This is a genomic window from Montanilutibacter psychrotolerans (assembly GCF_003719825.1).
Classification (GTDB): Bacteria; Pseudomonadota; Gammaproteobacteria; order Xanthomonadales; family Xanthomonadaceae; genus Montanilutibacter; species Montanilutibacter psychrotolerans.
Window position 1 is genome coordinate 57672 of the sequence record NZ_RIBS01000001.1, and the last position, 230686, is coordinate 288357.

The window sequence follows — 230686 nt, forward strand, 5'->3', positions numbered from 1 at the left end:
GCACCTGGCCGGCTACGACCTGTCGATCGACGACCTGCGCATGTTCCGCCAGCTCGAATCCAGGACCCCCGGCCACCCGGAAAACTTCATGACGCCGGGCGTGGAAACCACCACCGGTCCGCTCGGCCAGGGCATCGCCAACGCCGTCGGCATGGCGCTGGCCGAGAAGCTGCTCGCACAGCGCTTCAACCGGCCGGAGCTGGAAGTCGTCGACCACCGCACCTGGGTGTTCCTGGGCGACGGCTGCCTGATGGAGGGCATCTCGCACGAAGCCGCGTCGCTGGCCGGCACCTGGGGCCTCAACAAGCTGATCGCGTTCTGGGACGACAACCACATCAGCATCGACGGCAACACCGACGGCTGGTTCACCGACAACACCCCCGCGCGTTTCGAGGCCTACGGCTGGAACGTGGTACGCGGTGTCGACGGCCATGACCCGGACGAGATCAAGACCGCGATCGAGACCGCGCTGAAGTCCACCGACAAGCCCACCCTGATCTGCTGCCGCACCACGATCGGTTTTGGCTCGCCCGCCAAGGCCGGCAAGGAATCCAGCCACGGCGCACCGCTTGGCAAGGACGAGGTGGTGGCCACGCGCGCGGCGCTGAACTGGCCGCACGCCGAGTTCGAGATTCCGCAGGCGATTCGCGATGGCTGGCGCGCCGGCAACGCCGGCCTGGTGCGCGAGGACCAGTGGAACACGCTGTTCGACCGCTATGCCGCGCAGTACCCGCAGCTGGCCGACGAGTTGATCCGCCGCTCGCGCGCCCAGTTGCCGGAAGGCTTCGTGGCCGACGCCGATGCCTACATCGCCAAGTTGCAGGCCGACGGCCCGGTGGTCGCCTCGCGCAAGGCATCGCAGATGGCGATCGAAGCCTTCGCGCCGCTGCTGCCCGAGCTCGTCGGCGGTTCGGCCGACCTGGCGCACTCCAACCTGACCCTGTGGAAGGGCAGCAAGTCGGTGGCCAGCGACGATCCGGACGCCAACTACATCTATTTCGGCGTGCGCGAGTTCGCGATGACCGCGATCAGCAACGGCCTGAACCTGCACGGCGGTTTCATCCCGTACGACGCTACCTTCCTGGTGTTCAGCGACTACGCGCGCAACGCCGTGCGCATGAGCGCACTGATGGGCGCGCAGGCGATCCACGTCTACACGCACGATTCGATCGGCCTGGGCGAAGACGGCCCGACCCATCAGCCGGTCGAGCACCTGGCGTCGCTGCGCTACATCCCCGACAACGACGTGTGGCGTCCGTGCGACGCGGTCGAATCGGCGGTCAGCTGGCGCGCCGCGATCCAGCGCCATGACGGCCCGAGCTGCCTGGTCTTCTCCCGCCAGAACCTGGCGCACCAGCCGCGCAGCGCGCAGCAGGTGCACGACATCGCGCGGGGCGGCTACGTGCTCAAGGACAGCGTCGGCACGCCGGAGATCATCCTGATCGCCACCGGCTCGGAAGTGTCGCTGGCCATGCAGGCCGCCGAGCAGCTGGGCGACAGGGTGCGTGTCGTGTCGATGCCGTCGACCGACGTGTTCGACCGCCAGGATCGTGCGTACCGCGAGGCGGTGCTGCCCAACGCCGTGCGCAAGCGCGTCGCCATCGAGGCGGGCGTGTCGGATTACTGGCGCAAGTACGTCGGTCTCGACGGCGCCGTGATCGGCATCGACAGCTTCGGCGCCAGCGCCCCGATCGAGCAGGTGATGCCGTTCTTCGGCTTCACCGTCGAGAAGGTGGTCGAGGCAGCAGCCGCGCTCTGATGCGCGTCGCCGGCTGGCAAGCCAGCCGGCGGCAAGCGGGCGGGGTTGGACCCAACCGCATTTGATCCAACCGATGTCGAAAGCAACGGGGCCCTCGCGGCCCCGTTGTGCATTCTGGCGTCGCGCGGAAGCGACTCGCCGCCCACGACTGCCGAGGCCAAGTCACTTGCCCCAGCGTGTGATGCCCGCGGCCGTCGGAGCGCCGCGGGTCCGTGCCTCACACCCGGAGGCGATGCCGGCGCGCGTCACGCGACGGCACCGCCCAAACCTTCATCGCGCGGCCGCTCTCACCGGCTCGGCGAACGGGCGGATGCCCATGGCCTGGTGGATCTCGCTCGGGTAGTAGGCGGTCTCGCCCTTCACCACCAGTGCCACCTTGCGGATATCGGCGATGTCGCGGGTCGGGTCGCCATCGATCAGGATCAGGTCGGCACGCTTGCCCGGTGTCACCGTGCCGCGGTCGTCGAGCGCGCGTGAGTAGGTCGCGGCATTCCATGTGGCGGTCTGCAGCGCCTCGCCGGGCGTCATGCCGGCCTGCACGTACAGCTCCAGTTCGCGCTGGAGGGTGAAGCCGGCCAGCTCGTCGGTGCCGGCGACGATCGGCACACCGGCCCGGTGCAGGCGCCCGACGAACTCGACCATCTTTTCGTAGGAACGCTCATAGCGCACCGCCGTGGCCTCGTCATTGATCTTCATTTGCGCACTACGGAAGCCCCGCTGGACGTCCGGCGGCATGTGCGCCGAGATCGATGCGTAGGCCGGCGACAGCTGGCCGGCACGCTGACGGATGAAATCGAACGTGGTCAGGGTGGGATCGATGACCGTCTTGCGACTGGCCAGCAGGGCGATGAAGTCCTGGACGGGCTTGCTGTCGAAATCCAGGTCCGCGATCTTTTCCGCGGGCAGGTAGAAGCGCTGCAACGTGCGCGTATCGGTCTTGTCGTCCACCAGGAAATTGAGCAGCACCTGGTTGATGTGCTGGATCTCGTCGTAGCCCTGTTCCACCACGTCCTGCGCGCGCATGGTGGCCGGCACGTGGCCGCTGACGCGCAGGCCCTTGGCGTGCGCGTACGCGGCCGTCTCGCGCAGGATGCCGCTGGGGAAGGAGTTGTAGATCTTGACCTGCACGTAGCCGTTGGCGGCGTACCAGTCGACGGCGCGCTTGGCTTCGTCGAGGGTCTTGATCACGAAGCCGTTGCGCGCCGACATCGGGCTTTCGCCTTCGATGAAGCCGGCCGGGACAATGCGCGTCGACAGCAGGCTGCCCGCCTTCTCCTCGGCGATGATCTTCTGCAGCGTGGCGTTGTCGTTGCCCATGTCGCGCACGGTCGTGACGCCGGCGGCGATGTTGAGCCCGCCGCTCCAACGGTCCACGTGCCCGTGCATGTCGAACAAGCCCGGCATCAGCACGCGACCGGCTGCGTCGATCTGGTTGTCGGGCGTGTTGCCCGCGTTGCTCACAGCGGCGCCCGCGGCAGACACCGAGACAATGCGGCCGCCCTGCAGCAGCACATCGGACGGCGCGCCCAAGGTCGCCTTCTCGCTGTCGAACACGCGCGCATTGCGGATGAGCGTCGTGCCGGCCAGCGGATGCGCGAGCTGCTTCTGCAGGTCCTCCAGCAAATCCACCTCGGCCTGCGTCTGGCGTGCTTCCAGTTGGGCGGCGCTGGCCTTCCACGGCTCTTCGATCAGCTGCATCCAGCCCGGGTAGATCAGGGCGAACAGGCGTGGCTGCGCGTCCGTGGTGGCCCACACGAACCGCGGCGTCAGGCCCACGCCGGTCACCGCCAGCAGCTGCACCTTGCGCGCCTGCTGGCCTTGGCCGAGGTCCATCTCCGCCAGCTTGCGCATGCTCAGCGTGCCGCTGGGGATCAGCGGCAGCTTGCCGTCGGCGTGCCGCGCCAGCGCGGCCAGCGCGACACCATCGCTGGCGGGCGAGCCGTTGAGCGGCGTGTACAGCGCGGTGCCGGTGACGGACTGCTCGCCGTGGTCGGACGTCGACTTCCACCAGACCCTGTCGCCATCGCGTCCGAAGGATTCGTCCACGGATGAGCCCAGCGTGGTGTTGCCCTGGACGTGGTAGCTGGTGAACGTGCCGTCGCTCGCCAATCGGAACGTTTCCTTCAGTTCCGGGCCGCGTCCGTTGTCCTTGAAGATGTAGTCGACGTGGGTGAGGCCGTCGTCATCCGTGGTCACGATCTGGTGGCCGGCCGACTTGCCGCCGTCGACCAGCGCCACGTAGCGGACGGTCTCTGCCGCAAGGGCGGGGCTGGCCAGCAGCATCGCCAGCGAGAGCGAAAGAATGCGTTTCATGTCGGACTCCGTGTCGTGATGCGTTGCCGCGCAATGCCGCGAATCCGGCGCGTGCGGGAGGAATTTGCTGCAGGGTGACACGGGAGCGGGGTGGCAAGGTGCCGCCGCCCCGAGTTGTCGCGCGCGGGGCTCAGTCCACCACCGAAAGCCCCGGCGGGGTATGAGTGATTTCAAACCGGATGCCGTCGGGGTCTTTCATGAACAGTGCCGTGGCGCCGCCCAGGTTCTGGATGTCGGGGACATCGAAACCCGCGCTTCGCATCGCCTCGCCCACGGCATGGACGTCTTCGACGCAGGGCACGCCAAACCCGAGATGGTTCATGCCGGCGCCGTAGCGCTCGTACGGCGAAGTGTCCGGCCGCGCCTGCAGAAACTGGAAGTGGAATCCGTCGTCGTCGGTCCACACGTGGTCGCGGAGCTTCCGGAACCCCACCAGGGGCAGCAGCTGCGCGTAGTACGGCATGCTGCGGTCGAGCGAACTCACCAGCAGGGTGATGTGGTCGGGCTTCATGGGCGGCGGGATTCCGGTGCCGGGTGGGGGCCTTGGGACCGAGGCAGGATCGCATAGTTCCCCTTCTGCCGATTCGCGGTGCCGGGCCGCAAACGCATGGGGCCAGGGCAGGCGGCGTGCTCCGGTGTGCGAACTCCGTGCGGACGAACGAACGGGCATCGCGACCCGGTCCGGTGCTGTCCTGAAGCCGGCTCGCCTCGACGATCGGCGTCGACAATCGGCCCCGACAATCGGCCCCGACGATCGGCGTCGCGGGCGGCGGCTTCCAGCGCGCGCCAGCGCCCGCGCGCATCTCCCGGTACGTCTCGGTGGCGTTGACCTGCGGGTGCACGTCTGGAGCTCGTCGCCGCTACAGGTCGAGCAGCGCGCCGACCGACTGCGTCAGTTCCTCCATCAGTTCCGGATCCATGTACTTGTATTCGTCCGGAATGCCGAGGACGTGGATCGCCTTGTGCTCGACCAGCCATGCGAACTGGGCGACGACGCGATCACGATGCTTGTTTTCCATTACGACAATCACGTCAGCCCACTGGACATCCGCCGCGCTGATCGGACGCCGCGCGTTCGGGCTGGTTCCGGCAGATCGTGCGCGCACCGCCGGGTGACGCTTCCACACCTGTTCCGCCGTCGGGCTGCGCCACTGGTTGCGGCTGCAGACAAACAGGACGTTGCGCACTTTCGTCGGTGCCTTCTTGTGTTCCTTCATGCGTTCCCTTTCGCGATCCACCCCACGGCAAGCTCGGGACACCCCGCGCTGCCAGAAGCCCGGGATTGTCTTACGTCGGGTCGGGCAAGGCGATGTCGCGATCGCCACGCGCGCGGCGGGCGACGGCTGCCTCGACGCGCGCCCGACGCGCGGCCGGGGCAACGCCGTCGTGTGGGTGCGGCCTGCGGACGGGTCTGGCACGCTGGAGGCCGCGCTGAGGGCGTCACGGGCAACCGTCGGCACCGCAAACGAGGGCAGGCAGCCGGCAGTCGCAGCCCATGCGAAGCCGATCTGTTCTCATGATCACCCACCCGCTTCCCCGATTCACGCCGGCGTCGCCCCGCGCGATGGCAAAGGGCCGGTGGGCGATTGACACATTCCGGGCGTCTGCTGGATGCAGGCGCCGCGCAAGGCGTTCGTGCTGTACCCGCAGTCCAACCACCAAGTAAAGGAGTACTTCGTGAAGTCAGGAAGATTGGCAGGCGCACTGTGCGTCTCGTTGTTGGCCATGGCCGCGCACGCGGCGCCCCCGGTGCCGTCCGCACAGAAGGCGTCCACGCTGCAATTCGTGCCGTTCGAGGCCGTGGTGAAGTTCAAGGGTGGCACCGTCCACCGGATGGCGGCGGGCGAGAGCCTGCAGTCCGTTTCCACGCCGCTGCGCCTGGGCCTGGTCAAGGCCGATGCCAGCACCCGCACGGCCAGCAGCGACCCCACCGCTGCCACGCTGGCCCTGGTCAGGCAGCTGCGTGCACGCAGTGATGTCGAATACGCCCACCCGAATTACCTGTTCCAGCTGTCGGCCACGGCCAACGATCCGCTGTACCCGCAGCAGTGGCACTACCCGCCCATCCAGTTGCCGCAGGCCTGGGACATCACCATGGGCAGTGCCAACGTCCGCATCGGCGTGCTCGACACCGGCCGCACCACGCATCCGGACCTGGCCTCCAAGTGGCATGCCGAGGAGTACAACGCCGCCGCGCCGGGCACCAGCGCGATGGACACCGCCAACTGGCGGCACGGCACGCACGTGGCCAGCATCGCCGGCGGCGCGACCAACAACGGCGTGGGCACCGCGGGCGTCTGCCGCAACTGCAAGCTGGTGAACATCAAGGTGGCCAGCGCCAACGGCCAGCTGTCGATGACCTCGGTGATCCGTGGCATCGACTGGGCGATTTCGAAGAACGTGCAAGTGCTCAACATGAGCTTCGAGTCGCAGCAGCCGTGCAGCAGCACCAACGCGACCGCCGTCCGCGAGGCCGTGGCGCGCGCGATCGCCAACGGCGTGAACGTGGTGGCGGCGGCCGGCAACCAGGCCAGCCCGGTCACCAACACCACGCCGGCCACCTGCGCCGGCGTGGTGTCCGTGGCGGCAACCGCGCCGGGTAACGTGCTGGCGCCGTACAGCAACTACGGCAGCGTGACGCTGGCCGCGCCCGGTGGCGGTGGCGTGCACCAGCCGCCGTACAGCGGCTACGGCATGGGCGTTGGCTGCCCGGACGATCCGGGCAGCAGCTTCTATCCGTACAGCGAAGGCGTGCTGGCGGCATGGACGACCACGCCGGCCAGCGGCAATGCGCACTGCTACCGCTACCTGTCGGGCACCTCGATGTCCGCACCGCACGTGGCCGGTGCGATCGGCCTGATGCTGTCGGTGAATCCGACGCTCCGGCCGGCGCAGGTCAAGCAGCTGCTGACCGGCTCGGCGTCGCCGCTGCCCGCCTGCAACGGGCAGTGCGGCGCCGGCCTGTTGAACGTGGCCGCGGCCGTCAGCAACGCGCGCAACGTCTCCACCGGACCTTGCGGTGCGGGCATGACGCGCTCGTGCGTGATCGATGCGATCGGGCAGTACCGCAGGAGCGATGGCAGCCTGGTCGAATCGGTGCTGGCCTATGGCCAGTTGTGGACGTTCGACCAGTACGGCCAGGCAACCGGCCCCGCGCGTGACCTGCGCAGCCGGCCGCACTACGCCAGCGGCCCGTGTGCCTACGCTCCCACTGGCGCGGACTGTGTGATCGACAGCGCGACCACGCTCGACTACCCGGGCTTTGGCGCCATGGACTCGGTGACCGCGTACGGCCGCTACTGGAACTTCGACGGCGTCGGCAACGGCCTTGCGGGCAACGGGTCGTCGCTGCGTTCGGTGCCGCGCTACGCGAACGGCCCGTGCGCCTACGCGGCGGCGAACGTGGACTGCCGCCTCGACACGCGCGTGCTGATCGACGCCCCGCAATGGGGCGGGCTGGTCGAATCGATCTCTGCCTACGGTCGCTTCTGGAACTTCGACGCGGCCGGCAATCCGCTCGCAGGTTCGGGCAGCGACGTGCGCACCGTCGCGCGTTACGCCAACGGCCCCTGCGCCTACGCCGCGGCCGGTTCGCCGTGCCGTTTCGACAGCCGTGAGCTGCAGCTGGTGCCGGGTCAGGGGATCATCGAGACGATCACCGCGTACGGCCGCTACTTCGTCTGGGACGAATTCGGCAATCCGATGCCGGGCAACGGCCAGGCGCTGGCCAGCGTCGCGCGTTTCCGTTGATGTCGCCAACCCGGGAGGCGCATGCCTCCCGGGTTGGGTTTCGGGCACCTGGCCCGTTGGCTCGTTTCGCAGGTCCGGTGTCCCGACGCCGGGTCCGGTCGGGTAGGTCAGCGGCCTGCAGGCGCCTTCCGGTCCGTCGCACCAGCTGCTGGCTTGGCTTCCGGTGCGACGGTGGCCTTCGCATCACCGGCAATTGCATCACCGGAACTGCCGGTCGCCACCACGTTGTCGAAGTCAATCGGCGGCAACGCCGGCAAGCGGGCGGGACTGCGGCGCTGGTCGGACATCGGGCTCACGTTCGGGCAGGTTCTGTCCGGGAAGCCGAATCGGCTCTGCAGTGCCAGCCCGCACTTGTTCATGTCCTCGAAGGCTTCGCCGGGTTCCATGCACTCCCGGTCAAACGCGCGGCGGAACGAATCGCGGCGGCGCACGAAATCCTCGCCGCACTGGCGGTTGAGTCGGATGCGGTCCAGGTCGTCCTGGGCGGCATTGGTGCCGTACAGGCCATACTGCTTGAGATCGTCTTCGCTGAGCAGGCGCAGCTGGCGATTGGGAATCGTCATCATCTGGTCGGCGATCGCGATCGCGACGCCGTTGCGTTCCAGGTAATCGCGCATGTGCTGGCTGATCTGCTTGAGCTCGGCATTGAGCTCTGCGCGCGAGGTGGCGTTGGAGCGGTCGCGCATCAGGCGATGGATGCCGACCTTGCCCGAGATCGATCGCGTGTCGCCGGCGGCCAGTACCAGCACGCAGGCGCTGTGGCACAGCGCATCCTCGCGCACCCAGATGGCCCAATGCGATTCGGCGATGGCGTCACCGGCAAGGATCGCTTCCTCGACATGGCCGCCGGCCGAGTCGATGTCCAGGATGCGTGTGCCGATCTCCATGCGCTCGGCCATCGCGCCGACACGCTCGACCAGCGCGGTGAAGCCGGTGCCGATCTTGCCCTTGTAGCGCAGTCGCACCACGCCGATATCACGGCAGGCGTTCATCGCATCGACCACCGCGAAGAACTCCAGCGAATTCAGCGTACGGCCGTCGCCATCTCGCTCGTAGTCGTAGCTGCAGCTGATGCGCGCGGTGCCGCTGGCAGGTTCGAGCCGCGCGGAGGGCCAATAGACGCTGCTCAGGTAGTTGGTGGGGGCGGGGCTGGCGATCGGGCCGGCGATGAAGGCGTCCTCACCGCGTGTGGCCGAGCCGGGGGCCCGGTCGCCGGATTCCTCGCCCAGCGTTACCGACGCCGGCGCCGCAGCGTTGTCGGCGGCCTCCTGCCCGCAGCCAGGAAGGACCAGACACAACGCCAGCACGTACCGCCAAATCGCCATTGATCACCATTGGTTGCGAGGACCGGAACGGCGCGTCAGCCGACCGGGACAGGACATAGTCTGCGCCACCACGGTGCCCGCCAGGCCATGGGCGGCTTAACGGGCGATGCGTTGGCGGATTCGCCCTGCATCGTGATAAGACAACGATGGCCTGACGATGAACCGGCCCTCCGGCGCGCGCAGGCACGGGCGCCGCCGGATCATCCCGCCGTGTTCACCTCGCCCGGTTCAGCCCGGCGTGCGGGGCGTCTGGTAACGCTTGAAATAGCGGTGGTTCTGCAGGTGGTCGTGCGCCTGGCCGACCGCGAAGTAAGCCTTGCCGCCGCGGCGTCCGCCCTGCAGGCAGGGCAGCTCGTACTGCGCCTCGGGGTTGTTGGTGTAGTAGTGCGGGATCTTCTCGATGAACCGGCCCAGCATGCCGGGTCCGCATTCGACCTCGTCGTACTTGTCGAAGCCGAAGCGCGGGTTGCCGATGTTGAAGTCGTCCACGCAGACCACGCCCGTGTCGATCAGCGACAGCTCGCGTTCCAGCGGCCACGATTCGTACCAGTGCGCGTCGAGGTAGTAGAGCGGGCAGCGGAAGCGGTCGCGGTACTTGGCGATCAGGTCCGGCGAATCGGCCTTCTCGACGTAGGTGTGCGGCATGAAGCCGACACGCCGCTGCACCAGGTCGACGTAGCGGTCGACGACGTCGCAGGTGACGATGGCCAGGTTGGGATAGGCGCGTGCGAGGTAGTCGGTGGTGTCGCCTGCATTGCAGCCGGTCTCGATGATCGCGTCGCACTGGTAGCGTTCGATCAGGTAGTCGAATTCCAGCGCGGTGGTGATGTCGAAGCCGAACGGCCCGCCGCCGTCGCTGAGCTCGGCCGCGCCCAGGCGCAACGTTCGATAGAAGTGGCGGTAGACGTTTTCGGCGGACATCCGGTGCGCCCTCCCGGGGCGTCGCAGGGAGCCGGAAGTATAGGGGCGCGGAGAAGGCGCGCGCGGGGCATGGATGCAACGCAGGCGAACGCCGCATGCGTATGCCGGAACGGGGCCTGCAGGTGCGGACGCATCCCGCATGAACCGGGCCCCGGCGCCCGGGCGCGAGCGCCGCGGCTCGTGCAGTTCCGATCAGGGCGCGTACGGTCAGGGCGCGGCCGTTTCCCGCAGGCCCAGCGCCAGCAATCGCGCCTCGAGGCGTTCGGTCAGCCCATGCGGCGCCGCTAACGCCATCCGTTCGAACGCGGCCTCGTCGCGGCCGGCCGTGCCTCCGCCGAGCAGGGCGCGCGCGACCGTGCGCAGCTTGCCGGTTCGGTTGGTGGTGTGCGCCTTCAGCCAGCCCAGCGCCTTGACCAGGCGTTGTTCGACCTCGTCGAAGTCGCTGCCCAGCGGGTAGTCCGGCAGGCTGCCGTCGCGTCGCAACGGTGCCAGGGCCTCGCGCAGTTGTTGCGGCGTGTTGCGCGACCAGGTCGTAGGCGGCGCGTGGTCGCGCCGCAGCTTGCCGTTGGCCCGGGCCCGGTCCAGCAGGGGCGCCTGGAAGCGCGCATCGGCGATGGCCGCCATGGCCACCACGCAGTCCTCGTCGGCGCGACCGCGCAGGTCGGCGATGCCGTATTCGGTGATGTAGATGTCGCGCAGGTGGCGTGGAATGGTGGTGTGCCCGTAATTCCACACCACGTTGGTGGAGGCCCTGCCGGCGGCGTCGCGACTGGCGCGGAACATCAGCACCGAGCGCGCGTCGGGCAGCGCGTGCGCCATCGCGACGAAGTTGTATTGGCCGCCGACGCCCGACACCACCCGGCCGTCGTCCAGCGCATCGGAGGTGGCCGCGCCGAGCGCGGTGGCCATCATGCAGCTGTTGAAGAAGCGTGCGTCGCGACGCTGAAGGCGTTCGAGCGCCTCATTGCCGCCATACAGCTGGTTGACCTGGCCAACGCGGCGCATGCCGATCGCGCGCCGCTGGTCGTCGGGCAGGTGGCGCAACCAGTCGTAGAACGCGGTCGAGCCGAGGTAGAACGCGCCGTGCAGGTACTGGCCGTCGCGTTCGAGCGCCGCGCGGTCGTCGTCGCTGCCTGTGCCGTCGGCGAGGCGGCGCATCAGCGCGACATCGTCGACCACCTTGCGCCGGATCACGCCAACCTCGACCAGCCGCTTGAAACCCTCGTTGAGCATCTCGCTGCAGCCGTACAGGCCATGCTCGAACGTCCCGAGCCCGCCGCTGGCGACCACGGCCGGATGCGTGGCGACATGCGGATCCAGCGCATCCAGCACGCGTCGGTACGCGGCATTGTCGCCGTGGCGCAGTGCCAGCGCGTGGCTCAGCGCGTCGGCCAGCGTGCCGATGCCGATCTGCAGCGTGCCGCCGTCGCGCACCAGGGTGCTGGCGAAGAAACCGATCGCGTAGTCGGCATCGCTGACCGGCTGGCGGGGCAGCGCGAACAGCGCGGGGTGCGGCGCGGCAGGCGAGATGACGACATCGAAGTAGCCCGCTTCCACGGCCGCATCGCCGCCGTCCAGCCACGGCAGGTGCGGATCGATCTCGGCGATCAGCATCGGACGGGGCAAACCGCGCGCGACGATCGCGTCGACGGCATCGAAGGTGAGGTCGGTGTTGCACGACAACGACAGCCGCGCTTGCGCGGGATCGACGCCGGGCTCGATCGCGACCTTCTGCACCAGCACGTTGAGCCCACGATCGGCGAGCGCGCGTGCGACGTGCGTGTAGTTGAGGCTGGCGTAGCGGCGCTGGATCTGCGTCGAGCCGAGCATCGCGCCGGACTGCAGGTAGAACTCCTCGACTTCCATGTGGTCGGGCAAGGCGTCGTGGCGCACGGCCTGCACGTAGGACAGTCGCGGAAAGTCGTCGCCGAAATGGCGCTTCACGAACGGAGCGAGGAATCGCTGCTCCAGGCCTTTCCCGCCGCCGGGCGGATCCAGCGAGAGTGCCGTGTAGAGGTGCATCGGCCGCGACGGATCGGCCTGGATGCGCGCGTGCAATGCGTTGAGCAGCCGGTGCGGCTTGCCCAGCGCGAGGGGCGCGCCAACGTGCAGCGCGCCCTCGACGCGGGACAGCAGCAGATCGACGGCAGCTTCGACGTTGTCGACGCGCACGGGGGCAGGACGGCTGGGGGCGGCGGATGTCATCGGCAAAGACTAGCGCGCCACTTGACAGTAACGATTACGGGCGTAATCTCAGCGCCAATTACACTCGTAAACGATTGAGGGCCCGGTGCAGATCAGTGAAGCCGAATCGGCGGTGATGGACGTTCTCTGGCAGCGCAGCCCGTTGTCGGCCGAGGAGGTGGTCGCGGCGCTGGCCGATGCGCGGCAGTGGCAGGAGGCCACCATCAAGACATTGCTCAATCGCCTGCTCAACAAGGGCGCCATCAGCGCAGAGAAGTCGGGCCGTCGCTACCTGTACGCGCCGTTGCTCAAACGCGAGGACTGGGTGAACGAGGAGAGCCAGGGCCTGCTCGAGCGCCTGTTCGGCGGACGCGTGGCGCCGCTGGTCGCGCATTTCAGCCAGCACCGCAAGCTCAGTGCAGCCGATGTCGCGGAACTGCGCAAGCTGCTCGGGGAGATAGACGATGGCCCATGACCCATGGCTGGACGGCTGGCTGGGCGCGCTGATGCAGGGCGTCTGGGAAACCACGTTGGCCAGCAGCGCGGCGATCGTGCTGGTGCTGGCGCTGCGGCGGCCGTTGCGGCGCCGCTTCGGTGCGGTGAGCGCGTACCTGCTGTGGACGGCGGTGCCGGCGGCGATGCTGGCGGTGCTGTTGCCGGCGACCAGCGTCGTGGTGCCCGCGCCGCAGCCGATGCCGGCGATTGCCACGGTGGTATCGGCGGTGCCGGCTCTCACGACGGCCGCTGCGATCGATCCCGTCGTACCGATGGCACTGTTGTGGCTGTGCGGTGGACTGGCCCTGGCGATGCTGCTGGGCCACCAGCAGCGGCGCTTCGTGCGCGCGCTGGGCGAGCTGCAACCGCTGCGGCCCGAGGGCTGGCGCGCGCAGGCCAACGCCGGCCTGCCCGCCGCGATCGGCGTGCTGCGGCCGCGCATCGTGCTGCCGTCCGACTTCGACACGCGATATGCCGCCGACGAGCAGGTGCTCATCCGTGCGCACGAACGCACGCATATCCGCAGTGGCGATCTGGCGTTCAACGCCGTGCTTGCCGCGCTTCGCTGCCTGTACTGGTTCAACCCGTTGCTGCACTACGCCGCGCGCTGCTTCCGCCACGACCAGGAACTGGCCTGCGACCAGCGGGTGATGGCGCGCCACCCGCAATCGCGGCGTGCCTACGGCGAGGCGATGTTGAAGACCCACTTGGCCGCGCAATCGCTGCCGCTGGGCTGCCATTGGGGTTACGGCCATCCACTCAAGGAGAGAATCGAAATGATCAGGCAACCTGTTCCAGGGGCGCTGCGCTGGTTCGGTGGCGCCACCATCGCCATGACGCTGGTATTGGGCGGTGGCGTCGCGGCATGGTCCGCGCAGCCGCAGCGCGTGGTGCCCGGTGCACGGGTGGCGCCGGAAGGCACGGTGCAGGCGCGCATCTCGATGCAGGTCGATGGAAGTCCGGCGCAGACGTCCACCGTGCTGGCACGGATCGGCGAGCCGTTTTCCGTGCGCACCGACAGCCACGGCAGCCGCTGGGAAATGCAGGCAAAGGCCACCCCGCGCGGCGACGGCTCGATCCGCTTCGAGTCCAGCCTGATGCGTGACGGCAAGGTCGTGGCTACACCGCAGCTGGTGGTGCGCGATGGCCAGAACGCCGCCATCCGCATCGGCCAGCGTGGCGACGGCGAGGGTGCATCAGCCGATCTCGCGCTGGAGGTGCTTCTGAGCACCGACGCGATCCTGCCGCCCGTGGCATCGGCACCCTTGCCGCCGCAACCACCGATCGCACCGACGCCGCTTCCGAACACGCCGGCGCTGGTGGCGTTGCCGGTTCCTCCGCCGGCACCGCTTGTGTCGACCGTGCCGCCGATGCCGGCTGCACCCATCGCGCCGCCCGTACCGCCTGCGTCGCCTGCACCCACCGCGCCGCCGGTGCCGGCCGCGCCGTCGGCTCCTCCGTCGCCGGACGGCGCACTGGTACGCGGGGTGTCACGGCACGGCGTGACGAAGCCGGTCGAGGTCGCGGTCGATACCGTGGTCGACGCGCGCGTGGAACCGGCGGTTGATGCCAGGGCGCTGGTCGCACCGGTGGTTGTTGTCACGCCGCGCCCTGCTGTGGCACCAGCCCGTCCGCTGACGTCAACGCACGCAACGCCCGCCACCGCACCGCAGCCCGCTGTGGGCGAGGTGCGTCGCCAGGTGGTACAGCGCGAGGTGGTCAGGACCGTGGATGCGCAGCCCGCGGAGCGCGTGGTGGTGCAGCGGCCGGTCGGTCGATAGCGCGGATGGCGTCGCCTGGGGCTGACCATGCCCCGGGTACAGGTTGTTTCGACGGCGGCGAGTCTGGCGCCGTCGATGCCAGTGCACTTGGCCGCCGCGCAGTTCGCGGCCGAATCTTTGCCGCGCGGGCCCCTGACGTCGTGTCACCGCCCCGTGCACACGCCCGCACGGTGAACGCTCAGCCGGCTCCGCCGTCCCCGCGTGGCGCCTCGCCGATCACGAACACTTCTTCGGCGATGCGACGGACCTCGTCGGGCACGTGGCTGACGTAGGCCATGGGCAGCGCGGCCTCGTCGCGCACGCGTTGCAGGTAGGGCAGCAGCTCGTCGCGGCGGTCCATGTCGAGCATCGACAGGGGTTCGTCGAGCAGCAGTATGCGCGGTTGCGACAGCAGCGCGCGACCCAGCGCAACACGTTGCATCTCGCCGCCCGAGAGGCCGGGGCTGCGCCTCGCCAGCAGTGCACCGATGCCGAGCAGTTCGACCACGCGGTCGAAGCCGAAACGCGGGTCCTGCACGGCCGGTCGGTGCGCGCGGCCGGCGCGGAAGCCATAGAGCAGGTTGGCGCGGACGTCCAGATGCGGGAACAACCGCGCGTCCTGGAAGACGTAGCCGATGCGGCGACGGTGCGGGGGCAGGTCGATGCCGCGCGCGCTGTCAAACAGGCAGTCGTCGCCGATCTCGATGCGCCCATGCAACGGCCGAACCAGGCCGGCGATCGCATGCAGCACCGAACTCTTGCCGACACCCGACGCGCCAACCAGCGCGATCACGCGCCGCTGGCTGCGGATGCTGACGTCGCGGCGGAACGTCGCGCCGCGCCGCAGGGCGAACTCCAGGCGCCAGGTCGGCGCAGCGTCGGACGCGGCACTCACGACTGCAGCCCGCGCCGCTGGCGCTGCACCAGCCATTCGGACACCAGCACGGCCGCGAACGAGATCGTCACCGCCACCGCGGTCAACCGCCAGATGCCGGCTTCGCCGCCGGGCACCTGCATCAATCCGTAGATGGCCGACGAGAGGGTCTGCGTCTGGCCGGGAATGTTGGAGACGAACGTGATCGTCGCGCCGAACTCGCCCAGCGCCTTCGCGAATGCGAGTACCGCGCCGGCCACGATGCCCGGCCAGGCCAGCGGCACGGTGATGCCGAAGAACACGCGCCACGGGTTGGCGCCCAGCGTCGACGCCGCCTGCTCGAGCCGCCGGTCGACGGCCTCGATCGACAGCCGGATGGCGCGCACCATCAACGGGAAACCCATGATGGCGCTGGCCAGCGCCGCACCGGTCCAGCGGAAGGCAAAGCTGATGCCCAGCCATTCGGCCAGCCAGCGCCCCACCGCGCCCTGGTTGCCGAACGTCACCAGCAAGGCGTAGCCGGTGACCACCGGCGGCAACACCAACGGCAGGTGCAGCAGGGTGTCCAGCACCAGCTTGCCGGGAAACGTGCGGCGCGCGAGCAGCCAACCGGTGGCGACGCCGAGCGGCAGGCTGGCCAGTACGGCGACCAGCGCGACCTTGAGGCTCAGCGCGATCGCGGTCAGTTCGGAAGGGCTGAAGTGGGGCATCGCGTGGCAGTGTCGCGCATCGCCGGCCACTTGCGGGTGGCCGGCGGTTGCGCAGCGCTCAGCGCGCGGTTGCCGGTCGTGCCGGCGAAGGCGCCAGCACCATGAAACCGTGGCGTCGGAAGATCGCCGCGGCGGTGGGCCCGGACAGCCAGCGCACGAACGTGCCCGCACGCGGATGGCGACTGGCGGCGATACGTGCCGCCGGATAGACGATGGGTGCGTGGCTGCCGGGCGGGAAGCCGGCCAGCACGCGCACCTTCGGTTCGGCGCGCGCGTCGCTCGCGTACACCACGCCCAGTGGCACCTCGCCGCGCGCGACCAGCATCAGCGCGGCGCGCACGTTCTCGGCCTCGGCCACGCGCGGTTGCAGTTGCTGCCAAACCCCGAACGACACGAACGCGGCGCGCGCGTACTTGCCGGCGGGAACGCTGCCGGTTAGCGCCAGCGCGAGGCGGTCGTCGGCGCCGAGTGCAGGACGCAGGTCGACGCCGGCGCGCAGCGTGATGGGGCCCAACGCACTCGTGTGCGGTGCGACCAGCACCAGCGAGTTGCCGAGCAGGTTGCGGCGGCTGGCCACGTCGATCAGCCGGCGCTGCTGCAGGTAGTCCATCCAATCCAGGTCCGCCGACAGGAACACGTCCGCCGGCGCGCCCTGTTCGATTTGCCGCGCCAGCGCCGAGCTGGCCGCGTACGACACCCGCACCGGTTGCGCGGTCTCGCGCTGGTAAGCCAGCGCGGCCTCGTCGAGCGATTCCTTGAGGCTGGCGGCGGCGAACACCGTCAGCGGCTCGGCGGCGATCGCGTTGGGCACCACCAACGACAGCGCGACCAGCGAAAGCGCAACCAGGCAACGTCGGAGCAGGGCGGGCATCGGCAAGTCCTGGTGCGATCAGCGCGGGGAAAGTACGTCGACGGCAACGAGCTGGCGAATCCAGCGCGCAGGCCGCTTCTCGGCGGGGACGATCAGGCGAAGCGGGCCGTCGTCGGCCGGTAGCGGTCGGCCGTCGCAACGATCCACCACCACGGCGCGAACCGCGCCGAGCTCCGGATCGAAATCGGCGAGCGCGAAGGTGACCCGATAACCGTCGCGGGCGCGCAGTTCCACTCGGCGCGCCAGGTGCGAACCGCGCAGTGTCTCGCGCGGCATCGCGCCGCTGGCCTGCAGCAGTGCCGTCAGCGTCACGCCTTCGCAATGCAATGCCTTGCCGTGCGCGACCGCCTCGACCGGTTCGCGCGGCAGGGCGGCGAGAGCGGCGGCATCCAGCGGCACCGACACGGCGTCCGGGATGGGGGCGGTCGGGAGGATGTCGGCGGCACGCGCGCCGGGTTCGTGGGCCAGGACGGGCAGCGACAGCGCCAGCGCGAGCCATGGCACGACGCGAAGGAAGATCGATCGATTCATCGTGCGGACCGGGACCCGTGTGCGGGAGAGGAGCTTGCCAGAATGCCCGCGCCGGAAACACCGACACGAGAAGCTCCGCGGCGAGAACGTCAGCGCGCAGCCGGGCACCTGCGTCGCTCCCGCACACGTCAGTGCGGTGCGTGGTGGCGTGGCTCAGAGCTGGTCGAGCGGGATCTTGAGGTAGCGCACGCCGTTGTCCTCGGCCGGTGGCAAGCGGCCAGCACGCAGGTTGACCTGCACGGCGGGCAACATCAGCGCTGGCGTGGCCAGCGTGGCGTCGCGTGCTTGGCGGAGCGCGACGAACGCCGCTTCGTCGGCGCCTTCGCGGACGTGGATGTTGTCGCGCTTCTGGTCGCCGATCGTGGTCTGGCAGGCGAGCGTTCGACCACCGGGCGCGTAGTCGTGGCAGACGAACACGCGTGTGTCGTCGGGCAGTTCGTACAGGCGCTGGATCGAGCGGAACAGCGTGTGCGCGTCGCCACCGGGGAAGTCGCAGCGCGCGGTGCCGCTGTCGGGCATGAACAGCGAGTCGCCGGTGAACAGCGCATCGCCGATCAGGTAGGCGCAGCTGTCGCTGGTATGCCCCGGCACGGCGATCACGCGCGCGGCGAGCGCGCCGATGGCGAAGCGTTCGCCATCCTCGAACAGGTGATCGAACTGCGAGCCGTCGACGGGGAACTGCGCGCCCAGGTTGAACAGCGACCGCATCGCCACCTGCACGACGCGGATGCCATCGCCGATCGCGAGCGTCGCACCGGGCAGGCGCGCCCGGAGCCAGTCGCCGGCACTGAGGTGGTCGGCATGGGCGTGGGTTTCGAGGATCCAGCGAACGTCCAGGCCGAGCGTCGCGACGTGTGCCAGCAAGGTCTCGGCCGACGTCGTGGCAGTGCGGCCTGACTTCGCATCGAAGTCGAGCACCGGATCGATGATCGCGGCCTGCGCGGTCGCCGGGTCGGCCACCACGTAGCTCCAGGTGTTGCTGTCAGCGTGGAAGAACGGCTGAACACGCGGGCCGTGGACCGGATCGTGCATGGATCTCCCGGACGCTGGTCGGAGGAAGGGGCGAACGCAGTTTACGTTCAACGCCGGATGCGTTTCGTTACGGGCGGGCGCGTAGCAACCTCCACGTCGGGTGCCCACTCGGGCAGGCGCCCGACGTGGCGGACCAGCTCACCGACGCCGGGAGGCCGGACCGGTCAGCGCAGCGTTCAACAATTCGGCCAGCCGGCTGCCGGCGCGGCGCATCTGCTCCTCCGCGACCGGCCGCCAGGTGCCCATGTAGTCGGCCGACAGTTTCGCGCGCGGCGGGTACAGGCCCGGCTGCGCGGCGATGCGGCAGGAGGCTTCGGCCCAACCCGCGGTGTCGGGCGTCAACGGCGTGCGGGTGACGGCCACGGCCAGTGGCAGCGCGTCCAGGCGACGCAGGTAGGCAGGCTCGTCGAGGCCGCTGGCCTTGAGCATGCCGCTGTCCCACAGCGAGTGCAGGTTGCTGCCGGTGCCATCGGGCAGGCTGACCTGGACCTCGTTGCCGCCCTTGTCGCTGGCGTTGCCGGCGTGCAACGGCTGGTGGATGTCGCCGACGAAATGCACCACGAACTTCAGCGCCTGGCGGCGGTCGTCCCGTGAACGTGCGTGGTCGGCCAGGATCGCCAGCTGCCGGCGGATCGCCTCGACCACGCAATCGCCGTTGCGGCAGGCTTGCGCGGCGTCGTAACGGCAGGCGTGCTCGCCCAGGTTGATGTAGTGCCAGCGACTGCTGGTCCGGCCCAGCTGGGGGTTGTTGTCGCGCAGCTCGTCGGCCCAGCTGGCGACGCCGGCCAGGGTCGGCTCGGGCTCGCCGGCCAGCAGGGCGGCGACTTCGGCGCGGGCGGCCGGGCGCAGGTCCTGCGCGGCCAGATCGGCGACCAGTCGGTGCCCGAGCTTGCCCCAGGCCAGGGCGGGGACGGCCGCGGTCAGCAGCAATGCGGCGGCGGCGAGGTGGAGCGTGGCGCTGATCGGGGTCCGGGGCACGGTTCTGGGCGAGGTTGGGGGCGACCCAAGGTAGCCGATGGCGGCGTCTGCGGGCCTGTCGTGGTCTGGCCGTCGGCGTCCGGGGTAGCGCTTGAAGCGGGCCCGGACCGGGCGTGGGGCAGCCGGCCGCAGTTGCGGCTAAAATAGCCGGCTTCCCCACACCCTCCGGTCAGGAGCTCCCGTAATGGCGATCAAGGTTGGTATCAACGGTTTCGGCCGCATCGGACGCAACGTGCTGCGTTCGGCCGTGCAGAACTTCGGCAACGACATCGAGATCGTCGCCATCAACGACCTGCTTGAGCCGGAATACCTGGCCTACATGCTGCAGTACGATTCGGTGCATGGCCGCTTCAAGGGCGACGTGCAGGTCGACGGCAGCAACATCATCGTCAACGGCAAGAAGATCCGCCTGACCCAGGAACGCGATCCGGCCAACCTGAAGTGGGACGAAGTCGGCGCTGAAGTCGTCATCGAGTCCACCGGCCTGTTCCTGGACAAGGCCACCGCGCAGAAGCACCTCGACGCGGGCGCCAAGAAGGTCATCCTGTCGGCCCCGTCGAAGGACGACACGCCGATGTTCGTCTACGGCGTCAACGACAAGACGTACAAGGGCGAGGCGATCATCTCCAACGCCTCGTGCACCACCAACTGCCTGGCCCCGCTGGCCAAGGTGCTGAACGACAAGTGGGGCATCAAGCGCGGCCTGATGACCACCGTGCACGCCGCCACCGCCACCCAGAAGACCGTCGACGGCCCGTCCAACAAGGATTGGCGCGGCGGCCGCGGCATCCTCGAGAACATCATCCCGTCGTCCACCGGTGCCGCCAAGGCCGTGGGCGTGGTGATCCCCGAGCTCAACAAGAAGCTCACCGGCATGAGCTTCCGCGTGCCGACCTCGGACGTGTCGGTGGTCGACCTGACCGTCGAGCTCAACAATGACGCCACCTACGCCGAGATCTGCGCGGAAATGAAGGCGCAGTCGGAAGGCGCGCTGAAGGGCATCCTGGGCTACACCGAGGACAAGGTGGTTGCCACCGATTTCCGCGGCGACACCCGCACCTCGATCTTCGACGCCGATGCCGGCATCGCGCTCGACGGCACCTTCGTCAAGCTCGTCAGCTGGTACGACAACGAGTGGGGCTACTCGAACAAGTGCCTGGAAATGGTCAAGGTCGTGTCGGCGAAGTAATCGCCGCCTTCCCTGCAACGAAGAGCCCCGGCATGCCGGGGCTTTTTCGTTTGTGGGGCCCGGTGAGTTGAGTGAACCGATGAGTGAGTCGGTGTGTGAGTGCTGCCACCGGCTTTGCGAGGCATTCCTTGGTTCGCACCTCCCGCTACGCGCGTCTGGCATCTTGATCGCGCGGCGTGCCGTCCCCATTGGGGAGGGGCCATGACGACAGACTTCCTCTCCCTCGACGAATCCGGCCTTGCGCAGCTGGTCGATGCCTTCTACGAGAAGGTGCGGGCCGACGCGATGCTCGGTCCGGTGTTCAACCAGGCGGTCGATGACTGGCCCGAGCACAAGCGACTGCTGACCTCCTTCTGGGCGTCCATCACGCTGGAGGCGCGCAGCTACCGCGGCAACCCGATGGCCAAGCACCGCGGCTTGCCGATCCGCGCCGAGCATTTCGACCAGTGGCTGGCGCTGTGGCGCGAAACCACCGACGCGCTGTTCGCGCCCGAACACGCGCAACTCCTGCAAGGCCACGCCGAGCGCATTGGCCGCAGCCTGCGCTACGGCGTCGGCATCGAGCCCGAAACGCGCGGCCTCGGCCTGCCGGTCATCGGCGGCGCGAGCTGAAACGCACGCCGTAGCCAGCCGCGGCGTGGCCGTCGGTTTCAGCGCACTCACGATGCGCATGTCCGGGTGGCTGCCAGTTGATGCTGCGGCATGTCACTGCCTCATTGCGAAAGCCGCCGCCGCAAGAGAATCGAAGGGCCAAGAGGCGTCGGCTGCCGCCTTGTAGAACTCACCTGTAGTGTCGGGTCGCAGCTTGCGAGAGGCGTTTCCCTAGGCTTGATCGCGGAATTTCCTGATTGCGCTTGACTGCGCCGGCCCCGTATAAGGTCCACCAGAATTCAAATGGCTGTGGTCTGGCAGGGGCTGAAACGGGCGGAGAGCGCCGGTTTCATGGGGTTTCGCCGGAACCAGCGACGACAAAATGCTGGTGATCGTGCCGCGGAAATCCCGTGCGCTGCATCGGCGCAGGGGACAATGCAGTGACCTACGACCGATTCACGTCGACGCCGCAAAACGGCGCCGCCGCCGATGCTGTGACTTCAATCGACACCCATGCGGCCAAGCCTCCGGGCGCGGGCAAGGCGCGTCGCCGTCTTGGGCTGGTCCTGGGGCTGCTGGTCGCGGCGGGCGCGGTGTTGGCAACGCAGGCGCTGCCCGGGGGCGATGAGTGGGTTGAAGACTTGAGTGCGGTGTTCGAATCGGGTGAATCCGCGTCGATCGCGGCGGTCGTCAACGTTCCGGACGAAACGCCGGTGAGCCTGGCCTCCGAGCAGCTGACGCACGACCCGACGGTCGGCAAGCTGGCGGGCGAGGCGGCGGTCAACGGTGGTGCGGCCAGCTACTCCGTGCCGATCGCATTGCCGCCCGGGCGTCGCGGCATGCAGCCGGAGCTTTCGTTGAACTACAGCAGTCGTTCTGGCAATGGCATTGCTGGCATGGGCTGGTCGTTGTCGGCGACATCGGCGGTATCGCGTTGTCCGTCCACGCTCGAACAGGACGGCATTGTGCGCCCGGTCGAACTGGATGCGCTCGACAAGCTCTGCCTGGACGGCGCGCGCCTGGTCGCGACCTCGGGCACCTATGGGCAGATTGGCGCCACCTATGCCACCGAGATCGAGTCGTTCTCGCGCGTCACCCAGCTTGGCGGCGCCCTGAGTTCCGCGGCGGCCTACTTCAAGGTCGAAACCAAGTCCGGCGATATCGTGTTTTACGGCGGCAACTCGTCCGCGACCAACCCCGCGCGTGTCATCCCTGGCAACGTGGCCCTGCCGATGACTTGGCTGATCGAGCGTCGCCAGGACCGCGTCGGCAATTTCGTCCGCTACGCCTACACAAGCTTCGGCAATGGCGAAAACCTGCTGAGCCAGGTGTTCTACACGGGCTTTGGCAGTACCGATGGCGACCGCAGCGTCGAGATGGTCTACGAGACCCGCCCGACCACCGGCGGCGCTCGTGACCAGTCCTCCAACTACCTGGCCGATGGACTCACCCGCAGTTCGCAGCGCCTCAAGCAGATCATCACCTGGGTCGGCATCGAGCCGATCCGCAGCTATGTCCTGGCGTACCAGATCAGCGGCGCGACGGGCCGCAGCCTGCTCAAGTCGGTCACCGACTGCGCATACAGCGAAGGCGTTGCGACCTGTCGCAAGCCCACGATGTTCACTTGGCAGTCGCAGCCCATCCAGTACCGGTTCGGCAAGCTCGCCATTTCCTCCGGAGTAGCGGTTCCCGATCAGAACTGGAAGTTCGTGGAATCCGGCGGCGGCGACTTCAACGGCGACGGTGCCACGGAGGTGTGGGGCAGCGGCGACGATCCGGCCAATCCCGGCGTGCAGGCGGCGTACCTGCTCAGCCTCTCGCCAGAACGCAAGGTGACCGCCGCGGTCAAGTACGACGGTGGCGTCGGTGTGCTGGGTTTGATGTACGACAAGGGTGTCAATGCGGACTTTGACCTGGATGGTCGCACCGACGTTGTCGAAGGCGTCTCAAACCGCCTTGTCATCCGGTTCTGGCACGGCCCTGCGAATGCCACCACCACGTCCCAGGCCTTCACCAACTCGTGGGATACCGGCATTGAGGGCCTCTGGGAGCACTCGGGAGACATGAACGGCGACGGCCGCCCCGACCTGGTCGTGCAACGCGTGCCACCCAATGCGAACGACGGCTGCCGCTATCAGCTGGAGACCTATCTCAATCGCGCCAATCCGGCCGGTCCGGCCGCCCCGGCCACCTTCGAGAAGGTGTCGTCGTCGTGCCTGCGCTCGCGCACCGATGGCTTCGGGCGACAGGTCATGTGGGAGACGGTGAGCAAGGTCTCCGATCTGAATGGCGACGGCCTGCCGGAGATATTCATCGAGCCGACTGGCCATTCGGATGACATGGACAAGAAGCGCATCTACTGGGGCTGCAATGGCACTGGACTGTGCACGGGCGGCTATGCGTTGCTGGAGACCTACTTCAACGCCAACCTGTCTGGCAACGACCCGCGCGCAAACTACATCTCCGCGCTCGCTGCCGGTGCGACACCGAATTCCGACGTCAATGGCGACGGTCTGGACGACTGGGGCATTCGCTTGAACACGGGGCGCGGCTTTGCGCCTGCCGGGACGCTCACGGCAGGCGCGCAGGCCTCGTTCGCGATACCGGTCGGCATGGGATTGACGCGTGAACGGCATGCCGACATTGACGGCGATGGACAGATCGAGCGGCTGACGGCGAACCGCTATGTCACGCGCGTCTGCTTCCGGCACGTTCCGCAATGCCCTCCGAAGGTGGAGAACCCGCTGCACTGCGATATCCGCTACCTATGCCCGGAAGAGGCCGGCAGCGAATCACTGCCGTTCACTCGCGCGTACTTCAACGGTGACGACTACCGTGTCGGCGGCCTGCGTGACTACGAAGGGGGCGCCTACCTGGAGTACGACTTCTCCGCTTACGGAATGCAGGCCTCTCGCTACGTCGAAGTCGGGCCCGGCAACTTCCGAGGTGAGAGCTTCGAAACGCCGATCATTCACGGGTACAACGCCACCATGGGCGTGGATCTGTTCGGCGACGGGCTCGTCGACGGCATTACCAAGGCCCCGTGTGCCTGGACGCAAACAGGAGCCTGCGCCATCCCGACTGCGACAGCGACGCCGATCGGCGCGCCGCTGGGGTATTTCCCGACAACGCTTCCGGATGGCTCGCCTGCGTTTGGCAACAACATCTTCATCAATGAAAACCGCGGCCCGGGCGGTGTGATGAATCCCGATGGCCTGACCCCGCAAACACCCGACCTGATGTCGGGTGTCACCGACGGCATGGGCGTCCAGACCGTCTGGACGTACTACCCCCTGTCCAGCAAGGCCGGCCGTACTGCCGGCGAGCTGCCGCTGTACACCCTTCCCACGGCGGCGGCCGACCGCTACATCGACGACCGGCACTTCTACTTCACCTCGTCGATGCCGGTCGTGTCGGACATGATCCAAAGCGACGGCGTGGGCGATTTCCGCTCCTGGCGCTACGGCTATTCGGAAGCGATGTATCACGCGCGCGGTCGCGGCTTCCAGGGCTTTCGCACGGTGGTGGTCGAGGACGAGGCGGCCGGTACGCGCACGTCAACCACGTTCCACCAGAAGTTCCCGCTGACCAGCCAGCCCGAGAAGATCGTCGTCAATTCGCTCAAGCGCAGCGGTGTCGACGCACCGATCAGCGTCCAGGACTTCACCTGGCGCTGCAATCGTGCCAACCGGCACGACACCACGGCGTGCACGGCACCGTCGGGTCAGGCGGTGGTCAAGTTCCCGTATCTCGATGTCCAGCAGACCCTGGCCTACGACGCCGCCACGGCCGACAACTCCGCCGGCGGCACGCCAGGCCTGCTCTCGCGCACCCGGGTGGTTGCGGCCGACAGCCCCACCTGTGATGGCTCGTTCAACACCACCTCGGGCTACAATCTCTGGGGCAACCTGGTAGTACAGACCACGCTGATCGACGATGGCAGTGGTACGGCCGGCTATCGCGAGTTCATCGGCTTGCAGTGCAAGCGCACCCTCAACACATTCGAGGCCGTGGACACCGCCAACTGGTGGATCGATCGCCTGAAGTCGCGCACGGAAAGCAGCAGCATCGTCTTTGGTGCCTCGCACACGTTGCCCGCCGGCACGGAGAACCCGGTACGCACGGTCACCACTGCCTTCGCCTGGAACGCCGACCGCACCCTGGCATCGCAGGTCGTGCAGCCCGGTGTCGCCGACCAGGAACGCACCACCGTCTTCGGCTACCCGGCCAGCAACAATTACGGCCTGCCGACCAGCGTGTCGGTCACCGCTTCCGGTGATCCCAACGGTGCCCGCACCGTCACCACAGGCTACAGCGCCGACGGTTACTTCGCGGCCTGGATAAGGAACCCGTTGAACCACCAGGTCAGCACTTCCACCCGCAAGGCCGATGGCCAGCCGGATTCGGTCACCGACGCCAACGGCATGCGACAGCTGATCGAGTACGACGTCTTCGGCCTGCCCGTGCGCGTGAAATACCGTGGCGCCACCGATGCGGTGGTGCTGGCACCGGACAAGACGACGAGCGTGATCAGGTGCTCGGTATCCGTCTGCACCGGCATCCTGGCCGCCGGCAAGGTGGTGCAGATGACCGTGCAGGACGGCGCCCCGACGCAGACCGTGTATTCGGATGTGTTCGGCAGGGCACTGCTCACCCGGCAACGCCTTGCCGACAACACGGTCAGTCACGTGGCTATCCGTTACAACGCCCTGGGGCAGGTCGTGTCCCAGACAGAGCCCTACCGCAACACGGGGCAGGAGTACTACACCACCTTCCCCGCGTACGACGTGCTCGGCCGTCCCACCAGCAAGGTGGTCGCCACGGCCAATCATGACGGCCGCGGCGACATGGTCACCACGTACGCCTACCTCGGCCGTACGACCGCCATCCAGGTCTGCGGCAGCAACGACACCGACACCACCGGCTGCCTCAAGCTGACCCGCACCACCGACAGCCTTGGTCGCCATGTCGAGACCGTCGATGCCAAGGGGGGCATCACCCGCTTCTGGTACGACAGCACGGGCAACGCCATCGCCATCCGCGATGCCAACAGCAACGTGATCAAGGCCACCTACAACGCGTTGGGCCAGCGCACCTCGGCGGTGGACCCCAACCAGGGCAGCTGGAGCTTCGACTACAACGCCCTGGGCGAGGTGCTTGGCCAGAGGGACGCGCGCGGCATCACCACCACCACCGGATACGACAAGCTGGGCCGGCCACTGCAGGCCTCGGCCACGTACGACCATGACGGCACGGGTGCGCTGGACACCGTGGTCGACACCTTCACCTACGACCCGGCCTATGCCAAGGGTTCGCCCGCCGGCAGCGAACGCAAGCTCAACGCGATGAGCCTGCGCAAGGAGACGCTGGGTTACGACACCCAGTCGCGCCCGGTCTCCCGCACGCTGGTGCAGCGTCGCGCGATCGGTGGCGCCTACGACACCCTAAAGCAGGAAACCAGCTACGACGCGTACTACGGTCGCGCCAAGGCACAGACCTACGGCAACGCCGAGACACTGTGGTTGCGCTACTCCAAGTACGGCCACCTAATTCGCGAGAGCAATGCGGTCACCGGCGAGGATTACCGCGTTGTCGATGCCGTGGATGCGCGTGGCAACGCGACGCAGGAAACCCTGGCGGGAGGCAACATCACCGCCATCCGCACGTACCAGGGGCAGACCGGGCAGATGCTGTCGGTGCAGTACGGCAGCGTGCTCGTGCCGACGTTGCGCAAGCTCGAGTACCGCTACGACGTGTTCGGCAACGTGCTGTGGCAACAGCTGAACAGCGGCAGCGTCAAGGAGGACTACCAGTACGACGCCCTGCATCGCCTCGAACAGGCCACGCGCAGCGGCGCCACCGTCGCCACCGTGAACTACGGCTACGACGCGGCCGGCAACTTCACGTTCAAGTCGGACTTCAGCACCAACATCGGCACCAACGCCTACGTCTACTCGGGCGGTACCTGCGGTGGTGGCCCGAACGCGGTCAAGAGCGTGGCCCTGGCCGCCGGCGGTACGCGCACGTACTGCTACGACGCCACCGGCAACATGACCTCCGACAACGCCGGCCTGGCGATGCGTTACGACCACACCCAGCGTCCGGTGCGGATCGCGCGTGGCGCCGTGATCCAGAACTTCGACTACGGTCCGGACGGCTCACGCATCCGCCAGTGGGGCACCGACGGCGAACTGATGTACTTCGGTACGGTCGAACGCCAGTACGCCCCGACGATGCAGGACAAGACCTACGTCGGCAGCAGCGTGGTGGTCACCCAGGCCGGCTCGACGCGTCGCGTGGACTACCTGCTCACCGATCGCCTGGGCAGCGTGGACGCGCTGGCCGACAGCAGCGGTGCCATGCTCGAAACCCGCGGCTTCGATGCCTTCGGCAAACCGCGTTCGGGCACCTGGGCCGACGCTACCAAGCTGGCCAGCACCGGCAACTCCCGCCACGGCTTCACCGGCCACGAGCACCTCAACAGCCTGTCCCTGATCCACATGAACGGCCGGGTGTACGACTACAACCTGGGCCGCTTCACCGGCGTGGACCCGGTGATCCAGTTCCCGCTGAACTCGCAAAGCCTGAATCCGTACAGCTACATCCTCAACAACCCGCTGAGCGGCACGGACCCAACGGGGTACTCAATCAGAGGCAGCATTTGCGACGTGGGGAACACGGAAAACGCCAACGGTTGCACTACTTACGAACCGGGGAATGGTCATACGGGACGTGCCGCGAGAAAATCAAGCGGCGGGAATGGCTCTACGTCAGGTCAGTCGGCGACTGGCGCGGGAGATCGCCAAGAGCAAGCGGCGACGGCCTCAAGTAAAGGTTCACGGAGCGGGCCGAGCCTGTGGGGCGGATCTGGTTGTGGGACGTGGGGCCCCAACGAATGCCGTCCGGCAAGTACGTACGGGCTGGGGCCGGATATTGATCCAGTTACTGTTCAGTTGATTCCGGACGAAGTCCTAATTGCCAAATACCGGGCTATTCGCGCGAACATTGTTGCGCACGAAGCTCTTGAGCCCGTCACGATCGTAGAGGAAACGCTGGTTGGTGGCGGGGTTGGTGGCGTGGTCATCAAGGGGCTCGTTCGACGCACAGCAGGGGCCGCAACTGAAGCGGGAATTGCTAGTCTGCGAGGAGCAAGTGCAGAAGCAGGGTCGATTCGAGGTGTGAACGCGGTCGGCGGCAAAATGAATTGCGTCAACTGCGTAATAGCCACCGATGCAACTTTGGCCGGCCGTGCCGCGTCGGCCATGCCAGGCGGCCCCTATCGACTTGGCGTACTAGAGACGATGTATGGCAATCGCTTTGGCCCCGCCACAACAATTGGCGATATTGCGAATTCGATGGCTGGCGCGGGTAACGGTGCGCGAGGGATTGTGTTTGGATCCCGGGGAAGCGACGTCGGCCACGTTTTCAACGTGGTTAACCAGCGGGGAGCTATTCGATTCATTGACGGTCAGACCGGCAAAGCTGCGAGAGTTGATGGGTACCAAAATTTTCAGCTGTTGAGGACAAAATGATGTCTAGAATAAGTGAGGCAACTGCATTCGAGCTGGCGCAGCAGCGCATCGATGCTCTGGCATCTGCTTTAGTCGACGCCTTTTCGATCATTCCAGAGAAGACTGTTCGTGGATCGCAGGGATGGCTGTATTTTTACAATACGACAGATTTTATTCGCTCAAGCAATCCATCGGATTCGCTCGTTGGGAATGGACCGATCCTCGTCTTTGCTGATGGTGGCGTCGAAGAATTCCCTTCGTCGCTATCTTTGGAATTGGCTTACGCAAAGATTGGTTACGACGAACATGCGGCGGGCTAATTGACCCAAGTTATTAGGCCTGGTACTGCTCTGAGGAATGGAACGCCCCGAATCAAAGATGTACGTTTGTTGACAGCTACCAGCCCCCTGACGAGGAAGACGTTCCATAGTCATTCTAGGTGTGGGGGCGGTTCCGGCTTGGATGCGAGTTCCTGGCTGTGCCGTAGCAGCAACGCCAAAACACTTCCGCTCCGCCAGAGCGCCAGCTCAAAGCTGGCATTTCGCGCGTGGCGCGGTGATCCAGAACTTCGACTACGGTCCGGACGGCTCACGCATCCGCCAGTGGGGCACCGACGGCGAACTGATGTACTTCGGTACGGTCGAACGCCAGTACGCCCCGACGATGCAGGACAAGACCTACGTCGGCAGCAGCGTGGTGGTCACCCAGGCCGGCTCGACGCGTCGCGTGGACTACCTGCTCACCGATCGCCTGGGCAGCGTGGACGCGCTGGCCGACAGCAGCGGTGCCATGCTCGAAACCCGCGGCTTCGATGCCTTCGGCAAACCGCGTTCGGGCACCTGGGCCGACGCTACCAAGCTGGCCAGCACCGGCAACTCCCGCCACGGCTTCACCGGCCACGAGCACCTCAACAGCCTGTCCCTGATCCACATGAACGGCCGGGTGTACGACTACAACCTGGGCCGCTTCACCGGCGTGGACCCGGTGATCCAGTTCCCACTGAACTCGCAAAGCCTGAATCCGTACAGCTACATCCTCAACAACCCGCTGAGCGGCACGGACCCGACGGGGTACCAGAGCAGGGGCAGCATCTGCGATGTTGGCAACACGGAGAACGCCAACGATTGCATTGAATACGAGTCGGGGAATAGTCGTTCGGGACGTGCCGCGAAAAAATCAAGTGGCGGAAATGGCGCGACTGGTTCGGGGAGTAGACGAGAACAGGCTGCTCCAGCAGGTCAAAAGGGGAGCGCGCTTTTTGCCTCTGGTGTAGAGGCGCTGCGGAACACACTCTTCCCGACCGCGGTGGAGTTGGCGGAGCGCGGAGAGCAAGGGACGACAGTCAGTAACTCGATTGGCGCGCTGAAGGAGTTTGCCAATCTCGAGATGACAGCCCTCACTCCGCAAGCTTTTAGGCTGCTGGGTGGTCCGACGCCAAGGTTTTCCATTGCAAATGACGAACTAGGAGGTGCCGCCTCTATGGAGGCGACTATCGCCTTCGTCGGTGTGGTGGGCGGCGGAGAGGGGGCAATGGCGGGCAGGGCCGGCACGGCCAGTGCTATAGGGATGCGTGGTGGCGGAGCAGGGAGAGATGGGGCGATAGACTTGGTTCGTGCACTGGATCAAGTGATCCGTCAGAAGGCCGGGTTTGGTGATGGGCAAGCCGTTATTCTTGATGAGAATCTAGCCGCGCGCGGTATGGCCGAAGCGCTGCGTAGTCAGGGTTTCAATCTGCGCAGTGTTCAAGAGATATTCGGTCGAGGCAATGTTCTGGACCCCAGGATTCTTGAGCTTGCTCGAAGGATAGATGCTCGAGTTCTGACCCGTGATGTTGGTAGGCAGCTGGATGGTGGCTTTCATGAACGTGCGATCATTGTTGATTATCGTGTTCGTTCGCCGGAGCAGGTTGGTCGGGTTCTTCGAGAGGGTGCAAAATGAATGAACTTAGCGAGTCTTTAGAGCATTTGTATGCCTGTCATGATCGTTGGATTGGCCGAGTTAATCGTGACAAATCGGTAGAGGATCCGCCCGATGAGTGGGTGTGGAATCAGTGTGAGAGCTGTCGATATTGGATCCCCCTCACAGGAAAATTTCGTACCGACTGGGGGGGGTGTTCGAATAGAGAGTCGGCATTCGATGGGGTTCTTCGTTTTGCTCACGACGGTTGTGACAAGTTTGAGGAAAAGGCCACTGATTCCGAGTAATCTGTCGCGACGAACGAAGCGGTCAGCACCACTGAAGCTGGTAGTTCAGGCAGGCAGTCCAGACTGATCTCATTGCGCCAAAGATCACGGCGTACGACTACTACGGTGTGGAGTGGCACCTTGGTTTCTCGATCGGCACGCATAGCGGATATCGGGCGCATGCGAAAAGCCCGCCATTTGGCGGGCTTGTTCGTTGTGGGTATGGTGCGCCGTGCTGGCTGCGGCTTGATCCGAGCAAGAATCTGGAAGGCGGGCCATGAACAACTCACTCCGGCTTTTCCGTCGTATGGCTTTGGTTGGTGTGATGTCGTTCGCGGCGTCTTGTGCGTCGGCCAGGAACCACGACCGCCAAATCGATCATGCCTTGCACTTATGCAAAGAGTTTCTCGGGCCGGATGCGGGCAAAGCAGAGGGCGAAGCATGGCTCTGGTTTCAATCTGAAAGGGTAAAAGCCTCGCGGAGGCTCGGCAGCCCAAGCGGCGTCAGGGCCATTGATGCTCGCATTGCCGCCGCAACCAATGAGGTTGACCTGAGCTGTTTGAATCAGATGCGACAGAAGGCTGACACTCGACAGGTAATGCCGGAGTGGCCTGGACGCTGAGGAAAACGAGCCCTCCGATAAGCGGACTTGTTGTTTAGTGCAGTGACGCTGTCAGCCGCCGTGCTGATACGGCACGAGCTGCAGCGCGCAACCGGCCAGTCGGCGACATCCCTGTCGCCTTTGTCGATGGCTTCCTCGCCGTCCCGGTGCGCGTCCTGCGCTATCCGCCGGCGACCTCCTGTGCCGTGCGCGGCGATGGTCCTCTCGCCTTCTACGGCGGCGTCCCGCCGTTGCGTTTCGCTTCCGTGTGCTGTCCGCCGGTGACGTTCCTGTCACCGCACGCGGCGACGCTCCGGTCGCCGGGGCGACGGCTTCCCTGCCGTCGTGTTGCCGGAGGTCGCGATCCCGCGGACGGGACGCGCGGCCTCAGAACGCCGCGTCGAACGCGACTTCGCCCTGTACACCGACCTGGTAGGCCGACACCCGGCGCTCGAAGAAGTTGGTCACTTCCTGCACGTCCTGCAGGTCCATGAAGCCGAACGGGTTGGTCGAGCCGAAATGGCGCGGCATGCCCAGCTGCGCCAGGCGCTGGTCGGCGCAGTACTGCAGGTACTGGCGCATGTCGCGCGTCGACAGTCCGGCGACGCCGCCGGACAGCACGTCGTCGGCGAACTGCATTTCGCATTCGACCGCTTCCTCGAGCATGCGCACGACCTCTCGGCCGAGCTCTTCGTCGAACAGTTCGGGTTCTTCCTTGCGTGCGGTGGAGATGACCTCGAACGCGAACGCCATGTGGCAGCTTTCGTCGCGGAATACCCAGTTGGTGCCCGCAGCCAGTCCGTGCAGCAGTCCGCGCGAACGCAGGTAGTAGACGTAGGCGAACGCGGCGAAGAAGAACAAGCCTTCAATGCACGCAGCGAAGCAGATCAGGTTGAGCAGGAACTGACGGCGCTGCTCGCGCGTCTCGATGCGCTTGAGGCCCTGCAGCGAATCGATCCACTTGAAGCAGAACGCGGCCTTGGCGCGGATCGAGGGAATGTTTTCGATCGCGTCGAAGGCCTTCGCGCGCGCGTTCTGGTCGGGCAGGTAGGTGTCGAGCAGGGTGAGGTAGAACTGCACGTGCAGTGCTTCCTCGTACAGCTGCCGCGACAGGTACATGCGCGCCTCGGGCGCGTTGATGTGCTGGTAGAGGTTCAGCACCAGGTTGTTGGACACGATGCTGTCGCCGGTGGCGAAGAACGCGACCAGGCGCTCGATCAGGTGCCGCTCGGCCGGGCCGAGCTTGTGCTTGAGGTCGTTGACGTCGAGCGAGAAGTCGACTTCCTCGACCGTCCACGTGTTGCGGATCGCATCGCGGTACATCTCGTAGAACTGCGGATAACGCATCGGCCGCAGGGTGAGATCGAAACCGGGGTCGAGCAGGTGCGAGGTCGGGGTGTTCATGGATTCGGCTTCCGAAATGTCGTCGGTTGCCGCGCTACCTCCTCCGGCCTCCCTGCGTTGGCGGGAAGGGGAACTGCGGTGTCGCGGTACGTTGGTTCCCTACCATGCCGGTTGGCAGGAGAGGGTGGGGTGATCGCGTCCCTGCGATGCGCCAATGCTTGTTCGGCCGCTCGCCCCTTCCCGTGCGGGGAGAGGGCGAGCGGCACGTGGCCTGCTGTTGCGCTGCGTGCGCTGGTTACTGGCAGGCCTCGCAGCTCTCCGGGTTTTCCAGCGAACACGCCACCGCGTCGGTGGGGCTGTACTCGGGCTTGGGTTCGGCGACCAGCGGCGCGGACACCGTGGCCTTGGCGATCTTGGTCGCCGGACGCGAGCGCAAGTAGTAGGTGGTCTTCAGGCCCTGCTTCCACGCGTACATGTACATCGACGACAGCTGGCCGATGTTCGGGCTCTCGATGAACAGGTTCAGCGACTGGCTCTGGTCGATGAAGGCACCGCGGTCGGCGGCCATGTCGATCAGCGAGCGCATCGGAAGTTCCCACGCGGTGCGGTACACGGCGCGCAGCGACTCGGGGATCTCGGCGATCGCCTGGATCGAGCCTTCGGCGAGCTTGATGCGGTCGCGCAGTTCGGGCGTCCACAGGCCGAGCGTCTTCAGCTCTTCGGCGAGGTAGCGGTTCACCACCAGGAAGTCGCCCGACAGGGTCTCGCGCTTGAACAGGTTGGACACCTGCGGCTCGATGCACTCGTAGCAGCCGGCGATCGAGGCGATGGTGGCCGTCGGCGCGATCGCGATCAGCAGCGAGTTGCGCAGGCCGTGCGCCTTGATGCGCTCGCGCAGGTCGTCCCAACCCCAGCGTGCCGACGGCGCGACATCCCAGGCCTCGAACTGCAGTTCGCCCTGCGAGGCACGCGTGTCCTCGAACGCCGGATGGCGGCCCTGCTCGATGGCCAGTTCGTTGGAGGCGACCAGCGCATGGAAGTAGATCGCCTCGGCGATGTCGCGCGACAGCTTGCGCGCGGGTTCGGAATCGAACGGCAGGCGCAGTTTGAAGAACACGTCCTGCAGGCCCATCGCTCCCAGGCCCACCGGGCGCCACTTGAGGTTGGCGCGGCGCGCGGTCTCGATCGGGTAGAAGTTCAGGTCGATCACGCGGTCGAGCTGGCGTACGGCCAGGCGCACGGTCTCGGCGAGCTTCTCGAAATCGAAGCGGCCGGCCTCGCCGTGCACCGGGCCTTCGGCAAACAGCTCGACATGGTGCGAGAGGTTGATCGAGCCGAGGTTGCACACCGCGGTTTCTTCCTGCGAGGTGACCTCGAGGATCTCGGTGCACAGGTTGGACAGATGCACGACGTTGCCCGCGCGCAGGGTCTGGTTGCAGGCCCGGTTGGACTTGTCCTTGAAGTTCATCCAGCCGTTGCCGGTCTGCGCCAGGCTGCGCATCATCCGCGCGTACAGCTCGCGAGCCTTGACCTGTCGAGCGGCCAGGCCGGCGGCCTCGGCGGCGAGGTAGGCGCTGTCGAACGCGTCACCGAACAGGTCGGTCAGCTGCGGCACCTTGTACGGGTCGAACAGCGACCACTGCGCATCGGCCTCGACGCGACGCATGAACTCGTCGGGGATCCAGTTGGCCAGGTTGAGGTTGTGCGTGCGGCGCGCCTCGTCACCGGTGTTGTCGCGCAGCTCGAGGAACTCCTCGATGTCGGCGTGCCACGGCTCCAGGTAGACGCAGGCAGCGCCCTTGCGCTTGCCGCCCTGGTTGACCGCGGCGACCGAGGCATCGAGCGTCTTCAGCCACGGCACGATGCCGTTGCTCAGGCCGTTGGTCGAACGGATCAGCGAGCCGCGCGAACGGATGCGCGTGTAGCTCAGGCCGATGCCGCCGCTGAACTTGCTGAGCTTGGCCACGTCCATGTAGCGCTTGTAGATGCTTTCCAGCGAGTCTTCCGGCGAGTCCAGCAGGAAGCAGCTCGACAGCTGTTCGTGCGTGGTGCCCGAGTTGAACAGGGTGGGCGAGCTGGGGATGTAGTCGAGCATCGCCATGCGCCGGTACAGCGCCAGCGCATCGGACACATCCTCGCTCAGTGCGCAGGCGATGCGCAGGAAGAACTGCTGCGGGGTCTCGATGACGGTGCGCGCGGTGGGGTGGCGCAGCAGGTAGCGGTCGTACAGCGTGCGCAGGCCGAAGTAATCGAAACGGTTGTTGAGCGAGTTGTCGATCGCGTCGTTGAGCTTGCGTGCGTTGGCCTGCACGAAACCGACCAGGCGCTCGTTGATCAGGCCCAGCTCGAAGCCGCGTACGATCGATTGCGAGAACGCATGGATCTCGATGCCGGCAACTTCCTTTTCGATGACGTTGCCCAGCAGGCGCGCCGCCAGACGCCCGTACTCGGGCTCTTCGGCGGTCAGCAGGGCGGCGGTGCGGATCGACAGTTCGTCGAGCTCGCGTGTGGTCGCGCCGTCGTACAGGCCGGAGATGGTCCGGGTGGCCACGCGCATCGGATCCACCGAGTACAGGCCTTCGCAACTGCGCATCACCGCGCGCACGATCTTGTTGAGGTCGACGGGCTCGTGGCGACCGTTGCGCTTGGTCACGCTCATCGTGAGGTTGGCCGCCGGCGGGGTCAGTGCAAAGCCGGGCGCATCCTGCGCCGCTGGTGCTTGCGTGACGGGCGCGCTGCCGTCCTGGCGGCTGGTTTGCGGGGGCGCGATGGCGGATTCGACGGTATTCATGATGGCTCCTTGCTGCTGGGCGCACGGTGGCCGCCCCTCCCTGCGGGGCGGTTGCGCGGAAACAGGGACGCACCACCGACAGCGGTCGGCGGTACGGCCACGCCCCCGCGGGCGTTGAGTCAGGAGGATGAAGCGCAGGTGTCGCGCAGCCCGAGACGGGACTGCCCGGGCGCGGCATTGGCCGCTGCCCGTTGCGACACCGACCGTCTTCCCCCGAAGACTCGCTGGCCGGTGGCCGCGCGGTGTGCATCGCGCGGCTGTCGGCAGGTCTTCGGGCTCTGGACACGGAACCGGCAACCGTAGGAGCGGCTTCAGCCGCGATGCCGATGGCATCGCTGGCATCCGATCGCGGCTCAAGCCGCTCCTACACAATCCGGTTCCACCTACTGGTCGTCGCTTCCCAGGACCCGGTCCCAGTGCAGGTGACGACGTTCGTTTCCACTACCGCTGCGGGGCAGCGCCGGCATTGGAACCTTGCAGGTTCCGCACCGGTCTTCCCTTTTAAGCCGCCAACAGGGCGGCACCGACAGGCACAACATAATGGGGGTGTCGTGTTCCGTCAACGCTATATATGGTGCGTTTCGGGGTTGACAGCGGCTGCGCGCCAAGCCCGGCGGGGGATACGTGAATTGCGGTCGGAAGCGGCCTTGCCGTGGTGTAACGTGACCGGCACGAGGGACAGGGGGCGTCGATGGAAGGACTGATTGTGCTGGTGGTCTTGGTGGTGCTGGCCGTTCCGCTGCTGTTGATCGCGGCGCTGGTCATGATCTCCGGACTGAAGGCCAGGGTGACGCGGCTGGAAGACCAACTGGCGCAGTGGCAGGCACGTGGTGCGTTTGACGCCGACGAGCGCCAGGCCGCGACGGGTCCGACGCTCGAGGAACTGGTCCGCGGGCAGCGCCACACCCCCGAGACCGCACGGCCGACGCCGATGACGGCGGCGACCGCGACGCGCGTTGGGCCCGACACGACGCCTGCCGCCGCGGCTGTGACGCCGGCAGACGCCGAGCCGCCCGCCGCCGCGCCGCCAGCATCGACCCCAACTCCCCGGCCCGCCGCCGCGCAGACCAACTGGGCCGATCCGTTCGGCCCGCCGCCGCTGCCATCGGCCGGTCCGCCGTCTCCGCCACAACCCCCGCGTCCGCCGCAACCGCCGCGCGAACCGCCGCCGCCGGATCCGCTGACGCTAGCGTTCCGCGCGATGCGCCGCTGGTTCACCGAGGGCAACGTGCCGGTCAAGGTCGGCGTCCTGGTGCTGTTTGCCGGCGTGGCGGCGCTGCTCAAGTACGCCACCGACCAGGGCTGGGTGCATTTCCCGGTCGAGTTGAAGATGGCCTCGATCGCACTGGTCGCGCTGGTCGGCCTGGTGTTCGGCTGGGTGCAGCGCGATCGCCGGCGCCTGTTCGGCCTGAGCCTGCAGGGTGGCGCCATCGGTGTGCTGCTGATGGTGGTGTTTGCGTCGTTCAAGATGCTCGACCCGCCGTTGCTGCCTGCCGGAGCGGCGTTCGCATTGAGCATCGCGCTGGTGGCCGGGTGCAGTGTGCTGGCGGTGCGCCAGCACTCGCTGGCGCTGGCCGTGCTGGGCATCCTTGCCGGTTTCCTGGCGCCGATCTGGTTGTCGACCGGCAGCGGCAACCACGTGGCGCTGTTCGGGTATTACGCAGTGCTCAACGCCGGCATCTTCGCGATCGCCTGGTTCCGCCCGTGGCGTGCACTGAACCTGCTCGGCTTTGCGTTCACCTTCGCGATCGGCACGTTGTGGGGCGTGCTCAAGTACCGCAGCGACCAGTTCGCCACCACCGAACCGTTCCTGCTGCTGTTCTTCGCGTTCTACCTGCTGATCCCGATCTTCTACGCGCGCCGCCGTGCCGCGGGCCGCCGCGATCTTGTCGACGGCTGCCTCGTGTTCGGCACGCCGCTGGTGGCGTTTGCGTTGCAGGCGGGCCTGCTCCGAGGCGAGCGGCTGTCGCTGGCGTTCTGCGCGCTGGGCCTGGCCGCGATCTATGCCGCATTGGCCTGGTGGCTGCGTCGGCGCGAGCACTTCGCCGCGCTGGCGACGCCGTACGCCCTGTTGGCGATTGGTTTTGCCACGCTGTCGGTGCCGTTGGCGCTGTCGGCGCAGGCGACCGCCTGCGTGTTCGCGCTCGAAGGCGCGGCGATGGTGTGGCTGGGGCTGCGACAGGGGCGCGTGCCGCCGCAACTCTCGGGCGCGGCGTTGCAACTGCTCGCAGCGGGCAGCTTCCTGATCGGTCTGGGCAACCTGCATCGGATGCCAGGGGTGAGCGTGCCGGCGGTGTTCAACGCCACGTTCATGGGCGCGCTGCTGATCGCACTGGCCGGCCTGGCCAGCGCGTGGAGCTACTACCGTCATGGCCGGGACGAAGCCGATGACGCCGATGGCATGGACGGCGTCAGCCATGGCACCGGCCTGGCGCTGTGGTACTACCTGTGGGGACTGGCCTGGTGGCTGGGCAACGGCATCAACGAGATCAACCGCTTCGTCGCCGACCCGCAGCAGCTGGCCGCGGTGCTCGGCTTCGCCGCGGTGACCGGCTGGCTGGCCGCCGAACTGCACCGGCGCCTCGCCGGGTCCGCGCTGGCCTGGACCGGCGCGTTGGCCCTGTGCGCGGCAGTGCCGCTGGCATGGTGGATCGACCAGGCGCACGGCCAGCCGTTTGTGGGCTGGGCGCTGGCGGCGTGGGCGGTGTACGGCGTGCTCGGTGTGCGCAGCCTGGCGTGCCTGCGCGACACGGACGACGGCGCGCCGGCCTTCGCGCACGTTGGCTGGTTGTTGGCCTGGACGTTGGCGTTGTCGCTGCTGTTGCATGACCAGTCGAGCGGGCGAAGCGGCCTGGCCGATGGCTGGCGTGCGGCCGCCACGGGCCTGCCGTGGCTGGTCACCGCCACGTTGCTGCTCTGGCGCGAAGACTGGCTGGCCTGGCCCCTGCGCGAGCGCTACGCGCAATGGCGCGTGCCGGCGCAGGCGCTGTTCGTGGTGGCGATCGTCGGGTTCGCCGGGGCCGCCCTGCTGATGCCCGGTGGCAGCGCGCCGCTGCCTTGGCTGCCGCTGCTCAATCCGCTCGAGCTGCTTCAGCTGGGCGCGATCGTCATTGCCGCGCAGTGGCTGGCGCACACGGCGCCCGCCGATCTGCGTGCGCTGCGCACGCCGTTGCTGGCCGCTGCCGGCTTCGTGCTGCTGACCACGACCACCCTGCGCGCGACCCACCATTGGGGCGGCATCGCCTGGGACAACTCGATGCTGTCCACCAGCCTGGTGCAGACCAGCCTGACCGTGGTCTGGAGCGTGCTGGGCGTGCTGGGCTGGGTGCTGGGCTCGCGTCGCGGTCACCGCGGGCTGTGGCTGGCCGGCGCGGTGCTGATGGCGGTGGTGCTGGCCAAGCTGGTGCTGATCGACCGCAGCCACCTGGGCAACCTGTTCGGCATCCTGTCGTTCCTGGCCTACGGCCTGCTGTGCACCGCCGTGGGTTATTTCGCCCCCGCGCCGCCGCGCGTCCATCGTGTTGCCGAGGCCGAGACATGAAGCGACAGAGACACTTCCGGTTTGCCGACGCGTTGACCCGCCTGTCGATCTGCCTGGTCGCCGCGGCGCTGCCGCTGGTCGCGTTGGCCGGCGCACGCGAGGACTACGCCTGGCAATGGCCGATCCAGTTGCAGGACGGCGAGGGCAGCGCCTACCGATTGCCGCTCGACGTCGAGGTGTACCGGCAACTGCGCGATCCACTGCTGCGCGATTTCGACGTGATCGACCGCGACGGTCGCCCGGTACCGGCGGCGCTGTTCGCCGCGCCCGCGCAGACCGGGAGCGAGCTTCGCGTCGCGCTGCCGTTGTTCGCGCTGCCAGCGGCCACCGCCACTGCGCCCATGCAGGGCTGGGAGCTGGTCAGCCGCGCCGATGCCGATGGCCGCCTGCGCAGCGTTGAAGCGCGCGTCTCGGGTCCGCAGTCGGTGTCGTTGCCGCGCAACGTGCTGGTGCTCGACGCCAGCCAGCTCAAGGCGCCGGTGACGGCCCTGGAGCTGCAGTGGCCAGCCGGGGGCGAGGTCAACCTCGGCTATCGCCTCGATGCCAGCGACGATCTGGACCACTGGCGCCAGGTCGCCATGCACGGCCGGCTGGTCGACTTGAAGCAGGGCGGGCGCGCGCTGCGCAACAACCGCCTGTCGATCGATGAGGACGGACTGCGCAGTCGCTACCTGCGCCTGATTCCGGAGCGCAACGATGCCACGCTGGCGGTCAGCGCGGTGCTTGCCGTGCACGGCGCCACCACCGCCGACGCGCCGTTGCAGTGGCTGGCCCTGCGCGGCACGCGTGGCAGCGATGCCGGCTGGACGCGCCTGGAGTACGACAGCGGCGGACCGTTCCCGCTCACTGTGGCCGATGTCGAGCTGCCCGACACGTACGCCATCGAGTGGACGCTGGAAAGCCGCGCCACGCCGACCGCGCCGTGGCGGATGCGGTTCGCGCACTGGATGACCTTCCGCGACCGGCAAGCGGGCGCCGGGGCCGCCTCCGCGCCGCAGGTGCTGGGTGGCCTGAGCCGCGATCGCCATTGGCGCCTGTCCACACGCGCCGCAGTGCCCGGTGATCCGACACTGCGCCTGGGCTACGCACCGGAGGCTGCCACGTTCCTCGCGCAAGGCAAACCGCCATATGCCCTGGTGGCCGGCAGTGCACGCGCGCGCCGCGCCGACTCCCCGATGCCGCGGCTGATCGACGCCATGCGTGAGCGCCATGGCGCGACTTGGCGGCCATCGCCGGCAACGTTGGGCGAGCGGCAACCGCTGGCCGGCGATGCCGCGCTCGTGCCCTTGCCGCCCAAGCGCGACTGGACCACGTGGTCGCTGTGGGCGGTGCTGGTGCTGGGCGCGGTGGTGGTTGGCGGATTCGCCCTGAGCCTGGTGCGGACGCCGACGGACGGACGCAAGCGCTAGGTGTGGGAACCCGGGGCGGCCGCGGAGTTTCGTAGTCCCTGAATCAGTCCCCGTAGGATGGATTGAGCGCAGCCATACCCATCGCACGCCCTTGCGGCCAATACGCCAACTGCGATCCCGAGGGCGGGGCGGATCGACTGAACCGCTTCGGCATTCGCCAGGAGTTGCAGCCTTCGCTCCCGGCTGGCTCAGGTTGATGGGTATCGCTGCGCTCCACCCATCCTACGTCGCTGAATCGGATCGCCCCCGTCCCGACACACGCACGGCCACTGCCCACTCGGCAACCGCCCGCATCCGCGGAATTTGGGTTTGCCGCTCCGGGCCGCGACAATAGCCGGCCCGGCCGCGCCCTCCGGCGCGTCGACCCGTTGCCCAGACTGCTGACCAAACCGTTCACCGACCCCGTTCCCGACGCCGATCGCCTTCGGCCGACGGCGCGGGTGCTGCCCGGTTGGCCGTCCGTTCCCGAATTGCCCCGATCCGCCTCAACCCAGGAGCCCCCATGTCCATCGTCCGCATGACCGACCTCGACCTCGCCGGCAAGCGCGTGCTGATCCGCGAAGACCTCAACGTGCCGATCGAGCGCGACGCGGCCGGCAATGCCCGCATCACCTCCGAGCAGCGCATCAGCGCGGCCCTGCCGACCATCCGGCTGGCGCTGGAGAAGGGCGCGGCGGTGATGGTCACCTCGCACCTGGGCCGTCCGAAGGAAGGCGTGTGGAGCGAGGCCGATTCCCTGGCGCCGGTGGCCGCGCGCCTGTCCGAGCTGCTGGGCATCGACGTGCCGCTGGTCAAGGACTGGGTGAACGGCGTCGACGTCGCGCCGGGCCAGCTGGTGCTGCTCGAGAACTGCCGCATGAACGTGGGCGAGGGCAAGGACGACGAGGCGCTGTCGAAGCAGTACGCAGCACTGTGCGACGTGTACGTCATGGATGCCTTCGGCACCGCCCACCGCGCCCAGGCGTCCACGCACGGCGCGATCCGCTTCGCCAAGGTCGCCGCCGGTGGCCCGCTGCTGATGGCCGAACTCGACGCACTGGCCAAGGCGCTCGACGCTCCGGCGCGTCCGCTGCTGGCCATCGTCGCCGGCTCCAAGGTCAGCACCAAGCTCGAGCTGCTGTCGTCGCTGGTCGGCAAGGTGGACCAGCTGATCGTCGGCGGTGGCATCGCCAACACCTTCATCGCCGCGATGGGGCACGGCGTGGGCAAGTCGCTGGTCGAGATGGACCTGGTCGACACCGCCCGCCAGATCATGGCCGACGCCACGGCACGCGGCGCCGACATTCCGGTGCCCAGCGACGTGGTGGTGGCGCAGGCGTTCGCCGCCGACGCGCCGGCGACGGTGAAGGCCGTCGACGCGGTCGCCGCCGACGACCTGATCCTCGACATCGGCCCCGACACCGCCGCGCGCTACGCGCAGATGATCCGCGACGCCGGTACGGTGGTGTGGAACGGCCCGGTGGGCGTGTTCGAGTTCGACGCGTTCGGCAAGGGCACGCAGGCGTTGGCGCTGGCCATCGCCGACAGCCAGGCGTTCTCGATCGCCGGCGGCGGCGACACGCTGGCTGCGGTGGACAAGTACGGCATCGAGGCCCAGGTCAGCTACATCTCGACCGGTGGCGGCGCCTTCCTCGAGTTCCTCGAGGGCAAGGAGCTGCCGGCCGTGGCAGCGCTGAAGCAGCGAGGCTGATCGGCCATGGCGATGCTGTTCTTCGACCTCGACGGCACCCTGATCGATTCCGCCGTCGGCATCACCCGCTGCGTCGCGCACGCGCTGCAGCAGATGTCGCACCCGGTGCCCGCGCAGTCCGAACTGCTGCGCTGGATCGGGCCTTCGTTGCGCACCAGCTTCACACCGCTGCTCCAGGATCCTGTCCGCGTGGAACAGGCGGTCGAGCACTACCGCGCGCGCTTCGACAGCCACGGCTGGACCGAACACGAGGTGTACCCCGGCATCGCCGACACGATCGATGCCCTGCACGCAACCGGTCACCGCCTGGCGGTGGTGACGGCCAAGAACGAGCCGCACGCGCGCCGCATCATCGACCACCTGCCGTTCGGGCAGCGGTTCGAGGCCGTGGTGGGCGCCAGTGCCGACGGCAGCCTCAGCGACAAGCGCGACCTGATCGCGGTGGCGTTGCAACGGCTTGCGGTAGCGCCCGACGAGTGCTGGATGATCGGCGACCGGCACATGGACGTGGACGGCGCGCGCCACCACGGCATGCGCAATGTCGGCGTGCTGTGGGGGTTTGGCGGCGAGCAGGAACTGCGCCAGGCCGGTGCTCATCGCATGGCGGTGCACCCGCACGAACTGCCGTCGTTGCTGGCCGCCTGAACGCCGCGTACGGGCGCGACGGCGGATTGTGACCGAGGTCAAAGTCCGCCGCTCGCGCGGCTTCTAGGGTTGGCGGGCGGCCGTGTTGGCCGTAACTCAAGGAGCGAGATGATGCGTCGTATGAAGAAGTTCGCCGTCGCGTTGGCAGTGGGTGCCGTGATGGCGATGTCGTTCAGTGCCGCTGCGAACTGGCAGGGAACCTGGCACTACTACAACGAAGAGGGCGCGCTCGTCGGTGGCTGGACCGCCGGTTGCGGCGACGCCGATGGCAGCTGGGGTGTCCGCACCACCAACCGTCACTTCGTGCAGGGCTGCGGCGCCGCCGAGTTCTGAGTCGGCTGCGTTTTCCGGTATTCGATCGGTGGTGCCGCCGCGTGCGGCACCATCGGTTTGCCGTCTGCTGTATCAGCTCCAGACACGGCCATCATGTCCAGCTGACGGGCCAACGCCCTCGTGCGCAAGCACCGCCGAGATCGTTCGCGAGCACCTGACTCCCCGGGACCGGCTTGGCCGAAGGCCCGAGCGCGAAGTAAGCCGCTGGCAGCTTCGTCGCCAAAGCGGCTCCCACCGCAACCAGCGCCGGGACCGGTCTACGCGTCGCGGCCCCATTCGTGTGCCAGCAAGCCGTAGATCGCCGAATCCTGCAGGTCGCCCGCCACCTGCCAGCGTTCGCGCAACAGCCCTTCGCGATGGAACCCGAGCCGCTCGATCAGCCGGCAGGAGGGGCCATTGCGCGGGTCGATGTCGGCCTCGATGCGACGCAGCTCAAGCACGTCGAAGGCGTGCGCGATGGCCAGCCGCATCGCCTCGCCGGCCATGCCCCGGCCCCAGTACGGGCGACGCAGCGCGTAGCCGATCTCCGCGCGTCCCTGCGCGGCGTCGATCGAATGCAGCGTGACGCCGCCGACCAGCCGGTCGCTGTCGCGCTCGGCGATGGCCCAGCACACCAGACGTTGCGGGTCGCAGGCCAGTGTGCTGGCGAACCGGTCCCGTGCCTGCTCGATGTGCGTCCAGGCCGGGAAACTCCAGTAGCGCATCACTTCGGGGTCGGAATACAACGCGAAGAAATCGTCGAGGTCGGCCTGGCGATGCGCGCGCAGTCGAACGGTCGCGCCCTCCTGCGGTGACAGGACGTCGGTCGTTGTCCGGGGGCGATCGATGGCCGGCATGCGCGTGCAATCCAGAGGTCTTGGGGGCTGTGCTAGCTTGACCCGCATTCACGGAACCTGCCATGCATCCCACACTTCGACGTACCAAGATTCTTGCCACCCTCGGCCCGGCCACCGACGCGCCGGGCGTGCTGGATGCGATCCTCGCCGCCGGTGTCGACTGCGTCCGCCTCAATTTCTCGCACGGCGACCCGGCCGGCCAGATCGCGCGCGCCGCCGCCGTGCGCGAGGCCGCGGCCCGTCTCGGGCGCGAAGTCGGCATCCTGGCCGACCTGCCCGGCCCGAAGATCCGCATCGAGCGCTTCGCCGCCGGCAAGGTGATGCTCAAGGCCGGCGACCGCTTTGACCTGGTCGCGCGCGCCGACGCGCCCCCCGGCACCGAGCGCGAGGTCGGCGTCAGCTACCTCGGCCTGCCCGGTGACGTGGCGCCGGGCGACGTGCTGCTGCTCGACGACGGCATGCTGCAGTTGCGCGTCGAATCGGTCGAAGGCGAGCGCATCGTCAACTCCGTGCTCAACGACGGCGCGCTGTCGGACCGCAAGGGCCTCAACAAGCAGGGCGGTGGCCTGTCGCTGGGCGCGCTGACCGAGCGCGACAAGGAGCTGATCCTGGTCGCGGCTGAACTGGGTGCCGATTTCATCGCCGTGTCGTTCTGTCGCACTGCGCAGGACATGCACGACGCGCGTGCCATCGCCCGCGCCGCCGGTTGCGATGCCGGCATGGTGTCGAAGATCGAGCGTGCCGAGGCGATCGAAAACCTGGGCGAGATCGTCGAGGCCAGCGACGTGGTGATGGTGGCGCGCGGCGACCTTGGCGTCGAGATCGGCGACGCCGAGCTGCCCGGCCTGCAGAAGAAGATCATCCGCGAATCGCTGGCCCGCAATCGCGTGGTGATCACGGCCACGCAGATGCTGCAGTCGATGGTCGAGAGTCCGATCCCGACGCGCGCGGAGGTCCTGGACGTGGCCAATGCGGTCATCGACGGCACCGACGCGGTGATGCTCTCGGCCGAATCGGCCGCGGGCAATTACCCGGTTCGCTCGGTCGAGGCACTGGTGCGCATCTGCCTCGGCGCCGAGCGCCAGTTCAACCACGACACCGACTTCGAAGCCGCGCCGCGCAACCTCGAGCGCGCCGACCAGGCCATCGCGATGGCGGCGATGTTCCTGGCCGAACACATCGGCGTGCGCGCGATCGTCGCGTTGACCGAGTCCGGCGGCACCGCGCGGTTCCTGTCGCGCTTTCGTGCACCCGCGCCCGTGTTCGCCCTGTCGCGCCACGACGGCGCGCGCCGGCGGATGACCCTGATGCGCGACGTGGTGCCGATCACGTTCGACAGCCGCGGCCTGGCTTCGCGCGACGCCGCGCGCGGTGCGGTGAAGCGGTTGTTCGACGACACGCTGCTCAGCGTTGGCGACCGCGTGGTGTTCACCAGCGGCGACACCATGGAGCAGCACGGCGCGACCAACACGTTGCGGTTGCTGGAGGTCGGCAGCGACGGACGCGCCGAGGGTCTGGGCGAGCTGTGAACGAAGCGGCCCGTCGTTCCCGGCGGGCCAGGACAAGTCGGACCCATGCGTCCGGACGCGTCGCACCGACTCCCCGCAACCGATCGCCGGGCGTGCCGTGCGGGTCCAAGTCCCTGATTGCGCTGGTCGCCGGTGCGGGCAAGGACGGGCGGGGCGGGCTATAATCCCGCCCCTTTCCCAGCCCCTTCCTCAGGACATCATGAGCATCGAACAGCTTGCCGAAACCGCCCAGGCCATGGTCGCCGCGGGCAAGGGCATCATCGCGATCGACGAGTCGACCGCCACCATCGCCAAGCGATTCGCCGGCGTGGGCATCGAGAACACCGAAGAGAACCGCCGCGCCTACCGCGAACTGCTGCTGGGCACGCCGAACCTGAACCAGTACATCTCCGGTGCGATCCTGTTCGACGAGACCCTGCGCCAGTCCACCAAGGACGGCGTGCCGTTCGCCAAGCTGATGGCCGACAACGGCATGATCCCGGGCATCAAGGTGGACAAGGGCCCGCAGGCCCTGGCCGGCTTCCCGGGCGAGGTGGTGACCGAAGGCCTCGACGGCCTGCGCGCGCGCCTTGAGGAGTACTACAAGCTCGGTGCCCGCTTCGCCAAGTGGCGCGCGGTCATCAACATCGGCGACGACATCCCGTCGGGCACCTGCATCGAGGCCAACAGCCACGCGCTGGCGCGCTACGCCGCGCTGTGCCAGGAACAGGGTCTGGTGCCGATGGTCGAGCCGGAAGTGATCATGGACGGCAACCACGACATCGAAACCTGCTTCGAGGTCACCGAAGTGGTGCTGCGTTCGCTGTTCGGCTCGCTGTACGAGAACAGCGTGATGCTCGAAGGCACCATCCTGAAGGCCTCGATGGTGCTGCCGGGCACGACCTGCGCCGAACAGGCCTCGGTCGATGAAGTCGCCGCCGCCACCCTGCAGGTGCTGAAGTCCACCGTTCCGGCCACCCTGCCGGGCATCGTGTTCCTGTCGGGCGGCCAGTCCGACGAGGCCGCCACCGCGCACCTCAACATGATGAACCAGATGGGTCCGAACCCGTGGCCGCTGAGCTTCAGCTACGGCCGCGCGATGCAGTCCGCCGCGCTCAAGCTGTGGTCGCAGGACATCGTCAACAACGTCGCCAAGGCCCAGCAGACCGTGTTCGCGCGCGCTCGCGACAACGGCCTGGCCGCGCTCGGCCAGTGGCAGTCGGCGGCGTAATCGCCCCGGCGGAAAACGCCATCGCAGCATCGGAAACGCCGGCCTCGCGCCGGCGTTTCTGTTTTCGCGGAGCGCCAGCGGGAAGCGTGGCAAGCCTGGACGTGTGCGGCTTTCGCGCGTCGCCGTCCGTCCTTCAGCGGTTCGCCGCGCTCGATGCCCGCTGTCGCCTCGGCGGGCCGATCGTGTGAACCCGAGTGAGACATCCCGGGAGCCGCATCCCGGCCGCTATTCGCCGAGGGTCAACCCTGCGCCGCAAGCCAGTCGTCGTCGGAGCCTTCGTTCACGTCCTCGAACAGGAACGTCGACAGGTAGCGTTCGCCGGTGTCGGGCAGCATCGCCAGGATCACGTCGCCCTCGCGCGCCTCGCTGGCCACCTGCAGCGCTGCGGCGAGCGTCGCGCCGGCCGACACGCCGACGAAGATGCCTTCCTCGTTGGCCAGCCGGCGTGCGGTGTCGCGCGCCAGCACGTCGTCGATCGGGAGGATGGCGTCGGCGACCGAGCGGTCCAGCACCTCGGGCACGAAGTCCGGCGTCCAGCCCTGGATCTTGTGCGGCTTCCACTCCGCGCCCGACAGCAGCGCCGCGCCGGCCGGCTCGCACGTGGTCACGCGGACCTCCGGACGCGCGAGCTTCAGCATCTGCCCGACGCCGGTCAGCGTGCCGCCCGTGCCCCAGCCGGTGACGAAGTGATCGAGCCGGCGACCGGCGAAGTCCTGCAGGATCTCCGCTGCCGTGGTGTTGCGGTGGTAGCCCGGGTTGGCCGGGTTGGTGAACTGACGCGCGAGGAACCAGCCGTGCTTCTCGGCCAGCTCGGCCGCGCGTCGCACCATGCCACTGCCGCGCTCGGCGGCGGGCGTCAGGATCACCTTCGCGCCGTACGCGCGCATGAGCTTGCGGCGTTCGATCGAGAACGTCTCGCTCATCGTCGCTACGAAGTTGTAGCCGCGCGCGGCGCACACCATCGCCAGCGCGACACCGGTGTTGCCCGAAGTCGCCTCGATCACCGTATCGCCCGGCTTCAACTGTCCGCGTTGTTCGGCGTCCAGGATGATCGCCAGCGCCAGCCGGTCCTTGACCGAGCCGCCCGGATTGAACGACTCGATCTTGGCGTACATGGCCACGTTCGCCGGTGCGACGCGGTGCAGGCGCACGACCGGGGTGCGGCCGATGGTGTCGAGGATGCTGTCATGGATCATGGCGGACTCCTGGGCGTGCGCCCTGGCGAGTGGTCGCGGGACCTGACGATGGGCGCGACCCGGGGCGCGGTAGCTGGGGGATGGACGGACGGCGGTGCCGGCACAGGGTGCCACCGGGGCCGGGCGTCCGCCATGCCCCGGATAGGCGGGGCACTGTCAGGCAGGCGCACGCGCCTCGGGGGGCGCTGCCACGGCCGGCGACCGCCTCGCCCTCTCCGACACGGGCTCGTCGCACGACTTTTCGCAATCTGTCCGCAGACGATCCGGTCAACCAATGGCCCACGCAGGCGTTAATCAGGCGCGGCTACCATGGCCGGTCAGTGGTTCCCCCGGCCGAGAGAGGCATGCGTATCAATCCCTTACCTGCTGTGGCGTGTTCCCTGTTGCTGTCCGTGCTGCTGTCCGCCTGCGGCGGCGATGCGACGCCCAAGTCCGCCGGTGGCGCCGATCGTCCGACCGCCGTGACCACCACCGTGCTGCAGCCCCGGCCGTGGAGCGACACCGTTCAGGCGCTGGGCACCGTGCGCGCCCGCGAAGCGGTCACCGTCACCGCCAAGGTCAGCGAGATCGTGCAGCGCGTGCATTTCGAAAGCGGCGACGTGGTGGCCGCCGGCGCACCGTTGCTGACGCTCAGCGGCCAGGCACAGCAGGCCGAATTGCAGGCTGCCCAGGCGGCCGCCAACGAAGCCGATCGCCTCTACGCTCGCCAGAGTGAACTGGCAGCGCAGCAGCTCATCGCGCGCTCGGCGCTGGACACGCAGCGCGCTGCGCGCGACGCCACCAACGCCAAGGTCGCGCAGATCCGCGCCAGCCTCGGCGACCGCGTGATCCGTGCGCCGTTCGCCGGCGTGCTGGGCTTGCGCCAGGTCAGCCCCGGTTCGCTGGTCACCCCCGGCACGCCGATCGCCACCCTCGACGACATCGCGCGCGTGTTCGCCGATTTCCCGGTGCCCGAGGCGATGCTCGCCCACGTGGCGCCCGGGCAGTCGCTGGCGGCCACCAGCACCGCGTTTCCGGGCCGCCGCTTCGAAGGCACGGTGAGCGTGATCGACGCACGCCTGGACGAAGCCACGCGCGCGCTGACCGTGCGCGGCGACTTCGCCAACGCCGACCGCGCACTGCGCCCGGGCATGCTGCTGCAGGTGACCCTCAGTCGCCCCGAGCGCCCGGCGCTGCTGTTGCCGGAGATCGCGATCGTGCAGGTCGGCAACGACGCGTACGTGTTCCGGGTCAAGCCCGACGGGAGCAGCGTCGAGCGCGTCGACGTGCGCGTCGGCACGCGGCGCGATGGCCTGGCCGAGGTGGTGGATGGCGTGAAGGCCGGCGATCGCATCGTCGTCGACGGCACCGGCAAGTTGCGCCCGGGTGCGAAGGTCGAGGAAAAGGCCGCCGACACCGCGCGCGCCGCTGCGCCGGCCGCAGGGCCACGCAAGTGACCGTTGCCGCGCGCGTGCCCGGGCGGGCACCGCAGGCGCAGGACAGGAGCAAGCCGCGATGATCCTTTCCGATATCTCCATCAAGCGTCCGGTGTTCGCCACCGTGATGAGCCTGCTGCTGATCGTGCTGGGCATCATGGCGTTCAGTCGGTTGACGCTGCGCGAGTTGCCGGCGATCGATCCACCGGTGGTGTCGGTGGATGTGACCTATCCGGGCGCATCGGCGGCGGTCGTCGAGACCCGCATTACCCAGGTGCTGGAGGATGCCCTGGCCGGCACCGAGGGCATCGAGACGCTGGAATCGCGCAGCGTCAACGGCCGCTCCTCGGTCAGCATCGAGTTCAACCTCTCGCGCGACATTGAGGCGGCCGCCAACGACGTGCGCGACGCGGTCAGCCGGGTGGCCGACCGCATGCCCGAAGAGGCCGATCCGCCCGAGATCGAGAAGGTCGAAAGCGACGCCGAAACCATCATGTGGCTCAACATGAGCAGCAAGACGATGGACACGCTGCAGCTCAGCGACTACGCCGAGCGCTACGTCGTCGATCGCCTGTCGAGCGTCGACGGCGTCGCGCAGGTGCGGCTGGGCGGACGCCAGCGCTACGCGATGCGCGTCTGGCTGGACCGCGACGCGTTGGCCGCGCGCGGCATCACCGTCAACGACGTCGAGAACGCGCTGCGCGCCGAAAACGTCGAGCTGCCGGCCGGCCGTCTCGAATCGGATGCGCGCGACTTCACCCTGCGCGTTGCGCGCGGTTACGAGAAGGCCGAGGACTTCGCGCAGATCGCGCTGGGCAAGGGCCAGGACGGTTACGTGGTGCGGCTGGGCGACGTGGCCAAGGTCGAGCTGGCCTCGGCCGAGCGCCGCGCGTACTACCGCAGCAACGGCGAGCCCAACATCGGCCTGGGCATCATCAAGACCTCCACCGCCAACAGCCTGGACGTCGCGCGTGCGGCGCGCGACGCGGCCGAACGCATCCGGCCCTCGTTGCCCGAAGGCACCGACATCTTCGTCGCGTTCGACAGCACGGTGTTCATCGACGCCTCGGTCGAGCGCGTGTATCACACGCTGTTCGAGGCGATCGCGCTGGTGCTGGTGGTGATCTGGCTGTTCCTGGGCAGCCTGCGCGCGGCGCTGATTCCGGCGGTGACCGTGCCGGTGTGCCTGGTGGCTGCGTTCATTCCGCTGTATGCGTTCGGCTTCTCGATCAACCTGATGACGCTGCTGGCGCTGGTGCTGTGCATCGGCCTGGTGGTCGACGATGCGATCGTGGTGCTGGAAAACATCCAGCGCCGCGCTGACCTTGGCGAGCCAAAACTCGTGGCCGCAGTGCGCGGCACGCGACAGGTCGCGTTCGCGGTGATCGCCACCACCGCGGTGCTGGTGGCGGTGTTCCTGCCGGTCGGTTTCATGGAAGGCAACACGGGGCGGCTGTTCCGCGAGTTGTCGGTGGCCCTGGCCGGCGCCGTGGCGATCTCGGCGTTCGTCGCGTTGACGCTCACGCCGATGATGTCGTCCAAGCTGGTGCGCCCGCACGACCACGAAAAGTCGACGCGCGTGAACCGCTGGGTCAACGGACGCCTGGATGCGTTGGGCCGTCACTACCGCAGCTTCCTCGATCGAAGCGTCGACAAGCCGTGGTGGTTTGGCGCGTTGATGGTGCTGGCGCTGTTGCTGAGCTTCGGCCTGTTCAAGCTGGTGCCCAGCGAACTGGCGCCGCCGGAAGATCGCGGCGCGTTCTTCGTGTCGGTGGTCGGGCCCGAAGGCGCCGGCTACGACTACTCGGTGAAGCAGATCAACGCCGTCGAGAAGGTGCTGGCGCGCCACACCGGCAGCGACCAGCCCATCCAGCGCGCCAACACGCGCGTTCCGGGCGGCTTCGGCGCCGGCGAGGAGATGCACACCGGCCAGGTGATCGTCTTCCTGCAGGACTGGGACAAGCGCAAGGTCAGCACCAACGACGTGGTGGACAGCCTGCGCGGCGAGCTGGGCAAGCTGCCCGGCGTCCGCGCCAACCCGTCGGTGCGCACCGGCCTGGTGCGCAGCCGCGGACAGCCGCTGCAGATCGTGCTGGGCGGGCCGGACTACGTGGAACTGGCGCAATGGCGCGACCGGTTGCTGGCGCGCATGGAGTCCAACCCGCAGTTGTTCTCGGTGGATTCCGACTACAAGGAAACCCGCCCGCAGATGCGCGTGCAGATCGATCGCCAGCGCGCCGCGGACCTGGGCGTCAGCGTGACCGACATCGGCCACGCGCTCGAGACCATGATGGGATCGCGGCGCGTCACCACCTTCGTGCAGGACGGCGAGGAGTACGACGTGATCGTGCAGGCCGACAAGCCCGGCCGCGCGTCGCCGGCCGACCTCGCCGCCATCCAGGTGCGTGCACGCGAAGGCGGCCTGGTGCCGCTGTCCAACCTGGTCACGCTGCGCGAGCTGGCCGAGCCGGGCAGCTTCAACCGCTTCAACCGCCTGCGCGCCATCACCATCAGCGCCGGTCTTGCGCCGGGCTACCGCATGGGCGAGGCGATCACCTGGCTCAACGGGGTTGTCGCCGAGGAACTGCCCGAGCACGCGCAGATCGACTGGAAGGGCGAGTCGCGCGAGTACCAGCAAGCCGGTGGGGCGGTGCTGCTGACCTTCACGCTGGCGCTGCTGATCGTTTACCTGGTGCTGGCCGCGCAGTTCGAGAGCTTCATCCACCCGTTCGTGATCATGCTGACCGTGCCGCTGGGCGTGCTGGGTGCGCTGATCGGCCTGTGGCTTACCGGCGGCACGCTGAACCTGTTCAGCCAGATCGGCATCGTGATGCTGGTGGGCCTGGCGGCGAAGAACGGCATCCTGATCGTCGAGTTCGCCAACCAGCTGCGCGACCAGGGCCGACGCATCCACGATGCGATCGTCGAAGCCTCGGCGGTGCGGTTGCGGCCGATCCTGATGACCTCGATCGCCACCGTTGCCGGCGCCTTGCCGCTGGTGCTGGCCGGTGGTCCCGGCTCGGCCAGCCGCGCGACGATCGGCGTGGTGGTGATCTTCGGCGTGTCCTTCTCGACGCTGCTGTCGCTGGTGGTGGTGCCGGTGTTCTACGTGCTGCTGGCGAAGTACACGCGCTCGCCCGACGCCGTGGCGCACGAGCTGAAAGCCCTGGAAGTGTCGACACCGCAGGCAGGCGGGCACGCCTGACGGTTGGGACAAGGCGGCGAAGTAGGGTGGGTTGAGCGCAGCGAAGCCCACCATCGCCATCCCACACGCCGCTGCGTCACCGCGCCCCGCCTCCCGTAACCGTGCCACCCGCCCGCCGGCGGAGCTGCAGACTCCCGCGAAGTAGGGTGGGTGGAGCGAAGCGATACCCACCATCGCCATCCGGCCCGCCACCGCGTTGCCCCGCCCCGCCTCCCGTAACCGTGCCACCCGCCCGCCGGCGGAGCTGCAGACTCCCGCGAAGTAGGGTGGGTGGAGCGCAGCGATACCCACCATCGCCATCCCGCCCGCCCCCGCGTCACCTCCTCCCGGCTTCCCGCAACCGCGTCGCCGCGGACCACCACCACGAACCGCCGCTCCGCCATCCGCCCGCATTGCGCACCGCGCCGCAACGCGGCTGCGAGTAAAGTTGCGCCCCCGTATCCAGGTCGCGCGTTCGCGCCGACCGTGCCAAGGCGCCCGCCATGTCCGACGAAAAGTCCCGCCCGCCTTCCGGCGACACTCCCTGGGGCAAGTCCCCGCGCCGCGACGATGCCGGCGACGATGCGCCGCGTGGCAAGCCGGCTGCGCCCGTCGGACCCGGCACGCGCCTGCAGCGTCCGCCGGCCGATGCTTATGCCCCGCGCGCCAATCCGCGCGCCGGTGGGCCGCGCCCGGGCGGTCCGCGCCCGCCGCGTGACGACTCGCGCGGCCCGGCCGGCCGTGGCGGACCACGTCCGCCAGGCGGCCCGCGTGGCGAGCGCAGCGACCGTGGCGACCGTGGCGAACGCCCCGGCGGCTACCCGCCGCGCGGCGACTTCGCTCCCCGTACCCCGCGTGGCGACGTCACGTCACGCCCCCCGCGCGGCGACTTCGCCCCGCGCGACCGCTTCGACGCCCCGCGCCCGCCGCGCAGCGACGCCGGGCCGCGTCCCTACCAGCGCGATGACCGGCCGGCCCGCGATGCCGGCGCGCCAGCGCGCCCGTACCAGCGCTTCGACAACAAGCGCCCGGACAGCCCCCATCCGCGCCATGACGCCCCGCGTCCCGGCGACCGTCCGCCGGCGCGTCGCGAAGAGGAGTTCGACTTCGACGAGGCCGCCGGCCAGGTCGCCCCGGTGCGCGAGCGCCGCGGCAACGAGCTGCGGATGTACGGCCTCAATGCGATCGACGCTGTCTTCCGCGCCCGCCCCGAGGCGATCCGCAAGCTCTACCTGAGCGAGTCGCGGATCCCGGCGCTGCAGCCGCTGCTGAAGTGGTGCGTGGCCAACAAGGTGGGCTACCGCGTGGTCGAGGAAACCGACCTGCACAAGCTGGCCGCCAGTGCCCACCACGAAGGCGTGGTGGCCGAAGTGCTGCGCGTCGAGCCGACGTCGCTGTCGGAGTGGCTGCGCGACCTGCCGGCCGGCCCGCAATGCGTGCTCTGGCTCGATGGCGTTGGCAACCCGCACAACCTCGGCGCGATCCTGCGATCGGCCGCGCACTTCGGAGTGAACGCGGTGCTGCTGCCCAAGGACTCGACGCTGGCCCTGTCCGGAGCCGCCGCGCGCGTTGCCGAAGGCGGTGCCGAGGCCGTCCCGTTCGTGCGCCTGGGACGCAGCGACAACGCCATCGCCCAACTGCGCAGCGCCGGCTTCGAACTGGCCGCCACCGTGGTCAACGGCGGCGGAAACCTCTTCGACCAGGAACTGCCCGACCGACTGGCCTATGTCATCGGCGCCGAAGGCGAGGGCATGGACCGCGAACTCGCCGCCGCCTGCGAGCACCGCCTATCGATTCCCGGCACCGGCGCGGTAGAAAGCCTCAACGTGGCCGCCGCCACCGCAGTGCTGCTGGCAGCGTGGCGGGCGACACGGGAGTAGGACGAGCCAAAATTGACAAGGCCCGCATTGCGGGCCTTGTCATTTGCGGAGGTTCGTTCGGAGGATTTGGATCGGAATACCTTGCGTAGGAATGCTCTGACCTCTCGTTGAGCCTTCGCCGGACTGCGATGAGCACGGGCCGATGCGACGATCCTCGCACTTGAGTCGATGGAGGGCAGGATGCCCAGGATGACGCGACATGGAACGCTTGTTGCTGGGAACACTGCTTTCCTTGGCGACGACTGCCTGTGCGTCCACGCCACCGCCGCCACCGCCACCGCCGCCGCCACACACCGAGCTTTTCGAGGCGCTTCCGCGCGGCACAACCGCGTCTTGCGGCCTGCTGCCAAAACTGTTGGAGCTTCCGTTTAGGCCAACCGATCCGATCCTGGACCCGGTCTACAGGCTGCTGAGGGATCAAAAGGACAAGGTTCGGGATTGCTTGCAGGATTCGATCACCAGCACGACACCCATGCCTGACCCCCGTCATATGGTGAAGGCGGATGACTTCACGGTGGGCGACCTGGCGTACATGCTGTTGGTTGACTACTACGGCATCCCGTTCGCCGAGCTATGGCCTTCCGACGCCCGCGCCGACTACGAAAAGCGCGGCGCGGTGGCCTACAGCACTTGGATACGAAAGCCAGGAAACCGCAACTACCTGCAACGTAGAGTCCGTGCGTGGTTCGAAAGCGGGGGGCAATACCGGTCGGGCGGAGATCCTTGACTTGTGCTCGGCGGGTTGGATTCCGCCCTATCAGGTTGCCCGGCTCCGAAGATTCAGCACAGCGGGGGCGGCCCGGAACCAATGGCAGCTCTGGTGCGGCGATGATTGGTATCGCTTCGCACAACCCATCCTTCGGACTCCACATATGGCAAGCACCACGTGCGCACCAGGATGAGCAGATAAATGACCGATCGTCAGAGCACTAGGCCGGCACCCTACCTTTCCGCATTTGCGGTAATCGCATCGGCTTTGAGTTGGTCTTCGCTCAACTCCCCGCTCCTGTATGCCTTCAGTACGCTATCGATGACGTTGCTTCTTGCCACGGTGCTGACTACCCGACGTACCGGCGGCATGGCAATGAATAGGTACTCGCTGTTGATAGCTGGCGTTGCCGGAGCTCTCGCCGTCTCCGCCGTAGCGTTGAAGGTCTCGATTTCTTGAGCACGAAGGTGCCCGTCGGATCGGGCGCCTTGTTGCGCACCAATGGGTTTGGCGACCGAGCTCAAGTGGGTCCGATGGAGTAAATGACAAACCCGTGAGGCGGGCTTGAGCCCGCGCTACGTCATCGATCGCTCGGAACCGTAGGGCGGGCCATGGCCCGCCAGCGGCGATGATGGGTATCGCTTCGCTCAACCCATCCTACGGACAGATCCGGATGATTGCGGCGGAGTAACCGGTGCGGGTCGACGGGATTCTTGAACTCCGCGGAAGGCGGGCTTGAGCCCGCCCTACGCCAACTGACTCTCGATGGCTTGGAAATGTAGGGTGGGCCCTGGCCCACCGGCGGGCGCCGGGTAAGCGTCCGGTGATATCACCTACGGAATGTGTCGCTCGATCTCACGTCTTCCAAGCAATGGAGCGGGGCCGCTGAGTCGATTCCATAACGCACAAGCCCGCCATTCGGCGGGCTTGTTGTTTGCGGAGTTGCTTGATTGGCCGCCGTGGAAGGCAGGGCAATCGCGATGCGTAACCCGCTTAAGGCGGGCTTGAGCCCGCCCTACGACAACTGGGTTACTCGCTCGGGACCGCCGCCGGCTTGGCCTCGCTGCCGAAATCGCCCTCGGCCTGCGCGGCCAGGTAGGCGAACACCGCGTAGGCGGCGACGTTCTGGGCCAGGTCCTGGGGGTTGATCTTGTCGAGGGTGTCGTCGGGGGTGTGGTGCAGGTCGAAGTAATCGCTGCCGTCCTGGCGCAACGTCGCCCAGGCCATGCCGTTGGCGACGAACGGGGTGAGGTCCGGGCCGGGACCGCCCTCGCCTGGGGTGTGCTCGATCCCCAGAGGTGCCAGCGCAGCGGCGATCTGGTCGACGGCGACCTTCGCGTGCTCGGGCGCGCCGCTGGCGAACGCGTACACGCGGCCGGCGCCGAAGTCGCTCTCGGCGGCGAGCTGGTGACGGGTGATGTTGGCGGCGTGCGCCTGCGCGTAGGCCTTGCCGCCGTGCAGACCCTGCTCTTCGTTGGCGAAGGCCACCACGCGGATGGTGCGGGCCGGGTGCTTGGGCAGGTCGCCGATGAGCTTGCCGGCCGCCATGGTCAGGCCGATGCCGGCGCCGTCGTCGATTGCGCCGGTGCCCAGGTCCCACGAATCGAGGTGGCCGCCGATCAGCACCACTTCGTCGGGGCGGCTGCTGCCGGTGATCTCGCCGATGACGTTGTGCGAGGTGGCTTCGCCGTCCCAGCCGCAGTCCAGCGAGACGCGCACGCGCTGCGGGCCGCGAGCCAGCAGGCGCGTCAGCTGGTCGGCATCGGGCACGGCCAGGGCCGCCGAGGGAATCGGCGTGAGACCGTCGTCGAAGCGCGTGATGCCAGTGTGCGGATTGCGGTGGGAATCGGTACCGGCCGAACGCATCAGGAAGGCCACCGCGCCAGCGCGGATCGCGGCCGACGGAGCGCGGCTGCGCACGCCAGAACCGGGGCCGTAACCGGCACCGTCGCGGGCGCGCTCCATCTTGTAGTCGACGAAGGCGATCTTGCCCGCCAGCGAACCGGCCGGCGCGGCTTCCAGCGCGGCCAGGTCGGCGAAGCGCACGACTTCGCCTTCGACCGTGCCGGCCGGGCTGCCGCCCAGTGCGGTCAGGATCAGCGGCTGGGCATTGGCCCCGAGCACCTGCGCGCTCTCGCTGCGGCGCTCCCAGCGCGGGAACGTGACCGGCTCGATCCAGACCTTGTCGAAGCCCAGCTCCTTGAACTTCGCCTGCGCCCAGGCCACGGCGCGCGCGTCGGCTTCGCTGCCGGCCAGGCGGGCGCCGACTTCGGTGGTCAGCGATTCGGTGATGCGGTAGCCCAGGTCACTGGCCAGCGCGGCTTCGCGCAGCCGGGCCGATTCGCTGATGGCAGCGTCGGGGATGCGCGTCTGCGGCGGTGCGGCGACCGCCTGACCGGTGGCAAGGAACGCAGCGAGCGCGAGCGACAGCGACGAGGCAAGCATGGTGTGCAGCGGTACCCGCATTCCGTTCTCCGGCAGACAGAAACGACGAAGCCGCGAGCGTAGCAACTCGCGGCTCCTGTGCTGCGTGCCTCAAGTCACGCCCCGTGGTGCCGGGCGTGGCCGATGGCGGGTCCATCGCTTCAGCGAATCGCGGATCTCATGCGGCGACAGACTCGTAGGGCGCATTAGCCGAAGGCGTAATGCGCCGTATCGGACGGGCGAAGAAGGGTCACCTCGACGCAAACGAGCCCGGCGTAATGCGCCGAATGGAAACTACTTCTTCAGCGAATCGCGGATCTCGCGCAGCAGCAGCACGTCCTCGGGTGTCGCCGGGGGCGCTTCTTCAGCCCGCTTGTGGATGCGGTTGTAGGCCTTGAGGAACAGGAAGATGACGAACGCGATCAGCACGAAATCGATTACGGTCTGGAAGAACTGGCCGTACTTCACCGCCACCTCGACCGCGACTTCCTTGCCGGCCGCGTCGAGCTGGGCGGGGGAGATGACGTACTTCCAGTCGCTGACGCTGACGCCGCCGCTCATCCAGCCGATCAGGGGCATCACGATGCCGTCGACCAGCGCGGTGACGATCTTGCCGAACGCCGCGCCGATGACCACGGCGACGGCCAGGTCGACGACGTTGCCACGCGATACGAACTCCTTGAACTCGCTGATCATGCCCATCGAGGAAACCTCCCGGTTGTGGTGGTGTGCGTCGCCTTCGTCAACGCTACGACGGCCGCGGGCGTGGATTCACTATGCCGTCACCCGTCCGGACAGCGCCACCACGTCGCCCAGCCGCGCTTCGAAGTTGTCGCCGGGCAGCAACGGGGCAACGCCGGCCGGGGTTCCCATGAACACCAGGTCGCCGGCGCGCAGCGCGTACAGCTTTGAGAGCTCGTGCAGGATGTCGGGCACGTTCCAGATCAGGTCGGCGAACGCGCCGCGCTGGCGCAGCTCGCCGTTGACGCGCAGCTCCAGGCCGAGCCCGGTCAGATCGCCCACGTCGGCGGCCGGCACGATCTGGCTGATCGGCGCGGAATGGTCGAAGGCCTTGCCCGAGTCCCAGGGCAGGCCCTTGGCTTTGGCAGCGGCCTGCAGATCGCGGCGGGTCAGGTCCAGGCCCACCGCGTAGCCGAACACCAGCGACATCGCATCGACGGGGGCGAGCTCGCCGTCGGGCGCGTCGGCGCCGAGTGCGACCACCAGCTCGACCTCGTGATGCAGCTCGCGCGTGCCGCGCGGGTAGGGCACCTGGCCGTCGGTCACGATCGCCTCGGCCGGCTTGCAGAAGAACACCGGGTCGCCGCGCTCGGCCGGCGAGGCGGGAACGGCAGCGCCCATCTCGCGTGCGTGGTCGGCGAAGTTGCGGCCGACGCAGTGGATGCGGCGAACCGGGAAGGTGCGGCTTTGGCCGGCATCGCCACGCACCGGTATGCGGACCTGCGGCGGTGCCGCGATCACGTCGCTCATGGAGTCCCCTCGAAACAGGTGCGACGCCACGGCGCCGCGAAATCGGGAATCAGCGCGGCAGCGGCAGCACGCGCGGCCGAACGACGCTGAACTGCGCATCGACCACGCGCGGGTCCGCGGCACGCGCGATTGGCTGGCCGCGTCGCTTCCACAAACGCCATGCCAGACCGATTGCCAGCATCATCGCCCCGATGACCAGGCCGGCCACCGCGAGCACCGCGACCAGGCCCAGCCCGACGACGCCCAAAGCCACGCGCAGCCAACGATGACGCGGCTTGCGAGGCGCGAACGCGGTGCGGACGCGGGACTGGAACCAGTGGCTGTCGAGGCGGAAGGCGTGGACGGACATTCGATGCGTCGTGACACAATGCGGCGGGTCGCCGGGCAGCCGAGTATCGGTGCAGGCCTATGGGAAGTTGTAATGGAATCGTTAAAGCACCCGCTGCCACCGCACGCTGAAAGCACTGCCGTCGCCACGCCGCTGGCGCTGCTGGAGCATCTTGCCGACGGCGGGTTTGCCGAGGCCGAAGCCCTGCTGGGCAACGACGCCGAATCGCTGCTGCTGTATCGCGATGGCGACACGGTGCGGGCTTGGCTCAACGTCTGTCCCCACGCGGGGCGCCGCCTGGACTGGGCGCCGGGGCAATTTCTCAAGAGCCGCGACGGCCTGCTGGTGTGCGCTGCACACGGCGCGAGCTTCGAGTTGCAGAACGGCCTGTGCACGGCCGGCCCGTGCCGCGGTGAATCGCTGCGCGCCGTGCCCGTGGTGGTGCGCGACGGCGCGGTGTTCCTGGCCGGAGAGTAGAGACGCGCTATCGGCGCCGGGACACACGCCTTGCGATGCGCGCACGCGGCGGCACCGGCATCTGAGCCGTCGAATCAGTACATCAGGTTGACCATTGCCACGGCGATCAGGGTGTAGATCAGGGACAGCGGTCCGCCCACTTTCCACAGTTCCTTGCCGCTGTAGCCGGCCGGACCGGTGACCATCGAGATCACCGGGTTCGAGGACGTCATGAAGTTGTTGGATGCCGACAGGGCGACGACCAGCGCGAACGCGGTCGGGTTGCCGTCGGCCGCCAGGGCGAGGTTGATTGCCAGCGGCACCATCACGATGGTGGCGCCGACGTGGCTGATCACCAGCGAGAACACCGTGGTCAGCAGGCCCACCGCCACCTGCAGCAGCCAGTCGGGCGTGCCGGCGGGCAGTTGCTCGATACTGTGGCCGGCCACCCAGGCGGCTGCGCCACTGGAGTCCATCGCCCAGCCCAGCGGGATCAGGCAGGCCATCAGGAACACGGTCTTCCAGTTGATCGCGGCATAGGCCTCGTCGATGTGCAGCACGCCGGCGATCAGCATGCCGGCCACGCCGGTCATCAGTGCGATCGACACCGGCAGCCGCGACGACAACGCCAGCAGCATCGACACGGTAAAGATCGCCAGCGCGATCTTGAGCTTGTGGGGGCGCTGCTCGCCCTTGGGGTAGTCGGTTACCACGACCAGATTCTTGTCGCCGGCCGCGTCGGCCAGGTCGGTCCAGATGCTGTGCAGCACCAGCATGTCGCCGGCCCGCAGCGGTACGTCGCGGACGTTCTCGCGCAGCACCTTCTTGTCGCGGTTGACGGCCAGAAGGCTCAGGCCGAGCACCTTGCGCAGTTGCAGGTCGCGGCCGGTCTTGCCGATGAACTGTGAGGTCGCCGGGATCACCGCTTCGGAGATGCCGGCGCGGCTGGGGTTGAACAGGTCGGCGAAGTTGCGCAGGCGTGCGCTCAGGCGCAGGAAGTTGTTCTGCGCGAAATCGGCGACCTGCGTCCTGGGGCCCATCGCGCCAAGCACGCTGCCCACCCAGATGCGCGCGTCGGCCGGTGGCGCCAGGCGCGATTCGCTGTCGCTCTTGAGCGCCAGCAGGAGCGGTGCGCCGCGCAGTGCCTCGGCCTCGCCCAGCGACATGCCGACCAGCGGGCTGTCGGCGGTGACGGTCAGCTCGTAGACGTCGCCGTCGATGCCGTAGGCCTGCGAAAAGTAGCTCTGCGTGCGTGCCGGCGTGGCGCCCTTGCCGTCCTCGTCGCGCAGCAGGCGATCGCCGAAGAAGTGGAAGTAGGCCAGCGACGCCGCCAGCAGCGCCACGCCGATCGGCAGCGGCGCGAACATCTTCAGTGGCTCCAGCGTCGCCGCACCCGAGGGCAGGTTGTCGTTGGCCGCCATCAGCAGGTCGTTGAGCAGGATCAACGGCGAGTTGCCGACCATGGTCAGGCCGCCGCCCATCACGATGGCCGCCGCGATCGGCAACAGCAACCGGGTCAGCGGCAGGCCGGTGCGCGAGGACAACCGCGAGGCAACCGGCATGTACAGCGCCATCACCGACGGGTTCTGCATGAACGAGGAGTTGAGGCCAGCCACCGCCGTGGTCAGCAGCAGCAGGCGCTGCTCGACGCCGCGTGCCCGCCGCAGCAGCCAGCCAGCGAGCCGGTTCAGCGCGCCGGTGCGGTCCAGGCCCGCGCCGAGGATCATCGTGGCGATGATGCTCATCACCGCGTTGGACGAGAAACCGTTGAAGATCTCGTCCGGTTCGACCAGCCCCGACAGTCCCAGCAGCACCAGCACCACCAGCGCGACCACGTCGGCGCGGATGCGCTCGAACAGGAACATCGCCATCGTGAATCCCACCAGCCCGAGGACGAGCTTCATGTCGGTGGTGAGCGTCAGCGCGGTTTCCATGCCGGGGCGGTGGCTTACTCGTTGGACGCGTGGGAATGCACGCGGGGGTCAGCAGCGGTCGTAGAGGAGGTCCCACACCCCGTGGCCGAGCTTCTGGCCGCGGGTTTCGAAGTGCGTCTGCGGTCGCCAGTCCGGGCGGGGTACCGACCCACGCTTCCCCGCGCGGTTGACGATGCCGGGTGTCGCATCGAGCACATCCCACATCTGCTCGGCATAGTCGTGCCAATCGGTCGCGAGGTGCAAGCGGCCATCGGCGGCAAGCTTGCGCACCAGCAGCGCGGCGAACTCGGGCTGCACCAGCCGGCGCTTGTTGTGGCGCTTCTTGTGCCAGGGGTCCGGGAAGTAGATGCGGACCTCGTCGAGGCTGCCGTCGGCGATTTCGTTGCTGAGCACTTCGACCGCGTCGTGGTGGTAGACGCGCACGTGGTCGCTGCCGTCCTCGGCCAGCGCATTGAGCACGCGGCCGACGCCAGGGGCGTGAACCTCGATGCCGATCAGGTCGCGGTCGCGGTCGTGCTGCGCGGCGAAGCGAAGCGCCTCGCCGTTGCCGAAGCCGATCTCGACCACGCGCCTGGCGTGGCGGCCGAACACGCCGTCGTAATCGCGCGGGGCGCCGGTGTAGTCGAGCCCGAACCGCGGCCACAGCTCATCGAACGCGCGCTGTTGGGCCGGCGTGAAGCGGCCCTGGCGCAGCACGAAGCTGCGCACCTTCCGGTGGCCTTCCTCGACGGTGAAGGGCTTGGGCGGGGTCTTGGCGCCGTCGCTGGAAAACGGGTCGGTCATGTCAGCCGACCCCGGCAGTGGCAAAGCGGGACGTCATCCGATCAAGCCATCCACCGGTGAGGAGGCGCTGGCGAAGCGCTTGCGCGGGATACGGCCGGCCTTGAACGCGGCGCGTCCGGCCTCGATGGCGAGCTTCATCGCATGCGCCATCAGCACCGGGTTGCGCGCGCCGGCGATGGCAGTGTTCATCAGCACGCCGTCGCAGCCCAGCTCCATCGCGATGGCGGCATCGGAGGCGGTGCCGACGCCGGCGTCGACGATGATCGGCACCTTGGCGTTCTCGACGATCTCCACCAGGTTCCAGCGGTTCTGGATGCCCAGGCCCGAGCCGATCGGCGCGGCCAGCGGCATCACCGCCACGCAGCCGATCTCTTCCAGGCGCTTGGCTAGCAGCGGGTCGTCGGAGGTGTAGACCATCACGTCGAAGCCGTCTTTTACCAGCGTCTCGGCCGCGGCCAGCGTCTGCACCACGTCCGGGAACAGCGTGCGCTGGTCGCCGAGCACTTCGAGCTTGACCAGCGTGTGGCCGTCCAGCAGCTCACGCGCCAGGCGGCAGGTGCGCACGGCGTCGTCGGCGGTGTAGCAGCCGGCGGTATTGGGCAGGATGGTGTAGCGGTCGGGCGGCAGCACGTCGAGCAGGTTCGGCTCGCCGGGGTTCTGGCCGATGTTGCTGCGGCGGATGGCGACGGTGACGATTTCGGCGCCCGCGGCCTCGGTGGCCAGGCGGGTCTGCTCGAGATCGGTGAACTTGCCGGTGCCGGTCAGCAGGCGCGAGCGGTAGGTCTTGCCGGCGATGACGAACGCGTCGTCGGACAACGGGGAATTGGCATGGGAATTCATGCCGACATGGTACCAGTGCCAACCCTGCGACGAGGTCCGAAAGTTGCCCCGCGGCGCATCGGCGACGACGGTTCCGGCTCAGCCGCCGCCGAGCGCGTGGACGATCTCGACGCGGTCGCCGCCGGTGACCAGTTGGTCCTCGTGACGGCTGCGCGGCACGATCTCGCCGTTGAGTTCGACCGCGACCCGGCGTTCGCCCAGGCCTTCTTCGACAAGCAGTTGCCGCACGCTGAGGCGGTTGGCGAGCGAGCGCGGCTCGCCGTTGAGAGTGATGTCCATGGGCGCATTCTCGCCCCCTGCGCCACTGGCCGCCAGCCGGGCGAGTTGCCTGAGCGCGCCGGGGCACCGGCTTGTGCGAGCGCACGCCGCGTGTTTCGATGCGGCCGATCCGCTACCGCATGGTGGGCGGCCACCGCTACCGGCCAGTTCGGCCGCCCGATTCCAACCATCAGGGACGTCCCGCATGAAAGCAGTCCGCACCGCACTCGCCGCCGCGCTCGCGCTGGCCGCCGCTCCGGCGTTCGCACAGACCTTCTCGCAGACCGTGTTTTTCGGCGACAGCCTGACCGATTCCGGTTTCTACCGGCCGTTCCTGATCGAGCAGGCGGGCCCGAGCGCCGCGCTGGGCGGCCGCTTCACCACCAACCCCGGCCTGGTGTGGTCGGAGTACCTGGCGGACTTCTACGGCACCGGTGCGAACTCGGCCTGGGGCCTGACTTCGCAAGGCATCGTCAACGCCGATGGCACCAACTACGCCGCCGGCGGCGCCCGCATCACGCTGCCGCCGGGCTTCCCGCCGACGCCGCCGACCCAGTTCGCGCCGTCGATGTCGCAGCAGATCAGCGCCTACCTGGCGCGCACCGGCGGCCGCGCCGACCGCAACGCGCTGTACACCGTGTGGGGCGGCGCCAACGACCTGTTCTTCCACATCAATCCGACGCCGTTCCAGACCACCCAGGCGCAGTTCCTGGGCGCGGCTACCGAGCAGGTGGGCCTGGTGGCCCGGCTCAACAACGCCGGCGCCCGCTACATCCTGGTGCCGACGATGCCCGACGTGGGCCGCACCCCGTTCGGCCTGTCGCAGGGACCGGCCGGTTCGGCGGGCATCACCGCCCTGGTCGAGGCCTACAACGCCACGCTGTTCGGCGGCATCCGCCAGCAGAACCTGCGCGTGATTCCGCTCGACACCTTCCATCTGATCCGCGAAATCGCCGCGACGCCGTCGCAGTTCGGTTTCGTCAACGTCACCAACCCGGCCTGCGGCACCACGCCGTCGCTGGTGTGCACCAGCACCGGCAGCGGCTACGCGTTCGCCGATGGCGTGCACCCGAGCAGCGAGGCCCACAAGGTCATCGCCGATTACGCGGTGTCGATCATGGAAGCCCCGCGCCAGCTGGCCGTGCTGCCCAATTCGGCGGCGATGGTGGGCCGCTCGCGCGCAGATCGCGTGTCGATGCACATCAACGGCAAGCCCGCCGGCGACGGCACGCGCTGGTGGAGCGATCTGCGCGGCGACTTCCAGCGCTACGGCCACGGCGACAACTACGACGGCGTCGGCCCGTCGCTGACCGGCGGCGTCGACTGGACCCGCGGCAACCTGGTGTTCGGTGCGTTCGGCGGATACGGCCGGCAGTCGCTCGACTGGGGCCGCCGCTCCGGCGGCTTCGACCAGAGCGACCTGAGCATCGGCGGTTTCGTCGGCTGGTACGGCGAAGGCGGTGCCTGGGCCAACGGCCAGGCCAGCTACAGCCGCCTGGACTACGACATCGACCGCAAGGTGCAGCTCGGCCAGGGCAGCCGCACGCACAACGGCGACACCGACGGCGACAACATCACCCTGGCGATGAGCGCCGGCTGGGAGTTCGGCGAAGGTGCGCTGCGCCACGGCCCGGTGGTCAGCGTGGTGTCGCAGAACATCCAGATCGACGGCTTTGCCGAATCCGATCCGTCGCTGTCGACCTCGCTGGCGTACTCGGAGCAGGAGTACGACTCGCTGCTGGCCAGCGTCGGTTGGGAAGCCAGCTGGGCGGGCAACGACCACGTGAAGCCCTACGCCCGCGCCACCGTCGATCGTGAGTTCGAGGACGCGCCGGAAGAGTCGTTCGCGCGCCTGCAGTCGATGCCGGGGCTGGCACCGTACGCGGTGCCGGGCCAGAAGTTCGACCAGCGCTACGGCACCCTGGTGCTGGGCGTGCAGACCAAGCTGTTCGGCCTGGACGCCAACCTCGGCACCAGCGTGACTGTCGGCCAGGAAGGCGGCAACAACACCACGGTGTTCGCCAGCTTCGGCGCCGGCTTCTGATCGGTCTGGCCTGCGCGCCAGCGTTGGATCGCTGGCGCCCGGATGGCGAGAGTCCGGATCGGCAACGACCGATCCGGGTTCAGCGATTGGCCCTGCAGGCGACGTTGCACACCGCAAGGGCCCCAACCGGGGCCCTTGTCATTCACGGCAATGCGGTTCCTGTCAGAGTGCCGAACGCACGGGGCTGGTCAGCGCGCCGGGAATGCGCAAGAATCCGGGCCTCAAGCGGGTGTAGTTCAATGGTAGAACTGCAGCTTCCCAAGCTGCTAGCGTGGGTTCGATTCCCATCACCCGCTCCAACGCAACGGCGACCTCTGTCATGACCGACGAGGCCGCCGTTTTTGATTGCGACGCAGACTTGGTGTCGCGCATGGACCGCAGGGCGCATGCTTGCGCACCTGCTCTTCGCCGCGGAGGCGCAATGTCGGCCAGGATGATGTCCGCACGTATCACCCTGGGCTGGCGCGAATGGGTTGCCTTGCCTGGCCTGGGAATCGGCGCAATCCGCGCCAAGATCGACTCCGGTGCGCGCAGTTCCGCCCTGCACGTCGACACGCAATGGCGCTTCACCGAGGGAGGCGCGCCCTGGGTCGGCTTCCGACTGACGCCCGGGCACGCCGGTGCGGTGGCGATCGAGGCGATGGCGCCGGTGTTCGACGAGCGCGAGGTCACCGATTCAGGCGGCCATCGCAGCCGGCGGCTGTTCCTGCGCACGCCGTTGCGCCTTGCCGGAATCGAACGCGAAATTGAAATGAACCTGTCCGACCGTCGCGGCATGCTGTTCCCGATGCTGCTCGGACGCACCGCCATGGCGCGTGCGTTCACCATCGATCCCGCACGCTCCTTCCTCCACGGCCGGCATGCCGGCGAATTCCCCCGGACACCCGTGCCATGAAGCTCGCGATCCTTTCGCGCAACACCAAGCTGTACTCGACGCGGCGCCTGGTCGAGGCCGCACGCGAGCACGGCCACAGCGTGCGCGTGCTCGACCCGCTGCGCTGCTACATGCGCATTGCCAGCGACAGCTTCGAGATGCACTACAAGGGGCGCGAGATCCACGGTTACGACGCGGTCATCCCGCGCATCGGCGCTTCGGTGACGCGCTACGGCTCGGCCGTGCTACGCCAGTTCGAGCTGATGGGCAGCTTCACGCCCAATACCTCCGACGCGATCCTGCGCGCGCGCGACAAGCTGCGCAGCCACCAGCTGCTGGCCGCCGAGAGCATCGGCATGCCGGCCACGGTGTTCGGCGACAACCCCGACGACACCAACGACCTGCTGTCGATGCTCGGCCCGCCGCCGCATGTGATCAAGCTCAACGAGGGCACCCAGGGCGCGGGCGTGATGCTGACCGAGAAGCTGTCGGCCTCGCGCGGCGTGATCGAGGCGCTGCGCGGCCTGTACGCGCAGTTCCTGGTACAGGAATTCGTGGCCGAGGCCAAAGGCGCGGACCTGCGCTGTTTCGTGGTGGGCAACAAGGTGGTGGCAGCCATGAAGCGGCAGGCCCCGGACGGCGACTTCCGCTCGAACCTGCACCGTGGCGGCACGGCCAAGGGCATCAAGGCCAGCGCGGCCGAGCAGGACGTGGCGGTACGCGCCGCCCAGGTGCTGGGGCTGGGCATCGCCGGCGTCGACCTGATCCGTTCCGATCGTGGCCCGCTGGTGCTGGAGGTCAACGCGTCCCCGGGGCTCGAAGGGATCGAGCAGGCGAGCGGGGTGGACATCGCCGGCGCGATCATCCAGCACGTGGCCGGTCGCCGGAAGCGCGGCCGCAACGCCCGGCGCGTCGTCGCCCGAGCCTGAGTCGCAGGTGTCCGGCGCAGGCCGGCGCCGACCGATGCTGAACGGACCTCACCTGGAAACGGGTGGGTGATACATGCCGCGCTCCGGCCGGGTGTTGGCAGGAATTTCCTTTGGTTTCATTGGGTTGCCGGATTCATGGCGCCCGGGGCCGCGTGGACCTGGGTGAACGCCCGGCAGTGCGCCCGACCGCCCAATGGGAATTTAACCTTCGTTTTAACGGGTGTTTAATCGCCGTCCGCGTAGTGTCTGCCGTACCGAAGCTTGCAGGCTCCTCGTCAGTCCGGTCCGCTTGCTTGTTCCGCGCCAGCTCCTTCAGGCTGGCCAGGGGCAAGGCGGTTCCGTCGGGTCGGCAGGCCACGGTATCGGGGCAATACCCTTTTGGCCCAGGCGCGGCGATCCCGCGTCTGGGTCTTTGTTTTTGGGCGTTGTCCGTTGCGGCGCGGGGATCTTTTCGCCCGCGATGCAGTCCGATCCCCACCATTGCCGTGCCAATGGCCCGCCACGACACGGCGGGGCCACCGGCTCTGGCAGAATCCCCCCATCCCGCCCGCGGCCCCTTCGGCTGCCGGCAAAACCACAGGAAGGCCCGATGCGCATCCTCGTCATTGAAGACAATCAGGACATTGCCGCGAACCTGGGAGACTTCCTCGAAGACCGCGGCCATACCGTCGATTTTGCTGCCGACGGCATCACCGGCCTGCATCTGGCGGTTGTCCACGACTTCGATGCGATCGTGCTCGATCTCAACCTGCCGGGCCTCGACGGCCTGGAGGTCTGCCGCAAGCTGCGCAACGAAGCGCGCAAGCAGACGCCGGTGCTCATGCTCACCGCGCGCGACTCCCTCGACAACAAGCTGGCCGGGTTCGATTCCGGCGCCGACGACTACCTCATCAAGCCGTTCGCGCTGCAGGAAGTCGAAGTCCGCCTCAACGCTCTGTCGCGCCGCGGCCGCGGCGTGCAGACGCGGGTACTCAATGCCGCCGACCTGGAATACAACCTCGACACGCTGGAAGTGCGTCGCCAGGGCAAGCTGCTGCAGCTCAACCCGACCGCGCTGAAGATCCTGCAGGCGCTGATGGAAGCGTCGCCGGCGGTGGTCACCCGCCAGGAGCTGGAAACCCGCGTGTGGGGCGAGGAGCTGCCGGATTCGGATTCGCTGCGCGTGCATATCCATGGCCTGCGAGCCGTGGTCGACAAGCCGTTCGAGTCGCCGCTGATCCAGACCCGCCATGGCATCGGTTACCGGATCGCCGAACTCGATGCCAGCACCTGAAGAAACCCCGCGACCCCGGTCGCGTCGTCGCACCCGCTTCCGGCGGCGCCTGCGCAGCCGCATCGTGCTGGCGTTCGCCCTGCTCGGGCTGGGCTTGACCCTGCTGCTCGCGTTTTCGGCCAACTGGGTGCGCAACCGGGTCGAGGAAGACCTGGTCGTCGATGTGATGAACCGCAACATCGACGCGTCGTGGCAGCAGTACCTCCTCAATCCCGACGACGTGGTGCTGCCGGTGCAGCAGATGCATGCGCGGCTGGTCAAACCCGAGGGGTTCGAGAAACTGCGCGTCGAGCAGCCGGACTGGTACGTCCTTCCAGACGGCATCCACAACATCAGCGGTGAAGAGAACGGGCAGCCGTTCTCCTACAAGCTGGCCGTACGCAAGACGCCGGAGGCCTGGTTCTTCCTCGCCTACGACATGACCCAGGTCACCCGCGGCCAGGAGCAGTTCAACCGCGCGCTGGTCGGCGTGGTGCTGTTTTTTACCGTGCTCTCGGCGCTGATCGGCCTGTGGTCGGCCTCGCGCGTGATGAGTCCGGTGTCGGAGCTGGCGCGCCTGCTCAAGCTGTCCGGGCTCAACGCGCAGCCTGAGCAGTTGGCGTCGCATTTTCCCGACGACGAAGTCGGCCAGCTCGCCGAGGCACTCGACGACTACGCCACCCGCCTCACTGAGGTGGTTCAGCGCGACCGCGAGTTCAACGCCGACGTCAGCCACGAGCTGCGCACGCCGCTGGCGGTGATTCGCGGCGCGGCCGAGCTGCTGCTGTCGCGCCCCGAACTCGACGACAAGACGCGCGCGCGCCTGCAGCGCATCCAGCGTGCCGAGCAGCAATGCACCGACCTGATCAGCGCCCTGCTGCTGCTGTCGCGCAACGAGCGCGGCCACGGCAACACCGATGTGGCCAGGCTGGCCGAACAACTGCTGGACGCCCACCGTGCCCAGCTTGCCGGCAAGCCGCTTCAGCTGCGCATCGAGGGCGAGCGCGGGTTGCTGGTGGATGCGCCCGAGGCGGCCGTGGCCGTCGCGCTGGGCAACCTGATCGGCAACGCCGTCAAGTACACGACCAGCGGCGAGGTGATCGTGCGCATGCATCCCAAGTCGGTCGAGGTCATCGACTCCGGCCCCGGGCTCAGCGCCGAGGACGCGGCCAAGCTGTTCGAACGTGGATACCGCGGCACCCACGCCGGCCACTCGCAAGGCGGCGGCATCGGCCTGTCGATCGTGCGCCGGCTGTGCGCGCTGTATGGCTGGGACGTGCGGGTGAAGCCGGGCGAGGAAAAGGGCGTCGTGGCGACGCTGACGTTCGCCCCGCTTCAGTCGTTGCTGGCCCGGGACGCCTGAGGCCGGCAACCGTGGCGTTGTTTGCCGCGGAGCAGGCGGCGTGCTGCCAGCAAGCGGCCGCCCGTTGCAGGCGGCCGCATCGGTTTGCCGATCAGGCGTCCAGCATTTCCAGCCAGCCGTGGCGGTCGGGCGTGGTGCCGTCGAACAGGCCGAAGAACATTTCCTGGACGTGACGGGTCACCGGGCCGGGCTGGCCGGTGCCCACCTGGCGGCCGTCGACCGATCGGATGGGCGTGATCTCGGCGGCCGTGCCGCACATGAACAGCTCGTCGCACAGGTACAGGTACTCGCGCGGCATGTCGCGCTCGACCACCTCGATACCGGCCTCGCGGGCCAGCGTGATGATGGTGTTACGGGTGATGCCGTTGAGCAGCGCGGCGCTGACTGGCGTCGTGTGCAACGCGCCATCGAACACGAGGAACAGGTTCTCGCCCGCGCCCTCGGACAGCAGGCCGGTCGAGGCCAGCGCGATGCCTTCGCCGAAGCCCAGGCGCCGCGCTTCACGCGCGATCAGCTGGCCCGACAGGTAGTTGCCGCCGGCCTTGGCGCCAGCGGGGATGGTGTTGGGGGCGAAGCGCTGCCAGCTCGACACGCAGGCGTCGATGCCGGCATCGAGCACGCCTTCGCCCAGGTACGGACCCATGAACCACGTCGCCACCGACATCTCCACCGGCGTGTCGGCCGACAGACCGAAGCCGCCGAGGCCGCGATAGGCGAACGGGCGCAGGTAGGCGCGGGTCAGGTTGTTCTTCTTGATGACCTCGCGGCAGGCCGCGTTGATCACGTCCACGCCGTAGGGCATGGGCATGTCGTAGATCTTGGCCGAGGCGTACAGGCGCTTGTTGTGGTCGCTCAGGCGGAAGATCGCCGGGCCGTTGGGGGTCTCGTAACAGCGGATGCCTTCGAACACCGATGAGCCGTAGTGCAGGGCATGCGACATCACGTGGGTGGTGGCGTCCTGCCAGCGCTTGATCTGTCCGTTGTGCCAGATCCATTCGGGATATTGCGTGCTCATACGGGGCTCTTGTTGCCGAGGGTCGGGAGCCCGCTAGTTTAGCGGTTTGCGCGCGTGGGCCCGTCGGGTAGGCAGGGCGGTCGGACGGGCGGAACGCGGGCCCGGCAACGGGCCTGGCGACGATCAACCGCCGCGGATCCACCAGCAGCCGAAATGGCGTTGCAGTCCGAACACCGTGCGCGATGGCGTGCCGGTGTTTCCAATGGTCTGCTCCAGGCGCAACGCCACCGGCGTGCGGCGCACCGTCGTGCTCGGATAGGGGTAGGGCGTGCCGTCCTCGTTGTATTCCATCGGCGGGCGCGGATACACCGGCGCGATGTCGACCAACGGACGGTTGGCGATCGTGTTGAGCCGCTCGAGGATGGTGTAGGCCGTCCTGCCCGACATCCCGGCCCAGTGATAGACACCGGCCAGCCGGGTGCCGTCGCGTGCGTCGATCGCGCTGGTGACCTCGTGGACCAGGTCGTTCAGATTGCGGGCGCAGCCGCCCCGGTAGGCACGTTTGGCCGACAACGTGCTGCCGGTGTGCGGGCGGCGCTCCACGCCTCCGACGTCCGCGCAGCGACGGTCGGTGAAGACCACGCTGCCATCGGCGCCGACACAGCGGCGGACCTGGGCCGTCGCATCGCCCGGCGGCAGCCAACCAGCAGCAGCGAGCAGGCACGCCAGCGGGAGGAACAGGGTCGGGCGTTTGCGCGGCATCAGGTCAGACTAGCGCCGCGTGGGAGACGCGAACAGTGCGTGGTTGGCGACTCCGCGAATCCGTTCGCCAGCGCGCGCCCGCCGGGCTGCCTTCAGTAGCGGATGAAGTAGCAATCGCGGTAGCGCTCGACCCGGAAGTCGGTGACGGTGGCGTGCGTGCCACGGCCAAACATCAGCTGCATGGTGCCGGCATCGCCATCGCCATCGCCACCGGCACGACCCGCCATCGCGAGCAGTCCCTGCGCATCGCCGATGTACGCATTGAAGAAGTGGCTGTGCGTGAGCGGCTCATCGAACATGCCGTCGAGACGGTCCATGATCCGGCGGCCATCGCGGTGCGACAGGCCGGCCCAGTGGTAGCTCTCGGCCAGGCGGTTGATGTCGCCCAGCGCCAGGGAGCCATGCAGGTCCATCTCCAACTGGGTGGTCGAGCGCGCGCAACCGCTGGTCAGTGAGCGTCGTCCCGGCGCGGAGATTGCCGACGTGCGCAACACGGTATCGGCGGTTGCATTGCCGGTGGTGCTGGTCGCGCGCGCCTCGTCGCTGACGATGCGGCTCAGCAACTCGCCCTCGATCGGTGTGTGGGTGGCGTCGAGCGTGCTGCACGCCAGGTCGGTGTAGGCGATCGTTCCATCGGACGCCTCACAGCGCGCGATGCCGGTAGTGGCGTCGGCAGGGCGCGGAGCGGGGATCGCCGCGAGCACGACGATCACCGCAGCGAGGGGGAGGAACCTGTTCATGAGTAGCGGCGCCTGTGGGGGTAAGCACAGGTTCCGCGTGTTGCCGTCAACGCACCGTTGCTGAATTGGCCGTGGCGCTGAACCCCCGTGGAATTCAGCGCAGGTTGTCGATCACGCTCAGCGTGGGTTTGGCCAGGTTGAGCGTGTAGAAGTGCAGGCCGGGCGCGCCGCCGGCAACCAGTCGCTCGCACAGCTGGGTAACCACTTCGGTACCGAAGGCGCGGATGCTCTCGGCGTCGTCGGCGTAGGCGACCATGCGTTGCGACACCCAGCGCGGGATTTCCGCGCCGCACATCTCCGAGAAGCGCCGGATCTGGCTGAAGTTGGAGATCGGCATGATGCCCGGCACCACCGGGATGTCGATGCCCTTGGCGCGCACGTCGTCGACGAAACGGAAATAGGCGTCGGCGTTGTAGAAGTACTGGGTGATCGCGCCGTTCGCGCCGGCGCGCACCTTGCGCACGAAGTTGTCCAGGTCGACATGCGCGTCGCGCGCCTGCGGGTGCATCTCCGGGTAGGCGGCGACCTCGATGTGGAAGTGGTCGCCGGTTTCGGCGCGGATGAACTCCACCAGTTCGCTGGCGTAGCGCAGGTCGCCCGGGCTGACCATGCCCGACGGCAGGTCGCCGCGCAGGGTGACCAGGCGCTTGGCGCCGAGCGCGCGGTACAGCTTGAGCAGACCGCGGATTTCCTCGCGCGATCCACCCATGCAGGTGATGTGCGGTGCGGCGTTGAGCCCGTGGTTGCCGCGCAGGTGCTGGATCGCCTCGGGTGTGTGGCTCAGGGTCGAGCCGCCGGCGCCGAAGGTGACGCTGACGTAGTCGGGCGAGCGCCCCTTGAGCTTGGCCGCGGTCTTGTCGAGCTGGCTGCGCTGCTCGTCGGTCTTGGGCGGATAGAACTCGAAACTGATGGGGATCATGCAGACCGCCGGCCGTTGGAATGGCGTCAGTTTATCTCTCCATCGCGATGAATGGAACAAGGTTACCGATCGTCGCCGCCGGGCGGCAGCAGGCCGGGCGTTCCGGAAACGACAACGGGCGCCGAAGCGCCCGTTGGGTGGTGCAATGCTGCAGGTGGGATCAGTAGCGGTAGTGGTCCGGCTTGTACGGGCCTTCCACGGACACGCCCAGGTAAGCGGCCTGTTCGGCGGTCAGCGTGGTCAGCTTCACGCCGATCTTCTCCAGGTGCAGGCGCGCGACTTCTTCATCCAGCTTCTTGGGCAGGATGTAGACCTTCGCCTCGTAGGTGTCCTTGTTGGCCCACAGGTCGATCTGCGCCAGCGTCTGGTTCGAGAACGAATTGGACATCACGAAGCTCGGGTGGCCGGTGGCGCAGCCCAGGTTCACCAGGCGGCCTTCGGCCAGCAGGAAGATCGAGTTGCCACCGGCGAAGGTGTACTTGTCGACCTGCGGCTTGATGTTGGTGTGCACCGCGCCCGACGCGTACAGCTTTTCGACCTGGATCTCGTTGTCGAAGTGGCCGATGTTGCAGACGATCGCCTGGTCCTTCATCGCCTTCATGTGCTCGAGCGTCAGCACGTCCTTGTTGCCGGTGGTGGTGACATAGATGTCGCCACGGCCCAGCGTGCTTTCGACGGTGTTGACCTCGAAGCCTTCCATCGCCGCCTGCAGGGCGTTGATCGGGTCGATCTCGGTGACCACAACGCGGCAACCGTACGCGCGCAGCGAGTGGGCCGAACCCTTGCCGACGTCACCGTAGCCGCAGACCACGGCCACCTTGCCGGCCAGCATCACGTCCATCGCGCGCTTGAGGCCGTCGGCCAGCGACTCGCGGCAGCCGTACAGGTTGTCGAACTTGGACTTGGTGACCGAGTCGTTGACGTTGATCGCCGGGACCAGCAGCGAGCCGGCTTCGAGCATCTGGTACAGGCGGTGCACGCCGGTGGTGGTCTCCTCGGAGACGCCCTTCCAGTCGCGCACGACGGTGTGCCAGAAGCCCGGACGCTGCGCATGCACGCGCTTGAGCAGGTTCTTGATGACCTGCTCTTCGTGGTTGGCCGATGCGGTGTTGACCCAGTCGCTGCCGTTCTCGAGCTCGTAACCCTTGTGGATCAGCAGGGTGACGTCGCCGCCGTCGTCAACGACCAGCTGCGGGCCGAGGTGCTTGTCGGTGCCGTTGCCGGGGAAGGTCAGCGCGTCGAGCGTGCAGTCCCAGTATTCCTCCAGCGACTCGCCCTTCCAGGCGAACACCGGGGTGCCGGTCTTGGCGATCGCAGCGGCGGCGTGGTCCTGGGTGGAGAAGATGTTGCACGAGGCCCAGCGGACGTCGGCACCGATGTCCTTCAGCGTCTCGATCAGCACGGCCGTCTGGATGGTCATGTGCAGCGAGCCGGTCACGCGCACGCCCTTGAGCGGGGTGGTGGCGGCGTACTTCTTGCGGATGGACATCAGGCCCGGCATCTCGTGCTCGGCGATGTCGAGTTCCTTGCGGCCCCAGTCGGCCAGCGTGATGTCGGCGACCTTGTAATCGCCTTCGGTCGAGAAGGTTTTTGCGACAGCGTTCATGTGTTGCTCCGTTGTTGGGAGTCTGGCCGCGCGTGCGGTGACTCGCATTAACGGGCGCCGTTACGAAGAAGAACCCCCCGAGCCTGAGCCGGACGTCCTGTGCGGACCGGCATGCAGCGCCCCTCGGTGGGACCGCCATTGTAGCCGTCCGCGCCGGTCTAGCCCACCGTGACCAGCGGGATCGGCGACCGTTTCGAAGACCCCCTGGCGGGCCTGGTCAGCGCGTCCTCATGTTCAGACAGGGACGCGCCCCAGAACTGGTCCAGCCGCGGGCCGCGCCGCAACCGACGGCCGAACAGGAAGCCCAGGATTTCGCGCGGCCACACTCGCCGGCCCATGCGGGTGTACCAGCGCATCGCGTAGCGAACCTCCGGGTCCGGATGCAGCAGGTTGCGGAACAGGGCGCGCGGTCGCAGCTGCATGATCGCCTCGATGCCCTTCACCCACAGCAGCACTCGCCAGGGCGGCACGCGCGAGGTCGCCAGCACCTGGTGCTTGTAGTCCCACTTGCGCACGTCCGGCTCGATCACACGGCGGTCGGCCACGGTGTCGAAGTAGGGCGTCCAGCGGTGCGGCGTCACGTACAGCAGCTGGATCTGGTCGGGGTCGTAGCTCAGCAGGTGTTTCAACGAGTTCCAGTAGTCGCGGTCGGTCTCCTCGTCGAAGCCGACCACGTACGTCGCCATGGAGACGATGCCGTGCTGGCGCAGCAGGCGGATCGCCTCGCGGTCCTCGCTGCCGGTGGCGCCCTTGCGGATCGCGGCCAGCGTCGCGTCGGAGTAGCTTTCGATGCCCATCAGGAAGCGGATCACGCCCGCGCGCTTGTACAGGTGCAGGATGTCGGCGTCGCGCACGATGTCGCCGGCGCGCGTGGAGCCCACCAGGGGTCAGTGGCACGTTCTGCGCGATCAGCGCTTCCAGGAAGGCTTTCCACGCCTTGCGCGAGCCGGTCGGCAGCTCGTCGGCGAAGTTGATCAACGCCACGCCGTGCTCGCGGTACAGCCGCGCCAGCTCCGCGGCGAACTTCACCGGGTCCCGGTGCCGCCAGCGGGTCCAGAAGCCGCGCTGCCCGCAGTAGCTGCACAGGTAGGGGCAGCCGCGCGAGAACTGCACCACCACCGCCTTGCGGCCGCCCCAGTACGAATAGCGGTCGTGGTCGATCAGTTCCCAGGCGACGCGGCATTCGTCCAGGTCGGTGGCCATCTCAGCCGGCCCCGTGGTGCGCACCGTGCCGTCCACGCGCCAGGCGATGCCCGGGACGGTGGACAGTTCCTCGTTCGCCGCCAGGGCCTGCATCAGCTTCAGCGCCGTGCGCTCTCCTTCGCCACGCACGATCACGTCGATCGCGGGTTCGGCGGCCAACACGTCCTGCCAGTGGTAGGTCGGAAACACGCCGCCATACACGATCCGCAACGCGGGCAGACACCGCTTCAGTTGTGCCGCGATCTTCGCCACCGTGGGATGCGCCGAGGTCGACCCCGAGTGCCCGACCATCAGCGCATCCGGTCGCCTGCTGTGCACCTCGGCGACGATGGCTTCCACCGACATCGGCCCGAACTCGGCATCCAGCAGCTCCACCTGGAAGCCTGCATCGAGCAACGGCCCGCCGATGCTCAACAGCCCCAACGGCGGCAACTGCTCGCGCGGGATGCGGCTGCCGATTGCGGTGTGCGGCGGGTTCAACAGGAGGATGCGCAGCGTGGGTGCGGACATGGCCGGTTCCGTGAAGGAGTGGCCGGCGTCCTGTTGAGCCGGCACCGCGTGCTTGCGGTGCCGGGGATGCTGAAAGCGCCCGGTGAGAGCCGTATGAAGTGAATGTGAGGCGGGCCGCCGTAGCCAGGCCCGACGACCGGCCGCAGGTTTCACGCGTTCAACGATGAGGGTTCTTTCCGCGAACGCGAGATCACGGGGCCGCAGCCATCGATGTCGCTCGCGCACACGCCCAAACGAATGCCTCGGCCGTAAACACCCATTGCCTGCGTCCAAAAGAAAACGGGCCGCATCAGCGGCCCGTTTTCGTCACGCGTTGAAGTCTGGCTTACTTCTTGAGACCGGCGGCCTTGCGCAGTTCCTCGGCCTTGTCGGTCTTCTCCCACGAGAACGCCGTGGCGGTGTGCTTCTTGCCCTCGGCGTCGGTGTAGCTGGCCTGGTACGGCTTGCGGCCGAAGTGACCGTAGGCCGCGGTGTCCTGGTAGATCGGGTGGATCAGGTCGAGCATCTTCACGATGCCGTACGGACGCAGGTCGAAGAACTTGCGGATCAGCTTCTCGATCTTGTCGTCGCTGATCTTGCCGGTGCCGAAGGTGGTGACCGAAATCGAGGTCGGCTCGGCGACGCCGATCGCATACGACACCTGCACTTCGCACTTGTCGGCCAGGCCGGCGGCGACGATGTTCTTGGCGACGTAACGCGCGGCATAGGCGGCCGAACGGTCGACCTTCGACGGATCCTTGCCCGAGAACGCACCGCCACCGTGACGGGCCATGCCACCGTAGCTGTCGACGATGATCTTGCGGCCGGTCAGGCCGCAGTCGCCCACCGGGCCACCGATCACGAAGATGCCGGTCGGATTGATGTGGATCTTGTTCTTGGGCAGCGAATCCAGCCACGCCTTCGGCAGCACCGGGCGCAGGACGTGCTCGTACACGCCTTCGACGAGGTCCTTCTGCTTGATGCCCGGGTCGTGCTGGGTCGACAGCACCACGGCATCGAGACCGGCCACGTTGTGGTTGGCGTCATAGCGCAGGGTGACCTGCGACTTCGCGTCCGGGCGCAGCCACGGGAGCTTGGAATTCTTGGCCTTGCGAACCTTGGCCTGCTGCTCGACCAGACGGTGCGAGTAGTAGATCGGCGCCGGCATGAATTCCGGGGCTTCGTTGCAGGCATAGCCGAACATCAGGCCCTGGTCGCCAGCGCCCTGTTCTTCCGGCTTCTTCTGCTTCTTCTTGCTGCCGTCGACGCCCGCGGCGATGTCCGGCGACTGCTTGCCGAGCATGTTGATGATGGCGCAGGTGTGACCGTCGAAGCCGACGTTCGAGTTGTTGTAGCCGATGTCGTTGATCACCTTGCGGGCGAGCTCTTCGATGTCGACCCAGGCGGTGGTGGTGACTTCGCCGGCGACGATGGCCGCGCCGGTCTTCACCATCGTTTCGCAGGCGACGCGCGCGCGCTTGTCCTGCGCCAGGATCGCGTCGAGGACGGCATCGGAGATCTGGTCGGCGATCTTGTCCGGATGGCCTTCAGAGACGGATTCAGAGGTGAACAGGTAGTTCGACATCGAGGTTATATCCTTGCATTCGGATAAAAGGATGGGCGCGCATCATACAGAGTCGCCGGCGCCGGCGCATTGTGCCCCGTAAGGGGTTGGGCGTCAGTTAAGGGCAGTGACGACGTAAACGCCAGCGCGAGTTGCGCGTCAGGCCCGGTCCGTGGCGGTTTGGGCGCCGCGCGAGGGGTTGTCACGCCGCTGTCGCGCGCGCGCAACGGCGCTGTCGCGCTGCCCGCACAGGCTGCGCGGCAACGGCCTCACCGGCTGCTGCCGCCGCGCCAATGCTCCAGCTCGAACGCCGCCTGCAAACCCGTTTCCCGCACTGGTTCCGCGGTCGCCGCGGCGACCTCGCCCGGCCGTTGCTGCGCTCGATCGGGCGCTGGTCGCGGTTCGATGCGCTGGACGCGTTCATCGCCGCCAGTGCCGGGTTGCGCGATTTCGCCTTCGTCCAGGCATCGCTGGAGTTCCTGCAGGCGCGCTACGTCGCCGACCCGCACGAGGTCGAACGCATCCCGTCCACCGGGCGGCTGCTGATTGTCGCCAACCATCCCTCCGGCGCGCTCGACGCGCTGGCGTTGCTGGACCTGGTGGGACGCGTGCGTCGCGACGTCCGCATCGTCGCCAACGACCTGCTGTCGGCGCTGGATGGCCTGCAGGGTCTGCTTCTGCCCGTGCGCATCCTGGGCGGGCGACCAAGCGCGGAAAGCCTGCGCGCGATCGAGGCGGCACTGGAGGCCGAGCAGTGCGTGATCGTGTTCCCGGCCGGCGAAGTGGCGCGGCTGAGCCTGCGTGGCGTCACCGACGGCCGCTGGCGCCGCGGGTTCCTGCGCTTCGCACGGGCCACGCGCGCGCCGGTGCTGCCGATCCGCGTGGAGGCGCGCAACTCGGCGTTGTTCTACGGGGCCTCGGCGCTGTTCAAGCCCGCAGGCACCGCACTGCTGGCCCGCGAGATGTTCGCGAGGGGGGCGCGGCGGATCGCGCTGCGCATCGGACGGCAGATTCATCTGCCGCCGGACGGCGATCCGGAACGGTTGCTGCGTGAGGTGCGCCGCGAGCTGCATGCGATCGGCACGCGGCGCGAGCGGCCTGCCGCGGTGGTCGCCCAGCCCGAATCGATCGAACCGGAAGCCTTGATCGACGCGATCGATCCTGCGCAGGTGCGGTCCGGCATCGAGGCGATGGCGTTGCTGGGCCGGACCCTGGACGGCAAGCAGATCCGCGTCGGCACGCTCACGGCCGGCGCGCCCTTGCTGCGCGAGATCGGCCGCCTGCGCGAGCTGACGTTCCGGGCGGTCGGGGAGGGCACCGGCCAGCGACTGGACGTGGATGTCTACGACAGTTGGTACGAGCACATCGTTTTGTGGGACGACACGGCCACCCGGATCGCGGGTGCGTACCGGGTCGCGCGCGGGGCGAAGGTGCTGGGCGAGCGCGGCCTGGCCGGGCTGTATACCGCCTCGCTGTTCCGCTATGCCGACGACGCCGTGCCGCGACTGGCGGCGGGAATGGAACTGGGCCGCAGCTTTGTCGTGCCGGACTACTGGGGAAGTCGCGGCATCGACTACCTCTGGCAGGGTATCGGCGCCTACCTGGCGCGCCATCGCAACGTGCGCTACCTCTACGGCCCCGTGTCGATCAGCGCCGCGCTGCCGATCGATGCCCGCGAGCAGATCGTCTCGTACTACGCCTGCTACTACGGCAGCAGCGAGGCGTGCGCGGAGTCGAAGCAGCCGTTCGCGTATCGGGCCGCGCCGCCGGGATTCGGCGCGCTCGACGCCGCCACGGCGTTCGGCGTGCTCAAGGGCAACCTTCACGCCCTCGGCGCGACGCTGCCGATGCTCTACAAGCAGTACACCGAGCTCTGCGAACCCGGCGGTGCACGGTTCCTCGCCTTCGGTGTCGATCCGGCATTCCGCGATGCGGTCGACGGCCTGATCGAACTCGACCTGCACACGCTGCGGCCGAAAAAGCGCGAGCGCTATCTGGGCGTCGCCGTCGATGGCGCGTCCACGGGACCGGCACACGCCGTGGCGTGAGAACCGCCGCGCCGTTGCCGCAGGCGGCGTGAGCGTACAGGCCGCGCCGGGTAGCATGTCGGCATGGACTCATTGACGCAGATCGTGCTCGCCGCGGCCATCGCCGCGGCCATCGCCCCGCCCGGACACCGCCGTGCCGCGCTGCTTGCCGGTGCCGCACTGGGCACCTTGCCGGACCTGGACGTGATTCCGGTGACCCTGCTGACCGACGACCCGGTGGCGCGGATGACCTGACATCGCAGCATCAGCCATTCGCTGCTCGTTCTGCCGCTGGTGGCCTGGGCCATCTGGGCCTGGTGTCGCGGTCGAGGCGGGCGCGTGGCGCAATCGCCACGACGCTGGTGGTGGGCGATCGTGCTGGCGCTGGTGACGCACCCGCTGCTCGACGCCTTCACCGTCTACGGCACGCAGCTGTGGTGGCCCTTTCGTCCCCCGCCGACGATGTGGTCGAGTGTGTTCATCATCGATCCGCTGTACACGATCTGGCTGCTGCTGGGGTGCGTGATCGCCTGGTTTGCGCGCACCCGGCCGCTGGCGCAGCACGCACTGGTGGCGGCGCTGTCGATCAGTTCGTTGTACCTGGGCGCGTCGTTGCTGGCCAAATCGATGGTCGAGCGCGAGGCCGAACGTTCGCTTGCGGCGCTCGGCCTGCAGGATGCGCCACGGTTCTCCGTGCCAATGCCGTTCAACATCCTGCTCTGGCGGGTGGTGGCGATGACCCCGGAAGGCCACGTCGAAGGCGAACGCTCGCTCTTCGCCGATCGCGGGCCGATGCGTCTGCGTGCCTACCGCTCCGATGTCCAGGCGTACGCACAGGTTCGCGCGCTGCCCGACGTGCAGCGACTGGCGTGGTTCAACCACGGCTTCATGAAGGCGCAGCAGCACGAAGGCGAGCTGGTGCTGAGCGACCTGCGCATGGGCGCCGAACCCGACTACACATTCCGTTTCGTCGTTGCACGGCGCGACGGCGACCATTGGCGCGCGATACCGGCGCGGCAGTTGCGCTGGCCGTGGCAGGCTTCGCGCCGGTTGGGCGCGATGTGGCAGCGGATCTGGCGCGAGCCGGGCCCGTCGGCGGCGTCCGCGCACGACGCAACGCCGTCACCGGCACAGCCGGCGGCGTTGCGTGTCGATGTGCGCGAATGACAAATCCTGTGACGTCGCGGTCGGCGGCGTCCGGATGGTGCAGCGAGGTGTCTGGCGCAGGAGCGGCGTCAACCGCTTTGCCGCCAGGAGATGGAGCATCGATGACCGTGCACGATCATCGACGCACGCAAGCACTCACGACTGGCTCCGCTCCTGCAAGGAGCCCCCTGGTGACACGAATCGTGGCGATCAGCGCGCCGGTGCCTCGACCACGGCAACGTGACGCTCGGGCGCTTGGTTGGTGGTGGCGACGCGGGCGTCGCGCGGGATGTCCAACGTGATAGTGCGTCCCGCGAGAAGGTCGGCAGCGCGTTCCTTGCCAAGCGCGTTCTCGAACTGCTCGCGCGCGCGCTCGTAGCTGCGCGTGTATTCGGCGAATGGTGTGCGGTTGCCCATCAGCATCTGCACCTTGCGTTCGCTCAGTCCAGTCTGTTGGGCGATCAAGGAGAGGTCGCCGGCGTAGGCTGGGGCCGCAGCAACGAGCGCAACGGCGATGAAGGCAGCTTTGGCGTTCATGGTGGTCTCCAGTGCGGGCCACTCCTGGCCCAGTGACTGCGGGGGAGCGCAGGCCGGTGGGACTCCGGCCGATGCATCCTCCCGCTGCCCGCAAGCGAATACGAGTGCCAATCAGGCCCATGACCGACGACATGCTACGGGGCCAATTGACCCCCTTCGGGCATGCTTGTTGCGTTATGCAAACAGCGCGCCGCGCAGTGTGCGTGGCGCGCTGCAATACGCATGCCACGCACGCTGCAACGCATGCTCAATACACGGTCGCGCGTGCCTGCACGAACGAGTAGAAGAACACCGCATCGGGATCGCTCTGCACCTGGTGCATCTCTTTTCGCACGCCTTCGACCGTTGCCGCATCGACCTTTCCCGCGGCCAGCAGCTGGTCGGCGGCCGACAGCATCAGCTCCTCCCAGAACGCGATCATGGTCTTGCGCCGACCCGGCTCGCGATTGTCGAAGTGGAAGGTCTTGACCTCGGTGGCGACATCACGGAAACCGCCTGCCAGCAGCAGGTTGCCGAGCTTGGCCCCAACGAACGGATCGCCGCCACTGTCGATCTGGAAATCGTTGAACGCCATCCAGTAGCGCCACACGTTTGGCGAGTAGGGATCGAGCAGGAACGAGGCGTTCATCACCTCGGTCACGTACACCGTCGCGCCGGGCGACAGCACACGCCGTATCTCGCTGAGCACCCGCGCCGGTGAGGGCACGTGCTCGAGCACCCAGCACAAGAAGGCCGCATCGAAGCTGCGCGGCTCGAACGGCAGGTCGGTGGCGTCGGCCTGCTGCAGCGAGTAGCGGCCTTCGAGCCATGGCATGCGGCCGAGGTTGTCGTGGGCGGCGGACAGCTGTGCGTTGCTGAGGTCGACGCAGGTGGCGTGCAGGTCGGGGAAACGGCGCAGCAGGATTTCGGTCTGCGCGCCGACACCACTGCCAACCTCGAGCAGCCGACGCGCGCCGGCGAAGTCGATGTTCCGGAAGATCGTCGACTCGGCGATGTGCGCCTGTTTCACGAGGCGCGCCTGCTCGGTGGACGAGAACCCGTGCAGGTAAGGGAAATCGGTGGTGCTGCGGTTGGTTGCGTCGCCGCTCGAACTGTCGTCGCCGGCGGTGATGTGGTCGATGCTTGCCATGGAACGCCTCGGATCGGGATTGCCAACGCGCATGGTGCGCGCGAAATCGTCGATCCGCGTGACGGCAATCGCGGTATCGAGAACCCGGTCAGGCTGCCGATTGCAACGGGTCGACACCGGCGATCAGCGCATCGAAATAGTCGCGGGTGAGGCGCAGTTGCGCCTGCGCGGTCTCGGCGCGATTGACCACGGCACGGAATGCGGCGTTTTCCGGCCGGTCCTTGGCGTACCAGCCCAGGTGCTTGCGGGCGATGCGCACGCCCGAGACTTCACCGTAGAACTCGTGGAGGTGCTCGAGGTGGCCCATCAGCACATCGCGGACCTCGGCCAGGCCGGGCTCGGGCAGCAATTCGCCGGTTGCCAGGTAGTGGGCGATCTCGCGGAAGATCCACGGACGGCCCTGTGCGGCGCGACCGACCATCACCGCGTCGCACCCCGTGTGCACGAGCACCGCCTCGGCCTTGTGCGGCGAGTCGATATCGCCGTTGGCCAGCACCGGTATCGACAGCTGCGCCTTGATCGCGGCGATGGTGTCGTATTCGGCGATGCCGGTGTACTGCTGGTCGCGCGTGCGGCCGTGGACCGCGAGCGCGGCGATACCCGATTCCTGCGCGATGCGTGCGATCTGCGGCGCGTTGCGTTGGCCTTCCGCCCAGCCCGTGCGGATCTTGAGGGTGACCGGCACGTCGACCGCGCCGACCACCGCTTCGAGAATGCGCGCGACCAGTTCCGGCTCGCGCATCAGCGCCGATCCCGCCCAGGCGTTGCATACCTTCTTGGCCGGGCACCCCATGTTGATGTCGATGATCTGCGCGCCGTGGTCGACGTTGTACTTCGCCGCTTCGGCCATGACCTGCGGAACGGTGCCGGCGATCTGCACGCTGATCGGATCGGGTTCGCCGGCGTGATCCATGCGATGTCGCGACTTGGCGGTGGTCCAGAAGCGCGGGTCGGAGGTGGTCATTTCCGACGCGCACAGGCCCGCGCCCAGGCGCTTGCACAGCACGCGGAACGGCTTGTCGGTGACGCCGGCCATGGGTGCCAGCACGACGCGTGGGGCGATCGTGTGGGCGCCGATGACAAAGGAATGGCCGCTGGACATGACGGCAGTTTAGCGGAGCGGGCCGGGGAGGCCCGAACCGCCGCCGCGACCAAGTCGCCGTCGCGCTCGGCCGTGCGCTGGGCTCAGCCGTCTCCCGGCCCGAACCGCGCCTGGAAGTCCGCCTGCCTCGGCATCGAGGCCGCGGCGCCTTCCGCCTCGGTCGACAGGCCCGCGTAGCGGTTGGCAAAGGTGACGTGTTCGGCGAACGCCGCGCCCGGCCGGGACGCCAACGCCGCGACCAGCGCGCCGTTGAACGCATCGCCGGCACCGGTGGTGTCGACCGCCTGGCAGGGTTCGGCGGCAATGCGATAAGTGCCGCTGGTATCGCCCCGCAACGCATCGGCCGCGTGCGAGACGAAACAGCCCGCCGCGCCGAGGGTGACCACGACCGAGCCGCGCGGGTGCAGGCGACGGCACAGCGCGTGCAGGGCGTCGTCGCCCAGCCCGCCGATTGCGTCGGCGGTGGGCGAATCGATGCCGGCGCGGCCGAGCAGGGCGACGAACTCGGTTTCGTTCGGGGTCAGCACCGTCGCCAGTGCAAGCAGTTCCGGGCTGGCCACGGCATTGGCCGGCGCCGGATTGAGTACGGTGACGACACCGGCGGCGCACGCGATGCGCAACGCCTCGGTGACCGCAGCCAGCGGCGATTCGAGCTGCGCGAGCACCGCGCTTGCCGAGCCCAGCAGGTCATGCTGATCGGCGACGAACGCCGGCGACAGCGACGCGTTGGCACCGGCGCCGATGACGATGCAGTTGCGGCCGTCGGCGTCGACGTAGATGCCGGCCGTGCCGGTGGGCGCGTGACTGTGCGCATCGCGCAGGTCGATGCCATCGGCGGTGGCCAGCGCACGTGCGAGCTGGCCTCCGATGTCGTCCCCCAGCGCGCACACGAACACCGTGTCCGCGCCGGCGCGGGCGGCGGCGGTGGCCTGGTTGAAGCCCTTGCCGCCGGGTCCGGTGTGGTACTCGCCGGCCAGCGTCTCGCCGGTGTCGGGCAGCTTGGCCACCGACCACACGTGGTCGACGTTGAACGAGCCCACGACGACCACGCGGCCCGCGCGCTGCGTCATGGGATCAGCTGCCCAGGTACGTCAGCACGCCGGCGATCGTGGCCGTCATCAGCGTGGCGATGGTGCCGCCGAGCACGGCGCGCAGGCCGAAGCGGGCGAGGTCCTGGCGACGGTCCGGGGCAAGGCCGCCGATGCCGCCGATCTGGATCGCGATCGAGCTGAAGTTGGCGAAGCCGCACAGCGCGTAGGTCGCGATCAGCTTGCCCTGTTCGGTCAGCGCGACGCCGGGGACCTTGCCGTTGACGATGTCTGCCAGCTGCAGGTACGCGACGAACTCATTGAGCACGATCTTCTGCCCGATCAGGCCGCCGACCACGTTGGCGTCCTGCCACGGCACGCCGATCAGCCAGGCCACCGGCGCCAGCACGAAGCCCAGGATGGTGGCCATGTCGGTCGGCTTGCCGATCATCGCAGCCAGGCCGGTCGCCTCGCCGATCCAGGTCAACGGCCAGTTCAGCAGCGCGATCAGGGCGATGAAGGCCAGCAGCATTGCACCGATGTTCAGCGCCAGGCGCAGGCCGTCGGCCGCGCCCGCGGCGGCGGCGTCGATGATGTTGCTGGTGGTCTTCTCGACCTCCATCTTGATCACGCCGCGCGTGAGCGGCGTCCCGGTTTCCGGGATCAGCAGCTTGGCGACCACCATCGTCGCCGGCGCGGCCATGATCGACGCGGCCAGCAGGTGCTTGGCGTAGAACGCCTGCTGCACCGGATCGCCGCCGCCCAGCATGCCGACATAGGCCGCCAGCACGCCGCCGGCGATGTGCGCCATGCCGCCGATCATCATCGTGATCAGCTCGGATTCGGTCATCTTCGAGATGTACGGGCGCACCGTCAGCGGCGCCTCGGTCTGGCCGATGAACACGCTGGCGCAGACGCTGGTGGTTTCCGCGCCGGACACGCGCATGACCTTGGTGATCGCCCACGCCATCGCGCGCACGACCGCCTGCATCACCCCCAGGTGGTACAGCACGCTCATCAGGGCAGCGAAGAAGATGATGGTCGGCAGCACCTGGAAGGCGAAGATGAAGCCGTACTGCGACACGTCCATCAGGCCGCCGAAGATGAACTTCGAACCCTCGCCGACGAAGCTGAGCACCTTGACGAAGCCGTCGCCCAGCGCAGAGAACGCGTCCTTGCCGCCGGGAACCAGCAGCACCAGCGCGGCGAAGGCGATCTGCAGCGACACACCGGTGACGACGAGTTTCCAGTCGACGGACCTGCGGTTATTCGAGAACAGCCATGCGATGCCGATCAGCACCACGAGACCAAAAAGGCCGAACCCGACCCGGGTAATCGCTTCCACGTACTCTCCCCTGGGGCCGGACTTCGGCCATAAATGGACGCCGCAGGCTAATGCACGGCCCCGTATGGCGGCAACCGGCCTGCCCGTGCAAGGCGTTGCCATGGCGGGGCGTGCCAGGTGGTGCCCTGGGGCCGTTGCCGGCTCGACTGTCGTATTGCCAGCCGCGCGTACCAGCACCTGCGTGCCAGCCCCCGCGTGTCAGCCCTCGCGCGCGACCACGCGATTGCGGCCGTCGCGCTTGGCCACTTGCAGGCGCTGATCGGCACGACGCAGAAGGCGCGACAGATCGACGCCGTCCTGCGGAAAGCCGGCGAGGCCGGCACTGAAGGTCATCTGCATCGGCTCGGCGCCGCGCTCGGACTCGAACGGGCGCTCGGCCAGTTGCCGCCGGATGGCATCGACGCGTTCCCATGCCGTGCCGACCGGCTTGCGCAGGACCATCACGAACTCCTCGCCGCCCAGCCGGACCAGCCATTCGCCGTTCTCGGGCGAGGTGCGCAGCACGGCAACGGCGTGCCGCAGCGCGCGGTCGCCGCTGTGATGCCCGAGTTCGTCGTTGACGCGCTTGAAGTGGTCCAGGTCGATCAATGCGACCGTCAGGCTGCCGCCGCCCTGGCGCGCGGCATCGAGCAGCCGCGGCATGCGGTGCAGCAGCCACGTGCGGTTGGGCAGGCGGGTGAGGCCGTCGGTGCCGGACATCTCGACCAGGCGCTGCATGCGATAGACCACCATCGCGGTGATCAGCGTCACGATCGCCATCAGCAGCAGCCGTTGCACCTGGTTGCTGGGCGTCACGGTGCCGTAGTCGCTGGAGATCAACTGTTCGGGCGACGTGATCAGCGCGAAGATCGCCCACGACAGCCCGCCGTACTGCAGGATCGCCAGCAGGCCGGCGAACAGGGTCGTGCGGCCGTCGCTGCGCAGCGCGGTGACCAGGATTGCCAGCAGGTAGCCGCACCACACGATCATGCTGTTGAGCGCGGCTGGCAGGTGGTTGGTGGCCAGCAGCATCAGCACCAGGGTGGTCGCGCTGACGTCGAACGCGGCCGTCGCGAACGGCAACCACTGGAAGCGGCGGCGGAAGCGGGCGAGAGCGAGCCAGATCAACGCGAATATGTTGACGAACACCGCGCCGGCCAGCCCGATCAGGGTCTCGGCGACGCTGCCGCCGGCCAGGATGTTTCCCAAAGGCAACAGCAGCAACAGCCCGGCGACCAGCGCGCGCAGCTGTGCGACCAGCAGTTCGCCGCCGGCGCCGACCTCGAGCATGATCTCGTCCGGCCGCGACAACAGCGCGGCGACGATGTCGCGAAGGCTACGTCCGGTGGCCTGCATTCCATTCCCCAGTGGCTCGACGTTTCCGTGGGTCCCGTCACGGCGGCCGATGACCTTGGACCCTGCGCGCCGTCGCCGACGCACTGCCGAGGATAGCGCGCGCCAGCGGCGGCCGCCGGAGCGGTGCGGCGGTTCAGCCGATGCCGCGCGCCGCCACCCACGCCGCCAATCCCATGAACACGGCGGCCGCGGCGGTGCGCGCGGCCTTCAGCGGCAGGCGGTCGGCGAAGCGATGCCCGAGCAGCACCACCGGGACGTTCGCCAGCAGCATGCCCAGCGTGGTGCCGGCGACGACCTCCCACAGCGGCGGGTACCTGGCCGCCAGCAGCACGGTGGCGACCTGGGTCTTGTCGCCGATCTCGGCCAGGAAAAACGCAATGGTGGTGGCGATGAACGCATTGCGTGCGGGGAGGGCGTCGTCGTCATCCAGCGAATCGGGCTTGAGCGTCCACAACGCCACCGCCAGGAAGCTGGCCGCGACGATCCAGCGAAGCACGTCGGGTCGCAGCCACTGCGCGACCAGTGCACCGAGCCAGGCAGCGAGGGCGTGGTTGAGGACGGTCGCCACCAGGATGCCGGCGATGATCGGCCACGGCTTGCGAAACCGTGCGGCGAGCAGCAAGGCGAGCAGTTGGGTCTTGTCGCCGATTTCGGCCAGGGCGACGGTGCCGGTCGAGACCAGCGCGGTGGCCAGTGGCAGGTCGAACAGGGTCAGGGCGTGCATCGAAACTCCGGGGCCAGGCAAGGAAAGCGAAAGCAAACGCCTCGCAGCCCGGCCCGGGTTGTGCGCGACGCCTGCCTTCGGTCTTGCCCGCGTTGGCGGCCGTGTCGGTCCGCTGCATCGCATCTGCGCCATGGCCTGCCGGCCAAGTGTGTTGACGCAGGTCCCCGCGTGTCGTCGCAGCGCGTGCCGATGGTCGGCCGGTAGCGGCTGTGGCGCGGGTGGGCTACTCCCCGGAGGAAGAGCGCGGCCATTGTAGCCAAGTCATCGTGAACGGCCCAACCGCTCCGGCGGCGGTGGCGAACGGATTCGCATCGTGCGCGGCGATCGTCGTCCCGCGGCGCAGGTTCGCAAAGCGGGCGGCACGCATTGAACCGGCGCGGCGTCGCAGCGCAGACTGATGTCCGATTCGAATAACGGGACTCGCCCATGCAATATCGCCGCCTTGGTTCTTCCGGCCTGCAACTGTCGGTCCTGTCGCTCGGCGCCTGGGCCACCTTCGGATCGCATGTCGGACGCGGTGTCGCGCGCGATCTGGTCGCCACCGCCTGGGACCACGGCGTCAACTTCTTCGACAACGCCGAGAGCTACGCCAACGGCGAGGCGGAGCGCGTGATGGGCGATGTGATCGCCGACCTGCGCCTGCCGCGCGATGGTTACTGTGTGTCGAGCAAGGTGATATTCGGCGCCGCGACCGATCCCCGTCCGACCCAGAAGGGCCTGTCGCGCAAGCACGTCACCGACGCCTGCCACGATGCGCTCAAGCGACTGCGCGTCGATTACCTCGATCTGTACTACTGCCACCGCCCCGATCCCGACACGCCGATCGACGAAACCGTGTGGGCGATGGATGCGCTGATTCGTCAGGGCAAGGTGCTGTATTGGGGGACGTCGGAGTGGTCGGCGGCGCAGATCCGCGAGGCGCACAAGGTCGCCCGTGCCCACCATCTGCACGCGCCCACCATGGAGCAGCCGCAGTACAACCTGTTCCATCGCGAGCGCGTCGAAATGGAGTACGCGCCGCTGTATGCCGAACTGGGCCTCGGCGTGACGACCTGGTCGCCGCTTGGCTCGGGGCTGCTCACCGGCAAGTACAACGACGGCGTACCCGCCGACGCGCGGCTGGGCCGTGAGGACCTGGCGTGGTTGAAGGAAGCGTTGCTGGGCGACAGCGGCGACCGCCGCCTCGATCGGGCGCGGCGATTCACCGCGTTGGCCACCGAGTTCGGTGTGGCACCTGCGGCGCTGGCGATTGCGTGGTGCCTGCGCAACCCGCACGTGTCGAGTGTGATCCTCGGCGCGACCCGCCCGTCGCAACTGCTGGAAAACCTGCAGGCGATTGCGCTGGGCGATCAGTTCGACGAGTCGGCGTGGCAACGTGTCGAGGCAGCGGTGGCCTGAGCAGAGGAAACCGGGTCCGGCGATCTCCCGAAAGCATCGCCGGGCTGCTGCGGACGCGGCCTGCGTCGCGAGGATCGTGACCGGCATCTCACGATTTGGCAGGGGGTGGGGCGGGGTGTTCTTGCCCTCGGTTGCCCGCCCCGCGTGATGTCGCAGCATTCCGCTAGTGACCCCGGTGGTTCCTACAGGTTGTTTCGGCAGATCAGCATGTTGACTCGCAAATGAGAATGCATATCATCAGCAGCAACTCCCGCCGCGAGTCCTGCCGATGTCTCCGCGTCCGACCCTGCTGCAGCTCAAGCCGCGCGCTGAACGCGCGCCCGTTTCTTTCCCGCTGGATGTCAACGCCACGTTCGAAAGCACCGCGTTGCTGCGAGGCACCCGTGAAGTGCTCATTCGCCACGGTGGCGAGGTCTACCGCCTCCGTCATACGCGCAACGACAAGCTGATCCTGACCAAGTAACCCACGCTGCCCGCCATCGCGATCGCCGCGGCGATCGCGATGGCGCGTTCTCAGTCCCCCAGGGGCCGCCCGCCACCGGCAATCGCCGGCACGCCAGCTCGCCGTCTGCACTTTCCACGTGCGAGCCATTCCATGCGTTTCAACCCGTTGTTCCTTGCCCTGTGCCTGGCCCTGCCTGGCGCAGTCCTCGCCCATGACGCGCCCGCCGGCCACGACGCCGCCGCGACAACAGAACTCGATCGCATCGTCGTCACCGCCACCCGTACCGGGCGCGCCGTGACCGACGTGCCCAACACGGTCGACGTGATCGATCGGGAGCGCATGGACGAGACCGTCGTGCGCGACCTCAAGGACCTGTTCCGCCACGAACCCGGCATCACCGTGACCTCCGGGTTCGGCCGGTTCGGCATCGGCGGCATCCGCATCCGCGGCCTCGACGGAAACCGTGTCCGGGTCCAGACCGACGGCATTCCGGTATCGGATGCATTTTCCATCGGCAGCTTCTCCAACGCCAACCGCAACTTCGTGGACCTGGACACGCTCAAGCGCGTGGAAGTGGTGCGTGGGCCGGCGAGTTCGCTGTATGGCTCGGATGCACTGGGCGGCATCGTGTCGTTCACCACGCGCGACCCGTCCGACTTTCTGGAAGCGGGCAGGGACGCGTACTTCGGCTTCAAGCTCGGGTACCAGGGCAGTCAGGATGGCCTGTTCGGTGGCGCCACGGTGGCGGTTGGTGGCGAGCGGTGGTCGGGTCTGGCCAGCGTCGGCCATCGCCAGGGACGGGAGACGGAAAACCAGGGCGACAATCGTGCCGATGGGGCCCGGCGCACCGCGCCCAATCCCCAGGACCGCGACGGGCGAAGCCTGTTGTCGAAGCTGGTGTTTTCCCCATCCGCCGACCAGCGCTTCCGGCTGACCGTCGAAGGCAACGAGGATCGCGCGCGCACCGACCTGCTGAGTGCAAAGGGCCTCCAGCCGATGACCGGCGCCACCAACCTGCGGGTAACCGGCGACGACCGCCAGCATCGCGCTCGCGTCTCGTTCACGCACGAAATGGATGCGCTCGGCGCCGGTTTCGCCGAGAGCCTGGACTGGCAGATCTACCGCCAGGACAGCCGCACGCGGCAGGACACCGTGGAGGTCCGGCGCACTGCCACCGGACGCAACGAACGGCGCGAGCGCGAGTTCGATTTCGAACAGCGACGGGTCGGGTTGCAAGCCAACGCCCATGCGGCTTTCACCACCGGCAGCGTCGCCCATGCGCTGAGCTACGGCATCGACGTCTCCCGCACGCGCACCTCGCAAGGACGCGACGGGCGCGTGATCAACCTGGACACCGGCGCGGTCAGCGACGCGATGCTGCCGGACGTGTTCCCGGTGCGCGACTTTCCGCTCAGCACCACCACCAACGCCGCCGCCTACCTGCAGGACGAGATCGGCTTTGCCGATGGCGAAGTGCGGTTGGTTCCCGCCGTGCGCGTGGACCACTACCGCCTGCGGCCCCAGGTCGACGCGATTTTCGCCGGCGACAATCCCGGCGTGGCGGTACGCGGCATCACCGAGACCAGCGTGTCGCCGAAGCTCGGCGTGGTGTGGCACTTCGCCCCGCGCTGGTCGCTGTTTGGTGGCTACGCGCACGGGTTCCGCTCGCCGCCGTACAACGACGTCAATATCGGTTTCACCAACGTGCAGTTCAACTACACCGCGATCGCCAATCCGGATCTCAAGCCCGAAACCAGCGACGGCATCGAGACCGGCCTGCGCTTTGCGGGCGACGTCGTGCACGCCAGCCTGTCGGGCTACTACAACCGCTACGACGACTTCATCGAGTCCTTCCGCTTCGTCGGCTTCAACCCGGCCGGGCTGATGGTCTACCAGTCGCAGAATGTCGCCGATGCGCGCATCCGCGGTATCGAGCTGAAGGCCGGGGTTGAACTGGGTGGGCTGTCTTCGCGGATGCAGGGCTGGTCGTTGCGCGGCTCGGCCGCGTACGCGCGCGGTGAGAATCGCAGCGACGACGTGCCGCTGGACTCGGTCGATCCGCTGACCGCGACGGCTGGAATTGCCTACGGCCGCGATGACTGGGGCGTGGAACTGGCAGGCCGGTTCGTCGGGCGCAAAGCGCGCGCCTCCGCCCCGGCGTTGTACCGCCAGCCCGGCTACGGCGTCGCCGACCTGTTCGCGCATTGGGATTTCGCGCCCGGCGCGACCGTCGCCGTGGGCGTGTTCAACCTCGCCGATCGACGCTACTCCGACGCGGGCGATGTGCCCGCGGTGGACGCCGACAACCTGGTCCTGGACCGCTACACCGCGCCGGGACGGAACGTCTCGATGAGTGTGTCGTTCAACTGGTGACGCGCAGCGGGTTGTGACGCGGAAACAAGGCCGTGTCATGCCACTTAACCACCTCGAACTGGCATCGCCTCCAACCGGCATTGCCACTGCGCCGACAACCGCGGCGCCCGCCAGCGCCGCCAACATCCACCGGAGTCTTCATGAAGATACTTCCCGCGCTTTCCATCGCCGTCGCCTTGGCGCTGGCCTTTCCTGCATCCGCCATCGCGCACGAGCCCGACGGCGCGGTCGCCGACCCCGCACGTGACCGCGCCGCCATCCTCGCGATGCAGGGCGAATACGCCGTCGACTTCGCGTTTGACGAAACCGTGCCGCTGCAGCCCGCCTACCAACGGCAGCCGCCCCTGCGCAGCGGAGGCCACGAGGCGGTGATCGTCGTCGAGGACGCCGCCCGCGATGGCCGGCCCGACAGAATCGTGCTGCAGCACATCCTGGTCGACCCCAAGAGCGGCCACGTCACCAAGCACTGGCGGCAGGACTGGCACTGGCAGGCCGCCCAGCGTTTCGAGTTCAGCGACGAGCAGACTTGGCGCGTGCGCGACATGCCCGCGGCATCCGCCGCTGGGACGTGGACGCAATGCGTGTACGAAGTCAGCGACGCGCCGCGGTACTGCGGCACGGGTCGCTGGCATCACGACGATGGCGTGTCCACCTGGACCAGCGACCTGTCCTGGCGGCCGTTGCCGCGTCGCGAGTACACGCGACGCAGCGATTACAACGCGCTGTCGGTGGTCAATCGCCACACCGTCACGCCGTCAGGCTGGAGCCACGAACAGTTCAATACCAAGGTGCAGCGCGGTCCGAACGGCCGGCAGCGGGCGCTGACCCGCGAGTTCGGATTCAACGACTACCGCAAGTCCGAGGGTGTCGACTTCCGTCCCGCGCGCGATTACTGGGCCGCGACGCAGGCGTACTGGGCGCGTGTGCGTGAACGCTGGGAGCCCCTGCTGACCTCGCCAAGCGGCGTGCACCTGAAGACCCGGGTCGACGGCATGGCGATGATCGTTCCGCTGTTCGAGCAGGCGCAGGACGTGGAGCAGGGTGGGCAGGTATCGGACACCGCCATCGACGCGGTGTTCTCCGCCTGGGTGGAACCGGCGACGTCGCCCACCGCCGCCCTGCAGGCGGATCGCTGACGGCGCGGCCCCGGGGCGTCGCCGTGGACGGGGCGTCCCCCGTGCGGCCGCTCGCCGTGGTCCTATACTCGGGTCAGGCACAGAAGAGGGGACGGGGACATGGGTCTTGGATCGATGCTTGCTTTCGTGTTGCTGGTCGCCGGCGTCATCGTCCTGTTCAAGGCGGTGCGCATGGTGCCGCAAGGCTTCCAATGGACCGTGGAGGCGTTCGGAAAGTACACCCACACGTTGACCCCGGGTCTGCATTTCCTGGTGCCGATCTACCAGGGCATCGGGCGCAAGATCAACATGATGGAGCAGGTGCTGGAGGTTCCCAGCCAGGACGTGATCACCAAGGACAATGCGGTGGTCAAGGTCGACGGCATCGTGTTCTTCCAGGTGCTCGATGCGGCAAAGGCCGCCTACGAGGTGGCGCAGCTGGAGATCGCCACGCTCAACCTGGTGATGACCAACATCCGCACGTCGATCGGTTCGATGGACCTGGACGAATCGCTGTCCAAACGCGATGAGATCAACGCCAAGGTGCTGGTCGCGGTCGACCAGGCCACCCATCCGTGGGGCATCAAGGTCAACCGCATCGAGCTCAAGGACATCGCTCCACCGCGCGATCTGGTCGAATCGATGGCGCGGCAGATGAAGGCCGAGCGTGAAAAGCGCGCCAACATCCTCGAAGCCGAGGGCTTCCGCCAGGCCGAGATCCTGAAAGCCGAGGGTCAGAAGCAGGCGGCGATCCTGGAGGCCGAAGGCAAGCGCGAGGCGGCGTTCCGCGAGGCCGAGGCCCGCGAGCGACTGGCCGAAGCCGAAGCCAAGGCGACCGCCCTGGTGTCGGACGCGATTGCCAACGGCAACGTGCAGGCGATCAACTACTTCGTCGCCCAGAAGTACATCGAGGCGTTCAAGGCGCTGGCGCAGGCACCCAACCAGAAGTTTGTGATGATGCCGATGGAGTCGGCCGGCGTGATCGGCTCGCTCGGCGGCATCGCCGAACTGGCCAGGGAGGCGCTCGGCAACGCGCCCGCCGTGCGGCCCGCGGCACGGCCCGGCGCCACCCCGCCACCGTTGTCCGGGAGCTGATCGATGCAGTGGAACTGGCAGACGGTGGGTTGGGCAGCGGTGGCGCTGCTGCTGTTTGCGGTCGAAACTTTGGCGCCCGGCGCATTCATGCTGTGGCTCGGCTTCGCCGCGACGGCGGTGTTCGTAATGGTGCTGCTGGTGCCTGGCGTGCCGATGCTCGGACAGGTGACGGCCTTCGTGTTGTTGAGTTTCGTGTCGGTGCAGATCTACCGCCACTGGTTCCGCGGCCGCGGTCGCACCAGCGACCAGCCGATGCTCAACCAGCGTGTCGAGCAACTGGTCGGGCGGGTGGTGCCGCTGGAGCAGGCGATCGTCAACGGCCAGGGACGCGTGCAGATCGCCGACGCGTACTGGAACGTTTCCGGCCCCGACCTGCCGGCAGGTGCGGCGGTCAGGATCGTTGCCAGTGACGGCATGAACCTGCGGGTCGAGCCCGCCGGCTGACATGGCCACCACGCCGCGAGCCCGCCGCTTCGCCATGCGCTGGCTGGCCGGCTGTGTGATCGCGTCGGGAGCGACCATCGACGCGATGCACGGCGCGGCGGTTGCTGCACCACCCGTGGGCAGGACCCTGATCGGACAATCGGCGCAGGGCGAATCCGCGCAGCGCGATTCAACCGAGCGCGCTTCCAGTGAGCGCGTTTCCACTGAGCGAGATTCCGCCGAGCGCGATCCCACGAACGCTGCCACGAAGCGCGTTTCCACGCAGGACGAACCCGTCCGTGGCGAACCCGTCGGCTCCGAGCCTGGCGGGGTTGACCCGATTCCCGGTTGGCCGTCGCTTCGGTTCCACCGCCCCTCTACGCCGGCGGCGAGGCCTCTTCTGCGCATTCCCATGCGACCCCAGCCAGAAGCGACGCCGATCGCGGGCGCGTCGGCGTCGTCAGTCGTCGAATCGCTGCGGTCGCGATTGTCCGGGCGAACGGTGCCACCGTATCCCGCTGGCCTGCGATCCAACACGGGCAGCTGCATCGGGTCCACCGACGAGGAAGGCGGCGTCTGCGCACGCAGCATCGCCACCCTGGACGACGATCTCGGCGTCAGCCGCTATCTGTATGCGGGTGCCGCCCTGGAGCCGGTCGACGACATGCCGCAATGGCGCGTCACCGATGTGATCGCGGTGCCGTCGATGCGTCCACACGAGGCATTGCAGATCGGTACCTGCGAAGCCGATCGCAAGCCCGACGCCGCCCTGGCCGCGCTGGTAGACGCGCGTGGTGCCGGCGAAATGGTCACGCGCGTGCGGTGGGCCGTGCGCCTGCAACGCGACAGCGGCCGCTTCGTGACGGTGTCCGCGGCGACCGTCGCGTGCATCAACGAAGGCTTCGGCGAATAGTCCGATCCGTACCCGGGCGTTTGGCCCGATGCATCTGGGATAATCATCGGCTTCCCCACCCAGGCCGCCCGTCCATGACCCAGAAGACCGTCCTAAACGATACCCACCGCGCCCTCGGCGCCAAGATGGTCGACTTCGGTGGCTGGGACATGCCGATTCACTATGGCTCGCAGATCGACGAGCACCACCTGGTGCGCCAGGACGCGGGCATGTTCGACGTCTCGCACATGACGGTGGTCGACCTGCGCGGCGAGCGCGTGCGCGATTTCCTTCGCCACCTCGTCGCCAACTCGGTGGACAAGCTGCAAAAGCCCGGCAAGGCGCTCTACACCGCGATGCTGAACCCGCAAGGCGGCGTGATCGACGATCTCATCATCTATTTCCTGTCCGAGCAGTTCTTCCGCCTGGTGGTCAATGCCGCGACGCGCGAGAAGGACCTGGCGTGGATCGGCGAACAGGCACGGGCGTTCGACGTCACCGTCACCGAGCGCCCGGACTTCGGCATGGTCGCCGTGCAGGGTCCGAACGCGCGCGAGAAGGTGCTCGGCCTGTTGCGTGAAGACGATCGTGCGCGGATCGGCAAGCTCGGCAAGTTCGTCGCCGGCGATGCGCGGACTGTGGACGGCGTCGAGCTGTTCGTCGCTCGCACCGGCTACACCGGCGAGGACGGCTTCGAGATCGTCGTGCCGGAGAACCAGGCCGTCGCGTTGTGGAACGCCCTGCTGGGCGCCGGCGTGAAGCCGGCCGGCCTCGGCGCGCGCGACACGCTGCGCCTGGAAGCCGGCATGAACCTGTATGGCCAGGACATGGACGACGACGTGTCGCCGTACGAAGCGGCGCTGGCCTGGACGGTCGCCCTGGACGAAGGCCGCGACTTCATCGGCCGCGACGTGCTCGAGCAGCAGAAGGCCAACGGCGCACCGCGCCAGATGATCGGCCTGGTGATGGACGAGAAGGGTGTGCTGCGCCACGGCCAGAAGGTGGTGACGGCCAACGGCGACGGCGAGATCCTGTCGGGCACCTTCTCGCCGACGCTCGGCAAGGCGATCGCCTTCGCGCGCGTACCGGCCGGCGACGTGCCGCTCGGCAGCGCCGGCAACGTGCGGGTGGACATCCGCGGCCGCGAAATCCCCGTGCGCGTGGTCAAGTTCCCGTTCGTTCGCGACGGCCAGCCGCAGGATGGCGTGCTCGCCTGAGCCGTTGCGGTCCGTCGTGCCGGCGCAGTCTGTTCCGACTGCGCCGGCACCGCACGCGGACGTGTGCGAACGCGTCGTGACGCGGCTCCCAGCGTCGTTGGCAGCACGCCACGGTTGTTTGCGCAACGTGAGCCGCCCACGCGTCCCTTGGTTACACTAACGCCCCATTTCCCCGACCACCGCAGCACCGGAGCCCCCACAATGAGCGAGATCCCCGGCGACCTGAAGTTCCTCAAATCCCACGAGTGGGCCCGCGTCGAAGGCGATGGCAAGGTCACGATTGGCATTTCCGACCACGCCCAGGGCCTGCTTGGCGACCTGGTGTATGTCGAGCTGCCCAGCGTCGGCGACCGGATTGAAGCCGGTACCGCCTGCGCGGTCGTCGAATCGGTGAAGGCCGCTTCCGACGTGTACGCACCGGTCACCGGCACCGTCACCGCGGTCAACGCCGCGCTGAGCGACAAGCCCGAAACCATCAACGAAGACGCATACGGCGAAGGCTGGATCTTCACCCTCGACATCGAGGAGCCGGAGCAGCTCAACGAACTGCTCGGCCCGGACGACTACGCCGAGCTGCTGGAAGACGACGACCACTGAGTCGCGCAACACCGGGTGGCGACATCCGACGGGAATGGCAACGGGGAGAGCAGGGTCGGCATGCCGGGCTTGTGATGGCGGCAAGGCGCCGCACCTCCCGCGGCCATTCCCGTTTTTCGTTGGGGCGTGGACGGCGTCCCAGGCGGCGCGGTGCTGGCTTCGCTGGCCGGTGTGTATGCCGCCAGCACGTCCGGTCCGCCGGTCCGTCGCGGCGCGCGAGCCACACGTTGGCGTCTCCCGTCCGACCCGGTCGCGGATTGCCGGCACGGTCGCCATCACGTGGGCTGCGGACCTCACCACGCACGCCGCGGGCCGCAGGCCGCCCATCGACGCAAACGCCCGTGGCCAATGACGACGCAACGCGCGATGGACGCACGGCCAGGCTGCGCTGCGCCTGGCGGGCGCCACGCTGACGGCGCGCAGCGGCTTCGCCCGAACGGCTCTGCTGGCCCGACAAGCACCGCGTTGCGATGAAGGCGCTGCCGGACAGCACGACGCCGGTGTGCGTCCGAGATCGTTGGCGAACCTTCGCAGCGGTTTCGCGGCGCTTTCGAGCACGGTGATTTTCCGTCGTCGCAGGACAGCCGGGTGGTCATCGCGACGACGAAGCAGCCGGTCGGACACTCGTGTCGGATCCGCGACGCGCACCGGCGCATCGCCGGCTCGCGCGAATTCGGGTGTGCGGTTTCCCTCGGCACTCGCGCCCGACGCCCGTGATCGATCGCCGCAATGGCCCGTCGCGTGACGCTCGTGTGGACGCGCGAGGCGTGCATCACCGTCGAAAGTCGCGCGCAGATTCTGCGCAAATCGACTTGTGCGACGCGAAATCGGCGTTGTTCGGCGCAGGTATTTTCAAGCGGGGCGATAGCCGTGCAGCGCACGTCCTCAAACGTTCCCGCTCGACTTTCGCAATGTGGTGATTTTTTGACCATGTTTTTGAAAGCCTTGAAAACAAAGCGTTTCAGGGATTGTTGATGCACGCGGGATAGTCTTCATGGCCACGTGCGTGCCGGTATCGGGGGAGCAGTGTCGGTGCAGGTGGTGCGTGTCGTCGGGTTTGCGCATGCAAAAAGTCATGAAGACTTGTTGACAGTCAGAAAAAGCGTGATTAGGTTTCGCCCAGCAGACGATTCCTGCGAACGCGAGTGAGCACAACGAACGCGACAACGCGAAGCGAAAAACCGAACTCCGCCCGGACTGTCATGACGGTGGATGCCGGCCCCGCTTCCCTCGCGATATCGCAAAGCATCTGTTCCATGAAACCCGGTTCGTCCTTGGCGGATCGGGTTTTTGTTTGCACGACGTCTTCAACCTGTCCTGGACGGAAAGAAGCCAGGCGGGAAGATTCGACCCGTCGCGTTGCCGCGATGGGTCATTGGCATCCGTTCCGCGGCGCATCGCGCTTGCGGCGGTTGGCCTCCGGAGAGTTGCCGGAGGCATTGTTTCGAACTGGGCTGTACACCCCGATAGACCACTGACGAGGAGCCATCACATGGCCGTTAAGAAAGCCGCTGCTAAAAAGCCCGCCGCCAAGAAGGCAGTGAAGAAGGTCGCCAAGAAGGCAGCCGCCAAGAAGACAGTGAAGAAGGCCGCCGCCAAGAAGGCGGTGAAGAAGGTTGCCAAGAAGGCCGCCGCGAAGAAGACCGTGAAGAAGGCCGCCGCCAAGAAGACCGTCAAGAAGGCTGCTGCCAAGAAGACCGTCAAGAAGGCCGCTGCCAAGAAGACCGTGAAGAAGGCCGCTGCCAAGAAGGCGGTGAAGAAGGTCGCCAAGAAGGCGGCTGCCAAGAAGACCGTAAAGAAGGCCGCCAAGAAGTCGGCCGCCAAGAAGTCGGCTGTCAAGAAGCCTGCCGCCAAGAAGGCTGCTGCCAAGAAGCCGGCCGCGAAGAAGCCGGCGGCCAAGAAGGCCGCGCGCAAGTCCTCGAAGAAGGCCGCTCCGGCCGCGATGCCGGCCACCCCGGCGCCGATGATCTAAGGCAAGCCCGATACCGTAGTCGCTGCAATCCAGCTCTCTCCCCGCAGCCCAGGCGGGGGGAGAGCTTTTTTTTTGGCCGTGCAGATTGCGCGCGAAGACGGGAGCCGATGGACGCGCACGTCGCAAGACGGGGAGCTCCAGGCCGGCAAGCTCCAGGCCGGCAGGTTCGAAGTCGGCAACTCCTAAGACGGAAAGTCCCAGGACGGCGAGCTCCAAGAGGCTCGCACAAGGCGCCCAGCCGCCGAGCGCGCCGTCGTGCGATCGCGGCACAGGATGCCTCGGCGCACGGCAGCGCTGGGCCTGCTTCGACACGGCGAGTGGCCGAGCGTCGGGTCCAGCATCGAGTTCGTCATCGCACCATCGGGCGCGCTCTTCTAGCCAATCATCCGGCCGACACCACGCCGGCGTTCGACGCGTCCTGGGCGCCGGCGCAACGACCGCGGCGCGGTGCCAGGGCGAGTCGGCGCATGGCCGCGTGCGTGCCGCTGCTTCGACGTGCGTGACACCGTGCTTCCGGCAAACCGGCAAACCGGCAAACCGCAGCGCGCCGATGCCCCGAGGCCGGAAGGTGGGCCCGAAAACCAGACGCCCCGCCGTTTTGGGGCGGGGCGTTGCGTCAGGAGAGCTGCGCGTCCGGATCAGGCCGCGCAGATCGGGCCGTGACGATCAGAACGGTGCGGCGGTCGCCTTGCTCGAGGTGCTGCCGGGCTGGTCGACGGATTCGTCGTCGGTGTGCGACCCCGGCACCGTCGAGGTGCCGCGCAGTTGCGCGTAGAGCGTGGGGTCGTCGAAATCGACGTCGAGCCAGGGTTGGGACTGGATGCCGATCGCCCGGTCGAGGATGGTCGGCAGCAACCCCGAAGGCAGCGCGCTTTCGCTGTTCCACATCATGGCCACACCGAGATCGCGTCCCGGCAACATCGCCACCACGCCGCGATAGCCCTGTACCGCGCCGCCGTGGAAGACCAGGCGGTTGCCGGCATAGTCGTAAACGCGCCAACCCAACGCATAGCCGGCGCTGCCGACGCGCTCGCGCCGCCACGCCGAGCCACGGGTCTCGCTGGGCGTGTCGACCAGGGGCTGGTGCAGGGTGGCCAGCAACGGTGCCGGCAACACGTCGGGGCGATGACCGGTATGGGCCAGCAGCCATTGCGCCATGTCACTGGCACTGGCGTTGACGCCGGCCGCGGGCGCGACCTGGTAGTAGGTCGGCTTGGGCATCACCGACATCCAGCCCGCGCCGCGGCGCACGTGCGGGCGCGCCCATCGCGAACTGCCCTCGATGCCGTCCAGGCCGATGCTCGCGTCGTTCATGCCCAGTGGCTTGAACAGCCGCCGCTGCACTTCCTGGCTGTAGAAGTCGCCGGTGGCGGCAAACACGATGTCGCCGATCAGGCTGAAGGCGATGTTCTGGTAGCTGTAGCAGGTGCCCGGCGCGCACTGCAGCGGCGTGCTGGACAGGCGTTGGGTCAGGGTGCGGTAGTCGACGTACTTCTCGAGATCGCGGTCGTAGGTGTTGTGGGGCAATCCCACCCGGTGGCTCAGCAGGTCGGCGACGGTGACCTGTCGTGCCGCGTTGGGATCGCTGAGCTGGAAGTTCGGCATGTACTGGGTGAGCTTGCTGTCCCAGCGCAGGGTGCCGTCGTTGACCAGCAGGCCGGCCATCGTCCCGGCAAACGCCTTCGACAACGAAGCCAGCCGGAATACGGTGTGTGCGTCGACCGGTTCGGCGGCGTTGACGTCGGTGACGCCATAGCCGCGCGCGCTGAGCACACGACCGTCGTGGACGATCGCCATCGCCAGACCCGGGATGCGCTGGTTGGCGACGAGCTGTTGCGCCATCGCCTCGAACAGGCGCACGTCGAAGCCGGCGGGCAGCGGCTGCTCGGTGGCAGCACGGTACGGGGTGGCACTCAGGCTTCCCGGCACCTGGACCGGGTACGCGCCGGCAGCGGTGCGCGGTGGCACGCTGGCGTTCGTGTTCGGCGAATTCCAGCGCAAGGACGTCTGCGCCGCCGAAACGAGCGTCATGGAGAGAAGTACGGCGGTGGCACCAAGCCGCCAGATCGTCCTTGACCGCCGATTCGCGTCGTCTTTCATCAGTCTCAGCGCCTGCGTATGCTGGGTCGTATTCGATTCTAGCGCCGAAAATCAGGTCTTGGGGGAGCAATCATGGTCATGTTCTTGATCCTGTTGGCAGTTTTGGCAGTCGCGGGATTCTGGCTGGTGGGCATGTACAACGGCCTGGTCACGGCTCGTAATACCTATAAGAACGCATTCGCGCAGATCGACGTCCAACTTCAGCGCCGCTTCGACCTGATCCCGAACCTGGTCGAAACCGTGCGGGGCTACCTCAAGCACGAGCGCGAAACGCTCGAGGCGGTGATCGCCGCGCGGGCCACCGCGGTGTCGGGCCTCTCGGCTGCGCACGCCAACCCCGGCGATCCGGCCGCCATGGCTCAGCTGGGTGCTGCCCAGGGTCAGCTCAACGGCGCGCTGGGCCGGCTGCTGGCGGTGGCCGAGGCCTATCCGGACCTCAAGGCCAACGAGAACATGATCCAGCTCACCGAAGAGCTGAGCAGCACCGAAAACAAGGTGGCGTTCGCGCGGCAGGCCTACAACGACAGCGTGCTGGCCTACAACAACCGTTGCGAAGTCTTCCCGTCCAGCCTCATCGCGAACAACTTCCGGTTCTCCCAGGCCGCCCTGCTGGACATTCCGGCCGACAAGGCCGCGCAGGTGCGCGAAGCGCCCAGGGTCCAGTTCTGAGATCGGCCACCCCGCACGGCCGGTCGCGGATCGGTCCGGCGGGCCAGGACAGCGGGCGACGCCCGTTTCGGGCAAGGCGGGTCCTGGCCCGTCGGGTTGCCTCCCGCGTGCACCAGGGAGAGATGCGGCGATGAATTTCTTCGAGCACCAGGCGGCAGCCCGGCGTCAGTCGGCGCGACTGATCGTGCTGTTCGGGCTGGCGGTGCTTGGCATCGTGCTGGCGGTCGATGCCGTGGTGGCGCTGGCCGGCGGCGGTACCGGCGCAATCGCGTTGGCGAGCGTGGTCACGCTGGCGGTGATCGGTCTGGGGTCGCTGTACCGCGTTTCCAGCCTCGGCGCCGGTGGCGAACCGATCGCGCTGCAGATGGGAGGTGTTCCGGTCGCCGAGAACACCACCGACACCGACCTGCGACGGCTGCGCAACGTCGTGGAGGAGATCGCGATCGCCTCCGGCGTGCCGGTGCCGAAGATCTACGTGCTCGAGCACGAAGCGGCCATCAACGCGTTCGCCGCGGGCTACTCCACCTCCGACGCTGTGATCGCAGTGACGCGGGGCGCGCTCGAGCGACTCAACCGCGACGAGCTGCAGGGCGTGATCGCCCACGAGTTCAGCCACATCCTCAACGGCGACATGCGGCTCAACATCCGGCTGATCGGGGTGCTGTTCGGGATCCTCATGATCGGCCTGATCGGTCGGAAGATCCTCGAACACGGCCGCTTCGGCGGGCGCAATGGCAAGGGTGTCGGCGTGGTGCTGGTGGCCGCGCTGGTGGCGATGGTCATCGGCTACATCGGCCTGTTCTTCGGCCGCATGATCAAGGCCGGCGTCAGCCGCAGCCGCGAGCGGCTGGCCGATTCCTCGGCGGTGCAGTTCACCCGCCAGACCGCGGGCCTTGCCGGTGCGCTGAAGAAGATCGGCGGTTTGAACGAGGGCTCCCGCCTCAATGAACGCGGCAACGCCGAGGAAGTCAGCCACATGCTGTTCGGCGACGGCATCGGCTTTCACGGGCTGTTTGCCACCCACCCGCCGCTTTTGGAACGCATCCGTGCGCTTGAGCCGAGCTTTGGCGATGCGCAGTTGAAGACGCTGTCGCGGCAATGGCTGACCCAGCCGCCGCACGGCCTGGACGAGGATGCGCTGCTCGGTTTCGCACCCGCCTCGGCGCTGCCGTCAGCGAGCAGCGAGCACGACCTGACGCCGCCGATGGTGGTCGGCCAGGTCGCCCATCCGGGCGCGGACGACTATCGGCGTGCCGACGCGATCATCGCGCGGGTGCCCGACGCGTTGCGCACGCTCGCCACCGGTCGCGAGACCGTGCAATCGCTGTTGCTGGCGCTGGTGCTCGATCGCGATGCCGGCGTCGCCGCACGGCAATGCATCGAGATTGCCGCGCGGCTGGGCGAGGACGTGGCACAACAGGCGCGTCGCCTGCACGAGAACGACCTGGCCAACCTGCACCCGAGCTTGCGCCTGCCGCTTTCGTCGATTGCGTTCCCGGTGCTGCGCCTGCGCCCGCGCCCGCAACTGGATCGCTTCATGGATGCCATCCAGGCCGCCGTCCAGGTTGACGGCAAGGTGTCGTTGTTCGAGTACTGCCTGGGCCGGCTCTTGACGGTGCAGGTGCGCGAGTCGCTCGACCCCGGGCGCCATGCCGGCCTTGGCCGACGTAAGCTTCACCAGGCGCGCGAGGCCGTCGCGACCCTGCTGGCGGTGGTGGCCGAAGCGGGCCATGCCGATCACGGGCAGGCCCGACGTGCCTACCTGGCCGGGTTGCAACGGGCGGTGCCGGGCGATCACATCGACTATGCGCCGCCGGCCTTGGGCGTGCGCGCGCTCGACACGGTGTGGCCGCAGCTGGATGCGCTCGACCCGATGGCCAAGCAACGGGTGGTGGAAGCGGTCACCGTGGCGGTCAGCCACGACGGACGGGTGAGCGTTTCCGAAGCCGAGCTGTTGCGCACGATCTGCGGGGTGCTGCATTGTCCGCTGCCGCCGGTCCTGGCGGCTCCACCTTCACGCGAGTAGTCCAAGAATGAAGAACGGATTGCTGCGCCTGTGCGCGGCCGCACTCATGCTGATGTCGTGCATGAGTTCCTGCGTCGCCAATGAGCGGGACCGTGCTGTCCCCGCAGCAAAAGTTCGCACCAGCGAAATTCCCCCGGCCGGATTCGCGGGCGATGTGCTCACGCCCGAGCAGCAGGCCAAGTTGGTCGACGCAGCGCGAAACATCGAGGCGGATGAATCCCTGGAGTTGGCCGAATACGACCTGCTGCAGCTGCAGTCCGTTCACCCCCGCCATCCCGAGGTGCTTTACCAACTGGCACGTACCGAACAAAAGCTCGGCACATTTCCGTCGGGGGGCACGGATGAAGACCGCATCGCGCGGGCCGAAACATTGCTCGATCAGGTTCTGCTGGTGGACGAGGACCACGCTCGCGCCCGGATTCTGTACGGATACCTGAAGTACCTGCGCAAGGACTACGGTGCGAGCCTGTCGATGCTGCAGCACGCCCAGCAACTGGGGTCGGAGGATCCGCAGCTGTACTTGAATCTCGGGCAGGTGCATGTCGACATGGCGCACGCCAAGCCGGAATTCACCGGCATTCGGCCCGAGGCCGCCCCGGCCAGGCGTGCGAGCCTGCAGCCGGCCATCGAGGCGTTCGAAAAGGGCATTCGTGGCCCGGTGGATACGCGGGTGGAATCGAGGATTGCGTTCCATCTAGGCAACCTCCACTCGACGCTTGAGGACTTCGATCGAGCCGAGCAGTACTTCACGTGGGCCATCGGCGCGAGCGAAGGTTGGGACCAGTCCGTGATGCTGCATCTACGCGCCAGGCTCCGGCTGTATACCCGACGCGATGTCGATGCCGCGCTGCGTGACGCCGAACGCGCGCGCGAGGTCGCCGACTTCGGTTTGCTGCGAAAATTCCATGCAATCGCACTGCTGGTGAAGGCCGGCACGCTGTGCGATCCGCGCTGCACGGCCAAGGCGACCCCCTACCTCGATGCGCTGAGGGCGACAGGGGTGGATCTGAGCGATCACGTGCGCGTGCTCGGCAGCCATCCGGCAACCTTTCCGGCACTGTTCGCGGCGAAGGAGGCGGGTCTGGTCCAGCGTACATCCGATCCCGCAATGAGCTCTGCGTTGGCCTGGGCGGTCATGACACAGGAGCCCGCGGTTATCGGGCGGCTCCTGGACATGGGCGTGAACCCCGACCTCTCCGACTCGAACATGGGCAATGCGCTGCACCAGGCGATCTTCACGCGCAATATTCCGATGGCAATGCTGCTGCTCGACTGCGGGGCGGACCCGACGGTGCCCTATCGCGATGGACGTTCGCCGCTCGCCATCGTCGAGGCGTCCGATGCCCCGGAGATGGCACCCCTGTTGGCGCGTTTGCGCGCGGATCCCCGGATCGCACGCAACCGGATCACCTTGAAGGTGAACCACTATTACCGCCCGCTGTCCGGCATGAACATCGTGCTCGGCAAGGAGCCGCCGCCCGGCTCGCGGTTGACCTACGACGGAACCGAGTGCCCCATGGGCGACGCGACCCATGTGTGCCTGGCGTTCCACGTCAACGTCCGCACGCCGACCGGGGGCCTTGAGCTGTGGCCCATTTTCGTCAAGGTTCCCAACGAGCGCCTCGTGGAGTTTTCGGCATCGCTGGAATTTCCCGTAGATGAGTGACCGGGACTAGATTCGAAGCACCGAGATCAGAGCCGCCCGGCGATCAGGTCCGCTGCGCGCTCGGCGATCATCATCGTCGGCGCGTTGGTGTTTCCGCCGATCAGGCTTGGCATCACCGACGCGTCGATGACGCGTAGTCCCTCGACACCACGCACGCGCAGTTGCGGGTCCACCACGGAGGCTTCGTCGTTGCCCATCCGACAGGTGCCGACCGGGTGGTACACGGACTCGGCCTTGGCGCGGATGAACTCGACCAGCCCGTCGTCGTCCAGGTCGCTGCGCGCGGGGTAGATCGGCGCGCCGCGGTAGGCGTCGAAGGCCTTCTGTGCAAACAGCTCGCGCGACAGCTTCGCGCACTCCACCATCATGCGCAGGTCGAAACCTTCGGCGTCGGAGAGGTAGTTCGCCTCGATGCGGGCCTTGTCGCCGGCGTTTCCGCTGACCAGCGACACACGACCGCGGCTGCGCGGGCGCAGGAAGCAGGCGTGCAGGGTGTAGCCGTCGCCCTCGAGCCGGTTGCGGCCGTGGTCATCGAGCATCGCCGGCACGAAATGCAGCTGGATGTCGGCGCGCTCGTCGGGTGCCAGGCGCGAGCGAACAAACGCACCGGCCTCGGCGATGTTGCTGCTGCCGCGACCGACATGGCCGCGCAGGAAGTAGTCGAACGCCGTCTTGAGCTCGCTCGCGCGGTCGTAGCTAACGGGCTGCGTGGCGTGCTGCAGCGTGCAGATGTCGAGGTGGTCCTGCAGGTTCGCGCCGACCTGCGCGGCATCGTGGACGATGTCGATGCCGTGTCGGCGGAGTTGCTCCGCGGGGCCAACGCCCGACAACATCAGCAGCTGCGGTGAGTTGATCGCGCCGCCGCAGAGCAGCACCTCGCGCGCGGCCTGCTCGTGGAATGCCTTGCCGCCGACCGCATGGATCACGCCATTGGCGCGTGGTGCACCGGACGTGGGCGCAGCGAAGGTGATCCGGTTGACCTGCGCCCCGGTGATGACGCGCAGGTTGGCGCGCTCGCGCACCGGGTGCAGGTAGGCGACGGCGCTGGAGCAGCGTGCCCCGTTCTTCTGGGTGACCTGGTAGAGGCCGAAGCCTTGCTGCGTCGGGCCGTTGAAGTCGCGGTTGGCCTCGAACCCCGCCTGCGTGCCGGCCTCGATGAAGGCGTGCGACAGGGGGTTGCTGTAACGCAGGTCGGACACGCTGAGCGGGCCTTGGCCGCCGTGCAACTTGTCGCCGCCGCGGCCGTTATGTTCGCTGCGTTTGAAGTAGGGCAGCACCGCCGACCAACCCCAACCTTCGGCACCCTGTGCGACCCAGTCGTCGTAGTCGCCGACCACGCCGCGGATGTAGCACATCGCATTGATCGAGCTGGAGCCGCCGAGCACCTTGCCGCGCGGCCACCACAGCGTGCGATGGTTGAGCTGCGGCTCGGGCGCGGTGTCGTAGTCCCAGTTGATCCCCTTCTTGCCCACCAGCTTGGCCAGTCCGGCGGGCATGTGGATGAGCGGGTGCCAGTCGCGCGGCCCGGCCTCCAGCAGCAGCACCTTGCAGTCGGGGTCTTCGGACAGCCGGTTCGCGAGCACGCAACCGGCCGAACCGGCGCCAATGATGATGTAGTCGTACAACGGGTGGTCCTGCTGCGGCAGCGAGGTGTCGACGCTAGGTCGCGGGACTAGAGCATATGCTCTCGATCCACCCTGATGCCGATCGCGCTGGCGTCAACCGCGTCGCATCGGCTACCGTGCCGCCACTTCTCCTGGAGCACGCCATTGGCCTCCGGCACCGTGGCAATTCCGCTCGACGAACGCCGCATCCGCGACGGGGAATGGCGCGCCGTGGCGCTGTCGTTCTTGTACTTCTTCTGCGTTCTTGCGGCGTACTACGTGGTGCGCCCCGTCCGCGACCAACTCAGCGCCGCGGTCGGGTCCACCCAGTTGCCGTGGTTCTATGCGGCCCTGTTCGTTGTCATGCTCGCGCTGACGCCGGTTTTCTCGGGGTTGGTGGCGCGCTTCCCGCGTCGGGTGGTGGTGCCGGTGGTGTACGGCTTCTTCATCGCCTGCCTGCTCGGCTTCGTGCCGCTGTTCACCCACCCGGTGTTGAGTCCGAAGGCGCTGGGTACGGTGTTCTTCGTGTGGATCAGCGTCTTCAATCTCTTCGTGGTGTCGGTGTTCTGGAGCTTCATGACCGACATCTGGGACCAGGCGCAGGCGCGCCGGCTGTTTCCGATCATCGCCCTGGGCGGCACCGCCGGCGCGGTGGCCGGGCCGACGTTGACGCGCTCACTGGTCGAGGTGATCGGCGTGGCGCCGTTGCTGATGGTGTCGGCGACGCTTCTGTTGGTCTCGCTGGCCTGCGTGGCTTGGCTGGGGCGCTGGGCGCGGGTGTACGGTTCGCGCCGCCATGAGGCCGGGCAGGAGACGGCGCTCGGTGGCGGAACGTGGGATGGCATCCGCCAGGTGTTCTCCGATCCGTTCATGCGCCTGATGGCGGCCATGATGCTGCTGGGCGACTGCATCGGCGGCATCAACTACGCGTTGATCATTGACTATTCCGGCAGCACGTTCCCCGACGCGATCTCGCGCACGCGCTTCGCTGCCGATCTCGACCTGGCCACCAATCTGCTGCAGGTCGCCGTGCAGCTGACCTTGACGCGCTGGCTGCTGGTGCGGCACGGCGCGGGGTGGGTGATCGTGACGTGGGCGGCGGTCAGCGCCGCGATGCTGCTGATCGTGGCCACGGTGGACGATCCGCATGCGCCGCTCATCGGTGCGATGCCGTCGGTGGCCATCGCGTTGATCGTCAGTCGCGGCCTGGCGTATGGCATGCAGGGTCCGGCCCGCGAGAGTCTCTACACGGCGGTGCCGCGCAGCCTGCGTTACAAGGGCAAGAACGCGGTCGATACGGCGGTGTGGCGCTTCGGCGATCTGGCCACGGCCGTGTCGATGAACGCCCTGCGCGCAGTTGGCGTGGGCGTGGCCGGGTTGGCGGCGCTCAGCGCATTGGCCGCGGTGTTCTCGGGCACCGCGGGCTGGCGGCTTTGGCGACAGGTTTCTCCGAAGCCTTCGGCCGATGCCGCACCGGTGACAGAGAAATGAGCGGCGGCGTCGACGGCGGCGGAGCCGGTCTGCAATCGATCGCGGTGACGGCCTCCCGGCCGCGGCTCCGCCGATGGACTTCGTGGCTGTTCCGCGCGACCGTCCTGGCGGGCCTGGCCTGCGCCGCCTGGGGCTTCGTGATCGAACCGGGTCGGCTGGTCGAACGCGACCACGAACTCGCGTTGCCCCAGTGGCACCCGTCCTGCGACGGCCTGCGCGTCGACGTGATCAGCGACACCCACACCGGCTCGCCACACAACGGCCTGGACAACCTCGACCGCGTCGTGTCGCGGTTGATCGCCAGCGATGCGCCGATGGTGCTGATGGCCGGCGACTATGTGATCCACGAGGTCTTCCTCGGCACGTACGTCGATGCCGACACGATCGCCCGCCACCTGCGGCCGCTCACCGCGCGAAAGCCGGTGGTCGCGGTGCTGGGCAATCACGATTGGTGGAAGGACGGCGATCGGGTCCGGCGTGCGCTCGAGTCGGCCGGCGTGGTGGTGCTGGAGGACCAGGCACGCGCCTGGCAGTTCGGTGGATGCCGGTTCTGGATTGCCGGAATCGGCGACTACTGGGAAGCGCCGCACGACATCGGCAAGGCGTTTGCCGGAATCGACGACGGCGCACCGGTGCTGGCGCTGACCCACAATCCCGAGTTGTTCCCGGACGTGCCCGCCCGCGCGTCGTTGCTGGTGGCCGGACACACGCACGGTGGACAGGTGGCGTTGCCGTTGCTGGGTCGGCTGGTGGTACCGGCCAGAAGCGAGTTTGCGATCGGCCACGTCGTCAGGAATGACCGCCACCTGTTCGTGACGCCAGGCATCGGCACCAGCATTCTGCCGGTGCGTTTCGGTGTGCCGCCCGAGATATCGCGCCTGCGGCTTCGTTCGGCGCGTTGAGCCTGTCCGCGTGACCTGCGCCGGGCGACGGTTGTCGCCGTCGATGGTCGCGTGCACGATGCGGTCACCTCCGCTGGGGATTCCGTCATGCCGATGCTTGCCACCGTGCTGGTCTTGCTGGTTGCGGCGTTGCACCTGGGTTTCCTGGTGCTCGAGATGTTCCTGTGGACTCGGCCGTTGGGCCGGAGAATTTTTCGGCTGACGGCCGAGCGCGCCGAAATGTCGAAGGTACTCGCCGCCAACCAGGGCCTCTACAACGGCTTCCTGGCGGCCGGGCTGGCGTGGGCGGGGATCGACGCCAGGCAAGACGTCGCGCTGTTCTTCCTGGGGTGCGTGGTGGTTGCCGGGATCTACGGCGCGGCCACGACCAATTGGCGGATCTTCGTCGCGCAGGCACTGCCGGCGTTGGCCGCGATCGCGGCGATCTGCCTGGTGCGGTGAGCCCGGCCGTCGACGCCGTGCCGACGGCCCGGGTGCCGGGCGAGCGTGGTGCCAGGCGGTACAGCGCGCGTCAGTGCTTGCTGCGTGGCGATACCCACATCGCGATGCGCGCACGAAACACCGCCTCGCCACTGCGGTCGTTGACCACCACGGTGACCGGCAGGTCGTAGCCGGTGGCCGCCTCGACGACCGCGATGTCCGGCGTGGCCACACCGCACAGCGGACCGGTGGCCTTCTTGAGGTATTCCACGCTCATGCCCTTGGGGATCCAGCGCATCGAGGCGGGGATCGTCGCGTCGGTCATCACCCCGGCGGCGAGTTCGGCCAGGTTGCACAACGCGATCGCGTGCACGGTGCCGATGTGGTTGTGGACACGCCGGCGGTCGCGGATCGCGACCTCGCAGCGACCCGGTTCAAGACTGAGAAAACGTGGCGCGATGGTGGCGAAGTAGGGCGCCTTGAAGCACACCGCGCGCGCAAACAGCCAGCGGCCGCAGGGCCAGCGGGTCAGCCGACGGTAAAGGGACAGGACGGACGTGGACATTCGTGCTCCTGGTGGCGGGCGGTCCCGGGCCCGGGCCGCGCGAAGGTGGTCGATGCGTGTGCGTTTCGGTGTTCAGAAATGGCGACGGCGGGACTGGCCCGCCGTCGCTGGTCCTACTCGCGCCGGCGTCAGGCCGCCGCGCGATTCTCGCGTGGCAGGTGCCGGTAGCCCGCCGAACGCAGTTCTTCGGTGTCGAAGTCGTCGACGGCGATCGTGTCGATCGTCATCTCGCGCAGCTCCTCGAGCTGGCGGCGTTCCTCGGCGGTGATCCAGCCTTCGCGGACGCCTTCGTCGAGCTGCTTGTCGAAGTCCAGCGCCTCGATGTCGCTGTTCTTGAGCGCCTTGAGGAACTTGCGCTCCACCGGCTCGGCCAGGATCACCTTCTGCAGGTAGCTGTTGATGCGGCCTGCCGGGTTGTTTTCGCACGGCGTGGTGAAGATGCCCACAGCCAGGCGGTCACGCGCTTCGTTGGGCGACATCAGCAGGGCGGCAGTCTTGTGGCCGAGACGGTCGCTGGGCGCCTGTGCGCGGCGGCCCCACGGGAACACCAGCATCCACATCAGCCAGCCGATCGGACGGATCGGGAAGTTGCGCAGCGCCGCCGAGAACGCGATCTCGATCTTGTGCACGCTGTTGTGGAACGACCATGCCAGCAACGGCTGGTCGGTCTGCGGACGGCCCTGGTCCTCGTAACGCTTGAGCATCGCACTGGCGATGTACAGGTGGCTGAGCACGTCACCCAGGCGTCCCGACAGGGACTCCTTGAACTTGAGCTTGCCGCCGAGCAGCAGCATCGACGTGTCGGCCATGAGTGCCAGCGCTGCCGAGTAGCGGTTGAGCTTGCGGTAGTAGCGGCGCGTGTAGGTGTCGCCCGGGACGGCACCGATGCGCGACGAGGTCAACCCGTACCACAACGAGCGCACCGCGTTGGAAATCGCGAAGCCGATGTGACCGAACAGGTTCTTGTCGAACTCGCGCAGGCGCTCACCTTCGTCGGCCAGGCCGGCGGCCTTCATTTCCTTGAGTACCCACGGATGGCACAGGATCGCGCCCTGACCGAAGATCATCAGCGAGCGCGTCATGATGTTGGCGCCCTCGACCGTGATCGCGATCGGCGATGCCTGCCAGCCGCGGCCAAGATAGTTCCTCGGTCCCAGGATGATGCCCTTGCCGCCGTGGATGTCCATCGCATCCATCGCCGCCTGGCGGCCCATCTCGGTGCAGTGGTACTTGGCGATCGTCGATGGCACGGCGGGCAGCTCGCCGCGCGCGACTGCCGACGCCGATGCCTCGGCCAGCGCGCTGGCGGCATAGGCGTTGCCGGCGATGCGTGCCAGTGCTTCCTCGACACCCTCGAAGCGGCCAACCGACAGGCCGAACTGCTTGCGGATGCGCGCATACGCGCCGGTCACCACGGCCGCCATCTTCGATCCGCCGCTGGCGGTGGAGGGCAGGGTGATCGAGCGGCCGATCGAGAGGCATTCGACCAGCATCTGCCAGCCCTTGCCGGCGCAGGCTTCGCCACCGATCAGCTGGCTCAGCGGGATGAACACGTCGCGGCCCTGGATCGGGCCGTTCTGGAACGTGGAATTGAGCGGGAAGTGGCGGCGACCGATGTCGACACCCGCGGTGTCGCGTGGCAGCAGCGCCAGGGTGATGCCGATGTCGCGCTTGTCGCCGAGCAGGCCGTCCGGGTCGTACATGCGGAACGCCAGGCCGATCAGCGTGGCGACCGGCGCCAGCGTGATGTAGCGCTTGTCGAAGGTCAGTTTGACGCCGACGACCTTCGCACCGTTCCAGTCACCGGTGCAGACGATGCCGTAGTCGGGGATCGAGGTGGCATCCGAGCCGGCCCACGGACCGGTCAGGCCGAAGCACGGGACTTCACGGCCGTCGGCAAGGCGCGGCAGGTAGTAGTCCTTTTGTTCGGTCGTGCCGTAGTGCATCAGCAGTTCGGCCGGGCCCAGCGAGTTGGGCACGCCGACGGTGGAGCTGACCACGCTCGACACCGAGGCCAGCTTCTGGATGACCTTGTGGTTGGCCAGCGCGGTGAAGCCCAGGCCGCCGTATTCCTTCGGCACGATCATGCCGAAGAAGCGATTCTTCTTGATGAAGTCCCACAGCTCGGGCTGCAGGTCGGCGTGGACGTGGGTGATCTCCCAGTCGTTGGTCATCCGGCACAGCTCCTCGACCGGGCCGTCGAGGAAGGCCTGTTCCTCGGCGGTCAGCGTGGGCTTGGGCTGGCTCAGCAGCACGTTCCAGTCGGGCTTGCCGGAAAACAGCTCGCCCTCGAAACCGACCGTGCCGGCCTCGAGCGCGACCCGCTCGGTTTCCGACAGCGGCGGCAGGATCTTCGTGTAGAACTTCAGCAGCGGAGCAGTGATGAACGGCAGACGGAACTGCGGCAGCAGCAGCGGCACCGACACCAGCACCACCACCGCCGTGGCGATGAGGGTCGCCGTCGGATTGGCACCGAACAGCCAGCAACCCAGCAGCGCGGTGATGGTCAGCGCCGCCCACACTGGCAGGCGCAGGCGGTGATAGGCGGCGATCGCACCGATCAGCAGGAATGCGATGAAGGGAACCGCGATGGCGATCAGGGAACTCATGTTGGTGCTCCAGCGGGCGACGCGGGCCCGCAACGGCTGACGGATTGAGACAGTTTGCTGGTGGGCGCGTGATGTCGTTGCACTGCCGATGTTCTCCAGCGAGGACACGGACGGTATTCAAACAAGAGCATCAAACACTCAACATACGCACGAGTATGGTTTTGTGGGACGGGTCCTGTCAACCGGGCAGCAGCCAGGCTGCGTACTGTTCCCGGCGGGGGCGTATGGTTAGAATTGTCGCCCTATGACCGACTCCGCACAGATCAAGCAAGACACGCCCCGCCACGAGCGCAGCGGTCGGCTCAGTGCCGATGACTGGGCCCAGGCGGCACTCGACCTGATCGCAGAACAAGGCGTCGCTGCCGTGGCGGTGGAGCCACTCGCGCGCCGACTCGGCGTGACCAAGGGCAGCTTCTACTGGCACTTTCCATCGCGCGATGCGCTGCTGGTCGCCGCGCTCGAGCGCTGGGAGAAAGTCGAGCAGGAGATGGTGTTCGGGAAGCTCGAGGCCATCCCCGACGCCAGTCAGCGCCTGCGCTCGCTGTTCGACATGGTCGCCCACGAGTTCAAGTCGCACATCATCTATTCCGAGCTGCTCAAGGCGCTCGACCACCCGGCCGTCCAGCCGGTGATCGGTCGCGTCTCCGAGCGGCGCATGGACTACCTCACCGCTTCCTTCCGCCAGGCCGGCCTCAACCGCAACGACGCCCAGCACCGCGCGCGCCTTGCCTATGCCGCCTACGTCGGATTCCTGCAGCTCAACCTCCAGCTGCACCAGACGCGCCTGCAACACGATGAGTTCGAGGCCTACGTCGAACACGTCATGGCGACGCTGATTCCTGTTTCCTGATTGCACCTCCTGGTCGCACCTTTCCGTTTCGCTTGGAGCACATTGCCGTGAATGCACTTTCGCAAGACGTTTCCGCTTCTGCCGCCGGCAGTCGCCTGCCCGCCCTGAACGACTGGGTTGCCCAGGTCGCTGCACTGACCCGGCCCGATTCGATCCGGTGGTGCGACGGCAGCGATGCCGAGAGCGAAGCGTTGGTTGCGAAGATGCAGGCAGACGGCACGCTGCTGCCCCTGAACGCCGATACCCATCCCAACAGCTGGCTGCACCGCTCGCACCCCGATGACGTCGCGCGCGTGGAGCACCTGACCTTCGTGTGCACGTCCGAGCAGGACGACGCGGGTCCGAACAACCACTGGATGGCGCCGGCCGATGGCCACGCGCAGATGGACGCACTGTTCGACGGTTGCATGCAGGGCCGCACGATGTACGTCGTGCCGTACTGCATGGGCCCGATCGACTCGCCGCTGGCGCGTTGCGGCGTGGAAATCACCGACAGCCCGTACGTGGTGGCCAACATGGGCATCATGACCCGCATGGGCGCGCAGGCGTTGGCGCGCATCGAACGTGAAGGCACGTTCGTGAAGGGCTTGCACTCGATCGGCGAACTCGATCCGAACCGCCGCTACATCATGCATTTCCCCGAAGAACTGACGATCAAGTCGTTCGGTTCGGGCTACGGCGGCAATGCGCTGCTGGGCAAGAAATGCCATGCGCTGCGCATTGCATCGCACCAGGCCAAGAGCGAAGGCTGGCTGGCCGAACACATGCTGATCCTCGGCATCGAGAATCCGCAGGGCGAGACGCACTACGTCGCCGCGGCGTTCCCGTCGGCGTGCGGCAAGACCAACCTGGCGATGCTGATTCCGCCGGAAGGCTATCGCAGCGCCGGCTGGAAGGTCTGGACGATTGGCGACGACATCTGCTGGATGCGCCCGGGCGCCGACGGCCGCCTGTACGCGATCAACCCGGAGGCCGGCTTCTTCGGCGTGGCTCCCGGCACGTCGGCCAAGTCCAACCCGAATGCACTGAAGTCGATCCAGCGCAACACCATCTTCACCAACGTCGGCGTCACGGCCGACAACCAGCCGTGGTGGGAAGGCCTGGACAACGGCCAGGTGCCGGTGACCGACTGGCGTGGCGAGGCGTACGACGCCGCCAAGCGTCCGGCCGCACACCCGAACTCGCGCTTCACCGTGTCGGCCAAGCAGTGTCCCAGTTATTCCGAGAAGGCCGAAGATGCACAGGGCGTGCCGATCAGCGCGATCGTGTTCGGCGGTCGCCGCGCTTCGCTGGTGCCGCTGGTGTTTGAAGCGCGCGACTGGACCCACGGCGTGCTGGTAGGCGCGGCGATGGGCTCGGAGACGACCGCAGCCGCCACCGGCGCTGTCGGCGTGATGCGCCGCGATCCGATGGCGATGAAGCCGTTCTGCGGCTACAACTTCGCCGACTACTTCAGCCACTGGCTGTCGTTCGACAACGGCGCCGCGCAGCTGCCCAAGGTCTTCCACGTCAACTGGTTCCGCAAGAGCGACGAAGGCAAGTTCCTGTGGCCGGGTTTCGGCGACAACCTGCGCGTGCTCGAGTGGATGATCGGTCGCGTGAAGGGCGAGGCCGGTGCGGTCGAGACCCCGATCGGCCACCTGCCGGCGGTCACCGACCTCAACCTCGACGGCGTCGAGCTCAGCGACGAAGGCAAGGACAAGCTGTTCGGCTTCGACCAGGGCGCCTGGCAGGCAGAGTTCGCCAGCATCGGTGAGTACCTGGACGAATACGGCCCGCGCATGCCGCAGGCGCTCAAGGACGAACAACAGCGCATCGCGCGGTTGCTCGCGGGCTGACAGAACCAATGCCATCGAACCCCGCCGCGCTCGCGGCCAGTCGTGAATTCGAGATCGACGGCCGCCCGCTGCGGGTGTTCGATGGCCAGCTTGGCAACGTCGGCGACTACGTGCAGGGACTGGCGCGCGCCGCGTTCACGCGCACCGAGATCGCCCGCCCCGAAACCGCCGAGTACAAGCACTGGGCGACCGAGATCAAGCTCGAAGCGTTGGTCCATCAGCCCATCTTCGAACTGACCCGGCGCGCGGTGCTGGCGTTCACCTCGACCGGTTTCGGCTACCGGCCGTACCGCGCGTACACCAATGTCGCCAGTTACGGCGACATGCTGTTCACCCACACCGATTGCCTGCCTGACCAGCACGACCTGACCGCGCTGTGGTACCTGTGCGAGCGCTGGGACCTGGAGTGGGGCGGCGAAACGATGTTCTACGACAGCCAGGACGAAGTGGCCGTCGCGCTGACGCCGAAGCCGGGACGGCTGGTGGTGTTCGATGGTGCGATCAAGCACGTGGGTCGCCCCCCGAGCCGGATCTGCTACACCCCGCGCTACACGTTTGCGATCAAGTTCGAGCGCGTCGCGATCGGATCTGGCCCATGAGCGAACAGGATGTGCAGAAGCTCTGGCGACAGGGCGAGGAATACGCGCGCCAGGGCCAGGCCAACGCGGCGTTGTCGGCTTACGAGGCGCTGATCGCGATCAAGCCCGATCACGTGCTCGGACTGTTGCGCGCCTCGCGCATCGCCCAATCGCTGGGTCGTTACCGGGTTGGTCACGGTTACGTGATGCGAGCACTGGCTGAGCGTCCGAGCGGCGAGGAAGCCGTACTGACGCTGGCGCGCGCGTTGCGCATGTACAACGAGCCCGGGGCGTTGCTCGAATGCGTGCAGCATTCGCGTTGGCGCGAGCGCCGTTCGGCCGAATGGCTGACCGAGCTGGCGATGCTGGTCAGCACCATCGGCGACAACCATCTGGCCATGCAACTGCTCGACCTGGCGATCGTGCGCGACCCGCGCCACCCGCCAACGCGCTACTTCCGCGGTGTGGTGCAGATGTTCTTCGGCGACATGGACGCGGCAGAGCGCGAGCTTGAGTTGTGCATCGCACGCGCGCCCGGATTCGCCCAGGCGCACTGGGTCCTGTCGCGGCTGCGCAAGCAGACCGAAAACAACCACCACGTCGATCGCATGGCCCAGCAGTTCCGCGCGATTCCGCGTGGCGGCGACTCCGAGGTGTACCTCTCGTTCGCGATGCACAACGAGCTGCACGACCTGGGCCGCCATGACGAGTCCTGGCGTGCGCTCGACAACGGTTGCCGGCTCAAGCGACGGCTGGCCCCGCACAACCGCGGCGATGCCCAGCGCATGTACGACGGCCTGCAGTCGCTGTGCGATGCCGGGTTCGTGCAGGCGCATGCCCCGGTGGAACCGGAGCAGGCGCCGTTCGTGCCGGTATTCATCGTCGGCATGCACCGGTCCGGCAGCACCTTGCTGGAACAACTGCTCGGTGGCCACCCGCAGGTGGCCGACGGCGGCGAAACCTATTCGTTCACCACCCAGATGCGGTACGCCGCCGACTACCGCAACAACGGCGTGCTGGACGCCGAACTGGTGCGCCGCGCCGCCGAAGTCGATTACGAACTGGTCGGCAGCCGCTTCCTGGCGCACAGCCAGTGGCGCGCCAAGGGCAAGCCCTACCTGACCGAAAAGCTGCCGTCGAACTTCCTCAACCTGGGCTTCATCGCCAGGGCGCTGCCGCAGGCGCGGATCCTGCACATGGTGCGCGACCCGCTCGACACCTGCTTCTCGAACCTGCGCACGATGTTCTCCGACGTCAACACGTTCTCGTACGACCAGGCCGAACTGGCGGAGTGGTTCGGGCAGTACCGCCGCCTCATGGCGCACTGGCATTCGGTGATGCCCGGCCGCGTGCTCGATGTGCACTACGACGCACTGGTCGCCGATCCCGAGGCGGTGATGCGCGGCGTCCTGGACTTCTGCGACCTGCCGTGGGATGCCGCGGCCACCTCGCTCGATGGGCGCGGGGCGGTGGCAACGGCGAGCAGTCCGCAGATGCGCGGCGGCATCATCAAGAACCGCAGCGCCGCCTGGGCGCCGTACGAAGCGCAACTGCAGCCGCTCATCAACGGGCTTTCCGGGCTGGCGTGACCCCCGGGCAGGGCCGGGGTGGCCAACGGCGGCCGCAACCGCGGCGTCGCGGTGGAGTCAGGACGGGAAGGCGTCGTTCGAGCCAACCTTCGCCACCGCCTTAAACCCTGTGCCGCCTGCCAGCATCCGACTGGATATGCTGACCGCCGTGACCGACACGACCAACGAAACCAGCGAGACGACACCACCGGCCTCCGATGAGCGGGAGCTGGTCGCCGCGGCCTCGCGTGGCGAGGTCGCGGCGTTCGAGACCCTGTACCGGCGTCACGTCGGACGAGTGCTGGGCGTGATCGGGCGCCTTGTCGGCGGACACGGTGCGCGGGCCGAGGACCTGGCGCAGGAAGCGTTCGTACGTGCCTGGCAGGCGCTGCCGGCGTTCCGTTTCGAGTCGGCGTTTTCGACCTGGCTGCACCGCCTGGCCGTGACGACCGCGCTGATGGAATTGCGCAGCCGCCGCAGCCGTCCGCAGTTCGACGACGACGAGGCGTTTGAACTGCTCGGCTCGCCCGATTCGGCCGGTCACGCCACGGCGTTGTCGATGGACCTCGAGCGCGCGGTCGCCACCTTGCCGCCCCGCGCCCGCGCGGTGCTGGTGCTGTACGACGTGGAAGGCTGGAAGCACGAGGAAATTGCTGCCGAGCTGGGCATGGCGGTCGGCAGCTCGAAAGCCCAGTTGCATCGCGCGCGCGGTCTGCTGCGCGCACGACTTGGAGAAACCGCATGAACCACGACACTCCGTTTCCCGAAGCCCTGCGCTGGCGCCTGCGCGAGATGCGGCGCGATGCCGCACCAGCGACCGATCTCTGGCCCGGCATTGCGGCACGCCTGCAGCCGCCTGGTCGTGTTGCCGCGATACGCCGGCAGTCGCCCCTGGCCATTGCCGCCAGCCTGCTGCTGGCGGTCGGGCTGGTTGCCGGCCTCAACCAGGAGCGGCTGTCGCCCACCGCGGCCAGCCAGGCAAGCCTGGTGCAGCGCGAGGCCGACGGCATGGCGCGTCACTACCAGGCGGCGCTGCGCGAGATTCCGCCGGCCCAGGTGCCGTCGAGCCTGCGTCCTGCGTTTGACGACCTCGACCGCAGCGTCGTGCAGATCCGCGCGGCGTTGGTCCACGAACCCGATTCCCTGCGACTGCTCGAGCAGTTGCGCCGTACTTACGACCGACGCCTCGCGCTGGCACAGCGCGTCGCCTACAGCTGACCGGAGAACCGCCATGTCCAACCATCGCCCCAGCGGCCACGCCGCCTTGTTCGCCGCCACCTTGCTTGCCGCGGCGGGCAGTCTCCACGCGGCAACGCCGATCGACCAGACGCGACCGTTGGATCCGCGCGGTCGGATCGAGATCGAGAACCTCAAGGGCAGCATCGAAGTGCGCGCCTGGGATCGTCCCGAGGTGCGCGTCCAGGGCAGCCTCGGCGCGGGCGTCGAGAAGCTCGAGATCGAGGGCGACGGGAAGCGCCTGATGGTCAAGGTGCGCTACCCGGGTCGCAGCGGCTTCGGCCTGTTCTCCAGTAACGACCGCACCGAGCCGACCCACCTGGTGCTGAACGTGCCGCTGCGCGCGGACCTGGACATCGATTCGGTGTCGGCACGGGTGCTCGTCGACGGCGTCGCGCCGGGCGAGCTGTCGATCGACAGCGTCAGCGGCGACGTCACCGTGGCCGCGGCCCCGGGCGAGGCGAATGTCGACAGCGTCAGCGGTGACCTGCGGCTGACGATCAACGGCGACAACGTCGCCGTGGAGAGCGTCAGCGGCGACATCGAACTGCGCGGCCGCCTTGGCGGGGAGATTTCGACCGAGAGCGTTTCCGGCAGGATCGACATCGCCGTTCAGCCCGGCAGCAGCCTGCGCAAGCTGACGGGCTCGTCGGTCTCGGGCGACATGCGCATCGCCACCGCGCTGGCCGGCAGTGGCCGCATCGCGCTGGACACGGTCAGCGGTGACATCCGCCTGCGGCTGCCCCGAAACCTGTCGGCCACCGTCACCGGTGAAAGCTTCAGCGGTGACCTCAGCGCGCCGGGCGCGAACATCGTGCGCCCGAAACATGGCCCCGGCAGCAGCCTGGAGCACCGCTATGGCGGCGGCTCGGCCGAGGTGCGGATCGAGACGTTCTCGGGAGACGCGAGTCTGCAGCTGGAGTGAGCGGACTCAGTCGCCTTTCATGCCGAACCAGCAGTTGAACGCGATCGTGATGCGCTCGTCGTTGCCGTAGAAGGGCAGTACCTCGTGCTGGAGCCAGGACGGGAACAGCACGAGCTGGCCCGGCTGCAGGCGCATGTTCCAGGTGCCGTGATGGTAGGGCGCGACCAGGCGCGTGTTGCCCGGGTCGAGGAAGTAGTTGCTGTAGTGGTGCGGGTTGTGGAAACGCAGCACGCCCGACTCGGGGCGATCTTCCGGCGTCTGCCCCGGGTCGACGCAATACACGCCCGACCACGACGCCATCGGGTGCGTGTGCAGGATCGTGAAGCCGCCGTGCCGGGTCACGTGGAACCACGTGTGCGAGTAGATCTGCAGGCGCTGCATTTCCTCGGCGCTGTAGCCGTTGAGCTCGGCGATCGTGCGTCCCAGCGTGGCCCAGCAGAATTGGCGCAGCTGCTGGATGCAGGCCTCGGGCCACGCAAACAGGTTGAAATCGCTCTCGAACACGCCCGCTTGCTGCTTCAGCGAGGGGTTCGGGTTCGCGTAGCGCGGGCCTTCGGCCTCGCGCGCCAGCAGCAATGATTTGACCGCGGCGTTGATCGGTTCGCAGTTGGGCAGGTGGTCCTGCGCGAACGGAACCGCGAAAGCGGGGTGGAGCTGGAACGCCATTGCACATCTCCGCTGGATCGTCCGGCGCACCTTTGCAGCCGGACCGGCAGTGTAAACCGCGCAAAAAACTACGGCCCCTTGCGGGGCCGTAGCGGGTGTTGCCTACATCGGGTCGATCAGAACTTCTGCGAGTAGCGGAAGTAGAAGAAGCGGCCCGGGACTTCGTACGCAGGATCGAACGAGTTCGCGAACGCGGTTGCGGCGATCGGCGGGTTCTTCTCGAAGATGTTGTTCACACCCACGGTGACCTTGGCGTTCCACGGCGCATTCCAGTAGACGCTCGCGTCGTGGTACGTGGTCGCGCCGATGTGACGCTCAGCCGCGTTGCGCTGGCGGAACGAGTCACCACCGGCCGTGCCGTCCCACACACCGTTGCCGTTCGTATCGACCGGAACGGCGACGATGCGGTCGGTGTCGGTGCAGAGGAAGCCGTAGCCGTAGTCTTCGTACGCCTGGCAGTTTTCGGTCTGCGACGAGAAGTAACGGACGTTCCACGTTGCGCCCCAGTCGCCCTTCTCCCAACGGGCGGCCAGGTTGGAGCGGACGCGCCACTGGTTGATGTTGTTCGGGCCGTCGTACTCGCCGACCTGGTTGCCGCCTTCGTTGAAGTTGAGCGGCTGGCCGATCTCCGGCGTGATCAGCTCGTCTTCACCGAAGATGCCGTCACCGTCGAGGTCGTCTTCGAAGCTGGCCAGGTACGTGGTGTCCCAGGTGAAGCTGAACTTGCCCCACGCGGTTTCCGGCAGACGGTAACCGACCGTCAGGTCGTAGCCCTCGACCTCGGTACCACCGATGTTGGTGGTGGTGTTGAGCAGGGTCTGGATGTTGCCGTCGGCGCGACGGGTGTACAGGGCGCAGGTCGGGCCGGTGCCGCCGGAATCAAGACACTGCTGGATGATGTTGGCGCCGCCGATCGTGGTGATCGCGTCTTCGATCTTGATGTTCCACCAGTCAAGAGCGAAGTCGAGGCCTTCGGCCCAGCTCGGGCTGTAGACCAGGCCCAGCGTGGTGGACTCGGACTTCTCCGGCTGCAGGTTCGGGTTGCCGCCGACGGTGATGCGGATCTGCGGGTTGTCCTGCGCGTAACCACCCGGTGCCACGCCTTCGGCGATGCAGCGTGCCTGGGCCGGGAGGGTCTGGTTGTTGAAGTTGACGATGTTGCAGGGGTCGCTCAGGGTCGGGAACGAGTCGGCCTGGCCGGCGAACAGCTCACCGATGGACGGCGCGCGGAAGCCTTCGCTCCAGTTGCCGCGGATCATCAGGTCTTCGATCGGCTTCCAGCGGAAACCGAACTTGCTGTTCAGCGTGTCGCCGAAGTTGCTGTAGTCGGAGTAGCGGGTCGCCACCGAGAAGTCGAGCAGCTTGGCGAACGGAACGTCGGCCAGCACCGGGATCGCGAGTTCGAGGTAGGCCTCGTCGAGGCTGTACGCACCCTCGGTCGCCGTACGGGCGTTGCCGGTGGTGTTGCCGGCGTTGATCAGCGCGTCCGGGGAGTCGAAGCCGGACTCGTTGCGGTGTTCGAGACCGAACGAGAAGCCCAGCGGGCCGCCCGGCAGGTCGAACAGGTCGCCGCCGATGTTCGCGTAGTACGTCTTCTGGGTGTAGTTGTACTCGTCGTGCGCCGTGAAGGTCACGTAGTCGAGCATGTCCTGGGTGATGCTGCCCGCGCCGCCCAGCAGGTTCAACGGCACGCAGCCGGTGATGATGGCGGTCGGCGTGCCGCAGCGGGCCACGCCCCCGGCGTCACGGAACGACGGGCCAAGCGCAGCGGCCAGGGCCGGGATGTTGAACAGGCCTTCGGTGGTGTTGTTGGCCTGGTTCTCGCCGTAGAAGTAGCCGGCTTCCCAGTCGTAGTACTTCTCACCGAAGGTCAGCGTGCCTTCCAGGCCGGCGTTCATCGCAAACGTGCGGACGTCCTGGTTGAACGAACGGCCGCCGGTCTCGACGATACGGCGGTTGACGCGCGAGACGTCCTGGCCGAACGGGTTGTAGATGCTGTTGCGGCTGATGAACACCGCCTGGCCCTGCACGCCCGTGCCCGGCGCGGTGCCCAGGGTGACCGGCATCGCGGCGAGAAGCTGCTCGGAGATGCGCTGGTTGTAGGTGATGGTGGTCTTGAAGCGCAGGCTGTCGGTGATGTCGAACGACGCGCTGCCGAACACCGAGCGACGCTCCTGCGGGGTCAGCAGGTAGTTCTCGGGGGCGAAGTTGTAATTGTCGGCGCCGGGAACGTACGGACGCGGAGCCGTGCCGGCGCCGTCGTAGGTCCAGGTGCCAGCGCCGCCGTCGAAGTTGGTCTGCCCACCGGTACAGCTGCGGGTGGCCGGGTTGTAACCGCCCGGGCACAGTGCGAAACGGCCGTTCGGGCTCGTGCCGCTACCGGCCAGGTTGGCACCGGTGCCGATGATCGGCTCCTTCGAGATGTAGCGGTCGCCCGCCATCACCTGCTCTTCTTTCACGTAGCCAAAGCCCAGCATCGCCGAGAAGCGATCCGAGCTGGAGCCGATCATGAAGTCGTAGCCCTGGCGGAAGCCGTCGCCCTTGTCGAAGGTGCCCAGGTAGGCATTGGCTTCGGCGCCTTCGAAGTTCTGGCGCAGGATGACGTTGACGACGCCGGCAATTGCGTCCGAACCGTAGATCGTCGAGGCGCCGTCCTTCAGGACTTCGATGCGCTCGACCGCGGCGGTCGGGATGGTGTTGAGGTCGACCGCGCCACCGAGACCGGTGCCGCCGACCCAACGCTTGCCGTTGACCAGCACCAGGGTGCGGTTCGAGCCAAGGTTGCGCAGGCTGACGCGGGTTTCGCCGTTGCCGCCGTTGTTGAAGGTGCTGTTGAGGGTCGAGCCGTTGGCGGTGAGGTTCTGGATCACGTCGCCGACGGAGGTCAGACCCTGCGCGGTGATGTCTTCGCGGCTCAGCGAGAACACCGGCTGCGAGGTTTCGATATCGGCGCGCTTGATGCGCGAGCCGGTGACCTCGATACGACCGAGGGTGGTGGGGTCCTGAGCGGCAGGGGTTTCCTGCGCAAAGGCCACACCGGTGCCGGCAACGGCGGTGGTGCCCACTGCGAGCGCGAAGGTGATCGCGTCGCGAAGCTGGGTGGTCTTAAAGGTCATCTCTCTCTCCAAGTCAGTCTTGGGTAATTCCCATGGGAACCTCCCCGGTGGAGTCAAGCGAGACGCCAAAACCGGCAAGGCCGGGCCGATAGTAGCCCCCTCTGGACAAAAATTAAAGTGTTGTTAATGCATACGCGTTTCCCGCCAACTATCGCGGAAAATGCGTTACAAATCAGTAGGTTAGATAGGGGTTGGCCTGAACAGGCAGCCGAGGTCCGCGCGCCTGGCGTCAGAGGCCGTGCTGGCAGCGGACGTGAGGGACGGTGCCCTCGGCGTGGTCTTCGGCGCTGGGAGGGAAGCGGTTCTTGCCGCGGGTGATGACGTCCGGCGCCGACCGGGAGCTGGTCGCTCCACGGCCTACAGCAGGTCAGCTCAGCGCCTTGGGCGCCCTGCTGGCTGGCTTCGTCGGGGTTGTCGGCCACGCGTCCGACGAGGTTGGCGTCGAAGGCGCCGACCGTTCCGTGGGTTGACTTGGTGCGGGCCTGAGGGGGCCGCGGTACGCGCGTCTGGCGTCAGAGGTCTTGCTGGTAACGGACGTACGGGACGGTGCCCTCGTCCTTGTCTTCGCTGCTGGGCGAGAAGGGGTTCTTGCCGCGGGTCACGACGTTCTCGTTTCCGGCGAAATCTCGCGGGAAATTCGTTTCAGATCAGTTTGTTGAGCTGATGTCGGCCTGAGCAGGGGGCCGAGGACTGCGCGTCTGGCGTCAGAGGTCTTGCTGGTAACGGACGTACGGGACGGTGCCCTCGTCCTTGTCTTCGCTGCTGGCCGAGAAGGGGTTTTTGCCGCGGGTCACGACGTTCTCGGCGCCGACCGAGAGCTGGCCGCTCCACGGCGTGCGCCAGGTCAGCCCAACGCCGATGGCACCCCACTGACTGGCTTCGTCGGGGGTATCGACCACGCGCCCGACGATGTTGGCGCCGAAGGCGCCGACCGTGGCGCCGACGGTGAGACTCTTGCTGTTCCAGCGATCGGCAAGTGCCGGTGCTTCGCCGACCGGGACCAGCCGGGCACGCGCCCAGGTACCGCCAATGGAGACGGTGGCTTCGCGGCCGATGTTGCGCTGGCCATAGACGGTCAGCGTGTTCTGGTCGATCGTGCCGGGCTTGTTGTTGGGGCTGAGCCAGGCCGGCAGGGTGTCGCGACCGCTGCCCAGCGTGATGCCGATGCGCCCATTGGGGCGCGAGAGGCTTGCGCCGGCCAGTGTCTGGCGATTGCTGTTGTCGGCATCGACGGCCGCCAGCAGGCAGTGGCTGGCAAGGTCGCCTACGGCCGACAGCAGGCCGTTCTTGCGATCGCACACCAGTCCCAGCGTATCGCCGCCACGCAGACCGAACGCGGCGTCCAGCGTGGTGCTGCCGGCGCGCCAGCGAGCGCCAGCGCTCGCCGTGCCGGTGGGTTCGAGCAGGAGGATGGCCTCCACCTTGCCGCTGGCGTGGTTCCAGACCGGCAATGCGGTTTCCGTGCGCGACCCCGGGCCGCCGATGGCCTGCGCATGCACTCCCGTCGCCGCGCCTAGGGCGAGGAACAGGGCAAGTGGCAGTCGCAGGAGGGGCTTGCGCATGGGTTGGTTACGACCGGATCGGACCGGTGGAGTTCCCCTGACGTTAGGCCATGACTATAGGGTGTTTATGTTTATTTAACAATCGCAGGGAGGCGCGAAAACCGGCCAGTGAGGCTGCCGCCCATCGCTACTGAAGGCGGTCGGGCGCCGTCAGGCTCACGTTGGCGTGTTGCGGGGCGAACAGTGCCTGCACCTGGCTGCGGTCGAAGTGGTAGCTCTGGCCGCAGAACTCGCAGCGCACGTGGGCCGTCCCGGACTCGGCCGCCGCCAGGGCTTCTTCCTCGCCCAGCGACGCCATCATCGACTCGACGCGCTCCCGCGAGCACGAGCAGGCAAAGCGCAGCGGCTTGCCGCCGAGCAGCTGTACGCCGTCTTCGTGGAACAGGCGGGTCAGCAGGACATCGCCTGGCAGATCCAGCAGCTCGGCCGGTTTCAGGGTCTCGAACAGGGCATTCGCGCGCGTCCAGCCGTCTTCGTCGCCTTCGTCGCCCGGCAGCTTCTGCAGCATCAGGCCGGCGGCGCGTTCACCGTCGGCGGCCAGCAGCAGCCGGGTTGGCAGCTGTTCGGACTGACGGAAGTAGTCCTCGAAGGCACCCGACAGGGAGTCGGCGTCCAGCGCGACCATGCCCTGGTAGCGCACCGGCTCGCGCCCCCCGGCGGTGGGATTTTCGATGGTGATCGCCAGGATGGCGCCTTCGCCCAGTTCGCGCAGATCGCGCGACACCGTGCCGGTGCCTTCCTCGGCGAGCTGCGCGATGCCGCGCAGGGTGCCAGCGGCCGTGCATTCGACGAACAGCGTGCGCAGGGCGCCCTCGCTGCGCAGTTGCACCGACAGGCGGCCATCGACCTTGGCATGGCCGGTGAACAACGCCGCTGCGGCCGCGGCCTCGCCCAGCAGTTCGACCACGGTCGCCGGGTACTGGGAGCGTTCCAGGACCTGGCGCCAGGTGTCCTCGAGGTGGACGCGGACACCGCGTACGCCGGCATGCTCGATGAGGAAGCGGGTCAGCTGGTCGCGGTCGTTCGGTTCGGTCATGGCAGGCTCGTGCGGGTGGACGCTCGCAATCCGGGATAATGCGCGCGTCCTCGTGGAAGGACAGTGCCGCAAACATGGGGATCGGGAGTCGCCGGTGCAAGACGTGGAAATGACAACAACCGCCCGCGCGGATGCGCCCGGGCCGCGGAAGCGACGAACCTGGCGCAGCTGGCTGTGGCGCCTGCCGTTGCTGTTCGTGGTGGTGACCGTGTCGCAGGTGCTGGTGATGCGCTTCATCGACCCGCCATTCACCACCTTCATGGCGGTCCGCCAGTTCGAGGCCTGGGGATCGGGCAACTGGGACTTCCGCATTGCCTACGACTGGCGCGACCTCGAGGCGATCTCTCCCAGCCTGCCGGTTGCACTGGTGGCCGCCGAAGACCAGAACTTCGCGCAGCACCATGGCTTCGACCTGCGTGCGATCGAGAAGGCCCGCGTCAACAACGCGCGTGGCCGCAAGGTTCGCGGCGCCAGCACGATCAGCCAGCAGACCGCCAAGAACCTGTTCCTGTGGAGCGGCCGCAGCTGGATCCGCAAGGGCATCGAGACCTGGTACACGCTGCTGATCGAACTGCTGTGGCCGAAGCAGCGGATCCTGGAGGTGTATGCCAACGTCGCAGAATTCGGCGATGGCGTGTATGGCGCGCAGGCCGCCGCGCGCACCTTCTTCCGCAAGGACGCCGGTCGCCTGGCCCCGTCCGAATCCGCGCGCATGGCTGCGGTCCTGCCCAATCCGAAACGTTACAGCGTGGCGCGCCCGGGGCCGTACGTGCTGCGCCGCGCGCGCTGGATCCAGCGCCAGTCCTCACAGATCGGCGGTGCCGGCTACCTGAAAACACTCGACTGACGCTGCTGCCCCGATTGGGTGTGGTGGCCCGGGCGGGGCGTGACGTTGGGGCGGGGCTGTCGTTGGGATGGCCAGGTGCAACCGCTACCATGCCCGCCATGAACCAGGATTGCTTCCAGCGCCCGCCATCCGTCGGTACGTACGACCTGCTGACGGTGGTGATCGCGGCGTACAACGAGGCCGAGAGCCTGCCGCTGATCCAGCCTCGCCTGACCCGCGTGCTCGACGGTCTGTCGGCGCAGGCCGGCATCGACGGGCGCGTGCTGTACATCGACGATGGCAGCAGCGACGCCACGTGGACGGTGCTGCAGGCGCTCGCGGCGTCGGATGCACGCGTTTCCCTGTTGCGCCTGTCGCGCAACTTCGGCAAGGAGGCGGCGCTGACGGCCGGCCTGGATCGGGTTGAACGCGGTGCGGCGCTGATCCTGGATGCCGACGGCCAGGATCCCCCGGAACTCATCCCCGAGTTCGTGGCCAGGTGGCGCGAAGGCTACGACGACGTGCACGGCACACGCGTCGAGCGCGACGGCGAGGGCTGGCTCAAGCGCGGCACGGCGCACGTGTTCTACCGGATGATCGGGCGTCTTTCGAAGACGCCGATCCCCGCCGACACCGGCGACTTCCGCCTGCTGTCGCCGCGCGCGCTGGCGGCGTTACGGCAGCTGCGCGAACGCCATCGCTTCATGAAGGGGTTGTTCGGCTGGGTGGGGTACAACCGCATCGCCGTTCCGTACCACCGCGAGTCGCGCGTGGCCGGCAGCACCAAGTTCAACTTCTGGAAGCTGTGGAACTTTGCAATCGAGGGCATCACCAGCTTCTCCACCGCCCCGCTGCGACTGGCGACCTACCTGGGTCTGATGACCGCGGCGGTCGCGTTCGGCTACGCGCTGTGGATCGTCATGAAGGCCCTGCTGTGGGGCGACCGGGTTGCCGGCTGGCCGACGATGATGGCGGTGATCCTGTTCCTGGGCGGCGTGCAGCTGATCGCGCTGGGGCTGATTGGCGAGTACCTCGGACGGCTGTACTCGGAGGCCAAGCAACGCCCCCTCTACCTGGTCGACAGCTGGCTGCCCGCTGGCGGAGTATCCTCGGACCAGGCCCAAGCCGGCGAAGGAGACAGTCATGCGTACCGTACGCCACCTGCTCGAAGGGAAAGCCCCTGACATCTTCGCGATCGGACCGGACGCGCCGGTCATCGACGCGATCCGGCTGATGGCGGAGAAACGCATTGGCGCGCTGTTGGTGATGGAGGGCGCCCGCCTGGCCGGCATCGTTTCCGAGCGCGACTACGCGCGCAAGGTGGTGCTGCAGGGCCGCTCGTCGGCCAACACCCCGGTGCGCGACATCATGACCGTCGACGTCGTCAGCGTCAGTCCGCACGATACCGCCGACCATTGCATGCAGCTGGTCACCGAGCGCCGCTTCCGCCACCTACCGGTGGTCAGTGACGGGCAGGTGGTCGGCGTGGTGTCGATCGGCGACCTGGTCAAGGCGGTCATCGAAGACCAGCAGGTCGAACTGGCGCAGTTGCAGCGCTATATCAGCAGCTGAGCATCGCCAGCTGAGGTGAGCGGCGTCCGGCGCTTCCTGGACGGTAGCGCGCCGACACCAGTGACAGGATCGGCCCGCTCGCGGGAACCCTCCGTCGCGGCCATCACCGGGCGTAGCGGCCGCCGCAGCCGGAATCCTCGCCAGGTCCCAGTTCGATGGTTGCCAGCAGCGCCGCCGGCGGCGCGATGTTGGCCAACGCCAGCGCCAGCGCACCGCGCAAGCCGACGCGTTTGATGTCGGGGCGGAACCTGGGCTGCTTGAAAGTGCCGTCGACCAGCAACGGTGACCGGAACGCGAACAGGCTGCGATCCTTCGGTCGAGGGCGCAGGCGCAGGTCCAGGGTTTCCTCGCGCAGGTTGATCGTGCCGTCGCCGACGATGATGGTGTCGGTGGTGTCGAAGGCCAGCGCTCGGGCGTCCATCACCCCGTCGGTCACCGAGAAATCACCGAACGCGCAACGGATGGGAACCTTGCGATCGCGCGTCACAAGGAATTTCAGCGCCTCGGCAATGTCCAGGCCGGCCAGCTCCATCAGCAGGTTGCTGATCTGGCCGCGGCCCATGCCGATGGCGACGTCTCCGTTTGCGCTGGCCAGCATCGCGGCGATCGAGTTGCCGGTGCCGGTCAATGTGATGTCCCCTCCGACCTTGCCGATCGCGTCGCGCGCCAGCTTTATTTCGGGCAGGAGCTTGGGCAGGTCCAGCCCCCGCGCACCGATCTTCGCGGTCGTGCGGATCGGCGACCGGCGGGCGTCCATGGTGATGGTCGAACGGATGTCGCCGTTGGCAACACCGAAGTTGAGCGGATCGAGCTTCAGCAGGCCCGCGTCGAGGGTGAGGTTTGCGGTCATGTCGTCGAGCGGCAACGTCGGCGAGTCGATGCGGTGTGCGCGCAGCCGCACCTGGGCGTCCATCGCGCGCAATCGATCGAGCTTGTAGGGCGTGTCGGGCAACACCCGCGTGCGTGCCTGCTCGCGCGCGGCCAGCGCGGTGAGTTCGGGATTACTGGTTTCGCGGCGGCCGGCCCGGGGCGCGGCGCCGACGAAACCGGCCAGGTCGTCGAAATCCAGTCGCCGGGAAACCAGGTCGGCACGCAGGAACGGGCGCGCCCCGCCCGTGGTGACGGCTGCAGTGCCGCTTATGTCGCTGTCGCCGATCTTTCCGGTGAACCGGTCGTAGTGCCAGGTGGTGCGTCCGTCGCGGATGTCGCGGGTGAGCTGGCCGTCCAGTGCATAGGGCGGCGTTGGCGGGGTGACCACGCCGATCAGGGGATAGAGGTCCTCGAGGTTGGCGCCGCTCAGCACCAGCCGCAGGTCGAAGTCGCGCAGCCGCAAGGGGTCGATCAATGTGCCGCGCGCATGCGCTCGCGTCGCGCCGGCAACCGCCACGACATCGACGTGGTACGGGCTGTCCCGGTCGCGCAGTTGCAGCGGCGATTGCGCACGGCCGCGCACGGTGAACGCGTTTGCCTGCCAGCGGCCACCGCCTTCAGCCACGATCGGTGGTGAGGAGTCGCGCTGTCCCGGTTGTTGGCTGCGTATGCCGATCCTGAGGTCGGTCCGTTGCGCGGTGTCCCGGTATTCCAGCTGGCCGTCGTCGATCCAGACGTGGCGGAACTGCGGCTGCATGCCGCCGGGCTTTCCGAATTTCCAGTTGCCGGCGCGTTGCGGCCCCACTTCCAGGTTGAGCCGTGCGCGCTCGAGGCGGATCTCGGGGATGCGCACATTGCGGCGCAGCAGTGGCCACAGCTCGACGTCGAACTCCACGCGATCGGCGCTGGCCATCGTCGGTTGCTTCGACCAGGCCGCGTTGCCGAACCGCACGTGCCCGGCGCGGACGGTGGGCACCCAGCCGAGGTCCACGTCGAGGTCGCCGCCGATTTCGAACGTGCGGCCGGTACGCGCCTGCACCTGGCGTTCGATGGGGCGCTTGAACCAGTTCCAGTCCCATAGCAGCACCAGGACGGCCAGCGCCATGGCGGCAAGCGCGCACGCGGTTGCCAGTCGATGGCGCCGGACGACGGCGAGCGCGGCCGCAGATCGGGTCTGAGGCGCCGCAGGCGAGCGCGATCGGCTCACGACGGAGCCTGATCAGGCGGTTCAGCGCAGGGTGGCGCCGACAGCGTCGGCCATGGGGGAGTGCACACCGGTCGTCTCCAGCAGGTTTCGCCCCACGATCAGCAGGGGGCGGTCAAGCCGGGGTGAACCTGTTGTGCGACGTTCAGTGCCCGCTACGCGGGCATCAACACCTGCGCGGTCACCGAGACGAAATGGCAGACGCTGCCGGCGATCACGAACAGGTGCCAGATCGCGTGCGAGTACCGCAGCGACGGGCGATGGTAGAACACGGTACCCAAGGTGTAGCTCAGGCCACCGGCGAACAGCCAGCCGATGGTCCAGGTGTCCAGTGCGCCCAGCATCGGCTTGATCGCGACGATCACCAGCCAGCCCATCGCGATGTAGATCAGCGTCGACAGGCGTTTGAACCGACCGGTGTAGAACAGCTTGAACACCACGCCGGCGAACGCCAGCGTCCAGATCGCCGCGAACAGGCCCCAGCCCCACGGCCCGCGCAATCCGATCAAGGTGAAGGGGGTGTAGGTGCCGGCGATCAGCAGGTAGATCGCGCAGTGGTCGAACACCTTGAGCCGGCCCTTCGCGACCGGATGCTGGATCGCGTGGTACAGCGTGGACGCCAGGTACAGCACGAACAGGCATATCCCGAACACGACCGCGCCGATCAACTGCCAGCGATCGCCGCGCATCGCCGTCAGCGCGATCAGCACCGCGCCGCCGCACAGCGCCGCGGTTGCGCCCAAGCCGTGGGTGAGGGCGTTGACGAATTCCTCGCGTGCGTGCTCGATCGAGTCGGCCACGGGATGGCCCGACGCGCTGGAGGAGGCGGGAGGGGCGGCTCGATCGGGGGGGGAGTCGTTCATGTCCGCAGCATCATAGCGTTGCGTGGAGCAAAGGCTCGGCTGGGCGTGACGGCGGCCCGTGCCTATGATGCGCACAGCCCGACCGCGAACCGCGCATGATCATCTCCCACCAGCACCGCTACATTTTCGCCGCCATCCCCAAGACCGGTACGCACTCGGTGCGCCAGGCCCTGCGCGAGCACCTCAGCGAGGACGACATCGAGCAGGTCGGCCTGTTCGTGAACAAGCGGTTCCCGTTCGAGGAGCTGGCTGCGATCCGGCACGGTCACCTCAGTCTCCGACAGGTGCGGCCGCACCTGGGCGACGAGGCATTCGAGGCGTACTTCAAGTTTGCGTTCGTGCGCAATCCGTTCGATCGCTTCGTGTCGTACTGTGCCTTCATGACGCGTGCCAACGGCGCCTTCCTCGCCAATCCCAAGGCGGTGATGCGTCACATCCTGTTCGAGGCGCCGCCGCTGCAGCACATCCTGTTCCAGCCGCAGCACACGCTGGTCACCGATGTGGACGGCACGTTGCTGGCCGACATGGTCGGTCGGGTCGAGGAGATGCAGGCGTCGTACGACGCGATCTGCGCGCGCATCGGCATTCCATCTGCGCAACTGGGCCAGGTCAACAGCTCAAAACGCGGCAGCTACCGTGATTACTATGACCAGACCCTGATCGACGGGGTCGCGAGCTTCTACGGGCGCGACATCGAATTGTTCGGTTACGACTTCTGAACACCCGCATCGCCAGACCACCTTCGCCAGCCTGACCACGACTGCCATGAACACCCTTGCCATCCAGCCCAACCCGCGCAAGACCACGTCGGTGCGCCAGCTCGGCCAGGTCGACATCGCCCACCTGCGCGAAGCGGTGCTGGCGATCCCGGAGCCGCTGTGGGACGCGGAGAACGCCGACAAGCCGAACCGCTTCGAGGCGCTCGATCGTACCCGCCATATCGTGTTCCGCTTCGTGTCCAACTTCCAGGACTGGCGGCAGTCGTACGACCGGCCGCTCTGGGCGCAGTGGCGGGAGCTGCTGGAGCCCGTGCTCGCGCAGGCCGTGCGGCCTTACGGCTACACCAACGCCGCCTACCCGCGCGTCATGCTCGCGCGCATGGCGCCGGGCGGCGTGATCAAGCCGCACCGCGATGCCAACCCCGCGGCGAAGTGGCCGCACAAGATCCACGTCCCGCTGCTGACCAACGACAAGGTCACCTTCTTCGTCGATGGCGTCGGCCACCACTTTGTGGAGGGCCAGGCGGTCGAGGTCAGCAACATGGCCGTGCACGCAGTCGAGAACAACGGCGACATCGATCGCATCCACCTGATCTTCGAGTACTACGACCTGGACCAGCCGGCGCCGGACTGGGTTCGATAGGGCACTTGCGGAAACGACGGCCTGCGTCGGCGCGGGCCGGGGCCGGTGGGGCTACCTGCGGCCTTGGCCCACCAGGAAGCCGACCAGCCCGGAGGCGATGGCGCTGACGATGCCTCCCGCCCACTTCTTGTCCTCGGCATTGCCGTTGGCGAAGGTGAGCAGGCAGCCGGCCACGATCGCCGCCACAACCGCCAGCGCAAAAAGGAACAGGCCAAAACTCATGCGTCGACGCAGTTCGGCGTCGGCGGATTCGCGCTCACGGCGCGCGGTGGCGTCTTCGGGTGACTCGTTGCTGACGCTCAGCTCGTAGTTGTGCCCACGCGCGGCCAGCTGGTCGATGTTGATCTGCGAGTCGGACATCCGTGTCGACACTCTGGGGCGGGATCAGATGCCGACGATCTCGGTCAGCAGTTTCTTGTTCTGGTCGAGGATCCCGAGGCGCTTGCGTTCGGACCGCGCCTCGGAGGCCACGTCGAACAACGCGATGGCCTTGCGCAGGATCTCGCTCTTGGTGGTATGGCCGGCGCTGGCCAGCTGCTCCAGCTTCGAGTTCAGCTCAGGGGATACCGCCAGGCTGAGGCGGATGGTTTCCTTGTCGCTCATGGCTCGATCCCGGTGGGGTGACGCGTCGATAGTGCGTGCTTTCCACGCACTTTTCAATGCGCAACCCCCGTTCAGGTTCAGTCGAGGGCGACCGCGTGCGCGTGCTCGCGCGTTGCCAGGAACTGCACGTCCGGCGCGCGTTCCTGCGCCAGCTGCAGGTTGACGCGGGTCGGCGCGAGGTAGACCAGCTGACCGGCGGCGTCGAGGGACAGGTTCATCGCGTTCTTGTCGCGGAACTCCTCCAGCTTCTTGGCGTTGTCGCAGCGGATCCAGCGCGCCGTGGCGACGCTGACCTGCTCGAAGCTGGCATCGACCCCGTACTCGTCCTTCAGCCGGTAGGCGACCACGTCGAACTGCAGCACGCCGACCGCGCCCAGGATCAGATCGTTGCTCATCAGCGGACGGAAGAACTGGGTGGCGCCTTCTTCCGACAGCTGCGCCAGCCCCTTCTGCAGCTGCTTGAGCTTGAGCGGATCGCGCAGGCGCGCACGGCGGAACAGTTCCGGCGCAAAGTTCGGAATGCCGGTGAACGACAGCGCCTCGCCCTCGGTGAAGCTGTCGCCGATCGAGATCGTGCCGTGGTTGTGGATGCCGATGACGTCACCGGAGTAGGCGGTTTCGGCGATCTCGCGGTCGGAGGCCATGAACGTCAGCGCATTGGCAAGCTTCACTTCCTTGCCGGTGCGCACGTGGAAGGCCTTCATGCCGGCACTGAACTTGCCCGAGCAGATGCGCATGAACGCCACGCGGTCGCGGTGCTGCGGGTCCATGTTCGCCTGGATCTTGAACACGAAGCCGGTGAGCTTGTCTTCCGTCGCCGCGACTTCACGGCCGGTGGTGGCGCGCGGCTTCGGCGGGGGCGCGTGCTCGACGAAGAAGTCCAGCAGCAGTTGCACGCCAAAGTTGTTGACCGCCGAGCCGAACGACACCGGCGTCTGCTTGCCGGCAAGGTAGGCCTGCTTGTCGAACGGGTGCGATGCGCCCTGCACGAGTTCGAGTTCGTCGCGCACTTCGCGCAGTGCGTCCGCGCCGATGCGTGCCTCAAGCGCGGGGGCGTCGATCGAGGCGAAGATCGTCGAATCCTGGCGGGTGAAGTTGCGGCCCTGTTCGAACAGGTGCACTTCGCCGGTCAGCAGGTGCACCACGCCTTTCAGGCGCTGGCCCATGCCGATCGGCCAGGTGATCGGCGCGCACTGGATGCCCAGCACCGATTCCACTTCATCCAGCAGGTCGATCGGGTTCTTGCCCTCGCGGTCGAGCTTGTTGATGAAGGTCATGATCGGCGTGTCGCGCAGGCGGCAGACCTCCATGAGCTTGATCGTGCGCTCCTCGACGCCCTTGGCGACGTCGATGACCATCAGCGCCGAATCGACCGCGGTCAGCACGCGGTAGGTGTCCTCGCCGAAGTCGGCGTGGCCGGGCGTATCGAGCAGGTTGACGATGTGTCCCTCGTACGGGAACTGCATCACCGAGGACGTCACCGAGATGCCGCGCTCCTTTTCCAGCGCCATCCAGTCGGAGGTGGCGTGGCGCGCGGCCTTGCGCCCCTTGACCGAGCCGGCCATCTGGATCGCGCCGCCGAACAGCAGCAGCTTTTCGGTCAGCGTGGTCTTGCCGGCGTCGGGGTGCGAGATGATCGCGAACGTGCGGCGACGCAGGGCTTCGAGGGAAACATCGGACATGGTGGCGAGGCGCCGGTGGGCGCCGGGGGCAACGGGGAAGGGGCGCGATTATAGCCGGCTGGCCGGCACGCCCGGCCGCCGGCCCCGTCGCCACGGTGCGCGGCGTGCGCAAGGGCGCTCGCGCAGCCGCTCAGCCGCCGCGGCCGCCCGAGATCCGCAACGGGCCGCTGGGCCCGGTCATGCGGAACGGAATCGACTCCAGGCGCATGCCGCGGTTGATCTGCACCACGAAGTGCAGGTGCGGCGCACTGGTGAAGCCGGTATTGCCCGACAGCCCGATCTGTTGGCCGGTCTGCACGCGTTGGCCGGCGCGTACCAGCACGCCGTCCTCCTTCAGGTGGGCGTACAAGGCCATGCTGCCGTCGTCATGGACGATCCGGATGAAGTTGGCGCGGCCGTAGTACTCCTCGCTGTCCAGCCCGGCCTTGCTGAAGTCCGACTCGACCTGCATCACGACGCCGCCGCGCGCGGCCAGGACCGGCGTGCCGATCGGTGCGGCGAAGTCGAGGGCGTAGTGGTTCTCGGTGGTGGCGTGGCTGAACCCGCCGCCAAAGCCCTGCTCGATCCGGAACTGCGCCTGTTGCAACGGCAGCACGAAATCGACCACGCGTCCCGGCGATCGCGGATCGCCCGGTACGGCGCGCACCGCCAGTTCGAAGTCGGGCGGCTGGCCGCCACCGGACCCCATGAGCTCGGCCACAAGCGCGGTGCCGCGTGCCGCGAGGGTCGCGCGAGCGGGGAGCGACGGACGGCTGGTCACGTTGCGGCGGTTGTTGAAGGACACCTCCACCTCGATCGGGCCGGACAGGCTGTTGTCCACCCAGGCCTGGTAACGGTCGCCGGCGTCGATGAGGCGCAATCGGGCAATGGCGCCCGGCTCGGCCTCCACCGGGACCACCCGGACGTCGGTCGGGCGGGCGCCGGGACTGTCGGGCACGTGATCGCCGTAATGGCTCACGCCATTGCGGTCGGTCCAGCGATAGACCTTGGCGGCATCGGCTTGGCCGGTGCTGCCCCAGCAGGCCAGCAAGGCAAGCGCCAGTACGGGAACACGATAACGGACCATGGTCTTACTCGGTGCAGCCGTGGTTGAGGCCGAGGGCGCGAACGACATCGCGCAGATCGAACGCGGCCACGGCCTTGTCGTCGTGCACCGCGTACAGCACACCGCCCGGAAAGCTTGGCGTGGCGGCGGCGTGCAGGGCAACGCCGTCCGTGTAGGAGGTTACCGTGCCGCGGAAGCTGCCGCGCGGTTCCAGGGTCTGGCGATCGAACAAGTGGAAGATCGCCAGCGGGGCAAGCTGGTCGACGGCGAGCCAGTAACCGCTGCCGTCGGGGCAGCTCCACAGCGCCACGCCCTCGGCTTCGGCGCCAAAGCTGGCTTCCGGCACGCTGCGCCCGGTGAAGTGGCCGGAGAAGCTGTACTCGCGCAGGGTCGATGCGTGGCGGCGGTCTTCGTCGGCGATCAGCAGGCGATCGTGCGCGGGATCGCCCGCGATCGACTCGACCATGCGCAGTGCACTGGCCGGAGCGGTATCGCCGAACGAGCCGGCGTACTCGGTCCGCAGTGCGTCGGCGGCGACATTGACTCGGAAGCGACGCACGCGCTGGTCGAGTTCGGCGAATTCCGGCACCTGGTCGAACTTCTTGCCGTACATGAAGCTGTCGGTGACGTAGGCCTCGAGCTCGCCCGGCTCGGTCTCGCGCACCCAGATGCCGTAGGGGCTGCGCAGCACGTCGGCGCCGAACGTGCCCAGCGGCGCGAACGCGGGAAGCGCGAAAGCCTGCACGCGGTGGTTGTCGCGTTCGGCAACGAACAGCGTGTCGCCATGCACGGCGATGCCGTTGGGCCGCTTGAACTGTCCGCCATCGCTTCCTTCGCCGCCGACCGTGCGCAGGCGCTCGCCGCTGTCGCCGTCGAACACCACCAACTGGTGGCTGGACTTGGCGGTGGCGACCAGCCAGGTGCCGCCCTCGGGCGTGGGCCAGGTGGCCAGCGAGTCGAGTTCGTCGCCGCCGCTGGGCTGGCTGACAAAGCGTTCGGTGACCACCACCGGCGCGGTGGTGGCCATGCCGGCGGGCTTGGCCTGCAGGCTGGAGGTCGAACTGTCGTGCGGGCGAGTGCTCGCACACGCGGCCAGGGCGAGGGCGATCAAGGCAGCCGATGCATGGCGCGCGGCGTTTGCCGCGGCCGCACCGGTCGATTGCGTGGCGGTGGCCGCGCGGTCATGGGGGCGGGAGGTCATGGGCAAAGTTTATTCGTGAAGCCGATGGCCGGGAGCGGACGCGATCCCGTAATGACGATTGGTTATTTAATCGCTTTATCCGCATAAAGAGATTGACTGGCCCGGGTGGCATCGGCAGACTGCGCGTCATCCATCGAGACCGGCAGAGGGACAGGCCCTTTGAAGCCGGGGCAGCCAGCGGGGCAAATGCCTTGCCAGGTGCCAAATCCTGCGGTGCACCGCGCCTGGCGCGGTGTTCACCGGAAGATGGTTGCGACCCGCCTGTGTGCGGGTGCGGCAACGCCGGCTCGATGGTCCCGCCCACTGCCGGACACCGCCATGAGCCTTGCTGCCAACGACACCCATCCCGACCACGGCAACCTCGATCGCCCCGAGAGCGGCGCCGCGGCGCACGACGCGCGGCATTACCCCGTCGCCGCGCCACGCGATGACGTGCGTGGCGAGCTGACACTCGCCATCGATCTGCGCCATGCCGGTCGGCGCGTGGTGCGCCTGCGTTACCGCACCCTCGGTGATGCCGCGCTGCCGGCGGTGTTCGTTGCCGGCGGTATCTCGGCCGGGCGTGAACTGGTCGGCGACGCAACGGTGAGCGGCTGGTGGGATGCGCAGGTCGGCCAGGGACGGGCGCTCGATCCCGCGCGCCACCGCCTGGTGGCATTCGACTGGCTTGGCGCAGACGGCGCGCTCGACGCGGTGATCGATCCGGCCGACCAGGCCGACGCCATCGCCGCGTTGTTGTCCGCCCTCGGCATCGAACGGCTGTCGGCATTCGTGGGTTGTTCGTACGGCGCGATGGTGGGGCTGCAGTTCGCCGCGCGTCACGCCGAACGCGTCGGCCGCGTGGTCGCCATCAGCGGCACGCACCGCGCGCACCCGTATGCCAGCGCCTGGCGCGCCCTGCAGCGGCGCGCGCTTGCGCTGGGCGCGCTGCAATGCGACGAAACCCACGGCCTCGCGTTGGCGCGGCAGTTCGCGATCCTCAGCTATCGCACGCCCGAAGAGTTCGCGGCGCGCTTCGGCGCTTGCGAGGTCGTCGACGGCCGCGTGCGCGCCGGGGCCGAGGACTATCTCGACCATTGCGGCGCCGCGTACTCCGCGCGCACCTCGACCGTCGCCTACCAGCGACTGTCCGAATCGATCGACCTGCAGGCGCTGGAACCGGAGTCGATCGGCGTGCCGGTGACGGTGGTCGCGGTGGCCGAAGACCGTCTGGTGCCGGTCGAGGACGCCTACACCCTGGTCGAGCGTCTGCGCGGCGAGACCCGGCTTTGCGTGCTGCGCTCGAAGTACGGCCACGACGCCTTCCTCAAGGAGGAGGCGGAGATCGCACGGATCCTGAGCGAGACGTTCGTCGACAGCGACGTGGGCGAGTCGGCAGGGACCGCCGCCAACGGCGGTGACGCGATCGGAGACGGCGCTACTGCCACCGATGTCGCAGGCTGCAACGTGGCGGTGGCGGCATGAGCGCGTCGGCCGTGGGCGGCGCCGGCCGTCACACGTGTACCGCGGCGGTGCGTGCGGGCATCGATCGCGACACCGCGTTCGGTGCGGTCACGCCACCGCTGGTGCTGTCGTCGAACTTCAGCTTCGCCGGCTTCAATGACAAGCGCCAATACGACTACACGCGCAGTGGAAACCCCACGCGCGACCTGCTCGGCGAAGCGCTTGCCGAGCTCGAAGGCGGCGCCGGCGGCGTGGTCACCGCGACCGGAATGGCCGCGATCACCCTGGTGCTGCACGCCTGCCTCAAGCCCGGCGATCGCCTCGTCGTGCCGCACGATGCCTACGGTGGCAGCTGGCGGCTGTTCAATGCCTTGGCGACCAAGGGTGCGTTCGAGCTGCTGACGGTCGACCTCACCAACCCGCGTGCGCTCGCCGAAGCACTGGCCACCGGCCCGGCCGTGGTCTGGGTGGAAACGCCGTCCAACCCCCTGCTGCGCATCACCGACCTGCGCTTCGTGATCGACGCCGCGCATGCCGCGGGCGCCATCGCGGTGGTCGACAACACGTTCCTGTCGCCGGCGCTGCAGCGGCCGATCGACTTCGGTGCCGATCTGGTCGTGCATTCCACCACCAAGTACATCAATGGCCACAGCGACGTGGTGGGTGGCGCCGTGGTGGCGCGCGAGGCGCAGCTGCACCAGCAGCTGACCTGGTGGGCCAACGCGCTGGGCATCACCGGATCGCCGTTCGACAGCTTCCTGACGCTGCGAGGCCTGCGCACGCTGGGCGCGCGCCTGCGCGTCCATCAGGACAACACCGCCGCGCTGGTCGAGTTGCTGGACAACCACCCGGCGGTACGCAAGGTGCACTACCCGGGCCTGGCATCGCACACCGGACACGCGGTGGCCGCGCGCCAGCAAAGCGGCTTCGGCGCGATGCTGAGCGTGGAACTGCACACCGGTCAGCAGGGCGGCGACGAGGTGGTGCGCGCGTTCCTCGATGGCCTGCAGTGCTTCACGCTGGCCGAATCTCTGGGCGGCGTGGAGAGCCTGATCGCGCACCCGGCGACCATGACCCACGCGGCCATGACGCCGCAGGCGCGCGCGGCGGCCGGTATTGGCGATGGCTTGCTGCGGCTGTCGGTTGGCATCGAGCATGTCGACGACCTGGTGGCGGATATCGGTGCTGCGCTCGAGCGTGCACAGGCCGCCCTGGACGAAGCCGGAAAACGGGTCGTCGGATGAATGCCGTCGCCGTCGAATCCGGTCGGCGGCCGCGTGCCGCCGTCGAACCCACGCCGGCACCGGCACGCATCGCGCTGCTCGGTACCGGCACGGTGGGCAGCGCGGTGCTGGAGAGGCTGTCGGCATGGGAAGGCACGCCGTACGGCGCGCGCCTGTCGCTGATGCACGTGGCGAACTCGCGCGTGGCGGCCAGCGGTGCCGGCCTGTGCCCGCGCGTCGCCCGATCGCTGCTGGCGGGGGCGAACGGACCGGCGAATGCCGGCAGTGCCGCCGCCGCGGCACTGCCGAGCGAAGCGGGAGCCGGGCTGCACGTCAGCGATCTCGATGGCGTGGCCACGGCGTTGCGTGGCGAGGGTCCGCGCATCGTCATCGACGCCACCGCCAGCGGCGCGGTGGCCGAACGTCACGCGCCATGGCTTGCGCAGGGCATCCACGTGGTCACCGCGTGCAAGCTCGGCCAAGGCACATCGCTGGCGGGCTGGCGGGCCATCCGCGATGCCGCCGCCCGCGGCGGCACGCGCTACGGCGACAGCGCGACGGTGGGAGCGGGCCTGCCGCTGCTGCGCTCGATCCGCGAACTGCGTGAGGGTGGCGACCGCATCCACGCCATCGCCGGCGTGCTGTCCGGATCGCTGGCATGGCTGTTCAACCATTACGACGGCCTGCGCCCGTTCTCGGGTTTCGTCCGCGAAGCGCGCGACGCCGGCTACACCGAACCCGATCCACGCGATGACCTGTCGGGCGAAGACGTTCGGCGCAAGCTGCTGATCCTCGCGCGCGCCGCAGGTTTCGAACTGGAATCGGCGGACGTCGAGGTGGCATCGCTGGTGCCGCCGTCGTTGGCGGCACTGTCCACGTCCGAACTCGACGCGGCATTGCCGCAGCTCGACACCGTGTTGCGCGATCGCTACGCCGCTGCGTGGAAGCACGGCGAGAAGCTGCGCTTCATTGCGCGCCTGGAGCGCGCCGCCGACGGCGCGATGCGCGCCCGGGTGGGCCTGGAGTCGCTGGCGGCCGATCATCCCCTCGCCGGTGGCGCCGGCACCGACAACCGCCTTGCGATCTGGTCCGACCGCTATCAGGCGCAGCCGTTGCTGCTGCAAGGCCCCGGTGCCGGCGCGGCGGTCACTGCCGCGGGCCTGCTGGACGACGTGCTGCGCATCGCGCGGGCGGCGTAGCGGCCGGCAGGGGCCGTCCGCCGCGGCGCGCGTCTGGTCCGTCAGACCGCGCCGGCCACCGTTGCCCGGGCGGTGTGGCTCAGGCGCAGCGCTCGCGCAGGTTCAACGCGCGCGCCACGTCGCGCCAATCGAACGCCGCCACCGCCTGGTCGTCGTGCACGGCGTAGAACACGCCGGCCGGGAACGCCGGCGTCGCCGCCTGGTGCAGCCACACGCCGTCGGTGTTGGCGACCACCTTGCCGGCGAACGCGCCCAGGTGCTCCAGGCTCGCGCGATCCCACACGTGGAACAGGCTGCGATCCTTGAACTGATCGGTGCTGATCCAGTAGCCACTGCCGTCGGCGCATTGCCACAGCGCGATGCCCTCGGCCTGCGCCTTGTAGCGGTCCAGTCCGATGGTGCGCTGCCGATAGCGGCCTTGCAGGTCGTACTCGCGCACCGCGGTGCCGGTGGTCACGTCCTCTTCGGCGATCAGCAGGCGATCGTGCGCCGGATCGCCCCAGATCGATTCGGGAATGCGGATGGCGCCATCTGCTGCGGTGTCGCCAATCGAACCCACGTGACGGGCCTGGATCGCATCGCCGTGACGCTCGACGCGGTACCGCTGCACGCGGCGGTCGAGCTTGGCCAGCGCGGGCATCACGCCTTCGCCTGCCGCATCCACGCCGTCCATGTACGCATCGGTTACCAGCACGTCGATTGCACCGTCGGGCAGCGTGCGCGCCCACATGCCGTACGGCTGCACCAGCTCCTGCATGCCGAAGGTGCCCAGCAGCGCCAGCGACGGCAACGCCAGCACCTGGACGCGGTGGTTGTCGCGCTCGACCACCATCAGCATCGAATCGATCGCGAAGATCCCGTTCGGCCGGCGGAACTGCCCGGGCGCGCCACCGCTGCTGCCGTGGAACGAACGCGTCGCGCCGGTTGCGCCGTCGAACAATGCCAGGCGGTCGCCCTGCTTCGAGGTCGCCGCCACCCACAGGTGCCGATCCGGATCGACCCAGGCCACGGGCGAGTCGAGATTCTCCTCGGGCATCGACACGCTCACGAATGCCTCTGCGACCACGGCGTGGGCAATCTTCTCGCGCGCCAACAGCGGGTCGTGGTCGGCGCCCTCGTCGGGCTCAAGCTGGGCATCACGGTTGCCGACCGTCGCGGCCGCGCTGGTGCCGGCGGTGGCGGCCGGCGCGGTGCTCGCGCAGGACAGGAGCAGCAACAGCGAAGCGCTGCCGATCAGTCGAATGCCGGTAGAGGTGAGGTTCAAGAATCGACTCCGATGGGCGGCCGCGGGCCGCGGTGAACCGACGTTTGTAACCGTCGATTGTGTCGGCAGCGTGTCGTCGTCGGCGCCGACGGGCGATCGCGACGTGCGTCATCAAGCGCGACACTGGCCGTCATCGTCCCGCCATCGCCGCCGCCTACAACACCGGGTTTGCCACGCAGCGGAGCACCCGGTCAGATGCGCAACAACCTCCTGGCGACGAGCCTTTCCCGAGCACTGGCCGGAGCGACAATGCTCGCCGCCGCCCATGCCGCCATCGCGCAGGATGCGCCCATCGCCGCCGCCACACCGCCGGCGCTCCTAGCCAGCACCGATCAGGCCAGCAGCGGTCAGGCGAGCCTTCCGGCGGCCGTGACGAGCGCGATCGAACTCGACAGCGTCGTCGTGCAAGGCGAGATCGTCTACCGCGACCGCAGCGACGCGCTCGCGCCAACGCTGAGCTATGACCTCGCGTACTTCCAGCGCTTCGAGCCGCTGACCGTCGGCGACATGCTCAAGCGCGTGCCGAGCGTGGCATTCGTGTCGGACGTGCTCGAGTACGACGGTGCGCGTCTTCGCGGCCTCGATCCGGGCTACACGCAGGTGTTGGTCAACGGAAAGAAGGTGCCCGGCGCGAGCGACGATCGTTCGTTCTTCGTCGATCGAATCCCGGCCGAGCTCGTCGAACGCGTCGAGATCGTGCGCAACACCAGTGCCAATCGCTCCGGCGATGCCGTGGCCGGTGCGCTCAACATCGTCCTGCGCGACGCCTACGAGTTCGACGGAGCCTACGTGCGCGCTGGTGGCATGCGCTACGACGACGGCGATCTCAAAGGCACCGCCGGCGCGGTGGCCGGTGGCGAGGTGGGCGGAGGTCGCCTGCTGGGCGGCATCAACGTGCAGGAACGCTACAACCCCAAGCTCAAACGCAGCGATCGATTCGACGGCCTGCGCGGTGCGTTCGTCGATCGCGAAGACCAGGACGACACGCGCGATGGCACCGACTGGTCCGCCAATGCGTCCTACAGCCGCGACGTCGGCGGCGGCAAGCTGAGTCTGTCGGGCCTGGTCGTGCGTACCGATCGCACCGAGACCGAAAACTCGATCGAATACAACGACCCGTCCAGCACCTCGCGCGCCAATCTGTTGTCGATCAACCGACAGGTCGTCGACATCGATCAACGCACGACCGCGCTGTCGGGTGGCTACGCATTCGACATGGCCGGCGGGCGCAGCGATATCGATCTGTCGTGGTCGCGCTTCCAGGGCGAATCGATCGATGTCGAAGAGGAGAGCGGTTTCGATGACGAGGACGCGCCGCCCAGCTTCGATGAGCGTGAGGGGACGCGCATCCTGGCCGATGTCGACGATCGCGAACTCACCGCGTCGTTCTCGCACGAGCGCGACCTGAAGGCAGGCGTCGTCGTCGAGTTCGGTGTCGACTACAGCCAGAAGCGTCGCGACAACACGCTACGCACCAGTGAAGTGGACACCGACGAGGAAGGCGCGCCGTTGCCGGCGTACGACGACTATGCGGCGCAGGGCAGTCGCATCGAGGAGCGCCGTGTCGACCCGTACCTGATGTTCTCCCGTCGCGGCGGCGCGGTGGAATGGGAGGCGGGTCTGCGCTACGAGACCACCCGCGTCGATATCGCGTCGACGGTCGAGGGCGTGCGCGACGCACGTGCCAACGACTACGCCACGCTGCTGCCGTCCGCGCACCTGCGCTGGAACGTCGACGACGCCAATCGCCTCAACCTGTCCCTCGGCCGCAGCGTGCGCCGCCCGGGTTTCAACCAGGTGCTGCCGCTGCTGCTGGAGGGCGAGTTCGGCGACAACGACTTCATCGGGAATCCGCAGCTCGATCCGGAGGTTGCCAATGGCATCGACCTGGGGTGGGAGCATCGCCTTGGCCGCCGCGGCATCGTCGGCGTGAACCTGTTCTATCGCGACGTCGGCAACCTGATCGAGGTCGTCAACACCGGCGCGCCCAGTGCGGCCGCGGTGGAGGACTACGAAGACGACGTCGCCGATTTCCTCGACGACCACCCGGGCGCCGACGAGAACACGCCGGGCTACCCGCAGTTCGACCCGGACAGCTTTGTCCACACCGCGCGCAATGTCGGTGACGGCGCGGTGTACGGCATCGAGCTGGATGCCTCCACGCCGCTGACGGCGATCGGCCTGGAGCACACCGGCGTGTTTCTCAACTACTCGTGGCTCAACAGCCGGGTCGATGACTTCCTCGGCCAGCGCCGCTTCAACGATCAGGCGCGCAACGTGCTGAACGTCGGTTTCATCCAGGACCTGCCGACACTGGGCGCCGCATTCGGTGTCAGCTACCGCCGCCAGGGCGATGCGTTCTCGCGCGTGCTGGCCGAGGAAATCCAGACCCGCTACGGCGCGGACCTGGAGGTGTTCATCGAGAAGCGATTCGGCGAGGACCTGTCGCTGCGACTGACCGGATCGAACCTGCTGGACGCGTCCAAGGACGAGGTGTTCCACAAGTTCGACAACGGAGCCGATCAGCGGAACCGCGACTACGACGAGTACGAGGTCGAGCGCGAGACGGCTGGTCCGGTCTACCAGTTGGTGGCGCGCTACTCGTTCTGATCTGGCGCCGCTGCAAGAATGAGCGGGGAGACGGCGCGCGCTGGGCGATTGCCCGGCGCGCGCCAGGCCCGGCTCAGCACTCGATCACGTTGACCGCCAGGCCGCCGCGCGAGGTTTCCTTGTACTTGTCCTGCATGTCGCGGCCGGTGTCGCGCATGGTCTTGATGACCTTGTCGAGGCTGACCTTGTGCTTGCCGTCGCCGCGCATCGCCATGCGGCTGGCATTGATCGCCTTGACCGAACCCATCGCGTTGCGCTCGATGCACGGGATCTGCACCAGGCCGCCGATCGGGTCGCAGGTCAGCCCCAGGTTGTGCTCCATGCCGATCTCGGCCGCGTTCTCGACCTGTCCCGGGCTGCCACCCAGTGCCGCGGTGAGGCCCGCGGCGGCCATCGAGCAGGCAACACCGACCTCACCCTGGCAACCGACTTCCGCGCCGGAGATCGAGGCGTTTTCCTTGTAGAGGATGCCCACCGCGGCGGCGGTCAGAAGGAACGTGCGGATCCCCTCGACGTTGGCGCCTGGGCAGAAGCGGTCGTAGTAGTGCAGTACCGACGGGATGATGCCGGCCGCGCCATTGGTCGGCGCGGTGACCACGCGGCCGCCGGCGGCGTTTTCCTCGTTGACTGCGAGCGCGTACAGGTTGACCCAGTCGAGCGTGGTCAGCGGGTCGCGCATCGCCGCCTCGGGCTTGGACGTGAGCTCGGCATGCAGCGACGGCGCACGACGCGCGACGTGCAGCCCGCCGGGCAACGTGCCGCTCGCGCGGATGCCGCGCGCAACGCAGGCCTGCATCGCGATCCAGATCTCGTCGAGGCCGGCGTTGATCTCGTCGGGCGTGCGCCAGGCCTGTTCGTTGGCGAACATCAGCTCGGCGATGCTCAACCCGCTCTCCGCGCATTGAGCGAGCAGCTGGTCGCCGGAGTGGAACGGATGGGGCAGCGGGGTTTCATCGGCGACGATGCGGTCTTCGGCCGCCTCGTCCTGGTTGACCACGAAGCCGCCGCCGACCGAGTAGTAGTCGCGCGTGGCGATCACCTCGCCCTTGGCGTCGAAGGCGGTGAAGCGCATGCCGTTGGTGTGGAACGGCAGCTTCTGGCGCTTGTTCATGATGAGGTCGTGCTTCTCGTCGAAGCCGATCTCGTGCCTGCCGAACAGGCGGATGCGCTTCTCCGAACGGATGCGCTCGAGCGCGCCCGGGATGACGTCGGGGTCGATCAGGTTTGGCCAGTGACCTTCCAGGCCCATCAGCACCGCCTTGTCGGTGCCATGACCGCGGCCGGTCAGGGCGAGCGAGCCGAACACTTCAGCCCGCAGTCGCGCGGTGCGTTCGAGGTCGTTGTTCTCGACCAGCCAGCGTTCGACGAAACGCGCCGCGGCGCGCATCGGCCCGACGGTGTGCGAGGAGCTCGGCCCGATGCCGATCTTGAACAGGTCGAAACTGCTGACGGCCACTAGCCTCTCCATCCGAGCGGAATCGGAATCGCGCGAAGCCCGCGCCAGTTGGCGGGGCGGGGACGGCTATTCTACGCGCCGCAACCCTCGCCCCCGCCGATGTAGCGTTCGACGCAGTTCACCATGCGGTGGCGTATCCAGGAAACCTTGCCGAGACAGGCTATCGATGCCGACGCTGACCCTGTTCCAACGTGACGATTGCCACCTGTGCGACCTCGCGCTCGAGGTGCTCGCGGCTGCGCGTGTCCCCGAGTTCGACAGTGTGTTCATCGACGACGACGCGTCGCTGGAAGAACGCTATGGCACGCGCGTGCCGGTGCTGCGCGACGAGGACGGCGGGAGCGAACTCGACTGGCCGTTCGACGCGGCGCGTCTGGCGGGCTTTCTCGGCGCGGCCGGGTAAGCGACCGCGTCGGAACCATCGAGTGACGTGACGGTCGCGCAGGGCAATGGCGATGCCGCATTGCCGCGCGCGACGCGTTGCTCACTCCGCTTGGCGCATGCCTCGCCTCACGGCGCGGGCGTGAACACCACGCGAGTGCTGACGGCCACCTCGTTGGGGATCAGCGCCGTGTCGGCCCATTCGCCACCGCCGACGTTGAAGTCCAGGCGGCGCACGGTGGCCTTGCCGGTCAGCATCGGGCGGGGGCCATCGGTCCAGGTGAAGGTCAGCGTCACCGGCTTGTCGACACCGCGCAGGCTCATCGTGCCGTCGGCGGCGTACTGGTTGCCGCCGAGGCTGCGGAACCGGGTTGCCACGAAACGCGCCTGCGGAAAGCTGCGCGCGCTGAAGAACTCCGCGCCCAGCAGGGTCTCGTCGCGTTCGGCGTTGGCGGTGGTGGTGCCGGCCAGCGGGATCGTGACATCGAGCTTCGCGCCCGCAAGCTGCTTGGGGTCGAAGCTGAGCCGCGTGGTGAACGCCGGGAAGCGGCCGGTGAACACCTCGCCCTGGTAGTGCGTGGCAAAGGTCAGGCTGGAACCCGCGGCCTGCACGTAGTTGCCTGCCGCGGCCGGCATCGCGGCCAACGCGAGCGCGGAGGAAAGCACCACGGCGGAAAGCTTCAGGGCGGAACGCTCAAACGACATCGTGGATCTCCTGCGTGCGCGCATCGGCGCGGTTGCGGCGCGGCAACATCCGCACCAGGGTGGCATCGTTCTGGAACAGGTGGTGGTAGAACGCGGCGGCGGCGTGCGCGACCACCAGCGCCAACAGCAGCCAGAAGCCGTTCTCGTGCAGCATCTTGGCCAGTTCGCTCAAGCCTTCGTTTCGGGCCGCGATTGCCGGCAAGTTGAACAGGCCGAACCACTGCAGCGGATAGCCGGACGACGAATTGAACAGCCAGCCCGTCAGCGGCATGGCGAACATCAACACGTACAGCGCGCCGTGGGTCAGCGAGGCGACGCGCTCCTGCCACCGCGGCGTGCCGGCGACCGGGCGCGGCGTGCCGGCGTAGAGCCGCCACGCCAGGCGGACCGCAACCAGCGCCAGCAGCGTCAGCCCAAGCGACTTGTGCAGGGCGTAGACGCGGATCTTCGACGGTCCGTTGTGGAGGTCGATCATCACCAGGCCGATGATCGCGATCGTGGCGATCAGCAGCACCACCGTCCAGTGCAGCAGCTGGCTGACAGGGCCCCAGCGGTCGTCGGTGTTTCGCAGGTTCATGGCGTGGGTTCCGGTACGGGTTCGGGTTCGCGAGTGGGCTGGGAAGAAGAGGCGGGCAGGGTGGGATCGGGTTCGGGCGCGGGCGCGTCGTCGAGCGGGTCGTCGTCATCGGCGCTGCGAACGCGGACGGCCTCGGCCTCGATGCGCAACTGCACTTCGTCGCCGATCACCGACTTCCAGGCGTCGATGCCGAATTCGGCACGACTCAGCGTGGCGGTGGCGGTGAAGCCGGCGGTTCGACGGAACGGCGGCAGCGGGTGGCGCTTGAGTGCGTTCAGCGTGACGTCCATGCACAGCGGCCGGGTCACCCCGTGGAGGCTGAGTTCACCGCACGCGCGCGCGTGGTCGGCGTCGACCGCTTCGACCTTCGTCGAAACGAAGCGCGCGACCGGGTGGCGCTCGCCATCGAGCAGATTGCCGGCCAGCACCGCGGTGTTCCAACCGGCATCGCCCAGGTCGAGTCGGGTCAACGGGACGGTGACCTCCAGCCGGGCGCCCTGCCAGTGGTCGCGATCGAAATGCAGCGTGCCGGTGCTGCCGGAAATCGTCCCGAGCGCGTTGGAGAAGCCCGCGTGGCTTACCGTGAACAGCACGCGCGTGTGCACGGGGTCGAGCGACCAGGCATCGCCGGCCAGCGCCGAAGGCGTCGCGACCAGCAGCGCCAGCAGCGCGGCTGACACGCGGACGGCGCGGGTAAGGGCTTGGCGCATGCGGCTCCTCGGTGCGGTGGCGGGCGGGCAACGCCGCCGGTGGGGCGGCTCCCGAACCGGGCGAGCGTCAGGGCCGGCCAGGGTGCGGCTTGGCAGAATACTAGGTGCGGTCGCGTGAACCGACCCGCGCGCGGTGCAACGATGCGTTGCAGACCGGCAGATCCTCCAGCAGCTTGGGCTTGCCAGCGCAATGGTGGTTGGCTGAGGCTAGCGGTCGGGAAAGCGCGCGGCAGGATGCCCGCGGACAGCCCGTCGTGGGATGGGACTTGGGAGGGACACCAGATGCGGGCAGGTCGCGAGTACGCGGGATCCAAGCGGCCCTGGCGCCGGTTGGCGGCGCTGGCGTGCATCGCCGGCATGCTGGTCATCGGGGCGGGCACCGCGCGGCAGGTCGCCACGTCGGCCGCCGACTTCTCCATCGCGCCAGCCTTACCCCGGACGGGCGCGGCCGCGCAGCCGGCTGCGTCCACCCGCCATGCACCCGCGCCGCCGGCGCCTGCGCACCGCGCGGGGATACCCGAGTCGCCGCGGGTGCGTGCGGTCGGAGTGGCCGAAGGCCTGCCGTCGAGCACCGTGACCGGCATGGCGTTCGACCATTCCGGCTACCTGTGGGTCGCCACGGTCGACGGTCTGGCCCGGTACGACGGCATATCGGTACGCGTGTGGCGGCACGTGCCCGGCGATGCGGCATCGCTGCCGGGCAACTATGTCGAGGACGTCCACGTGGACGCCCAGGATCGCGTCTGGGCATCGGTGGAAGGACGCGGCCTCAGCGTTCTCGATCCGCAACGCCGCGGCTTCCGTCACTACAGCAAGGCGACCGTCGCGCAGATCGGCAGCGACGACGTGTGGGCGATCACCAGCCGTGGCGACGAGATCTGGTTCGGCACCTTCGGCGGCGGCCTGTACCGGATTGCCGGCGACGGCCGCGTGAGCCGCTTCATGCCCGATCCGCGCGACCCGCACAGCCTGCCGTCCGACACCGTGCTGTCGCTGGCATTCGACCCGACCGGCGATCTGTGGATCGGCACCCGGGCGGGACTGGCGCGCTGGAACGGTCGGACGTTCGACCGGCTCGAACTGCCCGGCGAATCATCGGCGCCGATGGTCTATTCGGTGACCCCCCAGGGGTCCGCGTTGTGGGTGGGAGCGCGCACCGGCGTGTTTCGTCGCGAGGACGATGGACGCTGGACCAACCCGCCGTGGTCGGCGATGTTCGAGGCGCCCAACGCGGTGTTCGATGTTGCGCCCGACGGCGCTGGCCAGTACTGGCTGGGCAGCCAGCGCAACCTCTGGCACGTGGTGCCGGGCGAGTCGCCGCTGCCGGTGACCAGCGGGCGCCAGGGACCGGCGCGCGCGGTGACCCAGGTGCTGCGCCAGAAGGACGGTGCACTGTGGTTTCCGCTGGCCGGTCGCGGGTTGGGCTACCTGCGTGCGGACTGGCGCCGGGTGGCGCAGTTTTCACGCGCACAGGGCGAGCTGATCGGCGAGCTGTATCGCGCGGTGACGCCGTCCCTCCACGGCGGCTGGTGGGTGGTCGGCGCGCGCGGCGAAGTCGAACGGATCGATCGCGACGGCCGCGTGCTGGCCATCAATGAGGTTCTGCGGGAGCAGTTGAGCGAGTACAAACCGCTGTCCGCGGTCGAGGATCGCCAGGGCCGCCTGTGGTTGGGCGGCAGCAACTTGCTGCGACGCATCGACGGCAACCAGCTGCGCACCTGGAACGGGGACAGCGGGGCCGACGCGCCGCCCGACGGTGCGATCGTCCTGTTCGCGATCGCGCCCGACGGCAGCCTATGGTTGTCCAGCGCGGGCGCCGGATTGCAACGTCGCGACCCCGACAGCGGCCGCGTGCTGAAGGTCATCCAGTCCGGGCCCGAGCAGGGGCTCGGCGTCGGCGATCTGGAAGCGATGCGCTTCGACCGCGACGGCCGGCTGTGGATTGCCGGCGACAACGGGCTGGCGGTGTGGAACCCCTCGGCCGACCGCTTCGAGCAAGCGGTCGGCATCACGGGCGACCGCGTGTTCGGCTTCGATTTCGACGGGGCCGACGGGCTGTGGCTGCAGCGCCTGTCGGGGCTCGAACGCTATCGCCGCGACGGTGCCCGGTGGCGGCGCACCGCGCGCGCGTCGATCGAGGAGGGCATCCCCGCGGTCGAAGGGTCGGGGCTGCACGTCGATCGCCACGGGCGCGTCTGGCTGGCCACCCTGCGCGGTCTGTTCCGCTGGGACCCGCAGCAACGCCGGCTGCGTCGCTTCGGGCTGGCCGATGGGTTCAGCAGCCAGGAGTTCGTCGACCACTCGACCACGCTCGATGGCCACGGGGTGCTCGGCGCCGGACTGGAGGACGGTGGCGTGGTGCTGGTGGACACGCTGGCGCCGGATCTGCCGGCGCAGACACCCAAGCTGCAGGTGGAGCCGGTGGAAGTGCGTCGACACGGACGCTGGCTGGAGCTTCCCGGACGTGCCGATGCGCAGGCCGCCGATGCGTGGCCGACGCTGGCGCCGAACGATCGCGAGCTGCGTCTGCAGCTGCGCCTGCTGGCGTTCGAGGACCCGGGCAGCAACCTCTACTTCAGCCGGCTGGAAGGCTATGACGCGGACTGGGTGGCGCACGGTGGCAATGGCGATCGCGTGTTCGCCGGCCTGCCTGCGGGCAACTACGTGCTGCGCGCGCGCGCGGTCGACGCCGCACGCAATCCGGCGATCGAACGGGTCCTGCGTTTCCGTGTGCAACCGCCGTGGTGGCGTACGCGATGGGCCTATGCCGGCGCCATCGCGCTGGTGCTGCTGGTGGCCTGGTGGATCGCCAGCGCGTGGCGTGCGCGTCTACGGCGGCGAAACGCGCAATTGCGCGCCGAACACGAGCGCGAAGTGGCCGAGCACGCGTCGCAGGCCAAGACCCAGTTCCTGGCCACGCTGGGCCACGAGGTACGCACGCCGATGACCGGCGTGCTGGGCATGAGCGAACTGCTGCTCGCCACGCCGCTGGACCAGCGGCAGCGCGGCTATGCCGAGGCGATCCACGGCGCCGGTGGGCACCTGCTGCGGCTGGTCAACGACGCACTCGACCTGGCGCGCGTGGAGGCCGGCAAGCTGGCGCTGGGCGACGAACCGTTCGACCTGCGACGGCTGGTCGACGAGGTCGCCGCGCTGATGGCGCCGCTGGCGCGCCGGCGTGGGCTGACGTTTGACTTGCACGTTTCCGACGACGCGCCGCACTGGGTGCGCGGCGACAGCGTCCGCGTGCGCCAGGTGCTGCTGAACCTGATCGGAAACGGGGTCAAGTTCACCGCGCAGGGCCGTGTGTGGTTGGGCGTGCAAGGCCTGGAGCCGACGGGCGCACGCTTCGAGATCGGTGATACCGGCCCCGGCCTCAACACCGAGCAGCAGGCACGTCTGTTCCGGCGCTTCGAGCAGGCCGAAGGTGCGCGCACCAGCGCGCGCTACGGCGGCAGCGGTCTTGGCCTGGCGATCAGCCAGGAGCTGGCGGCCGCGATGGCCGGCACGATCGCCGTCGACAGCACGCCGGGCCAGGGCACACGCTTCATCGTGGCGCTGCCGCTGGCGCCGGCCGAACCCGCGGTCGATGCCGACGCGGCGGCGTGGCCGGCATCGACGCTCCATGCCCATGAGGAGACCGGTGGGCTCGATCTGTTGCTGGTCGAGGACGACGCCACCGTGGCCGAAGTCGTGATCGGCCTGCTGCAATCGCTGGGCCATCGCGTCAGCCATGCGGCGCACGGTCTGGCAGCGCTGTCGGAGGTCGCCTCGGGGCGCCATGACATCGCGCTGCTGGACCTCGACCTGCCGGGTATCGACGGCTTCGCGCTGGCCCGGCAGTTGCGGAGCCTCGGGTTCACCGCGCCGCTGGTGGCGATCACCGCGCGTGCCGACGCAGAGGCCGAGCCACTGGCGATGGCCGCCGGGTTCAACCACTTCGTGCGCAAGCCGGTCACGGCGGCAATGCTGGCCAGGGCGATCGCGACGGTTCGTGCGCACGATGCCCGCGCGCTGCCGTCCGTCGACCCCGATGTGGCCAAAGACGCGTTATAGACCTGCATTGCGTCATGTTGGGGCCGGTCGGCGCGACGGCTCCGCCGCCAGGTCAGTTCGCCCTTCAGGAGTCCGCGAATGAAGTACCGCTCCCCGCATGCCATGGCGCTTTGCCTGGCCTTCGCCCCGATGCTGGCTGCGGGAGCACCCGTCGGCGCATCGGCGCTGGCATCGGATGCCCCGTCCTCCGCGGCCGCATCGACCACCGCTGCCCCTGCGGGCGAGACCGTCGCGAAGATGCCCTTCCTGGGCGGATTCCTGCGCGAAAGCCGGATCGTGTACCCGCTGGAAATCGACGGCTGGACCGCCATTGGCGAGCACCTCTACGACGACCAGCAATACGGCGTGTCGGTGCGCTATGCCGACGGCAAACGCGAGGACCGCTGGATCGACGTGTTCTTCTATCCCGCCGGCGTGCTCGATGAGGAGGACTTTGGCGAGGCCGCGCGCAACGAAGTCGAGATTCTGCGTCTGAGCGCGCGCCCCGGCGGCTACGACAGCGTGGAACTGGGCGAACTGCAACGCCTGGCGTTGCCGGTGCGTGAACGAAACCGAAGCAGCGAAGCCAAGCCCGGCGACGTCTACTACAGCCTCGACATGGAGCACCGCCGTGAAGGCCGGACGATGAGTTCGGCGATGGTGCTGTTGCTGGATCGCCTGTATTTCGTCAAGGGACGCTTCAGCGTCGATGTCGGCAAGGGTTCGCGTCGCCACGCGCGCGAAAGGCTGGAACGTTTCATGGTCGAACTGCGGGCGGCCACCTCGATCGCCAGCACGGGCGATTGCTGGATGCCGCTGCCGATCGAGCAGTTGCCCCCCGACGCGCCCGCGCCAGCCGACGCGGCGATGGCCAGCGAGTCCGGTGGCGTGCGCAGCTACCTGGTGCGCGATCGCGTGGTGTCCACGGTGGTGGACGATCCGCAGGCCGAGCTGCTGATGATGGCGGGAATGACGATGCGCAATCGCATCTTCCCGGGGTGCGAGCCTGCCGAAGGGCTCAATCCGCTGGTTCCGGAGGGCAAGCGCGAGATCCGCCTCGAGTACCGGGCGCTGGAGGCCGTCGAGCCCGGATCGGTCCGTCCGCTTCGCACGCGCAAGGCAGGGCTGGGCTAGCTCGCGTCTGGGCAAGCCCGCATTTGGGCAAGCGTCGACCGGTCGAGTCGACCGGGTGCGGGTCGGTGTCACGCGTCGGCCCGGCCGGCCTGAAGCGCCCGCCGTGTGCTGACGCCGAAGGTTGCCCCTGGATGCGAACGACGCATCGCGCCAGCGCGTCGCGCCAGATCTCCGCGTGGGAGATGCCCCCGCGTGGGAGATTCCTCCACGCGGGAGATCCGGCCGTGCCGCGATCAGATCTGCCGTTGCGCGCTGAGTTCGTGCACCGCGTTGACCAGCACCGCCACGTGCTCGGGCTGCATGTCCGGCGACAGGCCATGGCCGAGGTTGAACACGTGGCCTTCGCGCGAGCCGCCGTTGCCGATCGCATAGCTGTCGAGCGCGTGGCCGACGGCGTGGCGGATGGCGTCGGGCTGGGCGTACAGCGCCACCGGGTCGAGGTTGCCCTGGATGGCCACGTTGCCGCGCGTGCGGCGTGCCGCTTCGCCCAGTTCGACCGTCCAGTCCACGCCCACCGCTTCGGCGCCGCAGACAGCCAGGTCTTCGAGGTAGCCCGCATTGCCCTTGCCGAACAGGATCAGCGGCGTGTTGTCCGCGCCGTCGCCACGCGGCAGCTCCGCGGCGATGCGCTGCAGGTAACGCAGCGAGAACTCGCGGTACATCGCCGGCGACAGCACGCCGCCCCAGGTATCGAACACCTGCAGCGCCTGCGCGCCGGCGGCGCGTTGCGCCGAGAGGTAGGCGATCACCGCGTCGGTGGTGACCTCGAGCAACCTGTGCATCGCCGCCGGGTCGTTCATCGCCAGCGACTTCACCTTGGCGTAGTTGCTGCTGCCGCCGCCTTCCACCATGTAGCAGGCCAGCGTCCACGGGCTGCCGGAGAAACCGATCAGCGGCACCGATCCGTCGAGCTCGCGGCGGATCGTGCGCACGGCGTCCATCACATAGCGCAGCTCACCTTCCATGTCGGGCACCGCGAGGCGGTCGATGTCGGCCGCGCTGCTGATCGGACGCTCGAACTTCGGGCCCTCGCCATCGACGAAGTACAGGCCGAGGCCCATGGCGTCGGGCACGGTGAGGATGTCCGAGAAGAGGATCGCGGCGTCGAGCGGGAAACGGCGCAGCGGCTGCAGGGTGACTTCACAGGCCAGCTCGGGGTTCTTGGCCAGGTTGAGGAAGCTGCCAGCCTGCGCGCGCGTTGCGCGGTACTCGGGCAGGTAGCGGCCGGCCTGGCGCATCAGCCACACCGGCGTGCGGTCGACGGGCTCGCGGCGCAGGGCGCGCAGGAAACGATCGTTGCGTGGGGGTTCGGTCGACATGGGGGATCCGTAAGCGAGGGGCGATTGCAGCGCCAGGGAGTGGGAAGCGGGCGAGGTAATCAGGACGTAGTGATCAGGGGCAGTGATCAGAGAGAAGACGTCAGACCGAAGTGATCGACGGCGTTGGCCGGGTGCCGCGTGCGGTGACGCGTCGCGTGCGAGGCGACGGGAGTCCGTCGATGCGCGGGCAGTGCGTCACCGGGTCACCGCGGCGCATCCGCGCCCTGCACGAACATCAACTGGAAGCCACGCTTGAGCTGCGTGTCGCGGGCCTTCTCGAGAGCGGCCAATGCGGTTTCGCGGTCGAGGTACTGATCGCGGCGCAATTGGCTGCGGCCGCCGATCTGGCCGGACTCGCGCACCAGCGTCCAGCCGCCCAGCAGGTCGGCTTGCAGCATCAGTTGCACGAAGCGCGGGGCTTCGGGGCCGTCGGGCCGTTGTTGCAGTAGCAGTCGCATGGGCGGCAATTGTAGCCGCAGGGCTGCGACGGGCGTGGTACGGCGGCCTTGCTCTGCGCGGTCAATCGCCGCGGAACGCGCGCCGGTAGGCCGAGGGCGATGTGCGCAGTCCCGCCGCGAAGTGCTGCCGAAGCGATATCGCCGTACCGAACCCGGTGGCGGCGGCAACCGCTTCCAGAGGCTGATCGGTGGTTTCCAACAGCCGTTGCGCCTGCGCCAGGCGCTGGTTGACCAGCCATTGTCCGACCGTGGTGCCCGTGACCTGACGGAAGCGGCGGGTAAACGTGCGACGGCTCATCAGCGCGCGTTCGGCCAGCGCGTCCAGCGATTGCGGCTTGTCCAGGTGTTGCATCGACCAGGCCAGGACGCCGGCCATGCGGTCGTCCTGCGGCGAGTCGGGCAGCGGCTGCTCGATGTATTGCGATTGCCCGCCCTGGCGGTGCGGGGCGACCACCATCGCCCGGGCCACCCGTGCCGCAACGTCGGCACCATGACGCTGGCGCAGCACGTGCAGGCAGCAGTCGATGCCCGCGGCGGTGCCGGCCGATGTGACCAGGTCGCCGTCGTCGACGTAGAGCACGTCGGTCTGCAGCCTGACGCGCGGATAGCGCGTGGCGAAGTGCGCGCTCCACGCCCAATGGGTGGTGGCAGGCCGGTCGTCGAGCAGCCCGGCCTCTGCCAGCACGTACGTCCCCAGGCACAGGCCGACGATGCGCGCGCCGCGGGCATTCGCCGCGCGCAGCGCCTTCAGCAGCACTTCCGGCGGTCGCTCGTCGACATCGCGCCACGACGGGACGATCACGATCGACGCGTCGCGCAGACCGGACAGACCGCGCCGGGTTTCGATGGTGAACCCGGCGCTGGTGCGCAGCCGCCCCCGCTCCAGCGCACACACGCTCAGGTCGAAGGCGGGCGGGCCGTTGCCGATGCGGTCCCCGAACACCATGCAGGGCACGGACAGGTGGAACGGGCTGATCTGGTCGAAGGCGACCACGGCGATGCGTTCGATGCTCATGGCCCGATTCTATCGAAGAATGTCATTCGGGCCACTATCGCCGGCGCCGCGCCGCGGTAACAATTCCTCCACCAACCCACACGGAGTAACGCAATGGATCGCAAGCGCGCACTGATCGTCATCGATGTGCAGAACGAGTACTTCACCGGCGGACTGCCGATCGAGTACCCGCCGGTGTCCGGATCGGTGGTCAACATCGGCCGCGCGATGGACGCGGCCAAGGCGGCCGGCATTCCGGTGGTCGTGTTCCAGCACACCGAGCCGTCCGATTCGCCGGTGTTCGGCGAAGGCCAGCCCGGCTGGGAGCTGCATCCCACCGTGGGAAGCCGCCCGCGCGATCACTACCTGCGCAAGCAATGGCCGAGCGTGTTCACCGGCACCGGCCTGCGCGAATGGCTGTCCGAGCGCGGCGTCGACACGATCACCGTGGTCGGCTACATGACCCACAACTGCGACGCGTCCACGGCCTTCGAGGCGGCGCATTCGGGATTGCAGGTGGAATTCCTCGCCGATGCGAGCGGCTCGCTGCCGTACGAAAACGAGGCGGGCGCGGCGAGCGCGGAAGAGATCCACCGTGTCTTCAGCGTGGTGTTCCAGAGTCGCTTTGCCGCGGTGCTGGATACCGATCGCTGGATCGAGTTGGCGTCGTCGGGCGAGGGGTCGAGTGTCGACAACCCGCTGTCGTCCAACCGCCGCGCACGCGACCGCCGCGCGCAGGCTGCCTGATCGGGTAACGGCATCGGCTCCGTTGAACGGGGCCGATGCCTTCGGGCGGGCCATTCCACGGAACGGCATGGCACTGCCGGAGCGCATCCGCCGCTAGGCGTGCGCCGTCTCGCCGCGCAGTACCGCCAGCACCGCGTCGTCGGCCACGCCCGACACCACGCTTGCGCCGCCACGGCCGTCCCAGAGGATGAAGCGCAGGCCTGCGGCATCGGCCTTCTTGTCCAGGCGCATGCGGGCAAGCAGCGCGAGCGGGTCGAGTCCGTCTGGAATGGTGACGGGCAGGCCCAGGCGCTGCAGTAGCGAACGGAGTCGGTCACCGGCGGACGCATCGGCCAGCCCGAGCGCGCTGGACAACCCGGCGGCGAGCACCATGCCGACCGCCACGGCCTCGCCGTGGTTGAGGCCGTCGCCGATGGTGCCGGCGTAGCCCTGTTCGGTTTCGATCGCGTGGCCGAACGTGTGGCCGAAGTTGAGCAGCGCGCGGTCGCCACGTTCGAACGGGTCGCGTGCGACCACGGCCGCCTTGAACCGGCAGCAACGGGCAATGGCTTCGGCCAGCACGGCGTCGTCGCAACCCAGCAGCGCGTCGGCGTGCTGTTCGAGCCAATCGAGGAATGCGCCGTCATCGGGCTTCAGCGACGTGGCGATGGCGCCGTACTTGACCACTTCGGCCAGGCCCGCGCGCAGCTCACGCGGCGGCAGGCTGCGCAACGCGGTTGTATCGGCAACCACCGCGCGCGGCGGATGGAACGCGCCGGCCAGGTTCTTGCCGGTGGGCAGGTCGACCGCGGTCTTGCCGCCTACCGAGGAGTCGACCATCGCCAGCAGCGAGGTCGGCACCTGCACCACGTCGATGCCCCGCATCCAGCACGCTGCGGCGAACCCGGCCAGATCGCCGACCACGCCACCGCCCAGCGCAATCACGCTCGCGTCGCGGGTGGCGCCCAGCGCGGCGAGGGCATCGAGCACCTCGCCGAAGCGGGTGAGGGTCTTTTCCTGTTCGCCGGCCGGCATGACCCAGCGCGACAGCGCCAATCCCGGGCGAGCGGCGCGCAACGCCGCTTCGACACGCTGCGCGTACAGCGGCGCGACGTTGGCATCGCTGACCAGCAACGCATGGCGACCGCGCAGGCTGGCCGCGAGCAACGCGCCGTCGTCCAGCAGGCCGGGGCCGATGCTGATGGTGTAGTCGGGAACGCTGCTGGCGGTGGCCGCGACCGATACCGTGGCGATGCCGCTCATGCCACGGCTCCCTGCGCCGGCCGCTGCCACTGGCTGGCGAGCGCATCGGCCAGACGGTTGGCGACGTCGTCGGCGCTGAGGCCGTCCGTATCGATCGCCAGGTCGGCGACCTGCGCGTAGAGCGGCGCGCGGGCTTGCGCGAGCTCGCGCAGCACCGATTCGCGATCGTCACGGGCGAGCAGGGGGCGTGAGGTGTCGTCGGCCAGGCGCAGCAACTGGGCGGCGACACCGACCTGCAGGTGCACGACGAAACCGCGCGCGCTCACACAAGCACGGTTCGCCGGATCGAGCACCACGCCACCGCCGGTGGACAGCACCAGCCCATCGTCGGCCAGCAGCTCGGCCAGCAGCGCCGACTCGCGCGCCCGGAAACCGGCTTCGCCTTCGTCGGCGAAGATTGCCGCGACGCTTGCACCGGCGCGACGCACGAGTTCGTGGTCGAGGTCGATCGCACGCAGGCGCAAACGCGTGGCCAGGCGCGTGGCGAGGGTGGATTTGCCGGCGCCCATCGGGCCGACCAGGATCAGGTTGCTGGCAGGATTCATGCCGCAATTGTAGGTGAGGGAGGCGTGGCCGCGGCGGCCAGGCCCGGGGGCGGCGCGCCACCGACAAGGGCCTTTGGCGGCCGTCGGCGCACCGTCGTGCGTGGACCGGCAACGCTTGCGCGCCCTTAACACGGCCCGACCTAGTCTCCCGGTTCCGGCGGAGTGGCCGTCGGCACGACGCTCAGAAGGAGACTCCCATGGCGGTTGCCAAGATCATCGAAGTCAATTCCTCGTCCGCGGTCAGCATGGAGGATGCGGTCAAGTCCGGCCTCAAGAAGTGCGCCGAATCGGTGAAGAACATCAAGGGCGCGTGGGTCAACGAGATCAAGGTGGTGACCGACGACAGCGGAAACGTCATCGAATGGCGCACCAACCTCAGGGTGACGTTCGTCGTCGACTGATCGCCGCGCGGCTGCGCGAAGGACGGCGCCGTGACGGACATCGCGGCGCTGGAGGGACAGGGCGCCGCGGTCGTTCGCTCCGGCCTCAGCGCACCCGGCGCTGCGCGTCCTGCTGCCAGCTCCATTGCGCGATGTCCGGCAGTGCGCGCAATGCTTGCCGGCTGACCCGCTCGAACAACTGCACGAACCGATCCACCTGCGCGCGCGTCATCGCCGTGCGGCCAGGGCGCGCGGCGAGCAGTCCCTGCTCCTGTTGCCAGCGCCAGCCGGGCACCACGTCGAACCCCGGTGCGCGCAACAGCAGCAGGCTGTCCAGCCGCGCCCATAGCGCCGGGTAGTCACGGGCCAATGCGGCGTTGCAGTGGCGTCGCCAATGTCCGTCGGCGTCCTCGTCGCGCTCGAGCGGGTTGATCGGCTCGCGCAGTTCGTCCGGCGATTGCGCCGGCGTCTTCAGGAACCAACCTTCGAACACGACCAGATCGACAGCCTCCACACGCGTCCATCGCGATGGCGGCAGACGCGTGTCGGCCAGCTTGTCGAAACGCGGCACGCGCACGCACCCGCCGGCGCGGAGCGCATCCAGCACCTCGCACGCGAGTGCGACGTCGTGCGTGCCCGGCGGACCGCGCATCGCGAGCAGTGGGTGCACGGCGCGCGCCAGTCGATGCCGCTCCCGCCGGCCCAGGTAGAAGTCGTCGATCGACAGGGCCACCGCGCGCAGGCCGCGTTGTCGCGCCAGCCCCACCATCTGCCCGGCAAGTGTGGACTTGCCACTGCCCTGCATGCCGGCAATCGCGTGGACCCGCCCGCCATGGTGCAGGGCCTGGTCGAGCGCGCGCACCACCAGGGCCGAGGCGAAGGCGTTGCCAGTGGCGGCGGGGTGCAGGTGCGGCGTCATGCCGCCACAATAGGCGCATGACCGACACCGCAAACACCGCCCCGCCACTGATCGCCGCGCTGGCCGAAGCGCACGCCACCTTCGCGCAACTGTTCGAGGAGGCGCGCGCTGCAGGCGAGCCCGACCCGACCGCGATGGCCATCGCCACCGCCGGCCTGGACGCGCGGCCGTCGGCCCGAACGGTGCTGCTGAAGGCACACGACGAGCGCGGCTTCGTGTTCTACACCCACCTCGATGGCCGCAAGGGACGCGAGCTCCAGGCCAATCCGCATGCCGCGCTGCTGTTCCACTGGCCGCGTGTGCGCGACGGCGTGCAGGTCCGCATCGAAGGGCCGGTGGTGCTGGTCGACGATGCCGAGGCCGATGCGTACTTCGCTTCGCGCCCGCGCGGCAGCCAGCTCGGTGCCTGGGCGTCGTTGCAGTCGGAGACGCTGGATTCGCGCGAAACCTTCGAGCAGCGGCTGGCGCAGGTCGAGCGTGAGTTCGACGGTCGCGACGTGCCGCGCCCGTCGCGCTGGACGGGTCTGCGCGTGAGGCCCGAGCGCATCGAGTTCTGGTACGGCGCGCAATACCGCCTGCACGAACGCTGGCTGTTCGAGGCCGATCGCGCCGGCGAATGGAGCAAGCGGATGCTGTATCCGTGACGCTACGCCGGCGCAACGGCCGGCCGTCGTCCCACGTCTTCCCAGCCATACCCTGTTCCACGGAGTCGTCATGCCCGGTCCGCAACGTATCGTCTGCCTGACCGAGGAGCCCACCGAGACGCTCTACGCGCTCGGTGAACAGCACCGCATCGTCGGCATCAGCGGCTTCACCGTGCGCCCGCCCGTGGCGCGCCGCGAGAAGCCCAAGGTCAGCGCCTTCACCAGCGCCAAAATCGACGAGATCCTCCGGCTGCGGCCGGATTTCGTCGTCGGCTTCTCCGACATCCAGGCCGACATCGCCAGCGAACTCATACGTCGTGGCGTCGAGGTGTGGATCAGCAACCATCGCAGCGTCGACGGCATTGTCGATTACGTGCGTCGGCTGGGCGCGCTGGTGGGCGTCGCCGACAAGGCGCACGCCTACGCCGACGAGCTGCAGCGCGGCGTCGATGCCATCGCCGAGGCCGCTGCGCGTCTGCCGCGTCGGCCGAAGGTGTATTTCGAAGAATGGGACGAGCCGCTAATCAGCGGCATCCAGTGGGTTGCCGAGCTCGTGCGCATCGCCGGCGGCGACGACATCTTTCCCGAGCGCGCGGCCCAGTCGCTGGCAAAGCACCGCATCCTCGAAGACCCCAGCGAGGTGGTGCGGCGTGCACCCGACGTCATTTTCGGCTCGTGGTGCGGAAAGAAGTTCCGGCCCGAGCGCGTCGCTGCACGTCCCGGTTGGGATGCGATACCGGCCGTGCGCGATGGCCAGCTCCACGAAGTGAAGTCGCCGATCATCCTGCAACCCGGTCCGGCGGCCCTGACCGACGGCGTGACCGAGCTGGCCCGCGTGATCGGCAACTGGGCCCGCGCGATGTGAGCAAGCGCGCAGCGGCGCGCCGTCGTCGCTGTCCTGCCGGTTCACTCGCGTCGCTCTCCATGGGCTCCACCGCATGCTGCAATGCGGCTTGATGTCTCCGTACCCGTCCGTACAGTCGGGTCGGCCGACGCCGTCGGCCTCGCGTGCATCAAGGCTGGTCCAGGAGGGAGCATGTCTTTATCGATCTCGCAAAGGGCGTGGGGGCGCCTGCTTTTCACGTTGTTCCTGGCCTTCGGGCTGAGCTGGCCGGCAGTGGCCGGCGACTACACGAAAACCCGCTATCCGGTGGTGCTGGTACACGGCCTGCTGGGCTTCGACGAACTCGGCGGGGTGTTCGACTACTGGTACGACATTCCCGGACAACTGCGGGCCGACGGTGCCAAGGTCTACGTCGCCAACGTGTCCTCGGTGAACTCCAGCGAGCTGCGCGGCGAGCAGCTGATCGACTATCTCGAAACATTGCAGGCGGTGCAGGGCCACACCCGATTCAACCTGGTGGGCCACAGCCACGGTGGACCGACCGTGCGCTATGTCGCGTCGGTGCGGCCGGACCTGGTCGCGTCGATGACCTCGGTAGGCAGTCCGCACGCGGGCAGCAAGGTGGCCGATGGCCTCAACGCCACGCTTCCGGACGGCTCGCCCGGTCGCGCGCTTGTCGCCGGCCTGGTCAGCGCGCTGGGCGGCTTCCTGGAATGGCTGTCGGGTGACGACGACCCGCAGGACGCGCTCGCCGCGCTGGCCTCGCTCAACACCGACGGTGCCGCCGCGTTCAACGCCAGCTACCCGGAAGGGGCACCGACCAGCCCCTGCGGCCAGGGCGCCGAGCAGGTGGGCGGCGTGCGCTACTACTCGATGGGCGGCACCTCGGTGCTCAGCAACGTGTTCGATCCGAGCGACGTGATGCTGGGGGCCAGCAGCCTGTTCTTCGGCTTCGAGCGCAACGACGGCCTGGTGGGGCGCTGCGCGTCGCATTGGGGACGCGTGCTGCGCGACGACTACGCCTGGAACCACCTCGACGAGGTCAACCAGATCGCCGGACTGCGCGGCTTGTTCGCCTCCAGCCCGCCCAGCGTCTACCGGGCGCACGTGAACCGTCTCAAGAACGTCGGGCTGTAAGGTGCGCCGCCGCTGGCTCATCCCGCTGGCGGCGTGCGTGCTCGCGGCCGGGCTGATCGCCGTGATCGGCCTGGGCTCGGCAAGCGCGGATGGGGCGGTTGCGGCCGCCTCGTCCGCTGGCGTTGCTGGCCGGCAAGCACCGGATCGACTGCCACTCCCGGCGGCCGGTCCCGGCGAGAGGGCCGAAGCACGCCGTGACTCGCTGCAAGGCACCTCGGTCGATGGCGCGATCACGCTCGATGCCGCCGGCAAGCCGGTGCCCGATCGCGCGATGCGGCGCCTGTTCGACTACTTCCTGACCCGGCTCGGCGAGCGCGACCTGGCGGCGATCCGCGACGACGTGCGCCGCCACCTGCAGCCGCGGCTGGGGCCTGCCGCGCTGGCGCAGGTGCTGGCGTGGTTCGACCGTTATGTCGTACTGGAGCGCGAGAGCGCCGCGTTGGGCGTGGGAGGCGACCTGCGCGCGGACCTGCAACGGCGGCACGCGTTGCGTCGTCGTCACCTCGGCGATGCCGTCGCGCTGGCCTGGTATGGCGAGGACGAGCGGGCGCTCGCGGTGGCAATCGCACGCCGCGAGGTGCTGCGCGACCCGGCGTTGAGTCCTCAGCAGCGCGCCGAGCGGCTGGCGCAGCTCGACCGGGCGTCCGGTGCGGCCAGCGACGCGACCCGGACGGAGAGCCAACTGGTCGAACTGGTGCGTGAGCAGAGCGCCTTGTTCGACGCCCAGGCAACCAGCCCCGCGCAACGGATGGCCGAGCGCGAGGCGTTGTTTGGTGTCGCTGCCGCCCGGCGACTGGCGACGCTCGACGCGCGCCGAGCGCAGTGGGACGGTCGGGTGTCGGCCTATCGGGACCAGCGCCGGCGCCTGCTCGCCGACACGTCGCTGTCCGCGGCCGAGCGCCAGCGGCGCGTGGACGGTTTGCTCGCCGGTTTCACCGGCAACGAGCGACGACGCGTCGAGGCACTCGCGCGCCACGACCCGGCCACGACGCGATGACCTGGCGCGTGCGGCCCCATTGCACGCCGACGGGCGTCGCCCGTGCGGACGCGCCGCTCAGCGCGGAAAGATGTCGCGGCTGAACTGCAGTCGCGCCTCGGGCTTGCCTTGGCGCTGCACGAGGATGTCGAAGCGCAGCGTGTCCGGCGCGGCGACCGTGGCGGTGCCGACGTAGTCGATGCTGTCGCCGCTGCGGACTTCGCGCATGGCGATCGCCTGGCGGACACCGCGCAGGTCACGCACCGAGGCGACGACCGTGGCCGGCAGCGACGTCTCGGTGGCCTGCGGTCCCTGCCGCACCCCCACCATCAGCAGCACGCTGTCTTCGCTGCGGGCGATGCCGTACTGCGTGGCGATTGCCGCGCCGACGTTCGTCGTCGGAATCACGCTGGCACGCACCGTCGCGTCGCCGGCCTGCAGCACCGCTTCCTCGCGTAGCGCAGCGGCCTGGTCCGCGCTGTCGGACGGCGTGGAGGCTTCGCGACCGCAGCCTGCCAGGGCGACTGCGAACAGCACGGCCGCGGTGGTGGTCCACCGGCGGATCAGGCGTGCCGAAGATGCGGTCGGCATGGCGGGCGGCTCAGTCATTGGCGGCCGACAGCTCGCGGCCGCGCGCGGTTGCCGCGGCGATCGCGCGCCCGACCAGCTCGCGCAGTCCGCCGGCTTCGAAGGTTTCGATGGCGGCCTGGGTCGTGCCGCCGGGCGAGGTGACCCGCGCGCGCAGCACATCGGCGGTGTCGTCGGTTTCGGTCAGCATGCGCGCGGCGCCAAGCAAGGTCTGGTTGGCCAGGGCGCGGGCTGCCTCGGCCGGCAGACCTTGCGCCACTCCGGCGGCCTGCATGGCCTCGGCCAGCAGAAACAGATAGGCCGGGCCGCTGCCGGAGACCGCAGTGACCGCATCCATCTGCGTCTCTTCGTCAATCCACACGCTGCTACCCACCGCGCCCATCAGCGCGGCGGCCTGTTCGCGCTGCGCGGGGTCGGTGCGGGTGTTGGCGAACAGTCCGGTGATGCCGGCGCCCAGCAGGGCCGGGGTGTTCGGCATCGCCCGGACCACCGCGACCCCGCCGCCGAGCCAGCGCTCGAGTTGTCCGGCGGTGATACCGGCAGCAATCGACAGCGCCAGCGGCGCACGTTCGCGTGCCAGCCCGGCCAGATCGGTGCAGACCGTCCGCATCACCTGCGGCTTGACCGCCAGCAGCCACAGCGATGCACCGTCGGCGGCTTCGGCGGCGGTGGAAAACGTGACAACGCCAAAGTCGGCCGCCAGCGCCTCGCGCAGGGCAGTCACCGGTTCGGCCACGCGGATCGAGCCGGGCGCCACGCCGCGCGCGACCAGTCCGCCGATCAGGCTGCGGGCCATGTTGCCGCCGCCGATGAAGGCGATGGTGGGGAGGGGCGTGGACCGGGAATCGGCGATCGTCATCGGGTGTTGACCGGAGAGTGGGCGGGGCGGGCGGAATTGTGCGGACTGGGTCCCGCCAGCGCCATGAGAGCACGCTGCGCGGCATGCTCCCATGGCGTTAACAGGCCCTAGCGATCGGGAGCGCCGGCTTTCGCGGCTCGTTGGCCGAACAGCGCCGTGCCGACGCGGACCATCGTCGCGCCTTCGGCGATCGCCAGTTCGCAGTCGTCGCTCATGCCCATCGACAGGGTGTCCATGTCCGGGTGGGCGTCGCGCAGCGACTCGAACAACTGGTGCATGCGCGCGAATGCCGCCCGGCGGCGGGCGTCGTCGGGTTCCGGCGCCGGGATCGCCATGAGGCCTCGCAGACGAAGCCGCGATTGGGCGGCGATGGCGGCCGCCAGGCCGGCGGCCTGTTCAGGCCGGCAGCCGTGCTTGCTGGCTTCGTCGTCGATGTTGACCTGGACCAGCACGTTGAGTGGCGGCTGGTCGTCGCGCCGGTACCGGGCAAGCGCGTCGACAAGCTTCTCGCGATCGACCGTCTGCACCCAGTCGAAGTGCTCGGCCGCCTCGCGCGCCTTGTTCGACTGCAGGTGACCGATCAGGTGCCACTCCAGGGGCAATCCGACCAGCTCGGCCTGCTTGGCGAGTGCCTCCTGAACATAGTTCTCGCCGAACGCACGCTGCCCTGCTTGCGCAAGTTGTGAGACGGCTGTCGCGGATTGCAATTTGCTGACCGCGAGCAGGTCTGGCGTTGGCCGGGATGCTTGACGTGCTGCGTTATCAAGTCGTTGCAACACATCGTGCAGGGCGCGGGCGAACACGTCTGGTGATCCTTTGAAGAGGGCTGGAAAAGCGGCACCGGTACGGGGCTATACTGCCTCGCAGGGGTAACTTCATTCCAGCTGCATGCAGGCACCGACGGTGTCGCAACTGCCACTGGATCCGTTCGCAGTGCGGGGGAGCACGCATGGATATCGCCGAACTGTTGGCGTTTTCGGTCAAGAACAAGGCATCCGACTTGCACCTGTCGGCCGGCCTGCCACCCATGATCCGCGTCGACGGCGACGTCCGGCGGATCAACATCCCGGCGCTTGAACACAAGCAGGTGCATTCGCTCGTCTACGACATCATGTCGGACAAGCAGCGCCGCGACTTCGAAGAATTCCTCGAGGTCGACTTCTCGTTCGAGATTCCGGGCCTGGCGCGATTCCGCGTCAATGCCTTCAACCAGAACCGCGGCGCCGGTGCGGTGTTCCGTACCATTCCGTCCGAGGTGCTGACGCTGGAAGACCTCAACTGCCCGAGGATCTTCCGCGACCTGATCAACCAGCCGCAGGGCCTGATCCTGGTCACCGGCCCGACCGGTTCGGGCAAGTCGACCACGCTGGCGGCGATGATCGACCACATCAACAAGAACGAGCACGCGCACATCCTCTCGGTCGAGGATCCGATCGAGTTCGTGCACACCTCGCAGAAGTGCCTGATCAACCAGCGCGAAGTCCACCGCGACACGCACGGGTTCAACGAGGCGCTGCGTTCGGCACTGCGTGAAGATCCCGACTACATTCTGGTCGGCGAGTTGCGCGACCTCGAAACCATTCGCCTGGCGCTGACCGCGGCGGAAACCGGACACCTGGTGTTTGGCACCCTGCACACCTCGTCGGCGGCCAAGACGGTCGACCGAATCATCGACGTGTTCCCGGCCGGCGAGAAGCCGATGGTCCGCTCGATGCTGTCCGAGTCGCTGCGTGCGGTGATCTCGCAGGCGCTGCTCAAGAAGATCGGCGGTGGCCGTACCGCGGCCTGGGAGATCATGGTGGGCACGCCGGCGATCCGTAACCTGATCCGCGAGGACAAGGTCGCCCAGATGTACTCGTCGATCCAGACCGGTCAGCAGATGGGCATGATGACCCTCGACCAGCACCTGCAGGATCTCGTCAAGCGCGGCCTGATCGCACGCCAGCAGGCGGCCGAATACGCCAAGGATAAGCGTCTGTTCGAATAAGGCGGGAAACGGGGATGGGGGTTCGAGAATCGGGTCGTTCGCCGTCGCTAGAGTGATCCGATCCGCCCATCCCGGCCTTTCACGTTTCCCGTTCCCCCATTTTCGATTTCAGGACGACCGCCATGAGCACCATCGACTTCACCTCCTTCCTCAAGCTGATGGCGCACCAGAAGGCGTCGGACCTGTTCATCACGGCCGGCATGCCGCCGTCGATGAAGGTGCACGGCAAGCTGTCGCCGATCACCCAGAACCCGCTGACGCCCCAGCAGAGCCGCGACCTCGTGCTGAACGTGATGAACCCGCAGCAGCGCGAGGAGTTCGAGAAGACGCACGAGTGCAACTTCGCCATCGGCGTCGCCGGCGTCGGTCGCTTCCGCGTGTCGTGCTTCTACCAGCGCAACCAGGTCGGCATGGTGCTGCGCCGCATCGAGACCAAGATCCCGACGATCGAAGAGCTGAACCTGCCGCCGATCATCAAGACGCTGGCGATGACCAAGCGCGGCATCATCATCTTCGTGGGTGCCACCGGCACGGGTAAGTCGACCTCGCTGGCGGCGATGATCGGCTACCGCAACGTGAACTCGACCGGTCACATCATCACCATCGAGGACCCGATCGAATTCGTGCACAAGCACGAGGGCTGCATCATCACCCAGCGCGAAGTCGGCATCGACACCGACAGCTGGGAGGCCGCGCTCAAGAACACCCTGCGCCAGGCGCCGGACGTGATCATGATCGGCGAGGTGCGCACCCGCGAGGGCATGGACCACGCCATTGCGTTCGCCGAAACCGGTCACCTGGTGCTGTGCACCCTGCACGCCAACAACGCCAACCAGGCGATGGACCGCATCATCAACTTCTTCCCGGAAGACCGTCGCGGCCAGTTGCTGATGGACCTGTCGCTGAATCTCAAGGGCGTGGTTGCCCAGCAGCTGATCCCGACCCCGGACGGGAAGGGCCGCCGCGTGGCGATGGAAATCATGCTGGGCACGCCGCTGGTGCAGGATTACATCCGCGACGGCGAGATCCACAAGCTGAAGGAAGTGATGAAGGAATCGACCCAGCTGGGCATGAAGACCTTCGATCAGGCCCTGTTCGAGCTCTACCAGGCAGGCGAGATCAGCTACGAGGACGCGCTGCGTTACGCCGACTCGCAGAACGAGGTCCGCCTGCGCATCAAGCTGGCCCAGGGCGGCGATGCCCGCACGCTGGCTGCCGGCATGGACGGCGTCGAGGTTGCCGAGGTGCGCTGATCCAGCGCCCGGGCATTGGGTTTGGCAACGAAGGGACGGGAAACCGTCCCTTCGTCGTTTGTGGAGCATGTGGCGCAAGCCCCATGCGGTTTGCCGAAAGCAGGAGGCGCGTGGCAAGGCGAACCGTGCCTGCGTGGATCCTCGTCTGCCACGACTTCCACCTTCCGCGATCGTCAGGTGGGGCAGGGCCTGACGGGTTCACGGTGCCCCGTGATTTCCCCGCTCAATGCCGGACGTGCGGCCGCGATGCCCCCGGCGCCTTGCGGCTGATGCGCGTGCCGTTGTGCCGCGGGCCTTTGCCGGCCTTCGCGCTGGGCTTCGCGCCCGCCCTCGCAGCGGGTGCGCTCTCGGCACGGGCAGCGGGCATCGCCGGCATCGACGCCAGCGTCTCGGCGGTGATCTCGCCCACCACCGGCAGGCCACGGTCGGCCTGCCAGGCGCGCAGGGCCGCGCGGCTCATCTTGCCGATGATGCCGTCCACCGAACCCCGGTACAGACCCGCGTCGCGCAGTACCTGCTGTACGTGCCGGACGGTGTCGACGTCGATCCGGCGGGTTTCCTGCGCCGGTGCCGACACCGACCAGGGCACGTTCTGCTGCACTTTCGCCAGCCAATGCCAGCGATCGTCCATGCCGATCGTTCCACCGTTCCAGCGCCTGGTGCAGCCGATGAAGTCGCCCCGGTCGGCCAGCGCCGACAGCTTTTTCCAGGCCCAGAACGCGCAGGCAACCTGCAAGGCATGGATCGGGCTGGCGGCGAACTCGGGACGGGCCACCAGGTCCAGGCCCGCGATCGGTGCCAAGCTGGCATAGCCGTCCCGGCCGGTGATCTGCGCATAGCCGCGGCCGCGATAGCGCCAGCCGTCACCGCTGTTGGCGTCGCCGTTGCCCATGCGACTGGCGTAGACATTGTTGGCCAGCCGTTCCGGATTGCGCGCGAACGGAGTCGCGGCGGCAAGCGTGCGGAAGCGGCTGGGCCACACGGCCATGAGTCGCGGCGCGGAATAGTTGAGGTTTTCCTCGGTGATCGTGAGGCCACCGGATTCGTGGCCGATCTGGGCGAGGAAGAAGTGCAGGCGGTTGCGGCCTTCGGAGAGGCCGAAACGCTCGAACAATGCCTGGTGGGAGGCGGCGAAGGCGTCGAGGTGCGCCTGCGGCGCGCGCGGGTACAGCTTCTTGATCTGGCTGGGGGTGAGCATCGTGGCGGTCCTTGCGTATGGAGAAGGCAGGCACGGCAATCCAGCGCTTCGTGGCGCACGCCTGCATTTGCTCCAACGCAATCCCGTCAGCGGAAGGCCAAACGCGTTGTCGCGCGTCCTGGGCCGGCCGGCCCCGTCCATCGCCTCGGCCCGCTAGCCGCCGTCCTCCAGGTCGAGCTGGATCAGTTCCGCCCGCGCGACGTCGCGGGTCGTTCGCAGCGGCAAGCCAGCGACCCGCTCCCCGGGTGCCCGATACAGCTCCAGGCGGCAGCAATGCTCGTACGACACCTGGTAGCTGCTGCGCGCGCTGAGCAGGCTGGCGCCATAACAGCCGTGCCGGGTGCGAACGCGGAAATCGGCTGGGTAGTCGAACGTGTAGTGGCCGGCGCCGCGCCAGGGCCACGCGTCGGCCTCGGACGTCTGGCCGCCCTCCCCGGCCTCCGGGGCAGTGGGCGGCAGCGGGCAGCGCTGCCCGGAGTCGAGACGGTACTCGCCGGCACTCAGGCGGCCCAGGTGCTGCAACTGCCGGTTGGTGGCGTCCAGCAGTTGCGGGTCGTCGGCCAGCGCGCGACGGGACCCGGCGACGTCATCGTCCTGGGCGTCCGGTGGGAGGGCGATGTGCACGTAACGGTAGTCCACTCGCAGTCCGGGCAGGTGCTGCCTGCGCGCGCCCGCGCTGGAGAGCGGCCGATGCAGGGTCAGCACGTCCTGGCCGTAGGCACCATCGCGGTAGGCCAGCCAGGTGCGGCCGGCGATGCGGATCCAGTCGATGGCCTGGTCGCTGCCGCGACCGTTGATCGTGAACGCCCGCGGGCTGCCCGGGGCGCCTTCGTCGGTGGTGACCAGGCGGAAGCCGGCAACCGGGTCGCGCTGAAGCACCTCGAGCTGCGAGAACAACCCGGTACCGCCCAGGTAGTAGTCCACTGCGAGGTCGCGCTGGCCGTCGTCGTCGATATCCAGTAGCAGGTAGTTGAGCTGGCTGGCCTCGCCGTCGACGTTGCTGACCGCCACGCCGGTGTTCCAGTAGCGCATGAACGCCTGCCATTCGGCATCGCTCATGCCGGCGGGCTGCTGCGGCTTCGGGGCCGGTGCATCCTCGTCGCCATCCAGGTCGCGCAGCGGCACGGTGAATGCGATCGCACCGCCGATGGCGTGCCCGGCCAGCACCGCCTGGATCGGCCCGCGCGGATCGCGGGGCGACGCCAGGATTTCCTGCTGGAGCGTGCGCAGCGCTTGCGTGCTGTCATCCGCGTCGGGCGACGCGGGCGCGGGCACCGCGGCGCTCGCCTGCAGTGCCAGGCACACCAACGGCAGCCACGCCGCGACACGAACGCCCTTGCTGCGAGACCCACCGCGCGCCGCCGTCTCCGTGCCGCTGCAGCGCGTGGTTCCATTCGACAAGGCACGCATCGGCATCAGGAGCCGCTCGCCACGCCGCGCGCGGTCGTCGGGCTCACCGGCTGTTGCCAGGGCGGTCCCAGCGTGGCAATGCGCGCGAACACCGGACAGTCGGGGCGATGCGCACCGGGTAGATAGCCAAGGCTCATCAGGAACGAGTTGGTGATCTCGCCGCCGGTGAATCGGAACGTCTGCTTGAACAGCTTGATCCAGCTGGCCTTGTCGCGTGGCCTGCCATCGGCCACCCGATGCGCATCGAGCCATTGCGCAAAGCCGCCGTGCAGGCTGCGCAGGCGCCGGATGACCTGGGCGTTGTGGATCGCGGCGTCGACCTTGAGCCGGTTGCGGATGATGCCGGCGTCATTGAGCAGGCGCTCGCGATCGGCATCGGTGTAGGCCGCGACGGCATCCACGTCGAAGCCATCGTAGGCACGCCGGAACCCGTCGCGCTTCTTCAGCATCGTTTCCCAGCTGAGGCCGGCCTGGTTGATCTCCAGGATCAGGCGCTCGAACAGCACGGCCTCGTCGCGGTGCGGGAAGCCGTACTCGTGCTCGTGGTACGGCCCGTGCAGCGCGTGGCCGGGAGCAATGTCGCAGTAACCGGACATCGCGCCTCTACCTCGCAGGCGCCGTGGCTGGCGCCGACGCAGGAGTCCGGCCGGCGAACTGGGACAACCCCAGCACGTCCAGGCCCTGTTCGAAGCGGATGTCGATCGGGATCTTCGCGTCCTTCAGTCGTGCCAGGTCGGCGGCCAGTTCGGGCTTGATCACGCCCATCGTGTCGGTCATCTGCTTGGCTTGCGCGTAGTCACCGTCGCCTTGCACGGTCAGCAACTTCGCGCCCAGGGCGTTCGTCGCCGCGCGCATCTTCTCGAAGTCGACCCGGTAGCGACCGGTCGCGGCATCGCGGGAGAACGCGCCGTGTTCGGCGAAGAAATTGAAGCGCACCATGTTGGCCTTGCCGTGCGCGTCGCTGGCACCGAACCGCACCGATCGCAGGATGCCGGCCAGGAACGTCACGTAGCTGTCCATGAGCTTGCTCTGGTCCAGTTCGCCTTCACGGCTGAGCGCGTCGATCATGTACAGGCCGAGGACGTCGGCCTTGCCCTCCTCGAAACTCGAGGCGTACTCCTTGAGCGCCTCGTCGACCGTGCCGCGGCCGTTGATGGTCTTCTTGATACCCAGGCCGTGGGCCACCTCATGGAACATCGTGTCTTCGAAAAACGCGTCGAAGGTGACGTGCTGCAGCTGGTCCTGGGCGATCAGTTGCTGGGCGATCGGCATCAGGATGGCGTCGAACTTGGCCTGCATGACGTTTTCCAGCTGCAGCCGGCGCGTGCCCTTGGCCAGCTGCACCTCTTCGTCGTTGGGCAGGTTGATGGCGATGGTCTTGGCGCCGACATTGGCGTTGCCGCCGTAGTACACCGCCTGGTAGGCGTTGAGGTCGGCGTTGGCGCCGGGGACTTCGGCCTTGTAGCGGGCCTCGACCGGCAGGCCCTGCTGCAGCTTGGGCAGGAACCGGGCGAAACGCGCCAGCTTTGCGCTCCATTCGATGTCCTTGATCAGCACCAGCCCCTCGTAGGAAGCCTTGTAGCCAAACAGCTGATCTTCGTAGGTCTCGATCGGGCCGATCACGATGTCGACCGGATTGCGCTTCATGTCCATCCACGCCATGTCGCTGGCGCGGAAGTCGTCCGACAGCAGCGCGTCGGCGCGCATCGCCAGGTAGGCGGCGAAGGCGGCATCGTCGCTGAGCCCGGCGGCCTCGCGAAGCAGCGCGGCGGCGCGTTGCAGGTCCGCCTTGTAGGCCTCGTGGTACGGCACGGTGACCAGCGCGCCGGCGGTATCCCGGCGCAGCTGGGTGTAGTTGGAGGCCTTGTCGGGCAGCTTGGCTGCGTCGAACTCGGCCTTGTCCATGTCGACCGGGTAGAAGGGGCCCCCCGGCGGGCGCGGACCGACGCCGGCGATCAGGGGGGTGTCCTCGTTGAGCCGGTCCCAGGGGCCGAAATTGATGCGCAGCAGTTCCCGTGTGGCATCGTCCGGGGCGCGGGCGAGCAGCGCCGACTGGTCACCTTCCCAGGACTGCCGCCAGTAGATCGCGTTCATCACCTCGCTGGCCTGTACCAGCTTGGCGATCATGCGCTGGGCACGGTCGTCGAAGCGCGACAGGTCGGCCTTCAGCGGCACCACTGCGTAGTCGCCGGCGTGTGCGGCGGCGTAGGTTTCGTTGTTGGTCGACGCCTTGCCGTCGGGCACCTGCGGGGCCGGGCCATCAGGCTGGCAGGCGGCCAGCGCCAGGGGGACGAGGCAGGCAAGCGCGAGCGGGCGCCACGAGGCCGTGGCAAGGCGGAAAGCGGGCATGGTGGGGTTCCTGGTGGCCGGGCGCCCATCCTACTGCCGCGGCCGTGCCCATCGACCCTGCCGCGGGCTCGATGGATGGCGGTCTGCCCGAAGGGGTCTGTCGCCGACCCAACGACGACGCCCGGCATCGGCGCTGGTCCTCGCCTGCGAACGTGGCTTACTTGCGCGATGGAGCGCGTTTCGTGACTTAGGGGGCAGACCGCAACGATCGCGCGGCGGTTACGATGCTTCCACGGGACCCCACGATAGAATGCGGCCATGATCGAATCGCCGACGCCCCTGGCCAACCAGCTGCTGATCGCACTGCCGTCGCTGGCCGAGACCAATTTCTCGCGCAGCGTCGCGTTGATCTGCCAGCACGACCACGAGGGCGCGATGGGCATCGTCGTCAACCGCGCCTCCGAGTACACGCTCGGCGAGGTGCTCGGTCAGATGGGCATGGAAGGCGGCAGCGACAAGATGCGCTCGCAGATCGTGCTCGCCGGTGGGCCGGTGCACCCCGAGCGCGGCTTCGTGCTGCACGACGGCGGGCTGCGCTGGGACTCCACCATGGCCATCTCCGACAATCTCTACCTGACCACCTCGCGCGACATCCTCGAAGCGATGGTGCAGGGCGAAGGCCCGGCCAACGCCGTCGTTGCGCTGGGTTGCGCCGGCTGGGACGCCGGACAGCTCGAGCAGGAACTCACCGAGAACGACTGGCTGACCGCGCCGTCCGATGCCGAGCTGCTGTTCGAGCTGCCTCTGGATGCGCGCTGGCAGGCAGCGGCCGGACGCATCGGGGTCGATTTCGCCTATCTCGCCGACTACGCCGGCCACGCATGAACGACAGCGCCTCCAGCGGTACCACCGGCAAGATCCGCAGGGACGGAACCGTGCTGGGTTTCGATGTCGGCTCGCGCCGGATCGGCGTCGCCGTCGGCAGCGCGTTCGGCCACGGCGCACGCGCGCTGGCGGTGGTGGATGTGCACGCCAACGGACCCGACTGGAGCGCGCTGGACCGCCTGCGCAAGGAATGGCGTCCCGATGGCCTGATCGTCGGTGACCCAATGACGATCGAGGGCGGCGACCAGCCTGCGCGCCAGCGCGCCCATGCCTTTGCGCGCGAACTGCACGCGCGCTACCAGTTGCCGGTGGTGCTGGTCGACGAGCGCTCGAGTTCGATCGAGGCCGCGCACCGCTTCGCCGCCGATCGCGCGCAGGGCAAGAAGCGCCGCCGTGATGCCGAGGCGCTGGATGCGGTTGCCGCCGCGGTCATCATCGAACGCTGGCTGGCCGCGCCCGACGACGCCACCGGACTTTCCGCGCTGCCGCCAACCTGAGCGCGCGGCGCTCCGCAAGACTTCCCCGAATCTGCCGAAGACCCACAACCATGTCCGCGTTGTCGCACCTGCTCAGCCTCGAAAATCTCACCCGTGGCCAGATCACCGCACTGCTCGACCGCGCACAACGGCTCGCCGACGGCCATGCCGACCGAACCGCACTGGCGGGCACCGCGGTCTGCACGCTGTTCTTCGAACCCTCCACGCGCACGCGCATGAGCTTCCAGCTGGCCGCGCAGCGCCTCGGCGCGGACGTCCTGTCGTTCGACGCGTCCACCTCGTCGACCAGCAAGGGCGAGACCGAACGCGACACGATGAAGAACCTCGAAGCGATGGGCGTGCGCGGCTTCGTCGTGCGGCACAAGCGCGATGGCGCGGTGGCCGAACTGGCCGAGGCCGCCAATCCCGGTACCGCGTTGCTCAATGCCGGCGATGGACGCAGCTCGCACCCGACCCAGGGACTGCTCGACATGCTGACCTTGCGTCAGGCCAAGGGCGACGATTTCTCGAAACTGAAAGTGGTGCTCGTCGGCGACGTGCGCCATTCGCGCGTCGCGCGATCCGATCTGCAGGCGCTGCGGACACTTGGCTGCGGCGAGATCCGCGTGTGCGGCCCGGCGGCGTTGCTGCCCGAGGACGGCACGCTCGACGGGTGCATTGTCAGCCACGATTTCGACGCGGCACTGGAAGGTGTGGATGCGGCGATGATGCTGCGCCTGCAGCGTGAGCGCATGGAGGAAGGCCTGGTCGGCTCGCTGGAGGACTACCACCGCGACTACGGTCTGACCGCCACGCGTCTGTCGCGCGCTGCCAAGGACGCGGTGGTGCTGCATCCGGGGCCGATCAACCGCGGCGTCGAGATCACCGATGAGGTCGCCGATGGCCCGCAGTCGCTGATCCTGCGTCAGGTCAGCAACGGCGTGGCAGTGCGCATGGCGGCGCTGGAGATGCTGCTGGCCTGAGGCCGTGGCCGTCCGCCGGACGGCCCGCAGCCCCTGCCGATGCCGCCCGCCATCGGCGGCGCGTGCGTCAACGCAACAGCAGCAGCGTCGCCAGACCCAGGAAGGCGAGGAAGCCCATGGTGTCGGTGACGGTGGTCAGGATCACGCCGCCGGCCAGGGCCGGGTCGAAGCCCAGCCGCTTCAGCGTCAGCGGCACCATCACGCCGGCGGTCGCGGCAAAGATCAGGTTGATGGTCAGTGCCGAACCGATGACCAGCGACAGCGCGGGGTCGTGGAACCACGCCCACACCACGATGCCCAGGACCGCGCCCAGCGTGAGGCCATTGAGCAGGGCGACGCGCAGTTCCTTCCACAGCAGGGTGCGCACGTTGGACGCGCCCACCTGGCCCAGCGCGAGGCCGCGGATCATCAGCGCCAGCACCTGGGTGCCGGCGTTGCCGCCCATGCCGGCGACAATCGGCATCAATACCGCCAGCGCGACGATCTTCTCGATGGTGCCCTCGAAGCGGCCGACCACCGACGAGGCCAGGAACGCCGTTCCCAGGTTGATTCCCAGCCACATCATCCGGCGCTTCACCGCGCGCCGGACCGGGCTGAACAGGTCTTCCTCCTCGTCCAGGCCGGCCGCGGCCAGGGCCTGGTGCTCGGCCTCGCCACGGATGATGTCGACCACGTCGTCGATGGTGATGCGGCCAAGCAGGATGTTGTTGTCGTCGACCACCGGCGCGCTGATCCAGTCGTGGTCGGAGAACTTGCGGGCGACTTCGTTGTCGGTCTCGTTGACGTCGATCGCCGGCTGCTCGTCGTCGATCAGCTTGTTGATCGGCGTGCCGGGCTCGTGGGTCAGCAGCGCGGCCAGCGCGATGCGACCCAGGTACTGGTGGCGCCGGCTGACCACGTACAGGTGGTCGGTGTGCTCGGGCAACTCGCCGCGCAGGCGCAGGTAGCGCAGCACCACGTCGATGGTGGTGTCGGCGCGCACCGTCACCACGTCCGGGTTCATCAGGCGGCCGGCGGTCTCTTCCGGGTACGACAGCACCTGTTCGAGCCGCTCGCGGTTCTCGCGATCCATCGACTTGAGGACTTCGTCGATGACGGTATCGGGCAGGTCCTCGACAAGGTCGGCCAGGTCGTCGATGTCGAGATCTTCGACCGCGGCGACGATTTCGTCGGTGTCCATGTCGGCCAGCAGGCTTTCGCGCACTTCCTCGCCGACGTGGACGAGCACTTCGCCGTCGTCCTCGGGGTCGACCAGTCCCCACACCACCACGCGCTTGCCCGGGGGCAGCGACTCGAGCAGGTTGCCGATCTCGGCCGGGGAAAGCGTGTTGACCAGCCGCTTGACCGGACCAAGACGGCCGCTGTCGAGCGCATCGGAAAGCAGGCGCAGCTGGCGCGCGGTCTTGTCGTGGCGGACGGCTTCGGCCATGCGGCTCTCCTGATACTGCCGGAGCCGCATCCCGTTGCCGCGTGGCGGCATCACGGGTGCGACCGGGGTGTCAATCGTTCATTGCCGCATTATCGCCGCTGCATGGCGCGCTGCCCACCCCGTCGGCATTCCGCGGGGTGCGCGGTGGTGGCCGCACCAGTGGCTGGCAGCCTGGTGTTGGCAGGCGGGGGCCGGAACACCCGGATGGCGCGCGCAAGGCGGGTGGAATCGATTGCTCAGACCACGGCGTGGTTGTCGAGCCAACGCACGATCGCATTGCGGTCCCGCGCGCGCAGCAGGGCCGGGGCGCGCGCGCGCAGCGCCGACAGGTCGCACTCGCGGATGCGCCGGCGCACTTCCAGCAGGGTGGCCGGGTGCAGGCTGAACTCCTCCAGCCCCAGCGCCAGCAGCAGTGGAGCGAAGCGCGCGTCGCCGGCGATTTCGCCGCAGACCGCGATCGGCCGTTTGCGCGAATGCGCCAGCCGGATCACGTCGCGCATCAGCCGCAGCACGGCCGGATGGAGCGGGGTGTAGAGGTCGCCCAGCGCCTCGTTGTTGCGATCGGCGGCGAGCAGGTACTGGATCAGGTCGTTGGTGCCGATCGACAGGAAGTCGACGTCGTTGATGAAGCCGGGCAGGGCGATGGCGGCGGCCGGCACTTCGATCATCGCGCCCAGCGGCACGTGGTCGGCGATCTCGTGGCCCTGCGCGCGCAATTCGCCGGCGATGCGCTGCATGCGATGGCGCACCGAAAGCATCTCGCCGCGCGTGCTGACCATCGGCACCAGCACCCGCAACGGCCCGTAGCCAGACGCGCGCAGCAGGGCGCGCAACTGGTCGTCGAGCAGGTGGGGGCGCGCCAGCGAGAGGCGTACGCCGCGCAACCCGAGCGCCGGGTTGGGCTCGTTGCGCAGCGCCAGGCCAGTGCGGTCGGCCTTGTCGGCCCCCAGGTCGAGGGTGCGGATGGTGACCGTGCGCCCGGTCATGCCCAGCACGACGTCGCGGTAGGCGCGGAACTGCTCTTCCTCGGTCGGCAGTTCGTTGCGCTGCAGGAACAGGAACTCGGTGCGGTACAGGCCGACGCCGGCGGCGCCGAGTGCGTGCGCCTCGGCCACGTCCTCGCGCGATTCGGCGTTGGCGTACAGCTTGATGTCGACGCCGTCGGTGGTGCGCGAGGGCTCGCGCCGCAGGCGGTTGAGCTGGCGGCGCTCGCGGGCCAGCTCGCGGACCCGTGCGCGGTGCGAGCGCAGGTCCTCGGCGCTGGGCTCCAGCACCACCAGGCCGCTGCCGCCGTCGACCGACACCACGTCGCCGTCGTTGATCTTCTGCAGGACCTGCGCGGCACCGACCACCAGCGGCAGGTGCAGGCTGCGCGCCAGGATCGCGCTGTGCGAAAGCGCGCTACCGGCCGAGGTGACGATCGCCATCACGCCCTGCGCCTGCAGCTGGACCAGCTCGGCCGGGGCGACGTTGTCGGTGATCAGGACCTCCCCGGCGACGCCGCGCAGGCCGTTGCCGCGTCGGTGCAGGGCGGCATGGATGCGGCCGATGACCTGGTCGATGTCATCGACGCGGCTGCGGAAGTAGGCGTCGTCCATCGCTTCGAACACCGAGGCGATGCGGTCGCGCTGCAGACGCAGCGCGTAGTCGGCGGCGTAACGGCCGGTGCGGATCAGCTCGTCCAGGCCGTTGAGCAGTTCGGGGTCGTCGAGCAGCAAGGCGTGCAGGTCGAGGAACTCGCCGACCTCGTGTGCCAGCGCGCCATGCAGGCGCTCGCGCAGGGCGTGCATCTCGCCACGCACGCTGGCGACGGCCTGGTGCAGGCGATCGATCTCGGCGTCGACCTCTTTGGAGCCGATGCGTTGCTCGGCGACGTCGAGTACATGCGGCAGGCGCACCCGCGCGCGGCCGAGCGCACTGCCACGCGCTGCGCCGTGCCCGTGGAAGACCTGCCGCATGCGCTCAGGTGTCCTCGTCGAAGCGGCGATCGAACAGCGCGGCGACTTCGTCGGCGACGTTGCCTTCGTCCTCGCCCTCGACGCGCAGCTTGACCTGGGTGCCCTGTCCGGCGGCCAGCAGCATCACGCCCATGATGCTCTTGGCGTTGACCTCGCGGCCCTTGGCAATCAGCGTGGCGCTGCTCTTGTAAGCCGACAGCAGCTGCACCAGCTTCGCGGTCGCGCGCGCATGCAGGCCGAGGCGGTTGGAGACGGTCAGTTCGCGTTCGATCATCGTGGTGCCCTTGCGGTGCTGGGGTGCTGGCGGTGAAACGGTGGGCGGGCAGGTGTCGGCTTCGTGGTCACTGGTGTCGTGTAAGCGTCAGGCTTCATCGAGGACCACGCCATTGCGTGCGCCGGCGGCAGCCACCGCCGGCAGTGCGTCAAGGTCCATCTCGGCGTAGTTCATCACCCGCAGCAGCATCGGCAGGCTCAGTGCCGACACGCGCCGCACGGGGGTGCCCAGGCGCGCCAGCTTGCCGGCGAGGTTGCTCGGGCTGGCGCCGTACAGGTCAGTCAGCACCAGGACGCCGTCGCCGCCATCGACTCGGCGCAGCGCAGCGCTCGCCAGTGGCAGCAATGCGTCGGTATCGGCGTCAAACGGTACTTCGAATGCCTCGCAACGCAACGGAAGCGTGCGCAACAGGCGAGTGGCTACGGCCAGCAACGTGCTGCCGATGCCTTCGTGTGTGATCAGGAGTATGCCTACGGCCATCCACGAAACTTAACAGACCGCGATGACGTGATGAAAGCGCCGCCGTCGCGGCGTTGCCGCCGTCGGTCGCCGACGGGCCGCGATCCACGCCGTTGATGGCGTGGCCGACGACCGGACCGGCGGTGATCGACGCCATTGGATGGACCATTGCGGAGCCAGCGCGATGGGCCTGAAGAAGTCGGGCCTGGTGGAAATCGGCCTGATGGAATCGGTGTGATCGGATCGGCGTGATCGAGTCGGCGTGATCGAAATCGGCGTGTTTGCCGACTGCGGCGTGATCAGTCGAGCTCGCGGTGATGCACGGCCACCTCGTCCCAGCCCTGGCCACGTGCGTGCGCGGCCAGGCGCTCGGCAAGGTACACCGAGCGGTGGCGGCCGCCGGTGCAGCCGAATGCCACGGTGATGTAGCTGCGGGTGCTGTCCGAATGCAGGCGCGGCAGCCAGGTGTCGAGCAACTGGCTGATCTGCTCGACGAAACGCGCGACGTCGGGTTGCGCGTCGAGGTAGTCGCGTACCGCGGCGTCGCGCCCGGCCAGAGGGCGCAGGCTCGCGTCCCAGTGCGGGTTGGGCAGGCAGCGCGCGTCGAACACGAAGTCCGCGTCGTTGGGCACACCGTGCCGGTAGGCAAACGATTCGAACAGCAGCGATACCGTCGTGCCAGAACCCAGGCCGAACTCGGTGATGACGTGCCGACGCAGCTGGTGGACGTTCATCGTGCTGGTGTCGATCTGTTCGTCGGCGATCTGCCGCAGCGGCTTGAGCACCTGGCGTTCGAGCGAGATCGCGTCGGCCAGTCCCAGCCCGAGCCGGCTCAGCGGGTGGCGTCGACGGGTGTCGGCGTAACGCTGCAACAGCACCGCGTCGTGCGCCTCGAAGTACACCAGCTTGGGGTCGAGGCCCAGCGCGCCGACCGCCGACAGCCATTCCGGAATGCGCTTCAGGTCGCTGTGGGTATTGCGCACGTCGATGCCGACGGCGAGCTTGTCCGGCGGCGCCTCGGCCGCGGTGACGCTCTGCACGAACTGCGGCAGCAACTCCGCCGGCAGGTTGTCGACGCAGTAGTAGCCGATGTCTTCGAAGGTGTTCAGCGCGACGGACTTGCCCGCGCCGGACATGCCGCTGACGATCACCAGGGTGGGAGTGGGAAGGGAGTTCACGATTCGCCGCGTTCGAGGAAGTTGCTGTGTCGTGCAATGAATGCCGCGGCCGGGTCCAGCCCCTTCATGCGCAGGCTGTGCAGGCGCGTGGCGGCTTCGGCGAGCACCGCGAGGTTGCGGCCGGGCATCACGGGCAGGGTGGTCATCGGTACGTCGAGATCGAGCACGCGGCGCATCGTGTTGTCGCCGGTCAGGCGTTCGATGCCGGCCGGCAGTGCGTCGACGGAGGGTTTGGTGAGGTGCACGATCAGGCGCAGGTACTTGTTGTTCTTCACCGCGGTGTCGCCAAACATCTGGCGGATGTTGAGCACGCCCAGGCCGCGCACTTCCAGCAGGTCCTGCAGCATCTCGGGACAGGTGCCATCGAGCACGTCGGGCGCGATCTGGGTGAACTCGGGCGCGTCGTCGGCGACCAGGCGATGGCCGCGCGTCACCAGTTCCAGCGCGAGCTCGCTCTTGCCGGAGCCCGATTCACCGGTGATCAGCACGCCGATCGAGTAGATCTCCATGAACACCCCGTGCATCGTGATGCGCGGCGCGAGGGTGCGGGCCAGGTGGTACTGCAGGTGGTTGAGTAGCTCATGACCGCGGTGGGGCGAGGTCCACAGCGGCGTGTCCGATTCTTCCGCCGCGATGCGCAGGTCTTCGGGGCAGGGCTGATCCTTGCTGATTACCAGCGCCAGTGGCCGGAACTGCATGATCTTCTCGATCGTTTCCCAGCGCAGGCGCGAATCGAGGCCATCCAGCCACGCCAGTTCCTCGGTGCCCAGGATCTGCACCTTGTTGGGGTAGATCGCGTTGAGGTAGCCGGCCAGTGAGGGGCGGCGGGCCAGCGTATCGACCGACTCGACCACGCGGCGCTCGCCGGACTGGCCTGCCAGGCGACGCAGGCCAAGGCGGTCGCGTTGCCGGTCGAAAAGTTCGGCGGCGCTGATGCTGGCGTTCATCGCCGGGTCTCAGGCGATGGTGGTGGTGGTGGTGCGGCGGGGCAAGGCGCCGTCGAGCAGGCAGCGGCCCAGCTCGGTGGTGTTGGCCGCGGCACGCAGGGTCAAGCGGAAATCGGGATCGGCAAAGCGTTCGGCCAGTTCGGCCAGTTGCTGCAGGTGTTCCTGCACGCAGTGTTCGGGTACCGCCATGGCCAGCACCAGATCGACTGGCTCGCCGTCGTGGGCGCCAAAGTCGACCGGATCGGCCAGGCGCAGGAAAGCGCCGCGGATTTCCTCGACGGCCGCGACGCGGCCGTGCGGAATGGCCACGCCGTGGCCGATGGCGGTAGAGGCAAGTTGCTCGCGCTGGCGCAGGCTGGCGCCGATGGCGGCGGCGCTGCTGGCCGAGGTTCCGGCCAGCAGCCGTGCTGCTGCGTCGAGGACGGCGCCGCGATCGCCTGGTTCGACCAGGATCGCGATCCGATCCGCGCTGAGCAGGTGGTGCAGCGGCATGGACTCAGCCGAACTCGCTGCTGCGCGCGATGCTCTCGCCGCGGTGGTGGTCGACCATCTTTTCCTTGTGCTTGAGCAGGAGGCGATCGAGCTTGTCGGCGAGCAGGTCGATGGCTGCGTACATGTCCACAGCAGCGGCATCGGCATGCAGGGTGCGGCCGGCAATCGTGATGGTGGCCTCGGCACGGTGATCGGGCTTGTCCAGGCTCAGCTGCGTGCGCACGTCGAAGGGCTGCTCGAAGTGGCGTTGCAGGCGGTCGAGCTTGGTTTCGACGTAGTCACGCAAGGCTGGCGTGACTTCGATCTGCTGGCCGTAGGTTTCGATACGCATCGGTGACCTCCTTCAACATCGCGACAGGTAGTGGGGTGACCCTCTGGACGCGTCCAGAGTTCCCAGCATCGCACGTCCGCGTCGTCGCGGAACAGGCGTGCATGTCACAGGAGTCCGATCGGCGGTGGCCGTTTGCGGAGCGATCTGGCGTCAGCAGATCCGCATCCGATCCTGCGACGACGGGATGCTCATCGCTTCACGGTATTTTGCCACGGTCCGCCGGGCCACCGGCATGCCGCCGGCCTTGAGGTTTTCCGCCAGTCGGGCGTCGGAAAGTGGCTTGCGCGGGTTTTCCGCCTCGATCAGCTGGCGGATCATCGCCTGGATTGCCGTGCTGGAGGCTTCGCCGCCGCTGCCGGTGTCGATGCCGGAGGCGAAGAAGGCGCGCAGCGGCACCGTGCCGCGCGGCGTGCGGGCGTACTTGCGCGATACCGCGCGCGAGACGGTGGATTCATGCAGGCCAACCTCGGCTGCGACTTCGCGCAGGGTCAGCGGGCGCAGCGCGCTGTCGCCGAACTCCAGGAACCCGGCCTGCTGCCTGAGCAGGCAGCGCACCACCTTGAGCAGGGTGTCGCCGCGCGCTTCCAGGCTCTTGAGCAACCACCGCGCCTCCTGCAGGTGCCCGCGCAGGTAGCTGGCGTCGCTGGAACTGGCGTGGCGGATCATGCCCTCGTATCCGCGGTGGATCGATATGCGCGGCCGCGTGCCGTCGGCCAGCGCGGCACGCCACATGCCGTGCTGGCGCCATATCACCACATCGGGTGCAACGTAGGTGTCGCTGGTGATCGAGCCGATCTGTGCCCCGGGCCGCGGGTCCAGCGAGCGCAGCAGCTGCACGGCCACCTCGACGTCGGCCGGATTGAGCTTGAACTCGGCCGCAAGCCCGGCCACGCCGACACGCGGCAAACGCTGCAGCGGCCCGTTGGCCAGCATGCGGGCGAGTGCCTTGCCCGGCGTGTCGTCGGGAAGTTGTTCGAGCTGCAATTGCAGGCACTGACCGAGGTCGCGAGCGCCGACGCCGACCGGGTCGAAGCGCTGGATCTGGTGCAGGACGGTGGTGACTTCCTCTTCGCTGGCCGCAAGCTCGGTGCCCAGCGAGGCGATGATCGCCTCCATCGGTTCGCGCAGGTAGCCGTCGTCGTCGATGGCCTCGATCACGGTGGCGCCGATCATGCGGTCGCGCGGTGACAACGGGCTGAGGTGCAGCTGCCACAGCAGGTGGTCGTGCAGGCTTTCGCTTTCGGCAACTTGCTCGGCGGCGCTGCCGTCGTCGTCGCTGTCGGACGGGCCGGCGCGCTCGTACCAGGTCTCGCCGTCGCTCGGGCCCCAGTCCGCCTCCGGCGGAAGCGACTCGATGCCGTCGCCATTGCCGCCCGATTCCGGCGCCGGCGCGACGTCGCTGCCGCCCACGGCAATGTCCTGGACGGTTTCGGTCCAGTCCAGCAACGGGTTGGTTTCGACGGCGGTGACGAGCTCGGCATCGAGTTCCACCGCGGACAGCTGCAGCAGGCGGATGGCCTGCCGCAGTTGCGGTGTCATGACCAGATGCTGGCCGAGCGAAGCTTGGAGGCGGGGTTTCATGATCGTTTGCAGTCGCGCCCGGTTGGGTCGACGTGCGCGGCGATCAAAGACGGAAGGTTTCGCCCAGATACACGCGTCGCACGTCGGGATTGGCCAGCAGCGCGTCCGGAGCCCCCTGCGCGAGCACGCCGCCCTCGTTGAGGATATACGCGCGGTCGCAGATACCCAAGGTTTCACGGACGTTATGGTCGGTAATCAGCACACCGATTCCGCGATTCTTGAGGTGGCGCACGATTCGCTGGATCTCGCCGACCGAAATCGGGTCGACGCCGGCAAACGGTTCGTCCAGCAGCATCAGTCGGGGCTTGCCGGCCAGCGCACGCGCGATCTCGACGCGGCGGCGTTCGCCACCGGACAGGCTGGCGCCGGCCTGGTCGGCGACGTGCGAGACCTGGAGCTCTTCCATGAGGCTGGCCAGCTCACGTTCGCGGCCTGCCTTGTCGAGGTCGTCACGCAGCTCCAGCACCAGCCGGATGTTGTCGGCCACGCTGAGCTTGCGGAACACCGAGGGTTCCTGGGGCAGGTAGCCGACGCCGTACTTGGCGCGTGAATACATCGGCTCGCCGGTGATGTCCTTGCCGTCGAGCACGATCTGCCCGGCATCGGCCGGGACCAGCCCGACGATCATGTAGAAGCAGGTGGTCTTGCCGGCGCCGTTTGGACCCAGCAGGCCGACGACTTCACCGGCATCCAGGGTCAGTCCGAAATCGCGTACCACTTCGCGCGAACGGTATGCCTTGCGCAGGCCCTTCGCGACCAGCATCAGCCGCCACCCGGAGCCGGCGTGGTGCCGGCATTGCGCGGGACGATCCGCATCTTGACCCGGCCGTTGCCTTCACCGCCGCTGTTCACCTGGCCGGTGCGCATGTTGTAGACCACCCGCTCGCCGCTCAGCGAGCCGCGCGGCTGCTGGATCCTGACGGTGTCGGTGAACACCACGATCTCGGTGGTGAGGTCGTAGTCGACCTTGTTGGCGACCGCGTTCATCTGGGTGCCGTCATCCATCTGCTGGCGCAGCCGAACCGGCCCGCCCGTCAGCACGGCCCGCACCGGATCGCCGCCGCGGGTGCTGACAGTGGCCTGGCCGGCCTCGATGTGCAGCGTGCCCTGTTTGATGGTGACGCCACCGGACAGGACCGTCGGCTGGCGGTCGTCGAGCGTGCCACTGGTGGCACCGGCGTCGATGTCCATCGGCTGATTGCGGTCGGACGAACGCGCCAGCGCGCCCTGGCTGCAGGCGATCAGGGCGGCGGCGAGCAGCCAGTTAGCGGCGTGTCGGGACATAACGGGTCTGGACCTCGGATTTGAACGAGTACTGCTTCGTGGCGAGGCTGACCTCGAGACCACGGCCGCGCAGTATAGAACCGGGCCGGCGGATGGTGACCAGCGTGGCCGATTCGGCGCGCTTGGCCTTGGGGAATACATTCAGTTGATCGGTGGCCATCGTCGTGACCGGGCCGTTGCGCCCGTCGCTGGTGGCGGCGACCTTGCCTCGCAGGCGCAGTTCGCTCCCGTCGGCGCTGACCCAGCCGGTGGCGGAGCGGATCTGCCACGCGTCGCTGGTGGAGCCCGGCTGGGTCGGGATCAGGAACAGCGGCGTGGCGATGTCCAGGGTTTTCTGGTCCGGGTCGCGTGCCAGCCTGGGCGCGCGCAGGGTGAAAGATTCCCGGCCGTTCTCGTCCAGCGAGATCAGTTCGAAGTCGTGCAGCACGTAATCCGGCCGGCCGGCGGCGGCTTCGGTGCTGTGCTCGGGATGACGCTGCGACCAGAGCGCGAGGCCGCTGAGCACGGCGCCGGCAAGCAGCACCAGGGTGAGGATCGCGCGCCAACTCATGCCGTGCCCTCGATGCGGGTGCCGTCGACGTGCGTCGCGCTGGCCAGCAAGGCCTCGACGTGGCCCTGGGAAGCCAGCAGCAGGTCGCACAATTCGCGCGCGGCACCGTGGCCCGCACGCGCGGCGGTGCGCCAGTTCACGCGTTCGCGCACCCAGGTGTGCGCGTCGCATGGCGCGACGGAAAGCCCGACCTGCTGCATCACGCGCAAGTCGGGCAGGTCATCGCCCATGAAGGCGATCTGATCCAGGCCGATGCCATGGCGCTGGGCCAGCCCGGTGACGCAGGCCAGCTTGTCGATCACCGAGGTATGGGCTTCGGCGCCCAGTTCGGCCGCGCGGCGCTCGGCGACCACGCTGGCGCGCGCGGTCACGAAGGCCACCGGGATTCCCGCCTTGCGCAACAGCACCAGGCCCTGGCCGTCGTGCACGTGGAAGGTCTTGAACTCGCGGCCGTCGCTGTCGAAGCCCAGGCGCCCGTCGGTCAGGGTGCCGTCGACGTCGAAGCACGCCAACCGTACGCGCGCGGCGCGTTCTCGGATGTCGGCGGGGTAGTCGTTGAAGTGGCTGTAGGGCATGGCGGTCGGCGGTGGATGATGAATGGGGCGACGTGGCGGCGGGGCAGGAGGGGGCGGGGCGGGGCGGCCGCATTCCGGCCGGTGCCGAGAGGCACACTCGGCCACCCATCCTTAACCCTTCGCGACCTACACCACCCGCGCGCGCAGCAGGTCGTGGATGTTGAGGGCGCCGACCACGCGTCGGTCCGTGTCCAGCACCAGCAAACCGCTGATCTTGTGGGCCTCCATCAACTGCGCGGCCTCGACCGCCAGTGCATCGGCACCGATGGTCTTGGGGGCGCGCGTCATCACGTCGGCGATGCGGGTCGAGCGGAGGTCGACGCGGTTGTCATCCAGCGTCCGGCGCAGGTCGCCATCGGTGTAAAGGCCCAGCAGACGGTCGTCGCCGTCGACAACAGCGGTCATGCCAAGGCGCTTTCGGCTCATCTCCACCAGGGCTTCGCTGACGGTGGCGTCGGCACCGATCCGCGGCACGTCGTCGCCGGCGTGCATGATGTCGGTGATGTGCAACAGCAGCCGCCGACCCAGCGCACCGGCCGGGTGCGAGCGGGCGAAATCGTTGGCGGTGAAGCCGCGCGCCTCGAGCAGTGCCACCGCCAGCGCGTCGCCCATGGCCAGCGAGGCCGTGGTGCTGGAGGTCGGCGCCAGGTCCAGGGGGCAGGCTTCGGCCGGGACGCTGACGTCCAGGTGGACGTCGGCCTCGCGTGCCAGCGTGGAGCCGGCGCGACCGGTCATCGTGATCAGCTTGTTGCCCTGCCGCTTGAGCACCGGCAGCAGCATCAGCACCTCGTCGCTTTCCCCCGAGTAGGACAGGGCGAGCACTACGTCGGCGTCAGTGATCATGCCCAGGTCGCCGTGTCCGGCCTCACCGGGGTGCACGTAGAAGCTGGGGGTGCCGGTGGAGGCCAGCGTGGCGGCGATCTTGCGCGCGACGTGGCCGGACTTGCCCATGCCCGTGCAGACCACGCGGCCGCGGGCGTGCAGCATGAGGTGGCAGGCGGCGCTGAATTCGCCGTCGATGCGCGCGGCAACCGCGGCCAGCGCCTCGGCTTCGATCTCGAACACGCGGCGACCGCTGGCAGCAAGGCCGGCGGCATCGTTCATCTGGGGACTCGGGGACGTTGCCATTTCGGAGCAGGGGGCTTTCCGCTAGGCTAATCGCTTCATTTTACGCGCATCCCTCCGCGAAAAGCCCGTTCCAGCGGCGCGGCGTGGTCGAAGTCGCGTTTTCCCACTCCGCGGACCCAGCTGCCATGAACCCCGACATCATCCGAACCCTGATCGAACAAGGCCTGCCCGGCGCCAACGCGGACGTCCGCGGCGACGACGGCGTGCACTTCGAAGCCACGGTGGTGGCCGAGGCGTTCCGTGGCAAGCTGCCGCTGGCGCGTCACCGCATGGTGTATGCCACGCTCGGCGAGCGCATGGGCGGCGAGATCCACGCGCTGGCCCTGAAGACGCTCACGCCGGACGAAGCCGGTCGCTGATCGGGCACGGCCCGACACCCAGTCCACCCCCCCGGCAATCGTCCCCCGACCGTCCTCGCGATCGTTCGTCGCCAGCCCAACCGCATTTCCCATCGAGTTCCCATGCAAAAGATCGTTGTCGAAGGCGGCCAGCCGCTGAATGGTGAGGTGCAGATTTCCGGCGCCAAGAACGCGGTACTGCCGATCCTGTGCGCCACCTTGCTGGCAGATGCGCCAGTCGAGATCAGCAACGTGCCGCACCTGCACGACGTGGTCACCACCGCCAAGCTGCTGGGCGAGCTGGGAGCCGGCATCAGCATCGACGAGCGTTACGGCATGACCGTCGATCCGACCACGGTGCACAGCCAGGTCGCGTCGTACGAACTGGTCAAGACCATGCGTGCCTCGGTGCTCGTCCTCGGGCCGCTGCTGGCCAAGTACGGAACCGCCGAGGTATCGCTGCCGGGCGGTTGCGCGATCGGGTCGCGGCCTGTCGACCTGCACATCAAGGGCATGCAGTCGCTGGGCGCCGAGGTCACCGTCGAGCACGGCTTCATCAAGGCCCGTGCCAGCCGCCTGCGCGGCGCACGCCATGTGTTCGACATGGTCAGCGTCGGTGCCACCGAGAACGTGCTGATGGCCGCAACGATGGCCGAAGGCACCACGGTGCTCGAAAACGCCGCGATGGAACCGGAGATCGTCGATCTTGCCGAGTGCCTCAAGGCCATGGGTGCGCAGATCGAAGGGGCGGGCACCGGTCGCATCACGGTGCACGGCGTCGAACGCCTGCACGGTGGCAGCCACGCGGTGGTCGCCGACCGCATCGAGGCCGGCACCTTCCTGGTCGCCGCGGCGATGACCGGCGGCCGGGTGACCTTGCGGCGCACGCGCCCGGACACGATGGACGCGGTGCTCGACAAGCTCACCGAAGCCGGCGCCACGATCACCGTCGATGGCGACCGAATCACGCTCGACATGCAGGGACGCCGACCCAAGGCGGTCAACCTCACCACCGCGCCGCACCCGGCGTTCCCCACCGACATGCAGGCGCAGTTCATGGCCATGAACTGCATCGCCGATGGTGTGGGCGTGATCAACGAAACGATCTTCGAAAACCGCTTCATGCACGTCAACGAGCTGCTGCGACTGGGCGCGGACATCCGCGTCGACGGCCATACCGCGGTGGTGCGCGGCGTTGCCGGGCTGAGCGGCGCGCCGGTGATGGCGACCGACCTGCGGGCGTCGGCATCGCTGATCCTCGCCGGCCTGGTGGCCGAGGGCGAGACCATCATCGACCGCATCTACCACCTCGATCGTGGCTACGAGAACATCGAGGAAAAGCTGTCCGGGCTGGGCGCGCGGATCCGGCGCGTCGGCTGACTGATCGCCCTCGCGCAAGACGAAGCCTTCAAAAAAAAGCCCCGCGATCGCGGGGCTTTTTCATGGCGTCCGATGCGGTGGCGGCCAGGCCGGCCGCAAGCCGCAGGGGCAGGAAATCAGATCTCGTAGGGCGCAATAACCGAAGGGCATTGCGCCGGATTCGTGTACGCCGAGGTGGATCTTCATCGCGCATCCGGTCCGGCGCATTACGCCTTCGGCTAATGCGCCCTACGGGTGCGCGCGGATCCGTCGCGCCGGGAGATCGGCAACGGGTCCCGTAGGGCGCAATAACCGAAGGGCATTGCGCCGGATTGGCTCATGTCGAGGTGGATCCTGATTCGCGCGCGTCCCATCCGGCGCATTACGCCTTCGGCTAATGCGCCCTACGGCGGCCTGGCCGCGGATCCGACGCGTCGGTTGATCCGCAACAAAAAAGGCCCCGCGATCGCGGGGCTTTTTCTTGGCGTCTGGCGCGGTAGCGGCATCGCCTGCCGCAAACCGCGCCGGCAGGAAATCAGCGCACCGACTGCACGCGCAGGTCCATCGCGTCTTCGCCGTCGTCGCGTTGCAGGATTCGCGCCGGCACCGGGATGCCATCGACGATCCAGGCGATGGTCTGCTTGCTGCCGTTGGTGCTGACCACCTTGGTGGCCTGCTGGTTGCGTCCACCGACGCTGATCTGTTCGCGCCCGGCGATGGTGTAGGTCATCTGCTTGATGCGGCCGTCGTCGACCATCCGGTAGTTCAACGGCCGGCCGGCGACGACATCGCGCACCAAGGCCAGGTTGATCAGCAGCGCGTCCATGTCGCCGGCCTGCAGCCGCAGCGGGCCGGCGCGGCCTTCCTTCACGTCACCGGTCCAGTTGGCAACGCCGCGACCCCAGTCGTAAATGGCGTTGCGGACGGTCTTCTTGACCAGGACCTTCGACGAATCCTGGCCCGACAACGGGCGCCACTGGCCGCCGTGCTCGTCGAACACGGTGCTCTGGCTCAGGCTGGCCAGGCTGTTGGTGATGTTGAGGCTGTAGCGCCAGCGGTTTTCGCCGGCGGCGGAAAGGCTCATCTGGCCGTTCGCACGCATGCCCATGTAGCTGGCCTGGTAATCGACGGTGAACGGCTGGATTGCCAGGGCGGGCAGGCTGGCCAGTGCCAGTACCGCAGCGCCCAACAGGGCGGGCCACTTCTTCTTGGACTTGGTGGTTTGCTGGTGCATTTGCGGCACTCCTTTATCGGTATTCGAGCAGGCGCAGGTCGTAGGTGTCCCGACCGTTCTCGCGCTGCAGCATTCGGATCGGCGTCGGCACGCCGGACGCCACCCAGATCACGGTTTCTTCGTTGCCCGACTCGACGCGACTCACGCGCATGGCCTTGAAGCTGAGTCCGCCGACGGCAACGTCTTCCATGTCGTTGGCAACCACGTAGTTGTGCTCGCGCACGCGGCCGTCGTCGACGAAACGGTAATGCAGCGACTTGCCGGGTTCGGCATCGCGGATCACCGCCAGGTTGATCAGCAGCCCGCTCATGTCGCCTGCGCGCAGCGCAACCGGCGCACGCCGGGTTTCCTTGACGTCGCCGCTCCAGCGCGCGCTGCGGTTGCCCCAATGGTAGACCCCCACCGTCTGCTTGCGGCCGAACAGGTGCCCACGCACGGTGGCCTGGGTCAGCGGTCGGTAGCCGCCGCCGATGGTGTCGAACACGGTGCTCTGCTCTGCGCTGATGCCGGCAAGGCTCAGCAGGCCCTTGGTGCCACGCATGTTGAGGTCGACGCGCCAGCGGCTGCTGGGCTGTTGCACCACCTGCATGGTCGCGGCACCCAATGCCTTGCCCTCGTTGAACACCGAGTAGCTGGCGATGAAGGGTTCCAGCGCACTCTGCGCCGCCGGCGCCGCTGCGGCCGCGGCCGCGGCCGGGGCGGGCGCGGCACTCTGTGCACGGGCGTTCGACAGCGGGACCAGGGCAACCAGGCTGGCGGTGAACAGGGCAGCGGCGAACGGAATTCGGGTCACGGTGTCGTCTCTTGTTCCACAAGGCGTTGATCCGGGTCCAGCTGCAGCGGCAGGTGCAGGGCGCGACCATCGAATCGGACCTGCGATCCCGCCAGGTCGATCCGTCCGGCTGCCAGCAGGCGTAGCGACGCCAGCAGCAACGGGTGTTCGCGTTCCAGTACCCGCTGCGCCAGCCGGTCGGCGTTGTCTCCCGGCAGCACCGGCACGCGCGCCTGCGCGATCACCGGGCCACCGTCGAGTTCGGGCGAAACGAAGTGCACGCTGGCGCCGTGCCAGGACACGCCCGCGTCCAGCGCCTGCTGGTGCGTGCGCAACCCCTTGAAGGCTGGCAGCAGCGACGGGTGGATATTGAGCATCTTCCCGTTGCGTGCAGCCACTTCGCGTTCGCTGACCAGGCGCATATATCCGGCACAGACGATGAGATCGGGATGAACGTCGTCGACCAGCCTGAACAAGGATTCATCGTAGTCGGCGCGCGAGGCGAAGGCGCGTGGCGACAGCGATGCGGTTACCGCGCCGCTCTCGCGACCCTTGGCCAGGGCCGGCGCGTCGGCCTTGTCGGAGAACACGCCGGCCACCACTGCATCCAGGCTGCCCTGGGCAATGGCGTCGAGAATCGCCTGCAGGTTGCTGCCGCGGCCCGAAGCGAGCACGGCGATTCGGTAGGGGCGACGCATGCGATCAGCCGGTAGTGAACAGCGATTTGACCGAAACCCGCGACAACACGATCACGGTGAACACGCCCAGCACCGTGCCGAACGGGAAGAATGCGCAGGACACTGCGGCCATCACCAGGCAGTACGTGTGGTTGCGTCGCTGGCGCAGGCAACGTCCGGCCCGTGCCAGCAAGACGCTGAACGCCAAACCGCAGAGGATCATCAGTCCGGCGATCCCGACGAAGAACCAGCCGACCAGCGCCGCCTCCGGCTCGCCCGGACGGTGTGGCGTGTCGAAGGCGCCGGTGATCATCGCGATACCCATGATCAGATGCAGCACCGGGAACATCGAGAACAGCGCCGTGATACCGGCCACCACGTAGTGGAAAACGCCCAGCAGGTCGAGATGGGCGATGTCCTGCGCCGTGGTGGGATCCGGAGCGGGCGACGGGATCGACGGTACGTCCATCGTGGCGATCAGCCGATGCGCACGCGCTCGCCGCCCGCGGCGGCGGCGACCACCTGGCCGATCGGGCGATGCGCCAGGCCCAGGCGCTCGAGATCGGCCGACACCCCCGCGACATCGCCCGGCGCAACCACCAGCACGAAGCCGACGCCGCAGTTGAACGTGCGCCACATCTCGTGCTGCGGCACCGCGCCCTCGCGCTGCAGCCAGTCGAACACCGGCGGCAGCACGATGCTGGACGCCTCGATGTCGAGGCCAAGGCCGTCGGGGATCACGCGGATGATGTTCTCGGTCAGGCCGCCACCGGTGATGTGGGCCATCGCATGCAGATCGTGCAGCTTCAGCAGTTCGAGGATCGGCTTGACGTAGAGCGCGGTCGGCGCCATCAGCGCATCGATCAGCGTGACGCCGCCCACCTCGACATCGGCCGGCCGGCCGGCGCGGTCGAAAATGCGACGGATCAGCGAGTAGCCGTTGGAGTGCGGGCCGCTGGAGGCGATGCCCAGCAGCACGTCGCCGGCGCGCACCTTGCTGCCGTCGAGGATCTGCGACTTCTCGACCGCCGCCACGCAGAAGCCGGCCAGGTCGTACTCGCCCGGCGGGTACATGTCGGGCATCTCGGCCGTCTCGCCGCCGATCAGCGCGCAGCCGGACATCTCGCAACCCTTGGCAATGCCGCCGACCACCGCCACGGTGGTGTCGACATCGAGCTTGCCGGTGGCGAAGTAATCGAGGAAGAACAGCGGCTCGGCGCCCTGCACCAGCACGTCGTTGACGCACATGCCGACCAGGTCGATGCCGATGGTGTCGTGGCGGCCCAGCTGCTGGGCCAGCTTGAGCTTGGTGCCGACGCCGTCGGTGCCGGAGACCAGCACCGGCTCCTTGTACTTGTTCGACAGGTCGAACAACGCGCCGAATCCGCCAAGTCCGCCCATGACCTCGGGGCGGAAGCTGCGCTTGACCAGCGGCTTGATGCGCTCGACCAGTTCATTGCCGGCGTCGATGTCGACACCCGCATCGCGGTAGGTCAGCGGGGTGGGGGAGGTGGGGTTGGACACGGGCGGCCTCGGGCGGTCGCGGGAAAGAGCGCGATTTTAGCAGCCGCGGCGGCCGCCGATGGGCCCCGGACGCGCGCGCGATGCGATACCGGACCTGCGGATGGGCGACGGCGCCCCCCGACACCCGCGCCTGAGCAGGCCGGCCGGGCGTCGACGACGCGGCCGCTCGTCGCCGTCGAGGCCGCCGGAACGGGCTCTGCGGGGCGCCGCTGCGCAACCAGTGCCCGGACACCGCGCCGGATGCGAACGCCGCACGCACCGCGTCAATGGACGTGCCGCCGCCACTACGGCACCATTTCGACAATTTCGCGTGTATGGGATGGCGATGGTTCGTGCAATCCGGGCGGCAGCCCCAGTGACAACCCGACCACCGCTGGCCGCCAGGATGCGGGTTGCGTTCTCCTTGGCCTTCCTGATGGTGCTGCTGCTGGCCAGCTTCACCGCCGTTGCGCAACGCGTCGAAGGCGATCGCGCCAGGGGCCAGGGTGTCTACTCGGCCGAAGTGCCGGTCAACGGGCAGGGCGAGACGGAGCGTGGCAATGCGTTCGCCCGCGGCCTGGCCGAGGTGCTGGGCAAGATGTCGGGCGACCGCGGCGCCGCGTCGCGCCCAGGTATCGGCCCGGAGTTGCGTCGCGCCAAGGAGTACGTCAGCAGCTACGACTACCGCCAGGACGAAGGCATCGGCCCCAGCGGTGCGCCGAGCTACCGCACCACGCTGGTGGTCCGTTACGACGAGGGCCGCGTCAACGAGCTCGCCGCCACCTACGGCCTGGCCGTGTGGCCGCAGCCGCGACCCAAGCCGGTGCTGTGGCTGGCCATCGACGACGGCAGCGGCCCGCGCCTGGTCGGTCTGCCGCAGTCCAACGCGGCCCGTGGGGTGCTCGATCGCGCGGTGGCGCGCGGTTACCGGCTTGGGCTGCCGGGCGGCACCGCCGCCGAGCAGGCGGTGGTCGGATCGATCTGGCGCGGCGACACCGCGGCGGTGGCGCGCGCTTCGCAGCGCTACAGCCCGCCGATGCAGCTCGTCGGCAAGTTGTATCGCAGCCGTGGCGGCTGGACGGCCGACTGGATCTTCGTCGATGGCGGCCGCGTGCTCTCGCGTTGGTCCCACAGCGGTGCCGACGCGCGCCAGGTCATGATCACCGGTGCCGACGGCGCTGCCGACGCCCTGATGCGCCGATACGCCAGGCCCGGCCGCGCCACCAGCCCGGCCGGCACGTACCGCGTGCGAGTCATCGGCATCGACAGCAGCGGCGATTACCTGCGCCTGTCCGGCTATCTGCAACAGCTGGGCGTGGTCGGCAAGATCACGCCGCTGCGCGCCACCCCGGAGGCGGTCGAGTTCAACATCGAGATGCGTGCCGGTCCCACCGGCTTCCGCCGCGCGGTTGCCGCCGGCTCGGTGCTCGAAGCCGTGGGTGGAGAGACCGGCCTGGCTCCGCCGGACGACGGTGATCCGTCCACGCCTCCCCTCCCGGCTCCGACACCGTCGGTGCAAACCTACCGGCTGCGCTGATGCACGCTACCGATCCGATGATCGAGATCGCCCGGTTCCTGCGGCGACTGCAGTGGACCGCGCTCGCCGCCGGCGTGTGCTGGCTGCTGTGGCTGCTTGCCCCGGTACTGACGCCGTTCGTGCTGGCGGCGATGCTGGGCTGGCTGGGCGACCCGCTGGTCGATCGGCTCCAGCGTGCCGGCCGCTCGCGCAACGTTGCGGTGACCCTGGTGTTCGCGCTGATGTCGCTGGTGCTGCTGCTCGCCCTGGTGCTGCTGGTGCCGATGCTGGAGCGCCAGATCGGCATCCTGATCGAATCGCTGCCGCGCTATCGCGACTGGCTGGTGCTGACCGCCATTCCGTGGGTGGAAATGCGCACAGGCTTCGAGATCAGCAACTGGCTCGACCTGGCCCACATCATCGAACTGCTGCGCAGCAACTGGGAGCGCGCCGGCGGCGTCGCCTCCACCTTGCTGGGCTACATGTCGCGCTCGGGCTTCGCGCTGATCGGCATGTTCGCCAACATCGTGCTGCTGCCGGTGCTGACGTTCTTCTTCCTGCGCGATTGGGACCTGCTGGTCGATCGCGTCGCCTCGTTGATCCCGCGTGACTACCTTGGCACCGTACGTCGCCTGGCCAGCGAATCCAGCGACGTGCTCGGCGCGTTCCTGCGCGGGCAGTTCATGGTGATGCTGGTGCTGGGCGTGATGTACGGCGTCGGACTGTGGGCGATCGGACTGGACCTGGGCATCCTGATCGGCGTCATCGCCGGCCTGCTGACTTTCGTGCCGTACATCGGTCCGGCCAGTGGCATCGTGCTGGGCGTCATCGCCGCGCTGGTGCAGTACGGCGACTGGCGGCATGTCGTGGGCGTGCTGGTGGTATTCGGCGTCGGCCAGGTCATCGAGAGCTACTGGCTCACGCCCAAACTGGTTGGTGACCGCATCGGCCTGCACCCCGTCGCTGTGATCTTCGCCGTGCTTGCGGGCGGACAGCTGTTCGGCTTCCTTGGCATGCTGCTGGCATTGCCGGTTGCCGCCGTGGCCAACGTGCTGCTGCGCTACGCGCAGGAGCGCTACACCCACAGCAAGCTGTACGCAGGCGAGCATCCCTCGATCGTGTTGCCGGACCAGCCGGCGCGCGTGCCAGTGGAAAACGACGCCGAGTGAGCGTTTCGATTTCCCTGATTCCACGGGTGCTGCCATGAGCGGCAGCACGCCGGCCGTACCGCAGTTGCCGCTGGCGCTGCGCTACCCGCCGGACCAGCGGCTGGACACCTACGTGGCGGCACCGGCCGGCACGATCGAGCAGTTGCAGGCGCTTGCCACCACGCCCGAGGCCGATTGGGTGTACCTGGCCGGGCCGTCCGGCGTCGGCAAGACCCACCTGTTGCTGGCTACCTGCGCCGCCGCCGAAGCGGCCGGTCGCCGTGCGGGCTACATGCCATTGGCTGCGGCCGCCGGACGCCTGGCCGAAGCGCTGATCGCGTTCGAAGGCAACGACGTGCTGGCGCTCGACGGCCTGGAGGCGATCGCCGGCGATCGCGACGACGAAGTGGCGTTGTTTGAGTTCCACAACCGCGCCCGTGCCGCCAACGTGTCGGTGTTGTACGCCGCGCGCGAGCACCCGGCGACGCTGGGCCTGTGGCTGCCCGACCTGCGCTCGCGGCTGTCGCAATGCGGCCGCATCACGCTCGATCCGCTCGACGACGACGGCCGCCGCAACGTGCTGAGCCAGCGTGCCCAGCGCCGTGGCCTGGTGCTGGAGGAGGCGGCGCTGGACTGGCTGCTCAAGCGCGTCGATCGCGACCTCGGTGGCCTGACCGCCTTGCTCGACCGCCTGGACCGCGCCTCGCTCGCGGCCAAACGCCGCGTGACGGTGCCGTTCCTGCGGCAGACGCTGGGCGCGCAGGACTGACACTCCAACAGAATGTTGGGAGCGAAGTAGGTGTTGTCCGTCTCTTTTGCAATCGGAAACCGCTGGAGTGCTCGGGCCTTGGCGGCTGGATTCGAGCTGGTAGTCGCTTGCCGGTTCCCGTTCTGCTCAATGCTCGGCGTGCGGTGAGTCGTAGATTCATGCCTGTCGAGATTCGCTCTTCAAATGGAAGTGTCCTTTTTCGAGGCTATCGTGCTGAACAAGGGAATGAGAAACAGAGCTTTGGTGTTGTCTGTTTTCAGCGCACTGCTTGGTTTGTCGGTTGGGGCTCTGCCCAGAGATGCGAAAGCCGATGCCAAGTACATGTGCTTCACGGGTTATGTGACCACTGACAAGGGCACTGAGCATGAGGTGACGACCTCTTACACTGTCTGCGAGTGGGTGAACTTCGGGCCTGGCGGCAGCGGCCCTGACGAATCCTTTGTCGATGGACCCTCTCCACTGCCTCCCAATGACGAGGGAGTTGCCGAGGAAGTGCAAAACAAGCCGGACAAAGATCCCTGCGATCGGGCGGCGACGAGTAGTGCGGGCGTGACTACTCAGCCGGTAGTGATTGCCAGTGGTAACAAGATCAAGTCGGAGGTCGATTTTTCGGAGCGTTCCGGATTGGTATTGGAGCGCTACTACGACAAATCCCTTGGTCGGGCGGGAATGTTCGGTCCGAAGTGGTCATCGAACATTGAATATACGTTGAGCTTCCACTACGGGTTGAGTGTGTGCGAAGGGAGGCTGGGCGCGATCACGAGCTGCTTCACCGGAATGCAGGAGCTTTCGAAGATCAGTGCTTACCGGCCTGGCGGCGGCGCCTACACGTACACGAAGGACGAACTGGGTGTCTGGAAGAATATGGTCGGTGATGTCCTGGTTCCAGTGGGCGAAAACTGGCAAATCACGACCGCAAACGGTGGCGTGGAGGTCTACGACCAGTACGGTCGACCACTCAGTCGTCGCGACATCCGTAATGTCGGGGTGTCCTACACCTACGACATCAACAATCAGTTGGCATCGGTACGGCACAGCTCCGGTCGAAGCCTGCAGTTCTCCTGGGTGTCCGGCAGGGTGACCTCCATCGTCGCGCCCGGCGGGAAGCTTTACGGGTATGGCTATGGAGCGGGGTATCTCACGGGTGTGACCTATCCCGATACGCTAGGCAGTCGCGCCTATCTTTACGAAGATGGGGCGCAGCCTGGTGGAATGACGGGTATCTTGGTCAACGGCGTGCGCCACAGTCGTTACAGTTACTACTCTGATGGGCGCGTAAAGAAGTCCGGCCTTGGTGTTGATGGAAGTACCGATGCCAGTTCCTTCACATACGGAACCGACTATACCGACGTTACCAATGCGCTTGGTCAGACCACCCGCTACCAAACGGCGGAAGTTGGCGGAGGGTTGCGAGTAATCGGCGTCGAACGTCCCGCGAGTCTGGCCTGCCCGTTAGGCGGTCGTTATACCGCCTACGGCACCAACGGCGCTGTCGACTATCGACTCGACGCAAACGGTGTGAAGACCGATTTCACCTATGATGCCAAGGGTCGCCTGGTTCAGGAGATTGTTGGTATTGGTTCCGCAGGTGAGACCGATCAACAGCAGATCACTCAGTACATTTGGGATGCGAATCACACAGGGCGCGTCAACGGCGTCAGGGTTTTTGGAAGTTCGTTGAGCTTGCCGATTTCGGAAACGGTCTACGACTATTTTCCTGATGGAGATCCCCGCGCGAGGTTGCTGCGCAGTTTGGCGATCATCAATCGCAGCGCGATCGGTGTGGCCGGCCAAACTCTTGCCACAACGTACGACTACACGTTTCACCCGAATGGGATGGTCAAGACTCGTTCCGAGGATGGTCCTATTTCGGGCCTCGGAGATCGAGTTACCCGCACATTCGATACTGCTGGAAATCTGCTGTCGGTGAGCAACGGTCTCGGTCACACGGTAAGCCAGAGTGGCCACAACGCGATGGGACAACCGGCGCGGTTGGTCGGCGCCAATGGCGAGATCGTTGACCTCACCTATGACGCGCTTGGGCGCGCCAAGTCGCGCCGGACCTATCTCAATGATTCAGCGCAGGACCATCTGTACGAGTACGACACCCATGGCAACGTGACCAAGTTGACATTGCCAGATGGCCAAGTGCGGGAGTACACGTACGATGTGTCCAACCCAGAGTTGTTGACGCGCATCGAGGAGAAGGACAGGGTAGTTGAATTCGGCGCAGCCGAAGCGAAGCGCGGAGTTTCATTCAGCTACAACAAGCTGGGTGGGCAGACAGCTTCGTCGGCATGGCGCAAGCATCTGTTCTACGAACCGGAATCGTGCAGTCCGAACCCCATCTGCGATCCGGTCGATCCTGATGAAGGGCTCGTGCCAACTTGGCGCACCGCCGTCGCCTATCAGGCCTTTGGTGACTTTGACGTCTCCGGCCTTCCGTCTGCAACGCGCGGCAACAATGGGCAAAAGCAGAGCTACAACTACGATTCCAACGGCGACGTACAGACGACCAAGGATTCACTTGGCCGCGTCACCACCAGTACCCGTGATCGCCATCGGCGTGTGGTTGCTTCCAAGAACGCCTTGAATGGCACCACCAAATACGAGTACGACGCGATCGGCAGATTGACCAAAGTCATCGATCCTCGCGGAAAGCCGACGACCTATGTCTACGATGGGTTGGGTCTGCTGTGGGCGCAGTACAGTCGTGACACAGGCGCCACGCAATTCACGTACCGGGCCGATGGATTGATGGCCACCATGACCCGGGCAGACGCCAAGGTCACGACCTATGCCCACGATGGATTGGGTCGTGCAACGTCCATCTCGACCGGCGCAAGCGTTCAGAGCTTCACGTATGACGCCTGCGCCAACGGGAAGGGTCGGATTTGCCAGGTACTCGACTCGTCAGGGCAGCTCGACTATGGCTATTCAGCCTATGGGCAACTGGTCAGCAAGTCGCAGAAGGTTGGCGGCAGCGCCGTCGCGTTCGGTCAGGCCTACGCGTACGATGGCATGGGCCGATTGACCGGTATCAGCTACGGCGGTGGCGTCAGTGTCGGGTATGGCTACACGTTCGGTCGGGTGACCGCAGTGACGGCCGTGGTTGGGGGAAACGTGAAGGACATCGCCACCGACATCAAGTACGAGCCTAACGGCCCGGCATCCGGATGGACCTATGGCAACGGGCTTGTTCAGACTGTCATCTACGATCAGGACTGGCGCCAGACCCTGCGCAAGACGAGCAACGGCAGCACGGCCATGCAAAGCCTTGCATTTGGCTATGACACCAACAACAACCTCACCAACCTCACCAATGCAACCAATGTCAGTCTGACCCAGGCCTATTCGTACGATGCGCTGGGCAGGTTGGCTGGCGTGACCGCGAGCAGCGCTGACCAGGAATTCACTTACGACGCGACTGGTAACCGAACCAGTCATACCTGGGGTGGGTCGACGGATATGTACACCGTCAGCAGTGCCAGCAATCGATTGGATGCCATTACCGGGTCGCGAGCCGAAAGTTTCACCATCGACGCCAACGGAAACACTACGGCCAATGCCGGTGCGTCCTACGTCTACGACGACTTCAATCGACTATCGTCGGCTACCAAGGGCGGAGTGACCGCCACCTACAGGGTCAATGCACTCGGCCAGCGAGTCTACAAATCCCGCGGCGGACCCAACACGACGGTGTTCATGCACGGGCAGGATGGAATGCTGGCGGCGGAGTACGCGTACTCAGGCACCTGGACCCATTACATCCGCCTAGGCACTGAGGTGATCGGGTTCGTACGCGGCGGGCAGGTGTATTTCGCCCACAACGATCACCTCGGTCGGCCGGAGCTGGTCACCAACGCGGCCAAGGCGGTGGTTTGGCGCGCCAAGAACTACGCGTTTGACCGCACGGTCACCGTCGATTCGGTAGGTGGCTTCAATCTTGGTTTCCCAGGCCAGTATTACGACAGTGAAACCGGTCTGTGGCACAATGGCTTCCGAGACTATGACGCGTCGTTGGGTCGTTACATACAGTCCGACCCGATCGGACTGGCGGGTGGACTCAACACCTATGCCTATGTCGGGGGGAATCCGATTAGCCTGATCGACCCGCTTGGGTTGGCTTCGCTTTGCGAAGCAATGGCCGATGTAATGAAGAACGACGACCGCTTTGTAAATGGAACTCCATTCAATCCGTTGGATGTTGGTACTGAATATATTCCTGAGGGCGGGCATGGTCCTTCGTTTGCCAACTTCACGCATTCCGACGGAAAGGATTACGACATTCAGTACATCCAGATGGGGTGGTCAATTACGGCAAGTCCTTTGGGTGCGCGCCCTAGTAACTATCTGCAGGCGCATGCGTTGTTTGCTGGCTGGATGTTCTTCGTTGCTGGAATGCAGGACAAGAGCTACTTCCAGCAAAACAACATTCTTCCTAATGCGCGGGCGTTTGATCTGGCTACTAAAGGTGCATTGACCAATGACACGTTTAAGGGCTTCTATGATGAAAACTGCAAATGTCAGTAGAACGTTCGTTAAATTGTGGCTAGCGATTGTCTGTGTGTTCGGCGTTTGGTTTGTCGTCCGTGCTGAACTGGTTGATGTCGTGGCGATGGCATTTCTCATAATGGTGGCTGTGATCGCGATGGTCATGGCTGTAAGGGGAGGCCATCGATATCTCGCTGCGCTTACCGCAACCATTGCTGCTGTCTTGGTTGCTGTAATGATCTATTGTTGGATGCAAGCGAAGGAAAGGGCAGACCATTTCGCAGCGGAGTTCATTCGCTCGCATGCTTGTGCTCCGTCATTCGATGAGCTACTTACGAGTTCAGGCGATTGGAAGAGGAGTCGCGTCAGAGGCCATATCCGGGCGGATATCCGCTTTTTTGGCGCCTCGCGTTTGGTGACCTATCAGAACAACGGCCTGCTGCGCTTCGGACTCATGGATGAAACTCGGACGGTTTGGATCCCGCAATGTAAGGGCGAGGACCGGTAGCCCCGTAGGGCGGATTAGCGAAGCGTAGTCCGCCGCATGCGGCGAGCGATGATGCACACGAAGCCCCGCCCTCACCAGCGGGGTTTTTGTTTGGCTGCTCTGTAATGACCCAGCAGTTTCCGCACAGGTCAGGCCGCTAAAGCATATGCCTCGGCGGGGGTTTTCATGCCGAGCGCCTGGCGTGGGCGCCGGTGGTTGTAGAACTGAATCCAGTCGCCAATCGCCCGGCTCGCATGCTGCTGCGTTTCGAACCGGTGCCGGTGCGCGCATTGTTCCTTGAGCGTGCGGATCACCCGTTCCACCATGCCGTTCTGCTGCGGGCAGTGCGGCGTGATGAACTCCTGGCGCAGGCCATAGCTGCGCACCAGGCGCATGTAGTTGCGACTGGTGAACACCAGGCCGTCGTCGGAGCGCAGCAGGAAGGGGGCAGGCACACGCCCGAGTGTGCCGAAGCGGGCGATCAACTCCTGCTCGAGCGCCGCCGATGCCGTGCTCGCCTTGCCACTGCGCGACAGGTGCCAGCCCAGCAATTGCCGGGTATGACAATCGATCACCAGGGCCAAGGTCAGCCAGCCATCACGGCCGCCCCAGATTCGACACAGATCGGTCGCCCAGCGCCGGTCCGGCGCCGTGGCTACCGACGGCAAGGCCTAGATCCGCGGCCGCTGGCCAATGGCGCGCTTGCGCACCTGCCAGCCCTTGAGCTGGAAGATGCGCTGCACCGTGTTCTTGTTCAGGCCCAGCAACCCGGCGACCGTGAGGTAGCCGAACGAGGGCTCTGCCTCGATCATCGCCTTGATCGATTCCGCCAATGCCGGCTGCACCACGGGCGCGGCCTTCGTTGGCCGGTAGTACTGCGTGCGCCGCGGCAGGTCGAACCAGCGGCATAGCTGGCTCAGCGACACCACCAGGCCCTCCTCCTTGAGAACTGTAGGGGGTCGTTGACCCGCCGCTGTGACGCAGCGAAGTCTCGCACTGCGGGGCTTCTTCCTTTGGCCGCTACGGTCGTATGTCGCGAAAGAGCGTCGGGCTTGAGCCCGACCTACCGAATCACCGTAGAGCGGGCCCAGGCCCGCCTGCCGGATCTAGGGATCGAAGCCCCGCCTTACCCGGCGGGGCTTCTTTCGTTTGCGACTGGCTGCGATGGCACGCGCTGCGGACGACTTCCAGTGCGTAACCCGCGACGCAACGCGTGCGGTTTAGAAGTTGACGCTCCAGCTGTTGATGTAGCCGTAGTCGCCGGCGTACGCGTCGTGCACACGCAGGTACCAGTTGCCGTTGAGCGGTTTGCCGGCCAGGTTCACGGTGTAGCTGCCGATCAGGTTGTCGGTGCTACCGCCGGCATAGTTGTGCAGGTTGACTACGGTGTTGTCAGGCGCGATCAGGTCCACCGTGAAGTCGCCGCGGTACGGGTGGCGGATGTCCAGCGAGACCGTCGCGTTGCTCGGGGCGGTGCCGCTGCGGCCGCTGACCGTGATCGGGCTGAGCACGGTGCCGGGGTCCGGGATCTGGTAGTCGCCGGCATTGCTGTAGGTCAGGCGGCTGCTGGCGGTGTAGCGGCCGGTCACGCTCAGGTCCGAGAACGCGGCGTACGCCTTCACCAACAGGTAGTAGGTGCCCGCCTGCGGCGCGGCGATGGTGCAGGTCTCGTTGCTGCTCGGGCCATCGGCCTTGCAGACAAACGAGGTCGGCGAGGCCAGGCCACCGTACTTGACGAAGATGTCGGCATCGCCGTTGGCACCGGCGGTGGTGAAGGTCAGGTTGCTGGCACCGGCCGGCACCACCAGGCTGTAGTGCAGCTCGTAGTTGAGCGATGCCCAGGCGCCGCTGCGGGTCACGCCGTTGGTGAGGACCGTGGCGGTCGGCGGCGGCGTGGTGCCGCCGGTGATCGCGTTGACCGCGGCCTGCGCGTTGAGCATGCCCGGGCCGATCACGCGGTCGGGGGTGTACGGGAATGCGCGCGACGTGCTCTTCAGCAACGCTTCGATCTGCGCCGGCGTGCGTGGCGTGGCGCCAGCGCGCGACTGCATCAGCGCGATCACGCCGGCCACGTGCGGCGTTGCCATGGAGGTGCCTGACATCCAGCCGTACCCGCCGGCGGCCGGTACCGTGCTGCCGGTGTTGATGGTGGAGTAGATGCTGCTGCCCGGCGCGGCGATGTCGATCAGGTTGCCGTAGTTGGAGAAGCCCGAGCGATACGCCTCACGCGTGGTGGAGGCGACGGTGACCACGTTCGCGCAGTTGGCCGGGTTGTAGTTGCTGGCGTCGGCGTTGTTGTTGCCGGCCGCCACCACCACCGTCGATCCACGCGAGACGGCGCCGTTGATCGCGTTCTGGTAGGTCGAGCTGCAGCTGCCGTAGCCGCCCAGGCTGAGGTTGAGCACCTTGGCCGGGTTCGCGTTGGCTGGCGCGCCGGACACGCTGCCACCGGACGCCCAGATGATGCCGTCGGCGATGTCGGACACCCAGCCACCACAGGTGCCGAGCACGCGCACCGGGACGATCTTCGCCTGCGGTGCGACACCGGTCACGCCGATGCCGTTGTTGCTGACCGCGGCGATGGTGCCGGCCACGTGGGTGCCGTGGAACGAGCTGTTGCCCCATTCGCCGGCGTTGGTGCCGCACTCGTAGTTGCGGTACCAGTCGCCCTGGTCGAGCGGGTTGTTGTCGCGGCCGTTGCCGTCGCGCGCCTTGCCGGCGTCGGCGATCATGTCGTAGCCGGGCAGGATGTTGGCGTTGAGATCGGCATGGCTGGTGATGCCGGTGTCGATCACCGCCACCACCACGCCGCTGCCTTGGGTCATGTCCCAGGCCTGCGGTGCCTTGATGCCGCCGGTGCCTTCGAAGTAGTGCCACTGCTGGGTGGCGTAGTACGGATCGTTCGGCGACCAGGTCGGGCGCATCAGCTGGTCGACTTCGACGTACTCGACGTTCGGGTCCGCCGCGATCTGTCGCATCAGGATCTCGGCCTGCAGGCGGTCCAGCTTGCGGTTGCTGCGCACGACGTCGGCACCGGTACCGATGCGGCGCAGGCGTTGCAGCGTCAGCGGACTGCCGCCCGCCACCGAGCCCGCGGCGCGCGCCAGCGAGCCCTGCAGCGCGCTGGCGCTGCTGCTGGCGGTGCTGCCGGTGCGGTACTTGACGATGAAGCGGTCGTGGCTCTCCTGCGACTGCAGGCTGGACAGGTTGATGCGCGCGGCCGTGGCATTGCCGGCCGGGCCGGCCATGGCGGGCAACGCGGCGGCGATCAGGCCGGCGGTGGCGATGGCCAGGGCGGTGTGGCGAAGCATCGGGCGCAGCGAATGACGCGCGGTGGTGTGCGTGGTGGATTGCATGGTGGTTCCCCCTTGGAAATGCCGGTCCGTTCACCCGGCGATGGCGCCGTGCCCCTGAGTGGCCTGGCGCGTCCACTGCGGGCGGTTTGCCGCAGTGCGGGCGCAAGCTAGTGGGCGCGTCGGGGGGCGACAACGGGCAAATGCGCTGCAGTCGCGGTCGCCAACGTGACCGGGCTCATGCATCCGCAAAGCGCCGTGCCGGCGGCTTCGCCTGGCCGTTCGCGAATGCGGGTTCGGGTACGGCCAAGCGCTCCGGATCTGCGACGCAACGCACCCGAAAAGCGGACTTGAGCGCGCGCGCCGCGCCATTCGCAAACACCGTCACGGCGCATTGCGTGATCGGCGTCGCGAACATTCGTATACGGTGTCCGATTTGCGGGCAATGCCGACGGTTGCGGACGGGCGATGTGTGCCCGCTGTCACGCCGACGGCGCCACGCGTGTGGCGCGATGGATCAACCGGACCGGCGCCGCCGGTGGCTACCGTCGCGAGGGCGAGGCCGACGCCGGTCCGCAACGTCCCGGCCCGATGCGAGGGACGGTGCAACCAAGGCGTCTAACGCGGAAATTGCAGGTACCAGAACAATGCGGTTTCCGGCGCGTGGGATTCCAGCGCCGCGTAGAGCATGCGGTCGATGCCGCCCAGGACGAACCCGTAGCGCTCGTAGAACAGGCAGGCCGCCACGTTGTTGTTCTGGGTTTCCAGCATGATTCCCGACAGTTCTGCCGACCTGGCCCAGTCGACGGCGCGGTCCATCAACGCCCTGGCACAGCCCTGGCGGCGGGCCGTGCGGCTGACCGCGATGTCGTCGATGAGGGCCAGCGCGTTCCAGTTGGAACGGATGGCCAGATAGCCGACCAATTGGCCGTCCAGCCGGGCCACGAACAGGGCCTGATCGGTGGCTTCCAGGTGCTCGCGATAGTCCTCGGGATCGCTGTCGTAGCGCTTGCGGTAGGGCGCGATCTCGCGGCAGCGGTCAATCAGCGGCGTGTCGAAGGCGGGCAGGATTTCCCGATCGATCGTGAAGCTGAAATCGATGGCGCGGGCTTCATTGAAGAATCGCGCATCGGCCGCCTCGATGATCAGGGGCGGCTCGGCCAATGCCGTGGTGTCGCCAACCAGATGCTGCGTCATGACCTTCCTTGGGACGCTGGGTTTGACATCCGTCCGTGCGCAAGCGGTCGGACGCGATCGTGGTGCTAGCCGTTTGTCGACAGCCGCGCATCCAGCTGCGCCAACCGTTCCGGCGTGCCGACGTCGGTCCAGTGGCCGCGGTGATGCTCGCCGGTGACCGCACCGCGCGCCATCGCCGCGCGCAGCAATGGGGCGAGTTTGAAGCGCGGCGGCGTGTCGTCGACGCCGGCGACATCGCCGATCACCGTGCGCCAATCGGCCAGCAACGCCGGGCGGTACACGCCGATGCCGGAGAAGGTGAGGCGTGCGTCGTCGTCGCTGCCGCAGGCCACGCGGTCGCCGGTGAGCACGAAGTCGCCCCGTGGGTGCTGCGCCGGGTTGTCGACCAGCACCAGGTGCGCGTCGCCGTCGGGTTCGCGCGGCAGGGCGTCGAAGTCGTGGTCGGTCCAGATGTCGCCGTTGACCGCGATGAACGGCGCGCGCGCGTCGTCGCCATCGCACAGCAACGCCAGCGCGTTGAACATGCCGCCACCGGTTTCCAGCGGCGTGGCGCCCTCGTACGCGTAGTGCAGGCGCAGGCCCCAGTGCCTGCCATCACCGAGCGCGGGTTCGAAACATTCGGCCAGCCAGCTGGTGTTGACCACCACCTCGCGCACGCCGATCGCCGCGAGCTTTTCCAGGTGCCAGGCGATCAACGGCTTGCCGCCGGCCGTCAGCAACGGCTTGGGGGTGTGGTTGGTCAGCGGACGCATGCGCTCGCCCAGGCCGGCGGCGAAGATCAGCGCCTTCATGCTTCGGCGGCGTGCAGCGCCGGGCGCACGTGACGGTCGAGGATTTGCTGCAGCGGCGCCAGCTCGGGGTAGTTGGGCACCACGCCGTCGAGGTAGGCCAGGAAACGCGGCACGTCGGCCAGATACTTGGGCTTGCCATCACGGTGGTTGAGGCGCGCGAAGATGCCCATCACCTTGAGGTGCCGCTGCACGCCGATCCAGTCGGCATCGCGGCGGAAGCGATCGATCGGCGGTACCGGCAGACCGGCGGCGGTGGCGCGCGCGTGATAGCGGTCGAGCCAACCGGCCACGTGCTCGGCCGGCCAGCTCAGGAACGCGTCCTTGAACAGGCTCAGCGGGTCGTAGGCGATGGGTCCGCGCACCGCGTCCTGGAAGTCGAGCACGGCGGGGCCGTCGCCGGCCACCGGCATCAGGTTGCGTGGCATGAAGTCGCGGTGCACCAGCACCTGCGGCTGCGCGAGCGCGTTGTCGATCAACCGGCGGTAGACCAGGTCGAGGTGCTCCATGTCGCCGCAATCGAGCGCGATGCCCAGGTGCCGGCCGAGGAACCACTCGTCGAACAGACGCAGCTCGCGCGTGAGCAGGGCCTCGTCGTAGCTGGGCAGGTCGGGCGGGCAGGCGATTGCCTGGATCTTCAGCAACTGGCTGACCGCGTCATCGAGCAATGCGTCGGCGTTGTGCAGTCCGATCACATGCAGATAGGTGTCGGCACCGAGGTCTTCGAGCAGCAGGAACCCCGCCTCGACGTCGCGCGCCAGCACGCGCGGCACGCGCACGCCGCCGGCCTCGAGCACGTCGCGCATGGCCAGCCACGGACGCACGTCTTCCTTGTCGGGCGGCGAGTCCATGACGATCACGCTGTTCGGAGCCGCGCTGCCGTCGCCGGTGGCGCCGCGCCAGTAGCTGCGGAAACCGGCGTCGGTGGAGGCGCGGTGCAGGGTGAAGGCGTCGTCGCCGGTGGCGGCGCGGGCCCAGGCCAGACGCTCGGCTTCGCGGGCGGATTCGGGGTGCAGCGGATCGGTCATGCAGGCGGCTCGTGGTGTGCGTGCGGCGGATGCCGCAGACGCACAGGGTACCGGTCGGCCGCGCGGGAGTGGAGCCCGGCGGGGGCGCGGCTACCAGCTGTCCTCGAGCATGCGCGGTCGACAGGCCAGGTAGCCGCCGGTTGCCAGCACCAGCAGGCACACGGTCAGGAAGGCGAACGGCCAGAGCCAGCCGCCGAAGCGGTCGTGCAGCAGCCCGAACAGCAACGGTCCAGCGCAGCTGAGCACGTAACCCAGGCCCTGGGTGAAGCCTGACAGCGCGGCCGAGCCCGGCGCGCTGCGCGTGCGCAGGTTGATCAGGGTCAGCGCCAGCGGAAAGGTCGCCGGACCGAGACCCAGCAGGGCCACCCACAGCGCCGTGAACGTCATCGGCGCCAGCAGCAGCCCGGCGAATGCCGCCAGGTGCGCCGCGCAGCAGGCGAGCACCAGCGGAAACGGGTTGCGCATGCGCACCGCCAACGACGGAACCGACAGCGCGCTGATCAGGCCCATCGCCGAGTACAGCCCGACCATCGTGCCGCCGAGCGTGGCACTGCCGCCGGCGTCGATCAGCAACTTGGGCAACCAGGTGAACATCGAGTAGCTGACCAGCGAGGTCATGCCAAACATCAGCGCCATGCCCCAGGCGACCGGCGAGCGCCAGACGCGGCCGGTGGCCACGGGCGCGGCGAGTTCGGGGGCTTCGTCGCCCGGCGCGACCGCGCGGTCGTGCGTGGCCGCCAGCGCCCGGGCGATCGGCGTGCGGCCGTAGCGCTCCGCCCACAGCGTGATGGCCCACGGCAGGGTCGCGGCCAGTGCAACCAGCGACCACGCGCCCAACGACACCCGCCAGCCGGCAAGATCGGCCAGCGGCACCGCCGCCACGGCCGGCACGATGGTGCCGAACTGCAGCACGGCGATGTACATCGAGCTGGTCGCGCCGAGGCGATCGGCGAAGTAGCGCTTGACCAGCGGCGGCAGCACGACGTTGCCGATGCCCATGCCCGACAGCGCCACGGCCGAGGCGATCAGCAGGTCGGCGGTACCGCCGGCGAACGCGCGCGCGAGCAGGCCCGCGGCGGCCAGCAACATCGCCACCAGCACGGTGCGTTCGAGCCCGAGCCGACGCGCGATGGCGGGTGTGGCCACGCCAAACAGGCCGAACGCGGCCGTTGGAACCATGCCGAACACGCCGGTCATGGCGGAGCCGAAACCGAACTCGCGACCCAGGCTGTCCAGCAGTGGGGTCAGCGAGGTGACCGCGGTGCGCAGGTTCAGCGCCGCCAGCGCGATGCCGGCCAGCACCAGCAGGCGGCCGCGCCACGGCGCCGCACCGATGCCGATCGCACTGGACGGGGGAACGGCCGGGCCTGCGACCGCAAGACGGGCCGCGGGCGGAGGGGGAATGGCGTGGGCGTGGTGGGTCATGGATCCAGTAACACTGCGACGCGCCTGCCGGGCACGGCACAGGCGGCGGTTCAAACGGGGGATGCCAATGGCGTGGCCCGCATCGCCGGATCGAGGAATCGTGGTGTGCGGGGAGGGCGATGGCGGTGTGCGGGCAGTGTGCGCGCCCGGGGCCGCCAAGACGATGCCCTGACGGGCACGCTGTGTTGCAGCATCGGGGGTTACGCGCAAGGTGTCAGAGCAAGCACAAAGGCGGCCGATCTGGAGAGCTAGCCAAAGAAGGGACCGATGTTGATCCGTCGCCCGCTCTGAATGGCAGATCTCGATCCAGCGCGGTCATCTCCGCATTGCCCGCCAGGTCGCAGGCGGGTGCGCCGATCGTCGTCAGCCGGTCGCGATACAAAACTTTACAAACCAGCCAAACGCCGGACGAACGACCGAGTCAGGGTGTCGTCATGCGCGAGCGATGGGCGCCGCGCATAACCCAGGGAACTCGAACGATGAACGTGAATATTGATGGTGGAACGAAACTCGCGACGACCGGCTCGCTGGCGGACGGTCGATCGCGTGGCATGCGACGTGCCCTTGGCGGTCTGCTGCTGGCCAGCCTGCTCGCGACAGGCGTCGTCGGTGTCGCGGGCGGCCATCCCGCCGGTCATGCGCCCCGCGACACCTATTCGCAGATCGACCTCAAGCACCTGCATGCGATATTCGAGCACCTCATCACGGTGGTCTCGCCTGAACAGCAAGCGGCCATGCGGGCCATCGGCGGAGCGGTGCACGAGGACCTGCAGGCGTTGAACCAGCAGGCGTCGGCCGCGCATCGTCGGAAGGTCGGCCTGCTGCTGCAGGGCCGCATCGATCGCGCCGCATTGGAGCGCGCCCGTGCGGATGAAATCGAAGCGGCGGAGCGACTGGCCGAGCGCATCGATGCCGTACTGCTGGACCTGGCCGAAGTGATGACGCCGGACCAGCGCGCGCGGCTTCGCGACCACGTCAAGGAGCAGGAAGGCTGATCACGTGTCGCATCAAGCTTCGTGGCGGCATCGTGCGTCCTATACTGCGCACGATGCCGCGATGCGGCCTGCCTGTTGGCAGTTGCTCCGGCCGGATCCGAAGGATGGCGGCACGCCCTACCAGATGACGACACCAACCCCGTCGCCACGACTGCTCATCCTCGAAGACGACCAGCGTCTGGCCGGGATGCTGGCTACCTATCTCTCCCAGAACGGCTTTGATGTCGCGCATGCCGACACGGTTACGGCGGGGGTGAGGATGCTGCTGGCCGCATCGGCGACCGAGTGGCCATTTTCGATCCTGCTCCTGGATGTGATGTTGCCCGATGGCAACGGCCTGGAGGTGTGTCGGCGGATTCGCGCACAAGCGCCGATTCAATCGCTTCCGATCGTGATGCTGACGGCCAAGGGTGACGCGATGGATCGCGTGGTCGGACTGGAACTGGGCGCCGACGACTATCTCGCCAAACCATTCGAGCCCAGGGAATTGCTGGCGCGCCTGCGGGCGGTGCTTCGCCGCCCGCATGCGGCGGCGATGCCGGCCGCGACCGTGTTGCGTTTCGGACAGCTCGAGATCGACCGCGACGCACGGATGCTGCGCGTCCACGGCCGCGATGTAACGGTGACTGCCCACCAGTTCAACCTGCTGGTGGCGATGGCGGAACGCCCCGGCAGGGTCTTGTCGCGCGAGCAGCTGCTGGACCTTGTCAGGGGCGAATCCCTGGAAGCCTACGATCGCTCGATCGACGTGCATGTCGGTCGATTGCGCGTTGCGATCGAGGACGATCCGAAACGCCCCCGCCGCATCATCACCGTGCGCGGTGCCGGCTACGTGTTCGCGCGCAGTCAGGATGTCCCGGCGGCCAATGAATAGCCACGCGCTCCGATGGTGGCAACGACTTGCCGTGCGCATCTACCTGACGATGCTCGCCAGCATGATCTCGTTCGGCGTGTTTTTCGGTGTTGCCTATTTCGTCTGGCACCTCTACTACGTCTCGGGCCACCGCCCCGGCGTCCTGATGATCGTGATCCTGCTCTTCATTGCGTTGGCGCTGGCAATCGGTGCCTTTCCGATCGTCCGCCGCCTGACCGGGCGGCTCGAACGCCTGCAGCGCAGCGTCGATGCGCTTGGATCCGGGCAGCTGTCGACGCGGGTGGCGGTGGAAGGCCAGGACGAAGTCGCGAGCCTGGCGATCAGCTTCAACCGCTCCGTCGCGCGCATCGAAGCCTTGCTCGACGCCCAGAAGATGCTGTTGTCGAATGCCTCGCACGAGCTGCGCTCGCCTCTGGCCCGCATCCGCATGGCGATCGAACTGATGCAAGAGCGGGCGCAGCCGGACCTGCGTCTGGAGTTGATGCGGAACATTGCCGAGCTCGATGGATTGATTGAAGAAATCCTGTTGGCGAGCCGCCTCGATGCCGTACCGGACTCTGCCGTCAATCGGGAACCCGTGGACCTGACCGCCCTGGCCGCGGAGGAATGCGCCGCCATGGACGTGCCTCTCGACGCGCAGGTGGTCAGCGTGCGTGGCGACAGCAGGCTGTTGCGCCGCATGCTGCGCAATCTGCTGGAAAATGCCCGGCGCTACGGCGACGGCGCACCGATCCGGGTGAGCCTCGTCACGGATCCCGACCAGGCCATCTGTTTGGACGTGATCGATCAGGGACCGGGCATTCCGGCCGACGAGCGGGAGAATGTATTCACGCCCTTCTATCGATTGCTGGGCAGCAGTGAACGAGCCGGAGGCGTCGGCCTTGGCCTGAGTCTGGTCAGACAGATTGCGTCCGCCCACGGTGGCGACGTGCGGTGCCTGCCGCAGCAGCCAAGCGGCAGTCGCTTCCGTGTCAGGTTGCCCCCGGATCCGTCTCCGTAGTCACTGCCCGTTCTACGACGAGGTCCAATGCGGCGATGTCCGCTCCTGACCGATGGCGGTCAGATCCATGTCGATCAGGGGGGCACTGATCGAGTCTCGAGGTCAGACTGCAATCAGAAGATCCATGCTTTCCGTGAGCGGCCAACTTGCGGTGCCTCGCAAAAGCGTCAGGCGTTGCCGCGACGGCGCAGCGCGATGGAAGGATCCGCGTCAGCGGCGACCGCCGAGACCCCGTCGTCACGCGGGGCTTCGCGGATGCCGGCTATCGCACGGGGCGCGGGCGTCGGCGAATGCGGTGGTGGGTTGGTTGCCGGCGGTTTTGCGATGCTGGGGGCGATGTGCGATTTGCGGATGTCGCGATGCCGGGGTTCGCTTTGCTCACCCCGGCCCATGCGGCCTTGTGCTGAGTGCGGAGTTCAGGCGGCGACAGGTGCGTCGACGGGTGCGTCTGCCAGGGTCGCCAGCCACTCCTCGTCGGAACCTTCGTTGACGCCTTCAAACAGGAAGGTCGACAGGTAGCGCTCGCCCGTGTCGGGCAGCACGGCCAACAACACGGTGCCCGCCGGCGCCGACTCGGCCACGCGCAGTGCGGCGGCAACGGTGGCGCCCGAGGACAGTCCGACGAACACGCCTTCCTCGCTGGCCAATCGGCGAGCGGTGTCGCGCGCCAGCACGTCGTCGATCGTCAGTATCTGGTCGGCGATGTCGCGGTTGAGGACCGCGGGCAGGAAGTCGGGTGTCCAGCCCTGGATCTTGTGCGGTTGCCACGGCTGGCCCGACAGCAGCGCCGCGCCGGCCGGTTCGGCGGCGATCACCTGCAGCGACGGGCGCGCAAGCTTGAGCACTTCGCCGGCACCGGTGATGGTGCCGCCGGTACCCCAGCCGCTGACGAAGTAGTCGAGCCGCTTGCCGGCGAAATCGCGCAGGATCTCCGGTCCGGTGGTGCTGCGGTGATAGGCGGGGTTGGCCTCATTCTCGAACTGGCTCGCCAGGAACCAGCCGTGCGCGCGGGCCAGCTCGGCGGCGCGTCGCACCATGCCGCTGCCGCGCTCGGCGGCGGGAGTGAGGATCACCTTGGCGCCATAGGCGCGCATGAGCTTGCGGCGCTCGACCGAGAAGGTTTCGGTCATCACCGCCACGAACGGATAGCCGCGCGCGGCGGCCACCATCGCCAACGCCACGCCGGTGTTGCCCGAGGTGGCCTCGACGATGGTCTGCCCGGGCTTGAGCACGCCGCGCTGCTCGGCATCGAGCACGATCGCCAGCGCCAACCGGTCCTTGACTGAGCCGCCGGGATTGAACGACTCGACCTTGGCGTACAGCGAGACATGCGAGGGCGCGATGCGATTGAGGCGGACGATCGGCGTGGCGCCGATGGTGTCGAGGATGCTGTCGTGCAGTGCCATGGGTGCCTCGGGATGTGGGGAGGTGGGGGCGCGGGGGAGGTGGGGGCGCGGGGGCGGCGCGGGCGCTGGGCGGTTGGTAGGGCGGCAGTGGTTGCCTGTTCGCCCAGCTTCAGTCGGGCCCGCTTCGCTTGGGCCGCGGGTGGCTCATGCCGTGCCGCCCGCGCCCGGGTTCATGCGGCGCGTGCAAGCGGTGCTCCGGCGGACGGCGTCGCGCCCAGCGGCGCCGCACCGAACCAGTGCAATGACGTCGCCAGCGCCGCCACCTCGCCCAGGATCAGCAGCGCCGGGGATTGCACAGCGTGTGCGCGTGCCAGCTCGGGCAGGTCGTCGAGGCTGCCCACGATGACGCGCTGCTCTGGCCGCGAGCCGTTCTCGACCAGGGCGAAGGGCGTCGTCGCCGGCTTGCCGTGCGCCAGCAGGTTGTCGCGCAGACGCTGTAGCCCGGCCACGCCCATGTACACGGCCAGGGTCTGGCGTTCGGCGGCGAGCGCGGGCCAGTCCAGCGTGTCGGCGGAGTCCTTGCAGTGTGCGGTCAGAAGTCGTAGCGACTGGGCGTGGTCGCGGTGGGTCAGCGGGATGCCGGCGTAGGCGCCGCACGCCAGCGCCGCGGTGATGCCGGGAACGACTTCGAAACAGATGCCGTGCGCGTGCAGGAATTCGAGCTCCTCGCCGCCGCGACCGAACACGAAGCCGTCGCCGCCCTTCAGGCGCACGACCCGTTTGCCGGCGCGCGCGTGTTCGAGCATCAACGCGTGGATGCCGTCCTGCGTGGTGTGGTGGTTGCCGGCCTGCTTGCCGACTTCGATGCGCTCGGCGTCGCGGCGGGCGAGTTCGAGCACGTCGCGACTGACCAGGCGGTCGTGCAGGATCACATCGGCCTCGTTGAGCAGGCGCAGACCGCGCAGGGTCAGCAGTCCGGCATCGCCGGGGCCTGCGCCGACCAGCGCCACGCGGCCGCGGCCGGTGCCATGGGCGGCGCGCGCGAGCGCGGTGAGCAGCTCCTGTTCGGCGCCGACGTGGTCGCCACGGCGCAGCAGCCCGGGCACCGGGCCGGCCAGCAGTTGGTCGAAGAATCGGCGACGTGCCGACAGATGCGGCAGGCGGGTCCGGATGCGGTGACGCAGCCGCGACAGCAGCCCGGCAAGCGCGCCCAGCGATTCGTCGAGTTCGGTCTCCAGCTTCTCGCGAAGGTGGCGGGCCAGCATCGGCGCGCCGCCGCCGCTGGAGATGGCGACCTGAAGCGGGCCGCGTTCGATCCGGGCGGGCACCTGGAAGCTGGAGGCCTGCGCGTCGTCGACCACGTTCACCCAGACCCGCCGTGCCTCCCCAGCCGCAGCAACGGCACGGTTGACCACGTCGTCACCGGTGGCCGCGATGGCCAGCCAGGCCGCGTCCAGCCACTGCGGCTCGAAGCGGGCGGCGACGTGCTCGATGCGGCCGTCCTCGTGCAACGCCTGCAACGTTGGGTCCAGTTCAGGTGCGCCGACCCGCACCCGTGCGCCGGCATCCAGCAGGGCGGCGACCTTGCGTCGGGCGACCGCGCCACCACCCACCACCAGTACGAGGCGGCCGCGCAGGTCGGCAAACAAGGGAAACAGCGGGGCGGTCATCGCGGCGGGCCAGCTCGTAACAGGAGGACCCGATCCTGCGCGGGGGGGCGACACGGCGGAAATGATCGCCACGCCTGCGCTGATTCCCCGCCGGCATAAGCGCTGGACAGCGGTCGGTGGGGGTGGTTAGGCTATGCATCCTTTCATGCGAATAAAGCGATATCTACATGACGAACGCGCTCTGGAAATCCATGTGTTGTAGCCCGGCCCCGTCCTGCCGACGTTCCTTCAGCCCCGCCTCGATACCCCCCGGACTCGCCCCGCCATGACCCTCACCCAGCTTCGCTATTTCGCTGCAATCGCCGATTCCGGCCTCAACATCACGCTGGCCGCCGAGCGCGTGCACGCGACCCAGCCGGGCTTGTCCAAGCAGCTCAAGCAGCTGGAGGACGAGCTGGGCTTCCTGCTTTTCTCGCGTAAGGGCCGCAGCCTGGAGGCCATCACGCCCGGTGGTTTGCAGGTGCTCGAACACACCCGCCGACTGCTCACCGAGGCCGGCAACATCCGTACCTATGCAGCCAATCAGCGCGGCCAGAACAACGGCAGGCTGGTGCTGGCGACCACCCACACCCAGGCGCGCTTCGTGCTGCCGCCGGCGGTGGCGCGCATCAAGCAGGCTTACCCGCAGGTCAGCGTGCACCTGCAACCGACCGCCGATGGCGAAGTGCTCGATTTGCTGGCGCGCGGCGAGGCCGATTTCGCGCTGATCAGCACCGCGGGCGATGTGCCGGCGGGAGGCATCGCCGTACCGCTGTTCCGCTGGAAGCGCGTGGTGCTGGTGCCGCGCGACCACGTGCTGGCCGAAGCCGGTGTGGCAACGTTGCAGCAACTGGCCGCCCATCCGCTGGTCAGCTACGAATCCTCCAACCGCCCCGACTCCTCGCTGCGACGCGCGTTTGCCGCCGCCGGCTACGAGCCGCAACTGGCGATGACCGCGCGCGACGCCGATCTGATCAAGACCTATGTGCGAGCCGGGCTCGGGATCGGGCTGCTCGCCGAAATGGCCGTTGGCGCCGGCGATTCCGACCTGGTGGTGCGACCGGCGCCGGCGGTGATCCCCGAATGCATCGCCTGGGCCGTACTGCCGCGCGAGCGCGTGCTGCGCGACTACACCCTCGAGTTGCTGGTGGCGCTGGCGCCGCAGTTGGACCGCCACGAACTGCGCCAGGTGCTGGCCGGCAACGTCGCGCCGGCATGGCCGACGCCACCGTCGTGGCAGGAGCTCAGTCAGTCGATCTCGGTGTGATGGCTTGAGGCGGTATGACGGCGGGCCGACGCGCGATGAGCACGTCGGCACCGCGGTCCGATCACCGGCAGCGCGTCGTCACGCCGCCTGCCCCGCATCGCCCCACAACTCGTGCAGGCCGCATTCGCGCTTGAGGCCGAAGAAGCGGGTGTCTTCCTCGCGCATGCCCGCTTCTAGGCGGCGCGTGGTGTGCACGTCGCCAATCGACACGTAGCCCTCGTGCCACAGCGGGTGGTACGGAAGATCGAAGCGCCGCAGGTACTCGGCGACATCGCGATCGGTCCAGTCCGCAATCGGATGCAGCTTCCAGCGGCCGTCGCGCAATTCCAGGAAGTCGAGGTTTGCGCGGCTGTCGGACTGGCTCCGGCGCAGGCCGGCGATCCAGCTGCGCACGCCCAGTTCACGCAACGCGCGCTGCATGGGCTCGACCTTGCGCAGGCGGTTGTAGCGGTCGATGCCGTCGACGCCGCCTTCCCACAGCCGACCCATCCGCGCCTCCATCCAGGCGACGCCGATCTGCGGGCGATAGACCTTGAGGTTGAGGTCCAGGCGCTCGCTGAGGTCGTCGACGAAACGGTAGGTTTCGGGGAACAGGTAGCCGGTGTCGACCAGGATCACCGGGATGTCCGGCTTCAGTCGCGTGACCAGGTGCAGCGATACCGCAGCCTGCGCGCCGAAGCTCGACGACAGCGCGTGCTCGCCGGCATGGTTGGCCAGCGCCCAGGCGACGCGGTCGCTGGCGTCCAGCGTACCCAGCCAGCGGTTGAGGTCGGCCAGCGCGCGCGGGGATTCAGCCGCGCTGACGGGATCGGGCGGGCTCATGCGACCAGCTCCAGGGCAAGTGCCTTGCCAGCGACGATGCCGGCACGGTTGAGGAAGTCACCGAAGTACTCGTTAGGCTCGCCTTGCCCGGCGTACTGCGCGAACAGCCGGTCGAGCTCGTCCAGGATCGTGGCCTCGTCGATGTTCTCGCGGTACAGCGTGTTGAGGCGCTGCCCGCGGTGGTCGGCACCGAGCATCAGGTTGTAGCGGCCCGGCGCCTTGCCCACCAGCGCGATCTCGCCCAGGTACGGCCGCGAGCAACCGTTCGGGCAGCCGCTGATGCGGATGTTGATCGCCCGGTCGGACAGGCCGTGGCCGGCCAGCAGGCTGTCGATCCGGTCGAGGAAGCCTGGCAGGTAGCGCTCGGCCTCGGCCATCGCCAGTCCACAGGTGGGCAACGCCACGCAGGCGATCGCATTGAGGCGCACGGGGCTGGCGGAACGGTGCCCATCCAGGCCGTGCGTGGCCACCAGCAGGTCCACCTGCGCGCGAAGCACCTCGTCGACATTGGCGATCACCAGGTTCTGGTTCGCGGTCATGCGGAACTCTGCGTCCTTGCCGGCGTCGGCCAGCAGCGCGGCGATCGCGCGCAAGCCGGTGAGGTGGCTGAGGCCATCGCGATCCCAGATGCGGCCCGAGACGATGCGCAGGGTCAGGTGACTGCGGCCGTCGTGGCCGCGCACCCAGCCGAAGCGGTCGCCGTTGTGGATGAAATCGAACGGCCGCGCCGGGGGGAGAGGGAACCCGGCGCGGCGCTCGACCTCTGCCTTGAAGGCATCGAGTCCATGGTCGTCGATCGTGTACTTCAGGCGCGCGCGCTTGCGCACCACGCGGTTGCCCCAGTCGCGCTGGGTGGTGATGACGGCTTCGGCGACCGCCGTGACCTGTTCGGGCGTCACGAAGCCGATCACGTTGCCAAGGCGCGGGTAGGTTTCCGGATCGCCATGGGTTGCGCCCATGCCACCACCGACGGTGACGTCGTAGCCCAGCAGTTCGCCGCCATCGTTGCCGTCGTCGTTGATGACTGCGATGAAACCCAGGTCCTGGGCGAACACGTCGACGTCGTTGTACGGCCCGATCGCGAAGCCGATCTTGAACTTGCGTGGCAGGTAGGTGGCACCGTAGATCGGCTCGACCTCGTCGCCGCTGCCGGCAACCTTCTCTTCGTCCAGCCAGATCTCGTAGTAGGCGCGCGTGTTGGGCAACAGGTGCTCGGACAGCGCTGCGGCGTGCGCGTAAACCTGTGCATGCGCACGCGACTGGTGCGGATTGGCGGCAACGGCGACGTTGCGGTTGACGTCGCCGCACGCGGCCAACGTGTCGATCAGCGCGGCGTTGATCGCCTGCATCGTCGACTTGAGTTCGGATTTGATCACGCCGTGGAACTGGAACGCCTGACGCGTGGTGATGCGCAGGCCGCGTTCGGCGAACGTGGTGGCGATGGCGTCGAGCTTGAGCCACTGCGCCGGCGTGATCACGCCGCCGGGCGTGCGCGTGCGGATCATGAACGAATGCGCCGGCTCGAGCTTCTGCAGGCGGCGCTCGTCGCGGATGTCGCGGTCGTCCTGCTGGTAGCTGCCGTGGTACTTGATCAGGGTCTGGTCGTCGTCGTTCAACGCACCGGTGACCGGATTGGCGAGCGATTCCAGCAGCGTGCCGCGCAGCCGGCCACTGGCCTGCTTGATGTCTTCGACCGAATGCGCGCTCATGCGCGGATGTCCGGTTTGCCGATCGATGCGGCAGCCGTTGCGCGACGCGCGCCGGCGGAAGAGGTTGCGTCCATCAGTACACGTCCCGTGCGTAACGGCCCTGCGCCTGCAGGTCGTTGAGGTAGTCGTTGGCGTCGTCGGCGGACTTGCCGCCGTGTTCGGCAATCACCGCAAGCAGCGCGGCATGCACGTCGCGCGCCATGCGCGTGGCATCGCCGCAGACGTACACGTGGGCACCGCCATCGAGCCATGCGTACAGCTCGCGGCCGTGTTCGCGCAGGCGATGCTGGACGTAGGTCCTGGTCGGCGCAGGTTCCCGCACGTCCGTGTGTGGGCGGTCCACCACGCGGGGTTGGTCGCGCGAGAACGCCAGGTCCAGCCGGTGCAGCTCACCGCGCTTGAGGGCGTCCTGCCATTCGATCTGATAGAGAAAATCGCTGCGCGCGTGCCGGTTGCCGAACAGCAGCCAGTTGCGTCCGCCGGCGCCGATCTCGGCGCGCTCCTGCACGAAACCGCGGAACGGCGCGACGCCGGTGCCCGGGCCGATCATGATCACGTCGCGCGAGGCGTCGGCGGGCAGGCGGAAGCGTTCGTTTCGCTCGATGAACACCGGCACGCTGGCGTCGTCGTCGGCCCGCGCGATGAAGTTGGAGGCGGCGCCCCAACGCAGTTCGTCGCCGTGCGGGTACTGGACGTGAGCGACGGTCAGGTGCGCTTCGTCGCCAACGCGTTTGCGGCTCGATGCGATGGAATACAGCCGCGGCACGAGCGGCCGCAATGCCGCGACCAGTTGCTCGCCGGTCCAATCGGCCGGATGGGCGCGCAGCAGGTCCAGTGGCTGCTGCTCGGCGAACAGTCGCGCCAGGGCGGCGTTGTTGTCGGCGGCGAGCAACTGCGCAAGCGCGTCGCTGCGCGCGAGTTCGGCATGACGGGCCACGAACGGCCGCGACAGGCGGGTGAGTTCGCGCTTGCTGGACAGCCACTCGCGCAGCGGCAATGCCTGCCCGTCGCGTTCGATTTCGGTATCGCCGTCCAGGCGCAGCGACTGCAGCACCGCGTCGACCAGCAGCGGCGGATTCACCGGCCATACGCCGAGCGCGTCGCCGGGCTCGTAGTGCAGGCCCGAGCCCTGCAGCGAAAGCTCGACGTGCCGGATGTCGCGCTCGCTGTCGCGGCCGGTGATGCGCTGGTTGGCCAGCAGTTCGGCGGCAAACGGGCGGTCGCGATCGAAGCCGTCGACGGCGGCGACGGCGGGGCGCAGCGGGGTGACGCTGGCGAGCGCGGGCTGCTGGATTTTCAGCGCCTGGCGCGCTGCGGTCAGGGTGTCGATCAGCCACGGGCGGGCGACGCTGTCGACGTCCAGATCGGCGTCGACGCGCGGCAGCCACCGCGTCGCACCCAGTTCTGCCAGGCGGTCGTCCAGGCGTCGGCCGATCGCGCAGAACTGCGGGTAGCTGGAATCGCCCAGCCCAAGCACCGCGTACTGCAGCGCGGGCAGCTTCGGGGCGCGTTTTCCGGCGATGAACTCGACCAGGGCACGTGCGTCGTCGGGCGGGTCGCCGTCGCCCTGGGTGCTGATCACGATGGCGAGATGACGTTCGTCCTTGAGCTCGCGCGTCGGGTAGGCGTCGGCGCGCAGCAATCGCACGCCGAGTCCGGCGCCGCCGACGTCGCGGGCCAGCTCTTCGGCGATGCGGCGGGCGTTGCCGGTCTGGCTGCCGTAGACGATGGTGAGCCGCGATGCCGGGGCCGACGCAACCGCAGCCTCCACGGCAATCCCGGCGGCGGAAGGCACCGCCGACAGCGGGCGGGCCCGGGCAAGCCCGGCGGCATAGCCCGACAACCACCACAGGCCCTCGCCATCGAGCCCTTCGGTCAGGCGCGCGAGCAGGCCGGCGCGGTCCTCGGACAGCGGTGACGGCGGCGGCAGGACGGCATGGGCGGGCATCGCGAGGACTCGAATGATCGAGCGATGAGCCTAGGCAGGGGGGGAATGCCACGGAAAGGATGCGTGGTTATGCGCTTATGCCGGGCGCGGGCGGTTGGAGGGCGCTAGCGCCGCGGGACGGCGGTGCGCTTCTGCCAACACGGGCCAAGGCCGTGCTCACGAGAACGAATGTCCCGCCGGATCGGCGTGTCGGCGGGGCGTGGCGGGGATAAGCGCCCGACGGTGTCGCCACCGACCTGTCGCGGCCCCGGCACCGATCGGCAAGCCGCGAACGAAAACACCCGGCGCGTGGCCGGGTGTCGTCGTGTCGTCATCAGGGCGCCAGGGCGCCTGCGATCAGCAGCAGCCGTGGTCGCCGTGCCGGTCGCCACTGTCGGCCGCCACCGCAACGCCGGTGGTCTCGCCGCGCAGGCTGGCGGCGTTGTGCTCGGCGATCACCTTGGCCACGCACGCGGTCACGCGCTTGCCCATCGGGATGTGCAGGAACTCGTTCGGGCCGTGCGCGTTGCTGTGCGGGCCGAGCACACCGGTGATCATGAACTGCGCACCCGGGAACTTCTCGCCCAGCATGCCCATGAACGGGATCGAGCCGCCTTCGCCCATGTACATCGCCGGCTGGCCGAAGAACTGCCGGCTGGCATCATCGATCGCCTTCTCCAGCCACGGCGACAGCGCCGGGGCGTTCCAGCCGGTCGAGGCCTTCTCCAGGTCGAGGGTGACCTGCGCGCCATTGGGCGCATCGCGCAGCAGGGCTTCCTGCAGCAACTCGCCGGCGTGCTTGCCATCGACGGTGGGCGGCAGGCGCAGGCTCAACTTGACCGAGGTCATCGGGCGCAGCACGTTGCCGGCCGAGGCCAGGGCGGGCAGGCCATCGGCACCGGTCACCGACAGGGCCGGACGCCAGGTGCGGTTGAGGACGAGCTCGGCCAGATCGTCGGCCATCGGCTTGAGGCCGTCGACGAGCGGGAACTTGTCGAAGATCGCCGTGTCCAGCACCTTGGCCGCCTGGCGTGCCTGGGCCAGGCGTTCGGCGGGAATCTCGTCGTGCATGCCCTCGATCAGGATGCGGCCGGTGCCTTCGTCCTCGATGCGCGAGAGCAGCTGGCGCAGCAGGCGGAAGCTCGACGGCACCACGCCGGAGGCGTCGCCCGAGTGGACGCCCTCGTTGAGCACCTTGACGGTGAGATTGCCGCCGGTGAGACCGCGCAGCGAGGTCGTGCACCACAACTGGTCGTAGTTGCCGCAACCCGAATCCAGGCACACCACCAGCGACGGCTTGCCGATGCGGTCGGCGAGGTGGTCGACGTAGGCGGGAAGGTCGTAGCTGCCCGATTCCTCGCAGGCCTCGATCAGGATCACGCAGCGCGCGTGCGGCAGCTTCTGCTCGTGCAGCGCGAGGATCGCGGTCAGCGAGCCGAAGATCGCGTAGCCGTCGTCGGCGCCGCCGCGGCCGTAGAGCTTGTCTCCCTTGATGACGGGCTTCCACGGGCCGAGGTCCGCGTCCCAGCCGGTCATTTCGGGCTGCTTGTCGAGGTGGCCGTAGAGCAGGACGCTGTCATCGGCGTTGCCGCCGTTGGCGGCGGGGATCTCGACCAGGATCAGCGGCGTGCGGCCTTCCAGGCGCACCACCTCGATCTGCATGCCGGGGATCGACTGCGCCTTCGCCCAGCCTTCCATCAGCGCGACCGCCTGATCCATGTAGCCGTGAGCGACCCAGTCGGTGTCGAACATCGGCGACTTGTTGGGGATGCGGATGTACTCGACCAGTTGCGGGACGATCTCCTCGTCCCACTTGCGGGAGACGAAGCTGTCGATCTGGGTGGCGTCCATGGTGGGCCTCGGGGGTCAGGACCGCCAAGTTTACGCCTCCGGGGTGCGGGTCGGGATTTTCCTACCCCTCGTCGCGGCGCGCTCCGACCGCCCTGAGATGGGTTTGGCGATACCCCCGATTCCGGGGGCTGGGCAAAGTGAGGCCGTCGGTAGCCCATGGCGCTGCCACCTGCACACGGACCCATTGCGAAGGAACCGCATCCATGAAGTCGTTCGACAGTCTCGTGAAATCCCTGGCCTTCTCGTTGCTGCTGGCCGTCAGCGTCCTTCCCGGGGGCGCGTCCGCTGCCGATCGGGTGAACATCAATACCGCCGACGCGGCCACCCTGGACGAGGTCCTGATCAATGTCGGGCCGTCGAAGGCCGAGGCAATCGTGGCCTACCGGAAAGAGCACGGTGCGTTCCGCAGCGTCGAGGAACTCGCCCTTGTCACGGGCATTGGCCTGCGCACGGTCGAGAAGAATCGCGACCGCATCGACCTCGGCAACGTCCCAGCGGCACGCCCCACCGCACGTCCCACCGCAGCGGGCTCCGCGCCCGCACCCGGTCGCGCGGCGCCGCGACGGGCCGCCGCACCTGCCCCGGCGGCCAGCCGCTGACACCGGCGCCGAAGCGGCTGACCGTCTGGAGAATGGGCACGGAGGCCCATCGCTGTTGGGAGTGCGGCGCACACGGACGTGTGGCTGCGCTCCCATGGGTGACATCACGGCGGAACGTTTGCTCCTGCGCCGGAATCGCCTTACCCGTTGGAAGGCTTCACCGCGGTCGGGCCGCGCGGGACGGGCTCACCCCCCAATCCCCGCCGGTCCGGTCGCATCTCACGTTTGTCGGGCCCGTCGGCTTCCACCGCGGTCGGCCGAGCAACGTCAGGGAAACGTTGCTTCTCACACACAGAGCCAGAGCCTCGGCGTGTGGACGCAGATCGCGGCCAAGCCACGATGAATCGCTAGACTGTCGCGGGGACGCAACCGGATAGCGCAGATGGCTGACCATCGCGATGAAACGCCCACCCGTGCACATTCGTGGGTGATAGCGGCAAACGAATACGTTCGCCAGCGTTGGAAAAATGAGCTGGGCTGGACCCGCGAGATTCTTGCGTGGCCCAATCCGGGCAACTGGGATTGGCGGCTGTCGATTGCCGAGATCGAACGCGATGCGGCGTTCTCGGCGTTCCCCGGCATCGATCGCGAGCTGGTGCTGCTGTCAGGCAACGGTCTGCGCTTGCGCTTCGACGACGGCGAAGTGCACGAGCTGCTCCCGCCGCACCAGCGCCTGCGCTTCGCCGGCGAGCGTGGTGTCCACGGCGAGCTGCTCGACGGCACGACCCACGACTTCAACCTGATGTGGCGTCGTGACCGCTTGGTCGCCGACCTCTGGCATCGGCCGCTGGTGGGGCCCATGGTGGTCTTCGCCGAGCCGCACAGCACCTGGGTGGTGCACCTGATCTCCGGCCGTGCGACGTTCGCCGACGATTCCGGCCTGCCTCCGTTGGCGGCAGGCGACACGGCGATCTTTGCTGCAGGGGACGCGCGCGTGCGTCACGTGCTGGACGGCGGCGGCGAAGCGCTGTTGATCCGGCTTCGTGCCGCGGGAAGCGAGTAACGCGACACGCAGGCCCAAGCGGTCACCCTGCCGCCGGTGGCGATGCCGGTGCGCGCGCCTGCCCGTGCGGACGCCCACCGGGTCGCCGTCAGTGATGTCGCGCCCCCCGGGCGTGCGGTGTCGCCGCAGGGGCCGCCTCGTAGTACGACGGTGCGCAGGTCTCGTCGCCAATGGCGCCGGATCGGTAAACGCGCGACCCGCATGGCACTGCATCGCGTCGCAATTCCCGATGCACGACTGCCGACTGCGTCGATCCTTCGCGTTGTTGAAGCGTTGCCAGCCCGGGAGCCGCCGCCGTCAGCGGCTGGCCCTGACCCGTGCCCGGAATCGTGGCCGGCCTAGTAGACGTCGCGGCGATAGCGGCCGTCCGTCGCCATGGTTTCCAGGGTTTCTTCGCCAACCACCTCACGGAGCACGGCGTCCACTGCCGGCGCCATGCCCTCGAGACTGCCGCAGACGTAGACCGCCGCGCCGTCGGCCAGCCAGTCGCGCAAGCGCGTGCCGTGTTCGGCCAGCAGGTGCTGCACGTAGTGGCGCGGCGCGTCGCCGGGCCCCGGCTGGTCACGCGAGAACGTGAGATCCAGGTGTTGCAACTGTCCGGAGGCGAGCCAGGCATCGAGCTCGTCGCCGTAGTGTCGGTCGTGCGGGCGACTGCGTTCGCCGAACAGCAGCCAGTTGCGATGATGGCCGGCGGCGATGCGTGCCTTCAACACGGCGCGCAGGCCGGCCAGACCCGTGCCATTTCCGATCAGCAGCACGGGGCGCGCATCGGTCGGGGCGTGGAACGAGGGGTTGCTGCGGATGCGCAGATCGATATCCGTGCCGATCGCGGCGTGTTCCGTGAGCCAACCGCTGCCGCTGCCGAGCCGTCCGTCGTTGTGCCGCATGCGCCGCACCAGCAGCTGCAGGCTGCCGTCGGCAGGCAGTGAGGCGATCGAATACTCGCGGTGCGGTAGCGGTTGCAGCGCGTCGGCCACCGCCTGAGCCGACTGCGACGCGGCTGCTGCCGGGTCCGGCAGACGCGAGGCGGCCAGGCGCTCGCCCAGCGTCGTCGTCGCTTCGCCGTGGCGTACGGGCGCATCGGCGGTAAAACCGGCGGCATCCAGCCAGCGGGCCACATCATCGGCACCGTGGCGCGGGCCGATCTCGGCAATGTCGCCGGCCTGCCAGTTCAGGTCGGCCGCCGTGTTCGGAGCCAGGGCGAGGTGGAAGGCGGGACCGCCCGGGCTGCCGGCATTGATCTGACGGCGCTCGACAAGTCGCCACGGCCGATAACTGGGTGTCGACCAGTCGGGCAGGTCGGTGCGACCGGCGAGCAGGCCAACGTGGTGCTGCCAGTGACGCAGCGCGCCGTTGTCGCCGGCGTCGACCTCGACACGATCAAACAGCGGCTGCGCGCCGGCATGGTGCAACCAATGGTCCAGTTCACGGCCGAAGGTGCAGTAGTTTTCGTACTGGGTATCGCCCAGTGCCAGCACGGCGTGCTGCAGGCAGGCCAGTGGCGGCGCGCCCGCGCGCATGCGGCGCACGAACGCGCGGCCGTTGTCGGGCGCCTCGCCATCGCCGAACGTGCTGACCACGAACAGCGCGCGACGGTAGTCCAACAGCTGGTCGGGTTGCAGCTTGCCAAGCAGCCGCACGTCGACTGCCAACCCGGCTTCGCGCAGCACGGCGGCGGTCTGCCAGGCCAACTGCTCGGCGCTGCCGGTCTGGCTTGCGAACGCGATCAGCACCGTGTCCCGTCCGGTTTGCGCCGCGCTCGCCGGTTGCTGTCGGGAGAGCGCGCGCGCCGCGTGCTGCTTGCGGCGACGGTCGAGGTAGAGCATCCAGCCGGTGATGGCGAACAACGGCATCAGCAGGCTGGCGAGCATGAACAGCACGACGCCGACGGTGCCGAAATAGCTGCCGCGATGCAGCGCGAAGTAGCTGCCGGCCAGGCGCTGGCCCAGCGGCTTGTCGTCGTAGCGCTCGTGCTTGCGCACCAGCAGGCTCGTGGGGTCCACCTCGAGGCTGTTGCTGGCACGTTCGTGCGTTGGGTGCAGGTCGAGGTAACGGAACTGCACCGGGCCGCCGTCGCGCGGCCATTGCATCGTGGCGGTGCTCCAGGCGGGCGCCGCGGCGTTGAACGCCCCCCAGGTCAGCGCCACGTCGGGCTCGGCGGGGGACGTCTCGCCGATGGGCTGCGCGGATTTGCCTTCCTGCTTGCCCTTCCTTCCGCCTAAACCGGCCTTGCCACCGGCTTCCTGCTTCGTTGGTACGCCCGCGAGCGCGTTCAGCCCGTTGCGGTACCACTCGTACGACCACGTCAGACCGGTCAAGGCCATCACCAGATAGGCCACCAGTACCCATGTGCCGACGATGGAGTGCAGGTGCCAGAGGAAGTTGCGCCCCTTCTGGCGCCAGTCCAGCGCGAGCCACGCGCGCGGCGACATCCAGCGGCGTGGCCACCGCAGGTAGATGCCGGACAGGCAGAAGAACACCAGCACCACGGTCGAGAAGCCCACGATCTGCTTGCCCACCTTGTCGGCGACCAGCCAGCGATGCAGCTTCATGGTGAAGCTGAAGAACGCCTCGCCACGCGGTTTGGCTAGCAGCGCTCCGGTGTAGGGATCGACCATGCGCGTCTCGCCGCGCGGCGGGCGACCCATCGGCCCCTTCGGTGCGTCCTTGCGCGCGGCAAAGCCGACCTTGGCCGCGTCGGCGGGGTCGGACGAGAGCGTCAGCGACTGGATCCGGTCCTCGCCGGCCTGCGCGCGCACGCGTTCGACCAGGTCGCGCGGCGACATCGGCTGGCCTTTCGGTTCCACCGTCATCACGCCGGGGTTGATCGCCTTGAGGATCTCGTCCTCGAAACTCAGCATCGCCCCGGTGGCGCCCACCAACGCCAGGACCAGTCCGGCGGTAATGCCGAGGAACCAGTGCACCTGGAAAATCGCGTTGCGTAGTGTCATGGCGTATTCATTGGCGAAGGAAATTGCGGCAGCGCTGCGAGGTCGTGCGTACTACAACGGGGCGGGCATCGGTCGCGGCGTCGCCACTGCGATCACGTCGCGATCGGTCACGCAGGCGAGTGCCCCCGAAAGGTGCTGTCGATGCGCAGCCGGTGCACGGTTGTGCATCAGGTGTCCGCCCAGCGCCGCAGCAGGTTGTGATAAACGCCGGTGAGCTCGATGGCCGCGGGCGAATCGGGCAGGTCGCGATGCACCTGCTGGGTCGCGCGGTCCAGGTCGTACAACAACGTGCGCTGGCCGTCGTCGCGGACCATGCTCTGCACCCAGAAGAACGAAGCGGTGCGCGTCCCGCGCGTGACCGGTCGCACCAGGTGCAGGCTGCTGGCCGGGTACAGCACCAGGTGGCCAAGCGGCAGCTTCACCGAATGCGTGCCGTAGTTGTCCTCGATCACCAGCTCACCGCCGTCGTACTCGTCGGGCGAGCTCAGGAACAGCGTTGCGGACAGGTCGGTGCGCACCTTGTGCGGCGTGCCGCGCACGTGGCGGATTG

Annotated in this window: 192 protein-coding genes, 1 tRNA gene, 5 pseudogenes and 3 riboswitches (2 of these 201 only partly in view); of the genes and pseudogenes, 90 read left to right on the forward strand and 108 right to left on the reverse strand. The window is 68.0% G+C overall.

The genetic code is table 11. From position 1 onward, the window contains the following. On the forward strand, positions 1 to 1759 hold the 3' portion of the coding sequence (gene tkt / locus EER27_RS00240; protein WP_123086033.1) for a transketolase. Its footprint begins 230 nt before the window's first position; 1759 of the gene's 1989 nt are visible here — the last part of the coding sequence; its start codon lies off the left edge, out of view; it ends in the stop codon at positions 1757 to 1759. A 270-nt stretch (positions 1760 to 2029) separates the two neighbouring features. Here the strand turns inward: tkt and EER27_RS00245 are convergent, their stop codons facing one another. The 3 genes from EER27_RS00245 to EER27_RS00255 all read right to left on the reverse strand — a co-directional run bounded on the left by EER27_RS00245 (position 2030) and on the right by EER27_RS00255 (position 5289). Then, complete coding sequence (locus tag EER27_RS00245; protein WP_123086034.1) at positions 2030 to 4072, reverse strand: amidohydrolase family protein; 2043 nt, start codon at positions 4070 to 4072, stop codon at positions 2030 to 2032. Positions 4073 to 4202: 130 nt separating this feature from the next. Next, positions 4203 to 4583: a VOC family protein gene (locus EER27_RS00250; protein WP_123086035.1), complete on the reverse strand. Its 381-nt coding sequence runs from the start codon at positions 4581 to 4583 to the stop codon at positions 4203 to 4205. 349 nt (positions 4584 to 4932) lie between these two features. Next, positions 4933 to 5289, reverse strand: coding sequence for a low molecular weight protein tyrosine phosphatase family protein (locus EER27_RS00255; RefSeq protein WP_223807097.1), 357 nt, complete (start codon positions 5287 to 5289; stop codon positions 4933 to 4935). A gap of 394 nt (positions 5290 to 5683) precedes the next feature. On the opposite strand from EER27_RS00255, the gene EER27_RS00260 reads away from it, so the two are divergent. After that, entirely contained in the window at positions 5684 to 7822 is a 2139-nt protein-coding gene (locus tag EER27_RS00260; protein ID WP_123086036.1) for a S8 family peptidase, read from the forward strand. Between the two features lie 107 nt (positions 7823 to 7929). On the opposite strand, the gene EER27_RS00265 is transcribed toward EER27_RS00260, so the two are convergent. The 3 genes from EER27_RS00265 to EER27_RS00275 all read right to left on the reverse strand — a co-directional run bounded on the left by EER27_RS00265 (position 7930) and on the right by EER27_RS00275 (position 12273). After that, positions 7930 to 9147: a COG3904 family protein gene (locus EER27_RS00265; protein WP_123086037.1), complete on the reverse strand. Its 1218-nt coding sequence runs from the start codon at positions 9145 to 9147 to the stop codon at positions 7930 to 7932. Positions 9148 to 9375: 228 nt separating this feature from the next. Next, on the reverse strand, positions 9376 to 10068 hold the full coding sequence (locus EER27_RS00270; protein ID WP_123086038.1) for a hypothetical protein: 693 nt from the start codon (positions 10066 to 10068) through the stop codon (positions 9376 to 9378). Positions 10069 to 10275: 207 nt separating this feature from the next. Next, entirely contained in the window at positions 10276 to 12273 is a 1998-nt protein-coding gene (locus EER27_RS00275; RefSeq protein ID WP_123086039.1) for an acetyl-CoA hydrolase/transferase C-terminal domain-containing protein, read from the reverse strand. An 85-nt stretch (positions 12274 to 12358) separates the two neighbouring features. Here EER27_RS00275 and EER27_RS00280 point away from each other — a divergent pair, with 85 nt between their 5' ends. Beyond that, the gene (locus EER27_RS00280; protein WP_123086040.1) at positions 12359 to 12727 is read left to right on the forward strand and encodes a BlaI/MecI/CopY family transcriptional regulator; all 369 of its coding nucleotides are present in this window, start codon (positions 12359 to 12361) and stop codon (positions 12725 to 12727) included. Further along, entirely contained in the window at positions 12717 to 14528 is a 1812-nt protein-coding gene (locus tag EER27_RS00285) for a M56 family metallopeptidase (RefSeq protein ID WP_123086041.1), read from the forward strand. Before EER27_RS00280 ends, EER27_RS00285 begins: the two co-directional genes overlap by 11 nt. A gap of 178 nt (positions 14529 to 14706) precedes the next feature. Here the strand turns inward: EER27_RS00285 and EER27_RS00290 are convergent, their stop codons facing one another. The 6 genes from EER27_RS00290 to EER27_RS00315 form a co-directional block, all read right to left on the reverse strand. Next, positions 14707 to 15366 (reverse strand): ATP-binding cassette domain-containing protein, encoded by a 660-nt coding sequence (locus tag EER27_RS00290; protein ID WP_223807148.1) that lies wholly within the window; start codon positions 15364 to 15366, stop codon positions 14707 to 14709. A 32-nt stretch (positions 15367 to 15398) separates the two neighbouring features. Next, a complete protein-coding gene (gene modB / locus EER27_RS00295) occupies positions 15399 to 16091 on the reverse strand; it encodes a molybdate ABC transporter permease subunit (protein WP_123086043.1) in 693 nt (230 codons plus the stop codon). A gap of 58 nt (positions 16092 to 16149) precedes the next feature. Further along, entirely contained in the window at positions 16150 to 16962 is an 813-nt protein-coding gene (modA, locus tag EER27_RS00300; protein ID WP_123086044.1) for a molybdate ABC transporter substrate-binding protein, read from the reverse strand. A gap of 18 nt (positions 16963 to 16980) precedes the next feature. After that, positions 16981 to 17493, reverse strand: coding sequence for a molybdopterin-binding protein (locus tag EER27_RS00305; RefSeq protein ID WP_123086045.1), 513 nt, complete (start codon positions 17491 to 17493; stop codon positions 16981 to 16983). 153 nt (positions 17494 to 17646) lie between these two features. After that, the gene (locus EER27_RS00310) at positions 17647 to 18525 is read right to left on the reverse strand and encodes an MBL fold metallo-hydrolase (RefSeq protein ID WP_123086046.1); all 879 of its coding nucleotides are present in this window, start codon (positions 18523 to 18525) and stop codon (positions 17647 to 17649) included. A gap of 138 nt (positions 18526 to 18663) precedes the next feature. Continuing rightward, positions 18664 to 19488 carry a S1/P1 nuclease gene (locus EER27_RS00315; RefSeq protein ID WP_123086627.1) on the reverse strand — a complete coding sequence of 275 codons (825 nt, stop codon included), beginning with the start codon at positions 19486 to 19488 and terminating at the stop codon, positions 18664 to 18666. Between the two features lie 199 nt (positions 19489 to 19687). Between EER27_RS00315 and gap the strand changes: the two genes are divergently transcribed. The 7 genes from gap to EER27_RS16785 all read left to right on the forward strand — a co-directional run bounded on the left by gap (position 19688) and on the right by EER27_RS16785 (position 31599). After that, complete coding sequence (gap, locus tag EER27_RS00320; RefSeq protein WP_123086047.1) at positions 19688 to 20692, forward strand: type I glyceraldehyde-3-phosphate dehydrogenase; 1005 nt, start codon at positions 19688 to 19690, stop codon at positions 20690 to 20692. Positions 20693 to 20893: 201 nt separating this feature from the next. Beyond that, the gene (locus EER27_RS00325; RefSeq protein ID WP_123086048.1) at positions 20894 to 21304 is read left to right on the forward strand and encodes a group III truncated hemoglobin; all 411 of its coding nucleotides are present in this window, start codon (positions 20894 to 20896) and stop codon (positions 21302 to 21304) included. Between the two features lie 419 nt (positions 21305 to 21723). Next, positions 21724 to 28815: a SpvB/TcaC N-terminal domain-containing protein gene (locus tag EER27_RS00330; RefSeq protein WP_190285576.1), complete on the forward strand. Its 7092-nt coding sequence runs from the start codon at positions 21724 to 21726 to the stop codon at positions 28813 to 28815. Then, positions 28815 to 29114: a YrhB domain-containing protein gene (locus EER27_RS00335; protein WP_190285577.1), complete on the forward strand. Its 300-nt coding sequence runs from the start codon at positions 28815 to 28817 to the stop codon at positions 29112 to 29114. The genes EER27_RS00330 and EER27_RS00335 overlap by 1 nt, the downstream gene beginning before the upstream one ends. Positions 29115 to 29349: 235 nt before the next feature. Continuing rightward, positions 29350 to 30732, forward strand: coding sequence for an RHS repeat-associated core domain-containing protein (locus EER27_RS00340; RefSeq protein WP_223807098.1), 1383 nt, complete (start codon positions 29350 to 29352; stop codon positions 30730 to 30732). After that, a complete protein-coding gene (locus EER27_RS17525; protein ID WP_123086052.1) occupies positions 30729 to 30998 on the forward strand; it encodes a DUF3027 domain-containing protein in 270 nt (89 codons plus the stop codon). The genes EER27_RS00340 and EER27_RS17525 overlap by 4 nt, the downstream gene beginning before the upstream one ends. Positions 30999 to 31254: 256 nt before the next feature. Beyond that, entirely contained in the window at positions 31255 to 31599 is a 345-nt protein-coding gene (locus tag EER27_RS16785; RefSeq protein WP_148040878.1) for a hypothetical protein, read from the forward strand. Between the two features lie 366 nt (positions 31600 to 31965). Here the strand turns inward: EER27_RS16785 and EER27_RS00350 are convergent, their stop codons facing one another. Both EER27_RS00350 and EER27_RS00355 read right to left on the reverse strand, forming a co-directional pair. Further along, the gene (locus tag EER27_RS00350; protein WP_123086053.1) at positions 31966 to 32982 is read right to left on the reverse strand and encodes a ribonucleotide-diphosphate reductase subunit beta; all 1017 of its coding nucleotides are present in this window, start codon (positions 32980 to 32982) and stop codon (positions 31966 to 31968) included. Between the two features lie 235 nt (positions 32983 to 33217). Then, entirely contained in the window at positions 33218 to 35581 is a 2364-nt protein-coding gene (locus tag EER27_RS00355; RefSeq protein WP_123086628.1) for a ribonucleoside-diphosphate reductase subunit alpha, read from the reverse strand. Positions 35582 to 35958: 377 nt separating this feature from the next. After that, a riboswitch (cobalamin riboswitch) is annotated at positions 35959 to 36256 on the reverse strand. A gap of 148 nt (positions 36257 to 36404) precedes the next feature. Here EER27_RS00355 and EER27_RS00360 point away from each other — a divergent pair. The 5 genes from EER27_RS00360 to EER27_RS00380 all read left to right on the forward strand — a co-directional run bounded on the left by EER27_RS00360 (position 36405) and on the right by EER27_RS00380 (position 43331). Next, on the forward strand, positions 36405 to 39254 hold the full coding sequence (locus tag EER27_RS00360) for a DUF2339 domain-containing protein (protein ID WP_123086054.1): 2850 nt from the start codon (positions 36405 to 36407) through the stop codon (positions 39252 to 39254). Continuing rightward, positions 39251 to 40663 carry a DUF3999 family protein gene (locus EER27_RS00365; protein WP_123086055.1) on the forward strand — a complete coding sequence of 471 codons (1413 nt, stop codon included), beginning with the start codon at positions 39251 to 39253 and terminating at the stop codon, positions 40661 to 40663. Before EER27_RS00360 ends, EER27_RS00365 begins: the two co-directional genes overlap by 4 nt. 502 nt (positions 40664 to 41165) lie before the next feature. After that, the gene (locus EER27_RS00370) at positions 41166 to 42353 is read left to right on the forward strand and encodes a phosphoglycerate kinase (RefSeq protein WP_123086056.1); all 1188 of its coding nucleotides are present in this window, start codon (positions 41166 to 41168) and stop codon (positions 42351 to 42353) included. 6 nt (positions 42354 to 42359) lie between these two features. After that, entirely contained in the window at positions 42360 to 42998 is a 639-nt protein-coding gene (locus EER27_RS00375; protein ID WP_123086057.1) for an HAD hydrolase-like protein, read from the forward strand. A gap of 111 nt (positions 42999 to 43109) precedes the next feature. After that, positions 43110 to 43331, forward strand: a complete 222-nt coding sequence (locus tag EER27_RS00380; protein WP_148040879.1) for a DUF6289 family protein — start codon at positions 43110 to 43112, stop codon at positions 43329 to 43331. Between the two features lie 257 nt (positions 43332 to 43588). Here EER27_RS00380 and EER27_RS00385 read toward each other — a convergent pair whose 3' ends face one another. After that, entirely contained in the window at positions 43589 to 44167 is a 579-nt protein-coding gene (locus tag EER27_RS00385) for a GNAT family N-acetyltransferase (protein ID WP_123086059.1), read from the reverse strand. Between the two features lie 62 nt (positions 44168 to 44229). Here EER27_RS00385 and pyk point away from each other — a divergent pair, with 62 nt between their 5' ends. Next, positions 44230 to 45696 (forward strand): pyruvate kinase, encoded by a 1467-nt coding sequence (gene pyk, locus EER27_RS00390; RefSeq protein WP_123086060.1) that lies wholly within the window; start codon positions 44230 to 44232, stop codon positions 45694 to 45696. Positions 45697 to 45895: 199 nt separating this feature from the next. Further along, positions 45896 to 46906 carry a class I fructose-bisphosphate aldolase gene (locus EER27_RS00395; RefSeq protein WP_123086061.1) on the forward strand — a complete coding sequence of 337 codons (1011 nt, stop codon included), beginning with the start codon at positions 45896 to 45898 and terminating at the stop codon, positions 46904 to 46906. A 239-nt stretch (positions 46907 to 47145) separates the two neighbouring features. Here EER27_RS00395 and cysK (EER27_RS00400) read toward each other — a convergent pair whose 3' ends face one another. Then, positions 47146 to 48102 (reverse strand): cysteine synthase A, encoded by a 957-nt coding sequence (cysK, locus tag EER27_RS00400; RefSeq protein ID WP_123086062.1) that lies wholly within the window; start codon positions 48100 to 48102, stop codon positions 47146 to 47148. 344 nt (positions 48103 to 48446) lie between these two features. Between cysK (EER27_RS00400) and EER27_RS00405 the strand changes: the two genes are divergently transcribed. The 4 genes and pseudogenes from EER27_RS00405 (at position 48447) to EER27_RS00420 (ending at position 55308) form a co-directional block, all read left to right on the forward strand. Continuing rightward, on the forward strand, positions 48447 to 49538 hold the full coding sequence (locus EER27_RS00405; RefSeq protein WP_123086063.1) for an efflux RND transporter periplasmic adaptor subunit: 1092 nt from the start codon (positions 48447 to 48449) through the stop codon (positions 49536 to 49538). Between the two features lie 58 nt (positions 49539 to 49596). Continuing rightward, positions 49597 to 52722, forward strand: coding sequence for an efflux RND transporter permease subunit (locus tag EER27_RS00410; protein ID WP_123086064.1), 3126 nt, complete (start codon positions 49597 to 49599; stop codon positions 52720 to 52722). A gap of 938 nt (positions 52723 to 53660) precedes the next feature. After that, positions 53661 to 54581, forward strand: a pseudogene (locus EER27_RS17215) (TrmH family RNA methyltransferase); the annotation flags it as partial. A 199-nt stretch (positions 54582 to 54780) separates the two neighbouring features. Continuing rightward, positions 54781 to 55308, forward strand: a complete 528-nt coding sequence (locus tag EER27_RS00420; protein ID WP_148040880.1) for a hypothetical protein — start codon at positions 54781 to 54783, stop codon at positions 55306 to 55308. A gap of 1011 nt (positions 55309 to 56319) precedes the next feature. Here EER27_RS00420 and EER27_RS00425 read toward each other — a convergent pair. The 4 genes from EER27_RS00425 to EER27_RS00440 form a co-directional block, all read right to left on the reverse strand. Continuing rightward, a complete protein-coding gene (locus EER27_RS00425; RefSeq protein WP_123086066.1) occupies positions 56320 to 57735 on the reverse strand; it encodes a M28 family peptidase in 1416 nt (471 codons plus the stop codon). A gap of 273 nt (positions 57736 to 58008) precedes the next feature. Beyond that, entirely contained in the window at positions 58009 to 58416 is a 408-nt protein-coding gene (gene mscL / locus EER27_RS00430) for a large-conductance mechanosensitive channel protein MscL (protein WP_190285580.1), read from the reverse strand. Between the two features lie 72 nt (positions 58417 to 58488). Continuing rightward, positions 58489 to 59205, reverse strand: coding sequence for a fumarylacetoacetate hydrolase family protein (locus tag EER27_RS00435; RefSeq protein ID WP_123086067.1), 717 nt, complete (start codon positions 59203 to 59205; stop codon positions 58489 to 58491). 49 nt (positions 59206 to 59254) lie between these two features. Continuing rightward, on the reverse strand, positions 59255 to 59554 hold the full coding sequence (locus tag EER27_RS00440; protein ID WP_123086068.1) for a hypothetical protein: 300 nt from the start codon (positions 59552 to 59554) through the stop codon (positions 59255 to 59257). Positions 59555 to 59626: 72 nt separating this feature from the next. Here EER27_RS00440 and EER27_RS00445 point away from each other — a divergent pair, with 72 nt between their 5' ends. Further along, positions 59627 to 60010 (forward strand): Rieske (2Fe-2S) protein, encoded by a 384-nt coding sequence (locus EER27_RS00445; RefSeq protein WP_123086069.1) that lies wholly within the window; start codon positions 59627 to 59629, stop codon positions 60008 to 60010. Positions 60011 to 60084: 74 nt separating this feature from the next. On the opposite strand, the gene EER27_RS00450 is transcribed toward EER27_RS00445, so the two are convergent. The 4 genes from EER27_RS00450 to thiS all read right to left on the reverse strand — a co-directional run bounded on the left by EER27_RS00450 (position 60085) and on the right by thiS (position 63825). Further along, positions 60085 to 61923, reverse strand: a complete 1839-nt coding sequence (locus EER27_RS00450) for an SLC13 family permease (protein ID WP_123086070.1) — start codon at positions 61921 to 61923, stop codon at positions 60085 to 60087. A gap of 48 nt (positions 61924 to 61971) precedes the next feature. After that, entirely contained in the window at positions 61972 to 62706 is a 735-nt protein-coding gene (gene trmB / locus EER27_RS00455) for a tRNA (guanosine(46)-N7)-methyltransferase TrmB (RefSeq protein WP_123086071.1), read from the reverse strand. 33 nt (positions 62707 to 62739) lie between these two features. After that, positions 62740 to 63546 carry a thiazole synthase gene (locus EER27_RS00460; protein ID WP_123086072.1) on the reverse strand — a complete coding sequence of 269 codons (807 nt, stop codon included), beginning with the start codon at positions 63544 to 63546 and terminating at the stop codon, positions 62740 to 62742. A 78-nt stretch (positions 63547 to 63624) separates the two neighbouring features. Continuing rightward, a complete protein-coding gene (thiS, locus tag EER27_RS00465; RefSeq protein ID WP_123086073.1) occupies positions 63625 to 63825 on the reverse strand; it encodes a sulfur carrier protein ThiS in 201 nt (66 codons plus the stop codon). Between the two features lie 184 nt (positions 63826 to 64009). Here thiS and EER27_RS00470 point away from each other — a divergent pair, with 184 nt between their 5' ends. The 6 genes from EER27_RS00470 to EER27_RS00495 all read left to right on the forward strand — a co-directional run bounded on the left by EER27_RS00470 (position 64010) and on the right by EER27_RS00495 (position 70266). Beyond that, entirely contained in the window at positions 64010 to 65848 is a 1839-nt protein-coding gene (locus tag EER27_RS00470) for an autotransporter domain-containing protein (RefSeq protein WP_123086074.1), read from the forward strand. A gap of 225 nt (positions 65849 to 66073) precedes the next feature. Further along, positions 66074 to 66147 (forward strand) — tRNA-Gly (locus EER27_RS00475). A gap of 137 nt (positions 66148 to 66284) precedes the next feature. Then, positions 66285 to 66743 (forward strand): ATP-dependent zinc protease family protein, encoded by a 459-nt coding sequence (locus tag EER27_RS00480; RefSeq protein ID WP_123086631.1) that lies wholly within the window; start codon positions 66285 to 66287, stop codon positions 66741 to 66743. Further along, complete coding sequence (gene rimK, locus EER27_RS00485) at positions 66740 to 67651, forward strand: 30S ribosomal protein S6--L-glutamate ligase (RefSeq protein WP_123086075.1); 912 nt, start codon at positions 66740 to 66742, stop codon at positions 67649 to 67651. Before EER27_RS00480 ends, rimK begins: the two co-directional genes overlap by 4 nt. Before the next feature lie 589 nt (positions 67652 to 68240). Continuing rightward, positions 68241 to 68924 carry a response regulator transcription factor gene (locus EER27_RS00490; RefSeq protein ID WP_123086076.1) on the forward strand — a complete coding sequence of 228 codons (684 nt, stop codon included), beginning with the start codon at positions 68241 to 68243 and terminating at the stop codon, positions 68922 to 68924. Continuing rightward, positions 68911 to 70266 carry a sensor histidine kinase gene (locus EER27_RS00495; protein WP_123086077.1) on the forward strand — a complete coding sequence of 452 codons (1356 nt, stop codon included), beginning with the start codon at positions 68911 to 68913 and terminating at the stop codon, positions 70264 to 70266. Before EER27_RS00490 ends, EER27_RS00495 begins: the two co-directional genes overlap by 14 nt. A gap of 91 nt (positions 70267 to 70357) precedes the next feature. Here the strand turns inward: EER27_RS00495 and EER27_RS00500 are convergent, their stop codons facing one another. The 8 genes and pseudogenes from EER27_RS00500 to metK form a co-directional block, all read right to left on the reverse strand. Next, complete coding sequence (locus EER27_RS00500) at positions 70358 to 71281, reverse strand: branched-chain amino acid transaminase (RefSeq protein WP_123086078.1); 924 nt, start codon at positions 71279 to 71281, stop codon at positions 70358 to 70360. 123 nt (positions 71282 to 71404) lie between these two features. After that, positions 71405 to 71983, reverse strand: coding sequence for a hypothetical protein (locus EER27_RS00505; protein ID WP_123086079.1), 579 nt, complete (start codon positions 71981 to 71983; stop codon positions 71405 to 71407). 92 nt (positions 71984 to 72075) lie between these two features. Then, positions 72076 to 72723, reverse strand: a complete 648-nt coding sequence (locus EER27_RS00510) for a hypothetical protein (RefSeq protein WP_148040881.1) — start codon at positions 72721 to 72723, stop codon at positions 72076 to 72078. A 94-nt stretch (positions 72724 to 72817) separates the two neighbouring features. Next, the gene (gene metF / locus EER27_RS00515) at positions 72818 to 73642 is read right to left on the reverse strand and encodes a methylenetetrahydrofolate reductase [NAD(P)H] (protein WP_123086081.1); all 825 of its coding nucleotides are present in this window, start codon (positions 73640 to 73642) and stop codon (positions 72818 to 72820) included. Between the two features lie 160 nt (positions 73643 to 73802). After that, positions 73803 to 75248, reverse strand: a complete 1446-nt coding sequence (ahcY, locus tag EER27_RS00520; RefSeq protein ID WP_123086082.1) for an adenosylhomocysteinase — start codon at positions 75246 to 75248, stop codon at positions 73803 to 73805. A 45-nt stretch (positions 75249 to 75293) separates the two neighbouring features. Further along, a riboswitch (S-adenosyl-L-homocysteine riboswitch) is annotated at positions 75294 to 75379 on the reverse strand. Positions 75380 to 75406: 27 nt separating this feature from the next. Beyond that, positions 75407 to 76129 (reverse strand): radical SAM protein, encoded by a 723-nt coding sequence (locus EER27_RS17220; protein WP_223807158.1) that lies wholly within the window; start codon positions 76127 to 76129, stop codon positions 75407 to 75409. A 484-nt stretch (positions 76130 to 76613) separates the two neighbouring features. Further along, positions 76614 to 76961 (reverse strand): annotated as a pseudogene (locus tag EER27_RS17530) (cobalamin-dependent protein); the annotation flags it as partial. Between the two features lie 325 nt (positions 76962 to 77286). Beyond that, complete coding sequence (metK, locus tag EER27_RS00530) at positions 77287 to 78525, reverse strand: methionine adenosyltransferase (RefSeq protein ID WP_123086083.1); 1239 nt, start codon at positions 78523 to 78525, stop codon at positions 77287 to 77289. Positions 78526 to 78797: 272 nt separating this feature from the next. Between metK and olsF the strand changes: the two genes are divergently transcribed. Together olsF and EER27_RS00540 are read left to right on the forward strand one after the other, a co-directional pair. Beyond that, a complete protein-coding gene (gene olsF, locus EER27_RS00535) occupies positions 78798 to 80552 on the forward strand; it encodes a bifunctional ornithine lipid synthase OlsF (protein ID WP_190285581.1) in 1755 nt (584 codons plus the stop codon). A gap of 63 nt (positions 80553 to 80615) precedes the next feature. Continuing rightward, a pseudogene (locus EER27_RS00540) lies at positions 80616 to 81698 on the forward strand (metal-dependent hydrolase). A gap of 189 nt (positions 81699 to 81887) precedes the next feature. Here EER27_RS00540 and EER27_RS00545 read toward each other — a convergent pair. The 7 genes from EER27_RS00545 to EER27_RS00575 form a co-directional block, all read right to left on the reverse strand. Continuing rightward, complete coding sequence (locus EER27_RS00545; protein ID WP_123086084.1) at positions 81888 to 82214, reverse strand: hypothetical protein; 327 nt, start codon at positions 82212 to 82214, stop codon at positions 81888 to 81890. Positions 82215 to 82461: 247 nt separating this feature from the next. Then, positions 82462 to 83343, reverse strand: a complete 882-nt coding sequence (locus EER27_RS00550; protein WP_123086633.1) for a class I SAM-dependent methyltransferase — start codon at positions 83341 to 83343, stop codon at positions 82462 to 82464. Positions 83344 to 83431: 88 nt separating this feature from the next. Beyond that, on the reverse strand, positions 83432 to 84445 hold the full coding sequence (gene dusB / locus EER27_RS00555) for a tRNA dihydrouridine synthase DusB (RefSeq protein WP_123086085.1): 1014 nt from the start codon (positions 84443 to 84445) through the stop codon (positions 83432 to 83434). Positions 84446 to 84528: 83 nt separating this feature from the next. After that, positions 84529 to 85515 carry a ribokinase gene (locus EER27_RS00560; protein WP_123086086.1) on the reverse strand — a complete coding sequence of 329 codons (987 nt, stop codon included), beginning with the start codon at positions 85513 to 85515 and terminating at the stop codon, positions 84529 to 84531. Between the two features lie 4 nt (positions 85516 to 85519). Continuing rightward, entirely contained in the window at positions 85520 to 86818 is a 1299-nt protein-coding gene (locus EER27_RS00565) for a NupC/NupG family nucleoside CNT transporter (RefSeq protein WP_223807099.1), read from the reverse strand. 198 nt (positions 86819 to 87016) lie between these two features. Continuing rightward, the gene (locus tag EER27_RS00570) at positions 87017 to 88153 is read right to left on the reverse strand and encodes a GGDEF domain-containing protein (protein ID WP_123086088.1); all 1137 of its coding nucleotides are present in this window, start codon (positions 88151 to 88153) and stop codon (positions 87017 to 87019) included. Between the two features lie 133 nt (positions 88154 to 88286). Further along, positions 88287 to 88877 (reverse strand): TMEM165/GDT1 family protein, encoded by a 591-nt coding sequence (locus EER27_RS00575; RefSeq protein ID WP_123086089.1) that lies wholly within the window; start codon positions 88875 to 88877, stop codon positions 88287 to 88289. Between the two features lie 426 nt (positions 88878 to 89303). Here EER27_RS00575 and EER27_RS00580 point away from each other — a divergent pair, with 426 nt between their 5' ends. From EER27_RS00580 to EER27_RS00625, 10 genes are all read left to right on the forward strand, one after another. Then, positions 89304 to 90275, forward strand: coding sequence for an aldo/keto reductase (locus EER27_RS00580; RefSeq protein WP_123086090.1), 972 nt, complete (start codon positions 89304 to 89306; stop codon positions 90273 to 90275). A 268-nt stretch (positions 90276 to 90543) separates the two neighbouring features. Further along, positions 90544 to 90738, forward strand: coding sequence for a hemin uptake protein HemP (gene hemP / locus EER27_RS00585; RefSeq protein ID WP_123086091.1), 195 nt, complete (start codon positions 90544 to 90546; stop codon positions 90736 to 90738). A gap of 132 nt (positions 90739 to 90870) precedes the next feature. Next, entirely contained in the window at positions 90871 to 93093 is a 2223-nt protein-coding gene (locus tag EER27_RS00590; protein ID WP_223807100.1) for a TonB-dependent hemoglobin/transferrin/lactoferrin family receptor, read from the forward strand. 140 nt (positions 93094 to 93233) lie between these two features. Continuing rightward, positions 93234 to 94229: a DUF6607 family protein gene (locus EER27_RS00595; protein WP_223807101.1), complete on the forward strand. Its 996-nt coding sequence runs from the start codon at positions 93234 to 93236 to the stop codon at positions 94227 to 94229. 99 nt (positions 94230 to 94328) lie between these two features. Continuing rightward, the gene (locus EER27_RS00600; RefSeq protein WP_123086093.1) at positions 94329 to 95303 is read left to right on the forward strand and encodes an SPFH domain-containing protein; all 975 of its coding nucleotides are present in this window, start codon (positions 94329 to 94331) and stop codon (positions 95301 to 95303) included. A 3-nt stretch (positions 95304 to 95306) separates the two neighbouring features. Then, positions 95307 to 95747, forward strand: a complete 441-nt coding sequence (locus EER27_RS00605; RefSeq protein ID WP_123086094.1) for an NfeD family protein — start codon at positions 95307 to 95309, stop codon at positions 95745 to 95747. 481 nt (positions 95748 to 96228) lie between these two features. Then, positions 96229 to 96639, forward strand: coding sequence for a hypothetical protein (locus tag EER27_RS00610; RefSeq protein WP_148040882.1), 411 nt, complete (start codon positions 96229 to 96231; stop codon positions 96637 to 96639). 74 nt (positions 96640 to 96713) lie between these two features. Then, entirely contained in the window at positions 96714 to 97835 is a 1122-nt protein-coding gene (gene gcvT, locus EER27_RS00615) for a glycine cleavage system aminomethyltransferase GcvT (RefSeq protein ID WP_123086096.1), read from the forward strand. Between the two features lie 201 nt (positions 97836 to 98036). Beyond that, complete coding sequence (gcvH, locus tag EER27_RS00620) at positions 98037 to 98432, forward strand: glycine cleavage system protein GcvH (protein WP_123086097.1); 396 nt, start codon at positions 98037 to 98039, stop codon at positions 98430 to 98432. A gap of 1492 nt (positions 98433 to 99924) precedes the next feature. Continuing rightward, positions 99925 to 100404, forward strand: a complete 480-nt coding sequence (locus tag EER27_RS00625) for a histidine biosynthesis protein HisIE (RefSeq protein WP_123086098.1) — start codon at positions 99925 to 99927, stop codon at positions 100402 to 100404. A 666-nt stretch (positions 100405 to 101070) separates the two neighbouring features. Here EER27_RS00625 and EER27_RS00630 read toward each other — a convergent pair. Further along, positions 101071 to 102504 carry a serine hydrolase domain-containing protein gene (locus EER27_RS00630; protein ID WP_223807102.1) on the reverse strand — a complete coding sequence of 478 codons (1434 nt, stop codon included), beginning with the start codon at positions 102502 to 102504 and terminating at the stop codon, positions 101071 to 101073. 72 nt (positions 102505 to 102576) lie between these two features. Here EER27_RS00630 and EER27_RS00635 point away from each other — a divergent pair, with 72 nt between their 5' ends. From EER27_RS00635 to EER27_RS00645, 3 genes are all read left to right on the forward strand, one after another. Beyond that, positions 102577 to 103173: a LemA family protein gene (locus EER27_RS00635; protein WP_123086100.1), complete on the forward strand. Its 597-nt coding sequence runs from the start codon at positions 102577 to 102579 to the stop codon at positions 103171 to 103173. A 130-nt stretch (positions 103174 to 103303) separates the two neighbouring features. Next, positions 103304 to 105199 (forward strand): M48 family metallopeptidase, encoded by a 1896-nt coding sequence (locus EER27_RS00640; RefSeq protein WP_123086101.1) that lies wholly within the window; start codon positions 103304 to 103306, stop codon positions 105197 to 105199. 7 nt (positions 105200 to 105206) lie between these two features. Continuing rightward, positions 105207 to 106865, forward strand: a complete 1659-nt coding sequence (locus EER27_RS00645) for a hypothetical protein (RefSeq protein ID WP_123086102.1) — start codon at positions 105207 to 105209, stop codon at positions 106863 to 106865. Positions 106866 to 106891: 26 nt separating this feature from the next. Here the strand turns inward: EER27_RS00645 and EER27_RS00650 are convergent, their stop codons facing one another. Continuing rightward, a complete protein-coding gene (locus tag EER27_RS00650; protein WP_123086103.1) occupies positions 106892 to 108490 on the reverse strand; it encodes a GMC family oxidoreductase in 1599 nt (532 codons plus the stop codon). A gap of 144 nt (positions 108491 to 108634) precedes the next feature. Here EER27_RS00650 and EER27_RS00655 point away from each other — a divergent pair, with 144 nt between their 5' ends. From EER27_RS00655 to EER27_RS00665, 3 genes are all read left to right on the forward strand, one after another. Next, positions 108635 to 109960 carry an NTP/NDP exchange transporter gene (locus tag EER27_RS00655; protein ID WP_223807103.1) on the forward strand — a complete coding sequence of 442 codons (1326 nt, stop codon included), beginning with the start codon at positions 108635 to 108637 and terminating at the stop codon, positions 109958 to 109960. Continuing rightward, the gene (locus tag EER27_RS00660; RefSeq protein WP_123086104.1) at positions 109957 to 110862 is read left to right on the forward strand and encodes a metallophosphoesterase; all 906 of its coding nucleotides are present in this window, start codon (positions 109957 to 109959) and stop codon (positions 110860 to 110862) included. Before EER27_RS00655 ends, EER27_RS00660 begins: the two co-directional genes overlap by 4 nt. 87 nt (positions 110863 to 110949) lie before the next feature. Beyond that, entirely contained in the window at positions 110950 to 111303 is a 354-nt protein-coding gene (locus tag EER27_RS00665; protein ID WP_123086105.1) for a DUF1304 domain-containing protein, read from the forward strand. Between the two features lie 70 nt (positions 111304 to 111373). Here EER27_RS00665 and EER27_RS00670 read toward each other — a convergent pair whose 3' ends face one another. Continuing rightward, on the reverse strand, positions 111374 to 111847 hold the full coding sequence (locus EER27_RS00670; RefSeq protein WP_123086106.1) for a hotdog fold domain-containing protein: 474 nt from the start codon (positions 111845 to 111847) through the stop codon (positions 111374 to 111376). Positions 111848 to 111975: 128 nt separating this feature from the next. Further along, positions 111976 to 114444: an acyl-CoA dehydrogenase gene (locus EER27_RS00675; protein WP_123086636.1), complete on the reverse strand. Its 2469-nt coding sequence runs from the start codon at positions 114442 to 114444 to the stop codon at positions 111976 to 111978. A gap of 256 nt (positions 114445 to 114700) precedes the next feature. Between EER27_RS00675 and EER27_RS00680 the strand changes: the two genes are divergently transcribed. From EER27_RS00680 to EER27_RS00705, 7 genes are all read left to right on the forward strand, one after another. Next, on the forward strand, positions 114701 to 115306 hold the full coding sequence (locus EER27_RS00680) for a TetR/AcrR family transcriptional regulator (RefSeq protein ID WP_123086107.1): 606 nt from the start codon (positions 114701 to 114703) through the stop codon (positions 115304 to 115306). A 47-nt stretch (positions 115307 to 115353) separates the two neighbouring features. Beyond that, entirely contained in the window at positions 115354 to 117144 is a 1791-nt protein-coding gene (locus EER27_RS00685; RefSeq protein ID WP_123086637.1) for a phosphoenolpyruvate carboxykinase (GTP), read from the forward strand. An 8-nt stretch (positions 117145 to 117152) separates the two neighbouring features. After that, entirely contained in the window at positions 117153 to 117743 is a 591-nt protein-coding gene (locus tag EER27_RS00690) for a 2OG-Fe(II) oxygenase (protein ID WP_123086108.1), read from the forward strand. Continuing rightward, positions 117740 to 119311, forward strand: a complete 1572-nt coding sequence (locus EER27_RS00695; RefSeq protein WP_123086109.1) for a tetratricopeptide repeat-containing sulfotransferase family protein — start codon at positions 117740 to 117742, stop codon at positions 119309 to 119311. The genes EER27_RS00690 and EER27_RS00695 overlap by 4 nt, the downstream gene beginning before the upstream one ends. 136 nt (positions 119312 to 119447) lie before the next feature. Further along, complete coding sequence (locus EER27_RS00700) at positions 119448 to 120035, forward strand: RNA polymerase sigma factor (RefSeq protein WP_123086110.1); 588 nt, start codon at positions 119448 to 119450, stop codon at positions 120033 to 120035. Continuing rightward, entirely contained in the window at positions 120032 to 120508 is a 477-nt protein-coding gene (locus tag EER27_RS17005) for a hypothetical protein (RefSeq protein ID WP_190285582.1), read from the forward strand. The genes EER27_RS00700 and EER27_RS17005 overlap by 4 nt, the downstream gene beginning before the upstream one ends. A gap of 13 nt (positions 120509 to 120521) precedes the next feature. Then, positions 120522 to 121451, forward strand: coding sequence for a DUF4097 family beta strand repeat-containing protein (locus EER27_RS00705; RefSeq protein ID WP_190285583.1), 930 nt, complete (start codon positions 120522 to 120524; stop codon positions 121449 to 121451). A gap of 6 nt (positions 121452 to 121457) precedes the next feature. Here EER27_RS00705 and EER27_RS00710 read toward each other — a convergent pair whose 3' ends face one another. The 4 genes from EER27_RS00710 to hslO form a co-directional block, all read right to left on the reverse strand. Continuing rightward, positions 121458 to 122117, reverse strand: coding sequence for a putative 2OG-Fe(II) oxygenase (locus EER27_RS00710; protein WP_123086112.1), 660 nt, complete (start codon positions 122115 to 122117; stop codon positions 121458 to 121460). A gap of 116 nt (positions 122118 to 122233) precedes the next feature. Further along, complete coding sequence (locus tag EER27_RS00715; RefSeq protein WP_123086113.1) at positions 122234 to 125233, reverse strand: TonB-dependent receptor domain-containing protein; 3000 nt, start codon at positions 125231 to 125233, stop codon at positions 122234 to 122236. Positions 125234 to 125937: 704 nt separating this feature from the next. Continuing rightward, positions 125938 to 126795: an XOO1806 family protein gene (locus tag EER27_RS00720; RefSeq protein ID WP_123086114.1), complete on the reverse strand. Its 858-nt coding sequence runs from the start codon at positions 126793 to 126795 to the stop codon at positions 125938 to 125940. Positions 126796 to 126922: 127 nt separating this feature from the next. Next, on the reverse strand, positions 126923 to 127831 hold the full coding sequence (hslO, locus tag EER27_RS00725) for an Hsp33 family molecular chaperone HslO (RefSeq protein ID WP_123086115.1): 909 nt from the start codon (positions 127829 to 127831) through the stop codon (positions 126923 to 126925). Between the two features lie 109 nt (positions 127832 to 127940). Between hslO and mtgA the strand changes: the two genes are divergently transcribed. The 3 genes from mtgA (at position 127941) to EER27_RS00740 (ending at position 130229) form a co-directional block, all read left to right on the forward strand. Continuing rightward, positions 127941 to 128678, forward strand: a complete 738-nt coding sequence (gene mtgA, locus EER27_RS00730) for a monofunctional biosynthetic peptidoglycan transglycosylase (RefSeq protein ID WP_123086116.1) — start codon at positions 127941 to 127943, stop codon at positions 128676 to 128678. Positions 128679 to 128776: 98 nt separating this feature from the next. Next, positions 128777 to 129841 (forward strand): glycosyltransferase family 2 protein, encoded by a 1065-nt coding sequence (locus EER27_RS00735; RefSeq protein WP_123086117.1) that lies wholly within the window; start codon positions 128777 to 128779, stop codon positions 129839 to 129841. Next, the gene (locus EER27_RS00740) at positions 129801 to 130229 is read left to right on the forward strand and encodes a CBS domain-containing protein (RefSeq protein WP_123086118.1); all 429 of its coding nucleotides are present in this window, start codon (positions 129801 to 129803) and stop codon (positions 130227 to 130229) included. Before EER27_RS00735 ends, EER27_RS00740 begins: the two co-directional genes overlap by 41 nt. A 103-nt stretch (positions 130230 to 130332) precedes the next feature. Here the strand turns inward: EER27_RS00740 and EER27_RS00745 are convergent, their stop codons facing one another. Then, on the reverse strand, positions 130333 to 132306 hold the full coding sequence (locus EER27_RS00745; protein ID WP_123086119.1) for an AsmA family protein: 1974 nt from the start codon (positions 132304 to 132306) through the stop codon (positions 130333 to 130335). 152 nt (positions 132307 to 132458) lie between these two features. Beyond that, positions 132459 to 133166 (reverse strand): PAQR family membrane homeostasis protein TrhA, encoded by a 708-nt coding sequence (trhA, locus tag EER27_RS00750; RefSeq protein ID WP_123086120.1) that lies wholly within the window; start codon positions 133164 to 133166, stop codon positions 132459 to 132461. 95 nt (positions 133167 to 133261) lie between these two features. On the opposite strand from trhA, the gene EER27_RS00755 reads away from it, so the two are divergent. Then, positions 133262 to 133885, forward strand: a complete 624-nt coding sequence (locus tag EER27_RS00755) for a sulfotransferase family 2 domain-containing protein (protein ID WP_123086121.1) — start codon at positions 133262 to 133264, stop codon at positions 133883 to 133885. Positions 133886 to 133931: 46 nt separating this feature from the next. Continuing rightward, entirely contained in the window at positions 133932 to 134528 is a 597-nt protein-coding gene (locus tag EER27_RS00760; protein WP_123086122.1) for an aspartyl/asparaginyl beta-hydroxylase domain-containing protein, read from the forward strand. A 51-nt stretch (positions 134529 to 134579) separates the two neighbouring features. Here the strand turns inward: EER27_RS00760 and EER27_RS00765 are convergent, their stop codons facing one another. The 5 genes from EER27_RS00765 to EER27_RS00785 form a co-directional block, all read right to left on the reverse strand. Beyond that, a complete protein-coding gene (locus EER27_RS00765; protein ID WP_123086123.1) occupies positions 134580 to 134888 on the reverse strand; it encodes a hypothetical protein in 309 nt (102 codons plus the stop codon). A gap of 24 nt (positions 134889 to 134912) precedes the next feature. Next, on the reverse strand, positions 134913 to 135131 hold the full coding sequence (locus EER27_RS00770; protein WP_123086124.1) for a ribbon-helix-helix protein, CopG family: 219 nt from the start codon (positions 135129 to 135131) through the stop codon (positions 134913 to 134915). Between the two features lie 77 nt (positions 135132 to 135208). Next, entirely contained in the window at positions 135209 to 136813 is a 1605-nt protein-coding gene (locus EER27_RS00775) for a peptide chain release factor 3 (RefSeq protein ID WP_123086125.1), read from the reverse strand. A 130-nt stretch (positions 136814 to 136943) separates the two neighbouring features. Further along, positions 136944 to 137879: a peptidoglycan DD-metalloendopeptidase family protein gene (locus tag EER27_RS00780; protein WP_123086126.1), complete on the reverse strand. Its 936-nt coding sequence runs from the start codon at positions 137877 to 137879 to the stop codon at positions 136944 to 136946. Positions 137880 to 137883: 4 nt separating this feature from the next. Then, a complete protein-coding gene (locus tag EER27_RS00785; protein WP_123086127.1) occupies positions 137884 to 139059 on the reverse strand; it encodes an NHL repeat-containing protein in 1176 nt (391 codons plus the stop codon). 127 nt (positions 139060 to 139186) lie between these two features. Next, positions 139187 to 139312, forward strand: a riboswitch (SAM riboswitch). Between the two features lie 65 nt (positions 139313 to 139377). Here EER27_RS00785 and metX point away from each other — a divergent pair. The 3 genes and pseudogenes from metX to EER27_RS00800 all read left to right on the forward strand — a co-directional run. Next, positions 139378 to 140436, forward strand: a pseudogene (gene metX, locus EER27_RS00790) (homoserine O-succinyltransferase MetX); the annotation flags it as partial. Between the two features lie 83 nt (positions 140437 to 140519). After that, on the forward strand, positions 140520 to 141746 hold the full coding sequence (locus tag EER27_RS00795; protein ID WP_123086129.1) for an O-succinylhomoserine (thiol)-lyase: 1227 nt from the start codon (positions 140520 to 140522) through the stop codon (positions 141744 to 141746). Further along, complete coding sequence (locus EER27_RS00800; RefSeq protein ID WP_123086130.1) at positions 141743 to 142924, forward strand: homoserine dehydrogenase; 1182 nt, start codon at positions 141743 to 141745, stop codon at positions 142922 to 142924. Before EER27_RS00795 ends, EER27_RS00800 begins: the two co-directional genes overlap by 4 nt. 79 nt (positions 142925 to 143003) lie before the next feature. On the opposite strand, the gene EER27_RS00805 is transcribed toward EER27_RS00800, so the two are convergent. Next, positions 143004 to 144137, reverse strand: coding sequence for a phytase (locus tag EER27_RS00805; RefSeq protein ID WP_425480807.1), 1134 nt, complete (start codon positions 144135 to 144137; stop codon positions 143004 to 143006). A gap of 246 nt (positions 144138 to 144383) precedes the next feature. Here EER27_RS00805 and EER27_RS00810 point away from each other — a divergent pair, with 246 nt between their 5' ends. Then, entirely contained in the window at positions 144384 to 146798 is a 2415-nt protein-coding gene (locus EER27_RS00810) for a TonB-dependent receptor plug domain-containing protein (RefSeq protein WP_123086131.1), read from the forward strand. 73 nt (positions 146799 to 146871) lie between these two features. Here EER27_RS00810 and EER27_RS00815 read toward each other — a convergent pair whose 3' ends face one another. Next, positions 146872 to 148254 carry an L-serine ammonia-lyase gene (locus EER27_RS00815; RefSeq protein WP_123086132.1) on the reverse strand — a complete coding sequence of 461 codons (1383 nt, stop codon included), beginning with the start codon at positions 148252 to 148254 and terminating at the stop codon, positions 146872 to 146874. 166 nt (positions 148255 to 148420) lie between these two features. Here EER27_RS00815 and EER27_RS00820 point away from each other — a divergent pair, with 166 nt between their 5' ends. Beyond that, positions 148421 to 148657 (forward strand): glutaredoxin family protein, encoded by a 237-nt coding sequence (locus tag EER27_RS00820; RefSeq protein ID WP_123086133.1) that lies wholly within the window; start codon positions 148421 to 148423, stop codon positions 148655 to 148657. Positions 148658 to 148764: 107 nt separating this feature from the next. On the opposite strand, the gene EER27_RS00825 is transcribed toward EER27_RS00820, so the two are convergent. From EER27_RS00825 to EER27_RS00835, 3 genes are read right to left on the reverse strand one after another with little or no spacing between them, the layout of a single operon-like run. Next, positions 148765 to 149340, reverse strand: coding sequence for a YceI family protein (locus EER27_RS00825; protein ID WP_123086134.1), 576 nt, complete (start codon positions 149338 to 149340; stop codon positions 148765 to 148767). Further along, on the reverse strand, positions 149330 to 149917 hold the full coding sequence (locus EER27_RS00830; RefSeq protein WP_123086135.1) for a cytochrome b: 588 nt from the start codon (positions 149915 to 149917) through the stop codon (positions 149330 to 149332). The genes EER27_RS00825 and EER27_RS00830 overlap by 11 nt, the downstream gene beginning before the upstream one ends. Continuing rightward, on the reverse strand, positions 149914 to 150627 hold the full coding sequence (locus EER27_RS00835; RefSeq protein ID WP_123086136.1) for a YceI family protein: 714 nt from the start codon (positions 150625 to 150627) through the stop codon (positions 149914 to 149916). Before EER27_RS00835 ends, EER27_RS00830 begins: the two co-directional genes overlap by 4 nt. Before the next feature lie 282 nt (positions 150628 to 150909). Between EER27_RS00835 and EER27_RS00840 the strand changes: the two genes are divergently transcribed. Then, a complete protein-coding gene (locus tag EER27_RS00840) occupies positions 150910 to 154683 on the forward strand; it encodes a hybrid sensor histidine kinase/response regulator (RefSeq protein ID WP_223807107.1) in 3774 nt (1257 codons plus the stop codon). A 78-nt stretch (positions 154684 to 154761) separates the two neighbouring features. After that, positions 154762 to 155796, forward strand: coding sequence for a hypothetical protein (locus EER27_RS00845; protein WP_148040883.1), 1035 nt, complete (start codon positions 154762 to 154764; stop codon positions 155794 to 155796). A 233-nt stretch (positions 155797 to 156029) separates the two neighbouring features. Here EER27_RS00845 and hemE read toward each other — a convergent pair whose 3' ends face one another. From hemE to EER27_RS00860, 3 genes are all read right to left on the reverse strand, one after another. Continuing rightward, entirely contained in the window at positions 156030 to 157115 is a 1086-nt protein-coding gene (hemE, locus tag EER27_RS00850; RefSeq protein ID WP_123086138.1) for a uroporphyrinogen decarboxylase, read from the reverse strand. A gap of 203 nt (positions 157116 to 157318) precedes the next feature. Next, entirely contained in the window at positions 157319 to 157573 is a 255-nt protein-coding gene (locus tag EER27_RS00855; RefSeq protein WP_123086139.1) for a WGR domain-containing protein, read from the reverse strand. Between the two features lie 61 nt (positions 157574 to 157634). Beyond that, positions 157635 to 158588, reverse strand: a complete 954-nt coding sequence (locus EER27_RS00860; protein WP_123086140.1) for a GlxA family transcriptional regulator — start codon at positions 158586 to 158588, stop codon at positions 157635 to 157637. 93 nt (positions 158589 to 158681) lie between these two features. Between EER27_RS00860 and EER27_RS00865 the strand changes: the two genes are divergently transcribed. Next, the gene (locus EER27_RS00865; protein ID WP_123086141.1) at positions 158682 to 159314 is read left to right on the forward strand and encodes a cysteine hydrolase family protein; all 633 of its coding nucleotides are present in this window, start codon (positions 158682 to 158684) and stop codon (positions 159312 to 159314) included. Positions 159315 to 159407: 93 nt separating this feature from the next. Here EER27_RS00865 and aroB read toward each other — a convergent pair whose 3' ends face one another. Then, positions 159408 to 160556 carry a 3-dehydroquinate synthase gene (aroB, locus tag EER27_RS00870; RefSeq protein ID WP_123086142.1) on the reverse strand — a complete coding sequence of 383 codons (1149 nt, stop codon included), beginning with the start codon at positions 160554 to 160556 and terminating at the stop codon, positions 159408 to 159410. Then, positions 160553 to 161101 (reverse strand): shikimate kinase, encoded by a 549-nt coding sequence (locus tag EER27_RS00875; protein WP_123086143.1) that lies wholly within the window; start codon positions 161099 to 161101, stop codon positions 160553 to 160555. Before EER27_RS00875 ends, aroB begins: the two co-directional genes overlap by 4 nt. 197 nt (positions 161102 to 161298) lie before the next feature. On the opposite strand from EER27_RS00875, the gene EER27_RS00880 reads away from it, so the two are divergent. Further along, on the forward strand, positions 161299 to 161502 hold the full coding sequence (locus tag EER27_RS00880) for a dodecin family protein (RefSeq protein WP_123086144.1): 204 nt from the start codon (positions 161299 to 161301) through the stop codon (positions 161500 to 161502). Between the two features lie 85 nt (positions 161503 to 161587). Here EER27_RS00880 and EER27_RS00885 read toward each other — a convergent pair whose 3' ends face one another. Next, a complete protein-coding gene (locus tag EER27_RS00885; RefSeq protein WP_223807108.1) occupies positions 161588 to 162400 on the reverse strand; it encodes a kinase in 813 nt (270 codons plus the stop codon). Positions 162401 to 162417: 17 nt separating this feature from the next. Between EER27_RS00885 and pdxH the strand changes: the two genes are divergently transcribed. From pdxH to EER27_RS00905, 4 genes are all read left to right on the forward strand, one after another. Further along, positions 162418 to 163044: a pyridoxamine 5'-phosphate oxidase gene (gene pdxH / locus EER27_RS00890; RefSeq protein WP_123086145.1), complete on the forward strand. Its 627-nt coding sequence runs from the start codon at positions 162418 to 162420 to the stop codon at positions 163042 to 163044. 70 nt (positions 163045 to 163114) lie between these two features. Further along, the gene (locus EER27_RS00895) at positions 163115 to 163909 is read left to right on the forward strand and encodes a cobalamin-binding protein (RefSeq protein WP_123086146.1); all 795 of its coding nucleotides are present in this window, start codon (positions 163115 to 163117) and stop codon (positions 163907 to 163909) included. Between the two features lie 171 nt (positions 163910 to 164080). Beyond that, positions 164081 to 165025 carry a lipase family alpha/beta hydrolase gene (locus tag EER27_RS00900; protein ID WP_123086147.1) on the forward strand — a complete coding sequence of 315 codons (945 nt, stop codon included), beginning with the start codon at positions 164081 to 164083 and terminating at the stop codon, positions 165023 to 165025. A 1-nt stretch (position 165026) separates the two neighbouring features. Then, on the forward strand, positions 165027 to 166022 hold the full coding sequence (locus EER27_RS00905; protein WP_123086148.1) for a lipase secretion chaperone: 996 nt from the start codon (positions 165027 to 165029) through the stop codon (positions 166020 to 166022). A gap of 57 nt (positions 166023 to 166079) precedes the next feature. On the opposite strand, the gene EER27_RS00910 is transcribed toward EER27_RS00905, so the two are convergent. From EER27_RS00910 to EER27_RS00920, 3 genes are all read right to left on the reverse strand, one after another. Beyond that, complete coding sequence (locus tag EER27_RS00910; protein ID WP_190285584.1) at positions 166080 to 166592, reverse strand: DUF4426 domain-containing protein; 513 nt, start codon at positions 166590 to 166592, stop codon at positions 166080 to 166082. Positions 166593 to 166602: 10 nt separating this feature from the next. Further along, complete coding sequence (proC, locus tag EER27_RS00915; RefSeq protein ID WP_123086150.1) at positions 166603 to 167448, reverse strand: pyrroline-5-carboxylate reductase; 846 nt, start codon at positions 167446 to 167448, stop codon at positions 166603 to 166605. 107 nt (positions 167449 to 167555) lie between these two features. Then, positions 167556 to 168251 (reverse strand): YggS family pyridoxal phosphate-dependent enzyme, encoded by a 696-nt coding sequence (locus EER27_RS00920; RefSeq protein WP_425480802.1) that lies wholly within the window; start codon positions 168249 to 168251, stop codon positions 167556 to 167558. Between the two features lie 146 nt (positions 168252 to 168397). On the opposite strand from EER27_RS00920, the gene EER27_RS00925 reads away from it, so the two are divergent. Both EER27_RS00925 and EER27_RS00930 read left to right on the forward strand, forming a co-directional pair. Further along, the gene (locus EER27_RS00925; protein WP_123086151.1) at positions 168398 to 169435 is read left to right on the forward strand and encodes a type IV pilus twitching motility protein PilT; all 1038 of its coding nucleotides are present in this window, start codon (positions 168398 to 168400) and stop codon (positions 169433 to 169435) included. 122 nt (positions 169436 to 169557) lie between these two features. Continuing rightward, on the forward strand, positions 169558 to 170688 hold the full coding sequence (locus EER27_RS00930; RefSeq protein ID WP_123086152.1) for a PilT/PilU family type 4a pilus ATPase: 1131 nt from the start codon (positions 169558 to 169560) through the stop codon (positions 170686 to 170688). Positions 170689 to 170911: 223 nt separating this feature from the next. On the opposite strand, the gene EER27_RS00935 is transcribed toward EER27_RS00930, so the two are convergent. The 4 genes from EER27_RS00935 to EER27_RS00950 all read right to left on the reverse strand — a co-directional run bounded on the left by EER27_RS00935 (position 170912) and on the right by EER27_RS00950 (position 175645). Continuing rightward, positions 170912 to 171886 (reverse strand): peptidoglycan-binding protein, encoded by a 975-nt coding sequence (locus EER27_RS00935; RefSeq protein WP_123086153.1) that lies wholly within the window; start codon positions 171884 to 171886, stop codon positions 170912 to 170914. Between the two features lie 153 nt (positions 171887 to 172039). Next, positions 172040 to 173287, reverse strand: a complete 1248-nt coding sequence (locus EER27_RS00940) for a hypothetical protein (protein WP_148040884.1) — start codon at positions 173285 to 173287, stop codon at positions 172040 to 172042. Positions 173288 to 173301: 14 nt separating this feature from the next. Continuing rightward, on the reverse strand, positions 173302 to 173892 hold the full coding sequence (locus EER27_RS00945; RefSeq protein WP_123086155.1) for a DNA-3-methyladenine glycosylase I: 591 nt from the start codon (positions 173890 to 173892) through the stop codon (positions 173302 to 173304). Between the two features lie 7 nt (positions 173893 to 173899). After that, positions 173900 to 175645 (reverse strand): dipeptidyl-peptidase 3 family protein, encoded by a 1746-nt coding sequence (locus EER27_RS00950; RefSeq protein ID WP_123086156.1) that lies wholly within the window; start codon positions 175643 to 175645, stop codon positions 173900 to 173902. A 258-nt stretch (positions 175646 to 175903) separates the two neighbouring features. On the opposite strand from EER27_RS00950, the gene EER27_RS00955 reads away from it, so the two are divergent. From EER27_RS00955 to EER27_RS00965, 3 genes are read left to right on the forward strand one after another with little or no spacing between them, the layout of a single operon-like run. Further along, positions 175904 to 176470, forward strand: coding sequence for a YqgE/AlgH family protein (locus EER27_RS00955; RefSeq protein WP_123086157.1), 567 nt, complete (start codon positions 175904 to 175906; stop codon positions 176468 to 176470). Then, the gene (gene ruvX, locus EER27_RS00960) at positions 176467 to 176967 is read left to right on the forward strand and encodes a Holliday junction resolvase RuvX (RefSeq protein ID WP_123086158.1); all 501 of its coding nucleotides are present in this window, start codon (positions 176467 to 176469) and stop codon (positions 176965 to 176967) included. Before EER27_RS00955 ends, ruvX begins: the two co-directional genes overlap by 4 nt. Before the next feature lie 50 nt (positions 176968 to 177017). Continuing rightward, complete coding sequence (locus EER27_RS00965; protein ID WP_123086159.1) at positions 177018 to 177929, forward strand: aspartate carbamoyltransferase catalytic subunit; 912 nt, start codon at positions 177018 to 177020, stop codon at positions 177927 to 177929. 67 nt (positions 177930 to 177996) lie between these two features. Here EER27_RS00965 and mgtE read toward each other — a convergent pair whose 3' ends face one another. The 14 genes from mgtE to EER27_RS01035 form a co-directional block, all read right to left on the reverse strand. After that, positions 177997 to 179358 (reverse strand): magnesium transporter, encoded by a 1362-nt coding sequence (gene mgtE / locus EER27_RS00970; protein ID WP_123086642.1) that lies wholly within the window; start codon positions 179356 to 179358, stop codon positions 177997 to 177999. A 236-nt stretch (positions 179359 to 179594) separates the two neighbouring features. After that, on the reverse strand, positions 179595 to 181316 hold the full coding sequence (gene ptsP, locus EER27_RS00975; RefSeq protein ID WP_123086160.1) for a phosphoenolpyruvate--protein phosphotransferase: 1722 nt from the start codon (positions 181314 to 181316) through the stop codon (positions 179595 to 179597). A gap of 4 nt (positions 181317 to 181320) precedes the next feature. Then, the gene (locus EER27_RS00980; protein ID WP_123086161.1) at positions 181321 to 181590 is read right to left on the reverse strand and encodes an HPr family phosphocarrier protein; all 270 of its coding nucleotides are present in this window, start codon (positions 181588 to 181590) and stop codon (positions 181321 to 181323) included. Positions 181591 to 181677: 87 nt separating this feature from the next. Next, a complete protein-coding gene (locus EER27_RS00985) occupies positions 181678 to 182070 on the reverse strand; it encodes a PTS sugar transporter subunit IIA (protein ID WP_123086162.1) in 393 nt (130 codons plus the stop codon). A 278-nt stretch (positions 182071 to 182348) separates the two neighbouring features. Continuing rightward, positions 182349 to 183200: an RNase adapter RapZ gene (gene rapZ, locus EER27_RS00990; protein ID WP_425480808.1), complete on the reverse strand. Its 852-nt coding sequence runs from the start codon at positions 183198 to 183200 to the stop codon at positions 182349 to 182351. Positions 183201 to 183223: 23 nt separating this feature from the next. Next, positions 183224 to 184174, reverse strand: a complete 951-nt coding sequence (gene hprK, locus EER27_RS00995; protein WP_123086164.1) for an HPr(Ser) kinase/phosphatase — start codon at positions 184172 to 184174, stop codon at positions 183224 to 183226. A 9-nt stretch (positions 184175 to 184183) separates the two neighbouring features. Then, entirely contained in the window at positions 184184 to 184666 is a 483-nt protein-coding gene (locus EER27_RS01000; RefSeq protein ID WP_123086165.1) for a PTS sugar transporter subunit IIA, read from the reverse strand. Positions 184667 to 184670: 4 nt separating this feature from the next. After that, entirely contained in the window at positions 184671 to 184997 is a 327-nt protein-coding gene (gene hpf, locus EER27_RS01005; RefSeq protein WP_123086166.1) for a ribosome hibernation-promoting factor, HPF/YfiA family, read from the reverse strand. Between the two features lie 150 nt (positions 184998 to 185147). Beyond that, positions 185148 to 186578, reverse strand: a complete 1431-nt coding sequence (locus tag EER27_RS01010) for an RNA polymerase factor sigma-54 (RefSeq protein WP_123086167.1) — start codon at positions 186576 to 186578, stop codon at positions 185148 to 185150. A 43-nt stretch (positions 186579 to 186621) separates the two neighbouring features. Then, positions 186622 to 187341, reverse strand: coding sequence for an LPS export ABC transporter ATP-binding protein (lptB, locus tag EER27_RS01015; protein WP_123086168.1), 720 nt, complete (start codon positions 187339 to 187341; stop codon positions 186622 to 186624). Further along, entirely contained in the window at positions 187341 to 187862 is a 522-nt protein-coding gene (lptA, locus tag EER27_RS01020) for a lipopolysaccharide transport periplasmic protein LptA (protein ID WP_123086169.1), read from the reverse strand. Before lptA ends, lptB begins: the two co-directional genes overlap by 1 nt. After that, complete coding sequence (gene lptC, locus EER27_RS01025) at positions 187843 to 188412, reverse strand: LPS export ABC transporter periplasmic protein LptC (RefSeq protein ID WP_123086170.1); 570 nt, start codon at positions 188410 to 188412, stop codon at positions 187843 to 187845. Before lptC ends, lptA begins: the two co-directional genes overlap by 20 nt. Continuing rightward, entirely contained in the window at positions 188409 to 188987 is a 579-nt protein-coding gene (locus EER27_RS01030; protein WP_123086171.1) for a KdsC family phosphatase, read from the reverse strand. Before EER27_RS01030 ends, lptC begins: the two co-directional genes overlap by 4 nt. Positions 188988 to 189113: 126 nt before the next feature. Then, a complete protein-coding gene (locus EER27_RS01035; RefSeq protein WP_123086172.1) occupies positions 189114 to 190115 on the reverse strand; it encodes a KpsF/GutQ family sugar-phosphate isomerase in 1002 nt (333 codons plus the stop codon). 125 nt (positions 190116 to 190240) lie between these two features. Here EER27_RS01035 and EER27_RS01040 point away from each other — a divergent pair, with 125 nt between their 5' ends. Further along, complete coding sequence (locus EER27_RS01040) at positions 190241 to 190474, forward strand: BolA family protein (protein WP_123086173.1); 234 nt, start codon at positions 190241 to 190243, stop codon at positions 190472 to 190474. 102 nt (positions 190475 to 190576) lie between these two features. Beyond that, a complete protein-coding gene (murA, locus tag EER27_RS01045) occupies positions 190577 to 191833 on the forward strand; it encodes a UDP-N-acetylglucosamine 1-carboxyvinyltransferase (protein ID WP_123086174.1) in 1257 nt (418 codons plus the stop codon). A 514-nt stretch (positions 191834 to 192347) separates the two neighbouring features. Here murA and EER27_RS01050 read toward each other — a convergent pair. From EER27_RS01050 to purM, 5 genes are read right to left on the reverse strand one after another with little or no spacing between them, the layout of a single operon-like run. Then, the gene (locus tag EER27_RS01050; protein ID WP_123086175.1) at positions 192348 to 193046 is read right to left on the reverse strand and encodes a DUF3108 domain-containing protein; all 699 of its coding nucleotides are present in this window, start codon (positions 193044 to 193046) and stop codon (positions 192348 to 192350) included. 13 nt (positions 193047 to 193059) lie between these two features. Next, positions 193060 to 193839 carry a DUF3108 domain-containing protein gene (locus EER27_RS01055; protein WP_123086176.1) on the reverse strand — a complete coding sequence of 260 codons (780 nt, stop codon included), beginning with the start codon at positions 193837 to 193839 and terminating at the stop codon, positions 193060 to 193062. Then, positions 193836 to 194516 carry a phosphoribosylglycinamide formyltransferase gene (gene purN, locus EER27_RS01060; protein ID WP_123086177.1) on the reverse strand — a complete coding sequence of 227 codons (681 nt, stop codon included), beginning with the start codon at positions 194514 to 194516 and terminating at the stop codon, positions 193836 to 193838. Before purN ends, EER27_RS01055 begins: the two co-directional genes overlap by 4 nt. A gap of 4 nt (positions 194517 to 194520) precedes the next feature. Further along, the gene (locus EER27_RS01065; protein ID WP_123086178.1) at positions 194521 to 194964 is read right to left on the reverse strand and encodes a hypothetical protein; all 444 of its coding nucleotides are present in this window, start codon (positions 194962 to 194964) and stop codon (positions 194521 to 194523) included. Positions 194965 to 194972: 8 nt separating this feature from the next. Continuing rightward, complete coding sequence (gene purM, locus EER27_RS01070; RefSeq protein WP_123086179.1) at positions 194973 to 196019, reverse strand: phosphoribosylformylglycinamidine cyclo-ligase; 1047 nt, start codon at positions 196017 to 196019, stop codon at positions 194973 to 194975. 385 nt (positions 196020 to 196404) lie between these two features. Here purM and EER27_RS01075 point away from each other — a divergent pair, with 385 nt between their 5' ends. The 5 genes from EER27_RS01075 (at position 196405) to EER27_RS16790 (ending at position 204433) form a co-directional block, all read left to right on the forward strand. Continuing rightward, entirely contained in the window at positions 196405 to 197535 is a 1131-nt protein-coding gene (locus EER27_RS01075) for a DUF2066 domain-containing protein (RefSeq protein WP_123086180.1), read from the forward strand. Next, a complete protein-coding gene (locus EER27_RS01080) occupies positions 197535 to 198683 on the forward strand; it encodes an AI-2E family transporter (protein ID WP_223807109.1) in 1149 nt (382 codons plus the stop codon). The genes EER27_RS01075 and EER27_RS01080 overlap by 1 nt, the downstream gene beginning before the upstream one ends. Positions 198684 to 198717: 34 nt before the next feature. After that, complete coding sequence (hda, locus tag EER27_RS01085) at positions 198718 to 199431, forward strand: DnaA regulatory inactivator Hda (RefSeq protein ID WP_123086181.1); 714 nt, start codon at positions 198718 to 198720, stop codon at positions 199429 to 199431. Between the two features lie 183 nt (positions 199432 to 199614). After that, entirely contained in the window at positions 199615 to 203964 is a 4350-nt protein-coding gene (locus EER27_RS01090) for an RHS repeat-associated core domain-containing protein (protein ID WP_123086182.1), read from the forward strand. After that, a complete protein-coding gene (locus EER27_RS16790; RefSeq protein ID WP_148040885.1) occupies positions 203942 to 204433 on the forward strand; it encodes a hypothetical protein in 492 nt (163 codons plus the stop codon). Before EER27_RS01090 ends, EER27_RS16790 begins: the two co-directional genes overlap by 23 nt. 128 nt (positions 204434 to 204561) lie before the next feature. Here the strand turns inward: EER27_RS16790 and EER27_RS01095 are convergent, their stop codons facing one another. The 9 genes and pseudogenes from EER27_RS01095 to EER27_RS01125 form a co-directional block, all read right to left on the reverse strand. Beyond that, positions 204562 to 205080: an integrase core domain-containing protein gene (locus EER27_RS01095; RefSeq protein ID WP_223807110.1), complete on the reverse strand. Its 519-nt coding sequence runs from the start codon at positions 205078 to 205080 to the stop codon at positions 204562 to 204564. Positions 205081 to 205083: 3 nt separating this feature from the next. After that, complete coding sequence (locus tag EER27_RS17230) at positions 205084 to 205338, reverse strand: hypothetical protein (RefSeq protein ID WP_223807111.1); 255 nt, start codon at positions 205336 to 205338, stop codon at positions 205084 to 205086. A gap of 294 nt (positions 205339 to 205632) precedes the next feature. Continuing rightward, complete coding sequence (locus tag EER27_RS17535; RefSeq protein WP_425480809.1) at positions 205633 to 206001, reverse strand: proprotein convertase P-domain-containing protein; 369 nt, start codon at positions 205999 to 206001, stop codon at positions 205633 to 205635. Beyond that, positions 205987 to 207723, reverse strand: a pseudogene (locus tag EER27_RS01100) (S8 family peptidase); the annotation flags it as partial. The pseudogene EER27_RS01100 and the gene EER27_RS17535, both read right to left, overlap by 15 nt. 220 nt (positions 207724 to 207943) lie before the next feature. Further along, complete coding sequence (locus tag EER27_RS01105; protein WP_123086184.1) at positions 207944 to 208123, reverse strand: hypothetical protein; 180 nt, start codon at positions 208121 to 208123, stop codon at positions 207944 to 207946. Positions 208124 to 208323: 200 nt separating this feature from the next. Then, the gene (locus EER27_RS01110) at positions 208324 to 208902 is read right to left on the reverse strand and encodes a GNAT family N-acetyltransferase (protein ID WP_123086185.1); all 579 of its coding nucleotides are present in this window, start codon (positions 208900 to 208902) and stop codon (positions 208324 to 208326) included. 65 nt (positions 208903 to 208967) lie between these two features. Next, positions 208968 to 209693: an N-acetylmuramate alpha-1-phosphate uridylyltransferase MurU gene (gene murU / locus EER27_RS01115; protein WP_123086186.1), complete on the reverse strand. Its 726-nt coding sequence runs from the start codon at positions 209691 to 209693 to the stop codon at positions 208968 to 208970. Next, the gene (locus EER27_RS01120) at positions 209690 to 210718 is read right to left on the reverse strand and encodes an aminoglycoside phosphotransferase family protein (protein WP_123086187.1); all 1029 of its coding nucleotides are present in this window, start codon (positions 210716 to 210718) and stop codon (positions 209690 to 209692) included. The genes murU and EER27_RS01120 overlap by 4 nt, the downstream gene beginning before the upstream one ends. A 90-nt stretch (positions 210719 to 210808) precedes the next feature. Further along, a complete protein-coding gene (locus EER27_RS01125; protein ID WP_123086188.1) occupies positions 210809 to 212143 on the reverse strand; it encodes an MFS transporter in 1335 nt (444 codons plus the stop codon). Between the two features lie 326 nt (positions 212144 to 212469). On the opposite strand from EER27_RS01125, the gene EER27_RS01130 reads away from it, so the two are divergent. The 3 genes from EER27_RS01130 to EER27_RS01140 all read left to right on the forward strand — a co-directional run bounded on the left by EER27_RS01130 (position 212470) and on the right by EER27_RS01140 (position 215012). Continuing rightward, on the forward strand, positions 212470 to 213138 hold the full coding sequence (locus EER27_RS01130) for a periplasmic heavy metal sensor (protein WP_190285585.1): 669 nt from the start codon (positions 212470 to 212472) through the stop codon (positions 213136 to 213138). 82 nt (positions 213139 to 213220) lie between these two features. Beyond that, positions 213221 to 214012 carry a response regulator gene (locus EER27_RS01135; RefSeq protein WP_223807112.1) on the forward strand — a complete coding sequence of 264 codons (792 nt, stop codon included), beginning with the start codon at positions 213221 to 213223 and terminating at the stop codon, positions 214010 to 214012. A 31-nt stretch (positions 214013 to 214043) separates the two neighbouring features. Further along, positions 214044 to 215012 (forward strand): ATP-binding protein, encoded by a 969-nt coding sequence (locus tag EER27_RS01140; RefSeq protein WP_190285632.1) that lies wholly within the window; start codon positions 214044 to 214046, stop codon positions 215010 to 215012. A gap of 416 nt (positions 215013 to 215428) precedes the next feature. On the opposite strand, the gene cysK (EER27_RS01145) is transcribed toward EER27_RS01140, so the two are convergent. Continuing rightward, positions 215429 to 216418 carry a cysteine synthase A gene (cysK, locus tag EER27_RS01145; protein ID WP_123086191.1) on the reverse strand — a complete coding sequence of 330 codons (990 nt, stop codon included), beginning with the start codon at positions 216416 to 216418 and terminating at the stop codon, positions 215429 to 215431. 170 nt (positions 216419 to 216588) lie between these two features. After that, positions 216589 to 218028 carry a siroheme synthase CysG gene (gene cysG / locus EER27_RS01150; RefSeq protein ID WP_123086192.1) on the reverse strand — a complete coding sequence of 480 codons (1440 nt, stop codon included), beginning with the start codon at positions 218026 to 218028 and terminating at the stop codon, positions 216589 to 216591. A gap of 265 nt (positions 218029 to 218293) precedes the next feature. Between cysG and EER27_RS01155 the strand changes: the two genes are divergently transcribed. Next, positions 218294 to 219274, forward strand: coding sequence for a LysR family transcriptional regulator (locus EER27_RS01155; RefSeq protein WP_123086193.1), 981 nt, complete (start codon positions 218294 to 218296; stop codon positions 219272 to 219274). 78 nt (positions 219275 to 219352) lie between these two features. Here EER27_RS01155 and EER27_RS01160 read toward each other — a convergent pair whose 3' ends face one another. The 4 genes from EER27_RS01160 to EER27_RS01175 all read right to left on the reverse strand — a co-directional run bounded on the left by EER27_RS01160 (position 219353) and on the right by EER27_RS01175 (position 225583). After that, a complete protein-coding gene (locus EER27_RS01160; RefSeq protein ID WP_123086194.1) occupies positions 219353 to 220096 on the reverse strand; it encodes a phosphoadenylyl-sulfate reductase in 744 nt (247 codons plus the stop codon). After that, the gene (gene cysI / locus EER27_RS01165; protein ID WP_123086195.1) at positions 220093 to 221805 is read right to left on the reverse strand and encodes an assimilatory sulfite reductase (NADPH) hemoprotein subunit; all 1713 of its coding nucleotides are present in this window, start codon (positions 221803 to 221805) and stop codon (positions 220093 to 220095) included. Before cysI ends, EER27_RS01160 begins: the two co-directional genes overlap by 4 nt. 73 nt (positions 221806 to 221878) lie before the next feature. After that, positions 221879 to 223753: an assimilatory sulfite reductase (NADPH) flavoprotein subunit gene (locus EER27_RS01170; protein WP_123086196.1), complete on the reverse strand. Its 1875-nt coding sequence runs from the start codon at positions 223751 to 223753 to the stop codon at positions 221879 to 221881. Positions 223754 to 224089: 336 nt separating this feature from the next. Continuing rightward, positions 224090 to 225583, reverse strand: coding sequence for a M20 family metallopeptidase (locus tag EER27_RS01175; RefSeq protein ID WP_123086197.1), 1494 nt, complete (start codon positions 225581 to 225583; stop codon positions 224090 to 224092). A gap of 203 nt (positions 225584 to 225786) precedes the next feature. Between EER27_RS01175 and EER27_RS01180 the strand changes: the two genes are divergently transcribed. Together EER27_RS01180 and EER27_RS01185 are read left to right on the forward strand one after the other, a co-directional pair. Next, entirely contained in the window at positions 225787 to 226182 is a 396-nt protein-coding gene (locus tag EER27_RS01180) for a ComEA family DNA-binding protein (protein WP_123086198.1), read from the forward strand. A 382-nt stretch (positions 226183 to 226564) separates the two neighbouring features. Continuing rightward, positions 226565 to 227185, forward strand: coding sequence for a HutD/Ves family protein (locus EER27_RS01185; protein ID WP_123086199.1), 621 nt, complete (start codon positions 226565 to 226567; stop codon positions 227183 to 227185). 338 nt (positions 227186 to 227523) lie between these two features. Here the strand turns inward: EER27_RS01185 and EER27_RS01190 are convergent, their stop codons facing one another. Then, positions 227524 to 230136 carry a PepSY domain-containing protein gene (locus EER27_RS01190; protein ID WP_123086200.1) on the reverse strand — a complete coding sequence of 871 codons (2613 nt, stop codon included), beginning with the start codon at positions 230134 to 230136 and terminating at the stop codon, positions 227524 to 227526. Positions 230137 to 230303: 167 nt separating this feature from the next. Continuing rightward, positions 230304 to 230686, reverse strand: partial view of a Fe2+-dependent dioxygenase gene (locus tag EER27_RS01195; protein WP_123086201.1) — the 3' portion only. The gene runs 298 nt beyond the window's last position; 383 of the gene's 681 nt are visible here — the last part of the coding sequence; its start codon lies off the right edge, out of view; it ends in the stop codon at positions 230304 to 230306.

Excerpts from the sequence above, each read along its gene's own strand:
- EER27_RS00245 (WP_123086034.1), bottom strand. The coding sequence starts at position 4,072 with ATGAAACGCATTCTTTCGCTCTCGCTGGCGATGCTGCTGGCCAGCCCC.
- EER27_RS00250 (WP_123086035.1), bottom strand. The coding sequence starts at position 4,583 with ATGAAGCCCGACCACATCACCCTGCTGGTGAGTTCGCTCGACCGCAGC.
- EER27_RS00255 (WP_223807097.1), bottom strand. The coding sequence starts at position 5,289 with ATGAAGGAACACAAGAAGGCACCGACGAAAGTGCGCAACGTCCTGTTT.
- EER27_RS00260 (WP_123086036.1), top strand. The coding sequence starts at position 5,684 with ATGCAGGCGCCGCGCAAGGCGTTCGTGCTGTACCCGCAGTCCAACCAC.
- EER27_RS00265 (WP_123086037.1), bottom strand. The coding sequence starts at position 9,147 with ATGGCGATTTGGCGGTACGTGCTGGCGTTGTGTCTGGTCCTTCCTGGC.
- EER27_RS00270 (WP_123086038.1), bottom strand. The coding sequence starts at position 10,068 with ATGTCCGCCGAAAACGTCTACCGCCACTTCTATCGAACGTTGCGCCTG.
- EER27_RS00275 (WP_123086039.1), bottom strand. The coding sequence starts at position 12,273 with ATGACATCCGCCGCCCCCAGCCGTCCTGCCCCCGTGCGCGTCGACAAC.
- EER27_RS00285 (WP_123086041.1), top strand. The coding sequence starts at position 12,717 with ATGGCCCATGACCCATGGCTGGACGGCTGGCTGGGCGCGCTGATGCAG.
- modB (WP_123086043.1), bottom strand. The coding sequence starts at position 16,091 with ATGCCCCACTTCAGCCCTTCCGAACTGACCGCGATCGCGCTGAGCCTC.
- modA (WP_123086044.1), bottom strand. The coding sequence starts at position 16,962 with ATGCCCGCCCTGCTCCGACGTTGCCTGGTTGCGCTTTCGCTGGTCGCG.
- EER27_RS00305 (WP_123086045.1), bottom strand. The coding sequence starts at position 17,493 with ATGAATCGATCGATCTTCCTTCGCGTCGTGCCATGGCTCGCGCTGGCG.
- EER27_RS00310 (WP_123086046.1), bottom strand. The coding sequence starts at position 18,525 with ATGCACGATCCGGTCCACGGCCCGCGTGTTCAGCCGTTCTTCCACGCT.
- gap (WP_123086047.1), top strand. The coding sequence starts at position 19,688 with ATGGCGATCAAGGTTGGTATCAACGGTTTCGGCCGCATCGGACGCAAC.
- EER27_RS00325 (WP_123086048.1), top strand. The coding sequence starts at position 20,894 with ATGACGACAGACTTCCTCTCCCTCGACGAATCCGGCCTTGCGCAGCTG.
- EER27_RS00335 (WP_190285577.1), top strand. The coding sequence starts at position 28,815 with ATGTCTAGAATAAGTGAGGCAACTGCATTCGAGCTGGCGCAGCAGCGC.
- EER27_RS17525 (WP_123086052.1), top strand. The coding sequence starts at position 30,729 with ATGAATGAACTTAGCGAGTCTTTAGAGCATTTGTATGCCTGTCATGAT.
- EER27_RS16785 (WP_148040878.1), top strand. The coding sequence starts at position 31,255 with ATGAACAACTCACTCCGGCTTTTCCGTCGTATGGCTTTGGTTGGTGTG.
- EER27_RS00350 (WP_123086053.1), bottom strand. The coding sequence starts at position 32,982 with ATGAACACCCCGACCTCGCACCTGCTCGACCCCGGTTTCGATCTCACC.
- EER27_RS00355 (WP_123086628.1), bottom strand. The coding sequence starts at position 35,581 with ATGAGCGTGACCAAGCGCAACGGTCGCCACGAGCCCGTCGACCTCAAC.
- EER27_RS00360 (WP_123086054.1), top strand. The coding sequence starts at position 36,405 with ATGGAAGGACTGATTGTGCTGGTGGTCTTGGTGGTGCTGGCCGTTCCG.
- EER27_RS00365 (WP_123086055.1), top strand. The coding sequence starts at position 39,251 with ATGAAGCGACAGAGACACTTCCGGTTTGCCGACGCGTTGACCCGCCTG.
- EER27_RS00370 (WP_123086056.1), top strand. The coding sequence starts at position 41,166 with ATGTCCATCGTCCGCATGACCGACCTCGACCTCGCCGGCAAGCGCGTG.
- EER27_RS00375 (WP_123086057.1), top strand. The coding sequence starts at position 42,360 with ATGGCGATGCTGTTCTTCGACCTCGACGGCACCCTGATCGATTCCGCC.
- EER27_RS00380 (WP_148040879.1), top strand. The coding sequence starts at position 43,110 with ATGCGTCGTATGAAGAAGTTCGCCGTCGCGTTGGCAGTGGGTGCCGTG.
- EER27_RS00385 (WP_123086059.1), bottom strand. The coding sequence starts at position 44,167 with ATGCCGGCCATCGATCGCCCCCGGACAACGACCGACGTCCTGTCACCG.
- pyk (WP_123086060.1), top strand. The coding sequence starts at position 44,230 with ATGCATCCCACACTTCGACGTACCAAGATTCTTGCCACCCTCGGCCCG.
- EER27_RS00395 (WP_123086061.1), top strand. The coding sequence starts at position 45,896 with ATGAGCATCGAACAGCTTGCCGAAACCGCCCAGGCCATGGTCGCCGCG.
- cysK (WP_123086062.1), bottom strand. The coding sequence starts at position 48,102 with ATGATCCATGACAGCATCCTCGACACCATCGGCCGCACCCCGGTCGTG.
- EER27_RS00405 (WP_123086063.1), top strand. The coding sequence starts at position 48,447 with ATGCGTATCAATCCCTTACCTGCTGTGGCGTGTTCCCTGTTGCTGTCC.
- EER27_RS00410 (WP_123086064.1), top strand. The coding sequence starts at position 49,597 with ATGATCCTTTCCGATATCTCCATCAAGCGTCCGGTGTTCGCCACCGTG.
- EER27_RS00420 (WP_148040880.1), top strand. The coding sequence starts at position 54,781 with ATGGAACGCTTGTTGCTGGGAACACTGCTTTCCTTGGCGACGACTGCC.
- EER27_RS00425 (WP_123086066.1), bottom strand. The coding sequence starts at position 57,735 with ATGCTTGCCTCGTCGCTGTCGCTCGCGCTCGCTGCGTTCCTTGCCACC.
- mscL (WP_190285580.1), bottom strand. The coding sequence starts at position 58,416 with ATGGGCATGATCAGCGAGTTCAAGGAGTTCGTATCGCGTGGCAACGTC.
- EER27_RS00435 (WP_123086067.1), bottom strand. The coding sequence starts at position 59,205 with ATGAGCGACGTGATCGCGGCACCGCCGCAGGTCCGCATACCGGTGCGT.
- EER27_RS00440 (WP_123086068.1), bottom strand. The coding sequence starts at position 59,554 with ATGTCCGTCCACGCCTTCCGCCTCGACAGCCACTGGTTCCAGTCCCGC.
- EER27_RS00445 (WP_123086069.1), top strand. The coding sequence starts at position 59,627 with ATGGAATCGTTAAAGCACCCGCTGCCACCGCACGCTGAAAGCACTGCC.
- EER27_RS00450 (WP_123086070.1), bottom strand. The coding sequence starts at position 61,923 with ATGGAAACCGCGCTGACGCTCACCACCGACATGAAGCTCGTCCTCGGG.
- trmB (WP_123086071.1), bottom strand. The coding sequence starts at position 62,706 with ATGACCGACCCGTTTTCCAGCGACGGCGCCAAGACCCCGCCCAAGCCC.
- EER27_RS00460 (WP_123086072.1), bottom strand. The coding sequence starts at position 63,546 with ATGAATTCCCATGCCAATTCCCCGTTGTCCGACGACGCGTTCGTCATC.
- thiS (WP_123086073.1), bottom strand. The coding sequence starts at position 63,825 with ATGGACATCACTCTCAACGGCGAGCCGCGCTCGCTCGCCAACCGCCTC.
- EER27_RS00470 (WP_123086074.1), top strand. The coding sequence starts at position 64,010 with ATGAAAGCAGTCCGCACCGCACTCGCCGCCGCGCTCGCGCTGGCCGCC.
- EER27_RS00480 (WP_123086631.1), top strand. The coding sequence starts at position 66,285 with ATGTCCGCACGTATCACCCTGGGCTGGCGCGAATGGGTTGCCTTGCCT.
- rimK (WP_123086075.1), top strand. The coding sequence starts at position 66,740 with ATGAAGCTCGCGATCCTTTCGCGCAACACCAAGCTGTACTCGACGCGG.
- EER27_RS00490 (WP_123086076.1), top strand. The coding sequence starts at position 68,241 with ATGCGCATCCTCGTCATTGAAGACAATCAGGACATTGCCGCGAACCTG.
- EER27_RS00495 (WP_123086077.1), top strand. The coding sequence starts at position 68,911 with ATGCCAGCACCTGAAGAAACCCCGCGACCCCGGTCGCGTCGTCGCACC.
- EER27_RS00500 (WP_123086078.1), bottom strand. The coding sequence starts at position 71,281 with ATGAGCACGCAATATCCCGAATGGATCTGGCACAACGGACAGATCAAG.
- EER27_RS00505 (WP_123086079.1), bottom strand. The coding sequence starts at position 71,983 with ATGCCGCGCAAACGCCCGACCCTGTTCCTCCCGCTGGCGTGCCTGCTC.
- EER27_RS00510 (WP_148040881.1), bottom strand. The coding sequence starts at position 72,723 with ATGAACAGGTTCCTCCCCCTCGCTGCGGTGATCGTCGTGCTCGCGGCG.
- metF (WP_123086081.1), bottom strand. The coding sequence starts at position 73,642 with ATGATCCCCATCAGTTTCGAGTTCTATCCGCCCAAGACCGACGAGCAG.
- ahcY (WP_123086082.1), bottom strand. The coding sequence starts at position 75,248 with ATGAACGCTGTCGCAAAAACCTTCTCGACCGAAGGCGATTACAAGGTC.
- metK (WP_123086083.1), bottom strand. The coding sequence starts at position 78,525 with ATGTCGAACTACCTGTTCACCTCTGAATCCGTCTCTGAAGGCCATCCG.
- olsF (WP_190285581.1), top strand. The coding sequence starts at position 78,798 with ATGCTCCAGCTCGAACGCCGCCTGCAAACCCGTTTCCCGCACTGGTTC.
- EER27_RS00545 (WP_123086084.1), bottom strand. The coding sequence starts at position 82,214 with ATGAACGCCAAAGCTGCCTTCATCGCCGTTGCGCTCGTTGCTGCGGCC.
- EER27_RS00550 (WP_123086633.1), bottom strand. The coding sequence starts at position 83,343 with ATGGCAAGCATCGACCACATCACCGCCGGCGACGACAGTTCGAGCGGC.
- dusB (WP_123086085.1), bottom strand. The coding sequence starts at position 84,445 with ATGTCCAGCGGCCATTCCTTTGTCATCGGCGCCCACACGATCGCCCCA.
- EER27_RS00560 (WP_123086086.1), bottom strand. The coding sequence starts at position 85,515 with ATGACGCAGCGCGCGGGCCGCGTGGTCGTCGTGGGCTCGTTCAACGTC.
- EER27_RS00570 (WP_123086088.1), bottom strand. The coding sequence starts at position 88,153 with ATGCAGGCCACCGGACGTAGCCTTCGCGACATCGTCGCCGCGCTGTTG.
- EER27_RS00575 (WP_123086089.1), bottom strand. The coding sequence starts at position 88,877 with ATGCACGCCCTGACCCTGTTCGACCTGCCACTGGCCACCGCGCTGGTC.
- EER27_RS00580 (WP_123086090.1), top strand. The coding sequence starts at position 89,304 with ATGCAATATCGCCGCCTTGGTTCTTCCGGCCTGCAACTGTCGGTCCTG.
- hemP (WP_123086091.1), top strand. The coding sequence starts at position 90,544 with ATGTCTCCGCGTCCGACCCTGCTGCAGCTCAAGCCGCGCGCTGAACGC.
- EER27_RS00590 (WP_223807100.1), top strand. The coding sequence starts at position 90,871 with ATGCGTTTCAACCCGTTGTTCCTTGCCCTGTGCCTGGCCCTGCCTGGC.
- EER27_RS00595 (WP_223807101.1), top strand. The coding sequence starts at position 93,234 with ATGAAGATACTTCCCGCGCTTTCCATCGCCGTCGCCTTGGCGCTGGCC.
- EER27_RS00600 (WP_123086093.1), top strand. The coding sequence starts at position 94,329 with ATGGGTCTTGGATCGATGCTTGCTTTCGTGTTGCTGGTCGCCGGCGTC.
- EER27_RS00605 (WP_123086094.1), top strand. The coding sequence starts at position 95,307 with ATGCAGTGGAACTGGCAGACGGTGGGTTGGGCAGCGGTGGCGCTGCTG.
- gcvT (WP_123086096.1), top strand. The coding sequence starts at position 96,714 with ATGACCCAGAAGACCGTCCTAAACGATACCCACCGCGCCCTCGGCGCC.
- gcvH (WP_123086097.1), top strand. The coding sequence starts at position 98,037 with ATGAGCGAGATCCCCGGCGACCTGAAGTTCCTCAAATCCCACGAGTGG.
- EER27_RS00625 (WP_123086098.1), top strand. The coding sequence starts at position 99,925 with ATGGCCGTTAAGAAAGCCGCTGCTAAAAAGCCCGCCGCCAAGAAGGCA.
- EER27_RS00630 (WP_223807102.1), bottom strand. The coding sequence starts at position 102,504 with ATGAAAGACGACGCGAATCGGCGGTCAAGGACGATCTGGCGGCTTGGT.
- EER27_RS00635 (WP_123086100.1), top strand. The coding sequence starts at position 102,577 with ATGGTCATGTTCTTGATCCTGTTGGCAGTTTTGGCAGTCGCGGGATTC.
- EER27_RS00640 (WP_123086101.1), top strand. The coding sequence starts at position 103,304 with ATGAATTTCTTCGAGCACCAGGCGGCAGCCCGGCGTCAGTCGGCGCGA.
- EER27_RS00645 (WP_123086102.1), top strand. The coding sequence starts at position 105,207 with ATGAAGAACGGATTGCTGCGCCTGTGCGCGGCCGCACTCATGCTGATG.
- EER27_RS00660 (WP_123086104.1), top strand. The coding sequence starts at position 109,957 with ATGAGCGGCGGCGTCGACGGCGGCGGAGCCGGTCTGCAATCGATCGCG.
- EER27_RS00665 (WP_123086105.1), top strand. The coding sequence starts at position 110,950 with ATGCCGATGCTTGCCACCGTGCTGGTCTTGCTGGTTGCGGCGTTGCAC.
- EER27_RS00670 (WP_123086106.1), bottom strand. The coding sequence starts at position 111,847 with ATGTCCACGTCCGTCCTGTCCCTTTACCGTCGGCTGACCCGCTGGCCC.
- EER27_RS00680 (WP_123086107.1), top strand. The coding sequence starts at position 114,701 with ATGACCGACTCCGCACAGATCAAGCAAGACACGCCCCGCCACGAGCGC.
- EER27_RS00690 (WP_123086108.1), top strand. The coding sequence starts at position 117,153 with ATGCCATCGAACCCCGCCGCGCTCGCGGCCAGTCGTGAATTCGAGATC.
- EER27_RS00695 (WP_123086109.1), top strand. The coding sequence starts at position 117,740 with ATGAGCGAACAGGATGTGCAGAAGCTCTGGCGACAGGGCGAGGAATAC.
- EER27_RS00700 (WP_123086110.1), top strand. The coding sequence starts at position 119,448 with ATGCTGACCGCCGTGACCGACACGACCAACGAAACCAGCGAGACGACA.
- EER27_RS17005 (WP_190285582.1), top strand. The coding sequence starts at position 120,032 with ATGAACCACGACACTCCGTTTCCCGAAGCCCTGCGCTGGCGCCTGCGC.
- EER27_RS00705 (WP_190285583.1), top strand. The coding sequence starts at position 120,522 with ATGTCCAACCATCGCCCCAGCGGCCACGCCGCCTTGTTCGCCGCCACC.
- EER27_RS00710 (WP_123086112.1), bottom strand. The coding sequence starts at position 122,117 with ATGGCGTTCCAGCTCCACCCCGCTTTCGCGGTTCCGTTCGCGCAGGAC.
- EER27_RS00715 (WP_123086113.1), bottom strand. The coding sequence starts at position 125,233 with ATGACCTTTAAGACCACCCAGCTTCGCGACGCGATCACCTTCGCGCTC.
- EER27_RS00720 (WP_123086114.1), bottom strand. The coding sequence starts at position 126,795 with ATGCGCAAGCCCCTCCTGCGACTGCCACTTGCCCTGTTCCTCGCCCTA.
- hslO (WP_123086115.1), bottom strand. The coding sequence starts at position 127,831 with ATGACCGAACCGAACGACCGCGACCAGCTGACCCGCTTCCTCATCGAG.
- mtgA (WP_123086116.1), top strand. The coding sequence starts at position 127,941 with ATGACAACAACCGCCCGCGCGGATGCGCCCGGGCCGCGGAAGCGACGA.
- EER27_RS00735 (WP_123086117.1), top strand. The coding sequence starts at position 128,777 with ATGAACCAGGATTGCTTCCAGCGCCCGCCATCCGTCGGTACGTACGAC.
- EER27_RS00740 (WP_123086118.1), top strand. The coding sequence starts at position 129,801 with ATGCGTACCGTACGCCACCTGCTCGAAGGGAAAGCCCCTGACATCTTC.
- trhA (WP_123086120.1), bottom strand. The coding sequence starts at position 133,166 with ATGAACGACTCCCCCCCCGATCGAGCCGCCCCTCCCGCCTCCTCCAGC.
- EER27_RS00755 (WP_123086121.1), top strand. The coding sequence starts at position 133,262 with ATGATCATCTCCCACCAGCACCGCTACATTTTCGCCGCCATCCCCAAG.
- EER27_RS00760 (WP_123086122.1), top strand. The coding sequence starts at position 133,932 with ATGAACACCCTTGCCATCCAGCCCAACCCGCGCAAGACCACGTCGGTG.
- EER27_RS00765 (WP_123086123.1), bottom strand. The coding sequence starts at position 134,888 with ATGTCCGACTCGCAGATCAACATCGACCAGCTGGCCGCGCGTGGGCAC.
- EER27_RS00770 (WP_123086124.1), bottom strand. The coding sequence starts at position 135,131 with ATGAGCGACAAGGAAACCATCCGCCTCAGCCTGGCGGTATCCCCTGAG.
- EER27_RS00775 (WP_123086125.1), bottom strand. The coding sequence starts at position 136,813 with ATGTCCGATGTTTCCCTCGAAGCCCTGCGTCGCCGCACGTTCGCGATC.
- EER27_RS00780 (WP_123086126.1), bottom strand. The coding sequence starts at position 137,879 with ATGGTCCGTTATCGTGTTCCCGTACTGGCGCTTGCCTTGCTGGCCTGC.
- EER27_RS00785 (WP_123086127.1), bottom strand. The coding sequence starts at position 139,059 with ATGACCTCCCGCCCCCATGACCGCGCGGCCACCGCCACGCAATCGACC.
- EER27_RS00795 (WP_123086129.1), top strand. The coding sequence starts at position 140,520 with ATGAGCGCGTCGGCCGTGGGCGGCGCCGGCCGTCACACGTGTACCGCG.
- EER27_RS00800 (WP_123086130.1), top strand. The coding sequence starts at position 141,743 with ATGAATGCCGTCGCCGTCGAATCCGGTCGGCGGCCGCGTGCCGCCGTC.
- EER27_RS00810 (WP_123086131.1), top strand. The coding sequence starts at position 144,384 with ATGCGCAACAACCTCCTGGCGACGAGCCTTTCCCGAGCACTGGCCGGA.
- EER27_RS00820 (WP_123086133.1), top strand. The coding sequence starts at position 148,421 with ATGCCGACGCTGACCCTGTTCCAACGTGACGATTGCCACCTGTGCGAC.
- EER27_RS00825 (WP_123086134.1), bottom strand. The coding sequence starts at position 149,340 with ATGTCGTTTGAGCGTTCCGCCCTGAAGCTTTCCGCCGTGGTGCTTTCC.
- EER27_RS00830 (WP_123086135.1), bottom strand. The coding sequence starts at position 149,917 with ATGAACCTGCGAAACACCGACGACCGCTGGGGCCCTGTCAGCCAGCTG.
- EER27_RS00835 (WP_123086136.1), bottom strand. The coding sequence starts at position 150,627 with ATGCGCCAAGCCCTTACCCGCGCCGTCCGCGTGTCAGCCGCGCTGCTG.
- EER27_RS00840 (WP_223807107.1), top strand. The coding sequence starts at position 150,910 with ATGCGGGCAGGTCGCGAGTACGCGGGATCCAAGCGGCCCTGGCGCCGG.
- EER27_RS00845 (WP_148040883.1), top strand. The coding sequence starts at position 154,762 with ATGAAGTACCGCTCCCCGCATGCCATGGCGCTTTGCCTGGCCTTCGCC.
- hemE (WP_123086138.1), bottom strand. The coding sequence starts at position 157,115 with ATGTCGACCGAACCCCCACGCAACGATCGTTTCCTGCGCGCCCTGCGC.
- EER27_RS00855 (WP_123086139.1), bottom strand. The coding sequence starts at position 157,573 with ATGCGACTGCTACTGCAACAACGGCCCGACGGCCCCGAAGCCCCGCGC.
- EER27_RS00860 (WP_123086140.1), bottom strand. The coding sequence starts at position 158,588 with ATGAGCATCGAACGCATCGCCGTGGTCGCCTTCGACCAGATCAGCCCG.
- EER27_RS00865 (WP_123086141.1), top strand. The coding sequence starts at position 158,682 with ATGGATCGCAAGCGCGCACTGATCGTCATCGATGTGCAGAACGAGTAC.
- aroB (WP_123086142.1), bottom strand. The coding sequence starts at position 160,556 with ATGAGCGGCATCGCCACGGTATCGGTCGCGGCCACCGCCAGCAGCGTT.
- EER27_RS00875 (WP_123086143.1), bottom strand. The coding sequence starts at position 161,101 with ATGAATCCTGCCAGCAACCTGATCCTGGTCGGCCCGATGGGCGCCGGC.
- EER27_RS00880 (WP_123086144.1), top strand. The coding sequence starts at position 161,299 with ATGGCGGTTGCCAAGATCATCGAAGTCAATTCCTCGTCCGCGGTCAGC.
- EER27_RS00885 (WP_223807108.1), bottom strand. The coding sequence starts at position 162,400 with ATGACGCCGCACCTGCACCCCGCCGCCACTGGCAACGCCTTCGCCTCG.
- pdxH (WP_123086145.1), top strand. The coding sequence starts at position 162,418 with ATGACCGACACCGCAAACACCGCCCCGCCACTGATCGCCGCGCTGGCC.
- EER27_RS00895 (WP_123086146.1), top strand. The coding sequence starts at position 163,115 with ATGCCCGGTCCGCAACGTATCGTCTGCCTGACCGAGGAGCCCACCGAG.
- EER27_RS00900 (WP_123086147.1), top strand. The coding sequence starts at position 164,081 with ATGTCTTTATCGATCTCGCAAAGGGCGTGGGGGCGCCTGCTTTTCACG.
- EER27_RS00910 (WP_190285584.1), bottom strand. The coding sequence starts at position 166,592 with ATGCCGACCGCATCTTCGGCACGCCTGATCCGCCGGTGGACCACCACC.
- proC (WP_123086150.1), bottom strand. The coding sequence starts at position 167,448 with ATGACGATCGCCGATTCCCGGTCCACGCCCCTCCCCACCATCGCCTTC.
- EER27_RS00925 (WP_123086151.1), top strand. The coding sequence starts at position 168,398 with ATGGATATCGCCGAACTGTTGGCGTTTTCGGTCAAGAACAAGGCATCC.
- EER27_RS00930 (WP_123086152.1), top strand. The coding sequence starts at position 169,558 with ATGAGCACCATCGACTTCACCTCCTTCCTCAAGCTGATGGCGCACCAG.
- EER27_RS00935 (WP_123086153.1), bottom strand. The coding sequence starts at position 171,886 with ATGCTCACCCCCAGCCAGATCAAGAAGCTGTACCCGCGCGCGCCGCAG.
- EER27_RS00945 (WP_123086155.1), bottom strand. The coding sequence starts at position 173,892 with ATGTCCGGTTACTGCGACATTGCTCCCGGCCACGCGCTGCACGGGCCG.
- EER27_RS00950 (WP_123086156.1), bottom strand. The coding sequence starts at position 175,645 with ATGCCCGCTTTCCGCCTTGCCACGGCCTCGTGGCGCCCGCTCGCGCTT.
- EER27_RS00955 (WP_123086157.1), top strand. The coding sequence starts at position 175,904 with ATGATCGAATCGCCGACGCCCCTGGCCAACCAGCTGCTGATCGCACTG.
- ruvX (WP_123086158.1), top strand. The coding sequence starts at position 176,467 with ATGAACGACAGCGCCTCCAGCGGTACCACCGGCAAGATCCGCAGGGAC.
- EER27_RS00965 (WP_123086159.1), top strand. The coding sequence starts at position 177,018 with ATGTCCGCGTTGTCGCACCTGCTCAGCCTCGAAAATCTCACCCGTGGC.
- mgtE (WP_123086642.1), bottom strand. The coding sequence starts at position 179,358 with ATGGCCGAAGCCGTCCGCCACGACAAGACCGCGCGCCAGCTGCGCCTG.
- ptsP (WP_123086160.1), bottom strand. The coding sequence starts at position 181,316 with ATGCGGCAGGTCTTCCACGGGCACGGCGCAGCGCGTGGCAGTGCGCTC.
- EER27_RS00980 (WP_123086161.1), bottom strand. The coding sequence starts at position 181,590 with ATGATCGAACGCGAACTGACCGTCTCCAACCGCCTCGGCCTGCATGCG.
- EER27_RS00985 (WP_123086162.1), bottom strand. The coding sequence starts at position 182,070 with ATGGCCGTAGGCATACTCCTGATCACACACGAAGGCATCGGCAGCACG.
- hprK (WP_123086164.1), bottom strand. The coding sequence starts at position 184,174 with ATGAACGCCAGCATCAGCGCCGCCGAACTTTTCGACCGGCAACGCGAC.
- EER27_RS01000 (WP_123086165.1), bottom strand. The coding sequence starts at position 184,666 with ATGCCGCTGCACCACCTGCTCAGCGCGGATCGGATCGCGATCCTGGTC.
- hpf (WP_123086166.1), bottom strand. The coding sequence starts at position 184,997 with ATGCGTATCGAAACCTACGGCCAGCAGATCGAAGTCACGCCAGCCTTG.
- EER27_RS01010 (WP_123086167.1), bottom strand. The coding sequence starts at position 186,578 with ATGAAACCCCGCCTCCAAGCTTCGCTCGGCCAGCATCTGGTCATGACA.
- lptB (WP_123086168.1), bottom strand. The coding sequence starts at position 187,341 with ATGCTGGTCGCGAAGGGCCTGCGCAAGGCATACCGTTCGCGCGAAGTG.
- lptA (WP_123086169.1), bottom strand. The coding sequence starts at position 187,862 with ATGTCCCGACACGCCGCTAACTGGCTGCTCGCCGCCGCCCTGATCGCC.
- lptC (WP_123086170.1), bottom strand. The coding sequence starts at position 188,412 with ATGAGTTGGCGCGCGATCCTCACCCTGGTGCTGCTTGCCGGCGCCGTG.
- EER27_RS01030 (WP_123086171.1), bottom strand. The coding sequence starts at position 188,987 with ATGCCCTACAGCCACTTCAACGACTACCCCGCCGACATCCGAGAACGC.
- EER27_RS01035 (WP_123086172.1), bottom strand. The coding sequence starts at position 190,115 with ATGGCAACGTCCCCGAGTCCCCAGATGAACGATGCCGCCGGCCTTGCT.
- EER27_RS01040 (WP_123086173.1), top strand. The coding sequence starts at position 190,241 with ATGAACCCCGACATCATCCGAACCCTGATCGAACAAGGCCTGCCCGGC.
- murA (WP_123086174.1), top strand. The coding sequence starts at position 190,577 with ATGCAAAAGATCGTTGTCGAAGGCGGCCAGCCGCTGAATGGTGAGGTG.
- EER27_RS01050 (WP_123086175.1), bottom strand. The coding sequence starts at position 193,046 with ATGCACCAGCAAACCACCAAGTCCAAGAAGAAGTGGCCCGCCCTGTTG.
- purN (WP_123086177.1), bottom strand. The coding sequence starts at position 194,516 with ATGCGTCGCCCCTACCGAATCGCCGTGCTCGCTTCGGGCCGCGGCAGC.
- EER27_RS01065 (WP_123086178.1), bottom strand. The coding sequence starts at position 194,964 with ATGGACGTACCGTCGATCCCGTCGCCCGCTCCGGATCCCACCACGGCG.
- EER27_RS01075 (WP_123086180.1), top strand. The coding sequence starts at position 196,405 with ATGCGGGTTGCGTTCTCCTTGGCCTTCCTGATGGTGCTGCTGCTGGCC.
- EER27_RS01080 (WP_223807109.1), top strand. The coding sequence starts at position 197,535 with ATGCACGCTACCGATCCGATGATCGAGATCGCCCGGTTCCTGCGGCGA.
- hda (WP_123086181.1), top strand. The coding sequence starts at position 198,718 with ATGAGCGGCAGCACGCCGGCCGTACCGCAGTTGCCGCTGGCGCTGCGC.
- EER27_RS01090 (WP_123086182.1), top strand. The coding sequence starts at position 199,615 with ATGGAAGTGTCCTTTTTCGAGGCTATCGTGCTGAACAAGGGAATGAGA.
- EER27_RS16790 (WP_148040885.1), top strand. The coding sequence starts at position 203,942 with ATGAAAACTGCAAATGTCAGTAGAACGTTCGTTAAATTGTGGCTAGCG.
- EER27_RS01105 (WP_123086184.1), bottom strand. The coding sequence starts at position 208,123 with ATGTTCGCGACGCCGATCACGCAATGCGCCGTGACGGTGTTTGCGAAT.
- EER27_RS01110 (WP_123086185.1), bottom strand. The coding sequence starts at position 208,902 with ATGACGCAGCATCTGGTTGGCGACACCACGGCATTGGCCGAGCCGCCC.
- murU (WP_123086186.1), bottom strand. The coding sequence starts at position 209,693 with ATGAAGGCGCTGATCTTCGCCGCCGGCCTGGGCGAGCGCATGCGTCCG.
- EER27_RS01120 (WP_123086187.1), bottom strand. The coding sequence starts at position 210,718 with ATGACCGATCCGCTGCACCCCGAATCCGCCCGCGAAGCCGAGCGTCTG.
- EER27_RS01125 (WP_123086188.1), bottom strand. The coding sequence starts at position 212,143 with ATGACCCACCACGCCCACGCCATTCCCCCTCCGCCCGCGGCCCGTCTT.
- cysK (WP_123086191.1), bottom strand. The coding sequence starts at position 216,418 with ATGGCACTGCACGACAGCATCCTCGACACCATCGGCGCCACGCCGATC.
- cysG (WP_123086192.1), bottom strand. The coding sequence starts at position 218,028 with ATGACCGCCCCGCTGTTTCCCTTGTTTGCCGACCTGCGCGGCCGCCTC.
- EER27_RS01155 (WP_123086193.1), top strand. The coding sequence starts at position 218,294 with ATGACCCTCACCCAGCTTCGCTATTTCGCTGCAATCGCCGATTCCGGC.
- EER27_RS01160 (WP_123086194.1), bottom strand. The coding sequence starts at position 220,096 with ATGAGCCCGCCCGATCCCGTCAGCGCGGCTGAATCCCCGCGCGCGCTG.
- cysI (WP_123086195.1), bottom strand. The coding sequence starts at position 221,805 with ATGAGCGCGCATTCGGTCGAAGACATCAAGCAGGCCAGTGGCCGGCTG.
- EER27_RS01170 (WP_123086196.1), bottom strand. The coding sequence starts at position 223,753 with ATGCCCGCCCATGCCGTCCTGCCGCCGCCGTCACCGCTGTCCGAGGAC.
- EER27_RS01175 (WP_123086197.1), bottom strand. The coding sequence starts at position 225,583 with ATGGACGCCACCCAGATCGACAGCTTCGTCTCCCGCAAGTGGGACGAG.
- EER27_RS01180 (WP_123086198.1), top strand. The coding sequence starts at position 225,787 with ATGAAGTCGTTCGACAGTCTCGTGAAATCCCTGGCCTTCTCGTTGCTG.
- EER27_RS01185 (WP_123086199.1), top strand. The coding sequence starts at position 226,565 with ATGGCTGACCATCGCGATGAAACGCCCACCCGTGCACATTCGTGGGTG.
- EER27_RS01190 (WP_123086200.1), bottom strand. The coding sequence starts at position 230,136 with ATGACACTACGCAACGCGATTTTCCAGGTGCACTGGTTCCTCGGCATT.